At 41.3% G+C, this 230,686-nt stretch carries 205 protein-coding genes and 4 tRNA genes (2 of these 209 only partly in view); 89 read left to right on the top strand and 120 right to left on the bottom strand.

Annotation, left to right across the window (positions count from 1 at the left end; all coding sequences use genetic code 11):
* The 18 genes from sprA to MJO53_RS09950 all read right to left on the bottom strand — a co-directional run.
* Positions 1 to 64, bottom strand: partial view of a cell surface protein SprA gene (sprA, locus tag MJO53_RS10035; RefSeq protein ID WP_252078991.1) — the 5' portion only. Its footprint begins 7,040 nt before the window's first position; only the first 64 of its 7,104 coding nucleotides appear in the window; the start codon lies at positions 62 to 64; the stop codon falls past the left edge of the window.
* A 5-nt stretch (positions 65 to 69) separates the two neighbouring features.
* Positions 70 to 651: a Holliday junction branch migration protein RuvA gene (gene ruvA, locus MJO53_RS10030; RefSeq protein WP_252078990.1), complete on the bottom strand. Its 582-nt coding sequence runs from the start codon at positions 649 to 651 to the stop codon at positions 70 to 72.
* A 17-nt stretch (positions 652 to 668) separates the two neighbouring features.
* On the bottom strand, positions 669 to 2,966 hold the full coding sequence (locus MJO53_RS10025) for an NADP-dependent malic enzyme (protein WP_224835447.1): 2,298 nt from the start codon (positions 2,964 to 2,966) through the stop codon (positions 669 to 671).
* A 122-nt stretch (positions 2,967 to 3,088) separates the two neighbouring features.
* On the bottom strand, positions 3,089 to 4,414 hold the full coding sequence (locus MJO53_RS10020; protein WP_369884941.1) for an MFS transporter: 1,326 nt from the start codon (positions 4,412 to 4,414) through the stop codon (positions 3,089 to 3,091).
* A gap of 121 nt (positions 4,415 to 4,535) precedes the next feature.
* Complete coding sequence (queG, locus tag MJO53_RS10015) at positions 4,536 to 5,456, bottom strand: tRNA epoxyqueuosine(34) reductase QueG (RefSeq protein WP_252078989.1); 921 nt, start codon at positions 5,454 to 5,456, stop codon at positions 4,536 to 4,538.
* A 44-nt stretch (positions 5,457 to 5,500) separates the two neighbouring features.
* Positions 5,501 to 5,911, bottom strand: a complete 411-nt coding sequence (locus tag MJO53_RS10010) for a DsrE family protein (protein ID WP_252078988.1) — start codon at positions 5,909 to 5,911, stop codon at positions 5,501 to 5,503.
* A gap of 5 nt (positions 5,912 to 5,916) precedes the next feature.
* Positions 5,917 to 6,600, bottom strand: coding sequence for a Tat (twin-arginine translocation) pathway signal sequence containing protein (locus MJO53_RS10005; protein ID WP_252078987.1), 684 nt, complete (start codon positions 6,598 to 6,600; stop codon positions 5,917 to 5,919).
* Between the two features lie 12 nt (positions 6,601 to 6,612).
* A complete protein-coding gene (locus tag MJO53_RS10000) occupies positions 6,613 to 7,692 on the bottom strand; it encodes a c-type cytochrome (RefSeq protein WP_252078986.1) in 1,080 nt (359 codons plus the stop codon).
* Positions 7,693 to 7,902: 210 nt separating this feature from the next.
* Positions 7,903 to 8,925 (bottom strand): Holliday junction branch migration DNA helicase RuvB, encoded by a 1,023-nt coding sequence (ruvB, locus tag MJO53_RS09995; RefSeq protein WP_252078985.1) that lies wholly within the window; start codon positions 8,923 to 8,925, stop codon positions 7,903 to 7,905.
* A 75-nt stretch (positions 8,926 to 9,000) separates the two neighbouring features.
* The gene (locus MJO53_RS09990) at positions 9,001 to 9,822 is read right to left on the bottom strand and encodes a GIN domain-containing protein (RefSeq protein ID WP_252078984.1); all 822 of its coding nucleotides are present in this window, start codon (positions 9,820 to 9,822) and stop codon (positions 9,001 to 9,003) included.
* A 125-nt stretch (positions 9,823 to 9,947) separates the two neighbouring features.
* Positions 9,948 to 11,771 (bottom strand): cytochrome c oxidase subunit I, encoded by a 1,824-nt coding sequence (locus tag MJO53_RS09985; RefSeq protein WP_252078983.1) that lies wholly within the window; start codon positions 11,769 to 11,771, stop codon positions 9,948 to 9,950.
* A 37-nt stretch (positions 11,772 to 11,808) separates the two neighbouring features.
* Positions 11,809 to 12,936: a cytochrome c oxidase subunit II gene (locus MJO53_RS09980; RefSeq protein ID WP_224835455.1), complete on the bottom strand. Its 1,128-nt coding sequence runs from the start codon at positions 12,934 to 12,936 to the stop codon at positions 11,809 to 11,811.
* 28 nt (positions 12,937 to 12,964) lie between these two features.
* Positions 12,965 to 14,299, bottom strand: coding sequence for a quinol:cytochrome C oxidoreductase (locus tag MJO53_RS09975; protein WP_224835456.1), 1,335 nt, complete (start codon positions 14,297 to 14,299; stop codon positions 12,965 to 12,967).
* Positions 14,300 to 14,316: 17 nt separating this feature from the next.
* Positions 14,317 to 14,886, bottom strand: a complete 570-nt coding sequence (locus MJO53_RS09970) for a c-type cytochrome (protein ID WP_252078982.1) — start codon at positions 14,884 to 14,886, stop codon at positions 14,317 to 14,319.
* A 4-nt stretch (positions 14,887 to 14,890) separates the two neighbouring features.
* Positions 14,891 to 15,418, bottom strand: coding sequence for a DUF3341 domain-containing protein (locus tag MJO53_RS09965; protein ID WP_224835458.1), 528 nt, complete (start codon positions 15,416 to 15,418; stop codon positions 14,891 to 14,893).
* A gap of 2 nt (positions 15,419 to 15,420) precedes the next feature.
* The gene (nrfD, locus tag MJO53_RS09960; protein ID WP_224835459.1) at positions 15,421 to 17,172 is read right to left on the bottom strand and encodes an NrfD/PsrC family molybdoenzyme membrane anchor subunit; all 1,752 of its coding nucleotides are present in this window, start codon (positions 17,170 to 17,172) and stop codon (positions 15,421 to 15,423) included.
* Positions 17,173 to 17,205: 33 nt separating this feature from the next.
* Entirely contained in the window at positions 17,206 to 20,325 is a 3,120-nt protein-coding gene (locus MJO53_RS09955) for a TAT-variant-translocated molybdopterin oxidoreductase (protein ID WP_252078981.1), read from the bottom strand.
* Positions 20,326 to 20,357: 32 nt separating this feature from the next.
* Positions 20,358 to 21,713, bottom strand: a complete 1,356-nt coding sequence (locus MJO53_RS09950; protein WP_252078980.1) for a c-type cytochrome — start codon at positions 21,711 to 21,713, stop codon at positions 20,358 to 20,360.
* Between the two features lie 235 nt (positions 21,714 to 21,948).
* Between MJO53_RS09950 and MJO53_RS09945 the strand changes: the two genes are divergently transcribed.
* A complete protein-coding gene (locus tag MJO53_RS09945) occupies positions 21,949 to 22,323 on the top strand; it encodes an SPOR domain-containing protein (protein ID WP_224835462.1) in 375 nt (124 codons plus the stop codon).
* Between the two features lie 50 nt (positions 22,324 to 22,373).
* Here the strand turns inward: MJO53_RS09945 and infB are convergent, their stop codons facing one another.
* From infB to rimP, 3 genes are read right to left on the bottom strand one after another with little or no spacing between them, the layout of a single operon-like run.
* A complete protein-coding gene (gene infB, locus MJO53_RS09940; RefSeq protein WP_252078979.1) occupies positions 22,374 to 25,112 on the bottom strand; it encodes a translation initiation factor IF-2 in 2,739 nt (912 codons plus the stop codon).
* A gap of 42 nt (positions 25,113 to 25,154) precedes the next feature.
* Positions 25,155 to 26,387: a transcription termination factor NusA gene (gene nusA, locus MJO53_RS09935; protein WP_224835464.1), complete on the bottom strand. Its 1,233-nt coding sequence runs from the start codon at positions 26,385 to 26,387 to the stop codon at positions 25,155 to 25,157.
* Between the two features lie 12 nt (positions 26,388 to 26,399).
* Positions 26,400 to 26,861, bottom strand: coding sequence for a ribosome assembly cofactor RimP (gene rimP / locus MJO53_RS09930; RefSeq protein WP_224835465.1), 462 nt, complete (start codon positions 26,859 to 26,861; stop codon positions 26,400 to 26,402).
* 338 nt (positions 26,862 to 27,199) lie between these two features.
* Here rimP and MJO53_RS09925 point away from each other — a divergent pair, with 338 nt between their 5' ends.
* The gene (locus MJO53_RS09925) at positions 27,200 to 30,613 is read left to right on the top strand and encodes a PA14 domain-containing protein (protein ID WP_252078978.1); all 3,414 of its coding nucleotides are present in this window, start codon (positions 27,200 to 27,202) and stop codon (positions 30,611 to 30,613) included.
* A 9-nt stretch (positions 30,614 to 30,622) separates the two neighbouring features.
* Here the strand turns inward: MJO53_RS09925 and MJO53_RS09920 are convergent, their stop codons facing one another.
* Positions 30,623 to 32,554 carry a propionyl-CoA synthetase gene (locus MJO53_RS09920; RefSeq protein ID WP_286037782.1) on the bottom strand — a complete coding sequence of 644 codons (1,932 nt, stop codon included), beginning with the start codon at positions 32,552 to 32,554 and terminating at the stop codon, positions 30,623 to 30,625.
* Between the two features lie 239 nt (positions 32,555 to 32,793).
* On the opposite strand from MJO53_RS09920, the gene MJO53_RS09915 reads away from it, so the two are divergent.
* Positions 32,794 to 33,894 (top strand): adenylate/guanylate cyclase domain-containing protein, encoded by a 1,101-nt coding sequence (locus MJO53_RS09915; RefSeq protein ID WP_252078976.1) that lies wholly within the window; start codon positions 32,794 to 32,796, stop codon positions 33,892 to 33,894.
* A gap of 7 nt (positions 33,895 to 33,901) precedes the next feature.
* Here MJO53_RS09915 and MJO53_RS09910 read toward each other — a convergent pair whose 3' ends face one another.
* The 11 genes from MJO53_RS09910 to MJO53_RS09860 form a co-directional block, all read right to left on the bottom strand.
* Positions 33,902 to 34,354: a GNAT family N-acetyltransferase gene (locus MJO53_RS09910; RefSeq protein ID WP_252078975.1), complete on the bottom strand. Its 453-nt coding sequence runs from the start codon at positions 34,352 to 34,354 to the stop codon at positions 33,902 to 33,904.
* Positions 34,355 to 34,389: 35 nt separating this feature from the next.
* On the bottom strand, positions 34,390 to 35,334 hold the full coding sequence (locus tag MJO53_RS09905; RefSeq protein WP_252078974.1) for a hypothetical protein: 945 nt from the start codon (positions 35,332 to 35,334) through the stop codon (positions 34,390 to 34,392).
* A gap of 7 nt (positions 35,335 to 35,341) precedes the next feature.
* Positions 35,342 to 35,800: a hypothetical protein gene (locus MJO53_RS09900; RefSeq protein WP_252078973.1), complete on the bottom strand. Its 459-nt coding sequence runs from the start codon at positions 35,798 to 35,800 to the stop codon at positions 35,342 to 35,344.
* Positions 35,800 to 36,690: a DUF5050 domain-containing protein gene (locus MJO53_RS09895; RefSeq protein ID WP_252078972.1), complete on the bottom strand. Its 891-nt coding sequence runs from the start codon at positions 36,688 to 36,690 to the stop codon at positions 35,800 to 35,802. The genes MJO53_RS09900 and MJO53_RS09895 overlap by 1 nt, the downstream gene beginning before the upstream one ends.
* Before the next feature lie 90 nt (positions 36,691 to 36,780).
* Complete coding sequence (locus tag MJO53_RS09890; RefSeq protein ID WP_252078971.1) at positions 36,781 to 38,259, bottom strand: amidohydrolase family protein; 1,479 nt, start codon at positions 38,257 to 38,259, stop codon at positions 36,781 to 36,783.
* 420 nt (positions 38,260 to 38,679) lie between these two features.
* Complete coding sequence (locus MJO53_RS09885) at positions 38,680 to 38,871, bottom strand: hypothetical protein (RefSeq protein WP_252078970.1); 192 nt, start codon at positions 38,869 to 38,871, stop codon at positions 38,680 to 38,682.
* 55 nt (positions 38,872 to 38,926) lie between these two features.
* Positions 38,927 to 39,211 carry a hypothetical protein gene (locus tag MJO53_RS09880; protein WP_252078969.1) on the bottom strand — a complete coding sequence of 95 codons (285 nt, stop codon included), beginning with the start codon at positions 39,209 to 39,211 and terminating at the stop codon, positions 38,927 to 38,929.
* A gap of 186 nt (positions 39,212 to 39,397) precedes the next feature.
* Positions 39,398 to 40,240: an NAD(P)H-binding protein gene (locus MJO53_RS09875; RefSeq protein ID WP_252078968.1), complete on the bottom strand. Its 843-nt coding sequence runs from the start codon at positions 40,238 to 40,240 to the stop codon at positions 39,398 to 39,400.
* A 2-nt stretch (positions 40,241 to 40,242) separates the two neighbouring features.
* Complete coding sequence (locus MJO53_RS09870) at positions 40,243 to 40,758, bottom strand: DUF1772 domain-containing protein (protein WP_224835476.1); 516 nt, start codon at positions 40,756 to 40,758, stop codon at positions 40,243 to 40,245.
* A gap of 12 nt (positions 40,759 to 40,770) precedes the next feature.
* Positions 40,771 to 41,172, bottom strand: coding sequence for a DUF5367 family protein (locus MJO53_RS09865; RefSeq protein ID WP_252078967.1), 402 nt, complete (start codon positions 41,170 to 41,172; stop codon positions 40,771 to 40,773).
* Positions 41,173 to 41,263: 91 nt separating this feature from the next.
* A complete protein-coding gene (locus MJO53_RS09860) occupies positions 41,264 to 42,118 on the bottom strand; it encodes a helix-turn-helix transcriptional regulator (RefSeq protein ID WP_252078966.1) in 855 nt (284 codons plus the stop codon).
* A 310-nt stretch (positions 42,119 to 42,428) separates the two neighbouring features.
* Here MJO53_RS09860 and MJO53_RS09855 point away from each other — a divergent pair, with 310 nt between their 5' ends.
* The 15 genes from MJO53_RS09855 (at position 42,429) to MJO53_RS09785 (ending at position 53,502) form a co-directional block, all read left to right on the top strand.
* The gene (locus MJO53_RS09855) at positions 42,429 to 42,938 is read left to right on the top strand and encodes a c-type cytochrome (RefSeq protein ID WP_252078965.1); all 510 of its coding nucleotides are present in this window, start codon (positions 42,429 to 42,431) and stop codon (positions 42,936 to 42,938) included.
* A gap of 6 nt (positions 42,939 to 42,944) precedes the next feature.
* Positions 42,945 to 43,526, top strand: coding sequence for a fasciclin domain-containing protein (locus MJO53_RS09850; RefSeq protein WP_252078964.1), 582 nt, complete (start codon positions 42,945 to 42,947; stop codon positions 43,524 to 43,526).
* 32 nt (positions 43,527 to 43,558) lie between these two features.
* Positions 43,559 to 45,511 carry a Sec-dependent nitrous-oxide reductase gene (gene nosZ, locus MJO53_RS09845; protein WP_252078963.1) on the top strand — a complete coding sequence of 651 codons (1,953 nt, stop codon included), beginning with the start codon at positions 43,559 to 43,561 and terminating at the stop codon, positions 45,509 to 45,511.
* Positions 45,512 to 45,633: 122 nt separating this feature from the next.
* A complete protein-coding gene (locus MJO53_RS09840) occupies positions 45,634 to 46,245 on the top strand; it encodes a hypothetical protein (protein ID WP_252078962.1) in 612 nt (203 codons plus the stop codon).
* A gap of 10 nt (positions 46,246 to 46,255) precedes the next feature.
* The gene (locus MJO53_RS09835; RefSeq protein WP_252078961.1) at positions 46,256 to 46,690 is read left to right on the top strand and encodes a nitrous oxide reductase accessory protein NosL; all 435 of its coding nucleotides are present in this window, start codon (positions 46,256 to 46,258) and stop codon (positions 46,688 to 46,690) included.
* A gap of 23 nt (positions 46,691 to 46,713) precedes the next feature.
* Entirely contained in the window at positions 46,714 to 47,007 is a 294-nt protein-coding gene (locus MJO53_RS09830; protein WP_252078960.1) for a cupin domain-containing protein, read from the top strand.
* Positions 47,008 to 47,125: 118 nt separating this feature from the next.
* Positions 47,126 to 48,313 carry a nitrous oxide reductase family maturation protein NosD gene (locus MJO53_RS09825; protein ID WP_252081238.1) on the top strand — a complete coding sequence of 396 codons (1,188 nt, stop codon included), beginning with the start codon at positions 47,126 to 47,128 and terminating at the stop codon, positions 48,311 to 48,313.
* On the top strand, positions 48,310 to 49,023 hold the full coding sequence (locus MJO53_RS09820; protein WP_252078959.1) for an ABC transporter ATP-binding protein: 714 nt from the start codon (positions 48,310 to 48,312) through the stop codon (positions 49,021 to 49,023). The genes MJO53_RS09825 and MJO53_RS09820 overlap by 4 nt, the downstream gene beginning before the upstream one ends.
* Positions 49,016 to 49,798: an ABC transporter permease gene (locus MJO53_RS09815; RefSeq protein WP_252078958.1), complete on the top strand. Its 783-nt coding sequence runs from the start codon at positions 49,016 to 49,018 to the stop codon at positions 49,796 to 49,798. The genes MJO53_RS09820 and MJO53_RS09815 overlap by 8 nt, the downstream gene beginning before the upstream one ends.
* 21 nt (positions 49,799 to 49,819) lie before the next feature.
* On the top strand, positions 49,820 to 51,025 hold the full coding sequence (locus MJO53_RS09810; protein ID WP_252078957.1) for a hypothetical protein: 1,206 nt from the start codon (positions 49,820 to 49,822) through the stop codon (positions 51,023 to 51,025).
* Between the two features lie 88 nt (positions 51,026 to 51,113).
* On the top strand, positions 51,114 to 51,548 hold the full coding sequence (locus MJO53_RS09805) for an RrF2 family transcriptional regulator (RefSeq protein ID WP_224835488.1): 435 nt from the start codon (positions 51,114 to 51,116) through the stop codon (positions 51,546 to 51,548).
* A gap of 51 nt (positions 51,549 to 51,599) precedes the next feature.
* Positions 51,600 to 52,331 carry an iron-sulfur cluster repair di-iron protein gene (gene ric / locus MJO53_RS09800; protein ID WP_252078956.1) on the top strand — a complete coding sequence of 244 codons (732 nt, stop codon included), beginning with the start codon at positions 51,600 to 51,602 and terminating at the stop codon, positions 52,329 to 52,331.
* Positions 52,332 to 52,793: a hemerythrin domain-containing protein gene (locus MJO53_RS09795; RefSeq protein WP_252078955.1), complete on the top strand. Its 462-nt coding sequence runs from the start codon at positions 52,332 to 52,334 to the stop codon at positions 52,791 to 52,793.
* Positions 52,747 to 53,097 (top strand): hypothetical protein, encoded by a 351-nt coding sequence (locus tag MJO53_RS09790; protein ID WP_252078954.1) that lies wholly within the window; start codon positions 52,747 to 52,749, stop codon positions 53,095 to 53,097. The genes MJO53_RS09795 and MJO53_RS09790 overlap by 47 nt, the downstream gene beginning before the upstream one ends.
* 24 nt (positions 53,098 to 53,121) lie before the next feature.
* Positions 53,122 to 53,502, top strand: a complete 381-nt coding sequence (locus MJO53_RS09785) for a group III truncated hemoglobin (protein WP_252078953.1) — start codon at positions 53,122 to 53,124, stop codon at positions 53,500 to 53,502.
* Positions 53,503 to 53,689: 187 nt separating this feature from the next.
* On the opposite strand, the gene MJO53_RS09780 is transcribed toward MJO53_RS09785, so the two are convergent.
* From MJO53_RS09780 to MJO53_RS09720, 13 genes are all read right to left on the bottom strand, one after another.
* Positions 53,690 to 54,973, bottom strand: a complete 1,284-nt coding sequence (locus tag MJO53_RS09780) for an Nramp family divalent metal transporter (RefSeq protein ID WP_252078952.1) — start codon at positions 54,971 to 54,973, stop codon at positions 53,690 to 53,692.
* Positions 54,974 to 55,011: 38 nt separating this feature from the next.
* The gene (locus MJO53_RS09775) at positions 55,012 to 56,016 is read right to left on the bottom strand and encodes a sugar kinase (protein WP_252078951.1); all 1,005 of its coding nucleotides are present in this window, start codon (positions 56,014 to 56,016) and stop codon (positions 55,012 to 55,014) included.
* Between the two features lie 27 nt (positions 56,017 to 56,043).
* The gene (locus MJO53_RS09770) at positions 56,044 to 56,712 is read right to left on the bottom strand and encodes a bifunctional 4-hydroxy-2-oxoglutarate aldolase/2-dehydro-3-deoxy-phosphogluconate aldolase (RefSeq protein WP_252078950.1); all 669 of its coding nucleotides are present in this window, start codon (positions 56,710 to 56,712) and stop codon (positions 56,044 to 56,046) included.
* A gap of 21 nt (positions 56,713 to 56,733) precedes the next feature.
* On the bottom strand, positions 56,734 to 57,780 hold the full coding sequence (locus tag MJO53_RS09765) for a sugar kinase (RefSeq protein ID WP_252078949.1): 1,047 nt from the start codon (positions 57,778 to 57,780) through the stop codon (positions 56,734 to 56,736).
* A gap of 27 nt (positions 57,781 to 57,807) precedes the next feature.
* Complete coding sequence (locus tag MJO53_RS09760; protein ID WP_252078948.1) at positions 57,808 to 58,557, bottom strand: SDR family NAD(P)-dependent oxidoreductase; 750 nt, start codon at positions 58,555 to 58,557, stop codon at positions 57,808 to 57,810.
* Between the two features lie 24 nt (positions 58,558 to 58,581).
* A complete protein-coding gene (locus MJO53_RS09755; RefSeq protein WP_252078947.1) occupies positions 58,582 to 59,346 on the bottom strand; it encodes an SDR family NAD(P)-dependent oxidoreductase in 765 nt (254 codons plus the stop codon).
* A 37-nt stretch (positions 59,347 to 59,383) separates the two neighbouring features.
* Positions 59,384 to 60,694 (bottom strand): MFS transporter, encoded by a 1,311-nt coding sequence (locus MJO53_RS09750; RefSeq protein ID WP_252078946.1) that lies wholly within the window; start codon positions 60,692 to 60,694, stop codon positions 59,384 to 59,386.
* A 233-nt stretch (positions 60,695 to 60,927) separates the two neighbouring features.
* The gene (locus MJO53_RS09745; protein ID WP_252078945.1) at positions 60,928 to 61,635 is read right to left on the bottom strand and encodes a FadR/GntR family transcriptional regulator; all 708 of its coding nucleotides are present in this window, start codon (positions 61,633 to 61,635) and stop codon (positions 60,928 to 60,930) included.
* 233 nt (positions 61,636 to 61,868) lie between these two features.
* Positions 61,869 to 63,209 (bottom strand): RagB/SusD family nutrient uptake outer membrane protein, encoded by a 1,341-nt coding sequence (locus MJO53_RS09740; protein ID WP_252078944.1) that lies wholly within the window; start codon positions 63,207 to 63,209, stop codon positions 61,869 to 61,871.
* A gap of 10 nt (positions 63,210 to 63,219) precedes the next feature.
* The gene (locus MJO53_RS09735) at positions 63,220 to 66,393 is read right to left on the bottom strand and encodes a SusC/RagA family TonB-linked outer membrane protein (RefSeq protein WP_252078943.1); all 3,174 of its coding nucleotides are present in this window, start codon (positions 66,391 to 66,393) and stop codon (positions 63,220 to 63,222) included.
* Positions 66,394 to 66,808: 415 nt separating this feature from the next.
* Positions 66,809 to 67,159 (bottom strand): cupin domain-containing protein, encoded by a 351-nt coding sequence (locus tag MJO53_RS09730; RefSeq protein ID WP_252078942.1) that lies wholly within the window; start codon positions 67,157 to 67,159, stop codon positions 66,809 to 66,811.
* Positions 67,160 to 67,172: 13 nt separating this feature from the next.
* Entirely contained in the window at positions 67,173 to 69,410 is a 2,238-nt protein-coding gene (locus MJO53_RS09725) for an alginate lyase family protein (protein WP_252078941.1), read from the bottom strand.
* A 1-nt stretch (position 69,411) separates the two neighbouring features.
* The gene (locus MJO53_RS09720) at positions 69,412 to 71,751 is read right to left on the bottom strand and encodes a polysaccharide lyase 6 family protein (RefSeq protein ID WP_252078940.1); all 2,340 of its coding nucleotides are present in this window, start codon (positions 71,749 to 71,751) and stop codon (positions 69,412 to 69,414) included.
* A 116-nt stretch (positions 71,752 to 71,867) separates the two neighbouring features.
* On the opposite strand from MJO53_RS09720, the gene MJO53_RS09715 reads away from it, so the two are divergent.
* Positions 71,868 to 72,575, top strand: coding sequence for a ribonuclease activity regulator RraA (locus tag MJO53_RS09715; protein WP_252078939.1), 708 nt, complete (start codon positions 71,868 to 71,870; stop codon positions 72,573 to 72,575).
* A gap of 388 nt (positions 72,576 to 72,963) precedes the next feature.
* Here MJO53_RS09715 and MJO53_RS09710 read toward each other — a convergent pair.
* A tRNA-Gln gene (locus MJO53_RS09710) sits at positions 72,964 to 73,035 on the bottom strand.
* Between the two features lie 189 nt (positions 73,036 to 73,224).
* On the opposite strand from MJO53_RS09710, the gene MJO53_RS09705 reads away from it, so the two are divergent.
* On the top strand, positions 73,225 to 76,551 hold the full coding sequence (locus tag MJO53_RS09705) for a DUF2723 domain-containing protein (RefSeq protein WP_252078938.1): 3,327 nt from the start codon (positions 73,225 to 73,227) through the stop codon (positions 76,549 to 76,551).
* A gap of 43 nt (positions 76,552 to 76,594) precedes the next feature.
* Here MJO53_RS09705 and MJO53_RS09700 read toward each other — a convergent pair whose 3' ends face one another.
* The 3 genes from MJO53_RS09700 to MJO53_RS09690 form a co-directional block, all read right to left on the bottom strand.
* Entirely contained in the window at positions 76,595 to 76,891 is a 297-nt protein-coding gene (locus MJO53_RS09700; RefSeq protein ID WP_224835494.1) for a thioredoxin family protein, read from the bottom strand.
* An 84-nt stretch (positions 76,892 to 76,975) separates the two neighbouring features.
* Positions 76,976 to 78,208 carry a metallophosphoesterase gene (locus tag MJO53_RS09695; RefSeq protein ID WP_252078937.1) on the bottom strand — a complete coding sequence of 411 codons (1,233 nt, stop codon included), beginning with the start codon at positions 78,206 to 78,208 and terminating at the stop codon, positions 76,976 to 76,978.
* 54 nt (positions 78,209 to 78,262) lie between these two features.
* Complete coding sequence (locus MJO53_RS09690; RefSeq protein WP_252078936.1) at positions 78,263 to 78,982, bottom strand: copper homeostasis protein CutC; 720 nt, start codon at positions 78,980 to 78,982, stop codon at positions 78,263 to 78,265.
* Between the two features lie 40 nt (positions 78,983 to 79,022).
* Between MJO53_RS09690 and MJO53_RS09685 the strand changes: the two genes are divergently transcribed.
* The 5 genes from MJO53_RS09685 (at position 79,023) to MJO53_RS09665 (ending at position 86,321) form a co-directional block, all read left to right on the top strand.
* Entirely contained in the window at positions 79,023 to 80,021 is a 999-nt protein-coding gene (locus tag MJO53_RS09685; RefSeq protein ID WP_252078935.1) for an isoaspartyl peptidase/L-asparaginase family protein, read from the top strand.
* A 359-nt stretch (positions 80,022 to 80,380) separates the two neighbouring features.
* Positions 80,381 to 83,215 (top strand): DNA polymerase I, encoded by a 2,835-nt coding sequence (gene polA, locus MJO53_RS09680; RefSeq protein WP_252078934.1) that lies wholly within the window; start codon positions 80,381 to 80,383, stop codon positions 83,213 to 83,215.
* 114 nt (positions 83,216 to 83,329) lie between these two features.
* Positions 83,330 to 84,760: an ATP-binding protein gene (locus tag MJO53_RS09675; protein ID WP_252078933.1), complete on the top strand. Its 1,431-nt coding sequence runs from the start codon at positions 83,330 to 83,332 to the stop codon at positions 84,758 to 84,760.
* Between the two features lie 43 nt (positions 84,761 to 84,803).
* A complete protein-coding gene (locus MJO53_RS09670; RefSeq protein WP_252078932.1) occupies positions 84,804 to 85,982 on the top strand; it encodes an MFS transporter in 1,179 nt (392 codons plus the stop codon).
* A gap of 69 nt (positions 85,983 to 86,051) precedes the next feature.
* Positions 86,052 to 86,321, top strand: a complete 270-nt coding sequence (locus MJO53_RS09665) for a thioredoxin family protein (RefSeq protein WP_252078931.1) — start codon at positions 86,052 to 86,054, stop codon at positions 86,319 to 86,321.
* Positions 86,322 to 86,403: 82 nt separating this feature from the next.
* Here MJO53_RS09665 and MJO53_RS09660 read toward each other — a convergent pair whose 3' ends face one another.
* Complete coding sequence (locus tag MJO53_RS09660; protein WP_252078930.1) at positions 86,404 to 86,907, bottom strand: hypothetical protein; 504 nt, start codon at positions 86,905 to 86,907, stop codon at positions 86,404 to 86,406.
* A 237-nt stretch (positions 86,908 to 87,144) separates the two neighbouring features.
* Here MJO53_RS09660 and MJO53_RS09655 point away from each other — a divergent pair, with 237 nt between their 5' ends.
* Positions 87,145 to 87,882 (top strand): sulfite exporter TauE/SafE family protein, encoded by a 738-nt coding sequence (locus MJO53_RS09655; protein ID WP_224835503.1) that lies wholly within the window; start codon positions 87,145 to 87,147, stop codon positions 87,880 to 87,882.
* On the opposite strand, the gene MJO53_RS09650 is transcribed toward MJO53_RS09655, so the two are convergent.
* Complete coding sequence (locus tag MJO53_RS09650) at positions 87,870 to 88,325, bottom strand: MarR family winged helix-turn-helix transcriptional regulator (RefSeq protein ID WP_224835504.1); 456 nt, start codon at positions 88,323 to 88,325, stop codon at positions 87,870 to 87,872. The genes MJO53_RS09655 and MJO53_RS09650 overlap by 13 nt on opposite strands.
* A 175-nt stretch (positions 88,326 to 88,500) precedes the next feature.
* Between MJO53_RS09650 and hppD the strand changes: the two genes are divergently transcribed.
* The 6 genes from hppD (at position 88,501) to MJO53_RS09620 (ending at position 94,869) form a co-directional block, all read left to right on the top strand.
* Positions 88,501 to 89,634: a 4-hydroxyphenylpyruvate dioxygenase gene (gene hppD, locus MJO53_RS09645; RefSeq protein ID WP_252078929.1), complete on the top strand. Its 1,134-nt coding sequence runs from the start codon at positions 88,501 to 88,503 to the stop codon at positions 89,632 to 89,634.
* Positions 89,635 to 89,717: 83 nt separating this feature from the next.
* Positions 89,718 to 90,875, top strand: a complete 1,158-nt coding sequence (locus MJO53_RS09640) for a homogentisate 1,2-dioxygenase (protein WP_252078928.1) — start codon at positions 89,718 to 89,720, stop codon at positions 90,873 to 90,875.
* A 64-nt stretch (positions 90,876 to 90,939) separates the two neighbouring features.
* Complete coding sequence (locus MJO53_RS09635) at positions 90,940 to 91,377, top strand: hypothetical protein (protein WP_252078927.1); 438 nt, start codon at positions 90,940 to 90,942, stop codon at positions 91,375 to 91,377.
* Between the two features lie 157 nt (positions 91,378 to 91,534).
* Positions 91,535 to 92,755 (top strand): fumarylacetoacetase, encoded by a 1,221-nt coding sequence (gene fahA, locus MJO53_RS09630; protein WP_252078926.1) that lies wholly within the window; start codon positions 91,535 to 91,537, stop codon positions 92,753 to 92,755.
* A 116-nt stretch (positions 92,756 to 92,871) separates the two neighbouring features.
* Complete coding sequence (locus MJO53_RS09625; protein WP_252078925.1) at positions 92,872 to 93,741, top strand: flavin reductase family protein; 870 nt, start codon at positions 92,872 to 92,874, stop codon at positions 93,739 to 93,741.
* 12 nt (positions 93,742 to 93,753) lie between these two features.
* Positions 93,754 to 94,869: a pyridoxal phosphate-dependent aminotransferase gene (locus MJO53_RS09620; RefSeq protein ID WP_252078924.1), complete on the top strand. Its 1,116-nt coding sequence runs from the start codon at positions 93,754 to 93,756 to the stop codon at positions 94,867 to 94,869.
* Here the strand turns inward: MJO53_RS09620 and MJO53_RS09615 are convergent.
* Positions 94,851 to 97,502 carry a DUF5916 domain-containing protein gene (locus MJO53_RS09615; protein WP_252078923.1) on the bottom strand — a complete coding sequence of 884 codons (2,652 nt, stop codon included), beginning with the start codon at positions 97,500 to 97,502 and terminating at the stop codon, positions 94,851 to 94,853. The genes MJO53_RS09620 and MJO53_RS09615 overlap by 19 nt on opposite strands.
* A gap of 248 nt (positions 97,503 to 97,750) precedes the next feature.
* On the opposite strand from MJO53_RS09615, the gene rplM reads away from it, so the two are divergent.
* From rplM to MJO53_RS09565, 10 genes are all read left to right on the top strand, one after another.
* Positions 97,751 to 98,206 (top strand): 50S ribosomal protein L13, encoded by a 456-nt coding sequence (gene rplM / locus MJO53_RS09610; RefSeq protein WP_224835511.1) that lies wholly within the window; start codon positions 97,751 to 97,753, stop codon positions 98,204 to 98,206.
* A complete protein-coding gene (rpsI, locus tag MJO53_RS09605) occupies positions 98,206 to 98,592 on the top strand; it encodes a 30S ribosomal protein S9 (RefSeq protein ID WP_224835512.1) in 387 nt (128 codons plus the stop codon). Before rplM ends, rpsI begins: the two co-directional genes overlap by 1 nt.
* Before the next feature lie 217 nt (positions 98,593 to 98,809).
* The gene (gene rpsB, locus MJO53_RS09600; RefSeq protein ID WP_252078922.1) at positions 98,810 to 99,862 is read left to right on the top strand and encodes a 30S ribosomal protein S2; all 1,053 of its coding nucleotides are present in this window, start codon (positions 98,810 to 98,812) and stop codon (positions 99,860 to 99,862) included.
* A gap of 79 nt (positions 99,863 to 99,941) precedes the next feature.
* A complete protein-coding gene (gene tsf / locus MJO53_RS09595) occupies positions 99,942 to 100,766 on the top strand; it encodes a translation elongation factor Ts (protein WP_252078921.1) in 825 nt (274 codons plus the stop codon).
* A 132-nt stretch (positions 100,767 to 100,898) separates the two neighbouring features.
* Complete coding sequence (gene pyrH / locus MJO53_RS09590) at positions 100,899 to 101,606, top strand: UMP kinase (protein WP_224835515.1); 708 nt, start codon at positions 100,899 to 100,901, stop codon at positions 101,604 to 101,606.
* Positions 101,607 to 101,648: 42 nt separating this feature from the next.
* Positions 101,649 to 102,203, top strand: coding sequence for a ribosome recycling factor (gene frr, locus MJO53_RS09585; protein WP_224835516.1), 555 nt, complete (start codon positions 101,649 to 101,651; stop codon positions 102,201 to 102,203).
* 75 nt (positions 102,204 to 102,278) lie between these two features.
* On the top strand, positions 102,279 to 104,678 hold the full coding sequence (locus MJO53_RS09580; RefSeq protein WP_252078920.1) for an efflux RND transporter permease subunit: 2,400 nt from the start codon (positions 102,279 to 102,281) through the stop codon (positions 104,676 to 104,678).
* 90 nt (positions 104,679 to 104,768) lie between these two features.
* Positions 104,769 to 106,202: an asparagine--tRNA ligase gene (asnS, locus tag MJO53_RS09575; RefSeq protein ID WP_252078919.1), complete on the top strand. Its 1,434-nt coding sequence runs from the start codon at positions 104,769 to 104,771 to the stop codon at positions 106,200 to 106,202.
* A 48-nt stretch (positions 106,203 to 106,250) separates the two neighbouring features.
* On the top strand, positions 106,251 to 107,708 hold the full coding sequence (gene rpoN, locus MJO53_RS09570; RefSeq protein WP_224835519.1) for an RNA polymerase factor sigma-54: 1,458 nt from the start codon (positions 106,251 to 106,253) through the stop codon (positions 107,706 to 107,708).
* Entirely contained in the window at positions 107,708 to 108,310 is a 603-nt protein-coding gene (locus tag MJO53_RS09565; RefSeq protein WP_252078918.1) for a hypothetical protein, read from the top strand. Before rpoN ends, MJO53_RS09565 begins: the two co-directional genes overlap by 1 nt.
* On the opposite strand, the gene MJO53_RS09560 is transcribed toward MJO53_RS09565, so the two are convergent.
* The 9 genes from MJO53_RS09560 to MJO53_RS09520 all read right to left on the bottom strand — a co-directional run bounded on the left by MJO53_RS09560 (position 108,305) and on the right by MJO53_RS09520 (position 114,013).
* A complete protein-coding gene (locus MJO53_RS09560; protein ID WP_252078917.1) occupies positions 108,305 to 108,994 on the bottom strand; it encodes a porin family protein in 690 nt (229 codons plus the stop codon). The genes MJO53_RS09565 and MJO53_RS09560 overlap by 6 nt on opposite strands.
* A 73-nt stretch (positions 108,995 to 109,067) precedes the next feature.
* Entirely contained in the window at positions 109,068 to 109,550 is a 483-nt protein-coding gene (locus MJO53_RS09555; RefSeq protein ID WP_224835522.1) for an ExbD/TolR family protein, read from the bottom strand.
* Positions 109,551 to 109,562: 12 nt separating this feature from the next.
* Positions 109,563 to 110,168, bottom strand: a complete 606-nt coding sequence (locus tag MJO53_RS09550; RefSeq protein WP_252078916.1) for an ExbD/TolR family protein — start codon at positions 110,166 to 110,168, stop codon at positions 109,563 to 109,565.
* 10 nt (positions 110,169 to 110,178) lie between these two features.
* Entirely contained in the window at positions 110,179 to 110,616 is a 438-nt protein-coding gene (locus tag MJO53_RS09545; protein ID WP_224835524.1) for a hypothetical protein, read from the bottom strand.
* Positions 110,617 to 110,642: 26 nt separating this feature from the next.
* Positions 110,643 to 111,371 carry a MotA/TolQ/ExbB proton channel family protein gene (locus tag MJO53_RS09540; RefSeq protein ID WP_224835525.1) on the bottom strand — a complete coding sequence of 243 codons (729 nt, stop codon included), beginning with the start codon at positions 111,369 to 111,371 and terminating at the stop codon, positions 110,643 to 110,645.
* 77 nt (positions 111,372 to 111,448) lie between these two features.
* Positions 111,449 to 111,536: transfer RNA gene (locus MJO53_RS09535), tRNA-Ser, on the bottom strand.
* Positions 111,537 to 111,602: 66 nt separating this feature from the next.
* Entirely contained in the window at positions 111,603 to 112,634 is a 1,032-nt protein-coding gene (locus MJO53_RS09530) for an asparaginase (protein WP_252078915.1), read from the bottom strand.
* 3 nt (positions 112,635 to 112,637) lie between these two features.
* Complete coding sequence (locus MJO53_RS09525; RefSeq protein ID WP_252078914.1) at positions 112,638 to 113,405, bottom strand: TatD family hydrolase; 768 nt, start codon at positions 113,403 to 113,405, stop codon at positions 112,638 to 112,640.
* Positions 113,402 to 114,013 (bottom strand): hypothetical protein, encoded by a 612-nt coding sequence (locus MJO53_RS09520; protein ID WP_224835528.1) that lies wholly within the window; start codon positions 114,011 to 114,013, stop codon positions 113,402 to 113,404. The genes MJO53_RS09525 and MJO53_RS09520 overlap by 4 nt, the downstream gene beginning before the upstream one ends.
* A gap of 102 nt (positions 114,014 to 114,115) precedes the next feature.
* Here MJO53_RS09520 and MJO53_RS09515 point away from each other — a divergent pair, with 102 nt between their 5' ends.
* Positions 114,116 to 114,556 (top strand): retropepsin-like aspartic protease, encoded by a 441-nt coding sequence (locus tag MJO53_RS09515; RefSeq protein WP_252078913.1) that lies wholly within the window; start codon positions 114,116 to 114,118, stop codon positions 114,554 to 114,556.
* A 67-nt stretch (positions 114,557 to 114,623) separates the two neighbouring features.
* Here the strand turns inward: MJO53_RS09515 and odhB are convergent, their stop codons facing one another.
* From odhB to MJO53_RS09490, 5 genes are all read right to left on the bottom strand, one after another.
* On the bottom strand, positions 114,624 to 115,841 hold the full coding sequence (gene odhB / locus MJO53_RS09510) for a 2-oxoglutarate dehydrogenase complex dihydrolipoyllysine-residue succinyltransferase (protein ID WP_252078912.1): 1,218 nt from the start codon (positions 115,839 to 115,841) through the stop codon (positions 114,624 to 114,626).
* Between the two features lie 22 nt (positions 115,842 to 115,863).
* On the bottom strand, positions 115,864 to 118,662 hold the full coding sequence (locus tag MJO53_RS09505) for a 2-oxoglutarate dehydrogenase E1 component (RefSeq protein WP_252078911.1): 2,799 nt from the start codon (positions 118,660 to 118,662) through the stop codon (positions 115,864 to 115,866).
* A gap of 265 nt (positions 118,663 to 118,927) precedes the next feature.
* Positions 118,928 to 119,284 (bottom strand): hypothetical protein, encoded by a 357-nt coding sequence (locus MJO53_RS09500; RefSeq protein WP_252078910.1) that lies wholly within the window; start codon positions 119,282 to 119,284, stop codon positions 118,928 to 118,930.
* Positions 119,285 to 119,323: 39 nt separating this feature from the next.
* Positions 119,324 to 120,343 carry a UDP-glucose 4-epimerase GalE gene (gene galE, locus MJO53_RS09495; RefSeq protein WP_252078909.1) on the bottom strand — a complete coding sequence of 340 codons (1,020 nt, stop codon included), beginning with the start codon at positions 120,341 to 120,343 and terminating at the stop codon, positions 119,324 to 119,326.
* A 1-nt stretch (position 120,344) separates the two neighbouring features.
* Entirely contained in the window at positions 120,345 to 121,499 is a 1,155-nt protein-coding gene (locus tag MJO53_RS09490; RefSeq protein WP_252078908.1) for a DegT/DnrJ/EryC1/StrS family aminotransferase, read from the bottom strand.
* A gap of 90 nt (positions 121,500 to 121,589) precedes the next feature.
* Between MJO53_RS09490 and MJO53_RS09485 the strand changes: the two genes are divergently transcribed.
* The 3 genes from MJO53_RS09485 (at position 121,590) to MJO53_RS09475 (ending at position 124,501) form a co-directional block, all read left to right on the top strand.
* On the top strand, positions 121,590 to 122,813 hold the full coding sequence (locus MJO53_RS09485; RefSeq protein WP_420485532.1) for a 3-deoxy-D-manno-octulosonic acid transferase: 1,224 nt from the start codon (positions 121,590 to 121,592) through the stop codon (positions 122,811 to 122,813).
* A gap of 41 nt (positions 122,814 to 122,854) precedes the next feature.
* The gene (locus MJO53_RS09480; RefSeq protein WP_252078906.1) at positions 122,855 to 124,246 is read left to right on the top strand and encodes a sugar porter family MFS transporter; all 1,392 of its coding nucleotides are present in this window, start codon (positions 122,855 to 122,857) and stop codon (positions 124,244 to 124,246) included.
* A 105-nt stretch (positions 124,247 to 124,351) separates the two neighbouring features.
* On the top strand, positions 124,352 to 124,501 hold the full coding sequence (locus MJO53_RS09475; protein ID WP_224835537.1) for a hypothetical protein: 150 nt from the start codon (positions 124,352 to 124,354) through the stop codon (positions 124,499 to 124,501).
* Here MJO53_RS09475 and MJO53_RS09470 read toward each other — a convergent pair.
* The 6 genes from MJO53_RS09470 to MJO53_RS09445 all read right to left on the bottom strand — a co-directional run bounded on the left by MJO53_RS09470 (position 124,498) and on the right by MJO53_RS09445 (position 131,170).
* Positions 124,498 to 125,127, bottom strand: coding sequence for a hypothetical protein (locus tag MJO53_RS09470; protein ID WP_252078905.1), 630 nt, complete (start codon positions 125,125 to 125,127; stop codon positions 124,498 to 124,500). The genes MJO53_RS09475 and MJO53_RS09470 overlap by 4 nt on opposite strands.
* Positions 125,128 to 125,171: 44 nt before the next feature.
* Positions 125,172 to 125,471, bottom strand: coding sequence for an HPF/RaiA family ribosome-associated protein (locus MJO53_RS09465; protein ID WP_224835539.1), 300 nt, complete (start codon positions 125,469 to 125,471; stop codon positions 125,172 to 125,174).
* A gap of 84 nt (positions 125,472 to 125,555) precedes the next feature.
* Complete coding sequence (locus MJO53_RS09460) at positions 125,556 to 126,872, bottom strand: ATP-dependent 6-phosphofructokinase (protein WP_252078904.1); 1,317 nt, start codon at positions 126,870 to 126,872, stop codon at positions 125,556 to 125,558.
* Between the two features lie 19 nt (positions 126,873 to 126,891).
* A complete protein-coding gene (gene pckA, locus MJO53_RS09455) occupies positions 126,892 to 128,508 on the bottom strand; it encodes a phosphoenolpyruvate carboxykinase (ATP) (protein WP_252078903.1) in 1,617 nt (538 codons plus the stop codon).
* A gap of 18 nt (positions 128,509 to 128,526) precedes the next feature.
* Positions 128,527 to 130,362, bottom strand: coding sequence for an SLC13 family permease (locus tag MJO53_RS09450; RefSeq protein WP_252078902.1), 1,836 nt, complete (start codon positions 130,360 to 130,362; stop codon positions 128,527 to 128,529).
* A gap of 16 nt (positions 130,363 to 130,378) precedes the next feature.
* Entirely contained in the window at positions 130,379 to 131,170 is a 792-nt protein-coding gene (locus MJO53_RS09445) for a universal stress protein (RefSeq protein ID WP_252078901.1), read from the bottom strand.
* Between the two features lie 197 nt (positions 131,171 to 131,367).
* Between MJO53_RS09445 and MJO53_RS09440 the strand changes: the two genes are divergently transcribed.
* From MJO53_RS09440 to MJO53_RS09430, 3 genes are all read left to right on the top strand, one after another.
* Positions 131,368 to 132,324, top strand: coding sequence for an ROK family protein (locus MJO53_RS09440; protein ID WP_224835544.1), 957 nt, complete (start codon positions 131,368 to 131,370; stop codon positions 132,322 to 132,324).
* A gap of 114 nt (positions 132,325 to 132,438) precedes the next feature.
* Entirely contained in the window at positions 132,439 to 133,152 is a 714-nt protein-coding gene (locus tag MJO53_RS09435) for a DUF2490 domain-containing protein (RefSeq protein WP_252078900.1), read from the top strand.
* Positions 133,153 to 133,264: 112 nt separating this feature from the next.
* The gene (locus MJO53_RS09430; RefSeq protein ID WP_252078899.1) at positions 133,265 to 133,996 is read left to right on the top strand and encodes an energy transducer TonB; all 732 of its coding nucleotides are present in this window, start codon (positions 133,265 to 133,267) and stop codon (positions 133,994 to 133,996) included.
* A 50-nt stretch (positions 133,997 to 134,046) separates the two neighbouring features.
* On the opposite strand, the gene MJO53_RS09425 is transcribed toward MJO53_RS09430, so the two are convergent.
* Complete coding sequence (locus MJO53_RS09425) at positions 134,047 to 135,249, bottom strand: succinylglutamate desuccinylase/aspartoacylase family protein (RefSeq protein ID WP_252078898.1); 1,203 nt, start codon at positions 135,247 to 135,249, stop codon at positions 134,047 to 134,049.
* Between the two features lie 5 nt (positions 135,250 to 135,254).
* The gene (locus tag MJO53_RS09420; protein ID WP_252078897.1) at positions 135,255 to 137,099 is read right to left on the bottom strand and encodes a CBS domain-containing protein; all 1,845 of its coding nucleotides are present in this window, start codon (positions 137,097 to 137,099) and stop codon (positions 135,255 to 135,257) included.
* Between the two features lie 184 nt (positions 137,100 to 137,283).
* Here MJO53_RS09420 and hemN point away from each other — a divergent pair, with 184 nt between their 5' ends.
* A complete protein-coding gene (gene hemN / locus MJO53_RS09415) occupies positions 137,284 to 138,642 on the top strand; it encodes an oxygen-independent coproporphyrinogen III oxidase (RefSeq protein WP_252081237.1) in 1,359 nt (452 codons plus the stop codon).
* 18 nt (positions 138,643 to 138,660) lie between these two features.
* Positions 138,661 to 139,482 carry a universal stress protein gene (locus MJO53_RS09410; RefSeq protein ID WP_224835549.1) on the top strand — a complete coding sequence of 274 codons (822 nt, stop codon included), beginning with the start codon at positions 138,661 to 138,663 and terminating at the stop codon, positions 139,480 to 139,482.
* A gap of 92 nt (positions 139,483 to 139,574) precedes the next feature.
* On the opposite strand, the gene MJO53_RS09405 is transcribed toward MJO53_RS09410, so the two are convergent.
* The 9 genes from MJO53_RS09405 to MJO53_RS09365 are packed head-to-tail and all read right to left on the bottom strand — an operon-like array spanning position 139,575 to position 149,518.
* Positions 139,575 to 140,843 carry an acetyl-CoA hydrolase/transferase family protein gene (locus tag MJO53_RS09405; protein WP_252078896.1) on the bottom strand — a complete coding sequence of 423 codons (1,269 nt, stop codon included), beginning with the start codon at positions 140,841 to 140,843 and terminating at the stop codon, positions 139,575 to 139,577.
* Between the two features lie 14 nt (positions 140,844 to 140,857).
* Positions 140,858 to 141,568, bottom strand: coding sequence for a sulfite exporter TauE/SafE family protein (locus tag MJO53_RS09400; protein ID WP_252078895.1), 711 nt, complete (start codon positions 141,566 to 141,568; stop codon positions 140,858 to 140,860).
* Between the two features lie 2 nt (positions 141,569 to 141,570).
* Entirely contained in the window at positions 141,571 to 142,017 is a 447-nt protein-coding gene (locus tag MJO53_RS09395) for a FixH family protein (RefSeq protein WP_252078894.1), read from the bottom strand.
* 11 nt (positions 142,018 to 142,028) lie between these two features.
* Positions 142,029 to 143,438, bottom strand: a complete 1,410-nt coding sequence (ccoG, locus tag MJO53_RS09390) for a cytochrome c oxidase accessory protein CcoG (RefSeq protein WP_252078893.1) — start codon at positions 143,436 to 143,438, stop codon at positions 142,029 to 142,031.
* Between the two features lie 48 nt (positions 143,439 to 143,486).
* On the bottom strand, positions 143,487 to 144,461 hold the full coding sequence (locus tag MJO53_RS09385; protein ID WP_252078892.1) for a cbb3-type cytochrome c oxidase N-terminal domain-containing protein: 975 nt from the start codon (positions 144,459 to 144,461) through the stop codon (positions 143,487 to 143,489).
* Between the two features lie 4 nt (positions 144,462 to 144,465).
* Complete coding sequence (locus MJO53_RS09380) at positions 144,466 to 144,654, bottom strand: cytochrome C oxidase subunit IV (RefSeq protein WP_067037876.1); 189 nt, start codon at positions 144,652 to 144,654, stop codon at positions 144,466 to 144,468.
* A gap of 2 nt (positions 144,655 to 144,656) precedes the next feature.
* Positions 144,657 to 146,858 (bottom strand): cytochrome-c oxidase, cbb3-type subunit I, encoded by a 2,202-nt coding sequence (gene ccoN, locus MJO53_RS09375; protein WP_252078891.1) that lies wholly within the window; start codon positions 146,856 to 146,858, stop codon positions 144,657 to 144,659.
* A gap of 3 nt (positions 146,859 to 146,861) precedes the next feature.
* Entirely contained in the window at positions 146,862 to 147,074 is a 213-nt protein-coding gene (ccoS, locus tag MJO53_RS09370; protein ID WP_224835556.1) for a cbb3-type cytochrome oxidase assembly protein CcoS, read from the bottom strand.
* A gap of 59 nt (positions 147,075 to 147,133) precedes the next feature.
* Complete coding sequence (locus MJO53_RS09365) at positions 147,134 to 149,518, bottom strand: heavy metal translocating P-type ATPase (protein ID WP_252078890.1); 2,385 nt, start codon at positions 149,516 to 149,518, stop codon at positions 147,134 to 147,136.
* A gap of 119 nt (positions 149,519 to 149,637) precedes the next feature.
* On the opposite strand from MJO53_RS09365, the gene MJO53_RS09360 reads away from it, so the two are divergent.
* From MJO53_RS09360 to MJO53_RS09350, 3 genes are all read left to right on the top strand, one after another.
* Positions 149,638 to 150,327 carry a Crp/Fnr family transcriptional regulator gene (locus tag MJO53_RS09360; protein ID WP_224835558.1) on the top strand — a complete coding sequence of 230 codons (690 nt, stop codon included), beginning with the start codon at positions 149,638 to 149,640 and terminating at the stop codon, positions 150,325 to 150,327.
* An 80-nt stretch (positions 150,328 to 150,407) separates the two neighbouring features.
* Entirely contained in the window at positions 150,408 to 151,316 is a 909-nt protein-coding gene (locus MJO53_RS09355; RefSeq protein WP_224835559.1) for a universal stress protein, read from the top strand.
* Between the two features lie 54 nt (positions 151,317 to 151,370).
* Complete coding sequence (locus MJO53_RS09350; RefSeq protein ID WP_252078889.1) at positions 151,371 to 152,315, top strand: pyridoxal-phosphate dependent enzyme; 945 nt, start codon at positions 151,371 to 151,373, stop codon at positions 152,313 to 152,315.
* On the opposite strand, the gene MJO53_RS09345 is transcribed toward MJO53_RS09350, so the two are convergent.
* The 3 genes from MJO53_RS09345 to MJO53_RS09335 all read right to left on the bottom strand — a co-directional run bounded on the left by MJO53_RS09345 (position 152,312) and on the right by MJO53_RS09335 (position 154,845).
* Complete coding sequence (locus MJO53_RS09345) at positions 152,312 to 153,769, bottom strand: sensor histidine kinase (protein WP_252078888.1); 1,458 nt, start codon at positions 153,767 to 153,769, stop codon at positions 152,312 to 152,314. The genes MJO53_RS09350 and MJO53_RS09345 overlap by 4 nt on opposite strands.
* Positions 153,770 to 153,845: 76 nt before the next feature.
* Positions 153,846 to 154,235 (bottom strand): response regulator, encoded by a 390-nt coding sequence (locus MJO53_RS09340; RefSeq protein ID WP_224835562.1) that lies wholly within the window; start codon positions 154,233 to 154,235, stop codon positions 153,846 to 153,848.
* Between the two features lie 528 nt (positions 154,236 to 154,763).
* Positions 154,764 to 154,845, bottom strand: a tRNA-Leu gene (locus MJO53_RS09335).
* A gap of 97 nt (positions 154,846 to 154,942) precedes the next feature.
* On the opposite strand from MJO53_RS09335, the gene MJO53_RS09330 reads away from it, so the two are divergent.
* Complete coding sequence (locus MJO53_RS09330; RefSeq protein WP_252078887.1) at positions 154,943 to 156,331, top strand: dipeptidase; 1,389 nt, start codon at positions 154,943 to 154,945, stop codon at positions 156,329 to 156,331.
* Here the strand turns inward: MJO53_RS09330 and MJO53_RS09325 are convergent.
* Entirely contained in the window at positions 156,328 to 156,906 is a 579-nt protein-coding gene (locus MJO53_RS09325; RefSeq protein WP_252078886.1) for a PhnA domain-containing protein, read from the bottom strand. The two genes, MJO53_RS09330 and MJO53_RS09325, sit on opposite strands and share 4 nt — an antisense overlap.
* A gap of 135 nt (positions 156,907 to 157,041) precedes the next feature.
* On the opposite strand from MJO53_RS09325, the gene MJO53_RS09320 reads away from it, so the two are divergent.
* From MJO53_RS09320 to MJO53_RS09310, 3 genes are all read left to right on the top strand, one after another.
* Positions 157,042 to 157,407 carry a BlaI/MecI/CopY family transcriptional regulator gene (locus tag MJO53_RS09320; RefSeq protein WP_224835565.1) on the top strand — a complete coding sequence of 122 codons (366 nt, stop codon included), beginning with the start codon at positions 157,042 to 157,044 and terminating at the stop codon, positions 157,405 to 157,407.
* Between the two features lie 2 nt (positions 157,408 to 157,409).
* Positions 157,410 to 159,755, top strand: coding sequence for a M56 family metallopeptidase (locus MJO53_RS09315; protein ID WP_252078885.1), 2,346 nt, complete (start codon positions 157,410 to 157,412; stop codon positions 159,753 to 159,755).
* A 108-nt stretch (positions 159,756 to 159,863) separates the two neighbouring features.
* Entirely contained in the window at positions 159,864 to 160,964 is a 1,101-nt protein-coding gene (locus tag MJO53_RS09310) for a DUF4407 domain-containing protein (RefSeq protein WP_224835567.1), read from the top strand.
* On the opposite strand, the gene MJO53_RS09305 is transcribed toward MJO53_RS09310, so the two are convergent.
* From MJO53_RS09305 to MJO53_RS09280, 6 genes are read right to left on the bottom strand one after another with little or no spacing between them, the layout of a single operon-like run.
* Positions 160,961 to 162,730, bottom strand: coding sequence for a MutS-related protein (locus MJO53_RS09305; protein ID WP_252078884.1), 1,770 nt, complete (start codon positions 162,728 to 162,730; stop codon positions 160,961 to 160,963). The genes MJO53_RS09310 and MJO53_RS09305 overlap by 4 nt on opposite strands.
* 7 nt (positions 162,731 to 162,737) lie before the next feature.
* Entirely contained in the window at positions 162,738 to 163,097 is a 360-nt protein-coding gene (locus MJO53_RS09300; RefSeq protein ID WP_224835569.1) for an MmcQ/YjbR family DNA-binding protein, read from the bottom strand.
* A gap of 1 nt (position 163,098) precedes the next feature.
* A complete protein-coding gene (locus tag MJO53_RS09295) occupies positions 163,099 to 163,494 on the bottom strand; it encodes a Dabb family protein (RefSeq protein WP_224835570.1) in 396 nt (131 codons plus the stop codon).
* Position 163,495: 1 nt separating this feature from the next.
* Positions 163,496 to 164,119, bottom strand: a complete 624-nt coding sequence (locus MJO53_RS09290; RefSeq protein WP_252078883.1) for a DUF4230 domain-containing protein — start codon at positions 164,117 to 164,119, stop codon at positions 163,496 to 163,498.
* On the bottom strand, positions 164,119 to 164,475 hold the full coding sequence (locus tag MJO53_RS09285) for a DUF4260 domain-containing protein (RefSeq protein ID WP_252078882.1): 357 nt from the start codon (positions 164,473 to 164,475) through the stop codon (positions 164,119 to 164,121). The genes MJO53_RS09290 and MJO53_RS09285 overlap by 1 nt, the downstream gene beginning before the upstream one ends.
* Positions 164,476 to 165,228: a cyclase family protein gene (locus MJO53_RS09280; protein ID WP_252078881.1), complete on the bottom strand. Its 753-nt coding sequence runs from the start codon at positions 165,226 to 165,228 to the stop codon at positions 164,476 to 164,478.
* Between the two features lie 314 nt (positions 165,229 to 165,542).
* Between MJO53_RS09280 and MJO53_RS09275 the strand changes: the two genes are divergently transcribed.
* The 10 genes from MJO53_RS09275 to MJO53_RS09230 all read left to right on the top strand — a co-directional run bounded on the left by MJO53_RS09275 (position 165,543) and on the right by MJO53_RS09230 (position 174,643).
* On the top strand, positions 165,543 to 166,487 hold the full coding sequence (locus MJO53_RS09275) for an SDR family NAD(P)-dependent oxidoreductase (protein ID WP_252078880.1): 945 nt from the start codon (positions 165,543 to 165,545) through the stop codon (positions 166,485 to 166,487).
* A gap of 29 nt (positions 166,488 to 166,516) precedes the next feature.
* On the top strand, positions 166,517 to 167,620 hold the full coding sequence (locus MJO53_RS09270; protein ID WP_252078879.1) for an MBL fold metallo-hydrolase: 1,104 nt from the start codon (positions 166,517 to 166,519) through the stop codon (positions 167,618 to 167,620).
* Positions 167,621 to 167,625: 5 nt separating this feature from the next.
* Positions 167,626 to 168,537 carry a helix-turn-helix domain-containing protein gene (locus MJO53_RS09265; protein ID WP_252078878.1) on the top strand — a complete coding sequence of 304 codons (912 nt, stop codon included), beginning with the start codon at positions 167,626 to 167,628 and terminating at the stop codon, positions 168,535 to 168,537.
* 11 nt (positions 168,538 to 168,548) lie between these two features.
* Positions 168,549 to 169,064, top strand: a complete 516-nt coding sequence (locus MJO53_RS09260) for a hypothetical protein (protein ID WP_252078877.1) — start codon at positions 168,549 to 168,551, stop codon at positions 169,062 to 169,064.
* Positions 169,065 to 169,314: 250 nt separating this feature from the next.
* Positions 169,315 to 170,088, top strand: coding sequence for a hypothetical protein (locus MJO53_RS09255; RefSeq protein ID WP_224835574.1), 774 nt, complete (start codon positions 169,315 to 169,317; stop codon positions 170,086 to 170,088).
* Positions 170,089 to 170,106: 18 nt separating this feature from the next.
* On the top strand, positions 170,107 to 170,688 hold the full coding sequence (locus MJO53_RS09250; protein ID WP_252078876.1) for a Crp/Fnr family transcriptional regulator: 582 nt from the start codon (positions 170,107 to 170,109) through the stop codon (positions 170,686 to 170,688).
* A gap of 64 nt (positions 170,689 to 170,752) precedes the next feature.
* Positions 170,753 to 171,379: an FMN-dependent NADH-azoreductase gene (locus tag MJO53_RS09245; RefSeq protein WP_252078875.1), complete on the top strand. Its 627-nt coding sequence runs from the start codon at positions 170,753 to 170,755 to the stop codon at positions 171,377 to 171,379.
* Positions 171,380 to 171,713: 334 nt separating this feature from the next.
* Positions 171,714 to 173,225, top strand: a complete 1,512-nt coding sequence (gene tssD, locus MJO53_RS09240) for a type VI secretion system tube protein TssD (RefSeq protein ID WP_252078874.1) — start codon at positions 171,714 to 171,716, stop codon at positions 173,223 to 173,225.
* Between the two features lies 1 nt (position 173,226).
* Positions 173,227 to 173,895, top strand: a complete 669-nt coding sequence (locus MJO53_RS09235) for a hypothetical protein (RefSeq protein WP_252078873.1) — start codon at positions 173,227 to 173,229, stop codon at positions 173,893 to 173,895.
* A gap of 76 nt (positions 173,896 to 173,971) precedes the next feature.
* Positions 173,972 to 174,643, top strand: coding sequence for a hypothetical protein (locus tag MJO53_RS09230; RefSeq protein ID WP_252078872.1), 672 nt, complete (start codon positions 173,972 to 173,974; stop codon positions 174,641 to 174,643).
* A gap of 252 nt (positions 174,644 to 174,895) precedes the next feature.
* Here MJO53_RS09230 and hemW read toward each other — a convergent pair whose 3' ends face one another.
* The 9 genes from hemW to MJO53_RS09185 form a co-directional block, all read right to left on the bottom strand.
* Entirely contained in the window at positions 174,896 to 176,020 is a 1,125-nt protein-coding gene (hemW, locus tag MJO53_RS09225) for a radical SAM family heme chaperone HemW (RefSeq protein WP_252078871.1), read from the bottom strand.
* Between the two features lie 157 nt (positions 176,021 to 176,177).
* Positions 176,178 to 176,411: a four helix bundle protein gene (locus tag MJO53_RS09220; RefSeq protein WP_252078870.1), complete on the bottom strand. Its 234-nt coding sequence runs from the start codon at positions 176,409 to 176,411 to the stop codon at positions 176,178 to 176,180.
* Positions 176,412 to 176,479: 68 nt separating this feature from the next.
* Positions 176,480 to 177,037: a crossover junction endodeoxyribonuclease RuvC gene (gene ruvC, locus MJO53_RS09215; RefSeq protein WP_224835579.1), complete on the bottom strand. Its 558-nt coding sequence runs from the start codon at positions 177,035 to 177,037 to the stop codon at positions 176,480 to 176,482.
* Position 177,038: 1 nt separating this feature from the next.
* Entirely contained in the window at positions 177,039 to 177,518 is a 480-nt protein-coding gene (locus MJO53_RS09210) for a hypothetical protein (protein WP_252078869.1), read from the bottom strand.
* 43 nt (positions 177,519 to 177,561) lie between these two features.
* Positions 177,562 to 178,698, bottom strand: coding sequence for a tetratricopeptide repeat protein (locus MJO53_RS09205; protein ID WP_252078868.1), 1,137 nt, complete (start codon positions 178,696 to 178,698; stop codon positions 177,562 to 177,564).
* 13 nt (positions 178,699 to 178,711) lie between these two features.
* The gene (locus MJO53_RS09200; RefSeq protein ID WP_252078867.1) at positions 178,712 to 180,511 is read right to left on the bottom strand and encodes a M56 family metallopeptidase; all 1,800 of its coding nucleotides are present in this window, start codon (positions 180,509 to 180,511) and stop codon (positions 178,712 to 178,714) included.
* Positions 180,508 to 180,870 carry a BlaI/MecI/CopY family transcriptional regulator gene (locus MJO53_RS09195; protein WP_252078866.1) on the bottom strand — a complete coding sequence of 121 codons (363 nt, stop codon included), beginning with the start codon at positions 180,868 to 180,870 and terminating at the stop codon, positions 180,508 to 180,510. Before MJO53_RS09195 ends, MJO53_RS09200 begins: the two co-directional genes overlap by 4 nt.
* 122 nt (positions 180,871 to 180,992) lie before the next feature.
* Positions 180,993 to 183,218, bottom strand: coding sequence for a TonB-dependent receptor (locus MJO53_RS09190; protein ID WP_252078865.1), 2,226 nt, complete (start codon positions 183,216 to 183,218; stop codon positions 180,993 to 180,995).
* Positions 183,219 to 183,324: 106 nt separating this feature from the next.
* The gene (locus MJO53_RS09185; protein WP_252078864.1) at positions 183,325 to 183,708 is read right to left on the bottom strand and encodes a hypothetical protein; all 384 of its coding nucleotides are present in this window, start codon (positions 183,706 to 183,708) and stop codon (positions 183,325 to 183,327) included.
* Between the two features lie 171 nt (positions 183,709 to 183,879).
* Between MJO53_RS09185 and MJO53_RS09180 the strand changes: the two genes are divergently transcribed.
* Entirely contained in the window at positions 183,880 to 184,392 is a 513-nt protein-coding gene (locus MJO53_RS09180; RefSeq protein ID WP_252078863.1) for a DUF456 domain-containing protein, read from the top strand.
* Here MJO53_RS09180 and MJO53_RS09175 read toward each other — a convergent pair.
* Together MJO53_RS09175 and MJO53_RS09170 are read right to left on the bottom strand one after the other, a co-directional pair.
* A complete protein-coding gene (locus MJO53_RS09175) occupies positions 184,389 to 184,943 on the bottom strand; it encodes a nitroreductase family protein (protein WP_252078862.1) in 555 nt (184 codons plus the stop codon). The genes MJO53_RS09180 and MJO53_RS09175 overlap by 4 nt on opposite strands.
* A 48-nt stretch (positions 184,944 to 184,991) precedes the next feature.
* Complete coding sequence (locus tag MJO53_RS09170) at positions 184,992 to 185,879, bottom strand: LysR family transcriptional regulator (protein ID WP_252078861.1); 888 nt, start codon at positions 185,877 to 185,879, stop codon at positions 184,992 to 184,994.
* 75 nt (positions 185,880 to 185,954) lie between these two features.
* On the opposite strand from MJO53_RS09170, the gene hutH reads away from it, so the two are divergent.
* From hutH to MJO53_RS09130, 8 genes are all read left to right on the top strand, one after another.
* Entirely contained in the window at positions 185,955 to 187,532 is a 1,578-nt protein-coding gene (gene hutH / locus MJO53_RS09165) for a histidine ammonia-lyase (protein WP_252078860.1), read from the top strand.
* 1 nt (position 187,533) lies between these two features.
* The gene (hutI, locus tag MJO53_RS09160) at positions 187,534 to 188,760 is read left to right on the top strand and encodes an imidazolonepropionase (RefSeq protein WP_252078859.1); all 1,227 of its coding nucleotides are present in this window, start codon (positions 187,534 to 187,536) and stop codon (positions 188,758 to 188,760) included.
* 11 nt (positions 188,761 to 188,771) lie between these two features.
* A complete protein-coding gene (locus MJO53_RS09155) occupies positions 188,772 to 190,775 on the top strand; it encodes a urocanate hydratase (RefSeq protein WP_252078858.1) in 2,004 nt (667 codons plus the stop codon).
* Between the two features lie 4 nt (positions 190,776 to 190,779).
* Positions 190,780 to 191,751, top strand: coding sequence for a formimidoylglutamase (gene hutG / locus MJO53_RS09150; protein ID WP_252078857.1), 972 nt, complete (start codon positions 190,780 to 190,782; stop codon positions 191,749 to 191,751).
* Between the two features lie 298 nt (positions 191,752 to 192,049).
* Positions 192,050 to 193,264 (top strand): DNA polymerase IV, encoded by a 1,215-nt coding sequence (gene dinB / locus MJO53_RS09145; RefSeq protein WP_252078856.1) that lies wholly within the window; start codon positions 192,050 to 192,052, stop codon positions 193,262 to 193,264.
* A 74-nt stretch (positions 193,265 to 193,338) separates the two neighbouring features.
* On the top strand, positions 193,339 to 196,338 hold the full coding sequence (locus MJO53_RS09140) for a DNA polymerase III subunit alpha (protein ID WP_252078855.1): 3,000 nt from the start codon (positions 193,339 to 193,341) through the stop codon (positions 196,336 to 196,338).
* Positions 196,322 to 196,747, top strand: coding sequence for a DUF7009 family protein (locus MJO53_RS09135; protein ID WP_252078854.1), 426 nt, complete (start codon positions 196,322 to 196,324; stop codon positions 196,745 to 196,747). Before MJO53_RS09140 ends, MJO53_RS09135 begins: the two co-directional genes overlap by 17 nt.
* A gap of 5 nt (positions 196,748 to 196,752) precedes the next feature.
* Positions 196,753 to 199,053, top strand: a complete 2,301-nt coding sequence (locus tag MJO53_RS09130) for an FdhF/YdeP family oxidoreductase (RefSeq protein ID WP_252078853.1) — start codon at positions 196,753 to 196,755, stop codon at positions 199,051 to 199,053.
* A gap of 9 nt (positions 199,054 to 199,062) precedes the next feature.
* On the opposite strand, the gene MJO53_RS09125 is transcribed toward MJO53_RS09130, so the two are convergent.
* Positions 199,063 to 200,241 (bottom strand): acyl-CoA dehydrogenase family protein, encoded by a 1,179-nt coding sequence (locus MJO53_RS09125; RefSeq protein ID WP_252078852.1) that lies wholly within the window; start codon positions 200,239 to 200,241, stop codon positions 199,063 to 199,065.
* A gap of 44 nt (positions 200,242 to 200,285) precedes the next feature.
* On the bottom strand, positions 200,286 to 200,996 hold the full coding sequence (locus MJO53_RS09120; RefSeq protein WP_252078851.1) for a tRNA1(Val) (adenine(37)-N6)-methyltransferase: 711 nt from the start codon (positions 200,994 to 200,996) through the stop codon (positions 200,286 to 200,288).
* A 192-nt stretch (positions 200,997 to 201,188) separates the two neighbouring features.
* On the opposite strand from MJO53_RS09120, the gene MJO53_RS09115 reads away from it, so the two are divergent.
* Positions 201,189 to 201,776: an outer membrane beta-barrel protein gene (locus MJO53_RS09115; protein ID WP_252078850.1), complete on the top strand. Its 588-nt coding sequence runs from the start codon at positions 201,189 to 201,191 to the stop codon at positions 201,774 to 201,776.
* Between the two features lie 65 nt (positions 201,777 to 201,841).
* Here the strand turns inward: MJO53_RS09115 and rimM are convergent, their stop codons facing one another.
* Both rimM and MJO53_RS09105 read right to left on the bottom strand, forming a co-directional pair.
* Positions 201,842 to 202,369: a ribosome maturation factor RimM gene (rimM, locus tag MJO53_RS09110; protein ID WP_252078849.1), complete on the bottom strand. Its 528-nt coding sequence runs from the start codon at positions 202,367 to 202,369 to the stop codon at positions 201,842 to 201,844.
* A 12-nt stretch (positions 202,370 to 202,381) separates the two neighbouring features.
* Positions 202,382 to 202,948 (bottom strand): 30S ribosomal protein S16, encoded by a 567-nt coding sequence (locus MJO53_RS09105; protein ID WP_224835601.1) that lies wholly within the window; start codon positions 202,946 to 202,948, stop codon positions 202,382 to 202,384.
* 262 nt (positions 202,949 to 203,210) lie between these two features.
* On the opposite strand from MJO53_RS09105, the gene MJO53_RS09100 reads away from it, so the two are divergent.
* From MJO53_RS09100 to MJO53_RS09080, 5 genes are all read left to right on the top strand, one after another.
* On the top strand, positions 203,211 to 203,666 hold the full coding sequence (locus tag MJO53_RS09100) for a ferritin-like domain-containing protein (protein ID WP_224835602.1): 456 nt from the start codon (positions 203,211 to 203,213) through the stop codon (positions 203,664 to 203,666).
* Positions 203,667 to 203,809: 143 nt separating this feature from the next.
* Complete coding sequence (gene dnaE, locus MJO53_RS09095) at positions 203,810 to 208,195, top strand: DNA polymerase III subunit alpha (RefSeq protein WP_252078848.1); 4,386 nt, start codon at positions 203,810 to 203,812, stop codon at positions 208,193 to 208,195.
* 101 nt (positions 208,196 to 208,296) lie between these two features.
* On the top strand, positions 208,297 to 208,614 hold the full coding sequence (gene trxA, locus MJO53_RS09090) for a thioredoxin (RefSeq protein WP_100817082.1): 318 nt from the start codon (positions 208,297 to 208,299) through the stop codon (positions 208,612 to 208,614).
* Between the two features lie 82 nt (positions 208,615 to 208,696).
* Positions 208,697 to 209,626, top strand: a complete 930-nt coding sequence (locus tag MJO53_RS09085) for a DUF58 domain-containing protein (protein ID WP_252078847.1) — start codon at positions 208,697 to 208,699, stop codon at positions 209,624 to 209,626.
* A 127-nt stretch (positions 209,627 to 209,753) separates the two neighbouring features.
* Positions 209,754 to 209,827: transfer RNA gene (locus MJO53_RS09080), tRNA-Asp, on the top strand.
* A 313-nt stretch (positions 209,828 to 210,140) separates the two neighbouring features.
* Here MJO53_RS09080 and MJO53_RS09075 read toward each other — a convergent pair.
* The 11 genes from MJO53_RS09075 to MJO53_RS09025 all read right to left on the bottom strand — a co-directional run bounded on the left by MJO53_RS09075 (position 210,141) and on the right by MJO53_RS09025 (position 225,318).
* Complete coding sequence (locus MJO53_RS09075) at positions 210,141 to 211,358, bottom strand: McrC family protein (RefSeq protein ID WP_252078846.1); 1,218 nt, start codon at positions 211,356 to 211,358, stop codon at positions 210,141 to 210,143.
* A complete protein-coding gene (locus MJO53_RS09070) occupies positions 211,351 to 213,615 on the bottom strand; it encodes an McrB family protein (protein WP_252078845.1) in 2,265 nt (754 codons plus the stop codon). Before MJO53_RS09070 ends, MJO53_RS09075 begins: the two co-directional genes overlap by 8 nt.
* Positions 213,615 to 214,592, bottom strand: coding sequence for a hypothetical protein (locus tag MJO53_RS09065; protein ID WP_094996344.1), 978 nt, complete (start codon positions 214,590 to 214,592; stop codon positions 213,615 to 213,617). The genes MJO53_RS09070 and MJO53_RS09065 overlap by 1 nt, the downstream gene beginning before the upstream one ends.
* Positions 214,585 to 216,432 (bottom strand): AAA family ATPase, encoded by a 1,848-nt coding sequence (locus tag MJO53_RS09060; protein WP_094996345.1) that lies wholly within the window; start codon positions 216,430 to 216,432, stop codon positions 214,585 to 214,587. The genes MJO53_RS09065 and MJO53_RS09060 overlap by 8 nt, the downstream gene beginning before the upstream one ends.
* A complete protein-coding gene (locus MJO53_RS09055) occupies positions 216,429 to 218,216 on the bottom strand; it encodes a restriction endonuclease subunit S (RefSeq protein WP_252078844.1) in 1,788 nt (595 codons plus the stop codon). Before MJO53_RS09055 ends, MJO53_RS09060 begins: the two co-directional genes overlap by 4 nt.
* Positions 218,209 to 219,828: an HsdM family class I SAM-dependent methyltransferase gene (locus MJO53_RS09050; protein WP_252078843.1), complete on the bottom strand. Its 1,620-nt coding sequence runs from the start codon at positions 219,826 to 219,828 to the stop codon at positions 218,209 to 218,211. The genes MJO53_RS09055 and MJO53_RS09050 overlap by 8 nt, the downstream gene beginning before the upstream one ends.
* A complete protein-coding gene (locus MJO53_RS09045; protein WP_252078842.1) occupies positions 219,828 to 222,893 on the bottom strand; it encodes a type I restriction endonuclease subunit R in 3,066 nt (1,021 codons plus the stop codon). The genes MJO53_RS09050 and MJO53_RS09045 overlap by 1 nt, the downstream gene beginning before the upstream one ends.
* Positions 222,890 to 223,681 (bottom strand): nucleotidyl transferase AbiEii/AbiGii toxin family protein, encoded by a 792-nt coding sequence (locus MJO53_RS09040; protein WP_252078841.1) that lies wholly within the window; start codon positions 223,679 to 223,681, stop codon positions 222,890 to 222,892. Before MJO53_RS09040 ends, MJO53_RS09045 begins: the two co-directional genes overlap by 4 nt.
* On the bottom strand, positions 223,678 to 224,469 hold the full coding sequence (locus tag MJO53_RS09035; RefSeq protein WP_252078840.1) for a type IV toxin-antitoxin system AbiEi family antitoxin domain-containing protein: 792 nt from the start codon (positions 224,467 to 224,469) through the stop codon (positions 223,678 to 223,680). Before MJO53_RS09035 ends, MJO53_RS09040 begins: the two co-directional genes overlap by 4 nt.
* A gap of 80 nt (positions 224,470 to 224,549) precedes the next feature.
* Complete coding sequence (locus MJO53_RS09030) at positions 224,550 to 224,888, bottom strand: plasmid mobilization protein (RefSeq protein ID WP_252078839.1); 339 nt, start codon at positions 224,886 to 224,888, stop codon at positions 224,550 to 224,552.
* 139 nt (positions 224,889 to 225,027) lie between these two features.
* A complete protein-coding gene (locus MJO53_RS09025) occupies positions 225,028 to 225,318 on the bottom strand; it encodes a helix-turn-helix domain-containing protein (RefSeq protein WP_119638439.1) in 291 nt (96 codons plus the stop codon).
* Between the two features lie 467 nt (positions 225,319 to 225,785).
* Here MJO53_RS09025 and MJO53_RS09020 point away from each other — a divergent pair, with 467 nt between their 5' ends.
* From MJO53_RS09020 to MJO53_RS08995, 6 genes are all read left to right on the top strand, one after another.
* The gene (locus MJO53_RS09020; RefSeq protein WP_252078838.1) at positions 225,786 to 226,676 is read left to right on the top strand and encodes an IS1595 family transposase; all 891 of its coding nucleotides are present in this window, start codon (positions 225,786 to 225,788) and stop codon (positions 226,674 to 226,676) included.
* Positions 226,677 to 226,886: 210 nt separating this feature from the next.
* Complete coding sequence (locus MJO53_RS09015; RefSeq protein WP_252078837.1) at positions 226,887 to 227,327, top strand: hypothetical protein; 441 nt, start codon at positions 226,887 to 226,889, stop codon at positions 227,325 to 227,327.
* A gap of 81 nt (positions 227,328 to 227,408) precedes the next feature.
* On the top strand, positions 227,409 to 228,593 hold the full coding sequence (locus MJO53_RS09010; RefSeq protein WP_252078836.1) for a TolC family protein: 1,185 nt from the start codon (positions 227,409 to 227,411) through the stop codon (positions 228,591 to 228,593).
* A 19-nt stretch (positions 228,594 to 228,612) separates the two neighbouring features.
* Positions 228,613 to 228,858: a hypothetical protein gene (locus tag MJO53_RS09005; RefSeq protein ID WP_252078835.1), complete on the top strand. Its 246-nt coding sequence runs from the start codon at positions 228,613 to 228,615 to the stop codon at positions 228,856 to 228,858.
* Between the two features lie 12 nt (positions 228,859 to 228,870).
* Positions 228,871 to 230,376, top strand: a complete 1,506-nt coding sequence (locus MJO53_RS09000; RefSeq protein WP_252078834.1) for an efflux RND transporter periplasmic adaptor subunit — start codon at positions 228,871 to 228,873, stop codon at positions 230,374 to 230,376.
* A 12-nt stretch (positions 230,377 to 230,388) separates the two neighbouring features.
* Positions 230,389 to 230,686: the 5' end (the start) of an efflux RND transporter permease subunit gene (locus MJO53_RS08995; protein ID WP_252078833.1), read on the top strand. The gene runs 2,795 nt beyond the window's last position; 298 of the gene's 3,093 nt are visible here — the first part of the coding sequence; the start codon lies at positions 230,389 to 230,391; its stop codon lies off the right edge, out of view.

The raw sequence follows: 230,686 nt of genomic DNA, 5'->3' as shown, positions 1-230,686 counted from the left end.
ATACAACAAAGAAAATGTACCTAAAACGTGCCTGTTTAAGTATTGGTTTTGCCCCTTTTTTCAAACTAGTTACAAATTTTTCAGCGCCTGTTTTATAATGTTCTCTACGCTTAACAAAGTGTCTTGGGAAAGTACCTTGTCCACGACCTTTTCAGATTGCTTTCTGGTAAAACCAAGAACCTCTAATGCAGATAACGCTTCTTCTTTATTTGTATTGTTTGATTTTTGTGAAACTTCGCCTATGTCGTAGACTTTTAAAATTTTGTCCTTTAAATCCAAGATTACCCGTTGGGCCGTCTTGGCCCCAATCCCCTTTACAGACTGGATTACGGACACATCTCCGTTGGCAATGGCGTCCCTGACATCGGCAGGGGACAATGAGGACAACATAGTTCGAGCAGTGCTGGCACCGACCCCGGAAACCGATATAAGTAAGCGAAACACATCCCGCTCTGCTCTTTCGGCAAAACCATAAAGCGTATGGGAATCTTCTTTAACCAGCAAATCGGTGTAAACAAAAATATTTTCTTCGTCCGATAGCAAGGAAAACGTATGCAACGAAATGTTTAAAAAATACCCTACACCTCCACATTCCACAATAAGGTATGTTGGATTTTTCTCAACAAGCTTTCCTCTTAAATGGGTAATCATCAATTTAAGTTTATAAGTTATCCGGCCTGCATTTTTGCTTTCCTTCTTTTTTCTCTCTCTTGCGCATCGATTACGGCAACAGCTGCCATATTTACCATTTCATCGACACTTGCACCCAATTGCAAAATATGGGCGGCCCTGGTCAAGCCGACCATTATCGGCCCAATGGAATCCGCCTCGTGCAGTCCTTTAAGTAATTTATAGGTGATATTGGCCGATTCCAAATTTGGAAATATCAGCGTATTTACCTTTTTCCCTGATATTTTTGAAAATGGGAAGTTGTTATTGCTCAATTCCGCATCCAGGGCAAAATCGGTTTGAATTTCTCCATCCACGACCAAATCTGGGTTACGTTCGTGAAGAATTCGAACAGCCTCTCTTACTTTTTGTGCATTTGGATGACTGGATGACCCAAAATTGGCATAGGACAATAATGCTATTACAGGTTTAAAACCGAAGGTTTTGGCCACATTTGCGGTCATTTGGGCAATTTCGGCCAATTCTTCGGCATTAGGATCCACGTTAATGGATGTATCTGCCAAAAATAGTGGCCCACGCTCGGTGATCATTATATTGACGGTGCTTGCATTTTTAACGTTTTTTGCTCTACCCAAAACCTCGAAAACAGGTCGAAGCACCTTGGGGTATGCCCTGGAGTAGCCAGAGATCATCCCATCTGCATCTCCTTCTTTGATCATCATGGACCCAAAGTAATTTCGCTTGCCCATATTTACACGGGCGCTATATTTTGTCTCGCCTTTCCGTTTTCTTTGTTCCCAAAGTTTTAGGGCATACTTGGAACGCATCTGACTGAATTCATCTGAACGCGGATCTATAATCGGCACTTCTGCATCAAAATCTAGCTCTTCTTTTAAATTTTCTATAGTTTGCTTATCGCCCAATAAAATTGGGGTCGCAATACCTTCATCATGCACGATCTGCGCGGCCTTCATAACATCCAAAAGCTCTGCTTCGGCGAAAACTATACGTTTTGGGTTTACCTTAGCCCTATTGTGCAATAGCCTTACCACCTTATTATCGTTGCCCGATCTTTGGTAAAGCTCTTCCTCGTACCGATCCCAATCCTGAATCGGCATACGGGCTACACCGCTATCCATAGCCGCTTTTGCCACAGCTGGCGGTATTTTAGTGATCAAACGAGGATCAAATGGTTTTGGAATGATATAATTCCGGCCAAAGGTCAATCGCGTTGCATCATAGGCTATATTTACCTGCTCAGGCACTGGTTCCCTGGTCAAATCGGCCAATGCACGTACAGCGGCCATTTTCATTTCTTCGTTGATCTTGGTAGATCTTACATCCAATGCTCCCCTAAAAATAAAAGGGAACCCCAACACATTGTTCACTTGGTTAGGGTGATCGGAACGACCTGTCGCCATAATGATATCCTTACGTGTTTTCACAGCCAGGTTATACTCGATTTCTGGGTTAGGGTTGGCCATGGCAAAAACAATGGGATTATCGGCCATGGATTTCAACATTTTGGGCGAAACGATATCTGCGATGGAAAGTCCTATAAACACATCGGAGTCTACCATTGCCTCTTCCAAAGTATCTATTTTTCTATCTGTGGCAAATTCTTTTTTTTCTGTAGTAAGCGTATCCCGATCACTTCGGATCACACCTTTACTGTCCAGCATAACTATATTTTCCGCCTTTGCACCGAAAGCTTTGTACAATCGAGTGCACGAAACTGCTGCAGCTCCGGCTCCACTTACCACTATTTTTACTTCTTCGATTTTTTTGTCGGCTATTTCCAGTGCATTCAACAACGCCGCAGCGGAAATAATGGCAGTACCGTGTTGATCATCGTGCATTACGGGAATGTCCAGCTCATCTTTTAACCGCTGTTCGATCTCGAAAGCTTCAGGAGCTTTGATATCCTCTAAATTGATTCCTCCAAAGGTGGGCGCAATAGTCTTTACGGTTTCTATGAACCGTTCCACATCGGTAGTGTCCAGTTCGATGTCAATTCCATCAATATCGGCAAATATCTTAAAGAGCAAGCTCTTGCCTTCCATTACCGGTTTTGATGCCTCTGGGCCAATATTTCCCAAACCCAAAACTGCGGTACCATTGGAAATTACCGCAACAATGTTCCCTTTTGCGGTATACTTATAAACATCGTCCTTGTTTTTTTCGATTTCCAGACAGGGTTCCGCTACTCCTGGCGAGTAGGCCAATGCCAAATCCCGTTGTGTGGAATATGGTTTTGTTGGTACTATTTTAATTTTTCCGGGTTGTGGTTTTGCGTGGTAGAGTAATGCCTCACGTCTTTGCTTTTCCTTGCTCATATAGTCAAAAATGAATTGGTAAAGTTAGGACATTCATTGGTTTTATCTTAAAATACAATGAATCAATTTAAACAATACCAAAACGCACGATAATATTAGCAGATCCTTTCCCCTATTTTAGATCAGGCATCCAACGGATACTCATCCTTACTGTCCGATAGCTTGAGCCGCATGGCCAAGATTGCCGCTATCACAAAAAATACGGCAGCAAACAGCATCGCATTAATTGAATCCCCACCTAATAGATTCTTGAAAATAGGCCCAAAAGTGAGTGTTTGTATTCCCATAGGAATAACGATCATCATATTTAAAATACCCATGTACACTCCTCTTCGCTCCTGGGGTACAATTTTGGAGACCATGCTATAGGGTATGCCCATCATGGCTGCCCACCCGATACCAAATAGCACCATGGGAAACAGCACATATACCGGATCTTTGATATAAGGTATTGAGAACAAAGCCAATGCTGTACCAAATAAACTCAAAGCATATACTTTTTTACCACCGAACCGCATGGTAAGCGGGACCAAAACCAAGGCAACCACCGCTGTGACCACATTATATGTGGTGCTCATTTTTGCAGCCTGTGCAGCAGCCTCGGAGGTGTCAAAACCCAAGGAAACCCTAAACAAGGGTGTTATAAACTGCCAGTACACAAAAAGGGCATACCACTGGAACAAATAAACCCCGGAGAGTTTCCACATAAACTTGGGCATATCTTTAACTGCATGTGCTATTTCCACAAAAGGGACTTTAAACCGCTCCAAAAAAGGCAAAGATTTGTGCTTGTTGATTTCCTCCAGTTCTTGGTCAGTTGGTGGGATTTCCGGTGTTTTTAAAACCGACCATAAAATGGTTGCAATGGAAAGAAAGGACCCTATAAAAAAGGAATAGTACAACCATTTGGGTACAGCCCCGTCCACTTCTTGCCCTCCACCGAACCAATCCTGAAATAAAAAAATAGACGCGTTTGCCAATAATATACCGGCCCCGACGAACAAACTCTGCATTTGATAACCAATACTAAATTGGGATTCCGGTAATTTATCGCCCACAAAGGCACGGTATGGTTCCATGGCCATATTGTTGCCCACATCCAAGATCCATAACAGACCGACGGCAAACCAAAGAGCTGGACTCAGTGGAAAGGCAAATAGGCACAGACTGCCCATTATGGCCCCTATTAAAAAGAAAGGTTTCCGTCTGCCCCACCTTGGTGACCAAGTTTTATCGGATATAGCTCCAATAATCGGCTGGACCACCAATCCGGTCACAGGGCCAGCTATGTTCAGTATTGGAAGTAATTCTTCCTCGGCACCCAAAAAAAGAAATATAGGATTAATGGCACTTTGTTGAAGCCCGAAGCTGTATTGGATGCCAAGAAATCCAACGTTCATATTAAAAATCTGCCAAAAACTTAATTTAGGTTTTTTAATCTTAATCATACTAAAAGTTTAGCTGGTCATCAAAATATTGACTGGAAACATACGAATCCTTCAAAATATAGTTCAATATAGTATTTTATTCTTGAGGTGACCCGCCGAATTTTTGAATCCCGCAGTAAACCTATTTCTTCAAAAAGCGAATATTCCGTTCCAATCCAGACAATTTGGTTCTTTTTACCGCTGATTTTTTAAAAACTTTATTAAAGATCTCCCCTGTGATTTCCTCCCAATCTTTTTTTGTGAACGATAGCAGTTCCGGATTTGGGTTGAAGAGTGGTTCGTTATGTGGTTTCGAAAAACGGTTCCAAGGGCATACATCTTGGCACACATCGCAACCGAACATCCAATCGTCCATTTTATCTTGAAACCCGCTCGGAATCTCATTTTTAAGTTCTATGGTAAGGTAAGAAATACACTTGCTGCCATCGACCACATAGGGTTCAATTATGGCTTTTGTTGGGCAGGCATCTATACATGCCGTACAGGTTCCACAATGATCGGTCACAGGTGCGTCGTACTCCAATTCCAAATCCACTATCAGTTCGGCCACAAAATAAAAAGACCCCACTTGTTGGGTAAGCAAATTACTGTGTTTCCCGATCCAACCGAGTCCACTTTTTGCAGCCCAGGCCTTATCCAGTACGGGTGCAGAGTCTACAAAGGCCCGCCCATGCACCTCGCCAATTTCTTCTTGTATAAAATGGAGAAGACTCTTTAGTTTATCCTTTATCACAAAGTGATAATCCATCCCATAGGCATATTTGGAAATTTTAAAGGAGTCTGGGTTTTGCTTTTCTTCTGGAAAATAATTCAACAATAGAGAGATAACCGATTTGGAATCTTCGACCAGTTTTGTGGGGTCCAAACGTTTATCAAAATGGTTTTCCATGTACTGCATTTCTCCATGCATGTTTTGTTTAAGCCATTTTTCCAATCGTGGCGCCTCGTCTTCCAAGAATTCCGCTTTGGATATCCCGCAAGATAAAAAACCGAGGCGTTTTGCCTCGGTTTTGATCAAATGTGTCCTTTTGGTGGCATTCATGCCCTAAAGTTAATCGATTAAACTTTTTCTCCCGAAAATCCCTTTTATTTTGCTTCTTTAATATAGCCCCAACCGTCTTTTTGCTTTATCACGATCTCATAAATCCCATCGGGCACCGAGCCTACGCCGGGTATAAGATCGCCCATCGTCATTTTATGCCGTTTCATGGTCTGTTCGCAAATTACAACATCCACATTTTTCCTGTTTACTGCGGCCGATAGCATTTCTCCAGCCACAGAGGCTTTTTTATCTACCATTTGGTAGGCTCCACTGTAAATTACCATTTCAAATTGTGATTGCGGATAGGCTTCGGCCATCAACTGCAAATGTTTTGCGGCCATGCGATGGACATCCGGATCGCTACTGGTTACATCAAATACCAATTTGATGGGCTCTGTTTGTCCGAGCACTGTGCCCGACATCAATAGTGTTAAAATTAGCAGTAGTTTCTTCATCTTGATCAAATTGTGTTCCCTGCAAAAATATAACCACAACCTTCTTCCTGTGCCCTGCCCAAGGCCCACACGCCGGAAGGAACAATCTGAATATCAGGCAAAACAGCTGCTTTCCATTCCTCGTACACTTCCGATGCATCTTTGCCCATTTGTTGTGCCACGGCTCCGCTATAGACCTTTATGGCCAAATTACAGACACAGAACATGGCCCCGCGACCGATCATATCCTTAATACCCTGGATAACAGGCATGGGGAAATCTCCCTCCTGCGGTTCATAGTACGGGTTGCGATCATATACTGTGCCGTCCGCTTTTTTTACATGGAACATAGTGCCCAAGGGGTATTTTTTCCATAGGTCGGTGTGAAAAGCAAACGGAATAGCGTCGTGCCGTAGTACCGTCATGGCCGTTATTTCATTATCCATGGAACCCATCTCGTTGTTGGACAAATAATAGGCCCAGTTCCAAATTATGGGAAATCCGTGATGTGGATATGAACCATCGTATACCACTCTGTGTTTTCCTTTTATTGTTTTCATCCATGCCTCCGCATCGTTCATTTCCGACTCGGTATAATCGGCCATCCCCGCTAAAACGGGATTGGTAAAGACCATTAATGTGGATGCAGAGGCACCCAGCATCATAGCTCCCATAAAATTTCGTCTTGATGTTGTTCTTGTTGTTTTCATTGCTTGTAGTGTTTACTTGGTTTTACGAAGTTGATGTTCCTTAAGGTAGTAATCCATGATAGGCTGGAACGGGCCTAACTGGTGCTGCTCGGGAGAGAAGGGATCCACATAAGGACCATAGGGAGTAGATACGGGTTTTTTGACAAGATCTGGAAAGTCTGCCTCTCTATTGGGCTTGGTAGGTCTTACTTTTTGATTGATGTACCCTGCCACATCGTAGGCTTGCTCATCGGTAAGAACAGGTTTGTCGTATGTAGTGCCAAATGGCATATTACCTTTTATAAATTGGGCCGCGGTGATTACGCGGGTCATGCCCGCACCATTGTTATAGGAATCACTGCCCCACAATGGAGGGTACAGATATTGGTCGTTTTCGGCCAATAGTTGCCCCTGTCCGTCCAGACCATGACAGATAACGCAATGTTCTTTGTAAACGGATTCGCCATGAGCAAGATCTACTGCCCTATTAGGGATTTGAATCTTCAAGAAGCCCTGTCCCTCGATCTTGCCGTTCGGGGGAGATGCTCGGCCCAACCAATCCAAATAAGCTATAAGGGCTTGCATTTCTTGTGATGCTACAGGCAATATTCTACCATTCATGCTCCGCTCCATACATCCATTGATCCTTTCTTCAATGGTTCCCATTTTGTTTTCTCGACCTCTAAATTGTGGGAAACGTTTTACCACACCGATCAATGGTGCCGCGAAGGGTTTGGTTCCTCCGCTTATATGGCAACTGGCGCAGGCCAAGTTATTGCCTGCATACATTTTGACTGAATCTTTTTGTTTGGGTCCTACATGCAATGTTGTATTTCTAAAAATCTCGAATCCAAGTTTGATTTTTTCATTTTTTATAGTGGATGATAGATTGTACACATTGTAATCCATACGGTATACATCATCGGGAACTGGGGCCAGGTTGCCATTGGTGGTTCCAATACCAAACTGAAACAATAACAATGTAATGGCCAATATCAAAATAAGGCCTACCCCGATACCTACTTGGACCATTAACTTACGTATTTGACCGGAAAGCTCCGGAATCTTATCAGAATTGGATATTGGCGAATATTTAGGATGGTTTCCCGACATCTACTTAGAAAAATGTACGTTGATCTTAATAAAATGTGGTGTACTTTGGGAATACAACCTTATGTACTTTTAATTGGCATGAGGGAAAAGTAGGGAATTTCTTTGGTTTAAATAACCTAATAGAACCTTGTAAATGAATATAATAAACAAGATACAAAAAGATTTTTAACGTAACGGTAAAAGTTAATAGGATTGTTACAACCATCGGCTTTAAAACAATCCCGCCTGTGTACCTCCCTTTACTCTGCCCAAGTGTTTGTAAGCAAGTTCTGTAACCTCCCTACCTCTTGGTGTTCGCATAATAAACCCTTGTTGTATTAAAAATGGTTCGTATACTTCTTCCAAGGTTTCTGCACTTTCGGATACAGCGGTTGCCAAGGTAGTTATTCCCACTGGACCTCCTTTAAACTTATCGATGATGGTGCTCAAAATTTTATTGTCCATTTCATCTAGGCCATGTGCATCCACATTAAGTGCTTTGAGTCCAAATTGTGAAATCCCGAGATCTATGTTGCCATTCCCTTTGATCTGGGCAAAATCCCGGACCCTTCTTAAAAGTGCATTGCAAATTCTCGGTGTTCCCCTACTTCGTCCCGCAATTTCGATGGCTGCATCGTTGGTAATGGGGACCTTTAGTATCTCGGCACTGCGCTCAACTATAGTGGACAATAGTTCGGTGTTGTAATATTCCAGCCTACTCTGTATTCCGAATCGGGCTCTCATGGGGGCAGTCAACAATCCGGACCGCGTAGTTGCCCCTATCAATGTAAAAGGGCTCAAGTTTATTTGAACGGTACGTGCATTTGGCCCCGTCTCGATCATAATATCGATTTTATAATCCTCCATTGCGGAGTACAAATATTCCTCTACAATGGGGCTCAATCTGTGGATTTCATCTATAAACAGTACATCACGTTCATCTAAATTGGTCAAAAGGCCTGCCAAATCCCCAGGTTTATCCAAAACAGGCCCAGATGTAACCTTAATATTTACACCAAGTTCATTGGCCAATATGTGGGCCAAGGTTGTTTTACCCAAGCCGGGGGGACCATGAAAAAGAGTATGATCCAAAGCTTCACCCCTTAAATTGGCCGCTTGCACAAAAACCTTTAGGTTTTCGAGCACTTGAGCCTGTCCTGTAAAATCATCGAAGCTAATTGGCCGGAGAGCTCTTTCTATATCGAACTCTTCTGGTGATAGGTTTTCGGCGGTAGGATCTAAATTTTCGTTCATCGTTCAACAAATATAATTCAAAAGCTCTGCTATGCACAACTTGATGACCTTTTCAATTAACGGTGATTTTTAAAGCTATTCCTTTTTTATGAGTTGTACTGTGTCCAAAAACTCATCTATTGTTATTTTGGGCGTTCCGTAGAGGTAAATTCTAGCATCTTGTGTTGCTTTTATAGCAATATCCCTAAATGCATAGACCCTTGCATTGGAGTTTCCGCTAATTATAAGTTGATAAGACCCTACTTCCATGGTCTCGCCCTTATATTTTGCATAATCCAATATATTGGCTTGCAACCTATCGGATGTACCTTCGATGGTCAAAGATGAATTACCTTCCAAATCCAATGCCCCAGAATCCATCTGCGCATATACATAGGCATCTGAACGGGCCCCTAAATTTACATTGAGGGAATCCACTTCCACATTAAATGTTCCGCTGCTGGTATCTTCCAAATTAATATCCATTACGGCTGTATTGGCCCGAATATCCAATTTGGTGTTGTTAAATCCATCAATAAACAATTGCTCGGTATCTATTATTTCGTTGGAAACCACGCTGCCGTTCTTTACTGTTATTGCCTGTAAATCTGTATAATTGATTGTAATTTCCAGTTGTTTCTTTGCCGTAATATTATAGTAAGAACTAATTACCAAAGTGCCTTCTTGCACTTCAAACTTGAGTATATCGATCAAGTTATCATCGGCGATCAAGTGATACCCTGGCCCTAGTGCTTTGTTCAATCGAATATCCAGATCATCGTTGAGCACAATGGCGTTAAAGGGAGGCAATTCTTCGCTCAGCTCGGAGACAATTCTGCTCCCCCTGATTTTAGGCTTTCGTTGTGCATTGGATAATATTGGGAAGGTGATCAATATTAAGATTACAATCTTTTTCATGATGGTTTGCTTTTTGATAAGGGGATCTTCCTTTAAAGATATACAATTCAGCATAAAATCTAATCCAATAAAAAAGCCCATCCTTAAGGGACGGGCTCAGTTTGTACAATAATATATTCTTGATCTTAATGATTGAGTTCTTCCTCGTTCTCTTGCAATGGAACGTTCTGTGGCACAAAATCTTGTCCCGCAATAATATACTCACCATTTTCGTATGTCTTACTGTAATCGTAAGCCCATCGGTACACATGTGGGATTTCCCCAGGCCAGTTTCCGTGGATGTGCTCGCGTGGGGTAGTCCATTCCAATGTATTTGACCCCCATGGGTTAACCGGTCCTTTTTTACCGCAGAAAATACTGGATATAAAGTTGTACACAAAAATCAACTGGGCAAGGCCAGCAATCAGTGCAAATACGGTCATTAATACTTGGACGTTGGTCAATTCATCGAACATTGGGAACGCCGTGTTTTCGTAATAACGTCTTGGTACTCCGGCCATACCTACAAAGTGCATCGGGAAGAAAACCCCATAAGCACAAACTGCAGTAATCCAGAAGTGGACGTAGCCCAAGTTTTTGTTCATCATACGGCCTTGGAACATTTTCGGGAACCAGTGATAAATTCCTGCGAACATTCCGTACAATGCGGAGATACCCATAACCAAGTGGAAGTGTGCCACTACAAAGTATGTATCGTGAACATTGATATCCAATGTACTATCTCCCAATATTATTCCTGTTAGACCTCCCGTGATAAATGTTGACACCAACCCAATGGAAAACAACATTGCAGGGTTCAACTGCAGATTTCCCTTCCATAATGTAGTGATATAGTTAAAGGCCTTAACCGCCGATGGTATGGCAATCAATAATGTGGTAAATGTAAATACGGATCCTAAGAATGGATTCATACCGGACACGAACATGTGGTGTCCCCAAACTATTGTGGACAAGAATGCAATTGCCAAAATCGATGCAACCATTGCTCTATATCCAAAAATAGGTTTTCTTGCGTTTGTAGACATTACTTCGGATGTAATACCCAATGCCGGCAACAATACAATGTACACCTCAGGGTGTCCCAAGAACCAGAACAAATGTTCGTACAGCACTGGAGATCCTCCTTGGTAATGCAATACTTCTCCCTGAATAAAGATATCGGACAAGAAGAATGATGTTCCAAAACTTCTATCCATAATCAATAACAAAGCGGCAGAAAGCAATACCGGGAATGATACCACACCGATTATCGCAGTTACAAAGAAAGCCCACACTGTTAATGGCAAACGTGTCATCGACATTCCTTTTGTTCTAAGGTTGATTACCGTTACGATATAGTTCAAAGATCCCAAAAGTGAAGATGCGATGAATATTGCCATGGAAACCAACCAAAGTGTCATACCCATACCAGAACCCGGTTGGGCCATTGGCAGTGCGCTCAATGGTGGATAAATGGTCCAACCTGCAGCGGCCGGTCCAGCTTCCACAAACAAAGAAATAATCATAATTACGGACGAAACAAAGAACATCCAGTAAGAAAGCATGTTCATAAATCCGGAAGCCATATCCCTTGCTCCGATTTGTAATGGAATAAGTAAGTTACTGAACGTACCACTAAGACCCTGTGTGAGTACAAAGAACACCATTAGGGTACCGTGTATAGTAACCAATGCCAAATAAATATCGGCATCCATTACACCGTCCGGGGCCCATTTCCCCAAAACAGCTTCAAATATTCCGAAAGATTCACCCGGCCAGGCCAATTGCATTCTAAACAACAATGACATGGCTATACCAATGAATCCCATAATTAGACCAGTGATGAGATACTGTTTGGATATCATCTTATGGTCCTGACTGAAAATGTATTTTGTAATGAAAGTTTCCTTATGGTGATGTCCATGATCATCGTGGTGATCATCGTGACTTACATGGGCTACTTCAGACATATTCCAATTAATTTTTTTTGTTATTTTTTGTTGCTTGTTACTCTACCGAAGTTGTTTCTTCCAAAGCTACTTCTTCGCCGTCTTCGGTGTTGAATGCTTGCTCTCCGCTCTCGTCCACCATAACAGTTTCTTTGAACGTTTTTTGCTCGGCAAGCCACTTATTGTACTCTTCTTCTGTCTCCACTATAATCTTCATCTGCATGTTATAATGGGATTTTCCGCATATTTTATTGCACAATAGAACATAATCGAACTCCCATGGGTCCGAATTAGGCTTACCTTCTGCAGCCCATTCTGCCCTAAGGGCATTGGTTCGCTTTACTTTGTCCGCAACATCCGGGTTTAAGCGCATTTCTTCGGTTGTAACCGTAGGTGTGAAGGAGAATTGTGTGATCATACCGGGCACACAGTTCATCTGAGCTCTAAAGTGCGGCATATATGCTGAGTGCAATACATCTTGAGACCTCATTTTAATGTTTACTTTGCGTCCAACGGGCAAGTGCAATTCCTTTACAATAATATCGTCCTCTGCATTGGGGTCGGATTCGTCCAAACCTAAAACATTTGCTTTACCTATATCGATCAAGCGTACGTTTGCATCACCCAGTACGTTATCCTCTCCGGCATAACGGGCTGTCCAGTTAAACTGCTGGGCGTATAGTTCAACGATCAACGGATCATCGTCCTCGTTAATATCCATGATATTGGTCCAAGTGTAAAGACCCCACAGAATCAAACCTGCCAATACGATTACCGGGATAATGGTCCAGATAAACTCCAGTCTATCATTATCGGCAAAAAAGAGTGCTTTTCTGCCCTTTTGCCCTCTGTACTTGTATCCGAAGTAATGCAACAAAGCTTGTGTAATGGTCTGTACAAAGAAAATTATGGCCATTGAGACCCACATCAATTGGTCGTACTCACCACCGTGCTCTGATGCCGCTTCGGGCAATAACATTTTAGAATACTTGGCAAAACTGAAAATGGTGATTCCATAGATAAAGATCAAAAAAGCAAACAATAGGTATCCATTGTTCTTGTTATCGGAATCGTTGGCTATTTCAGCGTTTTCTGTTTTAGTTTGCGATAATTCAAAAATCTTGGTCATCTGCCAAATGGCAATCGCAACCAATACTAAAACAGTCAATGTTAATAATGCAGTCATCGTATATCTATCTAAGACTTAAATCGTATTAATAATGAAAATGTCTACTCTCTTCAATAAATGGGTTTCGTTTGGGTTGTAATGGCGCTTTGGTCAACGCTGTGAACACCCAGTAAACGAACAAACCTCCAAAGAACAAAATACCTCCTATTTCCGGAAGACCAATATACCATTGATCCCCTACCGTTGCAGGCATTACCATATTAAAAATATCCAAATAGTGCCCAAACAGCACCACTATTCCCGTCATGATAACAAACCAGTTTACCCTTTTATAGTCGCTGTTCATAAGAACCAATAATGGGAACACAAAGTTAAGAACCAACATTCCAAAGAAAGGCAGTTTATAGTCCTGGAAACGGGCTATATAGTAAGTTACCTCTTCTGGTATATCCGCGTACCAAATAAGCATAAACTGAGAGAACCATAAGTACGTCCAGAATATACTGATACCGAACATAAACTTGGCCAAATCGTGGATATGACTATCGTTTACTTGCTCTAGATATCCTTTTGATTTTAGGTATACGGTTACCATGGCAATAACAGTAATCCCGGATACGAACATACTTGCAAAAACATACCATCCAAATAGGGTACTGAACCAGTGTGGGTCCAAGCTCATGATCCAATCCCAAGACATCATGGACTCAGAAATTAAATAGAATACCAAGAAAGCGGCAGACCATCTAAAATTCTTCACAAAATTGCTGTTATCGTCCGACTCATCTTGCGCCAAGGACAATTTTCTGGAATACTGACGGTAAAAAATCCATCCACCTAAGAATATAGCTGCTCTTATCAAGAAGAAAGTTGGGTTCAAATACCCCGCCTTGCCTTGTAATAGTTTATCGTGTGCCACTGTGTCTGCATCCATCCATACGAACATGTGGTTCATGTGCAATACCGATAGCAATAATATTACAAATACAATGATACCTCCGGGGACAAGATATGCCGTAATACCCTCCATCACCCTAAAGAGCAATGGGGACCATCCTGCTTGTGCAGCACGTTGTATGGCGTAAAAGGCCAATACTCCCAAAGAAATCATAAAGAAAAAGAATGCTGCTACGTAAAGTGCGGACCATGGACGGTTTTGCAACTGGTGCAACAAATGCTCATCGTGAGAAGCATCGTGTGTTTCTCCATGTGCAGCTTCGGCTCCGTGACCTTCTGCTACGCCATGGGCATCGGCTGCTTCTGCATGCCCTCCTCCATGACCATCGTCATGCACTGCTACCATGGCCTTGGCTTCCTCCACCGTTGATGGGGCAGATACAAAACCAATTACTAGGAAAATAAATCCAAGCCCCATGGCTATGAAAGATCCAAGTCTAAGTTTGTTTGAAAAGGTATACATAGTTTCTTCTTATCCTATTATTTTGTTAGGTCTTCCTTTAATTTCATCACATATTCGGACACTTGCCACATTTCTTCTTCATTGGCGAACTGTGAGGCGTAAGAACCCATTGAGTTCAACCCGTAATAAATGGCATGATATGTAGTTCCGACAGTAATGTTTCTAGCTGCATCGGCATAGCTGGGAACACCCAATATTTTTTCTCTTTTTACAAGGTTTCCTTGACCATCTCCTTTAGCTCCGTGACATATGGCACAATAAATATCGTACAGCTCCTTGCCTCTTGCTAAATTCTTTTCACTATTGAGCGAATCCAATGGACTTGGGTTCAACCTTGCCATTTCTTTACCTTCCGGAGTGTTTTCTATTTCGTAGGGCATGTAACCTCTATTAATGGTCCCCTCTACGGGCAACATGGCCTCTGTTCCATCAGGAAACAATCCATTATCAACACCTTGATAAGTTTCGTACCCTACGGTTTCGTACATGTTTGGCATGAATTGGTAGTTTGGACTGTTCTTATCTGCACAAGAGGCTGCAAACAGTACCAAGGCCAAAGCAAGACTTATTTTACCTAATTGCTTCATATTATTAAGACTCCTTTTCTGTAACTTTTACTTCTACCGCTCCTGTTTCCCATAACAGCTCGGCAAGTTCATTCTCGTTATCGTGAACACCTAGTTCCATCAAAAAATGGTCATCAGTGGTTCTTTTATCTGGGTTCTCCGCCTTTTTAAAGGGCCACATCCTACTTCTAAGATAAAATGTGATCACCATTAAGTGAGCTGCAAAGAAAACGGTAAGCTCGAACATGATCGGTACAAAGGCCGGCATGTTTTCCAGGTAGCTAAAACTTGGCTTACCTCCAATATCCTGTGGCCAATCCTCGATCATAATAAAGTTCATCATAACCACGGCCACGGTCAATCCCAAACATCCATACAGGAATGAAGTGATAGCGATTCTTGTATCGGCCAATCCCATTGCTTTGTCTAGACCGTGAACAGGGAACGGGGTGTACACCTCCTCTATATGATGGTGTTCTGCCCTAACCTTTTTTACGGCATGCATCAACACATCGTCATCGGTATAAAGTGCTTGTATAACTTTTGATGCCATAATTATTTTTTATCGTTTAACAACTTCGCTTGACCCGCCCAATCGTCACGTTGCGCACGACCTGGGAACCTTCCGGTAATAGAGTCCAACAGATTATACTCCTTTTCGGTCATTCTGGCGACCTGTGCATAGGTGTAAATACCTATTTCGTTCAAGGTTCGCTCCATTTCTGGCCCAACTCCCTTGATTTCTTTCAAATCGTCCGGTGTTTCCGTAGCGGCATCGAATGTACCTATACTGCTCAGCAATTCGGTCACACCTACCTTATCACCTTCTGTAGGCTTTACTTCGCCCATCAACACGTCATCCGTTATGGGCTCTTCATAACCCACTACTTTATTTACACCTTGTGGCATTTGATAAAGAGGTTGACCAGCATCCCTTAATTTTTTATACTTCTCTCCAGATGATTTCAAAATTGATTTTACCTCGGCTTGCGCTATTACAGGGAATGTTCTTGAATACAAGAGGAACAGGACAAAGAAGAATCCGATGGTTCCAATAAAAATTCCAATATCCACAAATGTTGGTGAGAACATGGTCCATGAGGATGGCAAATAATCCCTGTGCAACGATGTAACAATGATCACAAAACGCTCGAACCACATTCCAATGTTTACCACAATGGAAATGAAGAAAGAGAACATAATACTGGTACGCAACTTTTTGAACCACATAAACTGAGGCGAGAACACATTACAGGTCATCATTGCCCAGTAAGCCCATGCATAAGGTCCTGTAGCCCTGTTCAAGAAAGCGTACTGCTCGTACTCCACTCCGGAATACCAAGCAATGAATAACTCAGTTATGTAGGCGCATCCTACAATGGAACCTGTAATCATGATTACAATGTTCATCAATTCAATGTGCTGTACGGTAATATAAGCCTCAAGATTACACACTTTACGCATAATGATCAGAAGCGTGTTCACCATGGCAAATCCAGAGAAAATTGCTCCCGCAACAAAATAAGGAGGGAAAATGGTTGTGTGCCATCCAGGAATCACCGATGTGGCAAAGTCAAAGGATACAATGGTGTGTACAGAAAGTACCAAAGGTGTTGCCAAACCGGCCAATACCAAGGAAACTTCCTCAAAACGCTGCCAATCCTTGGCTCTACCTGTCCAACCAAAGCTCAATAAGCTATATATTTTCTTCTGGAATGGTTTTACCGCTCTATCGCGAATCATCGCGAAATCGGGTAGTAATCCTGTCCACCAGAATACCAACGATACAGAAAGATAGGTCGATATCGCAAATACGTCCCAAAGTAATGGTGAGTTAAAGTTTACCCAAAGGGAACCAAACTGGTTCGGAATGGGAAGTACCCAATATGCCAACCAAGGACGGCCCATGTGAATGATCGGGAACAAACCCGCCTGCACAACCGAGAAAATGGTCATAGCTTCCGCCGAACGGTTAATTGCCATTCTCCATTTTTGTCGGAAAAGCAAAAGTACTGCTGAAATCAGTGTACCTGCGTGACCAATACCTACCCACCATACAAAGTTGGTAATATCCCAGGCCCAGTTTACGGTTCGGTTAAGACCCCAAACCCCAATACCTGTTGAAATGGTGTAAATGATACATCCTAGACCCCAAAGGAATGCCACTAATGCGATAGAAAAAACAATCCACCATTGTTTGTTGGCCTTTCCCTCAACCGGACGGGCAATATCCACGGTTACATCGTGGTAACCTTTGTCTCCGACTACTAAGGGCTTTCGAATAGGTGCTTCGTAATGCGACGCCATAATTTATCTTCTAGTTACTTCTTTTTTTATTGATTAAGCCTCGTTGGTGTTTCTTACCTTAACATGGTAGAACACGTTTGGTTTTGTTCCCACATGCTCCAACAAATGGTACATCCTATCATCCTCTTTCAATTTGGCCACTTTACTATCGTGATCGTTTACATCGCCGAACACCATAGCCCCGCTGCTACATGCTGCAGAACAAGCAGTTTGGAACTCACCATCTTTCACCACTCGACCGTCTCTCTTCGCGTCCAAAATGGTCTTTTGGGTCATTTGGATGCACATTGAGCATTTTTCCATAACCCCCCTAGAACGCACATTAACGTCTGGATTAAGTACCATTTTACCCAAATCATTGTTCATATTAAAATCGAACTCGTCGTTGTTATTGTACAAGAACCAGTTGAATCTACGAACTTTATAAGGACAGTTGTTGGCACAATATCTTGTTCCTACACAACGGTTGTATGCCATATGGTTTTGACCCTGTCTACTATGCGATGTTGCCGCTACCGGACAAACAGTTTCACAAGGTGCATGATTACAATGTTGACACATTACCGGCTGGAAGGCTACCTGTGGATTGGCTGACGGATCTTCCATCTCCCTGAAGCCTCCAAGAGAACCATTTTCTCCCCAAAGGCCATCCATGCCATCTTTTTTCTCGTTATCTTGCTCAAAGGTCTCTTCGGAAGAGTAGTACCTGTCTATTCGCAACCAGTGCATATCTCTGGAACGGCGCATCTCCATCTTTCCGACAACCGGAACATTGTTCTCGGCATGACATGCGATGACACAAGCACCACATCCGGTACATGCATTTAGATCGATGGACAAGTTAAAGTGATGCCCTATACTTCTATCAAACTCCTCCCAAAGGTCTGCATCTGGAGAGGTAACAGGTATTTCCTGATGATTCAATGATACATGCGGCATTGGGTTCCATTCCGCATGATCTTTGGTATTGAAAATCTCCAAAGTAGTTTCTTTGATGATATCTCCCCTACCCATCAGTGTTTTTTGAGATTGCACACAGGCAAACTCATGAACTCCTGCTGATTTTTCTATCGTAACCGACTGTACATCGGAAAAATTACTATATAAAGCGTATGCATTGACCCCTGTGGCCATCTCTTGCTGCATTCCGGCTTTTTTACCGTATCCGAACGAAAGCCCTACAGTACCCACTGCTTGTCCTGGCTGAACGATCACAGGAACATTCTCCAGAACCTTTCCATCAACAGTAAGATTGACATAACTACCATTTAGACCGCCATCGGCCACTATGGTGTTCTCCAATCCCCAAGTTTCAGCATCGGCCTTGGAAACGGTAACATAGTTGTCCCAAGACACCCTCGAAATCGGATCAGGGAATTCCTGCAACCAAGGGTTGTTCGCCTGGCGACCGTCACCCATACCCACTTTGGAGTAAAGTACCAGCTCCGTGCCCGGGCTTGTGGAATTCACCAAAGAACGTATCGCGGACGCTATTGGTACAATTTCCGGTTGCTCTTCCTCGCCTTCATTCACCGAAGCAACCTCGTCATTTTCTGTATTCATCACGGAAACCTCAAATACCCCATCCTGCAAAGCTTTGTTCCAAGAACCACCTTGAAGAATATCAGTATTCCAATTTTCCTTAATGTATTCGTAGTATGTTTTTTCCACACCCATCCATTTCAAAAGTGCCGTCTGAAACTGTCTCGTATCAAACAACTCACGAATGGCTGGCTGCATTAAGCTATATTGTCCTTTTTTGAACTCTGCATCGCCCCATGATTCCAAATAATGGGATGATGCCGCCACATAATCGGACGACTGTGCTGTCTCATCATTATTGAACGCAAAAGCTACAGAAAGATCTACCTGATCCAAACCAGCAACAAACTCTTCTGCATTTGGCAATGAATACGCTGGATTTACACCGTCGGTAATCAACATACCTACACGACCGGCATTCATATCGGATATCAATTTATTCACCTTTGCAGCATCTCCTTGGCGCACATATTTTGGCTTGATCGGATCAAATGCCTCACTAGCCAATAATTTATTGATCGCCAATACAACGGATTGTGCATTCTCATCATTTAATCCGGTAACAACAACTGCTTTGCTGCCTGCTTTTTTGATTTCGGCCGCAACTTGGTCCACTGCAGCATCCACATCAGATGTACCACCACCTACACTGCTACCATTTAACTTGCCATACAATTTGGCCAGCGCAATTTTCTGCTGGGTTGGCGTCATTGGATATCTCTTGTCGGCATTGGCCCCGGCCAAGGACATATTGGACTCCATCTGAATATGCCTGGACATTTTCCCGTTCTTTGGAATACGTCCTTTTGCATAACCGGAATCATAGCCCCCACCTTGCCAATCTCCCAAGAAATCAGCTCCGAAGGACACTATCAATTCAGCTTTTTCAAAATCATAATCGGCCAAGGCACGTTCACCGTACGCCTTATTAAATGCATTAAGTGCAGCATCTTCGGAAATTGCATCGTAAACCACGTGGTTCACGTTTTCTCCGTAAGCCTCTTTAAATTCAGAAATTAATTTTGCTGTGGACGGACTTGCATATGTCTGCGTCAAAAGGGCAATTTGCTTACTGGTACCCTTCAAAGAGTTCAGCTTGGCCATCACCGTAGCATCCAGCACCTTCCATTCCATAGGCTCACCATTGGCCATTGGCCCTTGAACCCTTTTACTATCATACAGAGACAAAACAGAGGCTTGCACTCGCGCATTGGCCCCACCATTTACCTTTGCATCCGTATTGTTTTCAATTTTTATAGGCCTTCCCTCACGGGTTTTTACCAAAATACTGGCAAAATCAAAACCATCCGCTATAGTTGTAGCATAGTAATTGGCCACACCTGGAACAATATTGTCCGGCTGGACCACATACGGTATAGATTTGTGAACAGGTCCCTCGCACGCCGCAACGGTTGCTGCCGCAGTACTGAAGCCGACATATTTCAAGAAATCCCTTCTTGAAGTATTGGAGGCGGACAGTTTTTCCTTGTCCCCCAAAAAATCATCAACGGGAATCTCCTCTGTAAACTCGTTGTTTCTTAGCGCCTCAACAATGGAATCGTTCGGATTCAACTCCGCTTCACTTTTCCAATATTTTTTGTTTGATGCCATACGATATATCTGAGATTATCTTCTTTTATTTCTTAATAGTGACACTTACCACACTCCAAACCGCCCATCATGGCAGCGGTCAATTCCTCAACACCATACTTTTTGGACAATTCTTCATGAATTGCCTCATAGTACTCATTACCTTCAACCTTCACATTGGTCTCCCTGTGACAATTGATACACCAACCCATAGTCAATGGAGCATGCTGATACATAACTTCCATTTCCTCTACTGGACCGTGACATGTCTGACACTCAATTCCTGCAACGGATACGTGCTGAGAGTGATTAAAGTATGCGAAATCTGGCAGGTTATGGATTCTAACCCACTCCACTGGTTGTGTTTCACCAGTATAGCTTTGGTTTTCCTCGTCCCAACCGACCGCTTTGTACAATTTCTTGATTTCGCCCGTATAAAATTCATTGGTATATCCATTGGCCAAATCTTCAGCTGAAGGACCTTCTGGATTACCGGTGTATTCGTAGATAGATTTGTGACAGTTCATACAAACATTAAGGGAAGGAATCCCGGAATGCTTGGAAGTCCTTGCGGAAGAGTGACAATACTTACACTCAATCTTATTATCTCCAGCGTGAATTTTGTGCGAATAATGGATTGGCTGAACCGGGGCATACCCCTGATCGATACCTACCTGCATCATCCAACCGTAAGCAAAGTACGCACTTGCCAAAAGCAAGAACACTACACTTACCAGCACCAAGAACTGATTTTGAACAAATGCTTTCCAAATTGGCAAGCGCTTTTCTTTCTCCTGCGCAATCACAACACCATTTGCTTCGGCTATCCTGCGCAAGGTCTTGTTCACCAAGATCAACATCATGACCAACAGACCGAACACCAACACCAATGCGCCAAGTATCATTTCGTTGGAAATACCGGAAGTTGACTCACCAGCATCACCTCCAGTGGCGGCGGCAGCTGTAGCAGCTGAAGGCGCGGGCGGCGGAGCGGCAGTATACGCCAAAATATCATCGATATCCTGATTAGACAACGTCGGGAACGGGGTCATTGCCGCTTGATTGTACTCTGCGTATATTTTTACAGCATAAGCATCTCCAGCGGAAATCATGGCAGGACTATTCTTGATCCATTGATAGATCCATTCCTTGTCCAAACCTTCATCCTCAGCCAACCTTGTTTCTACATTGGCCAGTGCAGGCCCCGTCATTTTACGCTCCAATGCGTGACAGGCGGCACAGTTCTGATTAAACAGTTGTTTCCCCTTTACCGGGTCTCCTCCGACAGCTTCCACTGTTTGTTCAGCAGCGGCATCAGCCTCTTCTTGAGCATAAAAAGATGTGGAGAACAATAGGAAAGTTAAACCTAAAACTTTTGAAAATAGATGGCGGTATAAAACCTTTTTCATATTCGTGAAATTTCTATCGAAATCCTTGGCACGATTCTTTCTATTGAGTTTGAGAACAATAGCTTTTCACCCTACCAAGAGTGGTCACAAAAGTAAGACATACAAGCATTTTTTGAAATGTTAAGGTATTTATAACTCATAATTTATAAAGATTCTAAATAACTTTGCTTCAACTTGTTTAACCTATAATAATTTACTTTTGCAAAAAGCGTTATAATCACAATACTGAAACACTATGAAAACCACGCTATTCACAGCACTAATTATAGGCTTTGCCACTCAGCTTTCGGCACAGCAAGCCCAAGTGACCATTCAACAAGACCCGAAAATCGATCAATTGGTTCAACTGTATGCCAAGGTAAATGCAAACAGTGGTTTTTATCAAATACAAGTGGGCTTTGGGAGTTTTGAAAAGGCTCAAGACCTATTGAACCAAGTAGAAGTAGATTTCCCTGACTGGTATTCCAAAATAGAGTTTGAATCTCCCACCTACCGTGTAAGGCTAGGAAAATTTAGGACCAAATTGGAGGCCGAGAGGAAATATCTTGAAGTACGAAAAAAATATCCGGACGCCATGCTCCTGAAACCTGAAGAAAGCACTTCCAAATAACTAAAAAACCCGCTCGATGAGCGGGTTTTTTTTAATTAGAATTATACTCGTTACAGCTTTTTCTTCACCGCCACTTCTTGGAAGGCCTCTACTATATCCCCTTCCCTAATATCGTTGTAATTCTTGATCTGTAGTCCGCAGTCGTACCCTTTGGAAACTTCTTTTACATCATCCTTGAATCGCTTCAACGAGGCGAGCTCCCCGGTATAGATTACTACACCATCCCTGATCAGCCTAATATTGGAGTTTCTAAAGATTTTACCACTGGTGACCATACATCCTGCAATGGTTCCCACTTTCGAAATCTTGAAAGTCTCCCTAATCTCGGCATTACCGGTGATTTCTTCTTTCATCTCTGGAGACAACATGCCTTCCATCGCATCTTTAAGATCGTTGATGGCGTCATAAATAATGGAGTAGGTCCTGATATCGATCTCCTCTTTATCAGCAATGGTTCGAGCATTGCCCATCGGCCTTACGTTAAATCCGATTATAATCGCATCGGAGGCACTAGCCAACAATACATCTGATTCTGTTATCGCTCCTACGCCTTTATGTATGATGTTGACTTGTATCTCATCTGTGGACAATTTTTGGAAGGAATCCGTTAAAGCTTCTACAGAACCATCTACATCACCTTTTAGGATAATGTTCAGCTCCTGGAAGTCGCCCAACGCAATTCTACGTCCAATTTCGTCCAATGTAATGTGACGTTGTGTTCTTACGGATTGTTCGCGTTGTAATTGGGAACGCTTTGCCGCAATTTGCTTGGCTTCCCGCTCATCTTCCAACACATGGAACTTATCACCTGCCTGCGGCGCCCCGTCCAATCCCAAAATAGATATTGGCGTGGAGGGTCCGGCACTTGTAATATTATGTCCTCTTTCATCTTGCATGGCCTTAACTTTACCGCTACAGGTTCCCGCCAATACATAATCACCAATGTTCAATGTACCGGTCTGGACCAAAATGGTCGCCACATAACCCCGGCCTTTGTCCAAAAATGCTTCTACCACGGTTCCCGTTGCCAAACGTTCTGGATTTGCTTTCAATTCCAATAACTCGGCCTCAAGCAAAACTTTTTCCAAAAGTTCTTGAACGCCTTGACCAGTTTTTGCGGAAATATCGTGCGATTGCACTTTACCCCCCCAATCTTCGACCAAAAGGTTCATTTGCGCCAATCCTTCTTTTATCTTATCAGGATTTGCCGTAGGCTTATCCACTTTGTTGATCGCGAATACTATGGGCACCCCGGCCGCTTGGGCATGGCTGATTGCTTCTTTCGTTTGCGGCATGATATCGTCATCCGCTGCAATTACGATAATGGCAATGTCGGTTACCTGTGCTCCACGAGCCCTCATTGCGGTAAACGCTTCGTGACCCGGAGTATCCAAGAAAGCAATTCTTTGACCATCTTCCAGTGATACACCGTAGGCTCCAATATGCTGCGTAATTCCTCCACTTTCCCCTGCGATTACATTTTCTTCACGAATGTAATCCAGAAGCGATGTTTTACCGTGGTCTACGTGCCCCATTACAGTAACAATGGGCGCCCTTGGTTTCAAGTCTTCTGGAGCATCCTCCACCTCATCGATGGTTTCCTCGATCTCGGCCGTTACAAACTCGACCTCATAACCAAATTCGTCTGCTACAATGGAAAGTGTTTCAGCATCCAATCGCTGATTCATGGTTACCATGATGCCCAAAGACATACACGCTGAAATTATCTGGGTAGTGGATACATTCATCATCGTGGCAAGTTCGTTCACGGTAACAAATTCGGTCACCTTTAAAATCTTGCTTTCCAATTCCTGTTGTTCAAGATCTTTTTCCGTTTGCTGACGGTGCTGATCTCTTTTCTCCCTTCTATATTTTGCTCCTCGCCCTTTGTTGGATTTACCCTGTAGTTTTTCGAGGGTCTCACGTACTTGTTTTTGTACTTCTTCTTCGGTAGGCTCTACCTTGGGTGCATTGGAACGCTGTCCTTTTCTACCCGCGCCTCCTCTGTTATTACGACCTCCACCAGCTTGTGGGCCATTCTTAACTATTCTCCTTCTTCGCTTTTTACGCTCTGCCCCATCGGAAGATCCTCCGCCAGTTTTTGACTTTTGGGTATCTTCTTTTTTCTTTTTCGCAGGCTTTTTAAATTGCGATAAGTCTATTTTGTCCCCGGTTATTTTTGGTCCGGAAAGTTTTTGATAATTGGTCTTTATGGTTCCTGTGCCTACCTCTTCCGTAGACTGCTTTTCTTCCTCTTTTACCTCGACCTTTTGCTCTGTTTTCTCTTCTGGCTTTTCTTTTACGGGAGCTGGAGCCTCGACTTTTGGCGTTTCTTTTTCAGGAGCTTTTTCCTGAACCTTTTCCGGTTCGGGTTTTGGAGCTTCCTCTTTCTTGGGCTCCTCCTTTTTAGGTTGTTCGGGTTTTTTGTCCAAATCAATTTTACCCACAGTTTTTGGACCGGATAATTCGGCCTTGGCCTTCACGACCTGCTGCTCGGCTTCTTTCTTTTCTTTGGCCAATCTGCGCTCCTCCTGCTCTTTCTCCATTCGCATTCGGATAGCTTCCTTCTCCTTTCTTTTTTCTTCACCAACTTCCTTGGAAGCAACCTTTTTGCTCTTATCCGTTTGGAATTCATCCAACAGAACTTGATACACTTCATTGGAAATCTTGGTGGTAGGACGTGCCTCTACCTCATGCCCTTCCGAGTTGAGATAGTCGACCGCTCTATCCAGTGAAATGTTCAATTCTCTAAGAACTTTATTAAGTCGTATTGTTGGATTTTCTGCCATAAATTATTTTACTTGCCCTAATTTTTCGCTGCTAATATAAGCCTAATCTTCAAATTCTTCCTTGAGGATACGAACTACCTCTTGGATTGTTTCTTCTTCAAGATCTGTTCGTTTCGCCAAATCTTTTACGTCTTGCTCCAAAACGCTGCGTGCAGTGTCCAATCCTATTTTCTTGAACTCCTCTATTACCCAGCCTTCTATTTCATCGGAGAACTCTGTAAGCTCAACATCTTCCTCTACACCTTCCCTAAACACATCTATCTCATAACCAGTTAATTGACCAGCCAATCTAATATTATGACCTCCTCTACCAATAGCCTTGGACACTTCCTCTGGCTTTAGATAAACTTGAGCTGTTTTCTTCTCCTCGTTCAACTTAACGGATGATACTCTGGCAGGACTTAGTGCCCGGGTAACCATTAGTTGGGGATTATTGGTCCAGTTGATTACATCGATGTTCTCATTACCCAATTCACGGACAATTCCATGGATTCTTGAACCTTTCATACCTACACAAGCCCCAACGGGATCGATCCTATCATCGTAAGAGTCCACAGCGACCTTTGCTTTTTCGCCTGGAATACGAACGGCTTTTTTAATGGAGATCAAACCATCGAAAACTTCAGGAATTTCCTGAAAGAACAATTGCTCCAAGAATTTCGGGGAAGTTCTGGACATAATGATCGCCGGCTTGTTTCCTTTAAGTTCCACGCTTTCAATAATACCGCGTACGTTATCCCCTTTACGGAAAAAATCGGCCGGGATTTGTTTTTCTTTTGGAAGAATGATCTCGTTGCCTTCGTCATCCAACAAAATTACGGCACGGTGCCTAATATGATGCACCTCTGCCGTATAAATCTCACCCTCCAAGTCTTTAAATTGCTTATAGATAGTGGTATTATCGTGCTCATGGATCTTAGAAATCAGGTTTTGGCGCAATGCCAATATCGCTCGCCTACCCAAATCGATCAATTTCACTTCTTCGGAAACATCTTCACCCACCTCAAAATCCGGCTCTATTTTCCTGGCCTCGGACAAGGAAATTTCTTCATTTGGCTCCTCTACCTCGCCATCTTCGACCACGATTCGGTTTCTCCAAATTTCCAAATCACCTTTATCGGGGTTGATAATGATATCAAAATTGTCGTCAGAACCAAATTTTTTCTTGAGCGCACTTCGAAAGACTTCTTCCAAAATCGCCATAAGGGTCACCCTGTCAATAAACTTATCGTCCTTAAACTCCGAAAAGGATTCGATGAGCGCTAGGTTTTCCATATTCTACTACAATTAAAATTTTAATTTAACTTTTGCTTCTTTAATGTCAGAAAAGGCAATTTCCTGCGTTTTCTGCACCGTAACTTTTCCTTTACCCACTGGTTTTGGCTCGCGGGCCTTCCACTCTAGGGTAATGCTATTTGTCGAGGTTTCGACCAGCGTACCTTCCAATTCCTCGGAGTTGGTCTTGACCTGTAATTTTCTTCCAACATTTTTATTGTACTGACGCGGCAATCTTAAGGGCGACGTAGCGCCCGCAGATGTAACTTCCAGAGAAAAATCCTCCTCTTCGCGATCTAGGTTGTGCTCAATGGCCCTGCTCACGTTCATACAATCCTGTAGGCTAACTCCATTATCCCCATCCAAAACAACCTTGATCCCATTATCGCCCCCTACGGTAAAATCGACCAAAAACAAGGACTGATACTCTTCCAACGCTTGGTTCAACAATGATTCTACTTTATCCTTCAACATAAGAAATGAGTAATAAAAGAGGGGACTCAAGGTCCCCTCATGAATACTTTTATATCCGTTCAGTTTTGCAAATATACAACAATTTATATCGCTTGTGCAACCTCGCCACAAACAAAAATAGAGGTTAGTCCATCTATTTTTCAACCAATTACCATAACAAAGTCTATTAAATGATGTTCAATTTCCGTTTTTCACCGCCCGTTGGCTTTTGGCAAGTCCAATCAATTTTCAACATTGTCCACATATTTACAGGGTTAACCTTCCTTTTACCGTCTTTCACAACAATTATTTTGCACCGCGCCTTAGGCTTATAATTTTGTACCATATCTAAAATCTACATGGGCACAACCTCAGTCTCCAAAAAGAAAATGAACCATTTCCCGACTGGATGGATGCTAATACTTGCATTTTTCCTTTTAGGCACTTTTTTTTCTTTTTCGCAAACCACTATTTGGAGCGAAAACTTTGATAGCTACCCCAACGGCACAGAAAATGGAACGGCTACAGGCCCTTCGTCTTCTGGATGGACAACAACCTTAACTGGAGATGTATGGGTCCAGGACAATCGTATAGAAGCCAACAATCTTAATGCCGAAGGCATTTGGCAAACTAACCCCATTAACATAAATGGTTATGAGTCTGTAAATTTTAGTTTTGATGTGGCCACACAGACACAGACACATCAGTTTGAGGCCGGCACTGATTATTTTATAGGTGAATATCGAGTGGATGGAGGTTCTTGGATAGAATTCGAAAATGCATCGGGAGACTCCAACCCATCTGACCTTTTAAATCCAAATTACACCGTGAACTTGGCAACTTCAGGTTCTATTCTGGAAATAAGGGTCCGATTTTACAATACTGCTGGTAATGAGTACTACTATATTGATAACATTGTAGTTGAAGGAACCCTGAATTTATGCGTAGGTGAAGTGGATTTTGAGTTCTACGATAGTTCACCTTCCGGAAGTACTGTTGACAATATCCCAACGACTGGATATATTGGATCCGGCACGTACACCAATTTTAATGTGGATAATCTGCAAAACCAAGAAGACCCGGGCGATAGAGATAACTTTAGTATTCGGTATACCGGTTTTATCCAAATAGACACTCCGGGCTCGTATACTTTTTATACCACATCGGACGATGGCTCCAAATTATATATAAATGGGACCCAGGTGGTCAATAACGATGGGGCACATAGTTCCCGAGAGCGATCAGGGAACATTACACTAACAACCGGTTTGCACGATATCCAGGTACTTTTCTTTGAAAATGGCGGAGGGGAAAACCTATCGGTTGCCTACCAAGGCCCCTCTATTTCCAAACAGAACATTCCATTTTCCAAATTGTACTCTACTTGCAGTGTAGGCAGTGCCGACGTAGATGGTGATGGCATTGACGATGCCAGCGATGTGGATGATGACAATGATGGCGTCCTGGATGTGGATGAATGTGGTGGAGCTACGGGAAATTTTGTACAGACCGCAACAAATATTCAAAACTTCAGTGATGCTTCCAATGCCGAAGGAAACCCAAGCACCACGTATGCCTATAACTCTACGACCACATATCCGGGGCAATCGATCATTTCATTTCAATTTTCACAAGTGATCCCCATCGGCACCACGGTAAGTGTATTCTTAAGTGCCGACCCGGTAGTATCCACCTCCGATATGCAAATACAATACAATAATGGAAGCTGGTTGGCAAGCGCCAATGGAATACCATCGGGTTCAATTACAGAGATTACATTTAATGTCAGCACCAATAATTTCCAATCGTTTAGGGTCATGGCCTATCAGATTGGCGCAAGGGTCCATGGTGCCAGTTACCCCGGTACGGTAGACTGCACCACAGTAGATACCGACGGTGATGGCATTCCTAACTATCAAGACCTGGATAGTGATGGCGATGGCATTCCCGATAATGTGGAGGCCCAAACATCGACAGGGTATACGGCACCGTCGGGCAATGATACCGACAACGATGGTCTCGACGATGCCTATGAAAGCATTGGCTTGTCCGCAATTGATACGGATGGTGACGGTACTCCCGATTTTTTGGATACCGATAGCGACAATGATGGCACAGGTGACACGACAGAAGCATCCCTAACACTATCAGGGTCGGATAACGATAATGACGGACTAGATAATACCGTGGATACCACAACAGGCTATGGTGACCCCGGAGGGGATATTGACGACCCTACGAATGCCATTGGAGGTTCCTTGATATTACCCGATTCCGATGGAGATCTTGGATCCGGCGGCGATCTGGATTTTAGGGATGACACCGTGGACGCAGACGACCCACCGAGCATAACCGCAACCGGAGACCAATTATATTGCCCAGGAAATGCCATACAAGTAGTGGAATCGATTAGTATTACAGATCCCGATAGCAGTACAGTGGATGCTGTTTATATTCAAATAACCTCCAACTACGATGTTTCGGGCGATGTCTTGAACCTTACCGGCACACACCCCAACATCACTGCAAGCTGGGATACTTCCGAAGGAAGATTATTGTTGAACGGACCTGCTACCTTGGCCGAATTTGAAGCAGCGATCTCGGCCGTTGAATTCCAGACTACGGCCACGGTAAGTTCTGGAGATACCCGGACTTTTTCCATAGTATTGAACGAGGCCAATTATTTGGAGTCTACAGGCCACTATTACGAATATGTTCCCTCTTTGGGCATTACTTGGACAGCAGCTAGGGATGCCGCTGCCTTACGGACATTTTATGGTTTACAAGGTTACTTGGCCACTATTACGGTGCAGGACGAATCCGATCTATTGGGTGCTCAAGCCCCCGGTGCCGGTTGGATAGGTGCCAGCGATGCCGCCACCGAAGGTGATTGGTATTGGGTAACCGGACCGGAAGCTGGAACTCTCTTTTGGAGAGGAACCTCTGGAGGAACAGCCTTTGGGTATGAATTTTGGAATACAGGGGAACCCAATCAATCTGGAGATGAGGATTATGCCCATATCACTGCTCCGGGAGTTGGACTGGATGGTTCCTGGAACGACCTTTCCAACACAGGGGCATCCAGCGGAAGTTATCAACCTAAAGGGTATTTGGTGGAATATGGCGGTATGGCAGGCGACCCTCCATATCCAAATATTGCGGCTACCACTACAATTACGGTAGATACAATTGCCCCAACTGCCAGTGCACCATCACCTATCTCTGTTTATTGTAGCGATGATATTCCTGCAGCGGATATTACGGTTATTTCCGATGAGGCCGATAATTGTGCCTCAAATCCGACAGTGACCTTTATAAGTGACGTTAGTGATGGAGGTACCAACCCCGAAACCATTACCCGTACCTATAGGGTTACCGATGATGCCGGGAACAGTATTGATGTGCAACAAACCATAACGGTAACGCCGTTCACCATAACCACACAACCAACAGATCAAACGGTAGTAGTGGGCAATAGTGGAAGTTTTACCGTGGCAACAACAAACGCGGACACCTATCAGTGGGAAGTGAGCACGGATGGGGGCAGTAATTTTAGCACCATAATCGATGGCTCCGAATACACCGGAACGCAAACCGCCAATCTTATTTTGAACACTCCGGATGTGAACTCCAACGGATTTATTTACCGTGTACTTGTTTCGAACAGCAGTGGAAGCTGTACCCCGATCATTTCTGATGAAGCCCTCTTGACCTTGAAAACGGGAAGAGTGATAACCAACAGAGGTGTAACGTTCAGAGTCAACAAAAACTGAAAATAATATCTAGCTCGACTGTTTCGCCTTTTGCTCAAATGAACCTACCATTTGCTCTTCAAATAGATCATGGATTTCCTGTAAAATAACGGGGTCATCAATGGTGGAAGGTGTTGTATATGGTTTTCCATCTGCAATGGCGCGTATCACTTTGCGCAAAATTTTGCCCGATCGGGTTTTAGGCAATCGTTCGGCCACCACCACCTTTTTTAAAGACGCCACCGGACCAATCTCCTTTCTTACATCGGCCACGACTTCGGCCTGCAACTGAAAACTTTCGATGTCCGCACCTGCTTTAAGCACGGTTATGGCCAAGGGAATCTGTCCTTTTAAATCATCCTCAATTCCCACAACACAACATTCGGCAACATCCGGATGCTTGGCTACCACCTCTTCCATTTCTGCAGTGGACAATCGGTGACCTGCCACATTGATAATATCGTCTACTCTCCCAGTTATAAAAACATATCCATCTTCATCCAAATATCCCCCATCCCCTGAAAAATAGTAGCCATCGAACTTGTCAAGATACCCTTTTTCAAATCTGTTGGTATCGCCCCATAAATTGGGCAAAGTTCCTGGGGGCAGAGGTAGTTTTATCGCAACATAGCCTTCTTCTCCTTTATCGGCTGCCGTACCATCTGCACGCAAAATCTGTACATCATAACCACATACCGGTTTCGTGGCAGACCCCGGTTTTACTTTGAAATGTTCTTTAAAGCCCATCATGTTGGCCACAATGGGCCAACCTGATTCTGTTTGCCACCAATGATCGATTACCGGTACTTTAAGTTTCCCTTCTGCCCATTTTAAGGTGGAAACATCGCATCGTTCACCTGCCAGGAACAAATACCGAAGGCCGCTCATATCGAATTGATCTATAAATGAGCCTTGGGGATCTTCCTTCTTGATTGCTCGAATTGCTGTTGGGGCGGTAAACATCACCTTTACATTATGGTCACTGACCACACGCCAAAAAGTTGAGGCATCCGGAGTACGGACCGGCTTCCCTTCAAAAAGAACCGTTGTGCAACCATATATCAAGGAGGCGTAAACAATATAGCTGTGCCCCACTACCCAACCCACATCGCTGGCGGCCCAGAATACTTCGCGGGGATTAATACCGTACACATTTTTCATACTATAGTACATGGCTACGGCATGTCCTCCATTATCCCGAATGATTCCTTTTGGTTTCCCCGTAGTTCCGGAGGTGTACAATATGTACAAGGGGTCTGTGGCATCTACCTCGGTACACCGAACCGGGTCGGCAATCTTCATTAAAGTGGAGTAGTCTATATCGTTTTCTCCATCCGGACGCGCTGCTCCCAAACGTCTGTTGTAAACAATTACGTGCTCTGGCTTATGCGCTGCCAAACCTATAGCTTCGTCCACCATAGGTTTATAGGGTATTATTCTATCCACTTCTATACCGGAGGTTGCCGTAATGATCAATTTAGGTTTGGCATCATCGATGCGAATAGCAAGTTCGTGGGGCGCAAAACCACCAAATACTACCGAATGGATGGCACCCAAGCGGGCACAGGCCAACATGGAAATCACTGCCTGTGGTATCATCGGCATATAAATGATCACGGTATCTCCTTTTTCAACACCGAGCCGCTTCATTCCGCCTGCCAAACGGCTTACCCTGTCCCTTAGATCTAAATAGGTAATTTTCTCCATCGTTTGCGTAACTGGAGAATCGTAAATAAGTGCAATTTCCTCACCCCGACCGTTTTCTATATGGGCATCCAATGCCAAATATGAGGTATTGAGTTTTCCTCCCTTGAACCAACGATAAAATCCATTTTCATCTTTGGTCAATGCCCTTTGCGGTTTTTGGAACCAACTGATATTTGCTGCTTGTTCCATCCAGAAATTCTCGGGGTCTTTTATAGACCTATTAAATTCCCGATCGTACATGATCTTCTCCATTATAGTATTGTTTGAATAGTTTTTTTATGTGCATGCGCAACATGGAACTCATTACACATACAATTTCAACAAACTGATAATGAAATCCTTGAGAGCATATTCTCCTAAAGTAGTAATTTATAGTACTGGAGCACCGATAAATATCGCTAAATTGATATACCTATAATTTTTTGATGGTAAATCTTAAGGTTTATAGCAATCAAATGGTCCATACATATGCTATTTCCATATACCTTTACCATATGAAACCACTCTTAAACCCCAAACAGCGTTATCTTTTTAAACGAATTTTTCCCTTTGGGGCAATTTGGTTGATATTGAGTTGGTTCATCCTCCTGATCGAATCCATGGCAACCGAGTACCAAAATCAACGACCGGAAACGGACATTACGCTATCTTGGGACATTCTGATTTTTGCCTCCCTGGCCGTTTTTTTAATGGGAACCGTAATGGGGGCAGTAGAGGTACTTTGGTTGGACAAACGATTCAAGAACAAATCGTTTTGGAAGAAAATCCTTTATAAAATGGGATTTTACTTATTGTTTATACTTATTATCAACCTAGTTACCTTTCCCTTGGCGGCAAGTATTGAACTTGGCACATCCATTTTGGACACCGAGGTTTGGCAAAAGTTTTCCAAATACGTTGCTAGCATTACATTTTTGAGCACATTTACTTCTTTATCGTTCAGTATATTCTTGTCCTTACTGTATTCGGACATCAATGAATATCTGGGCCATACCTTTATGATCAATCTCATAACCGGAAAATACCATACTCCAAAGGAGGAATCCCGGATTTTTATGTTTTTGGACATGAAGTCTTCCACCTCTTTCGCTGAACAACTGGGACACGAGCTATATTTTAAATTTTTAAGGGATTATTATGATCAACTGTCCAATGCGATTATCGAACACACGGGCGAGGTCTATCAATATATTGGGGATGAAATTGTAATTACTTGGGAATTACAGAAGGGCATTGAAAACCAAAACTGTTTGTTATGCTTTTACGCCATGCGGAAGAGTCTACAACAAAAATCAATATATTTTGAAGAGACATATGGCGTTGTTCCTTCTTTTAGGGCCGGGTTGCATATGGGCAAGGTTACCACAGGGGAGATCGGTGCTCTAAAAAAAGAGATTTTCTATACCGGTGATGTTCTCAATGTTACCGCTCGCATTCAAAAATTATGCAAGCCCATGGAGCAGGAGATCATTGTTTCGGAAAAATTGGTATCGCTTTGGAAGTTTAGTGATATAGAATTTGTTCCGTTGGGCAATATAGAACTCGAAGGAAGGCATGAACCTATGGAGCTTTATACTCCTAAAAATAAGGTATAAGTCGGGTTCAAAAATGCATTTTCATACCTTCATGGCTGGCTTTAAACCCTAGTGATTCGTAAAACCGAATGGCATCTGGCCGTTTTTTATCCGTGGTCAACTGCAATAGATGCGCATTACGTTCCTTTGCCCTATTTATGGCCCATTCGAATACACTTTTACCTATTCCCATACCACGATGTTCCTTATGCACACGTACACCTTCAATTTGGGCCCGAATACCGCCTTGGTAGGTGAGATAGGGAATAAACGTCATTTGAAAAACTCCAATCACCTCTCCAACTTCGTTTTCAACCACGGTGAGTTCTTGGTTTTTATCAGTATCGATTCGTTCAAAAGCATCATAATAGGCTTTTGGCAATGGGATGGTATAATTTTCCCGTTTGCTGCCCAATGTATCGTCCGCAATCATTTCTATGATGTTCGGGACATCGTTGATGCTAGCTTTTCTGAATTTCATAATTATTACCCGTCCTAATTTTTATCAACTCCTTTTCAATTATCTTTTTTAAAAATTTCATCGGAATTCACCCAGTATACTTCTCCTTTTGTAACCCCGTTCCAACCACTGTTTGGTGGGGAACTATATCTTTTTGAGAAGAAAAAATAGTTGTTATCCGGTGACATATAAGGGCAATAGTACACCCAATTTTCATCTATATTCTCACCAAGCTCAAAAGGAACAGGTCTCTGCCATTTGCCATTTTTCTTGAACGAGACCGCAAATCCTTTTTCATCAGTGTACGTATTTGCAGTGATCAGAAAACTTTCATCCGGAGAGACATAAGTGCTTCTTTCTCCTTTTTCAGAGTTGACTTGTGGACCAATATTCACTGGTGTATCAAACTTTCCATTTCCTAAATATTGAGCACGATAGATATCTCCCTTCCCCAGGCCACCAGGTCTGTTGGATGTAAAATACAAGCTGCCATCGGCGACCACAACCGGGTACGATTCTATATATTCCTGAGTGGATACGGGATACCCAACTTTTTTGGCCAATTGCCAATTGCCATCTATTTTCTGGCTTTTGTAGATATCAGGTTTGGATTTTTTGGAGTTATCTTCTGGACTTATACCAAGAAAATACATGGTGTTTCCATCTTGACTAATGGAAGGGTCTATGGCAACGGATTCTTTATCTTGCTCTTTAAACATTTGTAGGGGTTTCGGTTCACTCCATTTACCCTCAATGAGTTCAGCATGGTGGATGACAAATTTCTTATCGATTATTCTTGTAAAAAACAGTTCCGTGAATGACGGGTTAAATACTGTATTGATTTCAATACTGTCCGTGTTCACGATTGAGGGAGCAAATAATTTAGGACCAGCTTGGGGCGGCTCTTGATCTATATACAATTTATTGACGTTGGTTTGGCCAAAGCCAAAGAACATTAAATTGAATCCTATTATAGATAGTAGCAAATATTTTCTATTCATTTGTTTTTTAATTATGATGTCTCCTTAAGTGTTTTATTAATCTTTTTTCATCAAATTCCATGGACATGATTTGGTCGGCGGTATGTTCCACAATGGTATCCATGTGAAAAGGTTCTACCTTGGCCCATATTTTTATTTTGACAAAAATACCATTGTTTCCAATTATCATATCCTCTATGGTTACCCTGTGAAAATGCACTTTGTTCTGTAGTTTGTCCACCAACCCCTTTTTGAACTCCTTTTTATCCTCGACAATCACAACGTATTTTATGTATTCATGCTTAAAATCATCCATAAAAAAAGCTAGGAAGTGATCTACATTGCCATTTGGCTGTTGTTTGGCACTGTAAGCGTTGATAAACGACGTTGCCCTTTCAATCAAACTTGTTTTTGTTTCGCCTGTTTGTGCCGATGCCACAAATGTGAAGACAAATAGGTATATAGTAATTATATTTTTCAATATCATTATCTCATAGCTTTAAACCATGAGGGCTGTGAACCATTATCAATTATTTTTTTTAATCCTGAGCCATCCTTATTGACCAGGTAGATATCAAAATAATCTTCGGTGTCCGATATAAAAATAATTTTGTTGCCATCAGGTGACCAGGATACATCACCATCTAGGATAGTATTAAACGTCAATCGTTTTTGATTGGAACCATCCGTGTTCATAACATAAATTTCAAAATTGCCATCTCTATCCGAAGAATAGGCTATTTGCTTACCATTTGGTGAAATTTTAGGCCACCAATCCTCTGCGGTATTATTGGTCAATGTAATAATGTTACTACCATCGCTATTAGCGATACAAATTTCACTGTCTTCGGATTTAGAATGAAAAAGTATCCTTCCATCTTTCATAAAACAAGGGGACCCGCCAGTTAGTGGTTCTATCCGAGTCTGTTCGCTACCATCTGCATTCATGATCCAAATTTCTTCCTGATCTATACCCTCTGCATTTTTATAATGCCTGCCGAAAGCAATTTTCTTTCCGTCCGGGGACCACGTAGGTGAAGCGTCCCATGTATTTTTTGCATGAGTCAATCGCTTTCTATCGGTACCATCGCTATTCATTGTATGGATAGACCATGTTTTATTTTTATCATATTTTGCATAAAAAGCAATTCGCTTTCCGTTTGGAGACCACTCAGGGTAACCATCACTACCTGAGTAATTCGTTATTTTTATTTTTGATTTACCTTCGGTATCGGTTAGGTAAATTTCTCTGTTACCTGATTCATTTGACGAGTAAGCAATCGGATGGGTAATGGATTTATGACTGTCACTTTTCTTGCATGAAGCAATAAAGCCAAATACTAAAATCGCACTGATTAAGGTTTTTACTTTTTTCAATGTATTGATCGTTAAAGTTTACTACTATGTCCAGTGCTGTGGCTACTGCTTACAAAAATACAATACAAAAAATGTCCCTTCTGCTCGCTCTTAATCTTTATGGGCAGAGAGTGTTTCCCTATTCATTGGACGACCGTTGATAACAACCTGCGAAATATCATTATAAGCCGTGATATCCCGTAATGGATTCTTGTTAAGAATAAGAAGATTGGCTTTTTTACCCACTTCTACCGTACCGTATCTTTTTTGAAGGTGGAATGCTTTTGCATTTTCTATGGTCGCCATAGCCAAAATTTTGTTCAAGGGAATTCCTGCATTTGCCATTTCCAACATTTCCAAATATCCATTATAGCCCGGAGGATTTCCATAGGTGGGTGAGGATGGTGTATCTGTGCCGAACAGCAACTTTCCACCATTGTCATTCATATATTTCATGCTGAGCTTGCCTTGTTCAGAGATACGGTTAAAATTGGTTGCGATAATATGTTTTGGGGCATTACCAAATACATTGGCATACATTATATTGGAATTTGCCTTGTAGTAATCGAGCAACGGCTTTGGCAGCACATGTTCCAACTCCGTATTGTCCAGATATTCGGCATTGGTTAGTTCCCAAAGTCCATTGATCACTTGTAGGGTTGGCATATACCCTATCTTACTTTTAATTTCCGCATCCAGTACCTCTTTTATCTCCATAGGAAGCACCATAGTGGAATCCAACCTATGGTTGCCCCAGTTCCACAATCCATGGGCCATAACATCTACTTCTGCTTCTGCCAAAAATCCGTGGGCCTCCAACGAATTTCCATGAACCGCCAAAACCAAGTTATTTTTGTGCGCTTCCTTTTTCAAATTAGACATCAATTTTTGAGAAGGTGTGGGAAAACGCGGCTGTGCAGGATCAAACCCTGGCTCGTAATAGGTTTTTAAAACAATTGCACCGTATTCAGCTATTCTTTTCGCCACGGCCTCTGGGGTATGGTTTTCTTTTACATAATTATCCGGAAAGGGATAGGCCTCGTTCTCCTGATAAACAAAATTGGGAACCTCATCTTCCCAATTGGACAGTCCATAGCCGTTTCCGATTACAGCGCCTCCCCCTGCATAATATAGATCTGGCCTTACTTCCATTTTTTGAAAATCGACCAATCTGTCGGGTTTGGCGGTCCCCAAATCGATCAAGGTGGTATATCCAAAATATAAATAGCTTTTTGGAAGTTGTTCCCTAAATAATTTTACTAGTTCGGGGTGTTGCAGTTCCTCGTCGTCGGATAGTGCATCGGTCCCGGTTACATGCACATGGCTATCGATCAGGCCCGGAATTATGTATTTTCCTTTTGCATCAATAGTGGTAAACGCCCCTTTTACCTTGGGCTTTTTCTCTCCTACATACACGATACTGTCTCCTGCAGTTACAATAAAATCATTAGAGGATATGGTTTGATCTTCTGGTGATATGATCTGTGCATTTTTAAGCAACAATCCATTATCCACTACAATTTCGACCTCGCTGGTTTTACATGAAATCAAAGTGAGGGTAAAGAGCAATAATCCTATTATTTTGTTCATCGTGATGTTTTATTGGAACTTGTGTGTTGAGTATTATAAGCTACCTTAGTTAAATTTAATTTGCCTCTCCAAATACCAGTGGGATATCTATTGGAATTTGGTCGCTTAACAATGTTAGGTTTAATTTCCTTTCTTCCCGACAAGATAAAACAAGAAAAATATAAAAAGTCGATAAAAAAATTGTGCGTATGTATTCCATGTTCGTTGATTTGATTGATGATTCCACTATTGTTTCTACCCTTGGATATAAAACAACAGATGCGCACTGCTAAAATACAAGTATTTAGGGGATTTAAAATCCAGATGGGTACCGGTGCGGACCCCAACTGTAATAGTTACTCCGCACTCTGGCGATTTGTTTGCTCTATGAGCTTATATAGATCGTTTTCGAAAGATCTATAGGTCTCTCCATAGGGGTTGTTACTCAAGGTCACAAGAAACCCATTGGTTTTTGGCAAATACAATGGATTCGTTTTTAGAATAAAGTATATTTCCGTTAAAACCCTCGGTTAGATAAACCTTGGACAAGCTATCTATACGTTCTGCCATTTGCCCCCGTACTACAAAGGCAAGCAACTTAAAAACCAACGGCAATAATTTATAAATTGGCATTTCTCTTTTTTTTTGAGTATGGATAGTTTTTATACATAGTCAGGCTCTAAAATTCTCAATAAAGTTCCTCTGTCATCCGTTTTAGGTCCACTTCGGGCAAAAACTGATCGGAAATGGTTAAAATAGAATGGATGTTATCCCGTAATCTATCTAACTTTATGGATTCGGGAGACATAGCGGTCTGTAACAAATGAAGCGCCATGTCCGCCAACAACAATCGCTGCTTTTCCAGCCAATCCGCATCCATTTTGTTGGCCGGATGGTTAAAATAGGCCGTTTCGACCCGATTATGTAGTTCCCAACTGGTCTTTATCAATTGGTTTCGTTCCTCTTGTGTCATTTTCTTTTTTAAAAGTCGATTAACAAACTGTATTTCTGGTGTCCATTGGTTTAGATGGTTCGCAATCCAAAGCAATTTCTATTTCACCTCGTTACCATGTTAAACATAAGTCTCAAAAGAAAGGATAAAATTACTTTTGAAACATCCCTAAACACAAATCAAATCCATAAAATGGGCCTTTGATTTCTATATGGGCTCTTTTACACCCGACCATACTCCTGTTTTGGCTGTTTCGATCACATACTCTGAAAAACTTTTGGGTTTACGTTTGAGCACTTTTTGGATATCGTTGGTAATTTCGGAGACCATGGGATTGCCCAATACTTCGGTAAACAAGTACTCTACCAACCAAACAAAATCCGCGGGAATGCTCTGTTCTTTCATGGCCGCCACATAAGTTTCAATGGAAATGGGAACAAAGCTTATGTTCCTCTCTGTGGCCTTGGCAATTTCTTGAATAGCTTCTTTGAACGATAAGGTTGTGGGACCCGTCAATTGATAAATATTACCATTGTGCTCTTCATGCAATAAAGCCTCTACCACAACATCGGCAATATCCCCGGTGTCCACATAGGGCACTTGCACATTGGCTTGAGGCAAAGCAACCACACCTTGCTGGATCGGTTCCAAAAAGAAACTTTCACTAAAATTTTGATTGAACCAACTTGCCCGAACAATCGTATAATCCATCCCGGAACTTATAACTGCTTGCTCACAAAGCTCTGCTTCCCGTTCGCCTTTACCGGATAACAAAACCACTTTCTTTACATTATTTTTCTTGGCAAGTCTTACCAATTCCTTAATAGACTGCAAAGCCCCGGGCACTGCAAGATCAGGTTGATAGGTGATGTACATTTTATCGACCCCAACAAGTGCGTTTTCCCATGTATCGGCTCTGTTCCAATCAAAAGAAGGGATGGACGACCTTGAACCCACTTTAACATTTTGGTTGAGCAATCGTAAACTATCAACAACTTTTCTACCTGTTTTCCCTGTTCCACCAATGATTAAATAATTGTCTTTTTTCATAATTATATTGTTGTATTTGAATTAATTTGATTTTGTAAAAGCGTTATGATCAGCAATACAAAAGATAGTACGGCCGTAATGGTCCTGATCAAGTGCAGCAGGTTCCATTTGTTCTCGAAGTTGTTCCGCAATTGTTTTAAACTATCTGGTGATAACATTTCGAGTTCAGCGTTTTCCAATAGTTCATTTAGGGGAATATTTCCAAAAATGGTTATTACGATCACACCGGCGATGTACAATATGCCAGCGGTAAAAACCATCCAGAAAATAGCGCTAGGTTGATTTCTATTGAGATAAACATTGATGATGTGCGAAAAAAACGGCCCAAAAAACACAATCAGAAATATTGGGTTTATAATGGCCCTGTTCATTTCTTGAAAAGATTGTAAGTAACCGAGGTCATCCAAGCGACCGATTCCCGGTGTTATAGCATTGGTCCAAGTAAAACACAGGCCTGCAGACAGACCGGTTAGCAAAATAGTGCTGATCGTTGTAATGGTGTTCACTGAAAATTCCATAATTGTCCCGTGTTAGCAGCTAGATCCAGTATGTGTTGGACGTACATTAAACCACCAATAAAGTGTAGCAATGGCCACAAACTCAAAGGCTATCAACCAAAAATCCAAAGAGCCAAAGAAACTGGCATAACTTCCCCCATAGGGAACAATCATAATCGGCACCGTTACCAAAGCATCCATTATCGTACTGGTGATCAACATGAGTACTCCAAGTTTTAACCCATGCATGGTGCCGTTTCTCTCATAATAAAGCTTTGCCGCTATCCAAATCAGCGGAGGCACCAATAAGGCAAGCCCAATGTTGGCCTGTAAATAGCGATCTCTGAGAATTGGAAGCTGATAAATGGAGCCAAAAGCGACTACGCCAAAAATCCACACCAAAAAACCCAAAACCAATGCTTTTATAGTTTTCATTATCCTGTTTTTATTGATTACAGGACAAAACTACATGGACCTCCTATCCTTTATTTATTCCAAAAGGAGTATAATTTGTTGCAAATGGAGTTTACTTGATCTGACTAGGGCGGTAACCGAACTTTTTCTCAAAGGCATTGGAAAAAGAACTTAAGCTATCGTATCCAACATGCCATGCCGCCTCCTGCACAGTGGCCTCATGGTTACTGATCAACTTATGGGCAGTTTTTAGACGCTCGTTTTGCAGATACTTAAAAACCGGCACACCAAAAAGTTCTTTAAAATTCTTTTTAAGGTTGTAACTGTTCAGGCCAATTTGTCGTGAAATCTCGGAAAGTGATGGCGGGCTGTCCAAATTGTTGATTAAAATTTCTTTGGCCCTATACAGTTTTTCACGTTCCGTGGTATTTATCTTTTCGGTTTGCAGACTGGCCAGTTGCCCAAAAAAATGAGACAACAAAACCGTCATTTGGCTCCTAAAAAACATCATTTTGGTTTTTCCATGGTACTTCATATCGAAAACGGATTTCACAATACGATCCATCTCCGGCGTCATAAAAAAGCGAGGGCCTTCCACATAATGATCGGATGGATTCACGAGTTCGTTTAAAAGCGAAGTAAAGATTTCCCCTTCTTCATTGGGCAAATTCTCAAGGTTGCGCAAAGCGGTCGCAATTAAAATACACTTTAATGGTCTTTGTGCGGAAACCGTATGCTCAAATTCAACATTGGAATCAGCATAAAAGGATAATGCAAGCCCTTTGGTATGGCTGTATGTCTTGGTTCTCTCCCCATACTTTACATTAAGATCTACATTTCCGGAGCCATAAAAAGCGACCGAGACCACTGGCTCATCAAAGTGGCAAGTGTCCACAATCAATGTATCACTCGTTGCCTCTTCGACCAAAATGGTAAAATCGTTGATGTCTATAAAATCTCGAGTCATTCGGGTGAAAAATCCCTTAAAGATAAGCAACCTGCTCCAATCTTTTCGACACCTGATCACCCTATTATGGATTTCTATTTTTGGTTCCAAAAATCAATTGATATGGATTACCTATTTCATCTAAAAAAAACCATACAAATCTCATTTTATGATAATTAGCAATCTAAATTAAAACACACCCATACATCCTAAACATTAATTAATAATTAATAAAAGATTAAAGGACATTAATATCCTTTTTATGATTAAAATCATGTTTTGAATTGAATTGCCTATTTACTTTTGAGACAAAATTTTAAAAAACCTATACATGAATAATTTACTGAAAGGAATGGCCCTATTCTTTGCCCTAGCGGTTGTTGGCTGTGGCGGCAAGGAAAAAGAACAAAAAGAAGAAGGATTTAGCGTCCAGAGAAAAAAAACAACTACGGAGCAACCAGTTGAAACTACCACCAACACCGTAAAAGCTTCCGAAAGGGTAGATATGAGCACCAAGGGCGTTGGTCCTGTAACTTCCGTGGAGTTACCTGCAGATATTGACCAAGCGATGGCTACCAAAGGAAAGGAAGTTTATGACCAAATGTGCCTGGCATGCCACAGGATCGGCAAAAAATTCATTGGTCCGGCACCCAACGGAATATTGGAAAGAAGAACCCCGGAATGGGTAATGAACATGATCTTGAACCCTCAGGAAATGGTCCAGAAAGACCCATTGGCCCGTGACCTTTTACAAGAATTCAACGGTTCTCCTATGTCCAACCAAGGATTAACGGAAGAACAGGCAAGGGCCATCCTAGAGTACTTTAGAACTTTAAATTAAAGCTATATGAAATCAACCATTAAACTCACTGCACTGGGATTTTCTTTACTACTGGCACTCAGTATGGGATGTAAGGAAAAGTCCCAAAATACTACGACGGCAGCAGAGCCAGAAGAATCCACGACTGTTGTGGAAAGTAACAAGGGACAAGCTTTTATCGAAGATGATGGATCAACGCCCAATGTACTTCAAATTGCAATAGGCTCGGAAGACCACACCACTTTAGTGGCCGCGGTACAGGCCGCAAGTTTGGAAAATGCATTGGTAAATGCAGGACCTTTAATGGTATTTGCTCCAACCAATGCCGCCTTCGATGCATTGCCCGAAGGTACCGTAGAAGATTTACTAAAACCTGAAAACAAAGATGCACTGGCCAATATTTTGAAGTATCACGTTACCCCTGGCAACTACTCCAAGGATTTTCTAAAAAAGTTTAAAAAACTTGGGCAGGCGAACAATCAAAATGTAGCTGTGGAGGTAAAAGGGGATGATGTTTTTATCGGTGGCGCTAAAATAATTGGTAGCGTACCGGCAGGAAACGGAATTGTCCATGTGGTGGACAAAGTAATCCTGCCTCCAAGTCAATAGCTCAATAAATCCAAAAAATAAACCCTAACACAATGAAAATATATCGTTATTTAACCATCACCCTTGGATCGGCGCTTATGTTGATCTCATGTGGTCAGCAAAATCAGAGTTCCAATGGCGCCCTCTCATCGAGCGCTGCCGAAAAAGTATATGTTGCTCCTGGCGAGCAGGACGAGTACTATGCCTTCCTCTCCGGCGGATATAGTGGAAATCTTACCGTTTACGGGTTGCCTTCGGGCAGGATGTTCAAGGAGATTCCAGTATTCTCCCAATTTCCCACCTCCGGGTATGGATACTCGGAAGAGACGAAGCCCATGCTAAATACATCTCATGGGTTTGTTCCTTGGGACGATGCCCACCACCCAGATATCTCCCAGACCAATGGCGAATTGGACGGTCGCTGGATATTTATCAATGGCAACAACACCCCACGTATAGCCCGTATCAGTCTAAGCACTTTTGAAACGGAGGAAATTATTGAAGTGCCCAACAGTGCAGGGAACCACAGTTCTTCCTTTATCACAGAAAATACCGAGTACGTTGTTGCCGGTACACGTTTTGCAGTTCCCGTACCCCAGCGCGACATGCCCATAAATGAATATAAAGGAAACTTTAAAGGTGCCCTGACGTTTATCAGTGTTGCTCCAGAAACCGGCGAGATGGACATTAAATTCCAACTATTGATGCCTGGTTTCAATTATGATCTTTCTCATCCGGGTAGAGGTAAATCCCATGGATGGTTCTTCTTTACCACTTACAACACAGAAGAGGCCAACTCCCTTTTAGAGGTGAATGCCTCCCAAAACGACAAAGATTTTATTGCAGCCATTAACTGGAAGAAAATTGAAGAATATGTAAACAATGGCGGCGGCACCAAAATACCGGCCAATTATGCACATAACGTGTACGAGGAGGAGACACATACCGGGACCACTACCATGAAAAAAGAAGTGCTTACCGTAGATCCTACCAAAGTTCCAGGAGCCGTTTACTTTTTGCCAACACCAAAATCGCCTCATGGATGCGATGTTGACCCAACCGGTGAGTATATAATTGGAAATGGGAAACTATCCGCAGATTTAACCGTTCATTCATTCGACAAAATGCTGGCCGCAATCGAGGGTGAAAAATTCGACGGCGAAGCCTATGGTATCCCAATCCTTAAATTCGAGGATATTATGGCCGGACAAGTAAAGAGCGGAGGCCTTGGCCCATTGCATACCGAATTCGATGGCAAAGGCAACGCCTATACCACCTTCTTTATTTCTTCCGAGGTGGTAAAATGGAAGCTGGGAACTTGGGAAGTAATAGATAGAAAACCTACTTACTACTCTGTAGGGCACCTTATGATTCCTGGAGGCAACTCCAGAAAACCCTTTGGCAAATATGTAGTGGCCATGAACAAGATCACCAAAGATCGCTACTTGCCCACCGGCCCAGAAATGGAACACTCAGCACAGTTGTACGATATTTCCGGGGACAAAATGGAATTGATCTACGATTTTCCAACACACGGAGAACCCCATTACGCAGCAGGGTGCCCAGCTGAACTTTTGGCCCCCAAGTCCAAAAAAATATATCGCTTGGACGAGAACAAGCACCCTTATGCGGTAACCACGGCAGACGGCTCAAAAGTTGTACGTGACGGCAATGAGGTACATGTTTACATGTCCATGATCCGTAGCCACTTTACACCGGACAATATAGAGGGTATCAAAGTAGGTGACAAAGTATATTTCCACATTACCAATCATGAGCAGGATTTCGATGTACCGCACGGATTTACCATCTTGGGTCAAAATACCTCAGAGTTACTGATCATGCCCGGCCAGACCAAAACATCGGTCTGGGAACCCAAGCAGGTCGGTGTATGGCCGTTCTATTGTACAGATTTCTGTTCTGCATTGCACCAAGAAATGCAAGGGTATGTTAGGGTTTCCCCTGCCAATTCCAATATAGAGTTAAAATGGTCTCTTGGTGAATAATTCGGATTGACCCACCAACGATCAAAGCGGGCCGTGTCCTAGACCTGCCCGCTTTTTTACAAATTGAACATCAACCACCTCCAAAAAGCCACAATCAGTTTGTAACCTATAAATCTTATAAAATGAAAAAGGCAAGTATTTTAATGATCCTTGGCCCATTGTTCTTATTGGGGCTGTACATCTTCCCTTTATGGAACATTATGTTGGGAGCTCCACAATATCCAGACCCACTTGGATTGAACATCCATATTAGTGGACTACGAGGTGTCAACGAATTCGACATCCAGAATATAGATGGTCTCAACCATTATATAGGTATGCACACATTGCCCAAGCCTGAGGATATGTGGGAGTTCGGCACATTCCCTATGATCATAGGGTTTATGGTCGCCTTTGGAGTTCTAATCGGTATTCTTGGCTATCTCCAAAAAGTAAGCTACCAATGGTTTTTTGGCTGGTTTATTTTGATGTCCATCCTCGGAATATTGGGCATGTACGATTTTAACGAATGGTTGGTCGATTACGGCACCAACTTAGATCCTAATGCCATTATGAAGTTGACCAACCCTGATGGAACCCCAATGACCTATAAGCCCCCATTGTTGGGACATGTAAAAATGTTGAATTTTGATGTAACCTCTTTGCCATCTACCGGTGCCTGGCTCATGTTCGTAGGAATGATGCTAACCCTAACAGCAGGCTATCTAGGTTGGAAAAGCACTAAAACACAATAAAACCTTGAGTATGAAACCTTCTATTTCCATATTTTTAGTACTACTCGGCTGTATGTACGGTTGTTCCATCGGACCTAAACCAATTGATTATGGCCATGTGGGCTGCCACTATTGTAGCATGACAATCGTGGACAAGCAACATGCTGCACAAATGGTAACCAAAAAAGGAAAGGTGTACAATTTTGATGCCGTGGAATGTATGATGAACCAATTAAAGGAGTTCGATGAAAATGAAGTCGCCCTATTCCTGGCCAATGATTTTGATCGACCCGGGGAACTTACAGATGCCACCAAAGCTACATATTTGATCAGCAAAAATATTCCCAGCCCCATGGGTGCATTTTTAAGTGCATTTTCCGAAGAACAAGCGGCCAAGAACACCTTGGACGCCAATGGTGGGGAACTACTTAACTGGAACGAATTAAAAAAACAATACCAAGACTAACCAAAAATCACAAACCAATGTATATGATCGATATAGACAATACCATTGCCCAGCAACCATTCAACGACCTTCAAATAGAGCAATTGGTCAAGAACAATACCTTGGAAATATTGAGCATCAGCTTGGCTAAAAATGCGATGTTCCCAAAGCACGTTTCCCCCAAGGATGCCCATTTGATAGTTTTGGAAGGCAACATAAATTTTCACATACAAAATCAAACCGTTAACTTAAAAGAGCAACAACATTTTAGTTTTTCCAAAGAAGTGGAACATTGGGTTCTTGCCAAGGAAGATGCCAAATTTTTGATTATCAGATAAAACCGGGTACCCATTCAAGAAATTAAAATCAAAATTCTTTGATCTGAAAGACACCATGGCACTCAACAATCCACATCGCACCAATTTAATATGGATCATCCTGCTCGTTTTTGGACAAATGGTCTGGGCAAAAAGCTGGACGATCTGCCCTACCTGTGAGCATAACTCCATTAAAAAAACCATTCAAATGGCCAGTGCCCAAGACACCTTATTGGTTCAAAAAGGGACTTACAAGGAGTTCGATATATTGGTGGACAAGCCTTTGGTCATCAAAGGGATCGATTACCCTGTGGTGGACGGCGAAAAGAAAGGTGAAATTTTTAGGATAACCTCCGACAATGTAACCTTGGATGGACTGTTCATCATCAATGTTGGTGTTAGTTATACCAAGGACAATGCCGCCATACGGGTGGTCCAGAGCAAGAATTTCTTACTCCAACATTTGGTTTTGGAGGAATTGTTTTTTGGTATCTATCTGGAAAAGTCTTCCCATGGCAAAGTGTACCACAACCGCATTATCGGTGAAGCCGTGGACGAGTATAATTCCGGGAACGGGATTCAACTTTGGTATTCCACCGATGTGGAAGTACTAAAAAACCATGTACAAGGCACCCGGGACGGTATCTATCTGGAATTCTCCGATCACATTACCATTACCAACAATGTTAGCATGGACAACCTTCGCTACGGTTTGCATTTTATGTTTTCCGACAACGATATTTACGCAAACAATACTTTCGAAAACAACGGTGCAGGAGTGGCAGTGATGTTTTCCAAATTTATTACCATGAGGAACAATACGTTCCGAAAAAATTGGGGCACCGCGGCCTATGGTATGCTTTTAAAGGAAATCAATGATGCAGAAATCAGTGGAAACACCTTTGAGGAAAATACCATCGGCATAAATATAGAGGGGTCCAATCGCATTGACTATACCAACAATGATTTTATTGGCAATGGATGGGCCATTCGGGTAATCGGCGCCTGTTACACTAATAGTTTCAAGAGTAACAACTTCCTTTACAACTCCTTTGATATTTCTTATAACAGTAAATTGAACGACAATGTGTTCGAAGGAAATTTTTGGAGTGGCTACACCGGATATGACCTGGACAAAGATGGTATAGGCGACGTTCCTTACCGACCTGTAAAATTATTCTCCTATGTAGTAAACCGAACTCCGGAGACCATTGTTCTTTTGCGAAGCCTTTTTATGGATATTATTGACTTTTCGGAAAGAGTATCTCCGGTATTTACTCCGGACAACCTAAAAGATCCACAACCACTAATGCACAAACGACCATGACCATTGCTATAAAAAACCTACATAAAAAATTCGGAAAAAATACAGTTCTAAAAGGAGTTGATGTCTCTGTGGACGAAGGGCGCATCTATGCTATTTTAGGTCCCAATGGTTCAGGAAAAACCACATTGATCAAAAGTATACTGGGCATGGTAATCCCCGATAAGGGCAGTATTAAGGTACTGGACAAAACCATTAAAAAAGATTGGAAATACCGCAAAAAAATAGACTACCTCCCCCAAATTGCCAATTTTCCGCCCAACATTAGGGTAAAGGAATTGATCGGCATGATCAAGGACCTAAGAAACAGTCCAAGCAGTGAGCAAGCCTTGATCGAACAATTTGGCCTGGAAGCTTTTATGGACAAAAAACTTTCAACACTTTCCGGGGGAACCAAACAAAAAGTAAACCTTGTTCTGACCTTTATGTTCGATAGTCCCCTTATTATTTTGGATGAACCAACAACAGGATTGGAACCCAAAGCCCTTATCAGTCTAAAAAAAATTATAAAAAAGGAAAAAGAACAGGGCAAAACCATTTTGATCACATCGCATATTATGCAATTTGTTGAAGAAATTGCCGATGAGATTTTGTACCTGCTAGAGGGGGAAATCTATTTTAAAGGTAGTATCGACACATTGATGGAACAGACCCGCCAAAACACGTTTGAACATGCCATTGCGGCCCTAACAACTTCGGACAGCCATGCTTAAAATTTTAAAATATAGTTTTTACGATCTTATCCGTAGCCGTTGGAGCTATGTTTATTTTCTTTTTTACCTTTCACTCGGATTTGTTTTGCTGTTCCTTAACAACGATGTATCCAAAGCAGTGATCACATTAATGAATGTTATTATTGTTCTCATCCCGTTAATAGGTACCATTTTTGGAGTAATGTACTATTACAATTCACGCGAATTTACCGAACTCTTATTGGCACAGCCCATAAAACGGAGTTCCATATTTATGGGACAATATTTTGGTGTGGCCGGTTCTTTGACCCTCAGTTTGGTATTGGGACTGGGCATCCCCTTCTTATTGTACGGGTTGTTACGGAGCAATGCCATATTCGACTTCACCCTTTTATTGGTTACGGGAGCATTTTTAACCTTTATATTTGTGGGCTTGTCCTTTGTGATTGCCATAAGCAACGAAAACAAGATAAAAGGATTTGGGTATGCCGTGTTGCTATGGCTCTTTTTGGCCGTAGTCTACGATGGCCTGTTTCTTATGTCCCTTATTATGTTTGAAGAATATCCTTTGGATAACTTTTCGTTAGTGGCCACAGCACTCAACCCCATAGATCTTTCACGAATTTTGATTCTCCTAAAATTGGACATTTCTGCGCTTTTGGGATACACCGGTGCCATTTTTAAAAGCTTTTTCGGTACAAATATCGGGTTCTTGGTCTCTATGGCCATACTTCTCGTTTGGACCATTCTGCCCATTTTGGGAATACGGTACAAAACCAAAAGAAAGGATTTTTAACACGGACCACAATAGCAATGCATGAAGGCAAACAAATATAACCGCCATATACAAATAGCAATTTTATATTTTGGGATTGCCGCCTTGTTGGGCTTATTGCTCCGCTCCTACGCCGTTTTTCCGTTCGGGTTCAATTATAAGTATATGGTACATGGGCACTCGCACATTGCTCTTTTAGGTTGGGTCTATGTTGCATTGACCACAATGCTCCACTACCTTTTTGTAGACCGAAAAGTTTTCTCAAAAAAAAAGTACCAATGTTTATTTTGGGGCACCCAAGGCACACTCATTGGTATGCTGCTGACTTTTCCATTTCAAGGGTACGCCGTTCCCTCCATAGTTTTTTCCACCCTCTTTTTGGTTTTGTCCTATATCTACACCTATCATTTTTGGAAAAACATTGACCCTGTCCATACAAGAAGAAAAAGCTTGAGAATAGTAAAAGCTGCATTGATCTATATGATAATTTCCAGTATAGGGCCATGGGCCCTAGGTGCCATAATGAGCACTGTAGGTCCTGAATCGGTCTGGTACCGGTTGTCCATCTATTTCTATCTACATTTTCAATATAACGGCTGGATGGTTCTTGCGATACTGGGAATGTTTATGTACCTATTGGAACGATTGGACCTGGAATTGCACCAAAAAACCTTCTCCATTTTCTTCATCAGTATCAACCTAAGCATAGTGTTGAGCTTTCTGTTGTCCGCACTTTGGACCAATGCATCCATTTGGCTCAATATTTTGGCGGGATTGGGGGCCATGTTACAATGGTTCGCTTTTGTCCACTTCTGGAGTATGATCAAAAGCACTGTCTTCAAACTAAAATTAACAGGAAAACAAAAGCTACTGCTCAAGACGGTAGTGATTTTGTTAACGATAAAAATCACATTGCAAATTATATCCGCCCTGCCCTATTTTGCCCAATTGATCGCAACTTATCTGGACCTGACCATTGGTTACTTGCACCTAACATTTTTAGGGGTAATAAGTTTAGGAATTTTATTTCTAAGCGATTATTTCAAATTAATCAGGTTGTCCAACTTATCCATGGGAATGTACCTTGTTGGTTTTATGCTTACTGAACTGCTGATTTTTTATAAAGGGCTTGCTGCCTGGATCAAATGGCCGGTTTTTAGAGAATATACAACAGTATTGTTCAGTGGCTCAACACTCATTCTTTTTGCACTGGCAATACTGAGCTATCAAAATTACCGTAAAGTTTGAGTTATGGATTACACGTGAAATTATATATAAAAGACTTTTTTGTCCTAAATATTTTTAATACTATCTTTGTACAATAAAATTATCCATGATGTTTTCAAAAGCTTGTGAGTATGGTATTCGAGCAGCAGTGTATATTGCTTTGCAGTCTTTGGAAGGAAGACGGGTAAGCGTTGCAGAAATTGCAGATGAAATAGACTCACCAGTAGCCTTTACCGCAAAAACATTGCAACTGCTCACACGTAATAACATCGTAAAATCCATAAAGGGTCCCAATGGGGGGTTTGAAATAGAAAGGGAAGACATGGACTCTGTTAAACTCAGCATGATCGTAAAAGCCATAGACGGAGACCAAATATATGTAGGCTGTGGCCTTGGGCTTAAGAAATGTAATGCAGACCAGCCCTGCCCCTTGCACGACAAATTTGTTGATATTAGAAGCAACCTCAGAAAAATGCTTACAAGCACCAGTTTATATGAACTTGCAACCGGCCTGGAAGTTGGATTGACATATTTAAAACGCTAAAAAAATTTATTCAAAAAAAGGATAAAATTGTCCTTTATAAAAATAATCGATATGACCCGAACAAAAGAAAAAACCATCGGACAAATGGTAGTGGACAACTACAGAACCGCAGAAATATTCAAGGCCCACAAAATCGACTTTTGTTGCAACGGCAACAGGACCCTAGCCGAAGCTGCCTCAAAAAAAGGATTACAACTAGAAGTAATTTTGGAAGAGCTCGCTGCGGTTTCGGAAGCAAACCAAACCGACCAACCCAACTTTAAAACCTGGCCCTTAGATCTTTTAATTGATTACATAGAAAAAAAGCACCATCGATATGTGGAAAAACAAATACCGGTTCTAAAACAGTATCTGTCCAAACTTTGCAAGGTTCATGGTGAACGACACCCCGAGCTGTTCCAGATTTCCGAACATTTCAATGTTTCCGCCGGAGAGTTGGCCATGCACATGAAGAAAGAAGAACTTGTTCTTTTTCCCTACATAAAAAAAATGGTGAACGGGCCAGAGGCCGATGCCCATTTGGAAGCTCCCCGCTTTGGTTCGGTACGCAATCCCATTGCTGGCATGATGCAAGAACACGATAACGAAGGGGAAAGGTTTAGAAAAATCGCTAAGTTGAGCGAGGACTATACCCCGCCCTCGGATGCATGCAATACCTATCGCGTAGCATTCGCATTATTACAAGAATTTGAGGACGATCTACATCGTCACATCCATTTGGAAAACAATATTCTTTTTCCAAAAGCAGAGTTGCTCGAAGCCCACTTACTCAACCATAATTAAATGGGATTTAAACCAATAAAACGACACAAAGCCCTACAGGGAGTGAGCCGTGAGCATCATCATGGGTTGCTCTTATCCTGGAAGATCAGAACAGGGCTGTCGAAAAATATTGCACCAGAAAGAATCAAAAAATATATGGATTGGTTCTATCAAAACCATTTGGCCCCTCATTTCCATATGGAAGAAACATACCTCTTCCCCATTATTGGAAATGGACATCCTTGGGTACAAAAAGCACTTAGCGACCATGATATATTAAAAAATTGGTTCACCTCTTCAAAATTGGACGTGAACACATTGGAACAAATCGAAAAAAAACTTGAGGAACATATTAGGTTCGAAGAACGGCAACTTTTCAATCACATACAAGAGGTTGCCGACTCTGCCCAACTGGACCTGATCAATAAACAACATAATGGCGAAAAATTTAACGACAATACCCATGACCAGTTCTGGCTCTAAATTCAAGACAAAAAATCCAAGGAATCTATACCAACAGATGTATCTGGAGTTTAAAAAGAAACAACTTGGATATTCTACCATAGCAATTATCGGACAAAGTTGCCTGGGTTCTGGTGCAGCGATGATTTTATTAATGGGAGAAACGACTATGCTGCTAAAAATGATCATACTCTTCTTTGTGACCATATTCTGCATGGCTTTCAATGGAGCCGTTTTGGCACAATTAAAAGCAAAGGCTACCTTTAATTTATTGATCCTAAGTGTTGTTTTTAGCACTTTGGTGATACTCGCCCACTTATTTTAATCAAACACCAAGTATAAATTTGCCATGACTGAAAGAAAAGAGATCACAACTATAGAAGAAATTAAACTACTGGTAGACCTTTTTTATGACAAAGTACGCAGGGACCCTTTACTTGCCGATATTTTTAATAGAGCAATAAAAGATAATTGGCCATTACACTTGGAAAAAATGTATCGGTTTTGGCAAACCGTTTTACTGCAGGAGCACACCTATCACGGCAGTCCCTTTGCCCCACATGCACAACTGCCGGTCAAAGCCGAGCATTTTGATCGTTGGAAACAATTGTTTTTTGAGACCATCGATGATAATTTTTCAGGCGAGAAAGCACAAGAAGCCAAATTCAGAGCTACTAAAATGGCGGAAATGTTCCAATTGAAGATTGCCTACATACAGCAGAACTACTAATTCTTGATACTTCAATCTTGTCGAAGACACCAAAACCCCAAAAATGGATATGTGTAAGCCATTTGGTATTCTGAAAAAATAAGTCCCGTAAATTTACATCTGTAGGGCTTTCCTTTTATCTAAAAGTACATAGAATACAATTAATCTATTTCACCCCACATCAACTCTTCTTATATCCGTCTTTAACTTAAGCGTTGAAGTATTCCAATAAAGCTATAACGCCATTGAACGAAATAACACAAGCAAAAATAAAAGCTGCACCAATAAGAGTATTTAGCAACCAATGAGGCTTATAGCCATTCATTAAAGAAGCTTTGTTCAATAAAATAAGAATAGCAATAACAACCAAAGGCAATACAAAAACATTGAATACTTGGGATAAAATCTGAACTTCTATAGCATCCGCTCCTATTGCGGGGCCTATCAAGGCAAATAAACAGGCAAACGCGGTAATGATCTTAAACTGATTGGATGTAGTATCCAGTTCGCCCGATTGATAATCGGCCAACAAAATAGGTGCAATCAACAAACAAGGGAATATAGACGAAAGCCCCGCACTTAAGGTTCCAAAAAAGAAGAGGGTAAGGGCAAATTTTCCTGCCACAGGCTCTAAAGTACCCACCATATCCAAAACTGTAACCACCGGTTTTCCATCGTGGAACAATGCTCCACAGGCTACAGCCATAATCGCCCCACTGATCATAAAAACCAAAAATGCAGCTATAATAGCATCTTTTTTCTGCTGTCCTTCATTTTCCTTTAAGTTCCACCCTTTGCCCCTAACAAATAAAGGTCTTGATAAAAAGGTGGCAGACGCCATGGTAGTTCCCACAAATGCCGCAACCATCATTTTACCACCTTTTACATTAGGAATACTTGGTACCAATCCTTCTAAAACCTCCGTAGGTAATGGATGAACGAAAAACAGGGAAAACAAGAACGAAAACCCCATAATTGTGACGAATATGACCAGTATTTTTTCAAAGAAAGTGTACTTTCCTTGCAATAAAAGCGCATACATAATCACAATAATAAGCGCTGCGATAATAAAAGGCACATTTATACCAGCTTCTTCTATACTTGGAAAATAAATTGCTGAAATTTCAAAAAAGATACTTGATGAAATTCCCAATATTCCCATTAGGGAGTTCCATTGACCAAAAGAAATACCTACAAGCACCAAAATGGCGACCAATTTACCCCATTTCAAGTGTTTCCTAAAAGCATAGAGGCCCGTTTCTCCGGTAACCAAAGCAAATTGTCCATAAGCATAGATCAACGCCCCAGAAAACAAACAGCTCAGCACCAAAACCCATAAAAGCTGCATTCCATAGGTACTACCTGCAACGGTCATCGATGTAACACTACCGGTTCCAATCGTGTATCCAATGGCAAAAATACCTGGTCCAAAAGCAAGTATTATACCTAGTAGTTTTTTAAAAATAGAAGTTTTGGCAGCTGTATTTTTCATGGTATGGATTTAGCTTTAAATATCGGGATTTGATGGCTTTACCTTTTTATGGCTCCAGAAGTGTTACCATCCATTAAGCTGGTAACATTTTCCAACGACACCATGTTTACATCTCCGGGAACTGTGTGTTTTAATGCACATGCCGCAGTGGCAAAATCCAGTGCTTTGATATCTTCATCATAATGGAGCAGGCCGTAAATAAGACCCGATGCAAATGCATCGCCTGTTCCAACACGATCTATCACATGGGTTATGTTCAAGGTCCTTGTTTTGGTATAGGTTTCCCCGTTCCATACCTTACCCTGTATTTGTTGGTGTGATGCACTGATAGACTTCCTTGTCTTTCCCACAACCTTTTCTATATTTGGAAAGGCATCCATGAGGTCTTTGGCAGCAAAACGAAACTTGCCCTCGGGATCACCTAGACCAAACATTTCTTGGATACCATGACTACTGGTGATTACAATGTCACAATGTTTTACCAATTCTGGCATTACCTCTTGCATAGTCTTGCCATACTTCCACATATTATCTCGGGAATTAATATCGCCAGAAACCTTAATGCCCAATTTATTGGCGGTTTTAATTGCCTCAAGACAACATTTGGCGGCTCCATCGGAAATAGCAGGTGTAATACCTGTCCAATGAAACCAATCCGCATCTTTAAGCACTTCTTCCCAATCCACCATTTTCGGTTCGATCAATGAAAATGCGGAACCTTGTCTTTCATAAATTACCTCACTAGATCGGTGTACTGCTCCTTTTTCAAGAAAATACTTACCTATCATTTCATCTCCATAGATCACGTGCTCCGTGCTCAACCAATGTTGCCGTAGAAATTGCGTTGCGGCTTTTCCAAGGGCATTATCGGGAAATCGCGTAACATGAGAGGCTTTCATGCCAAGATAGGCACAGGAAATAGCTACATTGGCCTCACCTCCGCCATACACTAGCTCCAATGATGTTGCCTGTGCAAATTTTGAATATCCTGGCGGAGATAAGCGCATCATTACTTCTCCGAAGGTGACTAGTTTTTTGGACATACTTTTAGGAAAATCCGTTTAGGGCTATCAGTTTCTTATTTTGATAATGGTAGCCAAAGTTTCCCTGACCAAATGTTCAAGACCTTCAAAATCTTTATTGGCCAAAATATCCTTGCTGATCAGTTTGGATCCCATGCCCACGCAGGTAACACCCGCATCGAACCATCCTTTTAAATTGGACTCCTCGGTGCTCACACCACCGGTGGGCATGATGCTCGTCCAGGGCTGGGGGCCCTTGATTGCCTTCACGAACCCGGGGCCGTAGGTAGAACCAGGAAAAAGCTTGATGACTTCGCAGCCAAGCTCTTCCGCACGGTTGATCTCCGTCAAAGATCCGCAGCCAGGGGACCAAAGTATTTTTCTGCGGTTGCAGGCCAGCGCTATGTCTTCCCTTAAGGAAGGGGTCACTATAAAATTGGCCCCCATCTGCATGTACAGCGATGCTGCTGCTGCATCCGTTATGGAACCGACTCCCATGATCATACCGGGCAGTTCTTTGATCGTATACTTGTTCAGCTCGGAGAACACTTCATAGGCATAATCGCCCCGGGCGGTGAACTCCATCAATCTTGCCCCGCCATCGTAACAGGCCTTGAGCACCTTTTTGCCCAACGCTATATCGGGGTGGTAAAAAAGAGGGACCATTCCTGTATCCCTCATTGCGTTCACTACATCAATTCTTGAAAATTGTGCCATTTTTATGTGCTTTGTGATTTTTTATCTGGCCACCCTTCCGGAGGCATCGCCACTCATCAATTTTTCTACTTCGGCCACTGTTGCCAAGTTGGCATCTCCCTTTATGGTATGCTTTAGGCAGGATGCAGCTACGGCAAAATCCAGTGCGTTCTGGTCGTCCTCAGGGTACTTGAGCAGTCCGTAGATCAATCCGCCCATAAAGGAGTCCCCTCCTCCGACACGGTCCACTATGTGGGTGATCTGGTATTCGGGGGACTTGTACATGGTCTTCCCATCATAAAGTACTCCTGCCCATGTGTTGTGCGATGCCGATAGGGAGCCCCTTAGTGTGGTGATCACCTTCTTGGCCCGTGGGAAACGTTTCATCATCTGCTCACAGACCGATAGGAAGGCCTCGGCCTTTACGTGCTCTCCCTGGGTGGTGATGTCCAGCCCTTCGGGCTTGATCCCGAAATGCTTCTCCGCATCTTCCTCGTTCCCAAGGACGATGTCACAGTAGGAGGTGAGCTCCGACATGATCTCCTCACGTTTGGCATCATCACAGTATTTCCAGAGTTTGGCGCGGTAGTTAAGGTCCGTGGATATGGTAACTCCCATATCACTGGCCACCTTTACAGCCTCCAGACAGGCATTGGCCGCGCCTTGGGAAATCGCAGGGGTGATCCCTGTCCAATGGAACCATTCCACACCCTCAAAGACAGCTTTCCAATCTACCATGCCCTGCTCGATCTCGGCCATGGCCGAATGTGCTCGGTCGTAGACCACCTTACTGCCACGGGTAACGGCACCGGTCTCCAAAAAATAGATACCCAGACGATCGCCTCCAAATATGACCTTGTCCGTACCAACACCGCGCTTGCGCATTTCCATAAGGGCACACTCCCCTATGTCGTTCTTGGGCAAACGCGTCACAAAATCGACCGGAACTCCATAATTGGCCAGGGAAACCGCTACGTTAGACTCTCCGCCGCCATAGACCACATCAAATGAGTTTGTTTGTGAAAACCTTAAAAATCCCGGAGGGGCCAAACGAAGCATGATCTCCCCGAACGTTACTACTTTTTTCATTTTTATGTATTACTTATCGTTTAAGGCTTAGCTAAAGGCCAAACCTCCATTAATATCAATATTATTTCCATTTACAAAAGATGACTCGTTCGATGCCAAATAAGCTACCAAATCCGCCACTTCCTCTGCACTACCTTCCCTGCGCAAGGGGGTACTCGCAGCAACTTTGGCCCTTACCTCATCCTTGGTAAAATCATCATGGAACTTGGTTCCGATCAATCCAGGACATATTGCATTTGTTCGTATGCCTTTTGGTCCCAATTCTTTTGCCATTGCTTTGGTAAATGTACTCACGGCTCCTTTGGAGGATGCGTATAGTGTTGATCCTGCGCCGCCGCCATCTCGAGCTGCTTGTGAAGAAAGGTTGATTATTGAGGCGCCCTCTTCCATTAAAGGCTCGAAAGCTTGTGTTACGAACACGGTCGACTTAAAGTTAACTCCCATGACCAAATCATAAAAATCCTCATCAAATTCTTCAAGAGATCGTCTTTCGAAAAGACCGCCTGCATTGTTGACCAAAATATCTACTTTATCACCAAAAGCCTCCACAGTTTTCTCTTTTAAATGAATAATTTCATTCATTTTGGAAACATCGGCTTTTACCGCAATTGCTTCTTGTCCCAACGATTGGATCTCGGCCACTGTTTCGTTGGCTCCTTTTTCCGAACTATGGTAATTCACCACCACTTTAGCTCCTTGTTTGGCCAGTTTAATCGAAATGGCACGACCAATGTCTCTTGATCCTCCTGTTACTACCGCTACTTTACCTTTTAGCATACTTTGTTTTGTTTTTTTTGAATTTTAGATTCCCAATCCTTGACCACCACCTACTTGAATGGTTTCTGCAGTTAAGAAGGCGGCATCTTCACTCACTAAAAATGAAACTACCGATGCAACGTCTTCGGGCTGCCCCAATCGTCCTAAAAGAATATTGTTCTTCCAAGATGCGAACACTTCTGGTTTAGTGGATTTGATTTGTGTATGAAAAGGGGTATCTATGGTACCTGGTGATACTGCGTTTACTCTAATTCCATATTCAGCAAGGTCTTTTGCCAATGCTCTTGTTATGGCGTGTACACCTGCCTTTGATGTTCCATAAATACCAGCTCCTGGACCACCTGCGTTCCAACCTGCGATTGAAGTATAATTTATAATTGTTGGACTATCTCCTTTTTTAAGATAAGGTATAGCGGCTCTTGAAGCGAAAAATGTAGAGTCCAAATTCAAAGCCATAACGAATCTGTAGAATTCTGTGGTCATTTCTTCGAATCTCGACCTTCCTCCAAGACCTCCTGCATTGTTGATCAGCGCATCGATTTTTCCATATTTATCCCCGATTTTTTGGATATTGGTGTTTACGGCTTCCTCATCCGTCACATCAAACCCATAATACTCGGCGGTTATGCCCTCTGCTTCCAGTTCTTTGACCCTATTGGCTCCGGCTTCATCCTCGATACCGTTCAAAATAACCGTAAAACCATCTTTTCCAAGTCTTTTGGCCACTGCGAACCCAATACCTCCGGTTGCGCCGGTAATCAATGCTATTTTCTCTTTAGAATTACTCATTACTAAGTTATTATAGTTATTATGTTTTTAAATTTTCTTATTGAATTTTTGCCTTCAACGGTTCAATTTTTCCACAGAGCACCCATACACTTATCAAGGCAAGAATTGCCAATACTGCTCCAATAATGAAAGCAGGTGTATAATTTCCTCCCTTGGTTAGGATCGGCACCAAATAGGTCAATCCTACAGCAGCCAATTTTGCCGCCATTCCAGAAAAACCGGACAAGGTTCCTACTGTTTTACCACTAAAGAAATCACTAGGCAGTGTTTGTACATTACCAATGGCAGTTTGGAAACCAAAAAGTATAATTGCCATAATGATAACTGCCATTACCGGTGCTCCCGGATTGGCCATGGCCAACAAAGAGGGCAACATGATCAAACATCCTATGGTTATTACCGTTTTTCGTGTTTTGTTTACGGTCCATCCTTTTTTCAGGAAACTTTGCGCCAATAATCCCCCGAACCATGCACCCAACATTGCACCTACATAGGGCACCCATCCGTAAATACCGATAGCTTTTACATCCATTCCATATACTTCAAAAAGGTAAATTGGAATCCAGAAAACAAATAGCCACCAAATCGGGTCAATGGCAGCGGAAGCTACAATTACCCCCCAACTTTGCTTTCGTGACAAAAGTTCTTTGGTATCCGGATTATAGGCTTCTTGTTCAACTAAGTTCCCCTCTTTGTCCTGTTCTTGGTGTTTTTGCCCATCGAGGATATATTTTTTTTCCTCATCAGTTATCCAAGAATGGTACTTTGGAGGTGCCTTAACAATAATCATCCATGGAATTAGCCACAACAATCCTGTTAATCCCACTAAAACAAAGATGGATTGCCAACTAAAATAGATTGTCAAATATGCTATTACCGGAATTGCGATAATTCCACCAACTGCGGCCCCGGAATTAAAAAGCCCTTGCGCAAATGCTCTTTCCTTTGTTGGAAACCATTCCGCGTTTCCCTTGGCCGCGCCAGGCCAGTTACCTGCTTCGGCCACACCGAGAATTGAACGAAAAACAGCGAAGCTCAAAAACCCTTTTGAAATTGCATGTAGGGCAGTGGCAATGGACCAAACCCCAATGGACAGGGCAAACCCCAATCGGGTACCTATCCAGTCGAATATTTTACCAAAAATGGCTTGTCCGAATGCATAGCTGAACACAAAGATTATTGAAATCCATGAATAGATTTCCTTGCGCTCATCTCCTGATTTATCGGGATATAGCTCCTCGGCAATTTGCGGCCACAATACTGTAATCGACTGTCTATCAATATAATTTATGACCGTTGCAAGTGCGATCAAAGCAATTACCCACCACCTTAAGCCTTTAATTTTCATTCTTTTGTATTTATTGGTTACGGGAGCGAGGGCACATAGAACCATCTTTGAAAACCTTTTGAAGTTTCCATTTGGTGTACTTTGAGCTCTGGGCGATCAGGATAATAATGCCCCTGTTTGCAATTGAAGTGCATATTTGACACCCAAAGTGTTCTTTGTTCTATTTTAATTCCCTCCCATTGATCGACCAAAGACAAAATCGTGCACTTTTTATCCTTGACGCTACATTATATTCAGTCTGATGTATTGTAACAATATTGATATAAAACCTTGAAATGTATCTTCATTTTTTCTCTTGCCCTCTGCGGATCTTGATCTTTTATTGCTTCAAAAATATCTTCGTGCTCCTTGATCGCCATCTTTGATTGATTTTTATCGCAGACATGGTACTTCTCAAAATTGGTAATGATTTCAGGTGTAATTATCAACATGAACGTATTCATTGTACTGTTCTTACTGGCCTTGGCTATGGCCAAATGAAAAAGCAAATCCTCTTCGACGGCATCCTGACCATTCATGACCTTCTCTTTATAGGCATCCAAGGTCTCCCGCATGTTGATCAAGTCTTTTTCCGTTCTTCTTAACGACGCCAATTTTACCGTCTTCAATTCCAACAAAATTCGGGTTTCCACCAATGATTTAAAGCTTGGTTCTTCCAGCTTTAGGATATCATCTATCATACCCTTCATGGCCACCCTACCTATATCGGCGATAAAGGTTCCACTTTGCGGTCTTGATTTTAAAATGCCATAAAATTCAAGTCTTTGGATAGCTTCCCTTATATTGCTGCGGCTTACACCAAATTTCTCCGAAAGCATTCTCTCCGAAGGGAGCTTATCTCCTGGTTCCAAGTTTTTATACTCGATATAGTCCCTTAAACCTGCAATTATTGCTTGTTGCACATCTGTATTTTCACCTTTGGTGAGCACTTCTAACTTCATGCCTTCGATTTAAAAATTGGTTAACCAGATTGGTTTGTTAAATTTATGAAAAAAAGTCCAATCAGCATAGCTTTTTCATGCATCTCAACAATGTGAAAATTAATGTTTAGAACAAAAGTCCACTGGCCAATCCCATGGCCAGTAAACTTTCTAAAAATAACTAAACCAACTAACTCAATATATGTACTTTACCATGTGGACCATGCCAATATGTTTTGACTTGCCCCAATGTATCAATACCCCGGATTTTGCGTTATTACACCGTCTGTTGCCAGGATTTCCGATACCGGGATCGGAAAAACATGATAGTTACTATTTATAGTTTGTCCCATTTCCGCATCGACAGTTCCTGTTCTTACCAAATCGAACCAACGTTGTCCCTCAAATGCCAACTCCAATCTTCTTTCATCTAAAATTGCCTGCCTAACCAGAGCTTGGGTATTCAACACAGTATGATCTAATGGATTTAACCCTGCTCTTGTCCTTATGGGGTCTAGCAAATCAAGTACATCTTCGGCCGAACTACCATTTTCATTCAGTGTTTCGGCATACATCAGAATAATATCGGCATATCTAAGCTCTATCCAATCATGTTCTGCCCCTAGACCTCCGTCTTTTGGGAATTTGACCGCGGTCAATCCATCCTCGCTAAGGGTTACCGCCCTGCGTAGATCGGTGCCCCCACCATTGGCATCGCTCTCATCGAAAGCAGCTACCAAATCTTGGTCTACAGGTAAATCGGACTTTGAGTCGTCCCCAACAAACCAATTCCAAAAATCAGAACCAAAGTTATATTCGTCGGTTATTGAACTTGATATTTGGGTGGAGTATATAATTTCCGGGTTTTCGACCTCATTGGCGGCACCAAAAATTTCGTTGAAGTTTTCCTTTAGACTTATTCCTGCCGATGCAGCTCCGTTTACTACGGCGGCCAAATGTGTTTCGGCACTGGCAAAGTCACCTCTGGTAACATAAACTTTTCCCAAAAGGCCTTGTGCTGCATATTTGGAAGCTCTCCCGTTCGTTATTTCTGAATCTAGAGCTGCAATTGCATCTTGCAAATCGGGTATAATTACGTTATTGTAAACTTCATCTGCCGGTTGTCTTACCAAAATGGATGAGTCCGTTATACTTGGATCTGCCTCAAGATTTACGGTAACATCTCCAAATACCTGTACCAACTTAAAGTAAGACAGGGCCCTAAGGAACTTTGCCTCACCTACCAATGTAGCATCGGTAGAGTTTTCTATTACATTGTTTGCACTCAGTATCGACTTGTACATTGCGGTATAGAACGGTCCAAAAAATTGATCTTCCATGGCCGTAAGTCCGTTATCGTATTCATCAAATTCCGTGTAGGGAGGTTCGAACATAAATGCATTGTCCGATCTAAATTCTCCCATAACCGCCATTGGGGTCACAGATCCCAATTGATAGTAATAAGCTGCATTTAAAACCCCATCATAATTGGTCAATGAGTTTGAGCTTGCAATATTGGGCGGAAATTGATCTAAATCACTATCACATGCTGTTATCAGTAACAACAGCCCCAATAATTTATATATAGATTTCATAGTTCTTTTTTTAGAAATTAACATTTAAACCTAGTGTAAAACTTCTCACAACCGGAGCTGCACCAAATTGGGATCCATACGTAGTAGGCCCTAAATAATCGCTTCCCGATGTCTGCACACCTTCTGGATTGTACGAGGTATAGTCATCTGCCCATAAGTACAATAAATTAGTGGCCGCTGCATAAAGTCTAACAGAATTTAAACCTATTGAACTGATCAAATCTTGATCCAGTGTATACCCAATTGTCAGGTTTCTCAATGCAATGTATGAGGCATCCTGTATCATGGCATCGGTCTGGTATCTGTTTCCTATATAGTATTCTCCATTGTGGTCGGCTATACCATCACTGTTGGCATCAAAACTATCCACCAATCTGCCACTCCACTGCGATTCGTAATAAAGAGGATCTATATTGTACACCTCTGCTCCATGTGATCCTTGAAACTGCATGGACATATCAAAATTCTTATATCGAAAATTGTGAGCCATACCCCAGTAAAAATCTGGCGTATTTTGACCAATTTTGACCAAATCCCCACCATCTTCAACACTTCTTGTGGCATCGATCACACCATCGCCATTTTGATCTACCACATAGGATTCTCCCGTGGTGTTATTTGGGTGCCGTGTCCCGTCTTCCAGATAGATCATTTCTACCTCCCCAGTGGTTTCCAGCCCCCACATTTCTCCTATTTCGCCACCAACATAGTTTCTAAAGACAGGGCCTCTACCACTTACACCATAGATGGCCTGTGGCAATTCTTCGAGTCCGCCCAATTCCTTGATCTCTGTTTCAACTGTGGATAGGTTAGCGTTGAAACTCCAAGAAAAATTATCTTTATTGATAACATTGGCATTCAACTCGAATTCCATACCAGAACTTCGAACATCACCAGAATTAAGTACGATGGAGGTTGTTCCATATACTTCTGAAACACTTTGATTGATTAAAATATCCTCAATATCGGATGTATAGTAATCTACGCCCAATCTTAAGCGATTGCTGAAAAAGCCTAGGTCCACACCATAGTTGGTCTCTGTATTGGTCTGCCAGGTTAAATCTGGGTTTGCGATGTTGGATGGAATTAAATATCCTGTTCCGAATATGGTCGCACTGGGGTCCAATAGGCTCAGAGAGTCGTAAGAGCCCAAAAATGAAGTTGTTCCCAATGAACCTGTACTGAACCTCAATTTTAACTGACTAAGTGTTTCGTTATCCGCCAAAAATGCCTCGTTGTGGACGTTCCAACCCAATGAAAGAGCCGGAAAGGTTTCGTAACGGTTGTTCGCACCGAAACGCGAATCCCCATCCCTTCTTAAGGACGCAGAAAACAAATACTTATTGTCGTAGGCATATTGTACCCTACCAAATATACTTTCCCGTACTCTCTTCTCATCGCGCTCGGTAACGGTAATATCCGCTGGCTCAAAGAGGTTATAATTTTGTATGTCCGTATCGGGGACATTGGCACCATCCAAGGCCGTACCTACCAATCTTGTCGTTTGAAATTCGATACCGGCCACTGCCGATATATCATGTTTCCCGATTACTTTAGAATAGTTAAGGGTAGTTTCGCTCAATACCGTGGTTACTTTTAGATCGGTCTGGTCCATGTAGGTTTGACTTGTTCTTGCCCTAGAATCGTACCCCAACAATCTATGCTCATAGAACTGGGTATCACGCAGATCACCCCCCAAAACCGTTTTTATGTTGAGCCCATCCAATATATTGTATTGCAAATACGAACTTACATTACCAAAGAAGGTTTTTTCCCATCGTTCCGTATTGTCCAATTTTGCTGCTGGGCCAGCATCGCCCGAACCTCCGATACCATTATTGGCCCTTCCATAATGCCAATCTTGCGCCGCCATGCCAGGAACCAAATCATAAATGCTACTGGCTTCATAGGTAGAACCTCTAAAACCATCATCAAATGGGGACAGCCCCAAAGCCTGTGCTTCTGCATCCAAGGCCTGAACAAACGCAATGGATTCTTCGGTGTGATATACGGGGTGCACCCCATAAGATCTTAATAAATCCCGCATGTCATGGCCCAAGATATCTCTGTGCGAAGTAAACCCGTTAAAGTTTATACCTGTTTTGAACTTTTCGCCCAACTTGGCATCCACATTTACCCTAGCATTCAATCTTTCGAAGCCTTCTGTAATAATAATACCCTCGGTATTCTGATAACCAATTGAAGCAAAGTAGTTTACATCATCTGTTCCACCGCTCATGCTAAAATCGTGACTCATTATACTGCCACTCTGGAAAAGCCAATCCTCTGGGCTTATGGCTCCGGGCGAATTTTCGTAGGCATTGAGCCTAAACTCCACAAAGTCCGGGTCTATTTGAGAAAGGTCCCAATTCCCTGCTGCAATCTGTTCTCTGGAGTATGCAGCCCATTCGGGTCCGGATTTCATTATGTTATCACGGTATTTACTGGAAAAACTGGTGTAGGCATTGTAGCTAAAGCTAGCTTTGCCGGACCTACCTTTTTTGGTGGTAACCAAAATAACCCCATTTGCCCCCCTAGATCCATATATGGCAGCAGATGCGGCATCTTTTAGTACCTCCAAACTCTCAATATCGTTTGGGTTCACCGTAGCAAGGCTTCCAGAAATTGGATAACCGTCAACAACGATCAATGGGTTGGAATCACCGGATATGGACGATGCCGCCCTAATCTGAATTTTTGGGTCAGCTCCAGGGGATCCATTTTGATTCTGGATCAGTACCCCGGGCAATTTTCCCGCCAAGGCATCGTCTACCCGCGTTGCCTGGATTGCTGCGACGTCATCCCCTCCTACTTTGGCCACTGCACCCGTTAAATGGGATTTTTTACGTGTACCGTATCCCACGATCACTACTTCATCCAAAAGTGCCATATCCTCTTGCAGTACTACATTTAGGGTTTGGCTCTGATTAATGGTAATATTTTGAGTCGCAAAACCTATATAGGAAAATCTAAGGACGTCACCAGGGGACACCTCTATGGTATAATTCCCGTCAAAATCTGTTTGAGTTCCATTGGTAGTACCTACCACCAATACATTGGCACCCGCGATCGGAACGTCGTTGGCATCGAACACTGTACCGGAAACCGTGTAAGCGTCTTGTGCAAACAACTGCAGGTTGAATAAACATACTATTGCAAGCAATAGTTTTAACTTAAATTTCATTTGTTTAGCTAGTTAGAATTATTAGTTTAAAAAAATTCATTCATAGTGTGCGGCTATGATAGTTGTCCAATCCCACCTTTAGGCAAATGAAAAGTCAAAATCAATCGAATTTTAGTAATTTTGAATTCTACATGTACACTAAAAGTGTATTTGTTACATATTACTTCCCTCCTAAGAAGTGATATTCCAAAAGGATAGGCGTGCACCTATCCTTTTTTTTGTTATTCAAATCATATCGTCTTTGTTGTTTTGAATTGGTTTACCAAATTGGTTTACCAAATTGGTTTACCAAATATATGTGATAAAAATGTTAAATGAAAGTTATTGTAGGAAAAAAGTGTTAAAGTTTTTGTTGATATCCTATTTTAAGGGGTTCAAAAATGTCTTTACCTTATTTTATGCTGCCAATTTTTGACTATTTCTCCATAAAGTCTTCCCTGATTGGACTAAATACATCAATAAGAACACCTGCTTTTTTACAAATAGCTCCGTGACTCACATGGGGCGGAATATAAAAGGCATCTCCAGCCTTCATTAATTTAGTCTCTTTGCCTATAGTAAGTTCAAATTCACCACTTACCACATAAGTAGTCTGTGAATGATAATGGTCGTGCATGGGCCCGACACCCCCCTCGTCAAACTGTACATTTACGAGCATAATTTTGTCATCGTAAGCCATTATTTTTCTTTTCACCCCCTCACCTACGGTTTCCCATTCCATTTCATCCCCAAAAATGAATTCCTTACTTGATCCAAATGATTTCATCTTACTTCTTGTTTTAATTTAAATTGATTAGAGTAAAAGGTCCTTTCCATTTTAATTCTCGACCTTCTATATTGATACTATGATATTTATCTGATGTATTGTTCAATGTTGAAAACACAAAGACAGTAGTACGTCCATCCACAGTTTCAATGCCAACGGCCCAATAGCCATCCTGTTCATATAGTTTATACAACTTTTTAATATTTGACGTGGCATTTACCGCCAATTCCGTGACCGGACTATAGGTTCCGTGCGACTCCAATACGGATGCATACATGGTATTTGATCGATCGTTCTTTCTATGGATTAGAACAGGGTCCCTCCGTAAATTGAATTCTGGATCGCCAGCCCCTACCCTACCCATAATCAAACTATCCTTTGCCGTGGCAAGAGATGTCAAGGTGTAAAATTTGTTGTTGGCCATCCAAGAAAACTTAAGATTATCGTCGGTCAACTGGGCGCTGCCTTCCTTATAGATATGTTGATAACCGAAATCCCCTCCCAAAGGTCGCAACGTATCCTCGGCCTTATATGGAACGTTCAAGGTCATTAACTGGCCCAAGTAATAAAAAGGCATGTCATACTGATGGGGCATATCCGATTCCACCTGTAACACATCCAATACAATAGGTTTTTGCCAACCCTCATCTTGTATTATGGCCATGGTACGATGCATTTTGGTGCCGGGATACGCGTTTTTCTCGATACCACTTACCACCTGAATTTTAGGGTCTTCTATATTGAACAAATAATGTTCTGAGTGATTTTTGCTTCCAACCTCATATTTTGCGCCAAAATGGGAGGTTTGATCCTGTACCAGTGTATTATGGGCCACAGTCTGTTTGGCCCAAGTTTTATTTTCCTTTAAATAATTGCCTCCACCTTTTTGCTCTATGTTCACAAAACGGGCAAGTCCATAGTCTTGTACAACTTCGTCTCCATTCTCATAAAAAGAATAGGACAATTTATCATAATGCCCATGACTCAATCCCTGTGCGGTGTATTTAAAAACAAGTTCCAACTTATCTTTTCTCAACACTGAGATTCCGCCTTCTTCACCATTTGGACCATCACGCAAATCAATACTTTTTTTAACATAGGGCAATTGTTGATTATTCTTGAGTCCCTTTGCCACGGACAATCCAGCATCGTTGAGAACAACTGTTCCCTGTTTTTGCGCTATATCCAATAGTTTCGGGTCTTTATTTCCATAATAATAGGCTACATCCACCGCATTGACCAATGAGGTGTTGTAGTAGGACATTCCTTTTTGTCCATCGTTAATTGGAAAAAAATCCCCGTCCATGTCCGATAGATCCAACAACGCATATACACTTTTAACCAGTACATTGTTGTTGTACTCAAAAATTTTTAATTCTGGTTTTACATTTTGCAAAGCTTGGGCAAAAATCAGGAATGGATACATGGCATACCTTTGATAGTAAGGTCCTTCGGTATAATAGCCATCTGGAGAAAAAGGTTCGTCCAAATTGGCATAAAACCCCGCTTCTTTCCCCTCTTCAATAATGAATCCACCGTCGTTGTCCTTGGTTCCTGTATTTAGCTCAACATCTTTAATTCCATATAAAGCCCGTTCCAACAATGCATCGTCCTCCATGACCAAGGCGATCATTCCAACCGCTACATTGCCCCAGGTGCTATGATTATGGATCCTATTAAAAAATTGAGGGTTTTTTATCGATATAAAATCCGCAAAGGGTCTGAACAAATTCTTTTCCAGATGCTTACGTTCTTTCTTACTCAAATAATCATAAATACAATCGTATGCTTGGCTTGCATATACCAACCAATTGGAATCGTTCAAACATTGCCAGAACAATTTGCCCCTGGCATATGAGCGCTCTTTAGGGTGTATGGGCAAGTTGGGATAGAGGTCTGCATAGGCCTTGAGCATTTCGTGCACGTATAAGGCATATGTATAGTCATCCAAAAGTTGATACAAAATACCCGCCTTTTGCATGAGTCTATAATTGCGCTTATGGGTTTCGTGGGTATAACCGCCAGAATAATCTTTGGGCACGGGCACATCAATACCTTGTTCTATTGCTGTGTCAACTTCCTCTTTTATGGTGGCAAGTGTCTTATCCAAAATGGGCAGATTGCCCATTTTGGCCCTTATTTCTTTTACACCTTCTTGGGTCAAAATGAGTTTTGGGTGGTCCTGGGCCATCAAACCAAAAGAATACGTTGCAACAACCAAGAATATCGTTAAGTGTTTTACGAGCTTCATCTTACTGACCGAACAATAATCCAACATCCTTTCCATCGGTTCCTTTTCCTTTTAATGGGGAACCTGGTTGCAATTCATATCCGTCTTTTACAAACACCGGGGCCATTTCCCACAGATTCTCTGCACGGTATTTTTGATCACCGGTAACCGTAAGCTTATCGGATTGGTAAAAGTTATTGTTGAGTACATTTACAATAGGCTCACCGACCACCAAGTGCATATTGACACCCTTGGTCTTATCAAAGATATTGTTCTGGACATCTATGACCTGAACTCCGTAGAGCGACACAGCAGCATCGTATTTATTACGATCATCGAATCCTACGTTGTCCAAAACGTTATGTTCCATTTCCAAGAACGGCCCAAAGGTACTCTCATCCTTTCCTCCCCTATGTAATCTCAATGCCGCTCCACCAATATCAGAGAAGCTATTGTTTTTAAGGATAACGTATTCCGCATTATATATTCCGATATCATCAGTCTCCTTATCCAGGGCGATCACATTGCCGGTAATGGTCTTGAACCTGGAATTTTTGATACTTATGGTATCGGCGAACGTATTTTTGTACACACGGATGGCATCGTAAGAATGGTTAACGTCCAGGTTTACAAAATCGCAATCGTCTATGAAAAGTTTGTAATTTTTGTTCATGGAATATTTGCTCGTTGTAATAACAGAATTGCCTGTTCTGTCAGGAGCATCTTCCCCATCGAACACTAAATTGGACAATGCTAGACTACCTCCATTGTTTATTTGAAACAATGACTTTTTCTCAAAGAACACCTTGGCCTTCTCCGACCCTTTGGAGGTAATGCTTATGGGCTTGTCCACTTCTATGGTTTTGGTGTTCGGATAGGACGCTCCACCTTCCAAAACCAAAATATCACCTGCATTGGCCCCTTTGACGGCATCAAAAAGAGCGTTAAGGGCGGCAGGCACCTCAACAGTACTACCCGAAGATAAGGCTACATCGGTATCATCTTTGGGATACCAAGAAACACCAGTTTCATTTTTGGACAATATCTTTTCCGGAATATCGGCACCTACTCCTTCTGGCGCGTTCACCGGCACCAACAACCCAGATTGGTTCTTGGTCAAGTCCAGGTCTTGTTTAAAAAATCCATCCTCGTTGATCAGAATTACATTTTTGCTCACAAGATTGTTGTTGAAGGTAATTCCGCTAATATCATCGTAAACCGTAAAAAGATTGTCACGGTTTTCATTGTAAAAAATATTGTTATCCATAAAAGAATCCACAGGGGGTGCATTTCGTTCTGCATCTGCACCGGCACAAAGTTGGATATGATCACTATTGATAAAGGTGTTGTTGCGAACAATGGCATCTTTAGCTTGATCGTATCTGTTGATAGGAGAGTTATAAATACCGTTCATGATCACAAAAGCGCCACGAAAACGATATCCCGTTAAACCTACCCCATAATTATTGATAACGGTCTGCTTACCGTTGATCACTCGTATACCGCCTGTGCTGGGCTTGTTGTTTCCAATAAAGATATTGCCATCCACAAGGGTATTCTCCCCATGCCTCATGGTCAAAGTTCCAGTACATTCGAAGAATACATTGCTTTTATAAGTATTCATCCCCGACTTATTGGAAATAATCTCATGCTCGCCATTGCACCGATCAAAGTAGTTGGATTCCACTACGGTATTGGAATTTGTTCTTGAATAATGACTTGTTCCAATTCTCAAGGTCTCCCCACCATTGGAACCAAGGTTTTGTCTGGGACCAAAATAATTATGGTCTATTTGGTTATGGTTCTCTTGACTGGCCTCGGAATTTAAACGTACGATCATGGTTACTCCACGATTGCCTTTACCTACCAAATGATTATGGTCCACTCGGTTATTTTTACCATAAATGGCCACCCAAGTGTCGGGCTCGTGCCGTTCTGGATTATTAAAATTATCTATTACACACTCAGTTAACCTACTATTGTTGGCCAAGGTATTTTTATCTTTTTTGAATGAAATAACCTCAGTGGTGGGGGTAAACCCATTTTTAAAAACAAGACCTTCCACAATTAAATGTTCGCCGGCCATTCGCAGATTGGACTGTCCTTCCAAGGTTACCTTACCTTTTTCTTCAACCGTCAGTTTAATAGGTTTTGCAGCAGTGCCGACTCCTTCGAACAATAGCTCGGTATCTTGCCACACGCCATTCGCCAGGGTCACTACATCTCCAGGCTCAAGATTGGAAACAACGTTGTTGAATTCATCAACGGTCTTGACCAAGTTTTGCTTATTTGTCGATTTTGGCCCACAACCTACTACAACGATTGCGGATAATAATAAAATGGATAGTTTGTTTAGGTGCATGATATAATTGGTTTACCAATTTGGTTTACCAAATATATGTATATTTACGAGGTACGCAAAAATTTTGGCAATAAAATATGGAAACTGTATTACCTAGCACCTAAATATTTGAAATTATGAAAACACAATCAGAATTGATTATACAGCAATTAAAGAAGATTAGTACGGCCAGTATTGCCACCTGTCTTTTTAAAAAGGGATTGCGCAATCAATACATACAAAATGTAACTCCTTTAAAAAAATTGAAATCGAACATGGCGGGAAGAGCATATACATTAAGATATATACCTGCGAGAGAAGATCTAAACCCCATTGAAGTATTTAAAGACCAAAAACATTTACAACGCGTAGCGGTTGAAGAATGCCCAGAGAACCATGTATTGGTAATCGATAGTAGAAAAGACCCCAGAGCTGCATCCGCTGGAGCCATATTGGCCACCCGGCTTATGAAAAAAGGTGCCGCGGGGGTTGTAACGGATGGGGGGTTCCGGGATTCCGAAGAAATTTCTAATCTACCTATGCCGGCCTACCACCAAAGGCCGAGTGCTCCAACCAACCTAACCTTGCACCAAGCAATTGCCATCAACGAACCTATCGGGTGCGGAGATGTAGCGGTTTTCCCCGGCGATTATATTGTAGGGGACAACGATGGTGTTATGGTTATTCCACAACACTTGGTCGATGACGTTGTAAGCGAATGCCGGAAAATGGAGCTATTTGAAAAATTTGTACTTGAAAAAGTAAACCAAGGAACACCCATAATTGGTTTGTACCCGTTGACATCAAATGATTTACGTAAAGAATTTGAGGAATGGAAAAAGTAAAACAACCATATGTCAGATAAACAAAAGAAATGAGCTCCTTAAAACATTTTTTGATTCCCCTTTATAAACTCCGTTTGATACGTATTTCGCAAGTATCAGGTCACGACCCAAATTTTTAAAGACTCACTATGGCGAGGATTGACAACTGAGACCTTTACGGAACCCTCGCGACATTAAAGCAGGAGGTAGATTTAACCAAATCCTAATTACCGAATTTTATACGTATTAGATTATAAATAGAAAAGTTGCATGTTTTTGTTTGTCCTGTGTAAAACACACCAAAGTGTTCCTCCAGTCTCTAGCACTATATTTTAACATGGAAAAAATTCAGTTCCTAAGCACCTAACAAAACAAAAGCCCCGCAAATTTACATCTGCGGGGCTTTCCGTTGGCCTACAAGGACTCGAACCTTGAACGACTGAACCAAAATCAGCTGTGTTACCAATTACACCATAGGCCAGTACCAAAAAGCTAAACTTGATTCAGCTTTTGAGCGTGCAAATTTAAAACAAACTTTGGTTTCAACAAATATTTTTAAAAGAATCCCTGCTAATTTTCCAATGCATGGGTGTTAAAGGTTTTCCAAAAATGGCTAATCTTCTATTATAGTTTTACTAAATTCGCCACAATTCGGTTAACAACCAACTCTATGTTTGCAAAAGACTTTAAAAAATGGGACACCATCCTCGGATGGGTTTCTTTCGCCATCGCGTTTATAGTTTATGCCCTTACCGTTGAACCCACTGGAAGTTTTTGGGACGCAGGGGAGTATATTTCCACTTCCGCAAAGTTGCAGGTAGGACACCCGCCTGGAGCTCCGCTGCTCCAAATGATAGGTGCTTTTTTTGCCATGTTCGCCTTTGGAGACGTTACCAAGATAGCGCTCATGGTCAATGCAGTTTCCATAGTATCCAGTGCATTTGCCGTATTGTTCACATTTTGGACCATTACCAATTTGGTCGGAAAACTCATTTCCAAAGAAGAGACAATAAACAATAGCAAAGCTATCGCTATTTTGGGAAGTGGACTTGTAGGGGCACTTGCTTTTACTTTCTCGGACAGTTTTTGGTTCAATGCAGTGGAGACCGAAGTATACTCCATGGCCAGTTTAATAATGGCACTTTTGCTTTGGTTGGGCCTAAAATGGACAGATAATTTGGACGATCCACGAGGACATCGTTGGTTAATGCTCATCTGCTTTGTGATCGGCCTAACCTTCGGGATACAGTTTATGGGATTCTTGGCCATTCCCTCCATTGGGCTCTTGTACTATTTCAAAAAATACAAGACCACAACAGTAAAGAATTTTTTATTGGCCAATATCATCGTAGTGGCCATACTTATATTGGTCTATAAATTCTCGCTCACCTATGTTTTAAAACTATTTGGCTGGAGCGAGGTTTTCTTTATCAACGAAATTGGGCTTCCGTTCAACTCCGGATCCATAATCATGGGACTATTGTTTGTTGCCGCCTTCTATTTTGGTTTGAAATATACCCGAAAACATAATTACTACAATGCCAATATTGTTGTCCTCTGCCTGATGTTCCTAATCCTCGGCTTTTCTTCTTGGTTGATGCTTCCTATTAGAGCAAATGCAAAAACCGTAGTAAACGAAAACAACCCTTCGGACGCGCGTGCCCTTTTGGCCTATTATAACAGGGAACAATATCCCGGTGTGGACAGTCCCGTATATGGAGCGTACTATTCCGATACTTTTGCCCCATCTGGAGAAGATCGGGACGATAGCCCCAAATATGAAAAAGACCTCAAGTTGGGCAAATATGTAATTGTTAACCATTACAAAGGCGCTATTCCCGGACCCAATGAGAAACATGTAGGTATTTTGCCCCGAATGTGGAGCGACCAGCATGCCGAAAACTATATGCGATATTTTGGCGCACTGGATTTCCGCATAAAATCCGAATACATTTCCAACAACGATCTTAGGGAAGCGGTGAACCAATTTAAGACCGCATACTCCCAAGGAGAATTGGATACAGAACAGTACATTCGGTTTTTAAGGGAATTTGGGGAATACATCGAAGTTGAGCCCCCGACCCTGGGCCAAAACTTAAAATATCTTTTTGATTTCCAGTTCAGCTACATGTACATGCGCTACTTTATGTGGAACTTTGTTGGCAAGCAAAACGACATTCAAGGTAGATACGATGAAAATGGCAACTGGCTGAGCGGCATCAATTTTATAGACAATATTAGGTTGGGAAGCCAAGAAAACCTGCCCAGCGATTGGAAAAACAACAAAGGCCGCAACACCTATTTCTTTCTGCCACTACTGCTGGGTATTTTGGGCATTGTATTCCAAATTTCCAAAAACCCAAAGCAATTTTGGGCGCTGTTTATTTTCTTTTTGTTCACAGGACTGGCCATTCAATTCTATACCAACCCATACATTTTCCAACCCCGAGAACGCGATTATTCGCTCGTTGGATCGTTCTATGTTTTCTGTATATGGATCGGTATTGGCGTATACGGCCTCTTCGATGAATTTAAAAAGCTGATTTCCTCCAAAATCGCTGCACCTGCCATTACCACATTGTGTCTTTTGGCCGTGCCTTTGTTAATGGGCTACCAAAATTGGGACGATCACGATAGGTCTAACCGATATACTGCGCCATCAACAGCAAAAGCTTACCTCGATTCCTGTCAAGAAGATGCGGGGGCCATATTGTTCACTATTGGCGATAACGACACCTTTCCGCTTTGGTATGCTCAGGAAATCGAAAATTACAGGACCGACGTCCGCATTGTAAACACCAGTCTTTTTGCCACCGATTGGTATATTGACCAAATGAAACGAAAGGCCTATGAAAGCGACCCTATACCATCTCAATTAACCCACGACAAGTACAGTTATGGCACAAGGGATGCGGTGTATTATCAAGGCATAACCGAAAATCGTTGGAATATCAAGGATTTTATGAATTGGATCGGTAGCGATAAGCCCCAGACCAAGTTCCGACATATTTTAACCAATCAAGGGGCCGATTTGAGCCAGTATTCGGAAAGCACTTTGGATATTGTATACTACCCTACCAATAAAATCAGGATACCGGTCAACAAACAAAACGTTCTCGAAAGTGGTCTGGTAAAAGAAAAGGATTCCGCCTTGATCGTGGATTACATCGACATTGATCTTCCAACTGGTGCACTTCCTAAAAACAGAATTTTGATGTTGGACTTAATTGCCAACAACGATTGGAAACGACCCATCTACTTCTCGGGAGGCAGTTTTGACAGCGCCGAATATATTTGGATGAAGGATTACTTGCAATTGGATGGTCTGGTGTACAAACTGGTGCCCATAAAAACCCCGAACCGTAATTCCTTTGAAATGGGACGTATCGACTCCGAGTTGATGTACGACATCGTAAAGGATTGGGATTGGGGCAATTCTGGTAGCGACGATATTTACCACGACCCACAGACTCGTTCACAAGGATTATCTTTCCGTAGTAATTTGGCCCGTTTAATGGAAACCCTTATTGCAGAAAACAAAATTGATAAAGCCAAGGATGTGATCAATATTGCCATGGAAAATATTCCGGTGGAACACTTCTATTTTTACGCCTTTGTTGAACCTTTTGTGGACGGATATTATAAAGTTGGCGAAACGGAAAAAGCCCGGGAGCTGTTCGGAAAACTCAAAAAAATATATCAGGAACATTTGGAATATTATGCCAATATTCCTCTGGACGAACAATATGATAAAATTGACGACATCCTTACCGATATGCAGGCCTACCGCAGAAATATTGACATCTTAATAGAAAACGGAGATAAAGAACTGGCCGAGTCGGAAACCATTATCTTTAATGAGTACATCGATATGTTCTCCCAATTTGTTGATGAGGAAGAAGATGTTTTGGACGAACCAATAACCTTGGACCCCGATATGGAAGATTCCATTCCGTTGGACACCATAGAAAGGGTGCCTGACTCCACGATAGAATAAGGTAACAGCATAAAAAAGCGAGGTAAAAACCTCGCTTTTTTATTTAAATATATTCGTTTAAAATACCAATGAGGGTATTGGCGTCCTGCTCACCACTTTGGCGCCAGACCATTTCACCTTTTTTGTAGATCATTAACGTTGGCAACCCTTTAATACGCAGTGCCTGTGAGAGCTCTTTATTTTTATCCACGTCAATCTTTATTACTTTGCCTTTATCCCCTAGGGCAGCGGCCACATCGCTCAAAACAGGATGCATAGAAGTGGACTGCTCGTTCCATTCTGCATAAAAATCTAATAATACAGGTACTTGTAAATCTATAAGTTCTCCGAATTTGGACATGTATTCTAAGGTTTACAGTCAAAAGTAAGAAAAAATGTTAATGTTTAACAGTTAAACATTTCTTTGGCACCATGGCGAATAAAATTAGGCCAACCCCTTTTTCTTTAAGGTGATAACGGATATCTCCGGCCAGATACCAAAACGGCCGGGATAACCAATAAAACCAAACCCTCTGTTCACATTGATAAACTGGTCCAATTCTTTGTATATACCCGCCCAATATTTATACCTCCATTTTACTGGGCTCCATTTTATCCAACCTGGTATTTCCACCCCAAACTGCATGCCGTGGGTATGTCCACTGAGGGTCAAGTGAAAATGATAATCGTCCTGTAGTACCACATCTTCCCAATGGGACGGGTCATGGCTCAAAAGTATTTTAAAATCTTCCTTGGCAACACCTGCCTTGGCCTTTTGCAGATCGCCGGCTTTTTTAAATCCGCCACGTCCCCAGTTTTCCACCCCGACAAGTGCAATTTTATCTCCTTGCTTTTCTAAAAAGCGATTGGAATTCAGCAATAGATCAAATCCCATTTCCCTTTGCATCGTCTTTAGATCTTCGAGGTTACGTTCTTTTTCTTCTTCGGTATCCCAAACGGCATAATCACCATAATCGTGATTTCCCAAAACCGAAAATACACCATCATTAGCTTTCAATCGGGAAAAAACCTCTTTCCAAGGCTCCAGTTCACTTGAACGGTTGTTTACAATATCACCCGTAAAAAAGATAACATCGCTCTTTTGTTCGTTCACGAGATCAATTCCGTATTCCACCTTTTTATAATCATCAAAACTACCGCTGTGCACATCCGAAATCTGCGTGATCTGATAATTATGAAAAGCGTCGGGAAGGTCTTCAAACTCCAACTCGTATTTTAATACCTGATAATTATATTTACCGCGGTACATACCGTACAACAGAGCCCCAAAAGGCAAGGCCGCCAAGCCCAAGGCAATGCCGCTCACAAATTTTCTACGGGAAGGATAAAACCCGTCGGCAGAACTGGATAGGCCTACCATTTTATTGTAGCCAAAACCCAATAAACGTACAATATCTTCCAAAAGTAGAAAGAAACCCAATACCAGGGCCAACAAAAAGAAGGCGGCAAATATACTTCCCGCTATAGCGGCCGTGCCTTTAAAACCATCACCTGGATCGTGGGTAACCACTTTTACGGTCAAAAAAACCAAGGCTCCTAAAAACAATACAATATAGGTCCAGTGCAACAAAGGACTCTTGAACAATGTTTTAAAGGCTTGAAAACCATACACGGCGAGTACCACATATAGGATTGCCAAAATGATAAATCGGGACATACAATTTTTTTACAAAATTAGCGCTAATCTCCTATTAAACAGTGTATTTTAAATTTATTTAACGGCTCGAACTATTGAATTGAGGATATCTAAATTCGAAACCGCCACTTTATCCTCCACCAAATGCTTACTGGAATTCATACTGATTTTCCCTTCCAAATCTAAAGGGTTTTCAAAGCTTGTTCCCGAACAATGAATAGCGCTGAGACCTATTTCTTTAAATTTTGATGCATTACCGGGCGAAACTCCTCCCCCAGCCATTATAGTTATTTTGGAACGCTGTTGCCAAACCTTTAGGTTTAATATCCCTTCTTCGGATGAGGGCTTGCCTCCGGACGTTAAAATAGTCTGCACGCCAATATCCTCAAGTTGCTTTATGGCTTCCAAAGGTTTTGCCACCCAATCAAAAGCACGGTGAAATGTAAAATGTATTCCTTGGGACAATTCCACCAGTGCTTTGGTTCTTTTAACATCAATAGAAAAATCATCCCTCAAAACCCCAGCAACAACACCATCAACACCTAATTCCTTGCATGCCAAAATATCGGCTTTCATTACTTCAAATTCAGCGTCGAAATACGTGAAATGCCCTCCTCTTGGACGAATCAAAACATGAACGGGAATATTTAGCTCACCTTTAACCAATTGAATAAGGCCAGTCGATGGGGTAACGCCTCCTACCCCAAGTTCCGAACAAAGTTCGACCCTATCTGCTCCCGCTCTTTCGGCATATCTTGCAGACGCTAAGGAATTGGCACAGACTTCTACCAGCATATTGTATATTTATGAACCCTAAAAATAAACATACCAACCTATGGAACGACGCAAATTTCTTAAAAATTCCAGCCTTTCGGCGGCAGGACTGCTTTCCACCTCCACTTTGATGGCCTGTAAAACCGATACTAAACTGGAAACAGCCATATCCGAACCAACCACGTCTAACCCAACCAAACCCATTGTGGTATGTACCTGGAATTTTATGAATGCTACAAATAAAGCTTGGGAAGTACTAAAATCGGGCGGAAATGCTCTAGACGCCGTAGAGCAGGGCGTTAGGGTCGAGGAAGCGGATGAAACCAACGAGACCGTGGGCAAAGGCGGTAGGCCGGACAGGGACGGAAACGTTACCCTGGATGCCTGTATTATGGACAAGGATGGCAATTGCGGTTCTGTGGTCTGCATGGAAAACATAGTACACCCCATTTCGGTGGCACGTAAGGTAATGGAAGAAACCCCACATATTATATTGGCAGGAAAAGGCGCAGAGAAATTTGCTTACGAACAGGGGTTTAAAAAAGAGGACCTGCTTACCGAAAGTACCAAAAAACAATATGAAGAGTGGCTAAAAAAATCGGAGTACAAGACAACGATCAATATAGAGAACCACGACACCATCGGCATGTTGGCAATCGATGAAAACGGAGATATGGCCGGGGCATGCACCACAAGCGGAATGGCCTACAAGGTAGCAGGGCGCGTTGGGGACTCCCCTATTATTGGGGCAGGGTTGTTTATTGACAACGAAGTCGGTGGCGCCACGGCCACTGGGGTTGGCGAGGAAGTCATTCGCACCGTGGGCAGTTTTTTGATCGTGGAGTTGATGCGACAGGGAAAAAGTCCACAAGAAGCTTGTGAGGAAGGTGTAAAACGCATTATGAAGAAAAACGAAGGCCGCAAAGATTTCCAAATCGGATTTTTGGCCATCAACAAAAATGGCGAAACGGGCGGATATTGTGTGCATCCTGGCTTTACGTATCGGGAGTATTCCGAGAATGGACATGAGAACCGAAAGGTAACGAGTTTCTATGAATAGATATTAGAACGCTCTGTTGTTAGAGGTTAGATACCAGAACGCTTCGCTTTTAGATTTAAGAGTCAAGACGGACTTGATTGCGTTTAAAATTGTTTTTTATTCTTTCAAAGGTCTTGTTTCCTGTCTCCTGTTTCTTGTCTCCTGTTTCTTGTCTCCTGTTTCTTGTCACCCATCTCTGTCTCTCGACTTTCGTCTCTTCTCTATTGTCTCTCGTCTATTCGTGCTAAAATCAAATCCCCTCAAATCTAATATCCCAATTCTAACATCTTTTTAAACTGCAATTCGTACTTTTAATCCCCAACCCTATTTTGGGTTCTTCATATTGTTTATTGAACATTGATAATTGACAAACAAATAAAATGTCCGAGCAAAAACGACTGTTTCTTTTAGATGCCTACGCACTTATTTTTCGAGGCTATTACGCCCTAATAAAAAACCCACGAATCAACTCCAAGGGAATGGATACCTCCGCGATCATGGGGTTTGTAAATTCTCTTTTTGATGTGATCAAACGGGAACAGCCCGACCATTTGGCCGTGGCCTTTGATAAGGGAGGTAGCGTGGAACGTACCGAATTGTTCGAAGACTACAAAGCCAACCGGGATGAAACACCCGATGCCATCCGAATCGCCGTGCCCTATATCCAACAAATTCTGGAAGCCATGAAGATTCCCGTGGTAGAATTGGAGGGCTACGAGGCAGATGACCTTATCGGCACTTTGGCCAAGCAGGCCGAAAAAGAAAATTACAAAGTATTTATGGTTACGCCCGACAAGGATTTTGGGCAATTGGTGAGCGAAAATATTTTTATGTACCGTCCGGCCCGGATGGGCAACGGTATCGAAATTTGGGGAATCCCAGAGGTACAAAAACGCTTCGGGGTCAAGCGTCCCGAGCAAGTAATCGATTATTTGGGCATGATGGGCGATGCCAGTGACAATATCCCGGGATTACCTGGTGTGGGCGACAAAACGGCCAAAAAATTCTTGGAACAATTCGATTCCATGGAAGGTCTATTGGCCAACACCGACCAGCTCAAGGGCAAAATGAAAGAAAAAGTGGAGGAAAATGCCGAACTGGGACGTTTATCCCGAAAATTGGCAGAGATCAAGGTCGACTGTGACGTGCAGTTCCATGCCGAGGATTATGAAATGTGCCCTCCAGATGCCGAAAAGGTGCAAGAAATATTCGAAGAACTTGAATTCCGCAGGCTAAAGGACCAATTCATCAAACTATTTACGGAAGAAGCAGAAGCCAGCTCCACGGCAACCAGCACTAAAACAGCCAAGCAAGAGGCCAATGTTGCCGGTAGTGGACAGTTTACGCTCTTTGGCGGCGATCCCTCGGAAGCCGCGGCGACCCTAAAGGATGTAAACAGTAGAAAAAACATCGGCGATGTATCTCACTTTTATCAAAATGTACAAAGCGGATTGGGCTTGGACCTATTTTTGGAAATGCTAATGAAGCAACCTTCCGTCTGTTTCGATACAGAGACCACTTCCCTTAATCCTTTGGAAGCTGAATTGGTGGGCATAGCTTTTAGCTGGTCCCCAGGCAAGGGTTTTTATGTTCCCTTTCCCGATAATGAGAACGATGCCCGACCTATGATCGAAAAACTGCGTCCGTTTTTTGAATCGGAAAACATAGAAAAGGTGGGGCAAAATCTCAAGTACGATATCAAGGTAATGCAAAACTATGGCGTGGAGGTCAAGGGCAAGTTGTTCGATACCATGTTGGCCCACTACCTTATCAACCCCGATATGCGCCATAATATGGACGTACTGGCAGAAACTTACCTCAACTACACACCTATTTCCATAACCGAACTTATTGGCAAAAAGGGCAAGAACCAACTCAGTATGCGCGATGTTCCTTTGGAAAAGCAAACGGAATATGCCGTGGAAGATGCCGACATCACCTTTCAGTTGGGATTAAAATTTACTCCAGAGCTCAAAGAAGCACATACCGATAAATTGTTCGATGAAATAGAGATTCCTTTGCTACGGGTATTGGCAGATATGGAACTGGAAGGCATCAATCTGGATAAAGATTATTTGAACGGCCTTTCGGAGCAATTGGACAAGGACATCAAAACACTGGAACAGAAAATTTATAAAGAAGCTGGCGAAGAATTCAATATTGCCTCCCCAAAACAGTTGGGAGAAATTCTTTTTGGCAAGTTAAAGTTGGTGGATAAACCAAAAAAGACCAAAACAGGTCAATTTTCCACTTCGGAAGATGTACTTTCTTATTTAGCGAAGGACCATGAAATCATCCAAAATGTCCTGGACTACCGCGGATTGGCAAAACTAAAAAGCACCTATGTGGATGCGCTGCCCAACGAAGTCCAGCAAAAAACGGGTCGGGTGCATACCGATTATATGCAAACGGTGGCCGCAACGGGCCGTTTGAGCAGTAACAATCCGAACTTGCAAAACATCCCCATTCGCACCGAACGCGGACGACAAGTACGAAAAGCTTTTGTCCCTAAGGATGAAAACTATGTTTTGTTGGCAGCGGATTACTCCCAAATAGAATTGCGCATTATTGCAGCATTGAGCGAGGAGGACACCATGATCTCTGCTTTTAAAAATGGGGAGGACATCCACGCATCCACGGCATCCAAGGTATTTAATGTGCCCATTGAGGAAGTGACCCGCGAACAACGTAGCAATGCCAAAACGGTGAACTTTGGGATTATTTACGGGGTTTCCGCCTTCGGATTGAGCAACCAAACGGATTTGAGCCGCTCCGAGGCCAAGGAACTGATCGACACCTATTACAAGACCTATCCCAAATTGCGCAATTACATCAGCGAGCAGATTGATTTTGCGCGAGAGCATGGGTACGTGCAAACCGTATTGGGCCGACGTCGCTATTTAAAGGATATTAATGCAGGTAACCAAGTGGTGCGCGGGGCAGCGGAACGTAACGCCGTAAACGCTCCCATCCAAGGAAGTGCAGCAGATATTATTAAGATTGCAATGATCAACATCCATAAAAAGCTTTCCGAAGGAAAATACAAAACCAAGATGTTGTTACAGGTGCATGATGAATTGGTGTTCGATTGTTACAAACCTGAGTTAGAGGAAATAAAAGCACTCATTAAAACCGAAATGGAAAACGCCTATAAACTCTCCGTGCCGCTAGATGTGGAAGTGGGTATTGGCGAGAATTGGTTAGAGGCGCATTGAAATCATTAAATAAACCCATCCAAAACAAGTTTATTTCTTATTTAGATAATTTATTACAAATAGAGTTAAATATTTGACTCTATTTTGTATTTTTACTTAGATTTAAGCAAATCAATGATAAAAGAAATCTCTAAAAAGCAAGTACTGGATAGGATTAGATTTGAAAATCCTTGGTGGGTAGATGGTCATATTGAAGATGATTATAACCAAATGCCCAGAAGGCTTTACTTTGAACTGTTCAAACCTCTGGTTTATGAGCGGGATATCCGCAGGGCCGTTGTTTTGATGGGACCACGAAGGGTAGGAAAAACTGTTATGCTCTTCCATTTGGTTGAGGATTTGATTCAGAACGGAGTGAATCCTAAAAAAATTATCTTCATCACTATAGAAAACCCTATATACAACAATATACCGCTAGAACAGCTTTTTACCTATGCCAAAGAGGCTACTGGCCTTGAGGATAAAAATGATTGGCACATTATATATGATGAAATTCAGTATTGTAGAGATTGGGAAGTTCACTTAAAGTCATTGGTTGATAGCTACAGGAAAGATAAGTTTATCGTTTCAGGTTCCGCTGCTGCTGCACTTAAGTTCGCCAGTAATGAAAGTGGTGCTGGAAGATTCACAGATTTTTTGCTGCCACCCTTGACCTTTAATGAATATATCTCCTTAAAAGGATTAGATAGGATTATCACTACTACAAAATTGAAATGGAAAGAACATATAACCGAGTTTTACACCTCTTCACACCTTGATGAATTGAACAAACATTTTCTGGATTATATAAACTTTGGTGGATACCCCGAAGTCATCTTTTCGGAAAAAATACAAGCCAATCCTGGCAGGTACATTAGACAAGATATTGTGGACAAGGTGCTTCTTAGAGACCTTCCTAGTCTTTATGGAATAAGTGACACGCGGGAATTGAATTCTTTGTTTACAACTATTGCCTATAATAGTGGTGGAGAGTTTTCACTGGAAACACTCAGTAAACAATCACAAGTTCCAAAGAATACTCTAAAAAAATATATAGAATATTTAGAAGCTGCTTATTTGATAAAGCAAGTTAGACGTATTGACCAAAGCGGGAAACGTTTCAAAAGAGACAATTTTTTTAAAATCTATTTGACCAATCCCTCATTAAGGAGCGCATTATTTTCACCAATGTCAACCACTGATGAAATGATGGGCAATATGGTGGAAACTGCAATTTTTGCACAATGGATGCATCGTGATTGGTTTACACCTTGGTATGCTAGATGGACTGGTGGCGAAGTTGATATGGTAGGTTTAAGTGAATCAACATTAAAACCCCTATGGGCCCTTGAAATCAAATGGTCCAATAGATATTTCGATAAACCTAGTGGATTGAAGAGTCTATATAAGTTTTGCAATGAAAGTAATTTGAACAACCCGATAGTTACTACAATTGACAAAGAAGGAGAAAAGGAATTTAAAGGAATAAATATTCAGTTTCTTCCTTCCTCATCTTACGCCTATACAGTCGGCAAAAACACCTTGGAGAAAAAGAAAAATATGTAACCCTTTTATTACTCTGATCAGCATATATAGTTGAAAACACCAAATGAACCCCTCCAAACGCATTCTCCCCGTCATCGTACTATCACAATTTTGCTGCACCTCGCTTTGGTTTGCGGGCAATGGGGTAATGGGCGATTTGGTATCCACCTTTGGGTTAAACGAAAGTGCCGTGGGACATTTGACCTCAGCGGTACAATTTGGATTCATAGCCGGCACTTTGGTGTTTGCCATTTTATCGATTGCCGATCGGTTTTCGCCATCCAAAGTATTTTTTAGCTGCGCCCTTTTGGGAGCATTGTTCAATTTGGGCGTCATTTGGGACGAAAACGGACTGGCGAGCATCCTATCCTTTCGTTTTTTTACGGGATTCTTTCTTGCGGGCATCTACCCCGTAGGCATGAAGATAGCTGCCGATTATTACGAAAAAGGACTGGGTAGATCTTTGGGTTTTCTGGTCGGGGCGCTTGTGGTCGGCACAGCGTTTCCACATTTATTAAAAGAGATGACCCATACATTGTCGTGGAAAGCGGTGTTGGTGGCCACCTCAATCCTGGCCGTTTTGGGGGGCACTTTAATGGTAATTTTAGTTCCCAATGGCCCATTCCGAAAACCGGGTCAAAAAATCTACCTGTCCGCATTTCTAAAAGTGTTTCAAAACCGAAGCTTCCGCTCGGCAGCCTTCGGATATTTTGGTCACTGTTGGGAACTTTATACCTTTTGGGCCTTTGTTCCAATTATGTTGCAAACCTATACGATGGTTCACCCGAACGCTACCTTCAATATCCCCTTATTGTCGTTTTTAATTATTGCTATCGGTGGTTTGGCATGTGTATTGGGCGGCTATTTAGCACAAGTATTCGGAACTAAAAAGGTGGCATTTATGGCCCTGCTGCTTTCCTGTATTTGTTGCTTGATCTCTCCCTTGCTTTTTGTACAGGGTTCCGAAGTGGTTTTTGTTGCTTTTCTTCTTTTTTGGGGCATGGTGGTGATTGCAGACTCTCCCCTATTTTCCACCTTGGTGGCACAAAGTGCATTACCAGAAATAAAGGGAACGGCATTGACTATAGTAAACAGCATCGGTTTTGCCATTACCATCGCCAGCATTCTGCTACTCAATGAAATGCGAATCTGGACAAGTTCCAATATGGTTTATATGATGTTGGCCGCAGGTCCAATTTTGGGATTGATTGCCTTGTCATCAAAAAACAAAGCGATACTCTAACTATATTTTAAATTAAGTAATTTTCATTCCAATTATCTGGATTTTCATTCCCGACCAATGTAATGTGCAATGATAGAACTTCTATTTTTTACCGGAAAAACCTGCGGTGTCTGCAAGGCGCTAAAACCAAAACTGTTGGAAGCTGTACAGGGAAACTTTCCAAATGTGAATATTCGTGTAGTTGATGTGGAGGAAGAAGTTGAGTTTACAGGACAGTCCATGGTATTTACCCTGCCAGTTGTTATCATTAAAGTAGACGGCAGGGAAATGGCCCGCTTTGCCCGAAGTTTTGCAGTATATGAGGTGTTGGACAAACTAAAACGCCTTGGTGGGAGATAACACCCACACCCTAAAATTAAAACTTCAAAAATTAAAAAAGGCACCATATGGTGCCTTTTACAATCATTAACATAGCAATTCATCAATTACAAACACCATTGGCCAACCGTGGCTTTTGGCTTTTACTCCCCATAAACAAATCCGATAGCGGTTTAAAGTGTCGCTTCCACTGGTAGGGAGCAAAGTTGAACCACAGTTTAACTTCTGGCGCTTTGTTTTTTTCAATGGTCAATCCATTCTCGATCTCAAAATCCAAACGTTCGAACGTATTGGCCGATTCGGCCATACCATCCTCGTATACAAACCGGTTGCCCCACCCTGCCATATAAAAACGTAGGGCAATGTACTTGCCCTCGGGCAACGAAACTACACTTTTGGACCGTATAAAATTCCCGGAAGCCATACCTTTTAGGTCCACGGGGTTTTGTCCGGGAAAATCCATTATAAAATGTTCATTTCCCTGTTCATCGATTGCCGAGAACCTGGTAATATTCAAGGTTATCTCCGACACCTTGAGTGCTGTGGCGGCCTCATTGCTTAAAATTAAATCGGCAATCTGCCCATTAACACCAAAATTAGCCTCCATTGACCCGGAAGTATAGAGTGGTATCGACCATATAGTAGGATAAAAATTCTGTGTTTTCATAGCTGTTGTACATACAATTATACAGGTACAAAGTTGCGATGGTTTAATTGATCCTACGTCCAATAAATTATCCTCTTTATATGCTGTGTTACCCCAAATCCTGTATTTTATGAAAATTTTTGTTAATATGGAACAACAAAATGATTATCAATCGATTCAATACTATCTTTCGGACAAATGAAGGTCAACTATATTTTTCTTCTGCTCGCACTCGTTGCCGAAATTATAGGTACCATTGGCGGTTTTGGCTCTTCGGTGTTTTTTGTTCCGTTGGGCAATTTTTATTTTGATTTTTATTCGGTCCTGGGCATGACCGCCATTTTCCATTTATCGAGCAACATCAGTAAAATTTTCTTGTTCAAAAAAGGGTTGGACAAAAAACTATTGCTCTATATTGGCGCTCCATCCGTTGTTTTTGTTATTATCGGTGGGTTTTTATCAAAAGTTGTGAATAGCGATGCCCTAGAAATAGTTCTGGGCATATTTTTGGTCGTCTTTAGCCTTCTTTTCCTTATCAAAAGTGAAATCATTATCCTGCCCAACAAAAAGAACTCCCTTATTGGAGGAGCGCTTTCAGGATTTTCTGCAGGGCTTTTGGGTACAGGAGGGGCCATCCGGGGGTTGACCATGGCGGCCTTCAATTTGGAAAAAAGTGCCTTTATCGCCACCTCTGCTTTCATCGATTTTTTGATTGATTTCTCTCGGACCTTTGTATACTACAGCAACGGGTATATTGGAAAATTGGAATTGACCTATTTACCTTTTTTGTTCGCCATTGGGTTGGTGGGCACCTATTTGGGAAAAAAAGTACTGAAGTACATTCCACAAGATAAATTCCGTAAACTTAGTTTGATTTTTATTTTGATGATCGGTTTGGCCACAATAAGCACCTTGGCCATTGATCATTGGTTCTGATGTTCCTCATAATTCTCCCCAATACTGTCCAAAACTTTTAAAAAGATCTCAAACTCGGCAGGGTCTAAGTCCTTAAGTGCCAATTTTCGCAATTGAATTGCACTCGGCAGGGTCAGGTCCAATATTTTTTGTCCATTTTCGGTCAGTTCCAACTTAAAACGTTTTTGATCACCTTCAAAGCGGGCCTTGGAAATCCAACCTTTCTTCTCCAATCCTCCGATCACCCGTGATGTAGTAGCACGGTTTCGGAAATTTTCGTTGACAATATCGCGTTGACTTGCCTCTTCGCCCAATTCATGGATTTGATACAAAATTACCCACTGCTCAATGGTTATATCCACACCAAGCGCATCAAAAGTACGCAGATAGGCCTTTTGAATTTTTCGGAGCACCAAATCCAAATGGAACCCCATTCCATGTATTTCGTCTATACGGTTCAGCAAAATTCCAAGAATGGTCGTAAAAATAAGGATTCGAAATTTCTTTACCTGAAATCGATAACAACAACTATAATTTTAACTCAAATTTCGGTCTACAAAATCGTTTTCGTATGTCAAAATGATTATTTTTGTTGTTAATGCAACAAAATAAAACTGAACAATAAAAAACATATCGAACATGGAAACATCCACACTTCCACTAGAAAACAACACTTCCGAAGATTTTATGCCCATTAACGGCACAGATTATATTGAACTATATGTAGGGAATTCCAAGCAAGCCGCCCATTACTACAAAACAGCATTCGGATTTCAATCCTATGCCCAAGCAGGTTTGGAAACCGGTTTGAAGGACCGTGAAAGTTATGTAGTGGTACAAGATAAGATCCGACTGGTACTTACTTCGCCCCTAAAAAGTGGCACGGAGATCGGTAAACATATCGACAAGCACGGCGATGGGGTAAAAGTGGTTGCCCTTTGGGTAGAAGATGCGACCATAGCTTACAACAATGCCATGGAAAGAGGTGCCACTTCCTACATGGAACCACGAACCGAAGAGGACAAAGACGGAAAAGTGGTTCGCTCCGGAATCTACACCTACGGTGAAACCGTTCACATTTTTGTGGAACGCAAAGATTACAATGGAACATTCCTTCCTGGTTTCAAAAAATGGGAAACCCCGGACTATAACCCAAAACCTACAGGGTTAAAATTTGTGGACCACATGGTAGGCAACGTTGGATGGAACAAAATGAACCACTGGGTTAAATTTTATGAGGATGTATTGGGCTTTAAAAACATCCTATCCTTCGATGACAAGGACATATCCACGGAATATACCGCTTTGATGAGCAAGGTGATGAGCAATGGAAATGGAAGAATTAAATTCCCGATCAACGAGCCCGCCGGGGGTCAGAAAAAATCGCAAGTCGAGGAATACTTGGATTTTTATGAAGACGAAGGTGTTCAGCACATTGCTGTGGCCACGGACGATATTATTAACACCGTTCGCGACCTAAAAAGCCGAGGCGTAGAATTTTTAAGGGTACCCGCCACCTATTACGATGCTGTTACCGATCGGGTCGGTGAGATCGATGAGGATATCGCCCCATTAAAGGAATTAGGTATTTTGGTAGACCGTGATGATGAAGGATATTTATTGCAGATCTTTACAAAACCTGTGGAACCCAGACCGACCATGTTCTTCGAAATTATCCAAAGAAAAGGTGCTCAATCGTTCGGAAAAGGTAACTTTAAGGCATTGTTCGAAGCTATTGAACGCGAGCAAGAGCTTAGAGGCACATTGCATTAATCAAATTTAAGGGATATGGGTTATGGGCTATTGTTTTTCAGGCCTATAACCCCATAACTTTAAAATAAAATAACTGTTTTAAAATGCCTATTTATCACAAACTCGGGAAAGTTCCCCAAAAGCGGCATACCCAATTCGAAAAACCGGATGGCAGCCTGTATTACGAGCAGCTTTTTGGCACTATTGGTTTTGATGGCATGTCTTCGCTATCCTATCATATTCATCGTCCCACCCAAGTAAAAGAAATTGGTAAAGCACTGGACGTAAACCCAAAAATTGCGGTTGAAAAGAACATCACCAGTAGAAAGTTCGTCGGTTTTGATGTTGCTCCTAAAGATGATTTTCTTGAGGCACGGGAACCACTTTTGGTAAACAATGACGTACATGTAGGTTTGGCCGCTCCGCGAAAATCGCTAACGGACTACTTCTATAAAAATGCCGACGCCGACGAAATGCTCTTTATCCACAAAGGGTCGGGAACATTAAAGACTTTTTTAGGAAATATTTCCTTTGAATATGGGGACTACCTGATCATCCCACGAGGAATGATCTATCAAATCGAGTTTGACACAGAAGATAACCGCATTTTATATGCAGAATCCTTCCATCCCATATACACCCCAAAACGATATCGCAATTGGTTCGGGCAATTATTGGAGCATTCACCCTTTTGCGAACGCGATTACAAATTGCCGCAAGACCTTCAAACTTTTGATAAAAAGGGAGAGTTTTTGATGAAAATCAAAAAACAGGGGATGTTGCACCAGCTAGTGTACGCCACACACCCTTTTGATGTAGTGGGTTGGGACGGATATAATTACCCCTATGGCTTTTCGATCCATAATTTTGAGCCGATTACGGGACGTGTGCATCAACCGCCACCGGTGCACCAAACTTTTGAGACCAGTGCTTTTGTGGTTTGTTCGTTCTGTCCCAGGTTGTACGATTACCATCCTAAATCCATTCCGGCACCTTACAACCACTCCAATATAGATTCCGACGAAGTGCTCTATTACGTGGACGGAGATTTTATGAGTAGAACGGGCATCGGACCAGGGTATATTTCCCTCCATCCCGCAGGCATTCCCCACGGCCCACACCCAGGAACCTACGAAGCCAGTATCGGCAAAAAAGGTACCGAGGAACTGGCAGTGATGATAGACACCTTTAAACCCTTGCAAGTAACCAAAAACGCCCTTAAAATTGATGATGGCAAATATTATAAATCTTGGTTGGAATAATTTAGTAGTTAGACATTAGTTGCCAGTAGTACGCAGAACACAAATCAAAACTAATATTTAACGCATGGATTTTTCAAAAGACTATAAAGAACTCGGAGAGATAATCGTAAAGAAATTACGCGATGAAAACTTTGAATACTATGAAAAAAATAGAGACTTTGGAAAATCTATGTCTGAAAAAGAATACTCTGAACTACCTAGAAATCCGAATTTAGCACCTGAATTTCAAAAATTAGAAGACGAACGATTTGAATTTTTTAACGGATTGAATGAAAGACAAATAGAAATCCTAAACCGACTTGTCCTGAATATTTTGGATTCGACTGCGTTTAATTTCTTGAGAGAAATTGAAGAAAACTTAAATGACAGTAAAAGTTTAGGATTAACAATAAACGGACACCAAGTAGAGAACATAACGACTGAATTTTTATCTGGAACTTTGTTTGGAGAATACTTTTTATGGACTGAAAAGAATAGCAAATTTGGAGAGTTTCAGCAATAAGAATAAAGTACTACTGGCAACAATGTATAACCGCAATTACCGCATATTAACCCGTAACCGACGGTTATACGAGACCGATATTAGATAATAGAAACATAAAAATCAATCTAAACCAAGGATCTAAATTCTAACTACTCACATCTCATATCTAAAAAATATGATCATAGATATACCCGAAAACTCAGATTTTTCGATTCACAATATTCCTTTTGGGATTTTTTCCACCCAAGACCGAAGTCCACGTATTGGTGTGGCCATTGGAGCGCATATCTTGGACTTGGCCGCTGTTGCCGAACTGGATGTGTTCGACTTTAATACAGCCCTATTGGAAAAAGACACTTTGAATGATTTTATTTCCCTTGGAAAGGAAATCACTACCCGTGTGCGCAAAAAAATCCAATATTGGCTAAAAGATGACGAATCCGTTTTGGCCGGAAAACCTGAACTCTTTGTAAAGCAATCCGAAGCCCAAATGCATATGCCGGTTTCTATTGGCGATTATACCGACTTTTATTCAAGCATGGAGCACGCCACCAATGTGGGCAAAATGTTCCGTGGCCCAGAAAATGCCCTTTTGCCCAATTGGAAACATATTCCAGTGGGTTACCATGGCAGGGCAAGCTCCATTGTTGTAAGTGGGGTACCCATTCATAGACCTAAAGGTCAAACCATGCCCAAAGGCAAGGAGACACCCGTTTTTGGCCCAACCAAACGCTTGGATTTTGAACTGGAAATGGGCTTTATATGTGGTAAGGAAACATCGATGGGCGAATCTATTTCCACAAAAGAGGCCGAGGATTATATTTTTGGCCTTGTCTTATTTAATGATTGGTCGGCGCGCGATATTCAAAAGTGGGAATATGTACCGTTGGGGCCCTTTTTAGCCAAGAATTTTGCCTCATCCATATCGCCTTGGGTAGTTCCCTTGGAAGCTTTGGAACCCTTCAAACTGGCAGGGCCCAAACAGGAACCCGAAGTATTGCCATATTTGCAATTTGAGGGCAACAAGAATTATGACATCAATCTAGAGGTTATCATCACACCGGAAAAAGGTGAAAAAACCACCGTTTGCTTTAGTAACTTTAAGCATATGTACTGGAATATGCTACAACAACTCGCACATCATACGGTAAATGGATGCAACATCAACATTGGGGATATAATGGCCTCGGGTACCATCTCCGGTATGGAAGAAAACAGTTTTGGTTCTATGCTGGAATTGTCGTGGGGAGGTACAAAACCCATCAAACTAAATGATGGAAGCGAACGAAAGTTTATCGAAGATGGTGACACTGTAACATTGAAAGGTTACGCCAAAAAAGACGATATAAGGGTAGGGTTTGGTGAAGTGACCACTAAAGTGCTCCCTGCGAAATAACTTTGGTAGCTGAACTGAGTCGAAGCTACTGAACGGTGACTTCGACCTCGCTCAGTCACCTTGATATAAAATGAATTAAGATTCCCGTTTTCACGGAAATTACAGAAAACCAAAATATGATCAAAACCATAGACCCAACTACCATACCCCAACCGGAACTATACAGTATACTATCGACAGCTGTGGCTCCAAGACCCATTTGCTTTGCCAGCACAGTTGATGCCGAAGGCAATGTGAACCTGAGTCCGTATAGTTTTTTCAACGTTTTTAGTTCCAATCCTCCCGTAATGGTGTTCTCGCCAACGCGAAGTGGCAGGGACAACTCTTTAAAACACACCCACCAAAATGTAATGGAAGTACCAGAAGTGGTGATCAATGTAGTGAACCATAAAATGGTGGAGCAGATGTCCCTTTCGAGCACAGCCTACGCCAAAGGGGTGAACGAATTTAGAAAGGCCGGATTTACCGAAATCCCCAGTGTAAAAGTTAAACCTCCAAGAGTGGCCGAAGCCCCCGTTTCTTTTGAGTGCAGGGTATTGGAGGTGGTGGAATTAGGACAGATTCCCGGAGCCGGAAACTTGGTGATTGCACAAGTGGACATGATCCACATTAACGATGAATATTTAACAAATAACGTGTTGGATACCGAAAAACTCGATGTAGTGGGTCGTATGGGTGGCAATTGGTATATCCGAGCCATAAAAGAGTCCCTGTTCGAGGTTCCTAAACCTATCCGGTCCCAAGGTATTGGCGTGGATGCGCTCCCCAAGGGGATTCGCGAGAGCGATGTTCTAACAGGGAACAATTTAGGCCGTTTGGGGAATTTGGAAAGCGTTCCATCTTCGGATGAGATAAAAACCATCATAGCCAACGAAGGGGTGCAAAATGCCTCCAAAACTGAACTGCACACCTTGGCAAAAAAAGTATTGGAAGCGGGCAATACAAAAAACGCAATAGCTTATTTATTGTTTGCGGAAAGCCTATAAAGTTTACTAAATATGCTGAAAGATATTTCATCCATTTTCAAGGCCCATTTGGTGCCTAAAGAGGTTTATAAAGGTGGAAAAAACATTCCCCCGACCGATAAAAAAATATACAAACTATCCTCTAACGAAAACCCATTGGGAGCATCACCCAAAGCTGTTGCTGCGATGAAAATCGCTGCCGACACTATCGATATATATCCGGACCAGACCGATATTCGTTTACGGGAAGCCCTGGTAAAAGACTTTGACGGCCAATTGAGCGCCGACCAGTTTTTGTGCGGAAATAGTGGCTCTGAGGTTATAGATCTGCTGCTTCGTGCATTTATCAACGAAGGGGACGAAGTTATTTTTTCCAACCCCTGCTTTCTGCCTTACTCCGTTTTTTCCAGATGGTACGGCGCTAAGCAAGTAGATATTCCTTTGCTATCACCCAACTACGATTTGGATGTGGAGGGAATCTTGAATGCGATCAACGAAAAGACCAAGGTGATATTCCTGACCAGCCCCAACAATCCTACGGGCACTTATATTCCAAAACCGGTAATGGACGATTTTATCTCCCGTGTTCCCAAGAATATTATCGTCATTTTTGATGAGGTCTATAGACATTTTGCGGATGCGGAAGATTATGTGACCGCTTTGCCATACGTGTTGGAAGGCCACAATGTGATCGGGCTCAACAGTTTTTCCAAAACCTATGGTTTGGCCGGACAACGCATCGGGTATGGATACACCACACCCACCATTGCCAATTATGTGCGATTGATACACAAACCCTTTTTATTGCCCCTGACTTCCATTGAAGCTGCCATTGGAGCTTTGAACGATACCGAATTCATACAAAAAACAGTAGAAACCGTTTTGGATGGCAGAGCTTTTATTTCCAGAGCATTTGATGAATTAGGCATTAAATACTGGCCAAGTCAAGCTAACTTTTTTATCATAGACCCACCTCTGCCCGAGATGGAGTTTACCGATAAAATGATGAATGAGGGCATTATGGTACGACCGGTATCGCAGTTTGGCGCCCCTGGAAAAGTGCGCATTACCATAGGTAATCCTGAAGCAAATGGTGCTTTGGTGAAAGCTTTAACGAAGTTGATGGACACTTATAGTACAAACCGATAAGTAGCCTTCAGCAAAAAGATATTCTGTGGCTTTTGCCCAAAAATGTTATCACCCAAGCTCGATAAAAGTCCTTCGGTAGGGTCTCCGCTCCTTGATACATCTTGAGACCACACCAAAAATATCTCCGATCCGGGAATATATTCCCACCGGATCACCAAATTGGAACGGAATTGCACAAAGGAAAAATCCGGGTCGCTGAAACTAAAATCGGTAACACCATCCAAATCTTCATCAATGGCATAATCACCATCGGTCAAAGAGATTTGTTGGGCCGTGTACTGGATAAATCGATCTTCAAAAGTTTTGGCAATAGGGTCGGTAATATGCTTAAAGTTTGAATATCGGCCTCTGGAAATAAAAGGTTGCCCCCAATATTGAATGGTCAAATTGGGGTTTATGGTATAGTTCAAACGTACCGACATACTCAAAGTTCGCTGTCTGATCTCACCGTTCAGGTAACGCGGAGAACCGCCCACATCGTCAAAATTGTCAATAAACTGCAATTTATCCCGATTTATCCTCAAAGATGGGAATGCAGAAATGCGCAGTGCATTAATGGGCTGATACACAAAACCACCTTCCATATAATAGGTCTTTATGGAATTGTCCAAGGCCTTTCTTCCATTATGGAAAAAAGAAAACCTGATCTTTTTTCTGGAATCGGTATTAATACTGTTCCAGAAATTTACCCAGGGAGACTGCCGTAGCCTTGGTCCGCCCCTTAGTGCAAAGTTGGAATATTCTATAGGAGCAAAATTGAATCCGATATTGGTATTCCAGTTACCCTTCCAGTTTTGCCATGTATTGGTATTGAACTGCAAGTAATTATGGTTTCCCTCAAAATCCCAAGCGGTCCAGTGGTTGTAGTTGATGCCTACGCGTCTAAAAGTACTATCGGGCTTTAAGGTCTGGTATCCGATCCATGTATAATGGCGAATGTCATCCGACTGGCGCTGAAAGCCAATATCGTTGAGCTCCAGTTCGGGCGACCTCCAAGTAGCACCAGATTCGAACCGCCAATGTCCATTGCCGATCTTTCCTATTTGTACATTACCTCCGGTACCTGTCAAAGATGTTCTTGTAGTATCCACTTGCACATGGTCTGCCCCCACCCTGTCGAACAAGTGCGTTATGGATCGTTGCGTATTGGCGATGGCCTCTTTACCTCCCTGAACATGACTCATGGTAAGGTTTCCACCTACATACCAATCCCGGTTTGCCCATTGATGTTTAAAGTCCAGGCCTCCTGTGTAGGCAGCATCGTGCAGAAAATTGAGCTGTTCGGGCAAGTTTTCTCGGTTAGTGGCCGTAAAGATTCCTCCGATATAAGAATTTCTTTGGTTGAAATCCTTTTGAAGTCTTCCTACAAAATAATTGGTCAAAGGTTCCACCATTTCTTTTCTGGTATTTCCCTCGCCATTAATTATGGTAGCGTTTCTTCGCGAAGTAACACTCTCCAACACCCCGATTGCCCAACCATTTTTAGTTTTTCCACTAAATTTAGCGGCACCGATCATTGGAGTATTATCTGGTTGATCTACAAATTCTCCATCCGAGGTATCGGGATAGCCTTGTGGGCTTCTACCGATTCTTCGGGAGTAAAAAATATTATCGGAACCGAATGTGTTTCCCGCTTGGGACTGAGACACCCTAAAATCGAAGATGTTTTTGTTCTCGACAAAAAATGGGCGTCTCTCTTGGAAAAATATCTGAAACCCATCCAAGGCGATTGCCGACGGATCGGCATCTACTTGCCCAAAATCGGGATTAACCGTTAAATCCAAAGTAAGATCGTTGGTAATTCCAATTTTGGCATCCAGACCCGCGGTAATATCACTTTCGCTACCATCCCGAAACGGATTCCCCTCCTCGGCTTCATAAGTTTCCGTTTTTGCCACGGTATAGGGCTGGATTTCCAACTGTTTTTGGGGCTGTATATTCTTTAGCCCATGTAGTTCCCCAAACTCGCTCACCCAACCGGGTTGATCTATGGGCTTACGTTGCCACAGGGAACGTTCCTCGTCTCTAAAAAAGCGTCGAGTAGACTGAAAGCCCCATACCTGCTCTTCTGCTCTTCCAAATTTCAATTGGCTTAGAGGAATCCTCAATTCTGCCGTCCAACCTTCATCATCAACATGGGCTTTGGCATACCAAATAGGGTTCCAGCTCGGGTCCCAATTGTTACCGTTATTTGATATAAACTCATCACCCTTTACCCCTGCGGCGGTTATGGTAAAAGAAAAGGCAGTACGCTTATCAAAATAGCTGTCAATATTGAATTCTACCCAATCACCATCAAAACCATCCCTACGGGACAGCCTTTTTACGATCTTGTCAGGTTCACTATCATAACAACGAACACCTATATATAGGTTCTTGCTATCATATAAAATTTTAAATTTGGTCTGGTGCGAAGGCGGGGTGTTTTCATCGGGCTGAAATTCTATATAATCACCGCCCCATTCCACCAAGTCCCAAGCATCATCTTCTAAAATTCCATTAATGTCGGGTGCGGCATATTCGCCTAAACTTTGGGTAACATATCTTTTTTTGGCAACGACTTGGGTCGAGTCTTGTGCTAGAGAGGAATTGAGGAATAATAGGGCCAGGATTATTAGGACTTCATATCTCACTTGTTCGTTTTTTGGTTAGATTGATATGGTAAAGACACTATAAATCGGAATGCGTTACAGTTACCAATTTTTTTAATCTTTTTTTAACACCTTTCAAGATTATCTTACAGCCGTTTTCCACCCCTAAAGATTGAATTTGAAAAAAGTGGAAAAATATTCCCGATCAACCGTTTGTAATTCAATCTAATAATTGTACATTTGCAGCCCGTTAATCGGGATAGGTTATTTAAATCAATAATATTCGAGAAGTGGATACATTAAGTTATAAAACTATTTCCGCCAATAAATCTACTGTTGACAAGCAATGGTTATTGGTTGATGCTGAAGGACAGACCTTAGGAAGATTGGCGTCTAAAGTAGCCAAAATACTTAGAGGGAAATATAAGACCAACTTTACCCCCCATGTTGATTGTGGAGACAATGTTATTGTCATCAATGCAGAGAAAATCGACATGACAGGTAACAAATGGAACGATAAAGAATACCAAAGATACACTGGGTATCCAGGTGGACAACGTTCTGCTTCCGCACTAGAAGTATTGGAAAAACATCCTGAGCGCATTATCGAAAACTCCGTAAAAGGAATGCTTCCTAAAAATAAATTAGGAGCCGACCTGTTCAGAAACCTTAAGGTTTACGCAGGGGCAGAGCACGGACAAGAAGCGCAAAAACCAAAAGCTATAAACTTAAACGACTACAAATAATGGAAGTGGTTCATAAGATAGGTAGAAGAAAAACAGCTGTGGCCAGAGTATATGTTTCCGAAGGTTCAGGAAACATTACCATCAACAAAAGAGATCTTAACGATTACTTTACCACAGGTACATTGCAATACAAAGTAAAACAACCTTTTGCCTTAACAGAAACCGAAGGCAACTACGACGTAAAAGTAAATGTTTACGGTGGTGGTATCACAGGTCAGGCAGAGGCCGTTCGTTTGGCTTTGTCCAGAGCAATGTGCGAAATAGATGCAGAGAACAGAACTGTTCTTAAACCAGAAGGGTTATTAACAAGAGACCCAAGAATGGTGGAAAGGAAGAAATTCGGTCAGAAGAAAGCCCGTAAGAAATTCCAATTCTCCAAACGTTAATATACTTTGGGCCTTTGCCCATCTATATATAAGTTCATTGAAAACCCTGAAAGTGTACATATTTCAGGGTTAAATTTTTAACAAAGTTGTCGTTGTTCCAAAAGGAAAAACAAATCGACTTTTGGAAACTAGTTTAGCATCTAAATGGGCCGGGCGAACATTTTTTGTGACCACCAACCCATTGCTACTTACAACGGAACGTAAACTAAGTACAAAAATGGCAAGTAAAATTGAAGTAAAAGACTTACTGGAAGCAGGTGTGCATTTTGGACACCTAACAAGAAAGTGGAATCCGAACATGGCTCCTTACATCTACATGGAGCGAAATGGGATTCACGTAATCAACCTCTACAAAACAGTTGCAAAACTTGAGGAGGCCAACGAGGCTCTTAAAAAAATTGCAGCCTCAGGAAGAAAAATCCTTTTTGTAGCCACAAAAAAACAAGCAAAGGACATTGTAGCGGACAAAGTATCCAAGGTAAACATGCCTTACATCACAGAGAGATGGCCAGGTGGTATGTTGACCAACTTTGTAACCATTCGTAAAGCTGTTAAAAAGATGGCAGCTATCGACCGAATGAAGAAAGACGGTACATTCAACACCCTATCCAAAAAAGAAAGATTGCAGGTAGATCGTTTGCGTGCAAAATTGGAAAAGAACTTAGGTTCCATTGCCGATATGACACGTTTGCCAGGAGCCCTATTTATCGTGGATACCATGCGTGAGCACATCGCCGTAAAAGAAGCCCAAAAATTGAACATTCCAATTTTTGCAATGGTAGATACCAACTCCGACCCACGTGATGTAGATTATGCCATCCCATCCAACGACGATGCCGGTAAATCCATTGAAGCTATCCTAGAGTCTGTTACACAAGCCGTAGCAGAAGGATTGGAAGAGCGCAAGAGCGAGAAAAACAACGGTAAAGACAAGGAAGAGGACACCAACAAAGAAGATAAAACTGCTGAAGCAAAACCAGCGAAAAAAGCAGAAGCCGCTCCAAAAGCAGAAGCTAAAGCGGACGACCTTACCAAAATTGAAGGTGTTGGACCAAAAGCCGCCGAAGCTTTGGCAGCAAGTGGTGTAAAATCCTATGCAGACCTAGCTGATGCAGACGCTGAAAAAATCAAGGAAATCTTGACCGAAGCTAGCTCAACTTTAGCTCACTTGGACCCAACTTCTTGGCCAAAACAAGCTAAAATGGCCGCCGATGGAAAATGGGACGAACTTAAAGAATGGCAAGACAGCGTAAAAGGCGGTGTTGAATAAACCCACTTATTTAACATTGTCCTAATCCAAAACACGGCAATAGTGTTTTACTTTATATAAAATTTAAAAAGAAAAGAAAATGGCAAAGATTACCGCCGCAGAGGTAAATAAATTAAGAAAGACCACCGGAGCTGGAATGATGGATTGCAAAAAAGCTTTGGTCGAAGCAGAAGGTGATTTTGATAAGGCAATAGAGATCCTTAGAAAAAAGGGTCAGAAAGTAGCAGCAAAAAGAGCTGATAGAGAATCTTCAGAAGGTGCTGCCATTGCAAAGGTAAATAGCGACAATAATCAAGGAGTTGCAATTTCATTGAACTGCGAAACTGACTTTGTTGCCAAGAACGATAGTTTTGTAAAGCTTGCCAACGATTTGGCCGATATCGCACTAGGTTTCGAAAGCAAAGACGATTTCTTAGCTGCTTCCTTCGATGGAATGACCGTAGCTGATAAATTGACTGAGCAAACCGGGGTTATCGGTGAAAAAATCGAAATCGGAAGCTTTGAAAAATTGAATGCCCCTTTCGTAGGTTCATACATACACGCTGGCAACAAAATCGCCACTTTGGTAGGTTTGTCCGCCAATGTTGACGGTGCCGCCGAAGCCGCAAAAGATGTAGCCATGCAAGCTGCTGCTATGAACCCTGTTGCATTGAACGAGGATGGTGTTGACCAATCGATCATTGACAAAGAAATCGAAATCGCAAAAGATCAGTTGCGCCAAGAAGGCAAACCAGAAGAAATGTTGGACAAGATCGCCCAAGGTAAATTGAAGCGTTTCTTTAAGGACAACACCTTGGTAAACCAAGATTTTATCAAAGACAGCAAGCAAAGTGTTTCCCAATATGTTAAGTCTGTAGACTCCAGTTTGGAAGTTACAGGATTCGCAAGAGTGGCACTTGGTTAATTTGCCTACAACATAATTATACAAAACCGCTTCCCAAAAGAAGCGGTTTTTTTGTGATGGTATCAAACCTAGAATTCTTCATTTCCCGTAAAATATTTTGATTATTTTTGTCCGGACTTCAATATACTTTTAATGCATTACAAAAGAATTTTATTAAAGCTAAGCGGCGAAGCCCTAATGGGCGAAAAACAATATGGTATAGATGCCAAGCGATTGGATGAATATGCCGAAGAAATAAAATCAGTAATCGATAAAGGTGTAGAAGTGGCCATCGTAATTGGTGGGGGAAACATTTTTCGGGGATTGGCCGGAGCTAGCCAAGGCATGGACAGGGTCCAAGGAGACCATATGGGCATGTTGGCAACAGTGATCAACGGCCTCGCACTGCAGAGTGCCCTTGAACTAAGAGGGGTGCAGACCAGGTTACAATCGGCCATAAAAATCAATGAGGTTGCAGAACCTTTTATCAGAAGAAGAGCTATTCGCCATTTGGAAAAAGGCAGAGTGGTGATTTTTGGAGGGGGAACCGGAAATCCATACTTTACCACCGACTCCGCAGCCGTACTGAGAGCTATTGAGATCAAAGCGGATGTTATCTTAAAAGGTACACGAGTGGACGGAATTTACACATCTGACCCAGAGAAGGACAAAACGGCTACCAAATTCGACTCCATCTCTTTTAACGAGGTGCTTTCCAAAGGGCTCAAAGTAATGGACACAACCGCCTTTACCCTCAGTCAGGAAAACGAATTGCCCATCGTTGTTTTCGACATGAACACACGTGGTAACTTAATGAAAATAGTTTCAGGAGAAAATATTGGAACAGTGGTCAACGTGTAGTTGAACGCAGATAATGGATTCAGTTTTTATATATTTATAATTATGGACGAAGAAGTAAAATTTATTCTTGATAGTGCAAAGGAAAGCATGGATGCCAGCATCGCACACTTACAAAAAGCATTGACAAAGATTAGGGCCGGCAAAGCCAGCCCAATGATGCTATCTACGGTAATGGTAGATTACTATGGTTCACAGACTCCGCTCTCCCAAGTTTCCAACATCAATACTCCCGATGCGCGAACCTTGTCCGTTCAACCTTGGGAAAAAAATCTTCTTGGTGAAATAGAAACTGCCATTATGAATGCCAATTTAGGCTTCAATCCAATGAACAATGGCGACATGATCATCATCAACGTTCCACCTTTGACCGAAGAAAGAAGGGTTCAACTGACCAAACAGGCAAAATCCGAAGCCGAAGATGCAAAAGTAAGCATCCGAAGCGTAAGGCAAGACGCCAACAAAGAGCTTAAAGCACTGGATATTTCCGAGGATCTTTTGAGCAATGCCGAGGTCGATGTTCAGGAACTTACCAATTCCTACAGTGAAAAAGTCGATAGCATTTTAACGGCAAAAGAAGCCGAGATCATGAAGGTGTAAAACTTCAATTTTGACTACGGTCTTTTCTAGGAACACAACATATCATTTTCTACCTTTGCGGCCAACAAAACCCACATGGTAGCAAAGCTCACTAAAGGATTTTGGCCTAAGGTCGCAAGAATTATTCTCCGAAATAGAATCCTCATTCTTTTGGGGGTTGCCGGATTCACTGTTTTCTTGGCGATGCAGTGGAAAAATATGCGTTTTTCCAACACCGAGGCCAATATTCTTCCAGATGATCACCCGGCTACCATTGAGTACAATTCCTTTACCAAAATTTTTGGAGAAGAAGGGAATGCCATTGTACTGGCCGTTAAGGATCCGGCCCTGTTCACCCCTAAAAATTTTAACCGCTGGAATACTTTGAGCAAACAGCTCGACGCATTTCCAGAGGTGGATTATGTGATCTCTCTCGAGAACTTGAAAGAACTTGTCAAGGACAGCATCACCCAGGCTTTTGTAATGCAGCCGCTTATTCCGGCCCCACCAAAAACCGCACAGGAAATTGAGTCCCTTAAAAACCACTTGTTCAAAGAACTGCCATTTTACGACAATTTGGTGTACAATCCCGAAACAGGTACTATTCAAACCGTAGTGTACCTGGACAAGGACATCATGAACACTGCCGTTCGGAACGAATTTATCCTTAACGACCTTGGGGCACTGGTAAACGATTTTGAGGAAGAGACCCAAATGAATGTCCATGTTTCCGGAATGCCCTACATAAGAACTTGGAACACTAAGTCCATTGTAGATGAAATTGGCCTTTTTATTGTAGGCGCCCTTCTGGTCACCTCCATTATCTTTTTCTTTTTCTTTAGAAGCTTTAGGGCCACATTTATCTCTATGTGTGTTGTGATCATAGGTGTGATGTGGGCTTTTGGCATATTGGGACTTTTGCAGTATGAGATCACCATACTTACGGCCCTTATACCTCCATTGATCATTGTAATCGGTATTCCCAACTGTATTTTCTTGATCAACAAATACCAGCAAGAAGTAAAAAAGCATGGCAACCAAGCCCTCTCCCTACAAAGGGTTATCTCTAAGATCGGCAATGCCACATTAATGACAAACATTACCACCGCATCTGGTTTTGCCACCTTCATCATTTTAGACAGCCAATTGTTACGGGAATTTGGCATTGTAGCCTCCATCAATATTATCGGAATATTTATTTTATCCCTACTGATCATACCTATCATTTATAGCTTTATGCCGTTGCCCAAGACCAAGCATTTAAAGCACTTGAACAAAAAATGGATGGACTTTTTTGTCAATTGGATGGAAAATATGGTACGAAACCACAGAATTGCCGTGTACATTACCACCGTAGCGGTTCTGGTTTTGAGCATTATCGGAATTTATCAGATGCGGATTACAGGAAGTAGGATCGAGGATCTACCAAAGAAAAGTCATTTTTATAAGGATATCCAGTTTTTTGAGGCCGAGTTTGATGGTATAATGCCCATGGAAATTGTAGTGGATACCAAACGAAAAAATGGGGTTACAAAACCAGCCACTTTAAAGCGTATGGACCAACTTGGAACGGTAATCGATGAAATTCCCGAACTCTCTAGGCCCATTTCCATTGTTGATCTGGTAAAATATTCCAAACAGGCATTTTACAATGGCATCCCTAAATACTATCAACTGCCCACCAGTCAAGAGAACACATTTATAATGAGCACTGTTCAAAAATCGTCAACCGGAAAAACCGACCTCCTACAGAGTTTTGTGGACAGTACTGGGCAAACTGCACGTTTGACCACCTACATGCGCGATGTTAAAATAGACCGCATGGAGGAAATAGAAAAGGATGTACAGGAAGCCATTACCAAACAGTTCCCATCGGAACGGTACAATGTTTTTATGACAGGCAAGGCGCTGCTTTTCCTAAAAGGAACCAAGTATTTGGTGAAAAACCTATTATTATCCCTGGCTTTGGCGATCGGACTTATTTCCCTGTTCATGGCCTATTTGTTCCGCTCGTATAAAATGGTAATCATATCCTTGGTCCCCAACTTATTGCCTTTGGTTATCACCGCAGGTGTTATGGGCTTTTTGGGTGTCCCCATAAAACCATCCACTATTCTCGTTTTTAGTATCGCCTTTGGTATTTCAGTGGACGATACTATTCATTTTTTGGCTAAATACCGCCAAGAACTCACTGCCAATCGTTGGCACATTAAAAAGTCGGTGTATGCAGCTCTTCGTGAGACCGGTGTTAGTATGTTCTACACTTCCATTGTATTGTTCTTCGGGTTTTCGGTCTTTATTATTTCAAGTTTTGGGGGAACCAAGGCCTTGGGCGGATTGGTTTCGGCAACTTTATTGTTCGCTATGCTCTCCAATTTGATCTTATTGCCATCACTTCTGCTTTCTTTAGAAAGGAGCATTGCCAATAAACAAGTGCTCAAAAAACCTCAAATCGACATTTTACCAAAGGAAGAGGATAACCTCAAGGACAAATAGTAGATGGAATGGCCATAAATTAAGCCGTTCCATTGCCATCATTTTTTATCAAAAACCTATCTTTACCAACTTAATTACGATAGTTTTAGAATGATGTCTTATTCCATAAAAGAATTGCTGGAAAAGCAACCCGTAGGAGATTCCGTTGAAGTAAATGGATGGGTAAAAACATTTAGAAGTAACAGGTTTATCGCCTTGAACGATGGTTCCACCATTCATAACCTACAATGTGTAGTTGATTTTGAAAATTTGGACGATACGATCCTCAAACAAATTTCTACAGGAGCTGCATTAAAAATTTCAGGAACCCTGGAAGAAAGTCAAGGTCGTGGACAAAGTGTGGAGATCCAGGTTACGGATATATTCGTGCATGGTACAGCCGACCCGGAGACCTACCCTATCCAGCCAAAAAAACATTCGTTGGAGTTTTTACGCGAAAAAGCCCACCTAAGGGTACGTACCAATACATTTTCGGCCGTAATGCGCGTAAGATCTATACTATCCTTTGCCGTACACAGCTATTTTCAGCAAAATGGCTTTTACTATATGCATGCCCCAATCATTACCGGTTCCGATGCCGAGGGTGCAGGTGAAATGTTCCGTGTTTCTACTTTGGATGCCAAAAACCCACCTTTGAACGATGCCGGGGATGTGGATTATTCCCAAGACTTTTTTGGAAAGGAGACCAACCTTACCGTATCTGGTCAGTTAGAGGCAGAGACCTACGCCATGGGCTTGGGCAAGGTATACACCTTTGGACCCACCTTTAGAGCGGAAAACTCAAACACATCCCGCCACTTGGCAGAATTCTGGATGATAGAGCCCGAGATGGCCTTTTACGATCTGGATGCCAACATGGACCTTGCAGAGGATTTTATAAAATATATTATTCAATATGTGCTGGATCACTGTCAGGATGATTTGGAATTCTTGGAAAAACGCCTTTTGGACGAGGAAAAGACCAAGCCACAAAACGAGCGTTCGGAAATGGCCCTGATCGAAAAATTAAAATTTGTTGTTGAGAACAATTTTAAAAGGGTGTCCTACACGGAGGCCATCGATATTTTAAAGAACAGCAAACCCAACAAAAAGAAAAAATTCCAGTTCCCTATTGATGAATGGGGCGCAGATCTGCAGAGCGAACACGAACGCTTTTTGGTAGAAAAACACTTTAAATGTCCAGTAATTCTTTTTGATTACCCTGCCAACATCAAAGCATTTTATATGCGCTTGAACGAGGATGGCAAAACGGTTCGCGCCATGGATGTACTCTTCCCTGGAATCGGCGAAATTGTTGGAGGCTCCCAACGTGAAGAGCGTTTGGATGTACTTCAACAAAAAATAAAAGCACTGGATATTGACGAAAAAGAACTTTGGTGGTACTTGGATCTAAGAAAATTCGGCACAGCGGTCCACAGTGGTTTTGGCCTTGGGTTCGAGCGTATGGTTCAGTTTGCAACAGGAATGGGGAACATTCGAGATGTGATACCTTACCCAAGGACACCCCAGAATGCCGAGTTTTAATTTGATTTTATTATTTTACATAGGAAAGATTGCTAATCATCAATCCGTATGCTAAAACAACATCTACAGTTTAAGCTTTCACAAAAACTGTCTCCTCAGCAGATTCAGCTCATGAAACTTATTCAATTGCCGACCCAGGCATTTGAACAAAGGTTAAAGCAAGAGCTGGAGGAAAACCCTGCATTGGAGAGCGGTAAGGAAGAATCCGATGCGTTGGATGATGTTTATGAGGATACTTACGATGATTCCGCGGATAGTGAAAACATTGATACTGAAGAAATCAACATTGACGATTACCTAAGTGACGATGAGATTCCCGATTACCGCACACAAGCCAATAATTATAGTGCGGAAGATGATGACAAGAGCGTGCCGTATGCTGCAGGCACATCGTTCAACCAATATTTGCTCAATCAGCTCAATACCGTCTATTTAGATGATCAAGAATGGGCCATTGCCGAGTTCCTAGTAGGCAGCGTGGATGAAAGTGGCTACATTCGAAGACCACTTACCGATATTATGGACGACCTTGCCTTTACTCAGAATATTTACGTAGAGGAAGAGAAGATAGAGCAAGTCCTCAAGATTGTACAAGACCTAGACCCACCAGGGGTGGCAGCACGATCGTTGGACGAATGTTTGATCATTCAACTAAAGCGTAAAAGTCAGAAACCGTCCATAGAGCTGGCAACAAGCATTTTGGAAAAATCTTTTGATCATTTTACGAAAAAGCATTATTCCAAATTGATACAGAAGCATCATATTACCGAAGAACAGTTAAAAGATGCCATTTCTGAAATAGAAAAACTCAATCCCAAACCAGGTGGGTCCTACTCGGGCAACACCCGGATGATCGAACATATTGTCCCAGATTTTTCCATAAAAATTGTGGATGGCGAACTGGAACTTTCGCTTAACGGCCGAAATGCCCCGGAACTCCATGTGTCCAAAGATTACAGCAATATGTTGGAAGGCTATAAAAATGCAAAGGAAAAGTCCAAGTCCCAAAAGGATACGGTAATGTTCATCAAACAAAAGCTTGATGCGGCAAAATGGTTCATCGATGCCATAAAGCAACGTCAACAGACATTGTTTGTTACCATGAGCACCATAATGGAATATCAAAAGGAATATTTTATGACCGGTGATGAGCGAAAGCTCCGCCCCATGATCCTTAAGGACATTGCCGATAAAATTGATATGGATGTTTCTACCGTTTCCCGGGTGGCCAACAGCAAATATGTGGATACGCCCTACGGCACCAAATTGATCAAAGATTTCTTTTCGGAGTCTATGAAAAATGAGCAGGGAGAAGATGTATCCACCAAAGAAATAAAAAAAATCTTGGAGACCGTTATTCGGGACGAGGAGAAGAAAAAACCTTTAACAGACGCGAAACTAGCCACCATTTTAAAGGATAGGGGGTATCCAATTGCCCGGCGTACCGTGGCCAAATATAGAGAACAACTTGGGATTCCAGTGGCACGGTTAAGAAAAGAAATCTGATGCGCCACATATTCCATATTATCTCTTACCTGTTCCATCCATTGTTCGTACCTATCGGAGGAACCATTGTGTATTTTATGATCGCCCCTTACAGCACCTTGGAAGTACAGAGCGGCAATATTCTACCGATTTTTATACTTACGGTGATCATCCCGATCATTTTCTTTTTGATCTTAAAAAATCTCGGGGTAATCAATTCCATTTTTTTACCTACTGTTCAGGAACGAAAATACCCGCTCTATATAAGCTGTATCATCTTTTTAATGATACTTTATAAGGTAATCCCCAATAATTACGTACACGAGCTCTTTTACTATTTTACTGGCTTACTTACGGCCACCAGTGCTACCTTGATTTTGTTGTTTTTTAAATTAAAGACTAGCATGCACTTATTGGGCATGGGAAGTATTCTCACCTTTATGATCGCACTGAGCATTCATTTTGAGATCAACATTACCATAGCAATAAGTTTATTCACCCTTTTTACAGGCTTGGTAGCAACCTCTCGTCTATATCTTAGAGCACATACTAAGAACGAACTATTGATTGGCTTTTTATTGGGTTGCTGTTCCCAGCTGATTATTTTGAAGTACTGGTTATAGGATATAAAATATTAAACCTACCCTGAGCACACTAAAATCGATAGGTTCACCATTTTCCAACTCTGTTCCCTCCTTGAGTAAATTATTTAATCCATAATAAGCGTGTAAATTCCAGGTATTGTATCCAAAACTAAGGGTGAGACCGTAATGGAATTCCTCGATATCTGGATTTTTAAAGGTGGTATTCCCCATATCGGTAACCAATTTGGATCTACCGGAAAAAACATACCCTAAACGTGCACCTGCATAGATCCGCCAAAACTTATAGTCTTCAGCTGTGGAAGTACGCCACCTAATTTCTAATGGTAATTCAATAGTATGGGTTCCCAGCTTACTACGGTTAAAATCGGCCTCGTCCACAATCCCATATGTAATTATATTATCCTCTTCTGTAGCCATCACGTTGGAGTAATAGGCATTAATGGCGTACCCCAATCCCAGACCAATCCCAATATTTCTTCGCTCATTGAACGGAATATCCTTAATAAAGCCAAACTGCAGATTATAAGAGAGGTTTCGTTGCGATACATTCCCGGGCTTATCAAATAAAACATTATACCCTACCCCCACATAAAACTGGTCTTCCAAATAACGTGGATTGGATGTAGATGTTTGGGCATTGCAGGCCACGGACGACACCAGGAGCACCATACCCAAAAAAATCTGTAGAATTTTACGAAGCATTACATTAACAATTTAAACAAAAAACGCCCCAAATTAAAATTTGGAGCGTTTCCCACTAAATCTAAGCTATTGCCTACTGTAGATTGTTAAAAGCATCCCCCTCATAAGTGGTATAATTCACTTTTAGAGCGTTCACTTCTCTCAATTGTTGCTTTATGTCGGTGATAAGGCCCATGTTTGCTTCCTTATCAACTTTTAAAGCCGTAGTCAATACGTTTTGAAGTTCTTGCGGTTTCTTTGCACGTTCTGCCAAAATAAATGAACCTACTTCGTCCACATTGGCAAATTTATCATTCAATTGGATTTTTGGTTCTGTACCAAATACCTTTTGATATTCTTGCGTAGGTGTCCCCACATAAATATAAATCACGCGATCTTTCTTTTCCAACTTCTTTATTTCCGAAGCGTTTGGAAGAGTATTGGCAACCATTAAAGAACTATCTTTCATCGTGGTCACGGTCATAAAGAAGAACAGTAGCATGAAAACGATATCTGGCAACGATGCCGTTGATACCGCTGGCAAATCGCCATCCTTCTTTTTGGTAAACTTAGCCATATTAAATAGTTGTTAATTGGTTGTTGTTTCTGCTTCTGAAAGTTTTTGTGGGAACATATCCTGGATACGTTTCACTTTGTCTTTCAAATCATCTCTAACGCTGGATGGGGTTTCTGGATTAAGGTATTCTGCTTCCATTTTGGTGAAATCCCTTCCGAACAAACGTTTTGCTTCACGGTTACGCAGGTCGTTGTACGCACCCACCAATTCGTTTTGAACGGTAATGTATGTACTATACTTGGTCTCCCTGTCATTTTTTAATGAGATAATGGCTTTGGTCGGGTTATCTGATGAGGAAGGATCTTTTCTACCTTTACAGTAGGCACAAGTACCGTCTGCACCGTTTTCCAAAAACGCGGTAGCAGCTTTTCTTAAATCCTTAATTTCCATCAAGTTATCCTCGACCAAAAGTTGTCCATTCTTGTTGATATTAACAGTAAAAATGTTTTTCTGCTTAATAACAACATCTGTGTCTGGCGGCTCGATCGGCGGTAACATTCGATCCAAACCTGCATCAGTTTCAATGGTGGTGGTCACCAAGAAAAAGATAAGCAAGAGGAACGCGATATCCGCCATGGAGCCGGCATTTACTTCCGGTGCTCCTTTTCTTCTAGGCATAATTAACTTTTTACTTTACAAACATTCTTTTCAAACCTGGTACAACCATTAGAACTACCGCTACTAGGGTAAGGATAAAAAATACATTTAATCCCATTCCAATGTTTTTCACAGTGCCTTCCGTGGTCTCTACGCCTCTTTCGGACATAGCTTCTACCACAGCCATGTTATCTGAAGAAAGCCCGTAGGATATGGCCACTACAATGGCCAATCCACCAATGGCAAAAAGAGCTTTCTTTAAGCTTCCCTTTGTGGAAAACAATTTTGCAAATCCAAATACTACTGAAGTTACAACTGCAATAGCCAAAAGGATGTACATGATAATGAACATGAAGTTCATTGAGCCGCTATTTATGGCTCCTGGATCATCGGCAGACGGAAGGGAGAACCAAAGAACGGCCGCAAGCAATCCGATGACGATGAGTAATATTTTTACTATTTTATTCATGATTCTCGATAGTTTTTAATTCGTAATTATTTCTTGTGGGCAGCCAACATATCGATCAAAGCGATTGAGCTGTCTTCCATATCGTTTACGATACTATCGATTTTAGCAATAATATAGTTGTAGAAAATCTGTAGGATAATCGCCGTGATCAAACCGAATACGGTTGTCAATAACGCCACCTGGATATCCCCTGCAATCAATGAGGCACTCAAGTTACCTACTGCAGCAATCTTCTGGAAAGCCTGAATCATACCGATTACCGTACCCATGAACCCAAGCATGGGAGCAATAGCGATAAACAAGGACAACCAAGAAACGTTTTTCTCCAATTGACCCATTTGTACACCACCGTAAGCCACAACGGCTTTTTCTGCGGATTCCAATCCTTCGTCAACTCTATCCAAACCTTGATAGTAGATAGAAGCAACAGGTCCTTTAGTGTTTCTACAAACCTCTTTAGCGGCCTCAACACCACCTGAAGCCAAAGCATCCTCAACTTGTTGCTTCAATTTAGCGGAGTTGGTGGTTGCTAAATTCAAATAAATAATTCTTTCGATGGCTACGGCCAATCCCAAAATCAAACAAAGCAACACGATACCCATAAAGGCAGGACCTCCTTGGATAAATTGCTCTTTTAACACTTGGGTGAAACCTTTGCTGGCTTCAGCTTCTTCTTGCAACATTGCTGCAGATGCAGTTGTAGTTCCCATCACAAACATTCCGGCAGCAGCCAGAGAAAAGGATATTTTTTTCATTTTACTTAAACTTAAATTTAGTTAGTTAATAATGTTAAAGATATAAAATTTTATAATAGAAAAACTAAAATACCTTGCAGAGAGGAAGGGATTCGAACCCTCGATACACTTTTGGTGTATACACACTTTCCAGGCGTGCGCCTTCGACCACTCGGCCACCTCTCTATTGTTTCTTTTAGGGCGACCAATAAACAAAAAAATTATTAGTTATAGAAATTTGAGGCGTTAATTTTACAGCATTTCACCACGGAGCGGTGTCTCGAAAATCGTCTTGAACAACTTGTCCGGAACCCTTGTCCCCAAAAGGTACATTGCCTTGGCAATGGCAGCTTCGGTCGTAATATCCTTTCCATTAACCAGTTGCATCTCCTTGAGTTTTTCACTGGTTTCGTAATGCCCCATAAAAACACTGCCTCCCGAGCATTGGGTTACATTAATAATATGTAATCCTTTTTCTGCAGCCTTTTTTAATTCTGACAAAAACCATTTGTCCATTGGAGCATTTCCTGCACCATAAGTTTCCAAAATAAGCGCCTTTAATTCGGGAATTTGGAGCACTGAATGAAGTACTTTTCGGTTTAATCCCGGAAATAATTTTAAAATCGCCACATTGTTGTCCATATTTTTATGCACCTGCAACGACTTGCCTTTGGTGGTTTTCTTCAATAAAATATTCTCGTTCACCTTTAAATGCACCCCGGATTCCACCAAGGGCGGATAGTTCAATGAATCAAATGCCTCAAAATGTTCTGCATTTATTTTGGTGGTCCGGTTGGCCCTGTAGAGCTTGTATTCAAAATATAATCCGACTTCTTGCACAACCGGCCTGCCTTTTTTTTGAAGTGCCGCTATTTCTATTGAGGTTATCAGGTTTTCCTTGGCATCGGTGCGCAAATCCCCAATGGGTAATTGGGAACCGGTGAAAATGACCGGCTTTTCCAGATTTTCCAACATAAAACTGAGTGCCGATGCGGAATAACTCATGGTATCGCTACCGTGCAACACCACAAACCCATCGTTTTCTTCGTAATGAGACTCGATAATTGATGCAATGACCGCCCAGTATTCCGGATTCATGTTGGAAGAATCTATGGGATTTTCGAACGATACTCCGTGCAAATTACAATCCAATTGTTTTAACTCCGGGATATTTTTTACCAGCTCCTCAAAATTAAAGGCCTTGAGCGCACCGGTTTTATAGTCCTTTACCATACCAATGGTACCCCCGGTGTAGATCAATAATATGTTGGGCTTTTTTTTCATAGGTCAGATTCCGAATATGTCTTTGGAGTTCTTAGTCGTAATCTCGGCAATTTCTTCCTCCGGCATTCCATAAATGGAGGATAGTTTTTGCAATATATTTACAATATAGGAACTCTCGTTCCGTTTGCCACGATATGGGGTGGGTGCCAAATAGGGAGCATCGGTTTCCAAAACAATATGCTCCAGTCCAACATTGTGCAAAAACTGGTCAATCTTCCCGTTTTTAAACGTAACCACCCCACCGATGCCCAACTTCATATTATAGGAAATGGCTTTTTGAGCCTGTTCCATGGTTCCGGTAAAACAATGAAAAATACCAAAAAGCCCTTCTCCTTTTTCTTGCTCCAGCACTTCAAAGACCTCATCAAAGGCATCACGACAATGTATTACTATTGGCAATTGATATTTTTTTGCCAGTCGGATCTGATGCGCAAATGCCTCTTGTTGTTCTTTCAAAAAGGTTTTGTCCCAATATAGGTCCACTCCAATTTCTCCTACGGCGTAAAACTTTCGTTTTGCCAGCCATTCCTCCACAATGGCCAATTCCGCCTTATAGTTTTCCTTTACATGGGTCGGGTGCAATCCCATCATCAGAAAAACATTCTCGGGATAACCGGCTTCCAAATCCAGCATGGATTTTATATAGGTAGAATCTATTGCCGGTACAAAAAACCTTTGCACTCCTTGATCGAAAGCCCTCTGTATCATTTCCGCCCTATCCTCCTCAAAGGCTTCGCTATATAAATGGGTATGCGTATCTGTTATGATCATTTACTGCTATTTTCTTGCTCTGCCGCAACATTGTTCCTGTTGCCGTATAATTCCATTGCTTTTGTGAAGTTTTGTGCACCTACTTTGGTTTGATCATAGATAAACCCATCCAATTCGGGATGGTGCTCACTGACCCAGTTGACCAATTGTTCTCTATTTCTTACCCACAGGTCATCATTAAAATCCAAATATTCCACTACATCAATACTTTGTATTTTGCCTTCTTCAATCTTCATGACCTCATGTGTGACAAATGGTTTATTCTGCAAAAAGAGTATGCGGTCACACTTTTTGGAAACCTTTAAATGGAGTTCGTTATCCTTATCTTTTATTTCCAAAATGGCATACTTTGGCCTAAATACAGAATCCCACTGGAACAGATCTCTGTACCCTTGTTTGGAAAAAGTTCTCCTGTAATCCATTTCGTTGAACCGAACACTGTCCAAAAACAAACCTACCACTTGATCATAGTTGGAGGTATTCAATCCATGGATGTAAGCTTTTGCTATAGTCTCCTTATCGATTTCCTTTTTGTTGAAATCACATGAGACCAACAAATACATGGCAAAAACCGAAAGGACGACCTTGTTGCTGTTAAAACAAACCATAACACAAAAATAGGTTTATCTTAGACGTCCAAAAACTTTGTTTACGATTATATTAAAAGATGTTTTGATCGTTCAAGGTTCAACACTCCCTCATATAATAATATGACATCACTTAAAAAATTCCTGAGATCTAAAGATTATATTAAAATCCCCTTGACATTTACGCAAACCGATCATTTTGAGCTTACGGCCAGCATTAATGGTATTACAGGCAAATTTATTTTGGATACCGGCGCCTCCAACACTTGTGTTGGAATGGATAAAATCGAGTTTTTTGAAATGATTTCGGAAGCTACCGATATTAAGGCAGCGGGAGCCGGGGCCACAGAAATGGAAACTTTGATATCCTCCAGCAACAAAATACAGATCGGAGAGTGGACAAAGAAAAAACAGAAGGTAGTTGTGTTCGATCTTTCACATGTGAACCATGCACTGCTTGCACATAATGCATTGCCCGTAGACGGAATTATCGGTGCGGACATTCTTAAAAAAGGCAAGGCCATAATCGATTACAACAAAAAATGCCTCTACTTAAAAAAGTAAAGGCATTTGCAAGTTCGAGCAATACAAGGCCCTTCGACTATACTCAGGGCACTTGACTCTCTTTATATTATAGTTCCAACGCTTTTTTCACGTTGCCGTCCATCAATAATTCTTCCGGGCTTTCCAACGCTTCTTTTACCGCAACCAAGAAACCAACGGATTCTTTTCCATCGATAATCCTATGGTCGTAAGAAAGTGCTACATACATAACCGGGGCTATGGCAATGGCACCATCCCTAACAATGGCACGTTCCACAATATTGTGCATTCCTAAAATGGCACTCTGCGGAGGATTAATGATCGGGGTAGACAACATGGAACCAAAAACACCTCCATTGGTAATGGTAAAGGTACCTCCTGTCATCTCGTCTACTGTAATCTCCCCTTCCCTTGCTCTTATCGCCAGACGTTTAACTTCGGATTCAACACCACGGAACGTAAGATTTTCTGCATTTCTGATTACCGGAACCATCAACCCTTTTGGCCCCGAAACCGCTATGCTGATATCGCAGAAATCGTAAGAGATCATTTCTTTTCCATCGATCATGGAGTTTACCGCAGGATACATTTGCAATGCACGGATAACGGCCTTGGTAAAGAAAGACATAAACCCAAGACTAACCCCATGTTTCTCCTTGAATTCTTCTTTGTATTGCTTTCGCAGTTCGAAGATTGCCGACATATCCACCTCATTAAAGGTAGTCAACATGGCAGTCTCATTTTTGGCAGCTACCAAACGTTCGGCAACTTTTCTGCGCAACATGGACAACTTGGAACGGCTTTCCCCACGGCTTCCACCTGTTGGCGTACCCATGGAGGCCTTGGCTTTTACCGCATCGTCTTTTGTGATGCGGCCATCTCTTCCACTACCGGAAACAGATGATGGCTCGATTCCTTTTTCGTCCAATATTTTTTTGGCCGCTGGAGAGGGGGTTCCAGAAGCATATGTATCTTTCTTGGGTTCCTCTGCTTTGGCAGCCTCCTTTTTTGGTTCTTCTTTCTTCGGCTCTTCTTTTTTGGTCGATGCCCCTGCGCCTTCTGGTTTTTCCGCACTGGTATCGATAAGGCAAACGACCTCACCTACCGCTACGGCATCGCCTACCTCAGCTTTTAGGGTAATAATTCCGCTCTCCTCTGCAGGAAGCTCCAATGTTGCCTTGTCCGAATCTACCTCGGCTATGGCCTGGTCCTTCTCCACATAGTCTCCATCCTCTACCAACCACTCGGCGATTTCTACCTCTGTAATGGATTCCCCTGGTGAGGGAACTTTCATTTCTAAAACCATTCTATTATAGTTTATACTTGAATTATCTTATTAACATATTGTCCTTACTCTTATCGAACACATAGTCCAATACTTGGGCATGTCGTCTCTTGGAACGAACTGCACTACCTGCTGCCGGCGCACCGTAAAACCTACGTGATGCCACCCTAAATTGTTTGGCCTCGTCCAAATGCATTAACATATGGCTCCAGGCACCCATATTTCTTGGCTCTTCCTGTGCCCAAACAATATCGTCGGCGTTCTTGTACTTTTTGATTATGGCCCGCATTTGCTTCGCCGGCAACGGGAACAATTGTTCCACCCTTACCAAAGCTACATCATCGCGACCAAGTTCCTCTTTTTTCTCCAAAAGATCATAGTAAAATTTACCGGTACAAAATACCAAGCTTTTTACTTTGGCCGCTTTTGCTTCGGCATCATCAATGACCATTTGAAAACTTCCATTGGCCATTTCTTCTTTGGTGGACATTACTTTTGGATGTCTTAGCAAGCTCTTTGGGGTAAATACCACCAAAGGTTTGCGGAAATTGGCTTTCATTTGTCTACGGAACAAGTGGAACAGGTTGGCGGGTGTGGTTACATCCGCCACGAACATGTTGTCCTTGGCACACAATTGCAGGTATCTTTCCATACGGGCAGACGAGTGCTCGGCACCTTGTCCTTCGTAACCGTGCGGTAACAACAGTACCAATCCATTCTGCAACTTCCATTTATCTTCTGCAGAAGACAAATATTGATCAATAATGATTTGGGCCCCGTTACTGAAGTCACCAAACTGGGCTTCCCAAATGGTCAACGTTTTTGGACTTGCCATAGCGTAACCATAATCGAACCCCATCACGGCGTATTCCGATAGCAGCGAATTATAGATATGGAACTTTCCGTTTTGGTTTTCGCCCATCTCGTTCAGCAAGACCACTTCCTCCTCGTGCATTTCTGTTTTGATGACAGCATGCCTATGGGAAAAGGTTCCCCTCTCGACATCTTGACCTGTCATCCTTACATCGTACCCTTCTTCCAGTAATGATCCATAGGCCAATAGTTCGCCCATGGCCCAATCGAGTTTGTTGTCCTCAAAATACATTTTATGACGACCTTCTACCAGTCGAACCAATTTCCTTAGGAACTTTTTATCTTCTGGAAGCTTTGTGATGCTCTGTGCAATCTGATCCATCTTTTTAAGATCATATGTGGTATCCATAGGTTTTAGCATTACCTCTTCGGTAACTTGCTCAAAGCCTTCCCACTCATCTTGCATAAAAGGTGTTATCCTGGTTTTTTCAATTTTACGGGAGTCCAAAAGATCTTCTTCGAGATCGTTTTTATATTTCTCCTCCAAATCCTTCACATAATTCTCATCGATGATACCCTCCGCTATCAATTTGGCAGCATAGATATCTCTAGGATTATCGTGTTTGGAAATGGATTTGTACAATAAGGGCTGGGTAAATTTTGGTTCGTCGCCTTCGTTGTGCCCATATTTTCTGTACCCCAATAAATCCAAGAAAATATCGCGTTTGTAACGCATTCTATACTCTAGGGCAAATGTTGTGGCATGCACTACCGCTTCTGCATCATCGGCATTTACATGCAATACGGGCGACAGGGTCACTTTACCCACATCGGTACAGTAGGTAGAGGACCTTGCATCCAAATAATTGGTGGTAAACCCGATCTGGTTGTTCACTACAATGTGGATGGTACCTCCTGTGGTATAACCGTCCAACCGCGCCATTTGGATTACTTCGTACACGACGCCCTGTCCAGCGAATGCGGCATCTCCGTGAATTAAAATCGGTAATACTTCAGATATATTATCTCCGTGGTCACGGTCTTGTTTTGCCCTTGAGATTCCCTCCACGATGGAGTTAACGGTTTCCAAGTGTGATGGGTTCGGGGCAATGTTCATGTTCACTATTTTCCCTGAATCGGTTTCCCGCGTAGAGGTCCAACCCAAGTGATACTTTACATCGCCATCGAATATGGTTTCTTCGTAGTCCTTACCGTCGAACTCGCTGAAGATATCTTTGGGCGATTTTCCGAAAATGTTGGTCAAAACGTTCAAGCGCCCTCTATGGGCCATGCCTACGACAAACTGTTTTACGCCCTGGTCTGCAGCTTTTTCCACGATTACGTCCAAAGCGGGGATCAAAGATTCTCCACCTTCCAGCGAAAACCGTTTCTGCCCAACATACTTGGTGTGCAAAAAGCTTTCGAAAGAAACTGCCTCGTTGAGTTTTCTAAGTATGTTTTTCTTTTCTTCTGGTGTAAAATTGGGGTGATTGTCGTTCTTGTTCAACCAATCCTGGATCCATTGAATACGTTCAGGGGTTCGGATGTACATATACTCCACACCGATCGCATCGCAATAAATGCTCTCCAAATGGGCAATTATGTTCTTTAGAGACGATGGCCCTATGCCCAAAATTTTTCCGGCATCGAAAACGGTACCCAAGTCTTCCTGTGAAAGTCCAAAATTGGACAATTCCAAAGTTGGCTCATATTTTCTTCTTTCCCTTACCGGGTTTGTTTTGGTAAAAAGATGTCCGCGAGAGCGATAACCATCGATCAAGCGAATAACCTGGAACTCCTTTTGCAAGGTTTCGGGCATCTCGACTTTCCTTCCATTGGCAAGCACGACCATTCCACCTTTTTCGGATTCCACCCCCAAATCTTCGGCGGCGTTTTCCAAACCAAAATCAAATCCTTGAAAAAAAGCCCTCCAACTGGGCTCTACACTATCGGGATTCGTTAGATATCTATCGTATTGCTCCGCAAAAAATGAAGTATGCGCAGCGTTTAAAAAAGAATATTTGTCCATTCCTTATGTTTCTCCAAATATTTATGGAAAATTTTAGTCAAAAATACGGGTTTTAGCATTTATATGCTTGCAATCCATTTAATTTCTTATTCAAATTTACAACTATATTACAGATTGGTCATGATAGCGATAAAAATGAAATTTTTAGAAAGATTTACGTACCGAAACTGAAAATAATATATACTGAACCCTTGGTTAGGTCGGAAAAAATTGCGTCAACTTAAAATTGCACTCTTGTTTCGATGGGATTTACGATTTTTGAAGATCAACTACTGTACTTGGTCTTGTACCAAACCTTTTGCCACTCCCTCTTCAACAATAAAAAAGATACCTCAGCAGAGATATCGACCGCATCGGTTGCATCTATATTCTTGACTTGGTTTTCTGGTATATCCACTACATACAACAAATTGAGATAGTCGGGAAATTTTTCGACGATCAGGTAATATACCTTTTCATGTATGGTACTCTTGAGCTCTTTAGGGGTTATATCCACGGGAATATTGATTGGCACATTGGCCAAATCAAAATCCTTTTTTAGCTGTTGCAACAATTTCGGGTACAGGTCTTCTTTACAAACACCTTCCAGCAACTCTAAACTGTTATTGTATTTAGGGAACATACATGATGTACGTGAAAAATTATGCTTTGGGATTTCCGTTTACCTACTTCTAACGTTTTTTTCCCATTCCCATGCAGATTCCATAGCTTCATCCAGAGTGGATATGGCTTTCCAACCCAAAACTTTATTTGCTTTTGTAGTATCCGCATATGCTTGGACAACATCGCCAGGACGTCTATCCACTATCTTATAATTTAATTTTTGTCCGGAAACTCGTTCAAAGCTCCGGATAACTTCCAAAACCGAACTTCCTTTGCCAGTACCTAAATTAAAAACTTCATAGTTAGCTTCGTTTTTATCCTTTAACAAACGTTGCAATGCAGCTACGTGGGCCTTTGCCAAGTCCACTACATGGATATAATCCCTTATACAGGTTCCGTCTTCCGTAGGATAGTCGTCTCCAAATACAGAAAGTTGTTCTCGCAGCCCCATACCGGTCTGTGTAATAAAAGGTACTAAATTTTGAGGTACTCCTATGGGCAGCTCCCCTATTTTACCGGACGGATGGGCTCCGATCGGGTTAAAGTACCGCAATGCAATAGCTTTTAACTGCGGATTGACCTTACAACTATCTTTAATGATTTCCTCCCCTACCTGTTTTGTATTGCCGTACGGTGATTCGGCTGGTTTTACCGGGGCCGCTTCGGTTATTGGCATTTGGTCTGCCTGACCGTAAACGGTGCACGAGCTGCTAAATATAAAATTGGCACGCTGCTTTTTCTTTAATTCTTGAAGTATGTAGACCAAGACCCCAAGATTGTTCTCGTAATACAACAAGGGTTTTTCCACGCTCTCTCCTACTGCTTTGGATGCTGCAAAATGTATTACACCTGCAACATCCTGATATTTTTGAAAGAAGGATTCCACTTTTGGTTTTTCGCGAAGATCGAATTCTTCAAAAATGGGACGTTTGTCGGTGATGGCCTCAATACCGTCCAAAACATCCAACGATGAATTGGAAAGATTGTCCACAACAACCACTTCAAACCCTTCATTTTGTAATTCCACTACGGTGTGGGAACCAATAAATCCCAAACCACCGGTCACAAGTATTTTCATTTTATGAATTTACGAAGTCAATGACCAATTTGGCAATAAAATCAATTTGCTCATCATCCAGTTCGGTATGCATAGGAAGGGAAATCACCTCGTTCACCAATTGATTGGTTACAGGGAAATCGTTTTCCTTATATCGCTCATCCAGATAGGCTTTTTGCCTATGTAGTGGAACTGGGTAATATACACCACATGGAACGCTGTTATCGTTTAAATGTTGTACCAGACCATCTCGTTTGCCATTGGTTATCCGCAACGTGTACTGATGGAACACATGGCAATCGCATACACTTTTTTGGATTTCACAGCCGCACGAAATTTTTGGAACCACTATGTGTTCCTGTCCTGCGAATGCCTTGGAGTATTTTGCTGCTGCCTCCCAGCGCTTTTGGTTGTAATGATCCAATTTAGGCAGTTTGGCCCTTAAAACTGCCGCCTGTATGGAATCCAGTCTTGAATTTACCCCGACCACATCGTGGTAATACCGTTTGTACATTCCATGGTTCACAATACCTCGAATGATATGTGCCAGTTCATCGTTGTTGGTAAAAATAGCCCCACCGTCGCCATAACAGCCCAAGTTTTTTGAAGGGAAGAAAGAAGTTGCCCCAACATGCCCAATGGTCCCTGCTTTTTGTTTGGAACCATCTTTCGAATAATATGAACCTCCGATTGCTTGCGCATTATCTTCTATTACATACAAATTATGTTTTTGGGCCAACTCCATAATTTCGTCCATATTGGCACATTGACCGAACAAATGCACAGGCACTATGGCTTTGGTTTTTGGAGTTATGGCTTTTTCAATGGCCCCAATATTTATGTTGAAGGTATCCAAATCAACATCTACCAAAACAGGAGTCAATTGCAACAACCCGATTACCTCCACTGTGGCCGCAAAAGTAAAATCCGCGGTAATCACCTCATCGCCTGGCTCTAACCCAAGACCCATCATACATATTTGAAGCGCATCTGTTCCGTTGGCACATGGGATTACGTGCCTAACCCCCAAATACTCTTCCAACTCGCTCTGGAAAGCCTGCACATGGGGTCCGTTTATAAATGCAGAGGATTCCAAGATTTCTGCTATGGCTTCGTTGACCTCGGTCTTTATACCTTCATATTGACCTTTTAGGTCAACCATTTGAATTTTTTTCATCCTACGTAAATTGATATGTCAAAATTAAGAAATTAAGATGCCATAATGCTACCTAAGCGAAAGAATGTATTTTAGCAAAAAATGGTGCCTTTGCGTTTCTTTTACAACATTCTGGTGTATACAACTTGGCTTGTTCTTCAACCGATCGCCCTTTTTAATAAAAAGATCAAATTATTTGTACAGGGCAGAAAAAAGACCTTTTCCATTTTGGAGAAGTGTCTTGACCTTAAAAAAAAATCTATCTGGATGCACGTTGCCTCCCTTGGCGAATTTGAACAAGGGTTGCCGATTTTGGAAAAATTGAGAACAAAATATCCCGAGCACCAAATTGTCCTCACTTTTTTTTCCCCTTCCGGATATGAAATAAAGAAAAATACAACAGTTGCCGATGTGGTTGTTTATTTACCAATGGACACCAATGCCAATGCAAAACGATTCCTGAACCTAATTCATCCAGAATTTGCCATTTTTGTAAAGTATGAAGTATGGCCCAATTACCTGTTCCATTTACACAACAAAAACATTCCTGTTTATTTGATTTCGGCGATCTTTTCCAAACGACAGATCTATTTTAAACCCTACGGTGGGTTTATGCGGAAAAGTTTGGGCAAGTTCGAACACTTTTTTGTGCAGGATGAGAATTCAAAAAAACTATTGACCGCCATTGGCTTTCCAAATTCAACCATTAGTGGTGACACGCGATTGGATCGGGTTTCGGAAATTTTGAAGCGGGACAATCGGCTGGGTTTTATGGATCGCTTTAAGGCGAACGAATTATGCGTAGTGGCCGGTAGCACATGGCCCGAAGATGAGGAAATCCTGATCGAATACATTAACGAGACACAGGGGCAAGTAAAATTTGTGGTTGCACCACACGAAATAAAAAAACCACATGTGGACAAAATCATCTCCGCCCTTACCAAAAAAACTGTGCTTTACTCGGAATTGGGGAATACAGATCTAACGGAGTTCGATGTGCTTATCGTGGACACAATCGGCTTATTGACCAAAATTTACAGCTACGCCAATATTGCCTATGTAGGGGGTGGCTTTGCCACAGGATTGCACAACACCATGGAGCCTGCTGTTTTTGGCGTGCCTATAATAATCGGACCACGATATAAGGGGTTCAAAGAAGCAGAAGATCTTGTTTTTGCAGGAGGCATTGTTCCCATTGTCGACAAAAACAGTTTTTTTAGTTTGATGGATGATCTGATCAACGACCCAAATACCATAAAAAGCATAGGTGCCATCAACTCCGATTACATAAAATCCAACAAGGGCGCCACCGATTTGATTATGGAGCAACTTTAGAATATTTAAATTTTGGTTAGCTTTAGCGAAAGTCATTCTCCATGGACAAGCGTATTTTTAGAATTTCATTGACCGCGGCCCTCGCGGGATTTTTGTTTGGTTTTGATACTGTTGTTATTTCCGGTGCCAACCAACCCATTAAAGAAATCTGGGACACCAATTGGTTCTTGGGAGATTCCATTTTTACCTTCCACGGTATATTTATCATGTCCATGGCGCTTTGGGGAACGGTATTGGGTGCACTTTTTGGAGGGTTGCCCACGGATCTTTTGGGCCGCAAGAAAACCTTGTTCTGGATCGGCGTGCTCTACTTTGTTTCGGCTATTGGCTCTGCATTTGCTCCAGAAGCTTACACTTTTTCGGTTTTTAGGTTTATTGGTGGCATTGGGGTTGGCGCCTCTTCCGTGGCCGCTCCAGTTTACATTTCGGAAATTTCTACTCCCCAGACCAGGGGCAGATTAACGGCCATGTACCAATTTAATATTGTTTTTGGCATTTTGGTCGCTTTTATCTCCAACTATCTGATCGGAATACTCTTTGACGAGAATATTGCCTGGCGCTGGATGTTAGGCATAGAAGGACTTCCTGCCCTTATCTATACCCTTATGGTGTTCAACATACCCAATAGTCCACGATGGCTGTTGCTTAAAAACCGTAGTGATGCCATTGTTAAAGAGTCCATTGTTCTTTTGGGAACAGCCCAGGAAAAGGCAACCGTATATTTGGAAGAGATAAAAATCGCCATATACGAGACCAAGGAAAAAAAGAGCGACAGTTTATTCTCGGGAAAATATAACCGTCCCCTGGTATTGGCTTTTTTGATTGCATTTTTTAATCAACTCTCGGGCATCAATTTTGTTTTGTATTACGCCCCCGAAATATTGGAGCGTGCCGGATTGGCTTCCGGCGAGTCACTCTTTAGTTCCATTTCCATTGGGGTGATCAATTTGATTTTCACTTTTGTGGGTATTTCTTTAATTGATAAACTCGGCAGAAAGCAACTCATGTATATAGGTTCCATCGGCTATATTATAAGTTTGGCCATGGTTGGCTGGTGTTTTTATTCCGGAGCAAGTTCGGTATTGCTGCTTACTTTTATCTTGGTGTTTATTGCTTCCCATGCTGTTGGTCAGGGTGCGGTGGTATGGGTATTTATCTCGGAGATTTTCCCCAATAAGGTCCGTTCCTACGGACAGTCCTGGGGTACGAGTACCCATTGGGTTTTTGCGGCATTGATCACTTTGCTCACCCCTACTTTTTTGGATGCAGAAATAGGTATTTTTAAAGAAAACCCGTGGCCGATCTTTATCTTCTTCGCCTTTATGATGGTCCTGCAATTATTATGGGTAATTTTTATGATGCCGGAAACCAAAGGGATAACGCTGGAAGATTTGGCCAAACTTCTCAGTAAAAAACAAAAAGAGACGGATTGATCGGTTAACAGTATATACTAAAAAGCTGTCCGTTAGTCGAATAGTGCACCAACATCTATAGTAAATGCGCAAATATTTCCGTAAATTGAAGGAAATTACACTATTATGGCAAATGAAATTAGCATAGGGAACAAACTCATGGTGGGCTTTTTGCGAATCATGGTTTTTGTTTTGATCGTGATATTAATATCCATTCCCGTTTTGATTCTTTTGGATATGCTGGGCGTACTGGAAGCAATCGGTCTATCTTCCTAAAAAATTACATCGTGTTCTCCCATTGATTTTGTAACCACTTTTATGTAGGTATCTATGGCTTTGTTGACGTTGGCAGGCTCGGTTACATCCACTTCTCCCCTCCAAATCAACTCTATTTCCTTTCCTACGCAGATACAGTAGAGCGATGTCTCCGAATGATAAATGTTGAATGTCTCGTAATATTCGGGATCATAATATATTTCTTGGTGTTCCAGATAATCATTGGTAAACCTCATGAACATTTTGTCCACATCGTTAATATGCTCTTTAAATGTTCTTCTATTTTCGGTACCCACCACTTTGCTCACCAAAATGGCATCGAATCCTTTGTCCAACAATTGTTGTTCCACCTCTTCCAATTCCTTTTCGGTTCTTTTGACAGATGTAAACTCTACATCAAAAAGATCAATACTGCGCACGGCGTCCACTCCTTTTTCTTTGAGCACCTCCACAAACTTGGTTTCGTACTCCATTCGGGCACTGTCGTCCTGTATCATCCCCACAACGAGCACCTGGTACGCATCAAATAATACTATATCGGGATTTTTCCAGGTCGAGACCAACCTGGTAGAGGAGCATCCCAAAAGGAGCAACATGCTTATGACTACGATTTTTAATTTCATCATATTGGATTTATGGATTAACGCACAGTATTGATCTCTCTGTTAAATTAATGGGTAGAAAACGTAGCTTGTCTTTTCTCAAGTTGCCTTCTTAAATCCTCGATTGTCTTGGACATGGACTTTTCAAAATCATCGGTATCCGATTTGGCAAAAATTCTAGGGCCTGGGGCACTCAGTTCAATTTCACAAATTTTACCCTCTCCGGATTTATCGTTCTCTGTTTTAAAAAGTACGTTGGCCTTGATCAACCAGTTATATTTATTTTCCAAACTCTCTAGTTTTTTCATTAACAATTCGGTCAATGATTCACTAGTCATCATTTTTTGATATTGAACATGTACTTCCATGATTATTGTTTTGATTATATTCAAATCTAGTATTACTATGCATAAAATTTAATGACAATTGTCAGTTTAAGAACCATCAATTTATCACATAGAGAAAGGTTGTCCAGTACTTTGTAGTACGGAAAACCAGAACTCACCTTCCAAGTCTATCTTTTTTCTTTTCTTGGTTACTTCGGATATGGGCACGTAAACATAATTGTTATTTACCCTACTGGCAACAAACTTGGTTTTACCGGCCATTGCGCCATGTACTGCATGGTAGGCCAATCGACTGCAAAAAACGCTATCGCTGGAGTTGGCCGGTGCACACCGAACAATATAACTTGGGTCTATGTATTTTATGGTAACCGGGATTTTATCTTTAAAATACTCTGTAATTTTTTCTTTTAGGAAAACACCGATATCCTCATGCTGTATGTTTCCGGAGGCATCCTTTACAATGGTCTTCTCCGTAAAGAGCTGTTGCCCGGCTCCTTCGGCGACAACAATTACAGCGTGCTTTTTTTTCTGCAAGCGTTTTTCCAAAACTTTGAGGAAACCTCCCTCACCATCGAGTTTAAAATCCATTTCTGGCACCAGTACAAAGTTTACCACGGGCATGGCCAAGGCTGCCGAAGCAGCAATAAAACCACTATCCCTTCCCATTAATTTAATAATGGATATTCCGTTATAGGCCCCGGTTGCTTCGTTGTGGGCATCTCGTAAAATGGGACTGGCCACATCAAAAGCGGTTTCAAAACCAAAAGATTCGTCGATAAGGTCTATATCATTGTCTATGGTCTTGGGAATCCCGACCACGCTTATTTTAGCGTTTCTTTTGGAGATTTCCTCGCCCAGCGCGTTTACACCTTTCAGGGTACCGTCTCCCCCAATGGCAAAGAGCATATCTATTTGGTTGGCCTCCAAGGTGTCCACCATAACGGAAACGTCTTGCCCACCCCTAGATGAACCTAAAAATGTACCCCCAAATTGATGGATGTCCTTAACCTTATCCGGGGTCAATTCCGTGAGCTTATGTCCTTTTTCGGGATTTAGGCCTTCGTACCCATACGGCACGCCCAGAATTTTTTTCACTCCATAAAAATAATGTAGGGCCATAACCAATCCCCGGATCACGTTGTTTATGCCCGGGCACAACCCACCACAGGTTACAATGGCTGCTGTGGCGTTTTCGGCATCGAAAAAAATGTCTTGTCTGGGTCCGGCCTTTTCCAAACAAACCGGCTGCACGCCATCAGTCAAACATTGATTGTAATGTTCCATGGACAGGTCAAAGATCAACCTATTCGATTCGCTTACAAAATTGAATATTTGGTCTCCTTCTACGGTACTAAGTTTTAGGGGCGACCTATATTGGGGCGCCCCTAAATTTTCTATGTTAAATCTATCAGTATTGTCCACTTGTTAAAATTTCATGATCCTATAAATGCTCTCCCAAACTGTGGTGAGAGTCAATCAGTGGCCCTCCATTTAAAATTTCTTCGGATGCCTCACTGGCAAATTTATCGAAATTGATATGGAACGAATGCGCCAATTGTATCGCCTTGCTCACATATGCTCCTTTTTGCAACCAAGTGTTCATTGGATCCAAAATCTCGGTCGGAACCCCTGGACAATACTTGGGCATGTTCAATCCAAAAATTGGATGGGTATCAAACTCCACATCGTCCAATTTACCTTCAAGTATGGCAGAGATCATGGCTCTTGTGTACTTTAATTTTATCCTAGACCCTACCCCGTAAGGTCCACCGCTCCATCCTGTGTTTATCAACCAAACATTTACACCGGCTTCCTTCATTTTATTGCTCAGCATTTCTGCATAAACGGCAGGGTGAAGTGGCATAAACGGCTCTCCAAAACATGCGGAGAACGATGGTACCGGCTCTGTAATACCTGCTTCGGTCCCGGCTACTTTAGCGGTATATCCAGAAATAAAGTGGTATGCAGCCTGACCTGGGGTCAGTTTGGATACCGGAGGCAATACCCCGAACGCATCACAAGTTAAGAAAAAGATATTTGTAGGGTTGGACGCGTAGGATGGTGTTTGGATATTGTCTATATGATCAATAGGATAGCTTACCCTAGTGTTCTGCGTGATGCTGCTATCAAAAAAGTCAACTTCTTTGGTACCCTCTTTAAAGACCACATTTTCCAAAAGTGCCCCAGGGCGGATGGCCCTGTAAATATCCGGCTCTTTTTCTTCGGTAAGGTCGATTACTTTGGCATAGCACCCTCCTTCAAAATTGAAGATTGTATTTTCCTTTGTCCAACCATGCTCATCGTCACCGATCAATTTCCGGTCTGGATCAGCGGACAAGGTGGTTTTTCCCGTTCCGGACAGTCCAAAGAAAATCGCGGTATCCCCACCTTCTCCCACATTAGCGGAACAGTGCATTGGGAGCACTTCTTTTTCGGTCGGAAGAATAAGGTTCAGTGCAGAGAATATCCCTTTTTTCATTTCGCCCGTATACGCGGAACCGGCCACCAAGGCAATTTTTCTGGTAAAGTTCAAAATGGAGAAGTTTCCACTGATGACCCCAAAGTCTTTAGGGTTTGAAGCTTCATAACCTGGGGCGCAAAGTACCAACCATTCCTCCTCAAAATTATCCAATTCACTTTCGTCCAGCCTTAAGAACATATTTTTAATGAAGTAGTTGGACCACGGATATTCCGTTACCGTTCTTACATTCATTTTATATTTTGGATCGGCACAAACGGCTGCATCCCGCACATAAACTTCTTTTCCTTCGAGATAATTGGTCACCTCATCGTATAACTTGTCGAAATTTTCCGGAGAAATAGGCTTGTTGATCCGTCCCCACCAAATTTTGTCCTTGGTATAATCGTCCTTAACCAAAAAACGATCTTTGGGCGAACGACCGGTAAACTTGCCAGTATTTACACAGAGAGTTCCATTATCGGTCTCTACTCCCATGTTTTTTTCTACTGTGATCTTCTGTAAAGTTTCGGCGTCGAGGTTCCATTGTGCCCGGACGTTTTTTAATCCATACTTACTTAGGTCTTTTGTTGTGCTCATATCTGCTGTATTTAATTGTTAGAAGCTCCATATCCATGGAACCAATATTAGTGTTGCGATAAAGAAAAATAGTAGCAAAGGGCCTCCTACTTTTACGTAATCCATAAATTTATATCCGCCCGCCGCCATTACCATTGCATTCGTAGTGGTACCCACGGGCGTCAAAAATGCGGTAGATGCGCTCACGGCCACTGCGATCATAAATGGTTTTGGGGAAACCCCTAATGTCATCGACGCCATTATGGCTATCGGAGCCATTAAAACTGCGGTCGCTGAGTTGTTTATGGTTTGGCTAAAAGCCGCAGTCAATAGAAAAATACCTGCCAATAAGGCCACTGGGTGTATGCTCCCCAATGTGTTCACCAAACTATTGGCGGCCAATTGCGCAACCCCAGTTTTTTGCAGTGCCAATCCCATGGGAATCATTGCTGCTATCATCACTACGCTGGTCCAGCTGATCCCTTTGTACGCTTTGGAAATGGGCACACATCCGGTCAGCATCATAATTCCGGCACAAATCAGTGCTGCTATGGCTCCTGGCAATATTTTAAACACCAAAAGGAGAATCATCAGGACCAAGGTCCCCATAGCAATATAGCTCCTTGTAGTGAGCTGGTCCACATTTTTGGCAAGTGCTTCGGGGCTTCCGGATATTACCAGGTTCTCGTACATGGATTTTAGGGATATTATGTTTTCCCACTGTCCACGAATAACGAACGCATCCCCCGCTTTAATTTTAATTTTGCCGGTCAATGGGGCATTATCCCTAGAAACCGCCAGTAGTTGTACTCCTGCCTGGCGCAAATAATGCCCCAGATTAATGGTCTTCCCTACAAATACCGATTTAGGTGTAATGATCATTTCCGCCATACCCACTTCTTGGTTGATCAGTTCCTTTTTGAGCATATCGGTTTCGGGCTTGGTAGGTATTACCCCCAAGTGAAACTTTAGGACGAGTTTGTCCACATCCTCTGGCTCTCCTTTTACGGTGATTATATCGTGATACCGCATTTCCGTGTCCAGTCCGGGCATCTCCACAAATTGCGGTATTCTCTGCAATTTATTGGGATGTCTTCGTTTTAAACGCATTACGGAAACCTTGTGCTCCCCTTCAAAGTTCCAATCCCCTATTTTTGTGTTGATCAATTGCGACATTGACCGGATCCTAAGTCGATACAAGTTATCCCCAATGCTATAATTTTCGATCCATTTATGCATCTCTTGATCAATGGCCATGGGCTTATTTTTGGTTCTATGGGACGGAAGCAACCTGTACCCGATGTACCTAAAATATAGCACCGAAATAATAAGTAAGGGCACTCCTATCAAGCCAAATTCAAAGAACGAAAATCCGGTAAATCCATTTTCCACCAAGGCATTGCTCACTATAATGTTGGGAGGTGTACCCGTTAACGTCAGTAATCCGCCCGTATTGGAGCCGAATGCGACAGGGATCAATAGTTTAGAGGGTAAGGTCCCGGCATTCCAAGCTGCAGTTACACTTACCGGGAGCAATGCGGCAACCGTTCCTGTATTACTTACAAAACCGGACAACAAACTGGAGCCTAGAGTTACTATTACCAGTAAGCGGGAGATGTTCCGCCTTGCCCACTTCACAAAAAACTGTCCGGCCATGGCGGTCCAACCGGTTCTGGACAGCCCTTCACCAATTATAAAAAGGGCCGCGATCATAATTACGGTCGGGTTGCTAAATCCGGTCAATGTCTCACCCAGGTCCAAAATTCCTGTAAGATAAAGTGCCAACATGGCCATTAGCGCAACAACATCGGGAGGAAATTTCCCCCATATAAACAGTAAAATGGTAATTCCTAAAATTAATAGCAGTGGCAGCATGCTCAAAGGTGTAGGGTTAATCCAAAGTCAGTACCGGTATCTCCGAATGAAGGGTCAACAGTTTTGTTAACCTACCTTCGGAAGGGGTACTTTTTTCGGTGTGATTTCGTGGCAATATGGTCAATAGGTCAATATTTTTCTCGTTGATGTAATCCAAGATTCCTTGTTCCACGTCTTGATTTTTACTAAATGAATGCTCTTCATAAAAATGTTCCAAGTAATATTCCAACAGGTTTTCGTTAGATTCTTTGACCGCCTCCTCGTCATACACGGAATCCTTGTAAATTGTCAATACATGTACCTTGGCATTAAAAAATCTTGCAATCTCGAGTAGGGTCTCCAAAACCGACTTGTCATCAATTTTTTCTCCTCCCAAAACCAAGGCGATCGATTTTGGCTCTTTGATACTGGTTCCGTAGGGCACGGATATTACGGGGCAGTTCGCATCCAAAACAAGCTTGGATGTATTGGTTATGGCTTCATCCGTAATTTTATCGCCCATTGTGCCCATCATGATCAAATCTGCGCCGCTTTCTTCTTGCGTGGCCAAAATGGTTTTTACTACACTTCCGGTTTTTGTAATAAATTCCGGGGCCACTTTAAGCCTCACATTGAACGAATCCAATAGTTTTACAAAATCGCTCCCCAACTTGTCGCTATCGGCCTCTGTAATGGGCATAGCACCCACATAAAGTCCCATGATCCCAATGGAACGATCAGGTCCTACAAAGTTGACCACGTATTCCAAAGCATTTACGGATGCCTCGGAAAAATCAAAAGGGATCAATATTTTATTTAAACTGCTCATACCTCTGTATTTTTATTGGTTTTAATTCTCTGTTCAAAAGTAGAATCGACCACTGAAGTAAAACATGACAGAAGTCAGGATTTCTATTTTTTCCTTGATATTAGCAAAAAATACACATAGAGTTAAACATAGTATGTTATTATATTGACACCATTATATTTATCTTTAAAACCAAACAAACTAATTGGATTTACACGATGGATTTAGTGATAGGAATTGATATAGGAGGCACCAAAACCAAAATCGGCTTGGTCGATAAATATGGTGAATGCTACGAAAAAACCTTTTTCAGAACCAAGGAATATCCAAATTTGGATTCTTATTTGGATAAGATAAAATCCACTTGTGATCAACTTGTGGAACAATTCGGGGAAGATGCCAATATCATCGGTTGTGGAATCGGGGCGCCCAACGCTTCCAGTAAAAACGGGACCATAGAAAGTGCAAGCAACTTGGCTTGGAAAGGCAGTGTGCCCATTGTAAAACTGTTAAAGCAAAGAATGGATATGCCCATACGTATTATGAACGATGCCAGTGCGGCCGCATTGGGAGAGATGTTGTTCGGTGGCGCAAAAGATATGACCGATTTTATTGTGATAACCCTTGGCACCGGTTTTGGTGCCGGCATTGTTGCCAATGGTCAACTTATAGATGGTTTTGATGGTTTTGCCGGTGAGCTGGGCCATGTAGATATGACCATTGGCGATGGCAGGTTAACCGGACTTGGGGTAAAAGGTGGTCTCGAAGCCTATGTATCCGCTACTGGGCTAAAGCGTACCGTTATGTACATGCAAAGTAAATATATGGTAGAGAGCAGGTTTAGGAACATTGCCTATAACGACCTGCATGGGGAGGATATTACCAAGGCTGCCGAGGAAGGTGACGAAATTGCATTAAAGGCTTTTGATTATACAGCTAGAATAATGGCACAGGCCTTAGCCAATTTTACTGCCTTTACCCAACCTGAAGCTTTTATCCTTATGGGAGGGTTGACCAATAGCGGCAAATGGATCATGACGCCTTTGGAAAAATATTTCAATGGTTTTCTTTTAGATGTTTACAAAGGAAAAGTAAAGCTTATGCACTCCGGTATGCAAGGAAAAACCGCCGCCATTTGTGGTGCAGCGGCCCTGATCTGGGAAAAATCCAATTAGAACAACAAATCCTATACATTTCTTTACGGGAAAGCACCATCTATGACAAGTGTCATACTTTTCCATTTATTTTAATGGAAAACTTTGTGTTCCAACAATCAAAACACCTTGATTATGGAATACGTAAGGTATTGTTTAAGATTGCTTTGTTCCATAGTATTCACAGTTTCACTAACCCAAGATCTTCAGGCCCAAAATTCCAGCGAAAACGATTACGGATCTTGGATATTGCTTTATGGCAACACCAAAATTCATGAAGAATGGAGCGTACCGGTAGTGGGAATTGTTCGGCACCACCATATGTTGGATAAATATGGATTCTTCTTTTTCCGGACCGGGGCTACCTATAAATTGAGCAAAGCTTCCACGATTACCGGTGGTTTTGCCCTACTCAATTCCAACTCCTACCTTGGACCGGACGATGTAAAAAATACCAATCAACTATGGTTATATGCGGAATACAATCTGAATACTTTATACCATACACAAAAAATATCCCATAGGTTCAGGGTGGAGAATAGACGATTGATCAATGTGGATGATCCAAAAGTGAACAATCGAGTGCGATATCGCCTTCAATATTTAAAGCCCATATATAAGGATATCTATTTTAAGGCCTTTAACGAGCTTTTCTTAAACATAAAGGGCGAAACTTTTAATCAGAATAGGGTATTTATAGGATTTGGGCAACAATTGACCCCTAAGATAAAAGTGGACATCGGCTACTTTAATAGAAAATTTAAAAAAAGTAACGAAGACATGATCCGGCTAAGTCTTTCATTCAATATTGACCTTACCAAAAACGATCTCGCGCTTAAGACCAACTAAGAACACAACCCGTTCCGGTTCAAATAATTACAAGCGATTCGCAAAGCTGACTTTTATCATATTTTCTGATTTTGAAGAAGTCTACCTTTAACCTAGTTAAATAGTAGAAGTCATGAAACCAAAAAAGAACCCAAACGCCGAAATAGGACGCAATAGCAGTCTTTATTTCATGATAGGACTTACTTCGGTCTTGTTTTTAACATGGCAATCCTTCGAAGTAAAGTTCTATGAAGAGGAATCCAAAGTTTCAGAAGTTGTACAAGTTACAGACGAACTTAAGGAAGATGTACCCGTCACGGAAATACTAAGAACTGCCCCGCCACCACCACCGCCATCTGCTCCCGATGTTATCGAGATCGTTGAGGATGTGGAAGAGGTAGAGGAAACTGTAATAACCAGTACCGAGAGCAGCCAAGAAACCTTTATTGAAGACGCTGTTGTTAGGATAGAAGATGTTGATGTTGAAGAGGTAGAGGAAGAAATCGTAGTTCCCTTTGCCGTAATTGAATATGTTCCAGTTTTTCCGGGTTGTGAAATTTACGAAACCCAAGAGGAACGCAAAGAATGCTTTAACCAAAAGGTACAGGAGCACATAAAGGAGAATTTTACCTATCCGCCTTCTGCTTTGGAAATGGGTATTACCGGTAGAGTTTATGTACAGTTTGTAATAGACAATAAAGGAAAGGTCAGTCAAATCCAACAAAGGGGACCGGACAAATTATTGGAAAAAGAGGCTACCCGGATCATAGCTTCCTTGCCACGGGTTAAACCAGGGGAACAAAGAGGAAAAACCGTAAGTGTTAAATACAGTATTCCGATAAACTTTATAATGCAGAACGATTAATTAACATTATCCAATTTCTCCAAAAAGGTCCAAGTCAATTCTTGGGCCTTTTATTTTTTGTACCATGCCGTTCCTTTATATGCTTTAAATTTTGAAGCACTCTCCCTATTCTTTGCCATCAATCGGGATTCATCGAACTTTCTGGCCCTATATCCCAGTAAATGGAGGAACGATTTGGCAAAAAACCGGGCTACCCTTTGGTCGACCACCAAGGTATCCTTACTACCATCTTTCCACTCCACCCCCGGAAGCTTGACCAAAATATGGTCCACTTTAAACCTTCTTAATTTCTTGGACAGCCATAACAAGAAAACCGGTATCGGTCTTATAAAATAAAAACCTTCGTTACCTTGTTTTTGATACAACGGCATAAAAATCTGTCGCTTTTTTGTTGTTTTAAGTTCTATACCATCCACAAGGGCAAGATCTGCACCTTTAGGGATCGTTTGAAAATTAACGTAACCAGGAGCCATTACAAAATTGCTATTGGGCGCGATATCGTACTGATGATATATTTCGTAAAATCTATGGGGTGCATCGCTGGAGTTCGAAATATTCCGGTATAGTTGTTCTTTCCGCTCTTCCGAAACATGGACGGATTGTGTTACAGCCAAACTATAACGGATAAATTCCATACAATTCTTTACGGCCATATCGTCATCGTGCTGCCCGCTCTCAAAACCTAAGGATACGTAGCCCAGCTCATTAATATAGCTCAACAGAGCCCCTTTTAAATACTCCTCTATCCCCAATATAATCGGCAAAGGATAATTGGAGGCATACTTGCGGTTCAACAGGCTATCGTTCAGAACCATAAATGGACTGGTATTGCTCGATGTGGTATGAAGGTCCATAAAATAAAAGGGCGGGGTGCCGGAGTCCAAAATACTATGTATCAAACGGTACAACTGCCCCAACTCGTTCTCTTCGTTGTGCCTTATTTCTTGGTGGTCTATAATACGTTCGATCCTATCTTTAAACCATATCCGGTTAAGGTCTTCGGTTTGGTAACGCTGTTTGCTTTCCAGTGCGCCCAAATTGCCCGAAATGGCGTACAATTCTCCATGAACAGTTGTTTTTTTGGAATGCAACTCCCTAAACACCTCCTTTAAGGCGAATACGCCCGCCGTCTCGTTTCCGTGCACACCTCCAAAAAATACCACTGTAGGACCGCCTTTTTTACCGCGGATATGATCTATTACACGGTCCACCTTTACAGTTTCGTCCAATGCTATACTGTGAACTATTGTCATATTTATTACATATCAACTTTGCTGATGATTCCCACGATATGGGCATCCACACATACAGGCAAGCAACCAATATTGTGCTTTTCCATTATTTTCTTTGCTTCGGATATTTCAGTTTTTGGGCTTACCGTGATCACATTTTTGACCATTACATCCGAGACCCTAGCTTCTTTTTTATCGATCTTTTTAAATTTTTCTATATGGCTCCATGTGAGAAGCCCCACAAGCTCTCCCTTCCCATTTTCCACGGGAAGATGATGAATATTGTTCCACTGCATGATCGCTATGGCCAAATTTGCGTAATCGTCCTCGTACAACTTCATTAGTTTTGTGGACATTATTTGGCTTACCCAACGGAAAGCCTCCTTGGTCTCCACCATGCCTTCGATAGGTTTCCAAAGATGTACCGGTTCATCATCTTGTTGATTCCGATAGATCGCCTTGGTCAGTTGCACTATGGCACTGTCCAGTTTTATTTGTTTTCTGAGCTCCCTAAAATTTTTGATCTGCCAATCTGCACCTGTTCTACCACTTGCGCGCTTTTCGATAATGCCCAAAAGTTTTTCAATATCCTTTTCATCAACATTATACTTTCTTAGCCCGTTGTATGCTATGGGCAATAATTCTTCCCGAACTATTTTCTTCATGGTCATGGCTTTACCCATCCACGAAAACATGGCGTGTCTGCCACTTGATGCCGCCCTAAGAAAATTGAGTTTGGCCGTTCTAAAATCCATTAGGTCGGGCATGTCGTCATACTTATGAGGTCTTCCGGCCATTAGCCCGACCCAAAATGCAAAATTTGCCATTTCATCTATCACCGTAGGACCAGCGGGAATGTACCTGTTCTCAATTCTTAAGTGTGGTTTTCCATTCCCGACACCATAACAAGGACGGTTCCATCTATAAACGGTACTATTGAACAAGCTCAATGCCTCGAGTTTAGGAATTTTGCCCTCTTTTAATAATTGCAGGGAATTTTCCTCAATAGGTTTGGTAAGCAATATCCGATGGGTGGAAATATCTTGTTTAAATGTTTCCGCTACGGATTTTTTTTGCCATCGTTCCCCAAAACCGACCCTGGCGACTTCTTCGCGCAATGCCTTGGTCCATACCCGCGTATCCAGACTTTGCTGAAACAAGGCTATCCTAGTCTCCCGCCAAAGTTCCTTTCCCAATAAAAGCGGGGAATTGCAGCATACCCCTAAAACAGGCCCCGAAATAGCTTGGGCCCAGTTGTAGCTTTTAACAAAATCCTGTGGGGGTATCTGTAGGTGGAGCTGGAAACTGGTATTGCACGCTTCGAACAAAACTGAGTCGTGATGCAGTGATAGTTCATCGGCTCCATGTATCCTAACCGTAAAATCGTCGCCCCGCCAAGCCGTAAGCACTTCGTTTATACGGTAATACCTTGGAATGGGCGTCATAAAGTCCATCCCCAGCTCATCCTTACTGATTGTTGGCAGAATCCCGGTAAGAATAACCTTGGTATTGTGTTTGGCCGCCGATTCTTTTACCTTGTGCAACAACCTCCTGAGCTGATGCTCCATTGTTGCAAAGCAATCTTTCTCTAGTTTGTAAGGGTCAAGATTGGCTTCAATATTATATGTTGCAAATTCGGTGGTAAAGTGGGGATCATCTACTTCCTTTAGTATTTCCAGTGAATTTGGTGATGGCCTATAATCGTCCTTAATAATACACATTTCCTGTTCTGCACCGATGCGAACAATATCATCTTCGATCAAACCATCGGCAATCATATTCTCAAGGGCCTGGATATCATTGATCAGATGTTGAACAAATACCTTACGTTCGTCCTCGCTAAAAGAACTTTTTCTGATATGTTCTCCCATAGTAAAATATTTAAGAGCATGTCTAAATCATTTAAAGGTACAATGTTTGGAGGGGCAAAAACATGATACACATCAGCCTAAAAATTTGTATTTGGCATCAATTGGGGGGCAATCCTGACAATTATCATGTTTTTTAAAATGGATCAAAAGTACTTTTGAACTATAACACAATGGTATGCAACTTATGTGCGAATTGGTTCAAAAATACAACGTTCCGGGTCCTCGATACACGAGCTACCCCACTGTACCTTATTGGAACACAGACAGTTTTTCCGGAAAAAAGTGGAACTCCAGTGTACTAAAAGCTTTTGGCGAAAGTTCCGAAGAAGGCATCAGTGTTTACATACATTTGCCCTTTTGTGAAAGCATGTGCACCTTTTGCGGATGCCACAAGCGTATAACCAAACGCCACGAGGTGGAGACTCCCTATATTGGATCCGTGCTAAAGGAATGGGAATTATATGTAGATCTGTTGGGAACCAGACCCAAGATCAAGGAACTCCATCTTGGGGGTGGCACGCCAACTTTCTTTTCGCCCGATAATTTAAAAATGTTGATGACCGGAATTGCCCGATTGAGCAAAAAAACCGAAGATATCGATTTTAGCTTTGAGGGTCATCCCAACAATACCACAAAAGAACATTTACAGGCACTTTACGATGTTGGTTTTAGACGGGTCTGCTTTGGAGTCCAGGATTATAACTTAACCGTACAACGTGCAATAAACAGAATACAACCGTTCGAAAATGTAAAAAATGTAACCGAATGGGCCAGGGAAATTGGATACACATCAGTTGGTCACGATATTATTTACGGACTACCTTTCCAATATTGTTCCGATGTGGAAAACACCATAGCCAGGACCAATGCACTAAAACCGGATAGGATCGCGTTTTACAGCTATGCCCACGTTCCATGGCTCAAAGGGAACGGACAAAGAGGGTACAAAGAATCAGATTTGCCCACGTCCATAGAAAAAAAGGCTCAATACGAACTTGGCAAGAGAATGCTTGCCGACTTTGGGTACAAAGATGTTGGCATGGATCATTTTGCCTTGCCGACCGATAGTTTGTACAAGGCGTTGGAGAATGGCACATTGCATAGAAATTTTATGGGCTATACACCATCAAAAACCAAATTAATGATCGGTTTGGGCGTATCCAGCATCAGCGATAGCTGGTATGGCTTTGCACAAAACGTTAAAAATGTAGAGGAGTATGAAAATTTGGTTTCGCATGGGGTAATCCCTATTTTTAGAGGGCATATTCTTAACACAGAAGATGAAATTTTGAGAAGACATATTCTCAATATCATGTGTCAATTTGAAACCACGTGGGAACCACTTGAAGAACAAATAGTGGATTTTGAAGAGATAGTGGCCAACCTGTCCGAATTAAAAAATGACGGATTGGTGGAAACAAGTGACAAAAAAATAAAAGTAACCGCCAAAGGAAGACCTTTTGTAAGAAATATAAGTATGGCGTTTGATCTTCAAATGCAACGAAACAAACCAGATACCCGAATATTTTCCATGACCGTTTAACCTAAAAATCCAATAAAAATGAAAAGTATAATCGTACCAGTTGATTTTTCGAAACAATCCGAAAACGCGCTAAAAGTTGCCGCTTCGTTGGCGAAACAACATGAAGCAGAACTCTTAGTGCTCCACATGTTGGAACTTTCACCTGCCATTATGGGCGAATCAGGATACATTTCCCAAGAACAAGTGGTGCATTTGATAAAGCTAGGTGAAAAACGCTTTGCAGACTTTTTGGAACAACCTTTTTTAAAGGGTATTAAAGTAGTTCCGATCATAAAACACTACAAAGTTTTCAGCGAAGTAAACGAAGTGGCCGAAAAGCACAAGGCCGACCTTATTGTAATGGGGTCCCATGGTGCAGATGGCCTTCAGGAAATCTTTATAGGCTCCAATACGGAGCGTGTGGTCAGAACAGCCGACGTACCCGTATTGGTGATCAAAGGTGATATGTCGGAGTTTAAACCAAAGAGTTTTGTATTTGCTTCCGATTTTGAGGAAGAAAGTGTCGATGCCCTTAAAAAAGCAAAAGATATGGCCGATTTGTTCGGTGCAAAACTTCAACCCGTGTATATAAACACACCTGGTGACGAGTTTTTGAGCCATAAAGACGCTTATGAAAAGATTTCTAAATTTTTACACGCCGCCAGCCTCGGCCTAGAAGTAGAAATTTACAACGATTACACCGTTGAGAAAGGCGTTCTAAACTATAGTGATGGCGTATCCGCCGATCTAATTGGAATCCCAACACACGGCAGAAGAGGTCTTGCCCACTTTTTTATGGGAAGCATTGGTGAAGATATCGCCAACCATTCCAACGCACCTGTAATCACCTTTAAAATTTGATGGATTGCATTTTTGATTGGTTTCATGCAGTTCAAAAAAAGGGGGGCAATTTTAAAATTGCCCCCTTTTTTATTGTTTTTCTTTAAAAACGACTAACCGTTAAACCGCTCAAAGGCCGCTTTCTCCAACGTTTCCCTGTGATCGGGATGGGCAATGGAAATCAACGCTTCGGCACGTTGGTGCAAGTTCTTGCCAAATAGATTCACCACCCCGTACTCCGTGGCCACATAATGCATGTGCGCACGGGTAGTGGTCACACCTGCCCCTTGCTTTAGGAACGGTGTTATTTTGGATACTCCTTTTTTAGTGGTAGAGGACATGGCTATTATTGGTTTTCCTCCTTTGGACAACGAAGCTCCTCTCATAAAATCCATCTGCCCGCCTACCCCGGAAAACTGATATCCTCCGATTGTATCCGCACATACCTGTCCCGTAAGGTCGATCTCTATGGCACTATTGATCGCTGTTGCTTTAGGATTTCTTCGAATCCTGGCTGTATCATTGGTATATCCCGAATCCCTAAAATCACAAATAGGGTTATCATCGATAAAGTCATATAGCTTTCTTGACCCAACAGCGAAACAACTCACAATTTTACCTCGTTTTACCGCCTTTTCCAATCCATTAATCACTCCGCTTTCCAACAACGGCAAGACCCCGTCAGAGAACATTTCGGTATGGATACCTAAATTTTTATGATTACCAAGGTTGGAAAGTACTGCATTGGGTATGTTGCCGATACCCATTTGCAGGGTAGCTCCATCATCTATCAACGATGCCACATGTTTTCCAATCAGGCCTTCTATTTCAGATATTTCGGTAGGATTATGTTCATGGATTGGCCTATCCACTTCAATGGCATAGACAATATCGTCTACATGCACAATTCCGGTCCCATGGGTCCTAGGCACTTGTGGGTTGATTTGTGCGACTATTTTTTTTGCCGTTCTAACAGCTGGCAATGCCACATCAACCGACACCCCCAAAGAGCAATAACCATGTTTGTCCGGTGGTGACACTTGCACGAAGGCCACATCCAATGGAAGATATTCATCGGCAAACAACCATGGTATTTCACTTAAAAAAACCGGGATATAATCGCCCAATCTGGTATTTACGTAACTCCTCACGTTTCCACCAACAAAACATGCATTTAGGGTAAAAGCATTACAATATGGTTCCCTAGTGTATTTTGCGTCGCCTTCGGTATGTATGGAAATGATCTCGACATTGTTAATTTCCTGGTGCCGATCGCAAAGGGCATCTATCAATTCGTTCGGTGTCATGGCCGCACCTTGAAAGAAGACACGGTCGCCAGATTTAACAATTCCTACCGCTTCACTTGCTGTTGTTATTTTCATTTTTGATTAGATTTTTAGGGTTGATGGCATTCTATGGTCGATGATACAGCATCTGCCGGAGCCTGCTTGGGTGAAACATACGGTATTCCCAGACCAAGTCCACGAACTATAAAAAGGACTCCTATAATGACCACGAATACAGGTATCAATTTTTGAATTTTGGATTTAATGGAGGTATTGAACATACCACGGGAGTACACCACCAAGGACATTAACGGCACCGTTCCTAAACCAAAAATCATCATATAAAGTCCGCCCTCCACGGGACTGCCCATGGCAATGGCACCCAAAAGGGCCATATACACCAGGCCACAGGGCAAAAAGCCGTTTAAAAAGCCTATGGTCAAAAAAGTATCCGGGCTCTTTTTTTTGAGCTCAGCCCCAAGTTTGGATTTCACCTTACCAATTATCGAATAAATGGGTGTTAAAAACTTATGCCCGTTCAGATATTTTGCAGGAACCAATACCAGGACTATCATGAGGGCACCGATGCCTATCGAAAGCTTTTGCTGAATACCGAACAAGGACAGTCCCTTGCCCAAAAGTCCAAAAAGCACACCAATTACGCCATAGGCCAATAGTCGGCCAAAATGGTATATGGATAATTGCGCGGTCTTTTTAACCTGGTTGGTTTGGTCCAAGGGGAGCATAAAGGCGATTGGCCCACACATGCCCAAGCAGTGCAGGCTTCCCAATAATCCCAATACCAATGCAGAGGTCAACATTACTAGTACACCAATTTTTGTTTATGCAAAAAGGAGTTACCTTCGTATTCCCAGTTTACGGAAATGTCCCAGCGACCGTCTACCAAGCGATTGTCAGGTATGAGCAAATGTGTTTTGGACAAACTTATAGGAAAGTTGGTATCCAAGTGCTTGTTAGACGGTCTGTATAGGGACACTGTTCCGCTTATCTTTTTTGGGTCGAAACGCTCTGGAAAATAAATCATCAAACCTTCGTTGGTTTTTTCAACCTTCAGGTTGGCATTCATTTCCGAAGCGGTGTTTGATGCATCTATATCCTGCTGATAGGATAATTCCTTTTTGTAATATTCCTCCGTAACCAAATCGTGGTTGGCACTATCGTCGGTGCTCATCCTTACCACAAAGTATAGGATAAAGGCGATGAAGCCAATAAATGCCAGCACGATTCCCGTTCCCCAATTAATTTTCATCTCTCGTTTGTTTAGTTATAACTTCTAGGTGCCAAAAACTGGGTCACCGTGGTTTCTATGAGTTTATCGCCACTATACACCCCTATCTTTAGTTTATCCTTATCTCCATTGAGTGCCGAGGCATTTATTTCGATGAAAAGTGTTCCTTCGGCCATCTCTTCCGCGGGAACCGTGAAAGTTTCCTGGGAGACCATTTTGATGGTTCCTTTGTGCGACATCAATTCGAATGAAACATTATCAATATCTTTAGTGGTCTTGTTCACCAGTTTATAGGTGTACACATTGCTTATAATGTTGTTATCCTTGCGCTCGTACAACTGCCCAGGTAAACGAAGTATGTTTGCCTCGACCTCGTTACGCATAAACAACATTCCCACAAGGATCCCAATAAGCACGACTAACACTGCTGTGTAACCTTTCATACGTGCCGTAAATTTGAATTTTTTGTCTTGGGTGATCTCATCTTCACTGGCATATCTGATCAAGCCTTTGGGCTTATTGATACTATCCATTATGTGATCACATTCATCTATACAAGCGGTACAGTTTACACATTCCAACTGTGTCCCGTTGCGAATATCTATCCCTGTAGGACACACATTTACACATTGAAAACAATCTATACAGTCGCCGTGCCCCAGAGCTTCCCTGTTTTCATTCTTTCTGAACTTTTTACGCCCGTTTTCGCCCTCGCCCCGTTTATGGTCATAGGCCACTACAATGGATTTATTGTCCAGCAGCACCCCTTGCAATCTACCGTAAGGGCAAGCGATAATACATACCTGTTCCCTGAACCATGCGAAAATGAAATAAAAGACCGCTGTAAAAATCAACAGTGGGACCATTGTGCTCAAGTGCGCCATAGGACCATCTGTAATATAAGCGACCAATTGATCGCTACCGATCAAATAGGCCAAGAACACGTTGGCGATAAAGAAGGAAATAAGAAAGAAAACACTCCACTTTAAAAGTCTTTTCCTTATTTTTTTCCCTGTCCACGGTGCCTTGTCCAGTCGTATTTGAGCTCCTCTATCTCCGTCTATCCAGTATTCGATACGACGGAACACCATTTCCAAAAATATGGTCTGCGGACACATCCATCCACAAAAGATACGGCCATATGCCACCGTAAACAGTGCAATGAAAATAACTCCGATGATCATGGACACTACTACCAGATGAAAATCCTGAGGCCAGAATGGAAGCCCAAATATATTGAACCTCCTGTCCAACACGTTGAACAATAGAAATTGGTGCCCATTAATCTTAACGAAAGGGGCCGCTATCAAAAAAACGAGTAGAAAGTAACTTACGTACTTTCGGTAATCGTAGTACCGTCCACTAGGTTTTTTTGGAAAAATCCAATTCCTTTTACCTTCTTCTGTGATTGTGCCTATGGAATCCCTAAAGTTTTCTTCCATCGCATTTGTGGTTTATGGATAAATATTTGTTGCCGAACGCCCCAAGGACTAGTTCATGGCAACGTTTGTTGAATCGACGGCCTGCTCCATTTCCTCGGGAGCGGTTTCTTCCGTTTCAGATTCGGCACCATTGGTTTCTTCGGGAGCATTTGGGTCTACCCAGATTTCTCCTTCAGCTTCCTTTGGATTGGCGGGCGTGGTTCCGCCCATGGTCATCACATAACTGGCTACTTGGGCCATTTCGACAGGCTTTAAGGTTTGTTTCCATGCAATCATTCCCTTACCGTCTCGACCACCTTCTGATATAGTTGTGAAAATATTTTTGATGCCTCCACCCAATATCCAATATTTATCGGTCAGGTTTGGTCCAATTCCACCTCCACCATCGGCCATGTGACAGGCCACACAATTGGCTTGGAATATTTTCTCTCCTGCAGCCAAATCGGAATCATCCGACAAAAACTCCACGGTACTGGCATCCACCAGATCTTTGGCCGTTCTTTTGTACTCTTCAATGGCCAATTGGGCTGCTGCCACTTCTTGTTCGTATTCGAGTTTTTGGTCGTATTCTCCGATAATATGGAATCTAACCAGGTAGACCACGGCAAAAACAATCGTCGCATAGAAAAGGTATACCCACCACGGTGGAAGCACGTTGTCCAATTCTCGGATTCCATCGTAATTGTGGTCCAATACAATTTCACCTTCTCTTTCGATTGAACGGCTCTTGGTCAGTTTTTCCATTAAATTTTTGGCCCAGGTCCATTCAAATTTCTTGCTTTTGGCTTCTAGGTAACGTTCCTTTCCTTCTTCGGTCAGTGTCTGGAACATAATATTTTCTATAGAGGCCAATATTAGTTCTATGGCAATAAGGATCATTAATACCAACAGCAAAAAAAACTGTGTGATAGGGTATTCGATTATTGCCAGTTTGTCTCCCGAGTCGATAAAGTATTCCATTAATCCAAAGATCAGGAAGAATAAAACCGGGACTCTTATCCACCAAGGTGTTTTTGTGCTCATAATATTATAGTTTGTTTTGTTGATCATCGTTATCCAAAGGCAGTTCGGACATCTCCCTTATGTGTTCCTTGGTAGCGGTGAAAACCCACCAAAACAACAACACAAAAAACACAAAGAAGATAAGTAGGGAAACCATGGGATAGTTGGCTATCCCGTCGATGGTTTCCATATGTTCTTTTACAAATTTCAACATGGTTATTTGTTTTGAGATATTGTTTCTTCAGTTCCTTCAATCTTTATATCGGTACCCAATCTTTGTAGGTAGGCAATCAAGGCCACGATTTCCCGATCTCTCATTTCCACGAATTCGAGCCCATTTTCTTCGGCGTACTTTTTATCCGCTTCATAGGTTTTTGCAAACTCGGGGTCTGTGTATAGGTTCTTTTCGATTTGCTGTGCTTGCTCTGCCATGGATTGCGGAGCATTGGCAATATCTTCTTCGGTATAGGGAACCCCCAATTTTACCATGGTTTCCATTTTTGCCTGTATATCGCTGCGATCATGCTCATCGGTAACCAACCATTCATAAGATGGCATTATGGAACCTGCAGAAGTACTTTGTGGATCGTACATGTGGTTCAAGTGCCAATTGTCCGAGTATTTACCTCCGACCCTTAACAAATCGGGACCTGTACGCTTACTCCCCCAAAGGAATGGGTGGTCGTACACAAATTCCCCTGCCTTGGCATACTCTCCGTAACGTTCCACCTCGCTTCGGAAGGGACGAATCATTTGCGAGTGACAACCTACGCAACCTTCCCTAATGTAAAGGTCACGACCTTCCAATTCCAAAGGAGTATAAGGTTTAACACTTGTTATGGTAGGAATGTTGGATTTCACCAAGATTGTAGGTACAATTTGAACAACACCTCCAATAAGAATTGCTATGGTTGCCAAGATGGTCAATTGTACCGGTTTCCTTTCCAACCAGTTATGGAAAGTTTCTCCTGCCACTCTTCTTTTGGCAACACGTTCCAATGCTGGAGCTTCTGCCATTTCATCTTCAACCTTGCTACCGGATTTTATGGTCATCACTACATTGTACAGCAGTACGAACATACCCAAGATGTAAAGCGAACCCCCGATGGCCCTCATCCAGTACATTGGAATTATTTGGGTAACGGTTTCCAAGAAGTTACCGTAAACCAAGGTACCATCTGGGTTAAATTCTTTCCACATTAATGCTTGGGTAAATCCTGCAACGTACATCGGCAAGGCATAAAGTACAATACCCAAGGTTCCGATCCAGAAGTGGAAATTGGCCAATCCTTTGGAATGCAGTTCGGTTTTGAACATACGGGGCACCAACCAATAGATCATACCAAAGGTCAAGAACCCGTTCCAGGCCAAGGCTCCAACGTGCACGTGGGCAATGATCCAGTCACTAAAGTGGGCAATGGCGTTTACGTTTTTCAAAGATAGCATCGGGCCTTCAAACGTTGCCATACCATAACCTGTAATGGCCACTACCATAAATTTCAGTGTGGCATCGGTACGCACCTTGTCCCAAACCCCACGCAGTGTCAACAATCCGTTTATCATACCACCCCAAGATGGTGCGATCAACATTATGGAGAATACTACACCAAGGTTCTGTGCCCAATCGGGCAAAGCAGAATATAACAAGTGGTGAGGGCCAGCCCAGATATAAATGAATATCAACGACCAAAAGTGGACGATGGACAATCTATAGGAATAAATTGGCCTGTTCGCTGCTTTAGGAACAAAGTAGTACATCAACCCCAAGAAAGGAGTGGTCAAGAAGAATGCCACGGCATTGTGACCGTACCACCATTGCACCAATGCATCCTGTACACCAGCATACACTGAGTAACTTTTTAACGCCGTAACAGGTAGTTCCAAACTATTAAAGATATGCAACACTGCTACCGTAACAAATGTGGCAAGGTAGAACCAAATGGCCACATATAGGTGCCGTTGTCTTCTTTTTAAGATAGTGCCTATCATGTTCCATCCAAAGACCACCCAAACTACAGCAATGGCCAAATCTATGGGCCACTCCAATTCTGCGTACTCTTTTGAGGTTGTGTAACCCAAAGGCAAAGTAATGGCCGCTGCCACAATGATCAACTGCCACCCCCAGAAATTGATGTTGCTCAGAACATCGCTGAACATTCTAGCTTTGAGCAATCGCTGCAATGAGTAATACACCCCTGCAAAAATTGCGTTACCCACAAATGCGAAAATCACGGCGTTGGTATGCAATGGACGCAAACGTCCAAAACTCAACCATGAAATACCTTCGGTAACATTGGGGAACAAAAACATAAAGGCCAACAAAAGACCTACTGCCATACCTACCACACCCCATAAAATGGTAGCGTATAAGAACTTTTGCACGATTTTGTTATCGTAGCGGAACTGTTGTATTTCCATATTTTATTGGTTTGTACTTTTAGTTTGTTTGATTTCCTTTTTACTATATAGGTTTGATTTATCCTGGCTCTTTACCACCTCATCCTCGAACAACATTCTTACCGACGGGGTATAGGTGTCGTCGTATTGTCCGCTCTTTACCGAAAAAACAAAGGCTATAAAAAAGACCACGGCCACCGTTACACTAATGGCCAACAACACATAAATAACACTCATACCTGCCTTAATTTAGGGGTAAAACTACTGTGATGGTATGCTTCAAAAAATGACATATATCAGCTTTCTTTATTTTTTAACTCTCTAGCCACAAAATTGGTGGCCAAGGTGGTAAACACCACGATACTAATTGAACTCAAAGGCATTAAAATAGCGGCTATTACTGGTTGTAACTGCCCTGTAACGGCAAAATACAATCCCACGACATTATAACACAATGAAAGCAAAAAACTCATTTTGATTATCCGAACGGATTGCTTGGATAATTTAATAAATTTTGGCAGCGTTCGCAGTTGGGCAGCATCTAAAATTCCGTCGCAGGCAGGGGAGAACACGTTTATGTTTTCCGAAACGGCCAACCCTACGTTGCTCTGTGCCAAGGCTCCAGCATCGTTCAGGCCGTCGCCCACCATTAAGACCTTATGTTTCTGCTGTAACTTTTTGATATATTCCAGTTTATCTTCCGGTTTTTGATCGAACATCATTTTGGTCTTTGCCGGGAGCAAGCCCTCCAGCTTCTTTTTTTCACCATCATTATCGCCCGAAAGAATACCTAGGTTAAGATCATTGGACAATTCATCAAATATTTGGCTCATGCCGTCCCGGTATGTGTTTTTGAACACGAACCTACCTTTCACATCTTCATCCGCACTTACATAAACTGTAGTATTGGTTATGGAGTTGGAGTGGTTTTCGCCCACATAGGCCGCTGAGCCTACTTTTATGGTATGTTGATTGTACTTGCCTTCTATTCCTTTGCCGGTATGCTCTTGGAATTCCTCAAGGGTCATTATGGCGTTGGATTTTAAAATATTGTACAACGATCGGCTCAAGGGGTGATTGGATGCTCTCAGGGTTGTTTTTAACAGTGCCGTCTCTTCCTCGGTAAGCTCCATTCCTTCATAATGGATGGTATCCTTTACATTGGTGGTCAGCGTACCGGTTTTGTCAAAAATAGCTGTATCGATTATGGATAGCCTCTCGATTACGCTAGCATTTTTTAAATAGAATTTATGTTTTCCAAAAATGCGAAGCATATTCCCCAATGTGAACGGTGCGGCCAAGGCAATGGCGCAGGGGCAGGCAATGATCAATACCGAAGTGAACACATTTAGGGCAAGGCTAGGATCGAACACCAACCAAAACAAAGTGGCCAATGTGGCTATACTCAACACAGCAATGGTAAATCGCTTTCCTATGCTATCGGTAAGGGTCTGGAATTGACTGGATTTGTCCTTGGAAAATACGGAATTGCCCCAAAGTTGGGTAAGATAGCTTTGCGAAACGGATTTTAAGACCTCTACTTCCAAGACACCTGAAAGTTGCTTGCCACCGGCGAACAGCTTCTCTCCCGATTCCTTAAACACAGGTTCGGATTCCCCGGTAACAAAACTATAGTCGATCTCGGCGGTTCCTTTTATCAGAATTGAATCCACTGGAATGATCTCGTGGCTCCGGATCAGGATCCTATCCCCTACCTCGATATTATAAATTTGTATGTTCTCCTCTTCGCCATTTTTACCCAATCGGGTCACCGCAATCGGAAAATAGGATTTGTAGTCGCGCTCGAACGACAGATAGGCATAGGTTTTTTGTTGAAAAAACTTGCCCAACAACAAAAAGAAGACCAGACCGGTGAGACTATCAAAGAAACCGGAACCCAGGTCAAAAATAATATCCGCGGTGCTTCTTAGAAAAAGGGTCAGTATCCCAAGGGCTATCGGCACATCAATGTTCAACAATTTGGAGCGGATGCCCTTATAAGCGGAAACAAAGTAATCTTGGGAAGCATAAAATACCACGGGCAGCGAAAAGGCGAACATCAGCCAACGGAAAACGCTCTTATATTGATCCAACCAAAACTCTTCGACCTCGAAATACTCCGGGAAGGAGAACAGCATTACATTACCGAACGCAAATCCGGCCACTCCGAGTTTATAAATTAGGGAACGATCCACCTTTTTCCCCTTTTTATTGTACTCCTCCAACGAAATATAAGGTTCGTAACCAATACTCCCCAACAGCAGCACCAAGGCTTTCAACGAAAAATCTTCTGTTTTGAAGGTAACCCTAATGGTTTTCTTAGGAAAATCTACTTGGGAAACCGTAATGGCCGAATGCAACTTGTTCAAATTTTCCAACACCCATATGCAGGAACTACAATGAATATTGGGAATACTCAAACTTATCACTTGTACGCCATCTTCGTCGAACTCCACAAGTTGTTTCACAATTTCCTGGTTGTCCAAAAAATCGTATTTCTGACGGATTTCGTTTGGAGTGGTACCTGCTTTGCCTTCTATTTCGTAAAAAGTGGACAGACCATTGGAGGTAAAGATTTCGTAAACGGTCTTACAACCATTGCAACAAAAATCCTTATCATCAAATTGTACACGGTTTTTACCGCAATCATCTCCACAATGATAACAGGTCGGGTCTGTCATTTCACATTTGCTTTACCTATTGCAAATTTGTACTACTATTCTTCTTAAAAATATGATATTTATCAGTATTTTGTGATTGTTTATCAACTATTTTTGTCGAATCAGGTAAACTAATCATTATGGAAAGCAGGTGTGAAAATTGTATCATTAGGCAGTTCAATTCTTTACGCGCCATGAGCAAGGAGGAGCTGAAAAAAGTATCGGACTCCAAAACCACAAAGACCATTAAAAAGGGAGATGCACTTTTTGAAGAAGGTGAAAAACTGAACGGGGTCTACTGTGTACGCAATGGCGTTTCGAAGCTTTCCAAACTTAGCGCCAACGGAAAGGACCAAATCGTAAAATTGGCCACAAAGGGCGAAGTTTTGGGGCAGCGCTCGGTAATATCGCAAGAAAGCACCAATCTTTCCGCTATAGCTGTCGACGATATGGAGGTTTGTTTTATCCCAAAGGAAAGCATAAACAATACGCTCCAAAAAAATCCAAATTTCACTTTGGAAGTACTTCGCCATATGGCACACGACCTTAAGGAAGCGGACGATGTTATCGTAAACATTTCGCAAAAAACCGTAAAACAGCGCATGGCCGAAGCTTTTCTTTATCTAAAAAATAATTTTGGTGAAGATGAAGATGGATATTTGGCACTTACACTCTCCCGAGAGGACATTTCCAATGTAGTGGGCACCGCTACCGAATCGGCCATTAGAATTATCTCAGAATTTAAAAAGAAAGGCCTTATCCATGCCTCCGGAAAAAAAATCGGCATTAAGGACGAACGCAAGCTAATGGAAATGGTTGAAGGCTTTTAGGTCTTTTTTTAAAAGCTGACAATTGTCATAGAATCCCCTGCACCATACGTTTAATTTTATGCATCATAATCCATTGACAGATGCAGAAGATTTTAATACCTACGGATTTTTCGGAAAATGCATGGAACGCCATAGATTACGCCATGCAATTGTTCCGCAACAGGCGTTGTACATTTTATTTGCTCAATACCTACACCCCTGTGATACCAAGCAGCAGGTTTATGGCCAAAATGATCGATGGTGTTCGCATTGTTGATGCAGTGCGTGAGAACTCCGAACATGGCCTGAACAAAACTGTTAAACGGATACAAAGCAAATACGGTAATCCAAACCATAGTTTTGAGACCATATCCTCTTTTAATTTATTGGTAGAAGAGGTCAAGGACATTGTTGATACTTTTGGGATCCATTTGGTGATAACGGGAACCAAAGGTGCATCTGGCGCTGAAGAGGTTTTTATGGGAAGCAACTCGGTACGAATTATAAAGGCCGTCAAAAAGTGCCCTGTTTTGGCCATTCCCTATCACTTTGAGTACGTTACACCATCCGAAATTGCATTTGCCACCGATTTTAATAGGTTCTATACCTCTTCCGAGCTATCCCCACTTTTGGAAATGGCCAAAATGTTCAATGCCACTATTCGGATTGTCCATGTACAATACGGTATAAAAGCCCTTACAGAGCTTCAGCAATTTAACCTGAACATGCTGCGCCGCTATCTTGGCAATGCCGAACATTTTGTGCACACGGTTTCCGAACTGAATTCGGTTTCGCATACCTTAGAGACATTCTCCAAGGAATTGGGCATACATCTTTTGGCAATGTTGAATTACCAGCATAGTTATATGGAAAAAATGACCCGCGAGCCCATTATTAAAAGGACCGCATTCCATACCCAAATTCCATTGTTGGTAATCCCCGAATTGGGAATGGAGGGAATCTCCAAAGGTTCCGTGGAAGAAAAACAAGAAGTGGAATCCCATAATTAAACCCTGTATTATCTTTATACTTAATTTTAGTTCCCCAAATAGGTATAGGGATTTATGGACAAACAACAACTTAAAGATTGCCACCAAAGAATAAAGCCTTTTATTCACGATACGCCCGTTCTTACCTCTCGGCTGATCGATAAAATGGGCAATGCCAATTTTTATTTTAAATGCGAAAACTTTCAGCGTATGGGCGCATTTAAAATGCGTGGGGCTGCCAATGCCATTCTTCAGCTTACCCCCGATCAGAAAAAAAATGGTGTTGTAACACATTCTTCCGGAAATTTTGCACAGGCTTTATCCTTAGCCGCCCAAAGCCTGGGAGTAAAAGCTTATATTGTTATGCCCAGTTCCGCTCCAGAGGTAAAAAAAGAGGCCGTAAGGGGCTACAGTGGTATTCTTTCCGAATGCGAACCTACTTTGACTGCACGAGAACAAGCGACCCAAGAAATTATCAATAAACAAGGCGCAACTTTTATCCATCCCTCCAATAATGAGCAAGTGATTCTGGGGCAAGGCACCGCTTGTATGGAGTTATTGCAGTTATACCCCGACTTGGATTATGTTTTTACTCCTGTAGGAGGTGGTGGCTTACTAGCGGGCACTGCCTTAGCAGTACATTGTTTTGGCAAAAATTGCAAAACAATCGGCGGTGAACCTTTTGAGGTGGATGATGCCTTCCGATCCCTAAAGAGCGGAAAAATAGAAACAAACACTACCACAAATACCATTGCAGATGGCCTAAAGACCCAATTAGGCGATAGAAACTTCCCTATAATTCAGAAATATGTTGAAGAAATTGTTCGGGTAAAAGAGCAAGAGATAGTCCACGCCATGCGGTTGATCTGGGAACGGCTCAAAATTGTTTGTGAACCATCCAGTGCAGTTGCACTAGCGGCCTGTTTCAGGAAAAAAGAACTACTGACCCATAAAAAAGTTGGTATAATAATCTCTGGTGGAAACGTGGATTTGAGCAAATTGCCCTTTAGACCCGCCTAAAGGCTCTTGAGCAGGGTAACAATAAATGTAGAGCCCTCGCCTTTGGTACTCTCAACTTCTATTTTACCTTCCATGGCCTCAACTTGTGTTTTCACCAAATAAAGCCCAAAACCTTTACCTATGGTTGCACCGCTCAACCTGCCGTACATATCAAATATTTTTCGTTCCTTTTCCGGGGTAAGCTCCATACCAATACCGTTGTCCACAAACTTAAGCACCACATTATTTTCCGTTTCTTCAGAAACAATCTTAATATTTGCGGGCACTTCATCCTTGGCATAATTAATTGCATTAAGGATAAGATTGTAAAAGATATTTACCACATAACTTTTAGCACCAAAAACGGTCTCACCTCCCGAAAAATCGGTTTTTACCGTGGCTTTGCTCTTAATTATCTCTTCGGACAACAATCCATCAACATCTTTCATCACGGCACGTAAAGAGACCTCTCTAAACTTTTCCTTATCGGCCGATTTTAAGGACAGTGAAAGATGAAGGTCCTTGATAGTCTGGTCCAGTGCTTCGGTGGTGTGCTCTATTTTTCGAACAATATCGTCGTTCATCTCATCCTTTCCCCATTCATATATTTTGGACAACATCAACAGATTTGATATCGGGCCTCTTAGGTTATGGGAAATTATCCGAACAAAATTCTGTAGCTCGTGATTTTGTTCCAATATTTGATGATTGGACAGGACTTCCTTAGTTACGTCTTGAGCCGTACCGCTCATTCTATAGGGTTTACCCTCTTCGTTATAGTAAGCCTTTCCTTTTTGATGCACATACCTTACCTCCCCGTCCAACACCACTATGCGGTGAATAATATCGTGGGGAACGTTCTCCTTAATACTTCGATTTACATCCTCGTCAAAAACCTGCCTATCTTCCGGGTGAATAATAGCCTTTACAGATTCATAATCTGCTTTAAAAGTATCCGGTTCTTGCCCAAAAATTCGGTATAGTTGATCGGACCAAGTAATTTCGTTCTTGATCATATCCCAATTCCAATGACCTACGTCGGCAACTTGCTGAGCTTCCCGGTACTTTCTTTCGCTATCCAGCAAACGATGGTTATTGTTTACCTCTTGGGTAATGTTCTTTTGCCAGACACAACATCCCACAATATCTCCGGAACTGTTCATAAATGGCTGAAAGGAAAATTCGTGGACAACGATTTCACCATTTTCCTCGAAAGTATGTTTGGAAGTTGTGGCGTACCTGTTTAAAGCTCTTTCGCAACCTTGTTCGCAAGGGTCAAAAAAACTGCTTGTCTTGAATACCTTTCTTAAATCTATACCTCGCTCAACAGTAATGGAACCGTTGCGCTTTAAAAGTGCACTAAAGGAGGTGTTGAAATCGGTGAGCTTATAATTCTCGTCCATTGCCCAAACAATGTCATTTCTATCTTCAACGATTTCAACTTTATTCTGAATAAAGGCATTTTTCTGTTTCACAGGCTAAAGTTTATTCAAATTAAAGGTATGGGACAAAAATAGGTTGAGCAATAAAAAGATATTATTGAGAACGATATTATTTGTTCGCGCTTTGGAGATATTCCTCCAAATGCTCAATTTTTAGTGGCTTGGTTATAAACTCCTTTACGTATTTTTCATATTTTTTGGCTTCGTCCTTATCTGAATCGGACTCAGAAGATGTCACCAAAAGTACCTCATTGGATTCGGGAAAATCTTCCAACATCATAAACTCCAAAAATTCAAACCCGCTCATTTCGGGCATATTGATATCCAACAAGATTAGGGTCCTTGTATTTTGATCATCTCTGAATCTAAGGTCATCCAGTGCCAATTCCGGGTTGGTAAAGCTTTTCACCTTATCCTCCATACCCATTCTTCTAAAGTGAATCGCATTCACCGTATTTACGAGATCTTCATCGTCGACTAAATAAATTTCTTTGTACATAGCGCAATTGGTCAATTAATCTAGTTAAGGTTTCGATATAAAAATTGACAAATATCAATAATTTACAGTAATTAAAACTGTTATGGTATTATTTTATTGCAAAAATTCAATCAAAAACACCACCTCCACTGCTTTTTCGTATAATTTGTCGGTTTTCAGTTGGGGACCTTTAAACAAAAGGTCGTTTAAGATAAATTTATGATTATTCTTTTATTTTAACAAAAATTCAATAATTAAAATATTTCCCGACAACCATAACTGATTTTGAACCTGATAATTAAAAGATTCATAATTATTGGCTTATTTAACTTAGCTATTCGTTTTTTCTTTCAATATAATGTGTTTTTCTTCTGATTAACCAAAGGAAGAATTGCTGGCCATAATACATAACAATCCAAAACTAAAAGGACCAAGAATGTCCATTATTTTACGTAATGGATTAGAAGATGAATGGTTGGTAGAATGCAAGGACAAACACTAAAACAAGTCCGAACAAAAAAAGCTCCTCGAAAATCGAAGAGCTTTCAGTGCGGGTGAAGGGAGTCGAACCCCCACGCCTTGCGGCACTAGATCCTAAGTCTAGCGTGTCTACCAATTCCACCACACCCGCGAATTGGAGTGCAAATATAAATCAATTTTCCGATTTGCAAATGCACTCCCCTTAAAAACTTGTTTTTTGTACTTTTAGGGTCCTTTTTAATTCATATATGAAAGACATAAATAATTACATCAACACGAACAAAGACAGATTTATCAACGAATTGATCGACCTACTAAAAATCCCCTCCATTAGTGCGGATCCGGCTTATTCCAAAGATGTTCTGGCAACTGCGGAAGCGGTAAAAAAATCATTGGAGGACGCTGGTTGCGAAAACACCGAAATTTGCGAGACCAAAGGTTATCCAGTGGTGTATGGCGACAAGATTATTGACCCCGATTTACCCACTGTTTTGGTGTATGGGCACTACGATGTTCAACCGCCGGACCCAATCGATCTTTGGGATTCCCCTCCTTTCGAGCCCGTGATCAAGAACACCGATCTACACCCCAACGGTGCCATTTTTGCCCGTGGGGCCTGCGACGACAAAGGACAGTTCTTTATGCACGTGAAAGCCGTTGAATATATGATCAACAACAACGCTTTGCCCTGTAACGTAAAGTTTATGATCGAAGGTGAAGAAGAAGTAGGAAGCGATAGTTTAGAGGATTTTCTTAAGGAAAACAGTGAAAAACTTAAAAACGATATTATCCTGATTTCGGACACCGGTATGATTGCCAACGATACCCCGTCCATAACCACGGGACTGCGAGGACTAAGTTATGTCGAGGTAGAAGTTACCGGTGCCAACCGGGACCTGCATTCCGGGATCTACGGAGGCGCTGCACCCAACCCTATTAATGTGCTGGCCAAAATGATTGCGCAACTCCACGATGAGAACAACCATATTACCATTCCAGGGTTTTATGATGAAGTTGAAGTTATTTCGGACGAAGAACGTGCCGAAATGGCCAAAGCCCCTTTTGACCTGGAAGCCTATAAAAAATCCTTGGATATTGGCGATGTACATGGAGAAAAAGGGTATTCAACACCGGAAAGGTTCGGTATCCGACCTACCTTGGATGTCAATGGAATTTGGGGCGGTTACACAGGCGAAGGTGCAAAAACAGTAATCGCGAGCAAGGCTTATGCCAAGATATCCATGCGATTGGTTCCCGATCAAGATTGGCACGAGATTACAGAACTGTTCCAAAAACATTTTGAATCGCTGGCGCCAAAAAGTGTAAAAGTAAAGGTAAAACCACACCACGGTGGACAAGCCTATGTTACCCCGATCGATAGTATCGGATACCAAGCGGCATCCAAGGCCATGGAAACCACTTTTGGAAAAACCCCAGTACCGCAACGGACGGGAGGAAGCATTCCAATCGTTGCCTTGTTCGAAAATGTTTTTGACAGTAAAACAATCCTTTTGGGCTTTGGTCTGGACAGCGATGCCATACACTCGCCCAACGAACATTTTGGCGTATGGAACTTTCTAAAGGGCATAGAGACCATCCCTTACTTTTATAAATATTATACCGAAATGAAGGGCTAGAGTTTTTTTACGTACTTGGTCACAATCACAATATTCTGACCATCTACCTTACCTTCAATATATTCAGCATTTTCGTGATCCAGGGAAATCCGTCTAACGGCGGTTCCCTGTTTTGCGACCATGCTCGACCCTTTTACTTTCAGGTCCTTCACCAACACTACACTATCTCCATTTTCCAAAATATTGCCATTCACGTCCCTGTGGATAATTTTTTCACTGTCCGACATACCTTCGCCAGTTGCCTTCGCCCACGCCAAAGTTTCATCGTCCATGTACATCATATCCAAAAGATCTTGCGGCCAGCCTTCGGATTTTAAACGGCTGAGCATTCGCCAAGCAACAACTTTTACCGCATCGTGTTCGCTCCACATACTATCGTTTAAACACCTCCAATGATTCGGGTCTGTTGTCTCCGGGTTCTCTATTTGATCTTTACAAGTTCGACTTATTAAAATACTGCCATCCAAGCCTCCCGTGGAAACTGGTGGAACCTCATAAATGATTAAATCTTCCGCTACATCGCTCAATTCGCAAACTCCTCCACTTCGTTCACGTAATTCGTCGATTAACCCCATAATGAATTATTTATGGGCAAACTTAACATTTTTAGAAGATGATAAAACCTTTTAACACCATAAAACAATTCTACATTTGTAGAATTAAAATTTTTATTCTATGTTTGTAGAGCAATTTTTTTAAAACAATCGAAAATGCAATTGTCGAAATCCGAGGAAGAGTTAATGAACATTGTCTGGAAATTAAAAAAAGCCGTAATGAAGGACCTTTTGGATGCCTACCCGGAGCCAAAGCCGGCCACAACCACGGTTGCGACTCTTTTAAAGCGAATGACAGACAAAGGTTTTGTCGCCTACAATCAAATTGGAAGAAGTAGGGAATACTATCCACTGGTAAAAAAGAAGGATTACTTTTCCAAGCATGTAAACGGGCTCATTAAAAACTTTTTTAACGATAGTGCAAGCCAGTTCGCCTCCTTTTTTGCCCAAGAAACAGATTTGACCAAAACCGAGCTCGAAGAGCTGAAAAAATTGATCGACAACGAAATCAAAAAGAAATAACTATGCTGGTCCTTTTATTAAAATCCACAGCTTGCCTGACCGCTTTTCTAGCCTTTTACAAACTGGTACTGGAAAGGGAAAGCATCCACCATTTTAAGCGATTCTATCTTGTGGCCGCTATAATTGCCTCTTTTTTGATTCCAAATATGGTTTTTACAGAATATATCGAGGCCCTACCATCCACGGAGATGGAGAATATTCCAATTTTAACCGATTTACCCACTACACAAGCGCCCCAAAATGCCGTACAAGAGGAAAATTTTAGTTGGGGGCCTGTACTATGGAGCATTTATGGCCTGGGGGTCTTAGGCTTCGGGTTTCGCTTTATAGGCCATCTTGCACAGATTTGGTCCCGTATCCGTAAAAACCCAAAGCACAAGGATAATTTTATTACCCGGGTACTGCTTAAGCAACCCATGCCGCCCCATACATTTTTCCGGTTTATCTTTTTGAACCAAAAACAATTCGAGAATAAAAGCATACCGCAAGAAGTACTTTTACACGAAGAGACCCATGCCAAACAAAAACATAGTCTGGACATCTTGTTTATTGAGCTGCTTCAAGTGGTGTTATGGTTTAACCCGTTGATCTATCTTTTTAAATCTTCCATTAAGCTGAACCACGAGTTTTTGGCAGATAGTGCAGTGATCCAAAAGAACAACGACCATTCACATTATCAAAATACGATCCTATCGTACTTATCGCACGATGGACATATCACACATCAGTCGACCGGCATTGCAAATGCCATAACTTATTCATCAATCAAAAAACGTTTTACAGTCATGAAAACAAAAACAACAAAAAAATCATTTGTACTCAAGAGCTTTTTGCTCTTGCCGCTTACTGCCCTTCTATTATTTGGATTTAGTGAGACAAAAACAATAACTCGCACTACGCCTGTCGGGTTTACAGAAACATCGTTGTATCCAGAAAACAAAAGTATTGAGACCACAGACGGGATTTCCACAAGAACTATACAATTAGCAGGTCTGATATTGGACTCAGAAACTTTATTGCCTCTGGAAAAGGCGCTTATTACAGATTCCAAAGGAAGTACACTTGCAAAAACCGACAACAACGGATATTACAATGTTGAAATTCCGGTTTCCAATTCAGGTGAAATATTTTTTAATTTTAATGTGCTAAAAGAGGGATATCTTTCCTCTACTCAGATACAGCATTGGGGAAATTTACAAGGTGAAATTAGTTCCGCCATATATATTGGCTTACGACAAGAGGAATCAAGCGCAAGGCAGCTTTCGTCCCTAGTTCCAAATCTAAAAAATCTTGATTACAAAACTATATTTACCAATTATACTGAAGTTAAAAAGGACTTTGTTTTGGCCCAAAAAATAGAAGCTTCTAAAAAGGGTAACCAAAATGTCTTCATGCAAATAGATAAAGGCTTTTATATCTTGAGCGACAGTTGGATAAGACTAGACTCTAAACGTGATTTGGTCCTTATCAACGATGAAACCATTGTACCTGCCAACACCTTGAACAGCATCATTAAGAGAAATCAAATAATTGGCATGACTCCATTAGGGCCTGGGAATAAAGCAAATTATGTGATTTATACTACAAAATGGGATCAAAATGAAGCCAACAAAACCGTTAACCCAATAGAGATCCACATCAACAAAAAGGGCAATCTATTGTTTCAAAACAAATCAATTCTATTGGAAGATTTGGAGGATGAGCTCTCAAAAATTAATAACCATCTTTCTTTTGAACAACGTAAAAAAGTCATTCGTTCGATTGTTCAAGTAGAGGCCAAAACCTCCAAAAAAGTCATCAGCAAAGTTGATAAAATATTAACGGAATACGGCACTGCGACAATTAACGTTTTAGGCCCAAAACAAGCGAATCAACAAAGTGCCTCCAGGGAAGAAATGAAGGAGTACAATACCTTGGCCAAGAAATACAACGCTATGGACCGCAATAATATGACCATCAAAAAGAAAGATGTGATGCGCCTAAAAGAAATCTATGAAAAAATGTCCCAGAAACAACGTGATGATGCGGAGCCCTTTCCGGATTTTCCCGCTCCGCCACCAGCTCCTAAATCTCCCAAGGCGCCAAAAGCAACTAAACCGGTGAATGAGGCGAACCCTAAAAATCTTCCAGTACCACCAGCGCCCCCAGCACCACCAAAACCTATTGAACACGTGAAAGAAATGGCGGAAAAAGGAGCATCTTTCACTTACAATGGCAAAGCCATATCGGCAAAAGAGGCCGTTGAGGTAGTTCAAAAGAACCAACACATCAATATCGATGCCCGCGAAGCCCATGGTGCCCGTCCTGTGGTAAAACTATCAACCGATCCCATTGTGATAGATAACTAACATTCCAAATTTCAAATAATGTTAAAAGCCCCATAAATGGGGCTTTTTATGTAACAAATCATACAAAATTGCGTTCTAATACTCTATCAATCAAATCAGAACACTATAATGCTTCAACGTTTTTTTATTTTCTGCTCGGGAGCCGACACCAACATTCTTGAAACCTGCTCCAATGGCGAGCGCAACAAATATGCTGGCATTGGTGCCACCGTATTCTTTACGGCCGTAATGGCTTTTATAGCTTCGGGCTATGCACTTTTCACCGTATTCGACAATATTTACACCTCCATTTTCTTTGGGTTGATTTGGGGTTTGCTCATTTTCAATTTGGACCGATATATTGTTTCCACAATTAAAAAGCGAGATAATTTTAAAGGGGAGTTGCTCCAAGCGGCTCCACGGATTGTACTCGCTTTGATCATTGCCGTAGTGATTTCCAAGCCTTTGGAAATGAAGATTTTTGAAAAGGAAATCAACCAAGTGTTATTGGAAGAGAAAAATGCCCTTACCTTGAACAACAAGGAACAATTGGCCTTGCAATTCACTCCAAAAATTGAAAGCCTGAACCAAGACATTGCCCGCCTAAAAGGAGAGGTTGCCACCAAGGAAGCGGAGACCAATGCGCTTTACGATACTTACATTTCCGAAGCAGAAGGTACTGCTGGAACTGGTTTGTTGGGCAAAGGCCCCGTTTATGAAGAGAAACGTGAGAAGCATGATGCCGCTTTAGCGGAATTGAACAGTTTGAAAAAAACAAACGCTTCAAAAATTGAAAATATCGAGGCCCAAATAGCGGCATTGGAAACCGATTACACTACCGCTGTCACCAATTCACAACCTATTATTGATGGTTTTGATGGACTCATGGCACGTATTAACGCTTTGGGCAAATTGCCCTGGTTCCCATCCTTTTTTATCTTCTTATTGTTCTTGGCGATTGAAACGGCACCGATCATTGCCAAATTATTGGCGCCCAAAGGGGAGTTCGATTACAAATTTGAAGAACAGGAAAGTGTGGTAGCCACTTGGGTGACCCAAAAAGTGGAACAGCGCAAATTATTGTTGGCCACAGAAGGAGAGATCAACCAGCAGATCTATGCCGACATTAAAAACGAGGAGGAACTGTACCGCTACAAAAAAGAAAAGGCAGAAGAGTTGTTGCGTTTACAAGCGGACTCCTTTCACAATGTGCAGGTAAAGGGGCTTTAATCCACAATCCCCATATTTTTTAGCAGAAAAGAGGCGTTCATGTTTTGGCAAACGCCTTCTTTGAACTTGTAATCAAAAAACAACTCTCCGTTGATGATCTGGGCATCAAAATAACGATTTTCCACTTCGGAAAGCTCGTCGGCAAGTGTACAAAGGCTCAAGTCGTGAGTGGCCACCATTCCCGTAGAACCATTTTTCACCAATCGCTCCACAAACTTTTTGGAGCCCTCCGCCTTGTCCACACTGTTGGTACCTTTTAAAATCTCATCCAAGATTACAAAGCAGTCCCCTGTGTCCAATTCTTCCACAATATATTTTAAGCGTTTGAGCTCAGCATAAAAATAGGAAGTCTCATCTGCCAAAGAATCGGAGGAACGCATACTCGTCAACAAACGTACCGGGGCATATTTAACATCTTTGCCTTTGACCGGCAATCCCATATTTGTCATAACGATTTGTAATCCAACAGCTCTTAAAAATGTGCTTTTACCGGCCATATTTGCACCTGTAACTATGCAAAAACGTCCTTTTCCAATTTCAATATCGTTTAGAACGTTCTTCCCTGGGTCAACCAACGGATGACCCACCGCTTTCGCTTTGAGCACGATGGGGCCATCGACCAAAATAGGATAGGTATGGTCGGGATGGTTAAATGCATAGGTCCCCAAGCTAATATAAGCATCGAACTGGGCTATTGCAGAAAACCAATCGGCCACCTCTGTCCCATACTTATCCATCCAGCGCTCCACTTGATTGGCATAATACAGACTGTACAGCCCTAAGCCCTGTCCAAAAATGGAAACAATTAGGTTGTACTGTTGTTCCAACATGGTCATGCTCCGCGAAAAACGTTTCAAAACACTGGAGGTTCGCTCTCCTTCTACCGTTAATGTTGCCTGCAGTTCTTGCAACAGTCCCGATTTAAAACTTTGTCCTTCTATTTCCGCGATCAATCGTTGATGCTGCTGAATAGTATCCTGTGCTTGGGAAACGTTGACAGAAAATTCCAAAATGCCCTTGGCATACCTGCCCACAATGGTCATTCCCAAAAAATACCAGAAAAGCACCAAACTTTCAGGGACCCAACCCATAATGGCGGCACTGATAAAAAATAGGGAAGCCAATACAAATAAAGGCGCACCGAACCTCACCCATTTTGGGGTAATTGCTTTGTGGTTCCTCATCCAATCGGAAACAATGTCCGGGGATGTTTTAGGTCGGGTCTCCCCTGCCAAAGCCGAAAAGTGCTGTCGCCATTCGGGGAGTTGGGCCAATTCCTTTATTGCTTCTTGTTTTTTGATAATATCCTTAGGATGTCCGTCCAACAAAAGATCGGAAAAAACTTGACGCCCTTGTTGCAAGGTTGTTCGGTTTGTATATTGATAAAAAGACCCCCTTCCAAAAAGATCAAGATCTTGGGCGTAAGGATGGTCCGGTCGCATAAACTCCTTACCATCCGGTAAATGATGGAATCGACGCTGTAAAATTTCCAGTTCGTTGGTATTGATGAGCACCAACCTGTCCAGATACTTTTTGTAACGTTTCACATTGCTGAACCGTGTTACCAAAAAAAGGAACAAGACCACTAATATTGGAAGTAAAAATACTAGGGCCGATGAACCCCACAATACATAAATGGCCAACCAAAAAGCTACGAAAACGGAAAGACGAAGTGTTGCCAAAAGAGAGAGCGTTCTCTTTTTTTGTTTACGTTCAGCTTCGAACACATTTCTTTGAGCCGTATAAAAATCGTGTAGGTCCGTCATTAAAAAATCAATCTAAATCTCTAAGTTCCTGCTGAAGTTTTTTGGTTAAACCAGATACGACCAAATCATAGGAATGATCTACTAAATCCTTGATCAATTTAGGCGGTAATTGTTCCAAAAAAATAGTGTTCCAATGTTTCTTGCTCATGTGATAGCCGGGAATAATTGCCCCATCGTATTCTTCTCTAAGAATTTCGGATTTTTCGGGATCACATTTTAAATTGCATTGGGTCGGGATACGTTCCAAAGGTGCCAACGCGAACATTTTCCCCATAACCTTAAATACCAATGTACTTTCATCAAACGGGAATTCTTCTGTTACGCCCTTCTTGGATAAACAAACTTCCCTAAACTCCTCAATATTCATTTTAAATACCTTTGGAATCGTAAACAATCACCTTTTCCCAAAGGTCTTCACACTCTTCAATAAAAACAAGGTGTGGCGGTTCAGCCTGGTAAGCGGCTTGATCTTCGGCGGACGCAAAGGTCAATATCAACGAATAAGTGAACGAATCATCCACCACATCCCGAACGGCTTTAGGGGGCTTGCCAATGAACTTTGTTTTGGCGTATTGGGAATTGTTCAAAAATTTGGTCAGTGAAGCTTCAAAAGTAGCTCTATCCGCCTTACTGTCGGGGTTTTTGAACCAAAAATAAACGACATGTGTAAAAGTAGGGTCAAATGTAGTCTGGGTCTTGTTCTGGGCAAAGCTCATTGCAGAAATTGTCCCCATCAAAAGGAGAGCTATACATTTAGTTTTCATCTTAACTTTCTATTTTATGTTTTTCCTGTTCGGATATTTCCAATGCGGAGTAATCGAGTTTCCAGCCAATGGTCTCCACAATTTTTTCCACTACCAATACAGCCTGCAAAGCTTCGTTCTTTGCTGTCTGCATTAAACCACTTTCTGGGATTCTCTGTTTGATATGTTCCTTGGCCTCTTGATTTAGATTGGTTAAATCCGTGGGGGAAAAACTATTGAAGATTCCGTTTTTTATATCATAAAATTGTAGGTCGGGCTCAATGGACAGTACTTCTGGCTCCGGAAAATGGCTCAATACTATTGTTTTTTTATCATTTATGGCCTTTAGGCTCAATTTATTGAGGTCGTAACCAATATGTGCCTTGGCCTTAATAACAATTAACGCCTTTTTTTTGCTGCGGAACAGGCTCATAAAACTGTCCTTTGTGTTTTCGTAATGGTAGATTTCGGCAAAATCCCCTTCTACGGAAACCAGTTTACAGACGCTCCGGATCTTGTTCAAGATAACGGTGGATTGTTCCTCGGTAATCTCTTTGTTCCTCTTTTTACGGAACAGGGAAAAGACCCAATACATAAGTATGGCTCCCAAAATCAATCCTAAAATTATGTCGACGACGTCTCCCATTAATTATTTCCTATTTCACCCAAATGGGTAAACTTGAATCCTTTTTCATATTTTAAGCCATATCCCAACATTCTATCCAAAGCTGAATGTGAAAATATTATTATTCCACATAACTTTAAAATGGGCATATCTAAAAAACTTGCGCCGATTAAATAAAGTAAAATCCCAATCCCTTTATGATGAAATATGTTATAGATTGTCGCTCCCAATTTATTTCCGAACAGGTACCCTACCATTCCTATATCAGGAACAAGAATCAATATTAAAAACCACCACCATTGCAAATCAAGTTGCATAAAAATAAATAAACCAAATAGTAACATCATGGCTTCTTCCAATTTAAGTACTGTTTTCATCTATTTTGTTTCAATTTTGTAAAGTACGGGCCTACTGGGACTGGCATCGTTTTCGAAAGGGGCCACTTGTAGATTTAAAAAGTAAGTTCCATCCTCCACTTTGTTGGGCACATAAATAAATTCGGTAATAGTGGCTTTTTGCCTTGGCTTTCCGCTCTTGTTCCAAAAGGCCTTATGTGCCAAAAGCTCTCCCCCATCTCTTTCCTTATCCACCGATGGCAGGTCGATCAACAAATGTTCCACACCTTTTTTTACCAGATATTTGGCCGCGTCTTCGGTTAAATAGGGTGGATTTGTATCCGAATAGTGCCTGGACTTCTTATCTCCCAAATTTGGCAGGGTCCTGATCACAATGGCCTGTCTCTTTTTATTGCCCAAGGCATATTTAATCTGTTTTTCGGAAATCACAAAATCGTTGGCCTGTTGTTCCGGGGCCACCGTGATCACCTCGGCAAAAAAGAAGAACTTTTTAAGTTTTTTGTTCACGGAATTGAATTCTTCGGAAATATGGCCCAAACACTCGGTATGTGTAACGTGCGAGTGCGGATTGAACCAGACATCGTTAAAATTTACCGGCGCTCCTTCGGATACCTTGCCCACAAAACCATCTTGTTCGTGCGGCTCTATTTTTGGCGGCCCCAGGTACCACGCATTTACATTTTTGTCCCCGCCTTTAAGGGGTATGGAAATATCGAGAGGCTGGGCAAGGTCTATTTTATAGTTTCTTGAGTTGTGTTTTATCGAGGCTATCATCTATGCGTAACTTGTTTGGAGTAATTAAGTCAATTCATTTGATAAATGCAATTAATACAATTTTTTTACTTAAAAATCGACCACTAAACTAAAATTCTGAGTGTTTCGTTGTTGAGCTTTTGTCAACCAACAAAAACTCTCAGGTCGAATAGAATTCAAAAAAATCCGAAATGAAGTATTATAAATTATGCCTGTAGGCACATTTAACTAAAATGCGCCAAAAAGTATACAACTTTCGAAAATTCGTTTAAGGAGTTGTGTCAAATTACATCTCATCTTTGCTTATTCTTTAATTCACTTAAAAATAGATTAAAATGAGTCCAAATCAATTTGGTAAAAACGGGTGGACACCTCATAGAATTGGGAATTTGAAAGGTAAAATTTTCGTTGTAACCGGCACAACAAGCGGCACAGGTTTCGAAGCCACGAAAATACTGCTATCAAAAGGTGCCAAGGTGGTAATGCTCAATAGAAATCCAAAAAAAGCAATCGAGACGGTCAATGCTTTACAAATAGAAATCGGCGATCATATCGATGTTGTTCATATTACCATGGACCTATCTATACAAGCTTCTGTGAAAAAGGCTGCGAACGAAGTGCTCAATACAATATCAAAAATTGATGCGCTTATTTGTAATGCGGTCATAGCCCAGGTACCAAACCAAACTTTGACAGTCGATGGTTGGGAAAGCCAAATGGGAATCAATTATTTCGGAAATTGGACATTACAAGCCTTATTGTTCCCACTTATCGAAAAATCCAAAGGGCGCATTGTTACTGTAGGCAGTATGGGTTATGATATGGGAATTAAAACAATCAAATTTGATGACCTGAATTGGGATAATGATTATACCCCTAACCACGCATATAGTCAAAGTAAGTTGGCCCAAATAATGTCAATTTATGAATTACAGGATAGATTGATGGAAGCAGGAAAAACCGATGTTAAAGCATATGCTTGCCACCCAGGTGCATCGAGAACAAACCTGATCAAAACTAGCGGCAGTTTAATGATGCGATTCCTGTTCTACCTAATGACACCTTTAACACAATCGGCAAAAAAAGGCGCTTATCCACAATTAATGTGCGCCACCGAAGAGGATTTGGATGAAAAGGGATTTTACGGACCAACAGGTAGAAATAATTGGACAGGGCCGGTTGGCGCTCACAAAATTGAGCCACACGCAAAGGATATAGCTGTTGCCAAAAGACTATGGGAACTTTCGGAAAAGGAAACAGGTGTGGTTTGGAATATTTAATTTTAACCATGCGTATAATTAAAAAAATAATGCTCGGACTACTTATTATCAGTATAACAATTGGAGTTGGAACACTTCTTTTTTTAAACACGGAACGATTTGGAAAACATCCATCGGCAGGGCGTTTGGTTAAAATTGAGCAATCGCCCAATTTTAAAAATGGCAGCTTTCAAAACCTAAATCATACGCCCATGCTAACCGAAGGTGTTGGATACGGCAAAGTAATGTATGAGTTCTTTTTTTCATCAAAACCAAAAGAACCTAAAATAAAAATTCCATCGGTAAAAACTGATCTAAAGACCATGGACATAACTGAGAATGTGCTGATATGGATGGGACATTCGTCCTATTTTATTCAATTGGATGGCAAAAGGATTTTGGTTGACCCTGTACTGAGCGGCAATGCATCTCCTTTATCTTTCACCACCAAGGCTTATAAGGGAACAGATATATATACCACCGATGACCTGCCAGAAATAGATTTTTTATTTCTGTCCCACGACCATTGGGACCATATGGATTACAAAACTCTTAAAAAATTGAAACCAAAGATCAATAAGGTAATCACCGGTCTTGGCAATGGCGCCCATTTAGAACATTGGGGGTTTGATCCACATAACATTCTGGAAGGTGATTGGTACGATGCCTTTTCTTTTAAAAATGGGTTTGAAATTTCGATAACTCCCGCCCGACACTTTTCCGGAAGAGGTTTTGCACGCGCAAAGACCCTCTGGGCCTCATTTGTATTAAAATCACCTACTACCACAATATATATTGGTGGAGATAGCGGATACGACACTCATTTTAAAGATATTGGAGACAAATATGGCCCGTTCGACCTTGCCATTCTTGAAAATGGACAGTATGATAAAAACTGGAAATACATCCATATGCTGCCCGGAGAGCAATTAAAGGCGGCAAATGATCTAGGTGCCGAGCTTGTATTACCTGTACACTCCGGAAAATTTACATTGGCAAATCATGATTGGGACGAACCCTTTAACAAAATAACCAATCAAGCAAATTCATCCAAGATCAAGGTGATAACTCCCATGATCGGCGAAAAAGTTTCTTTTAAGGATAACCTACCACGATTTAAACCTTGGTGGAACCCAACAGCAACTCAAAAATAGGATGCATGAAACATTTTAAAACACTGTCTTCTTATTTGGAATATATGGGACTTCCAGGTCCCGAGCACCCTATGTTAAGTGTTTTCACCGCCAAAGGTGATAATTTTCTCCCTTGCCCAAGGGAAAGTTCACCTCCTATTTCGGTCGATTGCTATTCCATCAGTTTTAAAAAAATTATACAAGGGAATATAAATTATGGTCGTACCAAATATGATTTTACCAATGGCGCATTGATTTTTATAGCGCCAAGGCAAGTAGTACAATGGGATAGCAGCATTATTTTTGAGCAAAAGGGATTTTCGATAACTTTTCACGAGGATTTTCTGAAAGGCACAGCGTTGGCCCATCAAATAAAAAAATACGGTTTCTTTTCTTACTCTACCAATGAAGCATTACACCTTTCTCCAAAAGAAGAAAAACAAATAGAATCCATTATCGAGAACATTGACCTTGAGTACCAAAACAACCAAGATGCTTTTAGCAAAGAAATCATAATTTCACAATTGGACACCTTGTTAAAATATGCCAATCGTTTCTATGAAAGACAATTTTTAAACAGAAAAGAAATATCCAACGACTTATTGGAGCAATTCAATCAGCATTTAACTGAATATTTTGAGTCTGGACAATTGCAAGAAAATGGCATCCCAAGTATAGAACAGATTGCCGATTACATGTCAGTGTCGCAACGTTATTTAAGTGACACCCTGAAAAAAGAAACTGGAAAAACCACAACGGAGCATTTACAATTATACTTGATAGGTGAGGCGAAGAACATTTTATTGCAACCAGATAAAAGCATTTCTGAAATCGCTTATGATCTAGGATTTGAGTACCCTCAATATTTTTCAAGACTGTTCAAAAAAATAGAAGGCATAAGCCCTTCCGAATACCAACAAAAATATAGCCTAAACTAATTTAAAGAGAAATGGAATTATTAAAACTAGCAACCGAATGGGCCAAATCCGAAGTTTTTTCAACTCGTTTTTTTATCCTCTTTGCCATCATATTTTTATTCGCCAGTGCTGGTTTTTGGCAGTGGGGAAAAACAGATTTAGCAAAGGCCTACATTATTCCGATGTTAGTTTCAGGCTTGTTGCTTATGACCATAGGACTTGGTTTATTCTACACCAATAAATCAAGAATTGTGCAATTTAAAAAAGACTTTAACAGTGATACCGCTGCCTTCTATCAGTCAGAAATTGAACGTTCACAAAGCACTTTAAAAGAATACACGATTGTTTTTAAAGTAATTCCAACTTTAATTATAGTAGCTGCACTACTTTTTTTATTTATTAATACACCAACTTGGCGAGCAATTAGTATTTCAACAATTGCGATGCTAATAATTATTTTAATGGTTGACGGAACTGCTCATGCTCGAATTGAAAAATATTACAATGCTTTAAAGTTGATCGATATACACCAGATTTCGAAAAAATAACTGAACTCAAAGTTCCCATCGGAAAAAATAGTTTTTATGAAAATCCAACCCAATTCTTATAACCATTTATAGAAGAAGATCATCCTATCTTGGATATTGAAGATACTAATGGCAATCTAATTTGCTATGTTTAGCATACAGCTTTTTACTTAAAAAACGACTAACTTCACATACCTATGCAGAACACGTTTGGGTATCGACCCTAGAAAGTGGTTTGAATGCAAAACACATTAACCATCAATTATAGTTTATGAAGGTCTTACTTTTATTTATTGCAGTTCTTTATTGCTCAAATACATTTGCCTGTGATTGTGCAGTTATTGGATTGATTGACAGATTTGAAAGCGCAGATTTTGTAGCTACGGCAGAAATTAAAAAAGTTACACCTGATACTCTTGATACTGATTATCACAATATTGAAATAAAAATTAATGAGATTTTCAAAGGTTCAAAAGTATCCAAACTGAAAATTAGCAGCGTGCTTAATTCATCTTGTGCATTTTATACTCCCGAGAATTCTAAATGGTTAATTTTCGCCTACAAGGATAGTGATAATGATCTCCTTTTTGGCGCATGTTCTGGAGCCATTCAACTGGACAGAAAAGTGGACAATAAAAAATATCCAGGTCTCACAAAAAAAATTGAATTAAGCAATCAACGAAAGCTCAATGTTCTCAAATATTTAAAAGATTCGGAATTAGATATCAAAAATGAATTCCGGCTGAGCTATACCTTTTTAAATAATTGTCTTGAAAATGGAAAAGGATTTGAACTAAAAGAAGGTTCTTTTGGACTCTATGAAATCAAATTCAATAAGAAACTAAGAATTAGAAAAATTACTTCCATTAAAAAGATTCCAGACCAAGAACTCAACAATATCATTGTCAATTGTTTTAGGGAGAGTTTTGAATTATATCTCAACAACAAATCAAAAATAATCAGGTCATCTTCCATTATTATCGGCATTTACTTTTATGCTGCAGAAAACGAACATCCAAGTTTTGTGAGCATATTTGACCTATAAATTTAGCTACTTGTTTAAATGAAAGCGCAACTAATCGCAGCCATTTCCAGGCACATTGAACTTAGTTCCGAAGATGAGAGCTTAATTAAGGGGTTTTGGAGTGAGAAAACCCTTGAAAAAGGCGATTATCTCTTGCAAAACGGGCAAACATGCCGCACCGACAATTTTGTTGTTGACGGGGTGCTAAAGGCCTTTTATATAGATCCAGAAACAGGAAAGGAAGAAATTCTATATTTTGCTATTGAAAATTGGTGGGCAACGGATATCGATAGCTTTCAAAAACAACAACCTTCCATCTACAACATTCAAGCCATTGAAAAAACCATATTGTTACAGATTCACCATAGTTCTTTTCAAGAAATGTTAAAGCAGATTCCAAAGCTCGAATGTTTTTTTAGAATCATCCTGGAAAATTACCTTGGGAGTTTACAAAGGAGAATTATCTTAAATAAGATTTTTGATGCAGAACAACGCTATCTGGATTTTTTGAAAAATTACCCTAAAATTTCCGACAAAGTCCCCAACTACCTCATAGCATCGTATTTGGGGATTTCCGCCGAGTTTTTAAGCCGAATTCGCAAAAAAATCGAAGCATCTTGAACTAGGTCAATTTTTTTCATTGTCCAGATTCGGAATTTTGTCCCACAAACAAAAATTTTGAATTATGAACAAGGTATTGATCATCAACGCAAGTGTAAGAAAGGAAAGGTCGCACAGCCGAAAACTAACAGAGCTTTTTAAGGATAACTGGAAAAAGAAAAATCCCAACGACCAATTTACTTATCGGGAAGTGGGCTTGGAGGAAATTCCGCCCATAAATGAAAAATGGATCGCCAGTGCATTTTTAAGCCCCAAGGAAAGGACAAACGAAAATCAGACGGGGGTTGAACTCAGTAATGCATTGATCAAAGAATTTAAGGAACATAATGTATATGTTTTGGGAACACCCATGTACAATTGGTCCATTCCGAGCGGACTAAAATCCTACATTGACCAAATCATGAGAATTAACGAGACTTGGAAATTCCGTTCGGGCAAGCCAGACGGGGATTATGTTGGGTTGCTAGAGAACAAAAAAATGTTCATCCTATCAAGTCGAGGGGATACGGGTTATGGAGAGAACGAGAAAAACGAGCATATGAATTTCCAAACAACCTACTTGAAATTTGTTTTCGGGATTATGGGAATAAAGGACATTTCCATAATTTCTTTGGACAATGAAGAGTTTGGTGGAGAAATATTCGAGAACTCCAAAAAAGAAATCTACCAAAAGATCCAGAATATTTTATAACAGTTGCCAACTCGGGTTCTAATAAGGTTTTAAAGGGATTTTGTAAAGAAAAATCACTTGAACTGGGGCATTTGAGATTATCGTAAGAAAAACAAATCGCTTGCAATCGCATCTGCCAAAAACTTGCCTTTTTTGGAAAATCCACATATCAATTGGTAATTCGGTTTTATCAAGCCAAACAGTACATCCATCAATCCATGCCGGAATTTTAACCAGAAAATTCTAGCTTGACTTACTTTCGTTATTGATGGGTATAAATCATTATAGCGAATCCATATGCTTGAAGTTGGCAACAAATCGAGATAAACCCCAATAAAACCGAAAAGAGCAATAAATGAACTCAATTTTACACTTCTTAGGTCAAGAAATAGACCTTTTCTATATAGATACAGCCTATGCAAAAGACCTTGACAGATATAAGGGCATTCCTGTGTTTTATAATCAAGGGGGACAGCTTTATTTTGAATTTCCTTACGGGGAATCTCACGGAAGGCTTTTAGAACGCATGCTGACCATAGATTATGAAGTTTATGAACTAAGCTATCCTGTAGATGATGGAAAAATAGTTTTCTATGATTCCAATGGATACATTTTAAAAACATGGAAGTTTAAGGACGCACCTATCGTAAATTATAAAGTAACCTTTGACCCCAACGGAATGGGGTTAATGGTAAAAATGGTTATTTCCCCTGCCATACAGGACTATGGTTGTAAGGTTGTACGAAATTGGCACGTGACACCTATTGAGGAGGAGACCTACCAATCGCCTGTTGTTGCGACCGAACAGGAAGAAAAAAAACCTTTTCGCATAAACATTAAAGCAAATAATCATGATATTAAAGAAGGGATTTTTGGCTTTGACACCATACCTGATAAAAACATTGTAGAATCTGATTACGAAAAACTAAAAAAAGAATACAAACCACTTTCGGAAAAGATACTTAGTGATGAGTACATACCCAATTGGCTAAGTATTCGTAAAGACCAAACCGTTGAACTTGAGTTGGATTGGGAAACGAAAAACAAAGCAAAAGAATACGAAACCGTTGCGTTTGAAGAAAACCCGGATTTCACGTTTGAGCCCAAAAACTTAAAAGACGCCAAAAAAGTAAAGATAACTTGTAAGAACAACAATGAAACTTCTGCTCAACTTCTTATAAAAGCTGATAACGAACTAACCGTTGGGGCATTGAATATCTTTTACCCCAAACCAAAAGCCATCGACCTTGAATGGTGCTTTGTGGAAATTACAGGAGGAAGCAATAGTGAAAATGATGAAAACGATTTAAAAAAACTAATCGATAAAACCAAACTAGAAACGTTACTAAAAAAAGGCTTAAACCCTGCCTTAATCGATGTTAATGTACCCAATAATGAAGCTACCATAGTTGATATTAGTGAACATTTAGAGAATTTTAAAAAATATGGATTTTTAAAAGAGCATTCAAAATCGGGGGCTTACATAGAACGAAGTAAAAAAGGAACAGTACTTCAAAAAATAATTACAACACACAAAGAAGATAAAAACAAACTTACCGTCTATTTTATTAACCAAAAATGTATCAATGAAAAAGATATTACAGAAGATGGTCAATTTAAAGCTGCGGGTGGTATATCACCAACAAATACAGGAATAGCCTTTTTAGTATTAGACCCTGCTGGTCACATTAAATCAGAAAATATTATTCACGAAATAATGCACGCTTTAGGCTTAGAACACACCTTTGAGAGTAAACATAAATTTAAGAATACTAAGACCGACAATTATATGGACTATGATAATACTAAAAAACATACCTACAAATGGCAATGGGAAACTATTCAACAATACGCTAAATTAAAGTAAGATGAAATATTTATATATTTTATTGTTGAGCATTTTTTTTACGAATTGTGTCTCTATACCTAAAGGGTATGTAGCAAATGATAACATCTGCCATTATAACGACACTATTTTTAAAATTAATAAAGAAGAATTAACTCTTAACCAAAATATTTTAAATCAATTAAAAAACAGAGAAGGAGATTTGGTTATAACTGATAATGAAAACTTTAAAAGTAAATTTTACAATTTAAATAGTGAACAAATAACTAACAAACAAACAGACAAAAATTTAGGTCTTGGTAAATGGATTAGGTATAGAAAAAATGGTACAATTCGTTGGGTTTTTTATTTATATCTTAATGGAGATTCAAAAGTTTTCAAAGAAACCCATTACAACGAACAAGGAGAAACAACTAAAGTTATAGATTACGAAAAAGGCTATAACATTTGTTGGGCGGAAGCTATTGAAATTGTAAAAAAAATAGCAAAAAAAGATATTGAAAAATATCAGATTACAGGATTTAATTTATCCCACAATAATTTAAATGAGTTTCCTAACGCTCAACCCGAATGGCAAATAACCTTAGATGGAAATGAAGAATACGAAAGAAAGCCTATTAAAGTATATAGAATAGACGGTGTAACAGGTAAGTTTTTAAGAACAACAAAAATAATTACAACTCACGATTAAAATAAACCTAATGTTAGAAAACATACCTACAAATGGCAATGGAAAACTATTCAACAATACGCTAAATTAAAGTAAGATGAAATATTTATATATTTTATTGTTGAGCATTTTTTTTACCGATTGTGTTTCTATACCTAAAGGGTATGTAGCAAATGATAATACATGCCATTATAACGATCCTATTTTTAAAATTAATAAAGAAGAATTAACTCTTAACCAAAATATTTTAAATCAATTAAAAAACAAAGAAGGAGATTTGGTATTGGTTGATAATGAAAGTTTTAAGAATGAATATTATAAATTTAGTAATGGTGGCATTTTAAACCTTAAAACTGATAAAACTCTTAATATAGATAAGAATATTGGATTTTATCCAAATGGAAAAATTAAATATTTGTTTTTTGAATATACAAACGGTTATAAAAAAATATTTAAAGAATTTGATTACAACGAACAAGGAGAAATAACTAAAGTTATAGATTACGAAAAAGGCTATAACATTTGCTGGACGGAAGCTATCGAAATTGTAAAAAAAATAGCTAAAAAAGATATTGAAAAATATAAGATTACTCAATTTAATTTACCTTTTAGAGTCGACTTAAATAAGTTTACAAATGAAAAACCTGAATGGGGAGTTATGTTAGAAAAAAATGAAAATTACGAACCAAAAGAAAATAAGGTGTATTGGATAGATGGTGTAACAGGTAAGTTTTTAAGAACAACAAAAATAATTATAACTCACGATTAAAATAAATCTAATGTTAGAAAACCTGTCCTAAAGATCGGGGTATCTACACAAAGAGGTGAAAAATTAAACTATCAATTTGTCAACGGAAGAAAAGATACATTATTCTTATATCGAAAAAATATAACGTTACCTAACAACGGTAACCATTGCACAACCCTTTGAACAGCGAAAAAAATGACCTTTTTTAAGCCCTTTTTAGGGACTTTTTGTTTTTAGGCTAGGCTTTGCAACTTGATTTTTGGGCGGTCCAGACTACTCCACAAAAAACAAATCGCTTGCAATCCCATCTACCAAAAACTTACCCTTTTTGGTCGTGAGCAGTTTACCATCTTTGATAAGTAGTAATTCTTGTTCAAGAAATTTTGCAGCTTGTTGATCAAGGTATTGCACATAGCGCTCTCCAAAATCTGCAGCTACCTGCTCCAAATCTACACCCCAAATGGTGCGCAGGCCGGTCATTACAAATTCGTTGTACCTATCGGGAGTGGATAGGGTCTCAATTTCCAATGGCAGGACACCCTCTGCTATTTTTTTAAGGTAGATGGGGTTGTTGCGGATATTCCAACTTCGATGTTTGCCATTAAAAGAATGTGCCGATGGCCCTACACCCAAATACGATTTGCCCAACCAGTATGCCGTGTTGTTCTTGGAGAAGTAATCAGGTTTCCCAAAATTGGAAATTTCGTAGTTCACAAACCCATGGGCTTCCAAGGTATCCACCAAAATATAAAATTGTTCTTGTGCCTGCTCGTCGTCCACATTGGGAACCACGCCTTTTTCAATAAATTTTTGGAGCGCCGTTCTAGGCTCTACCGTTAGTGCATAACTGGAAATATGGGGCAGTCCAAAATCCAAGACCTTTTGGATATTGGTTTTCCATCGTTCATTGGTCATACCAGGAATGCCGTAAATAAGGTCGATAGTGATGTTATCGAAATACTGGGTGGCCTCTTTAATGCATTTTTCTGCTTCAGAAGCATTGTGGGCACGGTTCATCAGCTTTAAATCTTCATCAAAAAAAGATTGGATACCGATGCTAAGGCGGTTTACGGGACTTTTGGATAATTCGATGATTCGATTATTGGATAAATCATCAGGATTGGCTTCCAATGTAATTTCGGGCCGATCAATTACTTTGTAATTGTCGTAAACGGTTTTAATCAGGAACTCAATTTCGTCATTGGAAAGCACCGATGGGGTTCCTCCTCCAAAATAGATGGTCTCGATGCCTCCCCGCATCTCGGGTCTTCGCAATTGTAATTCTTGGGCAATAGCTTTTACCATGGCCTCCCTTTTTCCCAATTGTGTGGAAAAATGGAAATCACAGTAATGGCAAGCTTGCTTGCAAAATGGAATGTGGATATAAATACCGGACATCAATTGTCAATTAACAGTAAACAATATACAATGATCATTTAGTCCTTTTAGTAGTTTTTAGGATGGAAAACATGATTTTCGAAAGTTCATCGGCCTGCGCAATCAATTTATTGGCGTTGTCTTTGGTTACATATTCCGAATCTTTGAGAAGTGCCAACTAGTATTTTACTTCCAAACTCTCCTTGTAAGCTATTGAAATTTTGGATGAAAAATCAGCTGTTGAGATAGCTCCGTTTGCTTCACTAATATTTGCACCAATTGATCTCCCTGACCGAAGCATTTGTTTGGACAGCACATATTCTCGTTTTGAAGCCACAATGGTCTTATACAATCTAACGGTTGCCAAAGCGAAATCATAAGATTTCATCAATAAAGGGTTCTCTTTTTGCATAGGTAGATAAGTTTGGGATGGGGAAAATCTAGTTAATCATCAATTGTTTATTGTTTAATGTAAATTGTTCATTGTTTTTTGACTTTGTTTGGATTTTGTTTGATAAAAGCCTCCCATCCCGTGTAACTTTTTCCAACTTCTACCCTGCCCTCGTTGTAGAAATGGCAAACTGCCGCCGCCAGACCATCTGTACTATCCAAATTTTTTGGGAGTGACTTTAACTTTAGGACACTTTGAAGCATTCGTGCCACTTGTTCCTTACTGGCGTTACCGTTTCCGGTTATGGCCATTTTAATCTTCTTGGGCATGTATTCGGTAATCGGCACCTGTCTCGAAAGACCTGCTGCCATGGCAACGCCCTGCGCACGGCCCAATTTGAGCATGGACTGTACATTTTTTCCATAAAAAGGGGCTTCGATGGCAATCTCGTCCGGATGATAGGTATCGATAAGTTCCAAGGTACGCTCAAAAATTAGCTTGAGCTTAGTGTAGGGGTCATCATATTTTTTGAGCATCAACTCGTTCATTTGCACAAAGTGCATTTGCTTGTTGATCACCTTAATGATTCCAAAACCCATGATCGTGGTACCAGGGTCTATTCCCAATATTATCTTTTCTGATGCCAAATTAGTCGGTGTTAAGTACCAACGGCAGCCTAAATCGCAGGCTTACCGGATTTCCTCTTTTTAATGCAGGTGCAACGGTGGTCAAATCGTTCAAGCGTTCGGAAACTTTGTTATTAAAGTCCGATATTTCATTCAGTACAGAGGTCTTTTCCTCTACATTCAATACCGAGATAAAACCATGTTCATCTATCAAAAAATCAACATATACCGTATCGTTCATATCGTTCCAAACCTGAAATTGTAGTCCTGCCAGGGCTTCGGAAAAATACTCGGTAATCAGGTTTTGAAAACACTCTTGCTGGGCTTCTTTGGAAGCGGTTTCATCACAATCCTCAAAATGTGGATATTGATCCACATCGTTCCAATCTATGGACAAAAGTTCCTCATTGACCAGTTTTTGGGTCTTGTCCTCTTTGGATTCGAACAACTCACAGGATACGAACAGACCCATTAAAATGATTAACAAAACAAACTTCTGCATGACAGCCCCTAAATTTGGCTGAAATTACGACATTTTGAAGAAATCAGTTCCCCGCAAAATGGATTTCCTCCTTTAATTCGCTGACACGTTTTTTTACCCTTTCCTTAATGTACGGAACCAAATCGGGGTAAATATCGAGCAAGTTTTCGTAATAGGATAAACGTGTTTTTGGATCTTTGTAGTATTCATCGGCCAAGGTGCATACCTGATAATAGTTCAAATAGTTGTCCTTGTTTTCTTCCCATGCTTTTACATAGTAATCCATGGCTTTTTTGGTATTTCCCTTTAGTCTGGCGATACGGCCAAGGCTGGCATATTCTTGCGGGAATAGGGCCATTCGCGCTTCGATTGATTTTTGGATATAAAACTGCGCACTGTCCAATTGCTCTTCCTCAAAATACACATCGCCCAGGCCTGAATATGCTGCAGCTATTTTATCCGGAAAATGGCTCAATCTGTGATACGTTTCCAATGCTTTTTGGGGCTGCCAGTTCCTAAAATAGCAAAATGCAAGTTTTTCGAATACAAAAGGTTTTTCCTCGCCCAATTCCAATAATTTTTCAAAGTGGGGAATGGCCAACTGAAACTGACCGTTGTTATAAAAAGCCAAGGCCTTTAAATTGATCATAGCAACGTCATTTTCGTAAAACCTAAGTCCTTTATCAATAAATACCAGGGCGGAATCCTTGATTTCCTGACCCACATAATATTTTCCCAAGGCGTACAAACTCCGCAGATGGGTACTGTCCATTTCTACTGCCGTTTTAAAAGCTTTGTTCGCCTTGTCGGTTTTATTTACCGATTCGTAGGTCCGGCCTAAATAATAGAAATACTCTGGGTTCTGATTTTTGGACGATAACAGGGCATGGAAGGTTTCCAAGGCAGATCCAAACTTTTTGGTTTTCAACAGAAGTTTGCCGAGTTCAAAACGGGCAATCTCAAAATCAGGTTTTTTGTCCAAGGTTGCGGTGTACTGGACAATGGCCTTTTCATAATTTCCTATGGCATTGTATGCCCGCGCAATCTGAAGATTCGAATTTGGAGAATCCACCTTTGCATATTGGTTAATGGCTGCTGTGTAGTTGCCCAAGACATACAAACTATCGGCAACGGCCAAAGCCGATGTTTGTGCACCGGCTTTGAAAATTATAATCAGGAAGAGAACAAGTATGCTTTTCAAGTTTGATCAATAATTAAAGTTTAAATGTAATTGGAATGGAATAAGAAATAATGGCTGGTTTTCCATCATACTTTCCAGCTTGCATTTTGGGCAATCTGGTCAAAATTCTTTCGACTTCATTTTTTAATAGTTCGTGGGCTTCCCCCATAAATTGGATGTCCACTACATCTCCTTCCACACCAATACTAACAACGGTATTCACTTTACCTTCTATACCTTGTTCACGAGCTGCTTCCGGATAATTAAAGTTTTTACGAATATGTGTCATTATCGCACTCTCAAAACAAGCCCTCTTGCTCGGAGCTCCTTCACAACCTGGAAAAATAGGAACCTCATCAATTGAACCAAAGGCCATATTTGGATAATTACCACTTTTAAGCGGTTGAAACTTTTTTTCATTAGCTCCACCTTCGAGGACAAATGTTATCGGTATGGAATAGTCTAGTTGAACAATTTTTCCTTCGTGTTTTCCTGGTTGCATCTTAGGCAATCTATCTAAAATCCTTCTACTTTCATTTTTTAAGAGCCGGTATGGGCTCAAAAGTTGAATATGTGAAACATTCCCTTGCTCATCAATAGAAAAACTAGCATCTACCCTACCTTGAATACCTTGCTCTTGGGCTTCTTCGGGGTAATTGAAATTTTTACGGATATGCTCTTGTATTTTTTCCTGAAAACAGGCGCGCTTATCATTGGCATCTTCACAACCGGGGAAAACCGGTACCTCATCAATCTCACTGAACGATACTTTTCTTCCAAAAGAAACTTTCCAGGGATTACTTGAATTGGGTGTGAGGCTGATAGCTTTCTTGCCCGTGCTCTTTTCCGGCAACATGTTCCGGGCCATTTTTTTTAATTGGCTCATCTCGTTTAAAGTTAGGGAATCTTTTGCCTCAATTTCAACATTCAATTGAGCTAATCGCTCCTCTAACGAAAGTTCTTCTGCTATACTTGATTTGGTTTCACAAGAAGTGTATATCAACATTCCCAACACCAAAGGCATCAACAACACATACTTTAATTGCCATACGGCCTTGGATTTCTTTTTTTGTAACATGACTATTCGTTTTTTGATTAATGATTTTGTGAAAAATTGATTGACAAAGCTAATGTTCTGTGTATGGAAAGCTTCGGACAGCAGCATCTCAAAATGTGCCTGTTTATTTTGCTTTACCGCTTTTTCGTCGGCAATAAATTCATGCAATTCAGCTATTCTATTTTGATAGATATACACTAATGGGTTGAACCAGAAGACAATTCGGGCCAATTCAAAAAAGAGTAGGTCCAAGGTGTGTTTTTGTTTTACGTGTACCATTTCGTGAGCTAAAATGTTGGCCTCTTTGTCCTTTTTAATTTGGGCTCCCATAAAAATGCTTCGGAAAAATGAAAACGCTGAAGTGCTTTGTGGCATAGTCACCTTGGTGTAGTCTGGATAATGTTCCACCTTACTTTTACTCTTAAGTCTTCCCAATTGTAAAAGCTTGAACACAAACCAAAGTGCAGCCAAAATGGCGCCAATTGCCATTACCAAATACGGCCAAGGTACACTTGCAAGAAAGTTGACCTCTGGACTATCTGGTCCTAAAACCACTCCATCCAATTGAGTCAAAAATACAGTTGTAGTCTCCAATTCTTTAGGCATGGTTGTTTGTAAGGCCTCTATTTTTATCCAAGGCAACAGAATGGAAAGTACAAAGGTTGCCAATAGGTAAGCCCGATTCCATTGAAAAAAGGTTTCTTTCTTCAAAAAAAGATCATAGGTCAACAAAAAGAGCAGTTGAAAGGCCAAAGATTCCAGAATGTACGTTATCATTTCTTCTCTTCTTTTATGTTCTTCATGATCTCTTCGAGTTCCTTTAGGCCGATGTCGTTCTTCTTCATAAAAAAGGATACCATACTGCTGAACGACCCTTGAAAATACCCATCCATCAATTTAGTAAGACGCTGATTGCTGTACTCTTCCTTTTTCACCAAGGGAAAATACACATGGCCCTTCCCGACTTTTTCGTGGGAAACAAAACCTTTGTCCTCCAAAATTCGAACAATGGTAGAAACGGTATTATAAGCTGGCTTGGGCTCCGGAAGTTCTTCCAGAATTGCAGCCACATTGCCCCTTTTAATTTTCCAAAGGAGCTGCATTACTTCTTCTTCTGCCTTGGTGAGTTGTTTCATTTTTTAACTAAGTTTTCAGTTCAATACGAAACAAATATAACTAAATATTTAGTTTAAACTAATTTTTTAGTTGAAAAATTCAATTAAAAATCCGCCAGCGTTGCCTACTGGCGGATAACTATTTAAAATGTTACAGTAACTTTTCCACGCAAGTAGAAAGGTGTGCCCGGAGTAAAATGAATCTCTTCAAAAGAGTTCGGTTCGTTGAACAAACGGCTTTCCGTAGCGAACTGTGTTTCGTTCCATTCGGTGTCGAACAGGTTTTCCACAATCAATCCAAAAGTCCAATTGTTCACACTATAATTGAGTGTGGCATCGGTTACAAAATAACCTTCGGCCACAATGGAATTGTCCTCGTTTGCGGGTCTATCATCAATATACCTGTAGTTAAATCCTCCTGAAAAGCCTTGATCATCTCCCAAGGTAAGACCGCCCGCCATGGTAAAATCGGGTGCCAAGGGTATGTAATCTTCCCCATCGGCCTCCTCGGTACTCCTGGCATGGGTATAGTTGGCATCTGTATAAAGATACAGCCAATCCAATGGCTGATATCTTGCTCCTACCTCTAGTCCCATTCTTCTGGTCTTTCCACTGGGTTCTACAATTCCGGCATCACCCACGTACACAAACTCTTGATCTAGGAACAAGGTCCAAAGTGTAGCGTTCAAGACTAACTTATCCGCTGGTCTGATTATGGTTCCTAAATCCACCCCATAGGCTGCAGGTAGAATCTCCTCCCCTTCGTTTGCTACCACAACTCTGGTATCGTTGGAGTGGAAACCAATACCTGTTTTCAAGAAAAACTGGGTGTTTGCTGTTGGACTGTAAATGGTATTGAACTTAGGACTGAATGCCACCTTTTCTTCACTACGGCTATCGTACAGCTCGCTCATTTTGTTGATGTAATCGAACCGGAAGTAATCCAATCGCAGCGCTGGTTCAAACGTAAATTTACCCGATTTAAACTCGGCACCGGCAAAGGCGTAACCATTCACCTCATCCACATCGCCATAGGCCAAACGCTCCAACAGTTCCTGGCGGTTCAGAGTACGGGACAATTGATTATCGTCAACATTATCGTACCTAAAACCGATTCCTGCATTGTACTTAAATCCCAGCCCTCCCAAATTGGCCGAATTGTTCTGAAAAATTGTCTTCGCTACTGCCATCATTCGGTCCTCAAACTGTTTAATTTGATCTCCGTTTACAGGGTCTTCCAAGAAAAAGGTAAAGTTGGAATACAGTTCAAAATCATAATGCGAAACATAGGCCATGGTGTTTATGGATTTACCGATCCCCAAGTTTTTATTGTGATTGAGCACAAAGTTTGTCCTGCTGGTTTTTCCGCCTTCGGTATCATCAATGGCACCAAAACGACCAATCAAGCCTTGGTCCACGGCTCGTTGGGGTATTTGACCCGATGCATCCCATTTGCTGGAAAAGTGAGAAGCTGTCAATAACAGTTCTTGATCACCGGGCAATGCATAGCGGTATCTACCTAAAATATTTATTCGGTTAAAATTCTGAGGTGATTCAAAAGGCCCATCGGTTAAGTACAGTTCGGATGCCAAATAGGCATTGCTGTTCTGATTATCCATTACATTGAACATTCCCATAAACCTACGGGCACCAAATTGGCCTATTTCGGTGGAGAGCACATTTTTTTCCAAACTTTTTCTCAATCTTAGGTCAACATAACCTGCTGTATTAAAGTTGCCTTGGTCCGCATAATAGGGCCCTTTTCCAAAATTGATGTTCTCTATGGTTTCCGGAATCACAAAATGAAGGTCCGCATATCCCTGTCCATGGGCATGAGACACCATGTTCACCGGCATTCCGTCCACGTTGATGGCCACATCGGTTCCGTGGTCCACATCAAAACCTCTCAAAAATATTTGCTCCGCCTTTCCTCCTCCGGCATGTTGCCCTATAATGAGTCCAGGGACTTTTCTCAATATTTCTTGTGAAGATTTTACAGGATCCGCCTGAACATCCACATCTACCAATCTGCTAAGTGCATCAACTTCCGATACCAAGACTACTTGATCCAAGGAAATTGAATTTTCGTCCAACACAATGGTCAAAGAAGTGCCAAGATCAGATTGTTTCACCACCAAAGTTTTAGTGGCATATCCCAGTCTTGAAAAGTAGACCGTATCATTCACCGAAGTCCTGTCCAGAACAAAATGTCCTGTTCCATCGGTATGGCTATGTTGACCACTGGTCTTGTTAAAAATACCAGCATCCTCTATCGGGGAACCTGCCTCATCCACCAGTTTTCCCTTTACGTTTTGTGCAGCAATAGTGCCCATAAAAAGCATGGACAATGCCGCCATAAAATATTTCATGTCGTTATCTTTTAATTTGATTTGTGTAAATAAGTCTGAACTATAGAAATACTAGACCAGTTCCAAAGAAGATTGGAACCTATTTTCAAAAATTGGTCTACTATTTTTAGCTATACTGGGGAGGGGGCGTGGTTATGCCCTGACTCCAAAGAGAAGTTAAGTCTATGTATGCCCAATCCCCCCTGTTTACGGTCCAAGAATGCAATTTCAACGTTCTTTGAGCGTCCTCAAAAAAATGTTTGTCCAATTTAAAGCTAAAATCACCTTTAGATTCTTGCTTATCGGGTTGGTTGGCCACCAACAACTCCTTTAAGGCTTCCAATGCCTCATGCGAGTGACCGGCCATGGCATCCAATGAAGAATAATCGATAGTTTCGTGATCGGACACAAAACCATGATAATGTGTTTCAGGGGCCCAAATGTGAGCAGCCTCATGCAAGGTCTCCAATACCAGACTGTTAAAAAGTCCGATCAAATAAAATACACACATACCTGCGCACCCTATTCGGATGAACCTTGGTTTTGTATGTACGCTATGCAGTTTCACGAACGCTTGATAATCGGTTTCAAATTTACCTACGAAAAAATTAAGAGTAGGGTTTTATTTTGATTTTGTTTGTAACAATTGTCGGCTACATTTGTCTAACAGTAAAACACGACCATGGACATTGCATTGCTCATTTTAGGGTTTCTTTTAATGCTTATTGGCATATTGGGCAGCTTTTTGCCGGTATTGCCAGGACCTCCCATTAGTTGGGTCGGGCTGCTACTACTTTATTTGACCAAAGCCGTACCGGATAATTGGTGGGTGCTCGGAATTACATTTGTCCTCGCCATTACCATTACAATTTTGGATTATGTGATTCCAGCTATGGGCACCAAAAAATTTGGAGGTAGTAAAGCCGGAATGTGGGGTACCATTGTTGGATTGCTCGTCGCCATTATTGTTCCTGTTTTTGGTCCCTTCGGAATTATTATTTGGCCGTTTGTAGGTGCATTAGTTGGTGAATTGCTCAATAAAGCCAATAAAAATACCGCCATGAAGGCGGCTTTCGGTTCATTTTTAGGCTTTTTAACAGGCACTTTTATGAAGTTCGTTCTAACAGTGGCTTATGCCATTTTTTACGTGTACATCACCATCAAATATGCGGGCGACCTGTTTACTTTTAGTTAGTCCAACCATTCTACTTTATCAGCAATTGGAGTTCTAGCTGACGGAATCACTTCTCCATCAAAATAACCCATGTAGAAAAAGCCCAGGCATCTTTCACCTTCATTCAAGTTGAAGAACTCATCCATGTATTTGATGAGTCCAGGCGAAGACCAATAACTTCCAATTCCCAATTCTGTGCAACATAGCCACATGTTTTGCACCGCCATGGAAACTGCAGCAATTTCTTCCCACTCGGGCAAACTTTCTTTTGGATCGCGTTGCATGCAAATTGCAATTACCGCTCCCGAATTGGATGGGTTGAACTGTAATTTTTTAATTTTTATCTGTTTCGGATTAAGATCCGTTTCCTCATACTTATTGGCAAGAAAAATACCCAACTCCTGTTTCTTGTCCCCAGTCAAAACTTTAAAACGCCATGGCTCGGTTTTTTTGTGGGTAGGTGCCCAATTGGCGGCTTCCAGAATTTTTTCCAAGACATCTTTGGCAATGGGCCTATCAATATATTGAGGAGGAAAAATACTTCTTCTCTTTTCGATCAAATCAAAAATCATAACTATTCTTTAAGTTGAATTCCAAAGTTACGCTCCAAATTGTTCCCATCATAATTTCATGAGCAAGTCCATACATTTTTGAAGCGCCGGGTTCCGATTGTCCGTTTTCCAGACCATGCTCAAAACAGCACGCTGTTTTATCTTTTTCATTTCGATAAACTTTACCTTCATCTGAAACCCATGTTGAAGCGTTGTCGGAACAATGGCAATACCCAACTTATTTTCCACCAGTTTAAAAATGGTCTGCGCGTGCACCGATTTATGCGAAACATGGGGCACAAACCCACTATCCTCACAAATGCTCAGCACCGTATCGTAATACATTGGACTATAATCTTGGGAAAATAGGATAAAAGCCTCTTCAGCCACTTGATTGATATTCTTAAAATTAGCTTCATCCAAAGGATGGTCCTCTGGCAGTACCAAAGAAAAGGTATCTTCAAAAACAGGTTTCACATCCAATCCTTTCGGTACTCGTGACAATCGCACAAAACCCAAATCCAATCGGTCGGCCAAAATTGCATTGATCTGCGCGCGGTTGGAAAGTTCCTCCAATGTAGTATGCACCTTGGGATATCTTTCTTTTAGTCCCAACAACAAATTGGGCACCACATTTTGCATGGCCGAACCTAAAAACCCGATTCGAACCTCTCCCAATTGTCCATCGCCTATAAGTTTCACCTGTTTTTTGGTCTGGTCGAGATGATTCAAAATAAACTCTACCTCCTTTTTTAAAAACTCCCCCGCTGGTGTCAAACTCACTTTCTTTTTGTCCCTCACAAAAAGTTGCGTTCCAAGTATCTCTTCCATTTGTTTGATTTGCGTACTCAAACCCGGCTGGGAAATAAACAACTTTTCAGCTGCCTTTCTATAATGAAGTTCTTCGGCCACAGCCAAAAAATAGATAAAATGACGAAGTTCTAATTGATAAGTCATACTTATTGATTGTTATAAAAATAAGTATTGGTAGTTATTAATCATAACTTATAATTTTATGGAAAAGGAAAGAGCATGGCAAAAGACCGAAAATTTCAATTTGGTGAAGACCATTTAACCGCAAGCATAGCTTTGGGTATGGCCCATGGCTCCATAAAAGGTATTTTTACCGATAAATGCCTCAAAAATGTAAATGCGAGTTACCAACGGGTACAGCGCATTGTGGAAAAAGGCGATACAGTGTATGGCATCAACACGGGCTTTGGTCCTCTTTGTAACACCAAAATTTCCAAGGAGGACACCAAAATACTTCAATCCAATATATTGCAAAGTCATAGCGTAGGAGTGGGACAACCCATTTCCAATGAATTGGCTAAAATCATGCTGATTCTTAAAATCCATGCTTTGGCGAAAGGGTTTTCGGGGATTGCAGAAACCACCTTGCAACGCATGTTGTGGCATTTGGATAACGATGCCATTCCCATGGTTCCATCCCAAGGTTCGGTAGGTGCCTCTGGCGATTTAGCACCGCTTTCCCATCTGTTTTTGCCGTTGATTGGTCTCGGCAAAGTAGAATATCAAGGTAAAACCATTCCAACACAAGTGCTATTTCAACAAAAAGGGTTACAACCGCTAAATTTGGGTCCAAAAGAAGGGCTTGCCTTAATCAATGGCACCCAATTTATCGCTGCACATGGAGTGATGGTCGTTCACAAACTACAACATTGTTTGCGCCATGCCGATATTATCGGTGCTATGATGCTCGAAGGCCTGCAAGGTTCCATGAAGCCATTTTTTGAAGAATTGCACAAACTACGGCCCTTCAAAGGCAATCAGCACGTTGCGGGCAGGATCCGTACCTTGCTCCAAGGTTCCGAGATTTTGGAAGATCATATTGATTGTGAACGTGTACAGGACCCCTACTCCCTTCGCTGTATCCCGCAAGTACATGGCGCATCACGAAATGCTTGGTTGCACCTCAAAGAATTATTGGAAATCGAGCTCAACTCGGTAACCGACAACCCTGTCATCGTAAATGATGAACTCACCATAAGCGGTGGAAATTTCCACGGGCAACCTTTGGCCATGGCTTTGGATTACGCAGCTTTGGCCGCTTCGGAAATCGGAAATATCTCCGACCGACGCATTTACCTGGCCCTGGAAGGCAACAGTCCAGGAGTTCCCAAATTATTGATGAAGGATACGGGCATCAATTCTGGCTATATGATTTTGCAGTATACCTCGGCTGCATTGGCCAGCGAGAACAAAAGTTTGTGTTTCCCTGCCAGTGCGGACAGTATCCCAACCTCTTTGGGACAGGAAGACCATGTGAGCATGGGTTCCATCAGCGGTAGAAAAGCGCTCAACATTATTAACAACGTAGAGAAAATCCTTGCCATCGAGTTATTGACCGCAGCTCAGGCATTTGAATATAGAAAACCATTGAAATCGGGGATTCTGTTGGATGAAATCCATACCTTCCTGAGAACAAAGGTTGCTTTCGCCGAAAACGACCGTGTTTTTTCCGATGACATTGAAAAAGGAATCGAAATGATTCAAAATCACGAAATCATTGATTTGGTGGAATCGGTAATGAAAGAAAAAGAACTGACTTGGGATGCACCACATCTTGATGAATTTGAAACGTACTGATATGAACAAACCACTCTTAATAGGACCATTCACCCAATTACTTCCCATGACAGGTCTCCCCTTAAAGGGAGCGCTCAAAGATGAGCAACTACCCATTATTGAAAATGGAGGGATTCTGGTCGCTGATGGAAAAATTCTCAAAGTTGGAGTTTTCGATGAAATGAAATCATCCGATGTCGATATTCACCATATCGATGGGAAACATGTTTGCCTACCAGGGTTTGTGGATTCCCATACCCATATTTGTTTTGGTGGCACCCGTGCACGAGACTACGCCTACCGAAATGCTGGAAAAACCTATTTGGAGATTGCCAAGGCAGGCGGTGGCATCTGGGACACCGTGACCCAAACGCGAAATGCATCACAAGAAGAATTGGTTTCAGGTATCATTTCGAGAAGTCAAAAACATTTAAAAAATGGGATAACAACCCTCGAGGTAAAAAGTGGCTACGGTCTTTCTGTGGATGAAGAACTGAAGATGCTACGTGCCATCAAACAGGCCAATGAAACTTCGAGTGTTTCTTTGATTCCAACTTGTTTGGCTGCACATATGAAACCCAAAGATTGGAATCAAAACGAAGCTTATTTAGATGTAATTATCAAAGAATTGTTCCCGATGATCAAAGCAGAAAACTTGGCTCGCCGGGTGGATGCCTTTGTGGAGGAAAGTGCTTTTTCCCCTGAAGAAATCAGACTTTATTTCCAAAAGGCGAAAGAAATGGGATTCGACATCACCGTGCACGCCGACCAATTTACCACAGGAGGAAGTCAAGTAGCCGTGGACTTTGATGCCGTAAGTGCCGACCATTTGGAAACCAGCACCGAAAAAGAGATTCAATTATTGGCCAAGAGCAATACCATTGCAACAGCATTGCCAGGGGCATCCCTTGGTTTGGGATGTGCTTACACCCCTGCCCGCAGAATTTTGGATGCCGGAGGCGCTCTGTCCATTGCCAGCGACCACAATCCAGGCTCTGCTCCCATGGGCGACCTGTTGACCCAAGCCAGTATTTTGGGAACCTTTGAAAAATTGTCCAACATCGAAGTACTTTCAGGAATTACGTTTAGAGCAGCCGCAGCCTTACGTTTGGCAGACCGTGGAAAACTGGAAGCAGGAGCGCAAGCCGACTTTGTTGTTTTCCCAACCAATAATTACCAAGAAATCACATACCATCAAGGGCAATTGAAGCCAAGCGAGGTTTGGAAAAAAGGAGCTCCTATCCACTAAAAATTTGAATTATGACTGAATTTCAGCAACAGATACTTCAAGGCATCCCCGAACAACTTCCACCAAAAAAACCATATCCAAAAAATGGCAACCCTGCGCCAAAACGGAAAGACATCCTCTCGAAAGAAGAGAAAAAACTGGCCGTACAAAATGCGTTGCGGTATTTTCCCGAAGCTTGGCACAAAGAACTTGCCCCCGAATTTGCAGAGGAGCTAAAAACCTATGGTCGCATCTACATGCACCGGTTTAAGCCCGATTATGAGATGTATGCCCGGCCCATTTCCGAATATCCAGCGAAAACACATCAGGCTGCCGCCATAATGTTGATGATCCAGAACAATTTGGACCCTGCTGTGGCACAACATCCCGAGGAACTCATCACCTACGGAGGAAATGGGGCAGTATTCCAAAACTGGGCGCAATACCTGCTTACTATGAAATATTTGGCAGAAATGACCGATGAACAGACGCTCAATATGCATTCCGGGCATCCAATGGGCCTATTTCCATCTTCCAAGGAAGCGCCACGAGTGGTGGTCACCAATGGCATGATGGTTCCCAACTACTCCAAGCCCGACGACTGGGAACGCTTCAACGCATTGGGTGTGACGCAGTATGGACAAATGACAGCAGGATCCTATATGTACATCGGCCCGCAAGGCATCGTGCACGGAACAGCTATCACCGTTATGAATGCTTTCCGAAAAGTATTGGAGAAAAATGAATCCCCCGAAGGCAAAATTTTCTTAACTGCTGGATTGGGCGGCATGAGTGGTGCCCAACCCAAAGCAGGAAATATTGCTGGGGGCATCACCATCTGTGCCGAAGTCAACCCCGAAGCTGCCAAAAAACGACATAATCAAGGTTGGGTGGATGAATTGTTGGTGGATTTGGACCTATTGGTCGTTCGCACCAAAGATGCTGTAAAAAACAAGGAAGTGGTTTCCTTGGCCTACATTGGCAATGTGGTTGATGTTTGGGAACGGTTTGATGAGGAAAATATTTTTGTTCATCTGGGTTCCGACCAAACCTCTTTGCACAATCCTTGGGCGGGTGGATATTATCCCGTTGGGCTATCTTTTGAAGAATCCAATGCCATGATGGTCGAAAACCCTGAAGCGTTCAAGGAAAACGTACAGGAATCGCTACGAAGACAAATCAACGCCATCAACAAACACACCGCAAAAGGCACCTACTTCTTTGATTATGGAAATGCCTTTTTACTGGAAGTTTCCCGTGCGGGCGGTGATGTCATGGCAGAAAACAATATCGATTTTAGATACCCCTCCTACGTACAGGATATTTTGGGGCCCATGTGTTTTGACTACGGTTTTGGACCGTTCCGGTGGGTCTGTACCTCGGGGGACCCCAAGGACCTCCAAAAAACCGATGCCATTGCATTGGAAGTGATGAAAAGCATCAAATCCGAAGCCCCAGAGGAAATCCAGCAGCAAATGCAGGACAATATCAAATGGATTTCCGAAGCGGAACAGAACAAACTGGTGGTAGGCTCGCAGGCCCGAATCCTCTATGCCGATGCCGAGGGACGAAGCAAGATTGCCGATGCCTTTAATACCGCTATTGCGAAGGGTGAAATCAGCTCGCCCGTGGTTTTGGGCAGGGATCACCATGATGTGAGCGGTACGGATTCTCCCTTTCGAGAGACGAGCAATATTTACGATGGCAGCAAATTTACCGCCGATATGGCCATCCAAAATGTGATCGGGGACAGTTTTAGGGGAGCCACTTGGGTATCCATCCACAACGGTGGCGGCGTTGGCTGGGGCGAAGTGATCAATGGTGGGTTTGGCATGGTGCTCGACGGTTCCGAAGAAGCTTCCAACCGATTGAATAAAATGTTATTTTTTGATGTGAACAATGGAATTTCCCGAAGAAGTTGGGCTAGAAATAAGGAAGCACGATTTGCCATTGAACGAGAAATGGAGCGTACTCCAAATTTAAAGGTAACTTTGCCCCATCTGGTGGAGCCGGATATTTTGGACAATCTTTTTTAATCTGATGAAACACTACGAACCCCCGAAAAAAGACCTCTGGACCGGTCGCATCTCCAATAAATGGCTGTACCTCCACGAAAAGGTACACTGCACACCTTTGGAAGAAATTGCCGAGGCCCAAAAAAAATCCATTGCGCTTTTGGGCTACGCCTGTGATGAAGGGGTACGCCGAAACCAAGGGCGAGTTGGCACAGTGAATGGTCCGGACACTATTAAAAGTAGTTTTGGAAAAATGCCCAATCACTTGGGTAGCCATGTGCTTTTGCACGATGTGGGTTCCATTACCTGTGATGAAGGGGATATGGAGTCTGCCCAAATGAAGCTGACCGAAGCGGTTAGCCTGCTTTTGGAGAAAAAACAGTTTCCGATTGTTTTGGGTGGCGGACACGATATGGCCTATGGCCATTATAATGGCATCAAAAAATATTTAGATGCAAAAAAAGAAGGACAGACCATCGGCATTATCAATTTTGATGCACATTTTGATTTGCGAAAGAATACGGAGCAGAGCAATTCCGGCACTCCGTTTTATCAGATAGCCAAGGACTGTGAGAAAGAAGGCATCGATTTTAATTACCTCTGTCTCGGTATCCGAAAAGATGCCAACGATAGAAACCTGTTCCAAACGGCTAGGGACCTTGATGTCATCTATGTGATGAACGATACCTTCCAAATTCCCTTACTGGAGGAAATCACAACCTGGATCAATGCCTTTGCCAAAAATGTGGACCACATTTATGTGACCATCGACTTGGATGGTTTTTCCGCGGCCTACGCGCCCGGAGTCAGTGCAGCTTCGCCCATGGGCTTTAATCCATACATAGTTTTGGAGTGTTTAAAAACCATTATCGGTTCTGGCAAATTGATCAGTTTGGATATTGCCGAGATGAATCCAAAATACGACATCGATGGACAAACGGCTAAACTGGCCGCTTCACTAGTGCACCATGTAGCACATAGTATTTCTGGAAGTTGATATAGCTCCAAACTGGCATTCAGAGCCTCTCGACTGCGCTCGAGGTGGCACCCGCACTTATCCTTTTCTTATTACCACAAACAAAAAAAGCCTTCCAAAAGGAAAGCCTTTCATTGGCGAGCATCGGTTTTGATGCTTCAACCTGATTCCAATCATCACGACTGGAATCCAACACAACGTGACAAAGATATGATGATTTTTCGGAAAAAATAATAGCATGTATTGTTGATATTTATTTTTTGGATTATTTCCATTTTATAGGATTATTTCCATAATTTAGCTTTCCTTCAACTGAACAATGGAAAAGACGATTTTGCATCTAGACTTGGATACATTTTATGTATCCGTGGAGCGCATCATCAACACAGAGCTTAAGAACAAGCCCTTGTTGGTGGGCGGCACCAGCGACCGCGGTGTAGTAGCTGCTTGTAGCTATGAGACCCGTGGATTTGGAATCCATTCGGGCATGCCCATGAAAATGGCCAAGGAACTTTGTCCCGAAGCCGTGGTCATCCGTGGCAATGCGGGCACCTACAGCAAATATTCGGATGTGGTCACGGAGATTATCAAAGAACATGTACCTGTTTTCGAAAAATCGAGCATTGATGAGTTTTACGCCGATCTATCGGGCATGGACCGTTTTTTTGGCTGCTACAAATATGCCACGGAAATGCGGCAGAAAATCATTCGGGAAACGGGACTGCCCATTTCGTTCGGGCTATCAGTGAACAAAGTCGTTTCCAAAGTGGCGACCAACGAAGCCAAACCCAACAATCAGCTCAAAATAGATTTTGGCCTTGAAAAACCTTTTTTGGCTCCACTTTCCATCAAAAAAATTCCGATGGTAGGCGATAAAACCTATCAAACCCTTCGAAATTTGGGCATACGGCAAGTAAAAACCGTTCAAGATATGCCCATGGATATTATGCAACGGGTACTGGGTGCCAACGGTAGACTTATTTGGAAACGGGCCAATGGGATAGACAATACCCCCGTAATTCCGTTCCACGACAGAAAATCCATCTCCAACGAAAGGACCTTTGATAAGGACACCATCGATGTCATCAAACTTAGGGGCATTTTGATTGCCATGACCGAAAACTTGGCCTACCAACTTCGTCGAGGGGATAAGTTGACGGCCTGCGTTGCCGTAAAAATTCGGTATTCCGATTTCAATACTTATTCCAAACAATCGCGGATTCCATACACGAGTGCAGACCACACCCTTATCCCAAAAATATTGGAACTGTTCGACTCGCTGTATAACAAACGCATGCTGGTCCGCCTCATCGGGATTCGGTTCAGCCATTTGGTATCGGGCAACTACCAGATCAACCTTTTCGAAGATACCGAGGAGACCTTGAACCTATACCAAGCCATGGATTATGTGCGGAACCGATTTGGATGCCGGAGCGTGGTCCGCGCCTCTGCCATGGGCGCAAAGACCATTGGGAGCATGCACAACCCCTTTAATGGGGAACCGCCTGTGGTTTTGGCACATCGAAAACAGTGACCAATTTCCAATGAGCAATAAACAATGAACAAGTGCTAACTGATAATTGACAACCAAACATTGATAATTGAAAATTGTACCTCAACTGCCACACATATTATAGTTTACGATTCGGGACCTTTTCGGAGGTGGAGTTGTTGGAATTGGCACAACAAAATCATGTGACCCAACTGGTACTTACCGATATCAATAATACATCCGCAGGATTGAACTTTGTTCGAAAGGCGCCGGAATTCGGCATCAAGCCGATTTTAGGCATTGATTTTAGGAATGGAACCCAACCCTGCTTTATCGGCATTGCCCAGAACAACGAAGGGTATCTGGAATTAAATGATTTTTTGTCTCACCACCTTCATGATGGTTCAGAAATTCCATACCGTGCCCCCGATTTCAAAAATGCATTCGTGGTATATCCTTTTGAACAAGTGCTGTTCAACGAACTGGAACATTTTCAAGACCATGAGTTTGTTGGAATCTCCATCAAAGATCTGCGGAGGCTTCCTTTCTCCAAGTTGGTATTACTCACAACCAAATTGGTAGTACAGCAGCCCGTTACCTTTCGGAACAAACAGGATTTCAACGCACATAGATTGCTAAGGGCCATCGACAATAATCTACTATTGAGCAAACTTCCAAAGGAAGAAGAGGCCAGCGAAGAAGAAAAAATGTATCCCGTCCAAAATCTGGCCGCTGCTTTTTCAGAATTCCCTTTTATTTTGGAAAACACGGAAAAACTGCTCAACAAGTGCAGCATCCATTTTGACTTTTCCAAGGACAGAAAACCTCAAAACCTGAAAACCTATTTGGGAAGCGTTGAAGAAGACGAACAGCTCTTGGACCAACTCTGTGCCAAAGGACTCCCCTATCGATATGAAGAAGTGAAAGACTCCATCAAAAACCGATTGACCAAAGAACTGGATCTCATCAAAAAAATGGGTTTCGTTTCCTACTTTTTAATCAATTGGGACATTGTTTCCGAAGCAAGACGAAGAGGTTTCTTTTATGTAGGCCGTGGCAGTGGTGCGAATAGTATTGTGGCCTACCTCCTTCGCATCACCGACGTGGACCCTATGGAGCTTGATTTATATTTTGAGCGGTTCATCAACCTTTACCGGGCCAATCCGCCCGACTTTGATATCGATTTTTCGTGGAAAGATCGCCCTGCCATGACGGAATACATTTTTAATCGTTTTGAACATGTGGCCCTGCTCGGCACCTATGTCACTTTCAAGGAGCGGGGCGTAATTCGGGAATTAGGCAAAGTGTTCGGACTTCCACCACAGGAAATTGATTTTTTACTGGCGGGAAGATATGATTTCGACCAACTGGACCATGTATCAAAACTCGTACTGAAATATGGCAGCTTGCTCAAGGGCAAACCCAATTATTTGAGCATTCACGCAGGGGGGATTTTGATCAGCGACAAACCTTTGCATTGGTTTTCGGCTACTCATTTACCGCCAAAGGGATTTCCCACTACCCAATACGATATGGTCATTGCCGAGGATGTGGGACTCTACAAATTTGACATCCTTGGTCAGCGGGGACTGGGCAAAATCAAGGAAGCACTGGAAATCGTCGCCTACAACCAACCTGAAAAATATGACAGAATAGATATCCACAACATCAAAGGGTTTAAAAAAGACCCTGTCATCAACAACTTGATCAAGACCGCGCAATGCATGGGCTGTTTTTATGTGGAATCGCCCGCCATGCGGATGTTGTTGAAAAAACTACAGGTCGATAATTATCTGGGATTGGTCGCCGCCAGTTCCATTATCCGTCCCGGTGTGGCCAAAAGCGGTATGATGCGGGAATATATTTTACGCCATCGGAATAAAGGACGAACCGAGGAAAAGGCACATCCCGTGATGTTGGAAATTATGCCCGACACCTACGGGGTAATGGTCTACCAAGAAGATGTGATCAAAGTGGCCCATCATTTTGCCGGTCTGGACCTTGGCGAAGCCGATGTACTCCGAAGGGGTATGAGCGGTAAGTTCCGCTCGCGGGAAGAGTTCCAGAAAGTACAGGACAAGTTTATTTCCAATTGCAGGAAAAAGGGCTACGCGGAATCCCTCATCTCAGAAATCTGGAACCAAGTGGCCAGTTTTGCAGGCTATGCTTTTGCCAAAGGGCACTCTGCCTCCTATGCCGTGGAGAGCTATCAAAGTTTGTTTTTGAGGGCCTATTTTCCTTTGGAATATATGGTGGCCGTGCTCAATAATGGAGGCGGGTTCTACCGTTCGGAATTCTACGTGCACGATGCCCGAATGATGGGTGCGACCATTCATCCGCCCTGCGTGAACAAAAGTATGATCGTCAACCGCATTTACGGCAAGCACATTTACTTGGGAATGATGTACCTCCGCGACCTGGAGAGCAGGGTCATGGAACGCATCCTAAAAGAGCGGATGCTCCACGGAAGTTTTTCCTCTTTGGAAGATTTCTTGGACCGAGTATTTATCCGCATGGAGCAACTTTCCATTTTGATCCGTATTGATGCGTTTCGTTTTACGGGAATCAACAAGCACGAATTACTCTGGAAAGCCCATTTGATGCTCTCCAAAAACGACCGATTGGAACACCCAAAGCTTTTTCCGCCAAGGCATCAAAAATTTCAAATGCCCCAACTGAACACTACGGCTTTGGAAACCGCCTTTGAGCAATGGGAGCTTTTGGGCTTCTGTCTTTGCAGTCCTTTTGAATTATTGGAGGAGCCTCCCAAAAACACGAACGGACAAAAAGACTTGGAACGGTACCTCAACAAGTACATCGATATTTATGGGTATCTGGTCACGGTAAAAAACACCTCCACCCATCATGGCAAGCGCATGCACTTTGCCACTTTAGTAGACCAGCACGGCGAAGTGTTCGACACGGTGCTCTTCCCACCCGTGGCAGCCAAGTATTATTTCAGGGGAAAGGGCATTTACCGATTTTATGGTAAAGTCGTGGAAGAATTCGGGTTCCTGAGCATTGAGGTCATCAAAATGAAAAAAGAAAACTACGTACAGGACCCTAGATATGCCGATATGAGAATGAGCAAAAAATTATTTGATTCGAAGAAGTGAACGGAATGCCGTAACTTACCAAGACGAATTGAATGCGCACATGAAAATTAGGATCAAAGGGAATTCCATACGATTTAGATTGACCCAAAGTGAGGTAAAACAACTCTCCGAAACAGGTTCCATCGTGGAAACAACCGAATTGGCGGACAATGTTTTTCAGTATCAGGTCAAGCTGACGCCAGAATCAAATCAACTACAGGCATCCTATACTAATCACACCATAATGTTGATGGTTCCAGAAACTGATGGAAAAAATTGGTTCCACAACCATACCGTAGGTTTTGAACACGAAATGGAGCTTCCGAACGGTAAAAAATTACATCTGCTATTGGAAAAAGACTTTACTTGCCTTGAGAATCGGGCAGAAGACCAGTCGGACAATTATCCGAATCCAAAATTGCAACACTGACCATAATGGAGAACGAAACAAAACGCAACATTTCCCTTACCGGGGACATTAAATTTACAGGGCTCCGCCTCAAGGAACCCATGGAGACCTCAGCTGGACTTCTGGGCGTAAAGGAAGCCCTACGGCACGGTTTTAAGGAAATGGGGATAGTGCGTTCCATGCGCAGTTTGCTGGAAATGAACCAAGAGGACGGTTTTCGGTGTCCAAGTTGTGCATGGCCCGTTCCCGAAAATCCATCAAAAATTGCGGAATATTGTGAAAATGGGGCCAAGGCATTGGCCGACGAAGCGACCCGAGACCATATCGGCGCCGACTTTTTTGCAGAACATTCCGTTGAGGAACTTTCCCGACTCAGCGATTTTGAACTCAACAAATTAGGACGCATCGTTGAACCGATGGTATTAAGACCGAACAGTGTACACTACGAAGCTATATCTTGGCAAGATGCCTTTGAATTGATTTCGGAGCAACTCCATCGACTCAAGGACCCAAACGAGGCGATTTTTTATACCTCCGGTAGATCTAGCAATGAGGCTGCCTACCTCTATGGCATGTTTGCCAGAGCTTTTGGCACCAACAACATGCCCGATTGCTCCAATATGTGCCATGAATCATCGGGCGTGGCACTTTCTGAGACCTTGGGCATTGGCAAAGGCTCGGTAAAACTGGATGACCTTTATGGTGCAGAGGTGATTTTAGTTGTAGGGCAAAATCCCGGGACCAATCACCCGAGAATGCTATCCGCTTTGGAAAAATGCAAAAAGAATGGTGGCAAGGTCATCAGCATCAACCCCTTGGCCGAAACAGGATTGGTCAACTTTAAAAATCCCCAAAGTGTTTCCGACATGTTGGGCAACGGACAGCCCATTGCCGACATTCACTTACCTGTCAAAATTAATGAGGATGTTGCCCTGGCCAAATTGATCCTAAAAAAACTGGTAGCGCTGGATGCCAAAAACCACAATGTACTTGACCATGAATTTATTGTGGAATACGTGGATGGATATGATGAACTGATAAAAGATTTGGATTGCTATGATGTTGAGAGCCTTCAACAAAGGACCGGGGTATATATGCACAAAATTGACAAGGTGGTGGAGCTGTTGGCCGAAAACTCCAAAATCGTCATCTGTTGGGCCATGGGAATCACCCAGCATAAAAATGCAGTGGACTGCATCAAGGAATACGTTAATATTTTGCTGCTCAAAGGAGCCGTGGGCAAACCCTTTGCAGGTACTTGTCCGGTTCGAGGGCACAGCAATGTCCAAGGCGACCGCTCCGTAGGCATCATGCACTACGTAAACAAGAGGCTGAACAAAAAAATTCAAGAACACCTCAACTTTGATCCTCCCACCGAAAAAGGGTATGATACCGTGGAAGCCATTGAGGCAATGCACAAAAAAAAGGCGAAGGTATTTGTTTGTTTGGGCGGTAATTTTGTGATGGCGGCTTCGGATACCAAATACACGGCAGAGGCTATTCAAAATTGTGAGTTGACCGTACAAATTAGCACCAAACTTAACCGAAGCCATTTGATAACCGGCAAAACTGCATTGGTATTGCCCACATTTGGTCGTTCCGAAAAAGATGAGAAAAACGGTGAGCTCCAATTTTTGACCATGGAAAGCAGCACGGGCAAAGTAAGGCAGAGCAAAGGGCTACTGAAACCTGCTTCGGAGCATATCAAAAGTGAGCCAGAGATTATTGCGCTCTTGGCACACACCTATTTTAGAGGCAATCACTCCATGAACTGGTATGAATTAGGTCAGGATTACAATCTCATCCGAAAATTGATCGATAAAACCGTGAAAGGGTTCCAGAATACCAGTGAGCAATCTAAAGGGTTTGGATACTACTTGCCCAACAATGTCCGTAACCGAGATTTTAGGATGCTCCCGAATGGCATGGCGCAATTATCGATTACCCCCTTGCCAGACCACGAGTTGCAAGCAAATGAATTATTATTGATGACCATTCGTTCACACGACCAATTCAACACTACGATTTATGGGTTGAACGACCGATACCGTGGCATCCACAACGAACGCCGAGTGGTTTTTATGAATGAAGAGGATATGACCGAAAAAGGGTTGACACAATTGGATGTGGTCAATCTGCACAGCCATTATGATGGTATCCAACGTACCGCAGAGAAATTCTTGGTAGTGACCTATAACATTCCCAAAGGGAACATGGCCGCCTATTTTCCTGAGACCAATATGTTGGTGCCCCACAACCATTTTGCCGACAAAAGTCAGACCCCCATCAGCAAATCGATAAGGGTTACGGTAGAAAAAATTTTGTGATTTACTCCTCTATTTGAACGCTTGGATTCCCGTAATATCTGCACCAGTGATCAATAGGTGAATGTCATGTGTACCTTCATAAGTAATCACACTTTCCAAATTCATCATGTGGCGCATAATACTGTATTCCCCGGTTATACCCATGCCGCCCAGCATTTGTCTTGCTTCCCGGGCTATTTTAATGGCCATTTCCACATTGTTCCGCTTGGCCATCGAAATTTGTGCGGTGGTCGCCTTGCCTTCATTCTTTAATTGTCCCAAACGAAAAGCCAACAACTGGGCCTTTGTGATTTCTGTAATCATTTCGGCCAATTTCTTTTGTTGCAGCTGGTATGCGGCAATGGGCTTTCCAAACTGGATACGTTCCTTGGCATAGCGCAAGGCCGTATCGTAACAATCCATAGCTGCCCCGATGGCTCCCCATGCAATTCCATATCGGGCCGAGTCCAAACAACCTAGGGGCGCTCCCAAACCATTTTTGCCCGGTAAGAGATTTTCTTTGGGCACTTTTACATTATCAAAAATAAGCTCTCCGGTGGCAGATGCCCTCAGTGACCATTTATTATGTGTTTCCGGAGTGGAAAACCCTTCCATTCCGCGTTCCACAATAAGTCCGTGAATCCTGCCCTCTTCATTTTTGGCCCAAACTACGGCCACATCGGCGAATGGTGAGTTGGAAATCCACAGTTTTGCCCCGTTCAGTACATAATGGTCGCCAGCGTCCTTAAACTTGGTTTCCATTCCCCCAGGATTGGAACCATGGTTGGGTTCGGTAAGACCAAAACAGCCCATCCACTCCCCTGTTGCCAATTTGGGCAAATATTTTTTTCGTTGTTCCTCAGTACCGTAGGCGAATATGGGAAACATAACCAATGAGGATTGCACGGAAGCTGTGGAACGAACGCCACTATCACCACGTTCGATTTCCTGCATAATCAATCCGTAGCTGATCTGATCTAATCCGGCTCCTCCATATTCTTCTGGGATATATGGCCCAAATGCTCCTATTTCGGCCAATCCACCAATGATCTGTTCTGGAAATTCCGCTTTTTGGGCATATTCTTCAATAATTGGCAATATGTCTCGCTTTACCCATTGGCGAGCAGCATCGCGAACCAATTTATGTTCTTCAGAAAGTAAATCGTCGAGATTGTAGTAATCTGGGGCTTCAAATAAATCAGGCTTCATTCGGATTAAATTTTAAGTAAATATAACATTTCATTCGCTTATTGTTACATTTTTAAATAAAATGCTTTGGTCAATGCAATGTATTCTTCTGTGTATTGATGTCTTCCATTTTCTATGACCAATGTATACATTTTTGGTTCATTATTATTGTGTGAGAATTCCATCAAACTTCTTTTATTATCAACATTCGGATTTCCTTTAACTCTTGTGATTCGGTTCGGGTACAAACCAACATTCTTGGCCATTTCCATAAAAACGGCTTCTTCCTTAAAAGGAATTATTACTGCAAAAACCCCCTTGTTGGATAGCATTTTTGAGGCTCCAGCAACCAATTCATCAAACGGCAATGAGCTATTTTGCCTCGCTTGGTCACGCGAGACATTACCACTATCCATTTTCTCGGAATAAAAAGGGGGATTAGAGACAATAAGATCATATTGGTCGTCCATCTCGTCTACAAATTCATCAAATCCGGCATGGTAACAAAATAATCTGTCCGCCCAAGGTGAAGCTTCAAAATTAACGACACATTCCTCATAGGCAGCATCATCCAACTCAATGGCATCTATGACTTCAGCCATGGATCGCTGTGCCAATTGCAATGCTATTAAGCCAGTCCCGGCACCTATATCCAAAATAGCATTGGGTTCATGATCAAGGCTTGCCCAAGCTCCTAGTAAAACTCCATCCGTCCCCACTTTCATAGCAGACTGATCTTGATGGATCGTAAATTCTTTGAATTTGAAAGGCTTCATTGGTCCAAATATAGGTTAAAGTACTGTACCCTATTTACAACCGTCAATTCAAAAGCATCATTTATTAGTTCATAAAGGGCATTCGTGAATTGTTGATGCTCCATAACACTAGGATATGCTTATTTCGTCTCCAATTTTTTGGGGAGAGACCCCATTGTTAAAATCATTACCAAATTATTTAAACTTTTGATTATGAAGAAAATTTTTTATGCATTACTACTTATGTTAGCTGTAGTACAAGTAGCCCAAGCACAAGAACAAGGTAAATTCCGTGTAGGTCTTGATGCCGGATATGCCATGCCCAGTGGGGGTGGTGGTATTTTATTTGCCATTGAGCCTAAGTACAATATAGCCGATAACATGAATATTGGTATACGTTTTGAGTCTGCTGCAATGGCTAAAAATGTAAACGTTGGCCCGGCATCTGCTGAGGCAAGTCTAACTGCAAGTATGTCCTACTCAGGTACATTTGACTACTATTTTAACTCGGGAAGTTCCTCTTTTGCTCCTTTTTTTGGAGCTGGTGTAGGTTATAGTTCTTTGGGTAGTATAGGTTTTGATATAGATGATATTGAAGATATAGAGGGTGATGCAGATATTGAGGTCGATGGCAAATTTGGTGGCCTTATCAGAGCTGGTTTTGAAGCTGGCAAATTTAGATTAGCTGCAACTTATAATCTTATTGGCAAGACTGACTTAGGTGAAGGTGCGGAAATTAAAAACTCATACTTAGGCATATCCCTTGGTTTCTACCTAGGTGGCGGCAAGTGGAAAAAATAAAATTTCGTCTAATTTTTTTTATTGCGAAGAAGGAGGCTGTTTCGGTCTCCTTTTTTTATGACAAACTATCCTAAATACAAATCCACTAGACCTTCGGGCGTTTTTACATGAATAGTTTTGTTTTCACGGTCTATTTTAGTGATAATATCATCGCTTACCGGAATCAATAATTCCTTGTCCCCTTTTTTTACTTCGAACAAATCTTGGGAAGCACTATCGTTAACGGATTCCACAATACCAATATCTCCATGCAACTCGTCCTTAACCGTAAACCCGATAACCTCGTGATAATAAAATTTATTGCCCGTAAGCGGTGGCAACATGGTAAGTGGCAAGTATAGTTCCGACCCAATAAGTTTATCTGCCGTAGGTTCATCCTTCACCTCTTCAAAATCGATACGGAGCAAATTGGATTTATGCAATCGGCATCTATCAATAAAAAATGGAACCAGATTGTTTCCCAATGAAACAAGTACTGATTCCATGTTTTCGTAAATATCGGGCTCATCGGTGTCCAGTTTGACCAACACCTCACCTCTAAAACTATATTTTGAAACGACTTTGCCCAGATAGAAGCAATCTTCCTTGCGCATCGTCTTACGTTTCTATTCTTCTTTGGCAGCTTCTTCCGAGGTGGCTTCTTCAGCTGGAGCTTCAGCAGCAGTTTCTTCTGTTGCAGCTTCGGCGGTTTCCTCCGCAGCCTCTTCCACTACTTCCTCTTCCTCTGGCATTGCAGCGGCAACTCTCTTCTCGTTCACTTCTTTTTCGGCTTCCAATGCTTTTGCTCTAGCTTCTGCTTCGGCTTTGCTCAAACCATCTTTCTTGGCCTGGATCTTTTGTTCTTTCTCTTCCAACCAAGCTTTGAATTTCTCCTCTGCTTGCTCTTCGGTCATTGCTCCTTTACGAACACCCACTGCTAAGTGGTGCTTCATCATCACACCTTTATAAGAAAGAATAGCTCTAGCTGTGTCCGTTGGCTGCGCACCGTTCTGCAACCATTTTACAGAACCATCGATATCAAGATCAATGGTGGCTGGATTGGTATTTGGGTTGTAGGTGCCCAATTTTTCCAAAAATTTACCATCTCTCTTCGCTCTTACATCGGCAGCGACCACCCAATAAAATGGTTTACCTTTTTTACCGTGTCTCTGAAGTCTAATTTTAACTGGCATATCACATTAATTTGTAGGGTGCCCGACCCTGATTATTAATTCTTTTTAATCGCTTATCGGTTAAGCGGGTGCAAATATACACTTATTTGTTTATAGCGCAGCGTTTAAAACAAAAAAGTTAATCCTTTTAACAACTGGGCCCTAACCCGTTAAATATATTATAAACCATTGTAAACATTTGCCATTCTGCACTTAAACCTTATCTTAAATGTGGATGTCATCGAAAATCGATGGCCATAAACAGACAAAATGAAAAAAGATTATGAAGTACACCGTAGAAATGTCGAACAAATTAAACGAACTTTTGGAAAGAACCTATGATGCTGAAAAAGGATTCAAAAAAGCAGCTGAAAAAGTAGACCATACGACCATCAAACAATTTTTTATGGATCGCGCCAAACAGCGATATAATTTTGGCCAAGAGCTAAAGGCCGAAATCGAGGCCTTTGGACAAAATCCCGATAAAGGGGGAAGCACCAAAGGTACCTTGCACCGATCTTGGATCGATTTTAAATTACTCTTTGCCTCGAACAATGAAGAGGCAATGCTGGAAGAAGTGCACAGGGGCGAAAAAGAAGCGATCGAGACGTACAACGATATTCTGCACGATAAAGAGTTTGTATTACCACCTTCCACGGAAAGCCTATTAATGAAACACCGAAATGCCATAAGGGAAACCTTGGAGACAGCGAACTTATTCGAAACAGCAGTATCATAATTCCAAAAGTCACTTGATACAAGCAGAAAAAGCTGGGATTTTTCCTGGCTTTTTTTAGTTGATAACTCCTCACAACTCTTTTTCACCAAATCTATCTTCTTCCGTAATTTTATCCATCCTTTTTTGACCGAGACAGATAGCCTATGTATTTGATTTTTGATACGGAAACCACTGGTTTGCCCAAACGCTGGGATGCCCCGATTACCGATACCGACAACTGGCCAAGGTGTGTTCAGATTGCATGGCAATTGCACGACGAGCTAGGTAATTTGATAGAACATCAAGACTTTTTGATAAAACCGGAAGGATTCAACATCCCTTACGAATCGGAACAGATTCACGGTATCTCCACTGCCTTGGCAGAAGAAAAAGGAGTTCCTCTTAGCGAGGTTTTGGAAGCTTTCAACAATGCATTGGAGCAAACCAAATTTGTGGTAGGTCAAAATGTAGGGTTCGACGTCAATATTATGGGATGTGAATTCCATCGCGAGGGCGTCGAAAGCCCGCTCACCGAACTGCGCGTACTGGACACTTGTACAGAACACACTGCCGAACTTTGTAAAATTCCCGGAGGACGTGGTGGAAAGTTTAAATTGCCCACGCTTACCGAACTGCACGAATTTTTGTTCGGTGAACCTTTTGCCGAAGCACATAATGCAACGGCAGATGTGGAAGCCACCACACGCTGCTTCTTGGAATTGGTCCGGAAAAAACAATATTCCTATCAAGAACTGGATGTTCAGCCCGATTATTTTGAACGATTTTCCCAGTCCAATCCCCAGGAAATAGAGCTCATAGGGTTAAAGCACCTCAATCTCAAGGCCGAATCAAAAAAAATTGCGGATGCCCTCTGGGAAAAGGACACTAGCGGGGTTTCGGACGAGGAGATACAAGAGAATGTGGAGACTTTGGAAGATGAACCCTTTGTACATCTCCACAACCATTCCCAGTTTTCAGTGCTTCAATCCACCATCAACATCAAAGATTTGGTCAAGGCCACAGCAAAAAACGGTATGCCCGCCGTTGCTTTGACAGACCATGCCAACATGATGGGAGCCTTTCACTTTGTGAAAGAAGTAATGGGACATAATAAGGCGGCAAAGGCAAAAAACGAAGAACTCATCGCCAAGGGCGAACAGCCCACCGAAAAAGAGATCACCCCAATAGTAGGCTGTGAATTTTTTGTATGCGACGATCATACCAATAAAAATGTGAAGGATTACGGACATCAGATAGTACTCCTGGCCAAAAACAAAAAAGGCTACCACAATCTGGCAAAAATGTCTTCTATCGCCTATACCGACGGCTTTTATTATGTACCTAGAATCGATAAAAAAGTAATCGAGCAATACAAGGAAGATATTATCGCCCTTACCGGTAACCTATATGGGGAAGTACCCAACAAAATATTGAACGTAGGCGAAAAACAGGCCGAAGAAGCCTTGTTATGGTGGAAAGACCTGTTTGGAGATGATTTTTATATCGAAATCATGCGCCACGGACAGGAAGACGAAGACCGTGTCAATCAAGTTTTGGTGCGTATGGCCAAAGACCACAACGTAAAACTGGTGGCCACCAACAATACCTACTATTGCGATAAAAAGGATGCCGAGGCACACGATATTTTACTCTGTGTAAAGGACGGTGAAAAACAATCCACACCTATTGGCAGGGGTCGGGGTTATCGATATGGACTTCCCAACCAAGAGTACTATTTTAAGTCTTCGGACGAAATGAAGGAACTCTTTAAGGATTTGCCCGAAGCTATTTTGAACATCAAGGAAATTGTGGACAAAATAGAGCCCTACGATCTTGCCAGCGATATCCTGCTTCCAAAATTTGATATTCCAGAAGATTTTAAGGACCCAGAAGACGAGGTTGATGGCGGTAATCGAGGAGAAAATGCCTACTTAAGACATATTACCTACAAAGGGGCCGAAAAGCGATATGGCGAAATAACCGAAGAAATCAGGGAACGGATAGACTTTGAGTTGGAAATTATTAAAAACTCAGGGTACCCCGGATACTTTTTGATAGTGGAAGACTTTATCCGTGAAGCAAGGAACATGGATGTTTCCGTAGGACCAGGTCGTGGTTCCGCCGCTGGTTCGGTGGTGGCCTATTGCCTTACCATTACCAACATAGACCCCATGAAGTACGACCTGCTTTTTGAGCGGTTCCTAAATCCGGACAGGGTGTCCATGCCCGATATCGATATTGATTTTGATGATGAAGGACGTGGTCGGGTAATGGACTATGTGATCAATAAGTATGGAGCCAATCAGGTTGCACAGATCATCACGTACGGAACCATGGCTGCAAAATCATCCATTCGAGATACTGCAAGGGTATTGGACCTTCCATTGAGTGAAGCTGACCGAATTGCCAAGTTGATTCCCAACATGTCCAAACTCAACAAAATATTTGGAGTGGACGAAGCCGACTTAAAAAAGAAATTCCGTTCGGATGAGCTGGAAAAGGTCCATGAACTACTCAATATTGCCGAAACCGACGATTTAGAGGGACAGACCGTAAAAATGGCCCGAGTGTTAGAGGGTTCTCTTCGAAATACGGGCATTCATGCTTGTGGGGTGATCATTACACCGGACGATATTACCAACTTTGTTCCCGTATCCGTTGCCAAGGATTCCGATCTGTACGTAACCCAGTTCGACAACTCCGTAGTGGAAAGTGCAGGTCTGCTAAAAATGGATTTCTTGGGACTAAAAACCTTGACCCTGATCAAGGACACCGTCAAAATTGTAAAAGCGAGAACAGGGATAGATCTGGTACCCGATGATTTTCCATTGGATGATGAAAAAACATACGAGCTTTTCCAACGAGGAGATACGGTAGGGATATTCCAATACGAATCCCCTGGGATGCAAAAACACATGAAAAACCTAAAACCTACGGTTTTTGATGATTTGATTGCCATGAACGCCCTCTACCGACCGGGACCCATGGAATACATCCCAAGCTTTATCGCCCGTAAACATGGGGAAGAAGAAATCACCTATGATCTTCCCGACATGGAAGAATACCTTAAGGAGACCTACGGAATTACCGTATACCAAGAGCAGGTAATGCTGCTCTCACAAAAGCTGGCCGGTTTCTCCAAAGGTGATGCGGATGTACTCCGAAAGGCCATGGGTAAAAAGATTTTTGCCCTGCTGGAAAAACTAAAACCCCAGTTTTTGGACGGTGGCGAAAAAAATGGACATCCACGGGATGTTTTGGAAAAAATCTGGAAGGATTGGGAAGCCTTTGCCTCTTATGCCTTCAACAAAAGTCACTCCACTTGTTACGCCTACATAGCCTACCAAACGGCCTATTTAAAAGCCCACTATCCTGCCGAATATATGGCGGCCGTGCTGTCCAACAACATGAACGATATTAAGCAGGTCACCTTTTTTATGGAGGAGTGTAAACGAATGGGACTGGAAGTTTTGGGCCCTGACGTTAACGAATCCTACTATAAATTTGCGGTCAACAAGGATAATGCCGTCCGCTTTGGCATGGGTGCCATAAAAGGAGTAGGGCGCTCTGCCGTAGAGACCATAGTGGAAAACCGGAAAGAAGGAGGGGCGTACAGATCAATTTTTGATATGGCCAAAAGGGTAGATCTAAGGGCTGCCAACAAAAAAGCGTTCGAAAACTTGGCGTTGGCAGGAGGCTTCGACTCTTTCGGAAACACTCACCGAGCCCAATATTTCCATGATGAGGGCGATGGCATCACGTTCTTGGAAAAAGCTGTCAAGTACGGTTCCAAGTTTCAGGAGAATCAAAATTCATCCCAAGTAAGCCTTTTTGGCGAAGCGAGCGATGTGCAGATTCCAGAGCCCATTGTTCCTCCTTGCGAAGAATGGGGAACCATGGAAAAACTGCGACGCGAGAAAGAAGTGGTCGGCATTTATATTTCCGGCCACCCGTTGGATGATTTTAAAAAAGAGATCAAAGCGTTCTGCAAGAACACGGTGAGCGATTTCTCCCGTTTGGACGAATATGTAAATCGAGAACTTACCGTTGCAGGTGTTATTACCGATGTTCAGCATAGGGTATCCAAAAATGGCAAAGGCTGGGGACTTTTTACATTGGAAGATTATAATGAATCCTACGAACTACGGATTTTTGGAGAAGAATACTTAAAGTTCCGGCATTTTTTAATGATCAATTCATTTGTACATGTTAGGGCCTTTGTTCGCGAAGGATGGGTGAACCGCGATACGGGCAAAAAAGGAGAGCCAAGGCTCCAGTTCAACGATTTTAAACAGCTTCAGGATGTAATGGATGCCTTTGCGAAAAAGTTGACCATCAAACTCAACATAGATCGATTACAGGAACAGCGCATAAAAACCTTAAAGGACACTTTAACCATGCACAAAGGCGACCATCCTATTAGTTTTGTGATTTACGAGATGCAAGAAGAAATCAAACTAAAACTATCGAGTCGAAAACAAAAGGTAAAGATCAACAGCGAGTTGCTTTCCGAACTGGAAGCCAATGAAATTCATTATAAATTGAACTAGGTATAATTAATGCCAATAGTGCAATAATTAAAACGAATGTACCGGATGTAAGTTACGTGGGCATTATTTGACTAACTTTGCATAATATTAAAATTAATAAGATGGCACTAGAAATAACAGATGCAACTTTTGACGAAGTAGTTTTGAAAAGTGACAAGCCTGTCCTAGTAGATTTTTGGGCAGCATGGTGCGGGCCTTGTAGAATGGTAGGTCCGATCATTGAAGAAGTTGGACAAGAATACGATGGCAAAGCTGTTGTGGGTAAGGTTGATGTTGATGCCAACCAACAATTTGCGGCCAAGTACGGTGTTCGCAATATCCCTACCGTTTTGGTATTTAAAGATGGTGAGGTAATCAACCGTCAAGTAGGGGTATCTCCTAAAAAAGTGTACACGGATGCAATTGATGCAGCTTTGTAAAAAAACGTAGAAATACGGATTTTAAAAAAGGTTTGGCAAATGCCAAGCCTTTTTTATTTTATCTTGTCTTCAGAAATCAGTTATGGACCTACGATCGGAACTTAGCAAAGCAAAACTTTTCCAAAACCTTGAACTTTTGGCCAACCAGATTGTCGAGGGTTTTATCAGTGGCATTCATAAAAGTCCATTCCATGGATTTTCTGCAGAGTTCGCGGAACACAAAATTTACAACCCAGGGCAAAGCACCAAACATATTGATTGGAAACTTTTCGCTCGCACGGACCGACTCTACACCAAACGATTTGAGGACGAGACCAACCTGCGCTGCCATATGATCTTGGACAATTCCGCCTCCATGTATTACCCCGAAGTAAAGGAATATTCCTTGGAGAACCTCAACAAAATTGGTTTTGGGGCGCTTTCCATTGCGGCTTTGATGCAAGTCTTAAAAAAACAACGGGATGCCGTTGGGCTAAGTATTTATTCTGATACGTATGATTTTTATGCTTCCGAAAAAAACAGTGAGCGTCATTTTCAGATGCTGTACTCCAAATTGAACGAAGTTGCTTCCCATAAAAAGGATACGAAGGAGACCAAAACCTATACGTTTCTGCATCAAATTGCCGAAAAAATCCATCGGAGAAGCTTGATTTTTCTGTTTACCGATATGTTCCAGACGGAAACCGAAGAGGAAAAACTGTTTGAAGCCCTGCGTCATCTTAAATACAACAAACATTCCGTGGTTCTTTTTCAACTGTTGGATAAAGAGCATGAGCTCAATTTTGATTTTGACAATTCACCCAAACGTTTTGTGGATGTAGAAACTGGCGAACAGATAGATTTGTATGCAGATTCCATTAAAAAGGCATATTCAGAAAAAGTGTTGCAATACCAGAAGGACCTGAAACTGAAATGCGCACAGTACCAAATCAAATATGTGGGGGTGGATGTTCGCTCGGACTTCTCCCAAGTCCTGAATTCCTTTATGATAGAGCGGCAGAAATTTGCTTGATCATTTTTTTTAAAAAAATGTTTTGTCATATCCGAAATGAGAATGTATATTTGCACTCGCTTTAAAAAAGCAAATGAACAAGATTTGAATCCGACTGTTGTCGGAGTCTTGAAAAGATAAAATCATTGGTCTGGTAGTTCAGTTGGTTAGAATACCTGCCTGTCACGCAGGGGGTCGCGGGTTCGAGTCCCGTCCAGACCGCAAAAGCCTCATTTTATGAGGCTTTTTTGTTTTATAACATTCTGTTTTTCAGGTATTTATAAAAATAATTGTTAAGCAAAAGTTAATTAGCGTGCTGCGTTCGTGCTGCATTTTTGATTCTTTTTTACTTCTTTGCAGCATTTTACAATACTTTTCATTCCGAAAAATTACTCCTTAAAAAGTAGGATAAAATAATCTTGCCATTAAAATGCATTTGCAACAAACTACATTTTTCGCGGTGTTTGGAATCACTTTTTTTCTCCAGAGAGCCGATTAGAAGTGTTATTCGGCTCAAATTATCAAGATTTAGTTGTCAATTTAGCCAGTTTATTATTTCTTGACCACAATCATCTTTCAAATTACCATCTTCAAGAATATTGAGCTTACCTATGCCACATTCTTGCTTTTCATTTTTAAAGGATATAAAATTTGGCTTTTCTGTAATGAGGGAAGGGTAAAGCAGCAAAGCCCGAGAAGATTCCCAATATTTATTATAGACATACATTTGGCGTAAATCACTGGTCGAAGGTTTATTACTACCTATATTTTTCCACTTAGTATCTATCACATAGGTTTTGCTGTCTTTTCTTAGAACAATATCAGGTCTAATCTTAATTCGATTCCAAAATGGTTTCGATTCTTGACCTTTTACCGAAAGACCATCTATGTGAACAGATTTCAGTTTTGCTAACACATATTCCTCCCACAAATTGTTCATATCAAAAAGCAGAGCCAACATCTTTTCCTTTCCATTTGAGATATTTGGAGCAAAGTTCAAAATAATGAGTCGCGCAATTTCAAGGGCAGTCGCATAAGGTTTTGTTTTTCTATTGCTTACCAGTTTATCGAATGTATGGAGATTTGCAGCGGTATTGGAAACATCGGGAAATGCTGCTTGTACTCGTTTGCATTTGGAATACAAATAAGTACCTGATGAAAATTGACCGATGATGTCAAGTGCTTGTGATAAAATTTGATGGATTTGATGGTCATAATCATACACTTGATGTTCAGTATAGAACCGTTCTTTATGGATTAGATTGTGATTTAAATGTGCGGCAAAAACCAATTTACCTTTTAGGGCTTTTATGTTTCCTTTTTTTGTGCGGTATTGTCTTATGAGACCTTGCCTTATCAATAGTTGTGTTTCATTCAGAAACCATTCAAAATAAATGTCCAACAAATGGATTTGCTGTTTGCTAACTTTGGCTTGTCCCACCTTATTGACTTTTAATCGTTTTGTGGTCCTAAGCATGTTAATCAATACCTTTTGCCAATGCGATTCATTGTTTGATCCACCGTCAATTTTTGGTAAAATCTCAATGGTAAGACCATCAATTTGAATTACACCGACATATTGAGAAAACTTAATGCCTTTATGGAGTAGCGTAAAATATTCATTGTTATGTAGCTGGTTTAATTTAGCTAAAGCATTAAGGTGCTTTTCTTCGAAAAGAACATTTTTATACTCCCGTCCAACTTGCAGCTTACTATGTTCAAAAACCTGAAGTATGTTTTTTCGATTATTCATTAGATGTATTCAGTAACCTGCCTACAGCAGCTTCAATATCATCAATTTGTGGAAGTAATATGTAAGTTGCTTCACTTTCCGGTACATCTATATTTTTAACTTGGGCGAAATTGACCTTCCCTGTACCTTTCTCTTTTACAAAACCCTCGCCAAGTACCAAGGCGATTTTTTCGTAATCGTTGTAAAAATACTCTTGTAATAATGGGATGATGTTGTTCTTAAAAACACGTGAAAGTCCATCCACATCACCACTTTTTAATTTGATGAAGTATGAATGACCAATGGTATGGTCTCTATCCAACAGGGCTTCGATACGTTCATTTATAGTCTCCAAAACCTCCTTAAGGTTAAAGCCGTCATATGTGATTTTTTCCAACAATTGGGGCTTGGGCATAACTTCCTCAAAGATAAACCGTCTCCGTAAGGCGGTGTCCAAAGCTTCCACACTTCTATCGGCAGTATTCATTGTGCCAACGATATAAAGATTTGGAGGTACGCCAAATGTTTCATCCTTAGAATATGGTAATTTCAAAAGTATTTCCTCATCAGCTCCCAACCTTTTATCAGGCTCTAACAGTGTAATTAATTCCCCAAAAATTGAAGAAACATTTCCGCGATTGATTTCATCTATGATTAAAACATAGTTTTTAAATGACTTTATAGAAGAATCATTTTCGGACTCATAACTTTTCAACCTTTTTAAAATACTGGGGTAATAGATACCAACCCCCGTCTCATTAATTTCTCTTGTGCCATAATAAGCGTCTCTTAAGGTTGAGATACTCAAAGTATGGTCTGTTCCCCCACTTGATTTTTTAAATTGGATTGATTTTTCTGTAAAACCTATGATAGTGAAATCATACCCCTCTCTTTTTAAGGGAAATTTTATTTCCTCATTTTCTTCCCATTCTTCCTTTAATTTTTCAAAAGCGTCGTCAAACGCCATTTCGTTGGCACCCCCTTTCTTAAAATCTAGATAGTTGTCCTCTGCCTTTTTACAAACTTTCTTAAATACACCCGGTTTTATATCATAAATAAGTTTTTGGTCAGCAGTGGTGACAGGTTTAATACCTTCTACAAAATCTTCATATCCAAATGATTGATGAAAGGTGGTAAATACAATTTGTCCTGCTTCACACAATCTATCATACTCACTCAAAATCAATTCCCGCTTTTGGACACTATCCAAGTCCTTTTTAATTGAAAGTGCTGGGTTGGCAATCTGCACAGCCAATTCCTTTGTAGAATATGTTTTACCTGTCCCCGGTGGGCCATATAAAATTTGATTCAATGCCATTTCGTTTATATTTAGTTTATCTAGTTCATCAGGGCTATTTCCTTTTCTAACTTTAAAAATTAAATCAATTGTTTCTTGATTTCTTATCTGTGAAATTGTACTTCGATAACCACCTTTTCCATAAAGGACAAATGGATTTAAATTATCTTCCCACTTGACCTTCAATATATGTCCATCTCCAGGGTTTGCTATTACTTTTCCAATTGCATGAATTTTTAATACTGAAACTGTAGAGCCATTTTTTCCTTCGGTATAAGTCGTTTTGGCAGCTATCATCGACCCTGGCTTAACTCCCTTGACTATTTGGATATTTTTATCTCCATAACCATTTTCCCATATGTTTTCCTTTTTAAATCTTGAAAGTTGATTTTCATTGTCACCATCCTTAAAAGTAATGCCAACACAATAATAGGCTAGTATATTTGTTTGCGTTTTCGAGCTGATAGAAGCCTTCACTTCGTTTATTCTTGAAAGCATACTATCAAACTTCTTATTACTTACCAATACATTTTCTTTGCCCTGATTTCTAAACTCTTGGGTAATGGATTGGTAATTACGATCCAGGAAAGTAAAGAGAGTTGAAAAATTATCTTTTGAAACTTCTCCTATATGGAGTGAATACTTAGTTTCTGTAATTTTTTTGAAAGGACCAATTCGATGGATTAAAGCTTGATATGCTGCAATCAGGTTTTCATCTTTTTCCTCGTTATATACTACTTCTAGATTACAGGTATATCCATTATCAGTTGGATAGAACAATATACCAACGCTTCTAGTTCTATTGGAGCCTCCACTTGCATTGATTAAACCAACAAAAGCATAATCATCATTGCCTTGAAACCAATGACCACTTTCAAATCGCTGTCCAGCCCCAGCGCGTTGACGCATTAGAAAATTAAAATGTGGATGATTCTCCCTATACTCTAGTAGTTTACTTAAAATGGTTTCATGGAAGGTCATTAGATAATATTTAATTCTTTTAGAATATCTTTCTTCATTTTACTTAGGGGGCGTTTGTGAAAATCTACTTCATTGATATATGTTCCAAAAGCAAGACGATAAAGCTCTTCCATTGAAACAGCTTGACCAGTTTTGGCAAGCAATTTTTTCAACTGAATTAAGTAGCTAGTGGAATAAAGCTTTCTTAGTCGCACTAGATCTTCAATTTCATCTTCATGGGTGGCATAAATCTCTTCCAGTTTAAATGCCTTAATGGTAGCATCTTCTTTAGATCCTGCCACCCTGTCGATTTTGAATTTGTATGCGTTATATTTATTTATCCGATAACTAAACTTATATTTCAAGTCACTATCTACATAAGGATGAATATAATCACCAAGGTTCATCCTCGTATTTCCTTTCACACTACTGTTACAAACATGGCATGAGGGAATCAGGTTATAAAAAGACAGAGCAAGTATTGGGTAAGTCTCTTTTGGAAACCAATGATCAAATTCAGGTCTCGTAATTTTCGAAGGATTCCGAACTGTTTTTGTGTAGATTCGATTGCAGTACGTACATGTCTGCATATCTAAAGATTCGGCCAAATCATAGGCCGAATAAACGCTGTCTTTCCTAGCAAAACCTCCTGTATATTTAAAAATTGAACTTATATCATTAACCAGACTGTTGTATTGGTCAAATAAGTTTTGTTCACCATAAGTTCTATTACTTAATCTAATTCCTTTTATTCTTAAAAATTCTATCCAATCCACCAAAGAGTAAGGGGTAAGATAATCCAGCAAATCGTTGTGATGTTCTTCTAAAAATTCTGGCGGGTCGGTCAAAACTGCACTTATTCTCCAATCCGCCAAAAAAGTCTTTAATTCTGATACAGGTAATGCATTTACTCTTTGTTTGACTATGGAGAATAGCTTATCATGGTGTACTTTTTTAGCAGATATGATTTTTGTAGATATAGGGTCTAGGCTAATCATTGTCTCTTCTTAAAATACTTCTTAAATATGCCGTTTCTTTAGCTATCATTTCATTTATAAAATCTTCATTGATTTCAATTTCGCTTAACATTTCGACCAATTTGTTTCGCAAGACTGGTTCCTCAATCATAGAAATTGTTTTTTGCATCTTTTCATACTCTTCCTTGTTGTACTGCTCATTTTCCTTATTTTTCTTAATCCAGTCCACTACTTCCTCTATTTTGTCTTTGGCAAAATCTCCAATTAAATAGTCTTCCAGAAAGAAAGAGTTGGCCAATAAATCATTAATATTTGCTCCAAACGAGTTAAACCTTGAATCATCATTCGAAGCTACTTTTGTATTTCCTGATGTTAAATCTTTTGACAGTAGCACCATGTTATTACTAGGAATATCTGACAAACTTAAAGGGCTATGTGTTGTTAGGATTATTTGGAGATTTTTGTCCGGAAAAATTTTAGGAATCATACCCACCAAGGATTTGACAAACATTCGTTTCCAAGAGGGATGAAATCCTAAATCAGCCTCATCCAATAAAATATAATAGTTTTGAATATCTTCGGATTCATCTTTCATCCAAATTCTATCATCAATTTTGTTTTCCAAGCGATATTGTAAGTCAAGTAAAACTGAAAAAAGTTCATACATGGCCATTTCACCGGTACTTAGCCTAATGTCTGGTTCAAATATTAACATGGCTTTTTTATCGTAACTAAATTTTTCCTTGAAAGAAAGAAGGAAATCTTTATAAGATTCAATGATTTCAAAACAATTTTCAAAATTCACTGTCAATATTGTCCAATTCTCAATATCATCATCCTCTTCTGCTACCTTTAGGAGTAATTCTGTTAGTTTTTTTATTTGTTTAATGGGCAGATGGAATCTAAGACTACTCTTTTTAATAAATGCGTTTTCTATAAACCAATAAAATGCTTCTTTTAAGGTATCTATTTTGGCAAATTCAGGGTCACTCGTATGTATTTCATTTTCTATAAAACCTTCTTCTAAATATTTATTTCCGCTATTCTCAAATATTGAATGGACTTTACAAATAACTCCATCCAAAATTTCAAGTTTTAATCTCAACTTGTTGATTAAACTAGTATATTCTTTGTTTTCATCATAATCTTCCTTAGTTCTTATTCCAAGCTCATTAGCCAACTCTATTTCTTCACGAGTCCTTTGAGCATTTTTTATTTCTTTGAAAGAATCAAAAAACGGTCTGAAATTTCTTGAAGTTTGCCAATCATCCTTAGAGATTTTTTGAACTTGTATCCTAACCCTATCAAAGCTTGGGATTTTCAAGTTTCTGAGTTCATCAGAAAAAGTATCTGAACGTACAAAGGTTATTATCCTTTTTAATTGTTCAGAATTATGTAATTCCCAAAAAGAGTTGAAATCCAATGGCTCATTGGGGATGTCCCGTTTAAAGTAAGATAGCTTTGAAATATTTTGGGTAAAACTCTGCTCAGACTCTTCCCTTGTCTCACTTAAATAGGGTGTATAGTAAATGAATATTCCGGCATCTTTAGGCCAACATATTTGGGATTGTCCATCTTCTTCGCCAACTACTGGAAAACCACCCTCTTTCAATATTTGCAATATGGTCGATTTACCTGAGCCATTTGCCCCTACTATTGCAGAAATGTTATTTATATTTTTCGACCAAAAACCTTCTATATATTCTGAATTCTCCTTTTTGTTTAAAATTTTATATCCTTGAGTAGTTTCGACAACCTCGTAAATAAACTGCCCTCCTAAATTTAGTGTTATTTCGTGGTGGTCCTTTCCGAATATATATGGAAGTCCATTCTGAGGAATAAAAATAGCCGCAATCCTCATTTCACCAATAGCTCTTTAATAAACCCAATCATAAGCAAGGTCTCGTTCTCGGTAAATTTCTCAGCTTTGTTTTTATAACTATTCTCTTTCATTGGCCATTCCTGCATTCCCTTTCTTATATCGACCAACTTATCGGAGTTTAACTTAGTCATACAGCGATGCACCGTATTTAAAAGTTCTATCCTGTCTATGTCATTACCAATTAAGGGGTCTTGGTACAGAGCAATCAGTTCTTCAACGGATTTTACAAAACCTTGATTTTCTTGTAAGGCCATCCATGTTATAAGCTCCTTCATTTTGTTGGCCTTTACTTTGTATACTTTTTTGCCATTTGGGGTGGTTTCCTGATAAAGAAATGGATTACTGTCAATACTTTTGGCTACTGTTTTAGAGAACATGCCCCAATGGTATTCTTCAAATTCTATATGTTTTAACCTTTTTTCCCTCTTAATGTCTTTTAAATGGCTCATGGCCTTTTGGATATACGTTTTACCATGAGACAAACTATTGGCCTTCTTGTCAAGGAACTGAAGGGCGGCCACTTCAGCATACAAATTAACATCTGGGAAAAGCTCTTTTAAAGTATCTTTTTCAGTCTGCACTACCTTTATCTGGCCATTCATTAGCATGGGCAATAACCAATCACGAAGTTCACCCAGTCTTTGGTTTTCTTCTCTACTAGAAATGATTTTCTTTAAAATTGAGTTGAAAAGTTTGTTAGCCTTGGACTGCAATTCAGGATGTGCTACAATTATTTTTAAATCATTAATGTCTTTTGCACTCAAATGGCCCACGGTTGTTCTTGAAACATTTTTCTCTCTTGCTTTTATAAATGGTTCTATCATATACCTAGCTTGTATTTCAGAAATAGAGTTGGATTTTGACCTAATTCTTAAACACCGTTGGTTCAAATAGCAATTCTCAAGATTCCAGTAGTTGATATGAAAATTACCATCCATTCCAACCAAAACATCACCTTTGTTAAGTCTATATTTTTCATCAACATCTTCGGTTGAATGATATGAAATCGAACCATTTTGTATATCTCGAATTCTAATTACAGGAACACCATTTTCTTCCTCATTAAACAATTTTGTGCTAAACGGAAAGCCGTATTGCAAGTCCATTTCTTCGGTTAATGGCTTAACCACCCAACCTTCTGGAATAACAAGTTTCAATTCTTTATTATAAACCATTTTACCGCCAGAAGATTTATAGGGTTTACCATTTTTGTTTGGAAAATCAAACTGGACAAACCAATAATCATAAATCAACTTGGCCATGGCTTCTAACTCCATATTGATTTTGATATTGACTTCAATTTTATTATCTAAATCGGATAAGACTTTGGCGATTTGTTGTTGATAATTATAACTATAATCTGGGATTGGAAAAGTTAGTATTTGATTCTTATCTCCCCGAGGCATTTTTGAACCTTTCGACCCCTTCATCATATGGTCAAAAAACTCATTTTGGAAGCAGTTGTAATAAATGAACCTTGGACAAATCCCCTTATTGACCCTTAAATTTAATACATCCGCAGAATGTCCACCTGACGAGTCTGCAAACCATATCTTTCTTAAATATGGCCTAATGTTTCCGATTAAAATATCATTCTTCGAATATGCAGGAAATGTATTTCCTGAAGGTGGAAGAGAGATTGCGTTTTCTTTACCCCCCTTGTTTTGTTTTAAATTATCTGTTGTAATATATGTTTCAAGTTTTAACTCTTCACGAGGCATTCTTTCTTTAACATAAGTAACCGCATCATTTAGTTTATTCATAATTCAAGAATTTAAAGTTTTCTTGAATCTGCTTTTCTAACTTTTCACTTTCAGCGAATAGTTCTTTCAGATTACTTTGAAAAGTGTTTTTAAGTGTTGTAAAATCTTCTAAAGTAATATCTTCATATTCAATTTTTACCTCAAAATATTGCCCTGCATTAAAACTATAGTTTTTAGTAGTGATTTCATCGTATTCAACCACTACGGAAAAATTATCCACCTCTGTTTTATTGATAAAGGTGTTTATAATACGGTCTTCCTCTTTAGTGTTTAAAACCGTTTTTTGATTTTTACCTTCTTTTACCGTTTTGCCTAAATTGCTGGCGTCAATAAACACCACTTTTTCATCATTATTTTTGTCCATAAAAACAATGGAAACATTTGTGCCTGTAGTGGCAAAAATGTTACTGGGCATGCTTACCGCTCCGGCCAACATTTTATGATCAACTAAGTATTGACGTATTTTTTTATCAATACCACTTTGTGCTGTCAAAAACCCTGTAGGTACGACTACCGCTGCCTTCCCCGTTTCGGTCAAAGAATATGCGATGTGCTGTAAAAAAAGCGAGTAAATCGCCATTTTGTCTTTGGCTTTTTTTGGTACGTTGGGGATTCCCGCAAAAAAGCGACCTTTATTTACTTTCTTCTGCAACTCTTCCACATCATCGCTAAAGTCCAGCTTAAAGGGCGGGTTGCTGACGATGTAGTCGAACTTGCGTAAAGCTCCGTGCTCTTTATGATATGGGGTTGTCATGGTATTACCTTGGATAACATTCTCAATACTGTGCACCAAATTGTTTAACACGAGGTTTAATCGTAGCAGTGTAGAGGATTTTTGCGAAATGTCCTGAGAATATACAGTGCATTTATCTGGCCCTATGGCGTGAGCTAGATTCATAAGCAAGGTGCCCGATCCCGCACTGGGATCATATACGGTCACATTCTTAACAGGTTCTGGCACTAAAATAGCAGCCATTATCTTGGCCACGGCATGCGGAGTATAGTATTCAGCATATTTACCCCCAGCGTCATTGTTATAATCTTTTACCAGATACTCAAAAATGGTGGAGAAGAAATCAAACCCTTCGGTCATGACATTCTCAAAACTAAAATCCACTAACTTATTTAACAATGCCTTTGCGAAGGCATCCCGTTTGGTAGGATCCGAAATAAACTCAGTGACTCTATCAAACAACCTGATTTTGGCACCACCATCGGTATTTACTGCAAACAAATCATTGTTTTTGGCGGCAATGTCCAAAAGAGTGTCATCCAATAGTTTGCCAAATTCAGGTTCATTCTGTCTATCGAATAAATACTCAATCACATGGTGGGGATAGAGAAAGGCCGTATTACTTTCCAAGTCAAATTGTAGGAGTTTGTATTCCCCTTCATCAATCTCGCTCAATGCCAATTGCCATTTTTCTCTTTTAGTTAAACTTGGCCTTACTTTTTTTAACTCATATGAGAATTTATCGTTAAGGTATTTGTACAAAAATACTTGGGTGATGATCTTAAACTCGTTACCATCATTCCCTAAACCATAACTGGCACATACAGCCTTTAGGTTGTCTATTAGTTTTTTAGTTTGTGTTGTATTCTCTACAGTCATTATGCCGGTCTGTTATAATACTCGTTCATATATTCATTTACAATGATGTCACTAATAAAAATTACGGTGTCATAATCCAAGTTCGTGGTTAAACTTTGGTTGAATGACTTCATTACATAGCGTGCCACTTCCCGTTTAAAATATGCTTCATTGTCCAAGGTATTGTTACGTTGTAGTATGCTCATATCTGCTTGTTCCTTTATATTTTGTAAGGCCTCGATAATGGCCGTCCTAATTTTTGAAGGTTTTCCTGCTTCCAACAACCGTTTCTGAACCCGGGCATATTTTGAATCACCTTCGTATTTAGCACACAGCAACTCATTTTTCCGGTTCAATTCCTTCACTTTTTCATGAATGGTTTTCAGTGAATGCATATTCCGCTGCATTTCCTCCTGAGTGACCTCACTTAGGTTCTTATTTTTAAAAAGTCTTTTTAATTCATCATATAGGCTAATCCATTCAGGGTCTTTGGTATCAAAATTACTGGCAAGGCCTTCGCGCGTTTTTCTTAGGATGTCTTTTAGTCTATCGGCCAGAATCAGTTCTTCTTCCCCTACTTTTTTGAACAGAAATACCACATCCTCCAGAGCCATATTCAAGAGGTTGCCCATTTCTTCATTGTGCTCCAAGGCTTGTTTGGCGTTGATCAATGCTAAATGGTCTATCGCCATTATACGCAATCGTCCCAATTGACGGAAATCCAATTTTTCCAATAGATCATATTCCCCTGTCAATCTAATAACGTTGTAAAGGGAACGGGCATCTTCCAAGGCCTTCTTAATCTTTAACATAGTACCCCTATCGCTAATTTCTGAAATTTGAGCAGAAAAGATTTCGGCATTTTTTAATTCATAATCAGCAAGGGTTTCCTTTATTTCCGATATGTTGACCTCAATCTCTTCTTTGGACATAAAGAGATTGGAATAGCTTTCCATCTCATCGCCCAATACCTCTTGAAGCTCATCAAAATAGGCACGGTTGGTCTTGTCAAACTCCAAGGATATATCGGCAAAATCGACCACATATCCATATCGGTAATCTTTATAGGTTCTATTTACCCTGGTCAATGCCTGCAAAAGATTATGGCTTTTTATTACTCTTGCCAGATACAGTTTCTTTAGCCGTTTGGCGTCAAAACCCGTCAATAACATATTATAAACAAAAAGCAAGTCAATTTTCCCAGACTTAAATTGATCCCTGCGTTCGGCCAATTCATCCTTTGATCCAGAATCGTACAAAACAAGCCCTGCTTTTTTAGGTTTAAAGTTTGCAGACCATTCATTACCATAGGTAGTATCTTCTTCAGCGACTTTTGGCAGACCATTAACCACGGAACCAAATTTCTCATTAAAAATCCTGAACAATTCTCTCGCCTGTTCGCTGCTGTCGCATATAACCATGCCCCCTAAACTACCATCATTGTTACGAACCCTGAATTTTTCAAAGTCGTCGACGATGTATTCCAACATAGGTTCTACAAAAGAGGGATGGGCATACACCAATTTTCTATCAGTATCTCCCTTTTTTATATCAATGGAATCAAGTGCAGCCTTTAATTTTATTTGGTATTCGGTCTCTATGTCTTCTCGAATCAGCTTTAGAGTGTAGCCATCAGCTATGGATTTATTGTAGTAGTACTTATGGATATAATCACCAAACAAGTCTTTGGACTTTAAATCTTTCCCGATTAAAGGTGTTCCTGTCAAGCCGATTTTGATGGCATTCTTATCGCTCTGTTCTAAATTGGCCAAGAAACTACCTTTGGGTTCGTAACTGCGGTGCACTTCATCCAAAAAATAAATCCGCTGTATGGAAATATCATAGTCAAGGTTCATCCGCAAGTCTTTGTCATCATGAAACTTTTGGATATTTACCACAGAAATTTCACGAACTCCTTTGGCGTTATAAACAGCGGTGGTGGTTTTTAAATCATTTAGAAACTCTTGTTTAGAGTTTACCGTATGGACCTTCAAACCTCTCGCCGTAAACTCATCCCTGGCCTGTGTGAGCAAATCCAACCTATCGACTATAAAATAGAACTTTGGAATAATGTTCTTGGCTTGAAAGTAATCGGTCAAAAAATGGGTGTTGTAATATGCAAGAGCCGTTTTACCACTACCTTGAGTGTGCCAAATAATTCCCTTTTTTATCCCTTTATCCAGTTTTTCTTGAATGGCCATTGTTGCAAAAAACTGAGGGTAACGCATGATATGTTTCTGAATACCGGAGTACTCGTTAACATAGGCCAAGGCATAGCGCAACATGAATTCCAGTCTTTCCTTGCTCAACAAAGAAGTGAGAACTCTATTTGTTGGAGAATCCAGATTCTTGTTGGTTAAAAATTCTGGACTGTTTTTTATGGCTTGGTAATTAGTGTCCCTTAAAACAAAATCCTCAGTGTCGGGGTCCAAAGGTTTTAAAACTTGGGAAAGGTTGAAGCCAATTTCTTCCCTGAAATAATTAAAGATGGGATTAGTATAGGAGGGGGAGGCGTAAAACGCACCCTGCCAGGGCTCAATTTCATTGTCGTCATACTCCATATTATTGGAGAAAATCATGAACTGGGTAAGATTCACGAACTTTTTGAACTTTTTATTCTGAAACCTTCTTTTGATTCGCCTCCGCTCATCCAAAACCCCATCGCGGTTATTTGGCTTTTTCACCTCTATAAAAACCAATGGCATACCGTTAATCAATACAATAACGTCTGGCCGGAATTCATCCTCACCATTTTTATAGGTAAGTTCTGTTACTACATGGAAAGAATTGTTTCCAAAATTTTCTAAATCCAAAAGTTTAGTCCCTGAACGTTGCACCAACATATTATAAAAGGCTTTGCCCAAATCATTATTGTCAAGAGACAGGCTTATTTCCTGATATAACCTTTCAATATCTTGACTTTCAAGATGCGGGTTTATTCGTTCAATCGAAGTCTTGAAAATGTCCGCAAAAATGTTGGTCTCCACATCCCAGCTAGATTCCTTAAGGGACAAATACGTATACCCAAGCTGCGTGAGATGTAAAATCGCTGGTATCTTTACTCTGGAGTCTTCGTTGAACATCATTCTTCGGTTTTAAGTATTTCATTTTTCAACCATCTAAATGCTGCTTTTTGGTCATATTCAATTTCAGGACGCAACAAGGCTTCCATGTCCCCAGTAAAACCAGAATCATTTTCCTTAGCTTCAATATTTTGTAAAAACTCTTTTTGACTTGGTGGCTTTCCAACCGAAAAGGCCATATATTCATTGAAACATTCTATAATAGAAGCCGTTTCCAAATTTATGTGCGTCCGCGAATAATCCAAATCAAAAAGATCGCGGCCTTTACTTCGTTGGTACAATGCCCGTAACTTAGTTCCTAAAAGTTCATTGATGCTATATGTTCGTATTTTGGTCCTGCCTGTAAACCAGGTATTCTCAACTTCGAATGGGAATTCAACCCAGTCAAGAACATTAAAATGCTCTCGACAATTGATTTCAATTTTAACCCGCATACGGATATTCTCATACTCTGAGTTAAATCGATATAGAGCTTTTGCGCCATGACCTCTAACTTGCGTTTTTCTTGGCTCTTCAAAGAAATCTATAATCTGATCCAGTCTTTCCATAATAGGTTTAATAGGGCCTTCCTTAATTTGAACCAAATCAATATCTTCTGAATACCGAGGTGCTGGGTTAAGATATAACTTGTGTAATGCCGTACCACCTCTAAAAGCTAGGTTTTCATATAAGAAATCATCGGAGAATATGGCAACCAGCATACGACTTATAATCAAATCTTGCTCTATCTGGGCGAATGATTTCCAAGGAGCATTTTCTTGCCATTCTGCTATGTAGGGCCGTGGTATCATATATCGCTTTCTAGAGCTAAGTTCACATCCACTTTCCATTTATTATCCACTGCACCTGGTTTGATTTTATCCGATGTATTCAACAGTACAGGGTAAAACCCATGTCTTTCCAAATGCACAATAAGTGGCTCACGCAAATTCTCTTCTGGGTTTATATAATCGATTAAAAAACCCAACCGCTGTAAAACACTTTTATGCGGATACCATTGCAATAAGGAATCCATTTCACTTGGCTCAACTTCTTCTAAAAGTTCCTCGATATTTGCCAATATTCTATTTATTCCTCCTAACTTTCTTTGGTGGTATATTAAATCTACAATGGTCAGTAATGGGTCTGAAACATTAAAATAACCAGCATCCGATTTTTTTTGGACAATATTGGCCTTGGGCCAATTAGAGGTAAGAAAAAAATTTATGGTTACATTTTTTTTATGAATATCCAACATTCTAGTGCTTTGTGTGATGATGTATCCAGTCTGTACCTGTTGATGGGCTGCTCCATGTATTTGTGCTGCCGAGTATAAACCAATGTAATAGGGCTTATCCAAATGTTCAAATAATTTATTGACATAAAGCTCCAATGGCAAAACACCCAACTTTGAATATCTTGGCGGTATGATAAGATAGAATCCTTTTCTTAAGGCAAAAATCTCCCCTTTCTCAGATAAATAGGCTAAATCCGTTGCAATAGCATTTGCGTCCTTCCCTGAATAAGCCATATATTCATCACGGGAGAATGAATATTCTTCCAATGACAATCTATTTTTGATAAAATCGGCGAGCTGCATTTAGTAAATTTAGAAGAATATTAGCAATTATTGCTATTTTTCTTTTTTTTTTACTAAAATTCAATCAACCTGTTTTGACTTTATTTTACCATAATTTGTTTTACTTCAGAAAGCAACCTTTGTAGTTCCACAAGTTGTCCCGTCAATTTTTCGGGTTGGTTCTGCCCTAAATGAATTTTGATGGCCAACTGGTTAATATTGTTACCTATCCTGCTCAGCTCAACGAAAATTTTTCTTTCATAAGGAGAGATCTTATATCTAGGTAAAGGTTCTCCTGTAATTTTTTTTCGGATATAATCAGCAATTGAAAGCCCGCAAGATTCTGCATTATGAGCTACAATGAGATAATTATCCACTGTAGTTCTAAAACTGATATGAATTGCTTTAAGCTCTCTAATTTCTTTTTTTGGCCGTGCCATAATTTTAGGAATTGAGGAGTATCTTCAACAAGCTTGCGAACAAAGTGAGCCGTTTTTGTATACAAAAACACAACTTGCTTCGTGACCTCCGATTAATAAAATCCATTTTTTATTTTGACTTTGGATCATCAATCTGTTTCTAAGAAGAAATACCCCTTAACCGATCGATAAGCTCGTCGATGTCATTGGGATGAAATAGAACACGTCCGCCAATAGGTATCTTTTTGAGCAACCCTTTTTCCATCCAGGAATAGATGGTCGGCCTGGTCACTTTAAATTTCTTGACCAAATCGGCAATCGTCAACATTTCATTTTCAGTTTGATTTTGATTATCCTTATCCTCCAGTTTTGGAGCTAGATTGTTTTTGAGAGATTCCACAGGAACGTACTCCTTTAATCCATCGTCGTCCATGATAAATATACGCTTCATAGTACTGGTATTTGTTGATTTACTTTATTGAACAAACCTAGCAACATTGAACAGCATTTAATCCATTTGCCGTACATCGGTTCGTGTATGGCAAATCAAGAAGCATTCAAAATAAATTTGCAAAGGAATTGAGGTTAAATCCAAAATAGGGATGGTAAGCCTCCTAAGGCTTACCATCCCTATTCGATTCTTTGGGGGTGTTGCCAAAAACATCGTTTTTGGCAACTACAGTAGAAATATGGGTAGGGAGAAAAAGAATTCAGTTTACACTGACACTCGGACAAACCCTGATTTGCTCTTTTTCTCCCTTTCCACAAATATTTTACAGAAATTTCAAGCACTCCAAAAACAAATATTTATATGGATGTATGATCATACAAATGTATATACCATTAAATATTTATTGACTTAGGCACTTTGTAAATATTTCCAACATCAATAAATTTAGGGAAACAATATATATAAACATGGAGCAAAGATTCAAAAGCCTGTCCCTTTTCGAGTTCCAGGAGCGTTTTTCTACTAAGGAGGACTGTCTGTCATACCTATCGGGACTCAAATGGAGGGACGGATATCGCTGCCGCAAATGTGGCCATGGGCACAGTTGTCCGGGCAAGGCCGAGATGTCCCGCCAATGTACCTCGTGCAGGTACGTGGAATCCCCGACGGCGGGCACCCTTTTCCATCAGGTCAAGTTCGATCTGGTCAAGGCATTCTGGATTGTTTATTTCGTCTCGACCAACAAAAAAGGGGTTACCTCCACCGAGCTGAGCCGCAAACTTGACCTGAGGCAAAAGACCTGTTGGGCCTTCAAGCGAAAGGTGATGAAGGCGATGGAGAGTTCCGGGAACCACCCGATAACCGGCACGGCCGAGGTGGACGAGACTGTCTTCGGTGGACAGGAACAGGGCGTACGCGGCAGGAAGAACGGCGTCAAAAAGCTTGTGGTGGTGGGCATCGAGAAAAGGAAAAAGGGTGTCTCACGCCTCTATGCCCGTGTAATCCCCAAGGCCAGTGCCGAGCACTTGGGCAGTTTCATGAGGGACCATATCGACAGTGATGCGAAGGTCACCACGGACCAATGGACAGGATATGCCCCGCTGAAGAAGGAGTTCAAGAACCTCGGTCGCATACCTTCTGGCAAAAAGGGGAACAACTTCCCCGAACTCCATCGCACGATAATGAATCTCAAGGGATGGTTAAGGGGCGTACACCATCACGTGAAGGATCTACAGGACTACCTCGATGAATATTGCTATAGGTTCAACCGGAGTTTCATGAAGGAAGGGATATTCGAGAACCTTATGCACCGCATGGTCAACACACCGCCATGCTACATAAAAAATATTAGTATCTAAATGCCTAAGTCAGAATATTTATTTGTTTAAAGCCTGCAAAGAGTTCTTTTGAAGTGTCAACTAAGCTCTTGTTTTCTAATAATACCCAACCGCAAAAGACAGTTTAATTGAACTTTCAGGTTATGGTTTTTGGATATGCAATAGGGGTTTACTAAAAAGTTGTGGTATTGTAGTTTAGCTTAATTCAATAGATTCCTATATTTGTATCCGATGCGGAAATTCCAAAACATAAAGGCACTTTTTTTTCTGGGCATATTCAGCATGTTGCTTATGCACCAAATTGTTCCGCATTGGCACCATCAACACCAAACCGAACAGATTCAGACAGGCCATGATCATGATCATATGGCCGATGGCCATCACCATCACGGGGAGCCAGAAGACAAAAAGCCTAGCAAGGGCCTATTCGACTGGTTCTTGGATTTCCACACACATACCAACACATCGACCAATGTATTGGTATGGGAACATTCTTCTGTCAAGAAAACAACGGACCAAAAGCAACAGATAAAAACTGTTCGCATACCAGAGGCAGCCCAGATTATATGGGAAGACATCCTATTGGATAAAATTTGGTACGAGCCACCGAACACCTTACAAAAAGACCATTTTCCCAATCTTTCACTTCGGGGACCCCCTGCATTAGGTTAATCAAGAAGGCAAGCTGATTCCATTAGTAATTGTATCAGCGTGTTTGTTTCTCAATTTTTGATAAACCTAAACAAAATCATTATGAAATTTAAATTCGTATGCGCTCTATGCGTGTACCTGTTTTTTGGTAAAGTGTTTTCACAATCCACTGAGCTGGAGAAAGTACTGAACCAAATAGAACAGAACAATAAAGAGTTGAAGGCCTTTCAATCGTACATTAATGGCCAACAACTGCAAAATAAAAGCGGTAACAATTTGCCGAATCCCGAGGTTCTTGGGTATTATTTGCCATTTGGCGATCACCAGTCGGACGATTATGCAGAATTTGAAGTATCACAATCATTCGAGTTTCCTACGGTGTATTTGGCCCGTAACAAGTGGAACAAGCTTCGGGAAGACCAATTGGAGACGATGTACACCAATAAGCGTCAAGAAATTCTATTGAAAGCCAAAGAAGGGTTGATCAATCTCAATTTACTTCAAAAACGGAAGGAGATAGAAGAAGTCAGAAAAACCCAAAGTTTTGAGGTCTTCCAACAAGTCCAAGAAATGTACAACAAGGAACAGGTTGGTATCTTAGATCTTAACAAGGCGAAAGTAGCTTGGATTCAGGAACAGTTTACAATGGAACAGTTACAAGCCGACATTCAAAACCAATTTACCGAATTGAAAACGCTGAATGGTGGACAATCCATTGAAGTGAATGATTTGCATTTGGACAGTCCCGTCCAAATACAAAGTGTTGAGACAATTTGGAGTGAAAAACTGGCCAATGACCCAAGATTGATTGAACTCCAAGCCAAGGAAGCCTCTGCTTTTCAAAACGTCAAACTGGAAAAGAACAAAGTGCTGCCCAATATTTCATTGGGATATAACTATCAAGGTGTAAACGGTAATGATTATTCAGGAGTATTTGGTGGTTTGTCCATTCCCTTATGGAACAGCAAGAACAAAGTGAAGGCAGCAAAGGCGGATTTTGAGTATCAGCAAACCAATTCAGAAGTAACAAGAGCATGGATGTATTCAGAATTTCAACAGGAATACAACCAGTACCTTTTGTTGTTCAACAAGTACACCGAATATCAAGAAACACTATCCAACCTAGATAGTGAGGCACTTTTGTTTAAAGCCTATAGTCTGGGTGAATATTCCTTTTTGGAATATTATATGGAAGTTCAGTTTTATCGGGATGCAACCGATAGGATGTTGGAAATGGAAAAACAATTACAGCTATTACAAGCACAATTATTAATACATCAATTGTAACAACTTAAAAAACAAAAAGATGAAAACAGTATCAAAAATTTTAATGGCATCAATGGTAATCATTGCAATAGGAATAACAGGGTGTCGAGACACTAAAAAAGAAGAAGCTAAAGACGATCATGGACATACCCACGGTGAGGGTGGTGACCATACGCACGAACAGGAAGAGGTAAAACAGGAAGAATTTACCATGGACAAGGACTCCGTACAAACTGAAGAGGGCACCCATACCCATGACAACGGAGAAGAGCACCACGACCACTAAACTTAAATCAAAATGAAAAAGTATTTAATAATTGTGCTTGCCTTAATGGCAACAGCTTGTAAACAAAATAATGAAGAAGACCATGCCCATAACGCAGATGGTAGTCATGTTGGGGATGAAACACCCCGATTGGATTATACCATTTGGACGGATGACACAGAATTGTTTGTGGAGTTCCCAGCATTGATTGTGGGACAACCCAGCAAATTCGCCGCACATTTCACTGTATTGGACAAACATCAGCCAGTACGAGAAGGTTCGGTAACGGTAAGTTTGGTCAAAGGTGAAAAAGGAATACGGTCAACTGCTGACGCTCCCTCTTCACCAGGAATATTTTCTCCACTTCTTCAGCCAACAGGACCAGGTGAACATCAATTGATTTTTGACCTTAACACTCCTCAATACACGGATAAAATCGTAATCGAGGATATTATGGTGTATGGCAGTTTGGACGAAGCCAAAGAGGCTTTGGGTGAAGCTGGCGAAGATGGATCCATTTCATTTTTGAAAGAACAGGCTTGGAAAACAGCTTTCCAGACGGAACCTGTAACAAAAGGTGAAATATACGATGTTATCAAAACCTCTGGGGTTTGGCAGCCAGCCCAAGGGGCATTGAAAACAATGGTGGCAACGGCCAATGGAACTGTCAACTTCTCAACTTTAAACCTTACCGAGGGTATGGAGGTAACAAGAGGACAATTGCTATTAAACGTGAGCAGCCAAGGCTTGGCATCCAATAATTTAAGTGCCGAGGTAGCCAAGGCAAAGGCTAATTATGACCAGGCGACATCGGAATACAACCGTAAAAAGGAATTGTACGAAAGCAAGATCATTCCGAAATCCGAGTTTGAAAAAGTGGAAAGTAATTATACGATTGCAAAAGCAGAATATCAATCCATTGCTTCGGGAGTGTCGGGAGACAGCAAACAGATTCGGGCCCCTTTCAATGGTTTCATTAGATCGGTAAAGGTGGCCAATGGAGATTATGTAGAGCAAGGGGCTGTATTGATAAGTGTGGCAACTGAAGATTCAAAAGTATTGAAATCGCAGATTGCACCCACCTATGGTTTGACCATGGAAAATTTCAAAGGCTTATGGTATCAAACGGAAACTGGGAATTGGAAAAATATTTCAGATTCAGATGGTGGGATCCTATCCATTTCAAAAGATGTGGAAAAGGATAGTCCATTGATTTCAGTATTTGCCAAAGTGAACGACGTTATTCCAGTTCCTGATGGTAGTTTGACCCAAGTACAGATAGCAATGGGTGATGGCAAACCAACCACCCTTGTTCCCGAATCGGCCTTGATGGAAGATTACGGCAACTATTCGGTAATGGTGCAACTTTCGGGAGAAAGCTTTGAAAGAAGATCGATTACCATAGGTAAACGCAATGGTGAATATGTAGAGGTCTTAAAAGGCCTGCAAGCAGGTGATGTTGTAGTAACCACAGGTGCGTATCAGGTAAAAATGGCATCAATGTCCGGAACAACCCCGGCACATGGCCATGAACATTAAAAAGCAAAAATTATGTTGACTAAAATATTAAATAGTTCCCTACATAATCGTTTGCTGATTTTGTTGGGAGCAGTGGTGTTGAGTGTTTTGGGTGTGTACTATGCAAAAACAATGAATGTTGATGTATTCCCAGACCTCACTGCACCTACGGTAACCATTCTTACCGAAGCCCATGGTATGGAATCGGAAGAAGTGGAAAAACTGGTGACCTATCAATTGGAAACTGCCCTGAACGGTTCGCCCAATGTAAGGCGTATTCGCTCCTCATCGGCGGCGGGTATCTCTATTGTTTGGGTCGAATTTGAATGGG

It is taken from the genome of Flagellimonas marinaquae, assembly GCF_023716465.1.
In the GTDB taxonomy this organism is placed as follows: Bacteria; Bacteroidota; Bacteroidia; order Flavobacteriales; family Flavobacteriaceae; genus Flagellimonas; species Flagellimonas alginolytica.
This window is presented reverse-complemented; position numbering and strand designations above follow the sequence as displayed.

Excerpts from the sequence above, each read along its gene's own strand:
- MJO53_RS09790 (WP_252078954.1), top strand. The coding sequence starts at position 52,747 with ATGGCGAAAAATTTAACGACAATACCCATGACCAGTTCTGGCTCTAAA.
- MJO53_RS09350 (WP_252078889.1), top strand. The coding sequence starts at position 151,371 with ATGGACAAACAACAACTTAAAGATTGCCACCAAAGAATAAAGCCTTTT.
- MJO53_RS09115 (WP_252078850.1), top strand. The coding sequence starts at position 201,189 with ATGAAGAAAATTTTTTATGCATTACTACTTATGTTAGCTGTAGTACAA.
- MJO53_RS09420 (WP_252078897.1), bottom strand. The coding sequence starts at position 137,099 with ATGGGAGAACATATCAGAAAAAGTTCTTTTAGCGAGGACGAACGTAAG.
- MJO53_RS09045 (WP_252078842.1), bottom strand. The coding sequence starts at position 222,893 with ATGATGTTCAACGAAGACTCCAGAGTAAAGATACCAGCGATTTTACAT.
- trxA (WP_100817082.1), top strand. The coding sequence starts at position 208,297 with ATGGCACTAGAAATAACAGATGCAACTTTTGACGAAGTAGTTTTGAAA.
- MJO53_RS09640 (WP_252078928.1), top strand. The coding sequence starts at position 89,718 with ATGCCTATTTATCACAAACTCGGGAAAGTTCCCCAAAAGCGGCATACC.
- MJO53_RS09560 (WP_252078917.1), bottom strand. The coding sequence starts at position 108,994 with ATGCTTCGTAAAATTCTACAGATTTTTTTGGGTATGGTGCTCCTGGTG.
- MJO53_RS09315 (WP_252078885.1), top strand. The coding sequence starts at position 157,410 with ATGCTGGTCCTTTTATTAAAATCCACAGCTTGCCTGACCGCTTTTCTA.
- MJO53_RS09835 (WP_252078961.1), top strand. The coding sequence starts at position 46,256 with ATGAAACCTTCTATTTCCATATTTTTAGTACTACTCGGCTGTATGTAC.
- MJO53_RS09155 (WP_252078858.1), top strand. The coding sequence starts at position 188,772 with ATGACTGAATTTCAGCAACAGATACTTCAAGGCATCCCCGAACAACTT.
- rpoN (WP_224835519.1), top strand. The coding sequence starts at position 106,251 with ATGCTAAAACAACATCTACAGTTTAAGCTTTCACAAAAACTGTCTCCT.
- MJO53_RS09625 (WP_252078925.1), top strand. The coding sequence starts at position 92,872 with ATGATCAAAACCATAGACCCAACTACCATACCCCAACCGGAACTATAC.
- pyrH (WP_224835515.1), top strand. The coding sequence starts at position 100,899 with ATGCATTACAAAAGAATTTTATTAAAGCTAAGCGGCGAAGCCCTAATG.
- MJO53_RS09810 (WP_252078957.1), top strand. The coding sequence starts at position 49,820 with ATGAAGGCAAACAAATATAACCGCCATATACAAATAGCAATTTTATAT.
- nosZ (WP_252078963.1), top strand. The coding sequence starts at position 43,559 with ATGAAAATATATCGTTATTTAACCATCACCCTTGGATCGGCGCTTATG.
- MJO53_RS09735 (WP_252078943.1), bottom strand. The coding sequence starts at position 66,393 with ATGAAATTTAAGTTAAAACTATTGCTTGCAATAGTATGTTTATTCAAC.
- MJO53_RS09745 (WP_252078945.1), bottom strand. The coding sequence starts at position 61,635 with ATGAAGTTAGAAGTGCTCACCAAAGGTGAAAATACAGATGTGCAACAA.
- MJO53_RS09950 (WP_252078980.1), bottom strand. The coding sequence starts at position 21,713 with ATGAAAAAGGTTTTATACCGCCATCTATTTTCAAAAGTTTTAGGTTTA.
- MJO53_RS09035 (WP_252078840.1), bottom strand. The coding sequence starts at position 224,469 with ATGCAGCTCGCCGATTTTATCAAAAATAGATTGTCATTGGAAGAATAT.
- MJO53_RS09515 (WP_252078913.1), top strand. The coding sequence starts at position 114,116 with ATGACATCACTTAAAAAATTCCTGAGATCTAAAGATTATATTAAAATC.
- MJO53_RS09450 (WP_252078902.1), bottom strand. The coding sequence starts at position 130,362 with ATGCTGCCACTGCTATTAATTTTAGGAATTACCATTTTACTGTTTATA.
- MJO53_RS09280 (WP_252078881.1), bottom strand. The coding sequence starts at position 165,228 with ATGATAGCCTCGATAAAACACAACTCAAGAAACTATAAAATAGACCTT.
- MJO53_RS09255 (WP_224835574.1), top strand. The coding sequence starts at position 169,315 with ATGAAGGTCTTACTTTTATTTATTGCAGTTCTTTATTGCTCAAATACA.
- MJO53_RS09060 (WP_094996345.1), bottom strand. The coding sequence starts at position 216,432 with ATGAGGATTGCGGCTATTTTTATTCCTCAGAATGGACTTCCATATATA.
- ruvB (WP_252078985.1), bottom strand. The coding sequence starts at position 8,925 with ATGAACGAAAATTTAGATCCTACCGCCGAAAACCTATCACCAGAAGAG.
- polA (WP_252078934.1), top strand. The coding sequence starts at position 80,381 with ATGTCCGAGCAAAAACGACTGTTTCTTTTAGATGCCTACGCACTTATT.
- MJO53_RS09975 (WP_224835456.1), bottom strand. The coding sequence starts at position 14,299 with ATGTATACCTTTTCAAACAAACTTAGACTTGGATCTTTCATAGCCATG.
- MJO53_RS09690 (WP_252078936.1), bottom strand. The coding sequence starts at position 78,982 with ATGCTGGTAGAAGTCTGTGCCAATTCCTTAGCGTCTGCAAGATATGCC.
- MJO53_RS09965 (WP_224835458.1), bottom strand. The coding sequence starts at position 15,418 with ATGGCATCAAAAGTTATACAAGCACTTTATACCGATGACGATGTGTTG.
- MJO53_RS09015 (WP_252078837.1), top strand. The coding sequence starts at position 226,887 with ATGCGGAAATTCCAAAACATAAAGGCACTTTTTTTTCTGGGCATATTC.
- MJO53_RS09545 (WP_224835524.1), bottom strand. The coding sequence starts at position 110,616 with ATGAATAAAATAGTAAAAATATTACTCATCGTCATCGGATTGCTTGCG.
- MJO53_RS09865 (WP_252078967.1), bottom strand. The coding sequence starts at position 41,172 with ATGAAAACTATAAAAGCATTGGTTTTGGGTTTTTTGGTGTGGATTTTT.
- MJO53_RS09840 (WP_252078962.1), top strand. The coding sequence starts at position 45,634 with ATGAAAAAGGCAAGTATTTTAATGATCCTTGGCCCATTGTTCTTATTG.
- MJO53_RS09855 (WP_252078965.1), top strand. The coding sequence starts at position 42,429 with ATGAATAATTTACTGAAAGGAATGGCCCTATTCTTTGCCCTAGCGGTT.
- MJO53_RS09685 (WP_252078935.1), top strand. The coding sequence starts at position 79,023 with ATGGAACGACGCAAATTTCTTAAAAATTCCAGCCTTTCGGCGGCAGGA.
- MJO53_RS09445 (WP_252078901.1), bottom strand. The coding sequence starts at position 131,170 with ATGAGCAGTTTAAATAAAATATTGATCCCTTTTGATTTTTCCGAGGCA.
- MJO53_RS09085 (WP_252078847.1), top strand. The coding sequence starts at position 208,697 with ATGGACCTACGATCGGAACTTAGCAAAGCAAAACTTTTCCAAAACCTT.
- MJO53_RS09520 (WP_224835528.1), bottom strand. The coding sequence starts at position 114,013 with ATGGTTTGTTTTAACAGCAACAAGGTCGTCCTTTCGGTTTTTGCCATG.
- queG (WP_252078989.1), bottom strand. The coding sequence starts at position 5,456 with ATGAATGCCACCAAAAGGACACATTTGATCAAAACCGAGGCAAAACGC.
- MJO53_RS09100 (WP_224835602.1), top strand. The coding sequence starts at position 203,211 with ATGAAGTACACCGTAGAAATGTCGAACAAATTAAACGAACTTTTGGAA.
- MJO53_RS09990 (WP_252078984.1), bottom strand. The coding sequence starts at position 9,822 with ATGAAAAAGATTGTAATCTTAATATTGATCACCTTCCCAATATTATCC.
- MJO53_RS09305 (WP_252078884.1), bottom strand. The coding sequence starts at position 162,730 with ATGACGGACCTACACGATTTTTATACGGCTCAAAGAAATGTGTTCGAA.
- rpsB (WP_252078922.1), top strand. The coding sequence starts at position 98,810 with ATGGCAAGTAAAATTGAAGTAAAAGACTTACTGGAAGCAGGTGTGCAT.
- MJO53_RS09020 (WP_252078838.1), top strand. The coding sequence starts at position 225,786 with ATGGAGCAAAGATTCAAAAGCCTGTCCCTTTTCGAGTTCCAGGAGCGT.
- MJO53_RS09395 (WP_252078894.1), bottom strand. The coding sequence starts at position 142,017 with ATGAAAATTAATTGGGGAACGGGAATCGTGCTGGCATTTATTGGCTTC.
- MJO53_RS09755 (WP_252078947.1), bottom strand. The coding sequence starts at position 59,346 with ATGAGTAATTCTAAAGAGAAAATAGCATTGATTACCGGCGCAACCGGA.
- MJO53_RS09860 (WP_252078966.1), bottom strand. The coding sequence starts at position 42,118 with ATGACTCGAGATTTTATAGACATCAACGATTTTACCATTTTGGTCGAA.
- asnS (WP_252078919.1), top strand. The coding sequence starts at position 104,769 with ATGATGTCTTATTCCATAAAAGAATTGCTGGAAAAGCAACCCGTAGGA.
- MJO53_RS09235 (WP_252078873.1), top strand. The coding sequence starts at position 173,227 with ATGAAATATTTATATATTTTATTGTTGAGCATTTTTTTTACGAATTGT.
- MJO53_RS09770 (WP_252078950.1), bottom strand. The coding sequence starts at position 56,712 with ATGGCACAATTTTCAAGAATTGATGTAGTGAACGCAATGAGGGATACA.
- MJO53_RS09005 (WP_252078835.1), top strand. The coding sequence starts at position 228,613 with ATGAAAACAGTATCAAAAATTTTAATGGCATCAATGGTAATCATTGCA.
- MJO53_RS09915 (WP_252078976.1), top strand. The coding sequence starts at position 32,794 with ATGAAACCACTCTTAAACCCCAAACAGCGTTATCTTTTTAAACGAATT.
- MJO53_RS09425 (WP_252078898.1), bottom strand. The coding sequence starts at position 135,249 with ATGACAATAGTTCACAGTATAGCATTGGACGAAACTGTAAAGGTGGAC.
- MJO53_RS09815 (WP_252078958.1), top strand. The coding sequence starts at position 49,016 with ATGCTTAAAATTTTAAAATATAGTTTTTACGATCTTATCCGTAGCCGT.
- MJO53_RS09230 (WP_252078872.1), top strand. The coding sequence starts at position 173,972 with ATGAAATATTTATATATTTTATTGTTGAGCATTTTTTTTACCGATTGT.
- MJO53_RS09210 (WP_252078869.1), bottom strand. The coding sequence starts at position 177,518 with ATGCAGAAGTTTGTTTTGTTAATCATTTTAATGGGTCTGTTCGTATCC.
- MJO53_RS09275 (WP_252078880.1), top strand. The coding sequence starts at position 165,543 with ATGAGTCCAAATCAATTTGGTAAAAACGGGTGGACACCTCATAGAATT.
- MJO53_RS09050 (WP_252078843.1), bottom strand. The coding sequence starts at position 219,828 with ATGACTGTAGAGAATACAACACAAACTAAAAAACTAATAGACAACCTA.
- MJO53_RS09885 (WP_252078970.1), bottom strand. The coding sequence starts at position 38,871 with ATGCCAATTTATAAATTATTGCCGTTGGTTTTTAAGTTGCTTGCCTTT.
- MJO53_RS09620 (WP_252078924.1), top strand. The coding sequence starts at position 93,754 with ATGCTGAAAGATATTTCATCCATTTTCAAGGCCCATTTGGTGCCTAAA.
- MJO53_RS09200 (WP_252078867.1), bottom strand. The coding sequence starts at position 180,511 with ATGATAACGTACATTCTGGAATCTTTGGCCTTTCAACTGCTCTTTTTG.
- MJO53_RS09490 (WP_252078908.1), bottom strand. The coding sequence starts at position 121,499 with ATGAAAAAAATTCAAATGGTTGACCTAAAAGGTCAATATGAAGGTATA.
- MJO53_RS09105 (WP_224835601.1), bottom strand. The coding sequence starts at position 202,948 with ATGCCAGTTAAAATTAGACTTCAGAGACACGGTAAAAAAGGTAAACCA.
- MJO53_RS09285 (WP_252078882.1), bottom strand. The coding sequence starts at position 164,475 with ATGAAAACAGTACTTAAATTGGAAGAAGCCATGATGTTACTATTTGGT.
- hppD (WP_252078929.1), top strand. The coding sequence starts at position 88,501 with ATGGAAACATCCACACTTCCACTAGAAAACAACACTTCCGAAGATTTT.
- MJO53_RS09325 (WP_252078886.1), bottom strand. The coding sequence starts at position 156,906 with ATGGGGTTAATCGACGAATTACGTGAACGAAGTGGAGGAGTTTGCGAA.
- MJO53_RS09700 (WP_224835494.1), bottom strand. The coding sequence starts at position 76,891 with ATGTCCAAATTCGGAGAACTTATAGATTTACAAGTACCTGTATTATTA.
- MJO53_RS09780 (WP_252078952.1), bottom strand. The coding sequence starts at position 54,973 with ATGAAAAATACAGCTGCCAAAACTTCTATTTTTAAAAAACTACTAGGT.
- MJO53_RS09890 (WP_252078971.1), bottom strand. The coding sequence starts at position 38,259 with ATGAACAAAATAATAGGATTATTGCTCTTTACCCTCACTTTGATTTCA.
- MJO53_RS09120 (WP_252078851.1), bottom strand. The coding sequence starts at position 200,996 with ATGAAGCCTTTCAAATTCAAAGAATTTACGATCCATCAAGATCAGTCT.
- ruvA (WP_252078990.1), bottom strand. The coding sequence starts at position 651 with ATGATTACCCATTTAAGAGGAAAGCTTGTTGAGAAAAATCCAACATAC.
- MJO53_RS09300 (WP_224835569.1), bottom strand. The coding sequence starts at position 163,097 with ATGAATATTGAGGAGTTTAGGGAAGTTTGTTTATCCAAGAAGGGCGTA.
- MJO53_RS09850 (WP_252078964.1), top strand. The coding sequence starts at position 42,945 with ATGAAATCAACCATTAAACTCACTGCACTGGGATTTTCTTTACTACTG.
- MJO53_RS09250 (WP_252078876.1), top strand. The coding sequence starts at position 170,107 with ATGAAAGCGCAACTAATCGCAGCCATTTCCAGGCACATTGAACTTAGT.
- dinB (WP_252078856.1), top strand. The coding sequence starts at position 192,050 with ATGGAAAAGACGATTTTGCATCTAGACTTGGATACATTTTATGTATCC.
- ccoS (WP_224835556.1), bottom strand. The coding sequence starts at position 147,074 with ATGAGTGTTATTTATGTGTTGTTGGCCATTAGTGTAACGGTGGCCGTG.
- MJO53_RS09705 (WP_252078938.1), top strand. The coding sequence starts at position 73,225 with ATGTTTGCAAAAGACTTTAAAAAATGGGACACCATCCTCGGATGGGTT.
- MJO53_RS09365 (WP_252078890.1), bottom strand. The coding sequence starts at position 149,518 with ATGACAGACCCGACCTGTTATCATTGTGGAGATGATTGCGGTAAAAAC.
- odhB (WP_252078912.1), bottom strand. The coding sequence starts at position 115,841 with ATGGTTTTAGAAATGAAAGTTCCCTCACCAGGGGAATCCATTACAGAG.
- MJO53_RS09330 (WP_252078887.1), top strand. The coding sequence starts at position 154,943 with ATGAAAGACATAAATAATTACATCAACACGAACAAAGACAGATTTATC.
- MJO53_RS09065 (WP_094996344.1), bottom strand. The coding sequence starts at position 214,592 with ATGATTAGCCTAGACCCTATATCTACAAAAATCATATCTGCTAAAAAA.
- MJO53_RS09565 (WP_252078918.1), top strand. The coding sequence starts at position 107,708 with ATGCGCCACATATTCCATATTATCTCTTACCTGTTCCATCCATTGTTC.
- MJO53_RS09765 (WP_252078949.1), bottom strand. The coding sequence starts at position 57,780 with ATGAAAAAAGTAGTAACGTTCGGGGAGATCATGCTTCGTTTGGCCCCT.
- MJO53_RS09925 (WP_252078978.1), top strand. The coding sequence starts at position 27,200 with ATGGGCACAACCTCAGTCTCCAAAAAGAAAATGAACCATTTCCCGACT.
- MJO53_RS09075 (WP_252078846.1), bottom strand. The coding sequence starts at position 211,358 with ATGAATAATCGAAAAAACATACTTCAGGTTTTTGAACATAGTAAGCTG.
- MJO53_RS09185 (WP_252078864.1), bottom strand. The coding sequence starts at position 183,708 with ATGTGTGTATTTTATTTGATCGGACTTTTTAACAGTCTGGTATTGGAG.
- MJO53_RS10020 (WP_369884941.1), bottom strand. The coding sequence starts at position 4,414 with ATGATTAAGATTAAAAAACCTAAATTAAGTTTTTGGCAGATTTTTAAT.
- MJO53_RS09175 (WP_252078862.1), bottom strand. The coding sequence starts at position 184,943 with ATGATTTTTGATTTGATCGAAAAGAGAAGAAGTATTTTTCCTCCTCAA.
- MJO53_RS09760 (WP_252078948.1), bottom strand. The coding sequence starts at position 58,557 with ATGCTAAAAGGTAAAGTAGCGGTAGTAACAGGAGGATCAAGAGACATT.
- MJO53_RS09530 (WP_252078915.1), bottom strand. The coding sequence starts at position 112,634 with ATGAAAAAAAAGCCCAACATATTATTGATCTACACCGGGGGTACCATT.
- MJO53_RS09435 (WP_252078900.1), top strand. The coding sequence starts at position 132,439 with ATGGAATACGTAAGGTATTGTTTAAGATTGCTTTGTTCCATAGTATTC.
- MJO53_RS09170 (WP_252078861.1), bottom strand. The coding sequence starts at position 185,879 with ATGACTTATCAATTAGAACTTCGTCATTTTATCTATTTTTTGGCTGTG.
- hutG (WP_252078857.1), top strand. The coding sequence starts at position 190,780 with ATGAAACACTACGAACCCCCGAAAAAAGACCTCTGGACCGGTCGCATC.
- MJO53_RS09660 (WP_252078930.1), bottom strand. The coding sequence starts at position 86,907 with ATGGAGGCTAATTTTGGTGTTAATGGGCAGATTGCCGATTTAATTTTA.
- MJO53_RS09750 (WP_252078946.1), bottom strand. The coding sequence starts at position 60,694 with ATGAAAATTAAAGGCTTAAGGTGGTGGGTAATTGCTTTGATCGCACTT.
- dnaE (WP_252078848.1), top strand. The coding sequence starts at position 203,810 with ATGTATTTGATTTTTGATACGGAAACCACTGGTTTGCCCAAACGCTGG.
- MJO53_RS09825 (WP_252081238.1), top strand. The coding sequence starts at position 47,126 with ATGGTCTGGGCAAAAAGCTGGACGATCTGCCCTACCTGTGAGCATAAC.
- MJO53_RS10000 (WP_252078986.1), bottom strand. The coding sequence starts at position 7,692 with ATGTCGGGAAACCATCCTAAATATTCGCCAATATCCAATTCTGATAAG.
- MJO53_RS09195 (WP_252078866.1), bottom strand. The coding sequence starts at position 180,870 with ATGAAACAACTCACCAAGGCAGAAGAAGAAGTAATGCAGCTCCTTTGG.
- MJO53_RS09785 (WP_252078953.1), top strand. The coding sequence starts at position 53,122 with ATGACTGAAAGAAAAGAGATCACAACTATAGAAGAAATTAAACTACTG.
- MJO53_RS09500 (WP_252078910.1), bottom strand. The coding sequence starts at position 119,284 with ATGTTCCCTAAATACAATAACAGTTTAGAGTTGCTGGAAGGTGTTTGT.
- MJO53_RS09220 (WP_252078870.1), bottom strand. The coding sequence starts at position 176,411 with ATGCAAAAAGAGAACCCTTTATTGATGAAATCTTATGATTTCGCTTTG.
- MJO53_RS09715 (WP_252078939.1), top strand. The coding sequence starts at position 71,868 with ATGAAAACACAATCAGAATTGATTATACAGCAATTAAAGAAGATTAGT.
- MJO53_RS09900 (WP_252078973.1), bottom strand. The coding sequence starts at position 35,800 with ATGATATTGAAAAATATAATTACTATATACCTATTTGTCTTCACATTT.
- galE (WP_252078909.1), bottom strand. The coding sequence starts at position 120,343 with ATGAAAATACTTGTGACCGGTGGTTTGGGATTTATTGGTTCCCACACC.
- nrfD (WP_224835459.1), bottom strand. The coding sequence starts at position 17,172 with ATGGCGTCGCATTACGAAGCACCTATTCGAAAGCCCTTAGTAGTCGGA.
- MJO53_RS09025 (WP_119638439.1), bottom strand. The coding sequence starts at position 225,318 with ATGAAGCGTATATTTATCATGGACGACGATGGATTAAAGGAGTACGTT.
- MJO53_RS09270 (WP_252078879.1), top strand. The coding sequence starts at position 166,517 with ATGCTCGGACTACTTATTATCAGTATAACAATTGGAGTTGGAACACTT.
- MJO53_RS09970 (WP_252078982.1), bottom strand. The coding sequence starts at position 14,886 with ATGAAGCAATTAGGTAAAATAAGTCTTGCTTTGGCCTTGGTACTGTTT.
- MJO53_RS09725 (WP_252078941.1), bottom strand. The coding sequence starts at position 69,410 with ATGAAGCTCGTAAAACACTTAACGATATTCTTGGTTGTTGCAACGTAT.
- MJO53_RS09795 (WP_252078955.1), top strand. The coding sequence starts at position 52,332 with ATGGGATTTAAACCAATAAAACGACACAAAGCCCTACAGGGAGTGAGC.
- MJO53_RS09295 (WP_224835570.1), bottom strand. The coding sequence starts at position 163,494 with ATGAAAACTAAATGTATAGCTCTCCTTTTGATGGGGACAATTTCTGCA.
- MJO53_RS09980 (WP_224835455.1), bottom strand. The coding sequence starts at position 12,936 with ATGACTGCATTATTAACATTGACTGTTTTAGTATTGGTTGCGATTGCC.
- MJO53_RS09525 (WP_252078914.1), bottom strand. The coding sequence starts at position 113,405 with ATGATCATAACAGATACGCATACCCATTTATATAGCGAAGCCTTTGAG.
- MJO53_RS09055 (WP_252078844.1), bottom strand. The coding sequence starts at position 218,216 with ATGAATAAACTAAATGATGCGGTTACTTATGTTAAAGAAAGAATGCCT.
- MJO53_RS09910 (WP_252078975.1), bottom strand. The coding sequence starts at position 34,354 with ATGAAATTCAGAAAAGCTAGCATCAACGATGTCCCGAACATCATAGAA.
- MJO53_RS09130 (WP_252078853.1), top strand. The coding sequence starts at position 196,753 with ATGGAGAACGAAACAAAACGCAACATTTCCCTTACCGGGGACATTAAA.
- MJO53_RS09125 (WP_252078852.1), bottom strand. The coding sequence starts at position 200,241 with ATGAAGCCTGATTTATTTGAAGCCCCAGATTACTACAATCTCGACGAT.
- ccoG (WP_252078893.1), bottom strand. The coding sequence starts at position 143,438 with ATGGAAGAAAACTTTAGGGATTCCATAGGCACAATCACAGAAGAAGGT.
- hemW (WP_252078871.1), bottom strand. The coding sequence starts at position 176,020 with ATGTCCGGTATTTATATCCACATTCCATTTTGCAAGCAAGCTTGCCAT.
- MJO53_RS09405 (WP_252078896.1), bottom strand. The coding sequence starts at position 140,843 with ATGAAAATAACAACAGCAAGTGAAGCGGTAGGAATTGTTAAATCTGGC.
- tsf (WP_252078921.1), top strand. The coding sequence starts at position 99,942 with ATGGCAAAGATTACCGCCGCAGAGGTAAATAAATTAAGAAAGACCACC.
- MJO53_RS09290 (WP_252078883.1), bottom strand. The coding sequence starts at position 164,119 with ATGGGAGACGTCGTCGACATAATTTTAGGATTGATTTTGGGAGCCATA.
- pckA (WP_252078903.1), bottom strand. The coding sequence starts at position 128,508 with ATGAGCACAACAAAAGACCTAAGTAAGTATGGATTAAAAAACGTCCGG.
- MJO53_RS09245 (WP_252078875.1), top strand. The coding sequence starts at position 170,753 with ATGAACAAGGTATTGATCATCAACGCAAGTGTAAGAAAGGAAAGGTCG.
- MJO53_RS09670 (WP_252078932.1), top strand. The coding sequence starts at position 84,804 with ATGAACCCCTCCAAACGCATTCTCCCCGTCATCGTACTATCACAATTT.
- MJO53_RS09000 (WP_252078834.1), top strand. The coding sequence starts at position 228,871 with ATGAAAAAGTATTTAATAATTGTGCTTGCCTTAATGGCAACAGCTTGT.
- MJO53_RS09470 (WP_252078905.1), bottom strand. The coding sequence starts at position 125,127 with ATGATGAAATTAAAAATCGTAGTCATAAGCATGTTGCTCCTTTTGGGA.
- rimP (WP_224835465.1), bottom strand. The coding sequence starts at position 26,861 with ATGTTGAAGGATAAAGTAGAATCATTGTTGAACCAAGCGTTGGAAGAG.
- frr (WP_224835516.1), top strand. The coding sequence starts at position 101,649 with ATGGACGAAGAAGTAAAATTTATTCTTGATAGTGCAAAGGAAAGCATG.
- MJO53_RS09635 (WP_252078927.1), top strand. The coding sequence starts at position 90,940 with ATGGATTTTTCAAAAGACTATAAAGAACTCGGAGAGATAATCGTAAAG.
- MJO53_RS09880 (WP_252078969.1), bottom strand. The coding sequence starts at position 39,211 with ATGACACAAGAGGAACGAAACCAATTGATAAAGACCAGTTGGGAACTA.
- MJO53_RS09555 (WP_224835522.1), bottom strand. The coding sequence starts at position 109,550 with ATGGCTAAGTTTACCAAAAAGAAGGATGGCGATTTGCCAGCGGTATCA.
- MJO53_RS09580 (WP_252078920.1), top strand. The coding sequence starts at position 102,279 with ATGGTAGCAAAGCTCACTAAAGGATTTTGGCCTAAGGTCGCAAGAATT.
- MJO53_RS09675 (WP_252078933.1), top strand. The coding sequence starts at position 83,330 with ATGATAAAAGAAATCTCTAAAAAGCAAGTACTGGATAGGATTAGATTT.
- rimM (WP_252078849.1), bottom strand. The coding sequence starts at position 202,369 with ATGCGCAAGGAAGATTGCTTCTATCTGGGCAAAGTCGTTTCAAAATAT.
- MJO53_RS09730 (WP_252078942.1), bottom strand. The coding sequence starts at position 67,159 with ATGAAATCATTTGGATCAAGTAAGGAATTCATTTTTGGGGATGAAATG.
- MJO53_RS09360 (WP_224835558.1), top strand. The coding sequence starts at position 149,638 with ATGGAAAGCAGGTGTGAAAATTGTATCATTAGGCAGTTCAATTCTTTA.
- nusA (WP_224835464.1), bottom strand. The coding sequence starts at position 26,387 with ATGGAAAACCTAGCGCTCATCGAATCCTTTTCGGAGTTTAAGGACGAT.
- MJO53_RS10010 (WP_252078988.1), bottom strand. The coding sequence starts at position 5,911 with ATGAAGAAACTACTGCTAATTTTAACACTATTGATGTCGGGCACAGTG.
- MJO53_RS09355 (WP_224835559.1), top strand. The coding sequence starts at position 150,408 with ATGCAGAAGATTTTAATACCTACGGATTTTTCGGAAAATGCATGGAAC.
- MJO53_RS09505 (WP_252078911.1), bottom strand. The coding sequence starts at position 118,662 with ATGGACAAATATTCTTTTTTAAACGCTGCGCATACTTCATTTTTTGCG.
- MJO53_RS09875 (WP_252078968.1), bottom strand. The coding sequence starts at position 40,240 with ATGAAAAAAGACAATTATTTAATCATTGGTGGAACAGGGAAAACAGGT.
- ccoN (WP_252078891.1), bottom strand. The coding sequence starts at position 146,858 with ATGGAAATACAACAGTTCCGCTACGATAACAAAATCGTGCAAAAGTTC.
- MJO53_RS09775 (WP_252078951.1), bottom strand. The coding sequence starts at position 56,016 with ATGTCCAAAAAACTAGTCACCTTCGGAGAAGTAATGATGCGCTTATCT.
- MJO53_RS09820 (WP_252078959.1), top strand. The coding sequence starts at position 48,310 with ATGACCATTGCTATAAAAAACCTACATAAAAAATTCGGAAAAAATACA.
- rpsI (WP_224835512.1), top strand. The coding sequence starts at position 98,206 with ATGGAAGTGGTTCATAAGATAGGTAGAAGAAAAACAGCTGTGGCCAGA.
- MJO53_RS09265 (WP_252078878.1), top strand. The coding sequence starts at position 167,626 with ATGAAACATTTTAAAACACTGTCTTCTTATTTGGAATATATGGGACTT.
- MJO53_RS09340 (WP_224835562.1), bottom strand. The coding sequence starts at position 154,235 with ATGTACAAAGAAATTTATTTAGTCGACGATGAAGATCTCGTAAATACG.
- MJO53_RS09180 (WP_252078863.1), top strand. The coding sequence starts at position 183,880 with ATGGACATTGCATTGCTCATTTTAGGGTTTCTTTTAATGCTTATTGGC.
- MJO53_RS09260 (WP_252078877.1), top strand. The coding sequence starts at position 168,549 with ATGGAATTATTAAAACTAGCAACCGAATGGGCCAAATCCGAAGTTTTT.
- MJO53_RS09385 (WP_252078892.1), bottom strand. The coding sequence starts at position 144,461 with ATGAGCACAAAAACACCTTGGTGGATAAGAGTCCCGGTTTTATTCTTC.
- MJO53_RS09905 (WP_252078974.1), bottom strand. The coding sequence starts at position 35,334 with ATGAATAGAAAATATTTGCTACTATCTATAATAGGATTCAATTTAATG.
- MJO53_RS09985 (WP_252078983.1), bottom strand. The coding sequence starts at position 11,771 with ATGTCTGAAGTAGCCCATGTAAGTCACGATGATCACCACGATGATCAT.
- infB (WP_252078979.1), bottom strand. The coding sequence starts at position 25,112 with ATGGCAGAAAATCCAACAATACGACTTAATAAAGTTCTTAGAGAATTG.
- MJO53_RS09465 (WP_224835539.1), bottom strand. The coding sequence starts at position 125,471 with ATGGAAGTACATGTTCAATATCAAAAAATGATGACTAGTGAATCATTG.
- MJO53_RS09550 (WP_252078916.1), bottom strand. The coding sequence starts at position 110,168 with ATGCCTAGAAGAAAAGGAGCACCGGAAGTAAATGCCGGCTCCATGGCG.
- MJO53_RS09040 (WP_252078841.1), bottom strand. The coding sequence starts at position 223,681 with ATGATACCACGGCCCTACATAGCAGAATGGCAAGAAAATGCTCCTTGG.
- MJO53_RS09870 (WP_224835476.1), bottom strand. The coding sequence starts at position 40,758 with ATGGAATTTTCAGTGAACACCATTACAACGATCAGCACTATTTTGCTA.
- MJO53_RS09070 (WP_252078845.1), bottom strand. The coding sequence starts at position 213,615 with ATGACCTTCCATGAAACCATTTTAAGTAAACTACTAGAGTATAGGGAG.
- MJO53_RS10005 (WP_252078987.1), bottom strand. The coding sequence starts at position 6,600 with ATGAAAACAACAAGAACAACATCAAGACGAAATTTTATGGGAGCTATG.
- MJO53_RS09430 (WP_252078899.1), top strand. The coding sequence starts at position 133,265 with ATGAAACCAAAAAAGAACCCAAACGCCGAAATAGGACGCAATAGCAGT.
- fahA (WP_252078926.1), top strand. The coding sequence starts at position 91,535 with ATGATCATAGATATACCCGAAAACTCAGATTTTTCGATTCACAATATT.
- hemN (WP_252081237.1), top strand. The coding sequence starts at position 137,284 with ATGTGCGAATTGGTTCAAAAATACAACGTTCCGGGTCCTCGATACACG.
- MJO53_RS09665 (WP_252078931.1), top strand. The coding sequence starts at position 86,052 with ATGATAGAACTTCTATTTTTTACCGGAAAAACCTGCGGTGTCTGCAAG.
- MJO53_RS09010 (WP_252078836.1), top strand. The coding sequence starts at position 227,409 with ATGAAATTTAAATTCGTATGCGCTCTATGCGTGTACCTGTTTTTTGGT.
- MJO53_RS09030 (WP_252078839.1), bottom strand. The coding sequence starts at position 224,888 with ATGGCACGGCCAAAAAAAGAAATTAGAGAGCTTAAAGCAATTCATATC.
- hutH (WP_252078860.1), top strand. The coding sequence starts at position 185,955 with ATGGCAAAAGACCGAAAATTTCAATTTGGTGAAGACCATTTAACCGCA.
- MJO53_RS09805 (WP_224835488.1), top strand. The coding sequence starts at position 51,114 with ATGTTTTCAAAAGCTTGTGAGTATGGTATTCGAGCAGCAGTGTATATT.
- MJO53_RS09320 (WP_224835565.1), top strand. The coding sequence starts at position 157,042 with ATGCAATTGTCGAAATCCGAGGAAGAGTTAATGAACATTGTCTGGAAA.
- tssD (WP_252078874.1), top strand. The coding sequence starts at position 171,714 with ATGAACTCAATTTTACACTTCTTAGGTCAAGAAATAGACCTTTTCTAT.
- MJO53_RS09720 (WP_252078940.1), bottom strand. The coding sequence starts at position 71,751 with ATGCACCTAAACAAACTATCCATTTTATTATTATCCGCAATCGTTGTA.
- MJO53_RS09475 (WP_224835537.1), top strand. The coding sequence starts at position 124,352 with ATGGCAAATGAAATTAGCATAGGGAACAAACTCATGGTGGGCTTTTTG.
- MJO53_RS09410 (WP_224835549.1), top strand. The coding sequence starts at position 138,661 with ATGAAAAGTATAATCGTACCAGTTGATTTTTCGAAACAATCCGAAAAC.
- MJO53_RS09190 (WP_252078865.1), bottom strand. The coding sequence starts at position 183,218 with ATGAAATATTTTATGGCGGCATTGTCCATGCTTTTTATGGGCACTATT.
- hutI (WP_252078859.1), top strand. The coding sequence starts at position 187,534 with ATGAACAAACCACTCTTAATAGGACCATTCACCCAATTACTTCCCATG.
- ric (WP_252078956.1), top strand. The coding sequence starts at position 51,600 with ATGACCCGAACAAAAGAAAAAACCATCGGACAAATGGTAGTGGACAAC.
- MJO53_RS09945 (WP_224835462.1), top strand. The coding sequence starts at position 21,949 with ATGAAAACCACGCTATTCACAGCACTAATTATAGGCTTTGCCACTCAG.
- MJO53_RS09380 (WP_067037876.1), bottom strand. The coding sequence starts at position 144,654 with ATGTTGAAATTTGTAAAAGAACATATGGAAACCATCGACGGGATAGCC.
- MJO53_RS09655 (WP_224835503.1), top strand. The coding sequence starts at position 87,145 with ATGAAGGTCAACTATATTTTTCTTCTGCTCGCACTCGTTGCCGAAATT.
- MJO53_RS09830 (WP_252078960.1), top strand. The coding sequence starts at position 46,714 with ATGATCGATATAGACAATACCATTGCCCAGCAACCATTCAACGACCTT.
- MJO53_RS10025 (WP_224835447.1), bottom strand. The coding sequence starts at position 2,966 with ATGAGCAAGGAAAAGCAAAGACGTGAGGCATTACTCTACCACGCAAAA.
- MJO53_RS09955 (WP_252078981.1), bottom strand. The coding sequence starts at position 20,325 with ATGGCATCAAACAAAAAATATTGGAAAAGTGAAGCGGAGTTGAATCCG.
- MJO53_RS09400 (WP_252078895.1), bottom strand. The coding sequence starts at position 141,568 with ATGTTGACCTCTGCATTGGTATTGGGATTATTGGGAAGCCTGCACTGC.
- MJO53_RS09540 (WP_224835525.1), bottom strand. The coding sequence starts at position 111,371 with ATGAAAAAAATATCCTTTTCTCTGGCTGCTGCCGGAATGTTTGTGATG.
- MJO53_RS09480 (WP_252078906.1), top strand. The coding sequence starts at position 122,855 with ATGGACAAGCGTATTTTTAGAATTTCATTGACCGCGGCCCTCGCGGGA.
- MJO53_RS09695 (WP_252078937.1), bottom strand. The coding sequence starts at position 78,208 with ATGTCCCGATTTATCATTTTGGCAATCCTATATGTGGTACTCGCCGTG.
- MJO53_RS09440 (WP_224835544.1), top strand. The coding sequence starts at position 131,368 with ATGGATTTAGTGATAGGAATTGATATAGGAGGCACCAAAACCAAAATC.
- MJO53_RS09740 (WP_252078944.1), bottom strand. The coding sequence starts at position 63,209 with ATGAAATCTATATATAAATTATTGGGGCTGTTGTTACTGATAACAGCA.
- MJO53_RS09310 (WP_224835567.1), top strand. The coding sequence starts at position 159,864 with ATGCTTCAACGTTTTTTTATTTTCTGCTCGGGAGCCGACACCAACATT.